The organism is Salipiger mucosus DSM 16094 (assembly GCF_000442255.1).
GTDB lineage: Bacteria > Pseudomonadota > Alphaproteobacteria > Rhodobacterales > Rhodobacteraceae > Salipiger > Salipiger mucosus.
Genome location: NZ_KE557274.1, coordinates 174,124 through 350,584, shown reverse-complemented (window position 1 = coordinate 350,584; position 176,461 = coordinate 174,124). Strand labels below are relative to the sequence as shown.

General features: G+C 61.3%; 166 protein-coding genes and 2 pseudogenes (1 of these 168 cut by a window edge). 80 read left to right on the top strand and 88 right to left on the bottom strand.

All coding sequences use genetic code 11. The features are described 5' to 3' along the window. Both SALMUC_RS30355 and SALMUC_RS31510 read left to right on the top strand, forming a co-directional pair. Positions 1 to 308, top strand: a pseudogene (locus SALMUC_RS30355) (RNA-guided endonuclease IscB); the annotation flags it as partial. Continuing rightward, positions 217 to 501 carry a dCTP deaminase/dUTPase family protein gene (locus SALMUC_RS31510; RefSeq protein WP_156883429.1) on the top strand — a complete coding sequence of 95 codons (285 nt, stop codon included), beginning with the start codon at positions 217 to 219 and terminating at the stop codon, positions 499 to 501. The pseudogene SALMUC_RS30355 and the gene SALMUC_RS31510, both read left to right, overlap by 92 nt. Here SALMUC_RS31510 and SALMUC_RS07785 read toward each other — a convergent pair. The 5 genes from SALMUC_RS07785 to SALMUC_RS07765 all read right to left on the bottom strand — a co-directional run bounded on the left by SALMUC_RS07785 (position 491) and on the right by SALMUC_RS07765 (position 6,434). Beyond that, on the bottom strand, positions 491 to 1,219 hold the full coding sequence (locus SALMUC_RS07785; protein WP_020038309.1) for a sigma-70 family RNA polymerase sigma factor: 729 nt from the start codon (positions 1,217 to 1,219) through the stop codon (positions 491 to 493). The genes SALMUC_RS31510 and SALMUC_RS07785 overlap by 11 nt on opposite strands. A 199-nt stretch (positions 1,220 to 1,418) precedes the next feature. Next, the gene (locus SALMUC_RS07780; RefSeq protein ID WP_020038308.1) at positions 1,419 to 3,596 is read right to left on the bottom strand and encodes a penicillin-binding protein 1A; all 2,178 of its coding nucleotides are present in this window, start codon (positions 3,594 to 3,596) and stop codon (positions 1,419 to 1,421) included. Between the two features lie 77 nt (positions 3,597 to 3,673). After that, positions 3,674 to 4,810 carry a DNA mismatch repair MutL family protein gene (locus SALMUC_RS07775; RefSeq protein ID WP_020038307.1) on the bottom strand — a complete coding sequence of 379 codons (1,137 nt, stop codon included), beginning with the start codon at positions 4,808 to 4,810 and terminating at the stop codon, positions 3,674 to 3,676. Between the two features lie 70 nt (positions 4,811 to 4,880). Next, positions 4,881 to 5,747, bottom strand: coding sequence for a pyridoxamine 5'-phosphate oxidase family protein (locus SALMUC_RS07770; RefSeq protein WP_021120036.1), 867 nt, complete (start codon positions 5,745 to 5,747; stop codon positions 4,881 to 4,883). A 45-nt stretch (positions 5,748 to 5,792) separates the two neighbouring features. After that, positions 5,793 to 6,434, bottom strand: coding sequence for a glutathione S-transferase (locus SALMUC_RS07765; RefSeq protein ID WP_020038305.1), 642 nt, complete (start codon positions 6,432 to 6,434; stop codon positions 5,793 to 5,795). A gap of 119 nt (positions 6,435 to 6,553) precedes the next feature. Between SALMUC_RS07765 and SALMUC_RS07760 the strand changes: the two genes are divergently transcribed. Next, the gene (locus tag SALMUC_RS07760; protein WP_020038304.1) at positions 6,554 to 7,450 is read left to right on the top strand and encodes a LysR family transcriptional regulator; all 897 of its coding nucleotides are present in this window, start codon (positions 6,554 to 6,556) and stop codon (positions 7,448 to 7,450) included. A 32-nt stretch (positions 7,451 to 7,482) separates the two neighbouring features. Here SALMUC_RS07760 and SALMUC_RS07755 read toward each other — a convergent pair whose 3' ends face one another. After that, positions 7,483 to 8,223 (bottom strand): SDR family oxidoreductase, encoded by a 741-nt coding sequence (locus SALMUC_RS07755; protein ID WP_020038303.1) that lies wholly within the window; start codon positions 8,221 to 8,223, stop codon positions 7,483 to 7,485. Between the two features lie 95 nt (positions 8,224 to 8,318). Here SALMUC_RS07755 and SALMUC_RS07750 point away from each other — a divergent pair, with 95 nt between their 5' ends. Then, positions 8,319 to 9,227, top strand: coding sequence for an AraC family transcriptional regulator (locus SALMUC_RS07750; protein ID WP_037371332.1), 909 nt, complete (start codon positions 8,319 to 8,321; stop codon positions 9,225 to 9,227). Here the strand turns inward: SALMUC_RS07750 and SALMUC_RS07745 are convergent. Next, positions 9,199 to 9,777, bottom strand: coding sequence for a TetR/AcrR family transcriptional regulator (locus SALMUC_RS07745; protein WP_020038301.1), 579 nt, complete (start codon positions 9,775 to 9,777; stop codon positions 9,199 to 9,201). The genes SALMUC_RS07750 and SALMUC_RS07745 overlap by 29 nt on opposite strands. Before the next feature lie 123 nt (positions 9,778 to 9,900). Between SALMUC_RS07745 and SALMUC_RS07740 the strand changes: the two genes are divergently transcribed. From SALMUC_RS07740 to SALMUC_RS07730, 3 genes are all read left to right on the top strand, one after another. After that, positions 9,901 to 10,905, top strand: coding sequence for an NADP-dependent oxidoreductase (locus tag SALMUC_RS07740; RefSeq protein WP_020038300.1), 1,005 nt, complete (start codon positions 9,901 to 9,903; stop codon positions 10,903 to 10,905). 139 nt (positions 10,906 to 11,044) lie between these two features. Continuing rightward, positions 11,045 to 12,076 carry an alpha/beta fold hydrolase gene (locus tag SALMUC_RS07735; protein ID WP_020038299.1) on the top strand — a complete coding sequence of 344 codons (1,032 nt, stop codon included), beginning with the start codon at positions 11,045 to 11,047 and terminating at the stop codon, positions 12,074 to 12,076. Between the two features lie 89 nt (positions 12,077 to 12,165). Beyond that, a complete protein-coding gene (locus SALMUC_RS07730) occupies positions 12,166 to 13,173 on the top strand; it encodes an SDR family oxidoreductase (RefSeq protein ID WP_020038298.1) in 1,008 nt (335 codons plus the stop codon). Positions 13,174 to 13,330: 157 nt separating this feature from the next. Here SALMUC_RS07730 and SALMUC_RS07725 read toward each other — a convergent pair whose 3' ends face one another. After that, positions 13,331 to 13,966 carry a TetR-like C-terminal domain-containing protein gene (locus SALMUC_RS07725; RefSeq protein WP_021120035.1) on the bottom strand — a complete coding sequence of 212 codons (636 nt, stop codon included), beginning with the start codon at positions 13,964 to 13,966 and terminating at the stop codon, positions 13,331 to 13,333. Positions 13,967 to 14,022: 56 nt separating this feature from the next. Between SALMUC_RS07725 and SALMUC_RS07720 the strand changes: the two genes are divergently transcribed. After that, positions 14,023 to 14,469, top strand: a complete 447-nt coding sequence (locus SALMUC_RS07720; protein WP_020038296.1) for a nuclear transport factor 2 family protein — start codon at positions 14,023 to 14,025, stop codon at positions 14,467 to 14,469. Next, on the top strand, positions 14,462 to 15,295 hold the full coding sequence (locus SALMUC_RS07715; protein WP_021120034.1) for an NAD(P)H-binding protein: 834 nt from the start codon (positions 14,462 to 14,464) through the stop codon (positions 15,293 to 15,295). The genes SALMUC_RS07720 and SALMUC_RS07715 overlap by 8 nt, the downstream gene beginning before the upstream one ends. Before the next feature lie 415 nt (positions 15,296 to 15,710). Here SALMUC_RS07715 and SALMUC_RS07710 read toward each other — a convergent pair whose 3' ends face one another. From SALMUC_RS07710 to SALMUC_RS07675, 8 genes are all read right to left on the bottom strand, one after another. Next, entirely contained in the window at positions 15,711 to 16,748 is a 1,038-nt protein-coding gene (locus tag SALMUC_RS07710) for a saccharopine dehydrogenase NADP-binding domain-containing protein (protein WP_020038294.1), read from the bottom strand. Further along, on the bottom strand, positions 16,745 to 17,338 hold the full coding sequence (locus tag SALMUC_RS07705; RefSeq protein WP_020038293.1) for an ATP-binding cassette domain-containing protein: 594 nt from the start codon (positions 17,336 to 17,338) through the stop codon (positions 16,745 to 16,747). Before SALMUC_RS07705 ends, SALMUC_RS07710 begins: the two co-directional genes overlap by 4 nt. Continuing rightward, the gene (locus SALMUC_RS07700; RefSeq protein ID WP_020038292.1) at positions 17,335 to 18,081 is read right to left on the bottom strand and encodes an ABC transporter permease; all 747 of its coding nucleotides are present in this window, start codon (positions 18,079 to 18,081) and stop codon (positions 17,335 to 17,337) included. The genes SALMUC_RS07705 and SALMUC_RS07700 overlap by 4 nt, the downstream gene beginning before the upstream one ends. Further along, positions 18,078 to 18,989: a substrate-binding domain-containing protein gene (locus SALMUC_RS07695; protein WP_020038291.1), complete on the bottom strand. Its 912-nt coding sequence runs from the start codon at positions 18,987 to 18,989 to the stop codon at positions 18,078 to 18,080. Before SALMUC_RS07695 ends, SALMUC_RS07700 begins: the two co-directional genes overlap by 4 nt. Before the next feature lie 4 nt (positions 18,990 to 18,993). After that, entirely contained in the window at positions 18,994 to 19,989 is a 996-nt protein-coding gene (locus tag SALMUC_RS07690; protein ID WP_020038290.1) for a class I SAM-dependent methyltransferase, read from the bottom strand. 2 nt (positions 19,990 to 19,991) lie between these two features. After that, positions 19,992 to 22,055 carry a TonB-dependent receptor gene (locus SALMUC_RS07685; protein ID WP_021120032.1) on the bottom strand — a complete coding sequence of 688 codons (2,064 nt, stop codon included), beginning with the start codon at positions 22,053 to 22,055 and terminating at the stop codon, positions 19,992 to 19,994. A gap of 75 nt (positions 22,056 to 22,130) precedes the next feature. Further along, on the bottom strand, positions 22,131 to 23,054 hold the full coding sequence (locus SALMUC_RS07680; RefSeq protein WP_020038288.1) for an AraC family transcriptional regulator: 924 nt from the start codon (positions 23,052 to 23,054) through the stop codon (positions 22,131 to 22,133). A 213-nt stretch (positions 23,055 to 23,267) separates the two neighbouring features. Then, entirely contained in the window at positions 23,268 to 24,320 is a 1,053-nt protein-coding gene (locus tag SALMUC_RS07675; protein WP_020038287.1) for an NAD(P)H-dependent flavin oxidoreductase, read from the bottom strand. 118 nt (positions 24,321 to 24,438) lie between these two features. Between SALMUC_RS07675 and SALMUC_RS07670 the strand changes: the two genes are divergently transcribed. Together SALMUC_RS07670 and SALMUC_RS07665 are read left to right on the top strand one after the other, a co-directional pair. Beyond that, a complete protein-coding gene (locus tag SALMUC_RS07670; protein WP_037371535.1) occupies positions 24,439 to 25,332 on the top strand; it encodes a LysR substrate-binding domain-containing protein in 894 nt (297 codons plus the stop codon). Then, a complete protein-coding gene (locus SALMUC_RS07665; RefSeq protein WP_051155888.1) occupies positions 25,322 to 26,485 on the top strand; it encodes a YbfB/YjiJ family MFS transporter in 1,164 nt (387 codons plus the stop codon). Before SALMUC_RS07670 ends, SALMUC_RS07665 begins: the two co-directional genes overlap by 11 nt. Positions 26,486 to 26,681: 196 nt before the next feature. Here SALMUC_RS07665 and SALMUC_RS07660 read toward each other — a convergent pair whose 3' ends face one another. Further along, positions 26,682 to 27,314: a tyrosine-type recombinase/integrase gene (locus SALMUC_RS07660; protein ID WP_020038284.1), complete on the bottom strand. Its 633-nt coding sequence runs from the start codon at positions 27,312 to 27,314 to the stop codon at positions 26,682 to 26,684. A gap of 217 nt (positions 27,315 to 27,531) precedes the next feature. Further along, on the bottom strand, positions 27,532 to 28,446 hold the full coding sequence (locus tag SALMUC_RS07655; RefSeq protein WP_020038283.1) for a LysR family transcriptional regulator: 915 nt from the start codon (positions 28,444 to 28,446) through the stop codon (positions 27,532 to 27,534). Positions 28,447 to 28,535: 89 nt separating this feature from the next. Here SALMUC_RS07655 and SALMUC_RS07650 point away from each other — a divergent pair, with 89 nt between their 5' ends. Further along, positions 28,536 to 29,516, top strand: coding sequence for an aldo/keto reductase (locus tag SALMUC_RS07650; protein ID WP_020038282.1), 981 nt, complete (start codon positions 28,536 to 28,538; stop codon positions 29,514 to 29,516). After that, entirely contained in the window at positions 29,513 to 29,899 is a 387-nt protein-coding gene (locus SALMUC_RS07645; protein WP_020038281.1) for a carboxymuconolactone decarboxylase family protein, read from the top strand. The genes SALMUC_RS07650 and SALMUC_RS07645 overlap by 4 nt, the downstream gene beginning before the upstream one ends. A gap of 446 nt (positions 29,900 to 30,345) precedes the next feature. Here the strand turns inward: SALMUC_RS07645 and SALMUC_RS07640 are convergent, their stop codons facing one another. Next, entirely contained in the window at positions 30,346 to 31,269 is a 924-nt protein-coding gene (locus tag SALMUC_RS07640; protein ID WP_020038280.1) for a LysR family transcriptional regulator, read from the bottom strand. A 90-nt stretch (positions 31,270 to 31,359) separates the two neighbouring features. Between SALMUC_RS07640 and SALMUC_RS07635 the strand changes: the two genes are divergently transcribed. The 3 genes from SALMUC_RS07635 (at position 31,360) to SALMUC_RS07625 (ending at position 33,189) form a co-directional block, all read left to right on the top strand. After that, positions 31,360 to 31,941, top strand: a complete 582-nt coding sequence (locus SALMUC_RS07635; RefSeq protein ID WP_020038279.1) for an NAD(P)H-dependent oxidoreductase — start codon at positions 31,360 to 31,362, stop codon at positions 31,939 to 31,941. Further along, a complete protein-coding gene (locus SALMUC_RS07630) occupies positions 31,938 to 32,357 on the top strand; it encodes a DUF6220 domain-containing protein (RefSeq protein WP_020038278.1) in 420 nt (139 codons plus the stop codon). Before SALMUC_RS07635 ends, SALMUC_RS07630 begins: the two co-directional genes overlap by 4 nt. 199 nt (positions 32,358 to 32,556) lie before the next feature. After that, on the top strand, positions 32,557 to 33,189 hold the full coding sequence (locus SALMUC_RS07625; protein ID WP_020038277.1) for a LysE family translocator: 633 nt from the start codon (positions 32,557 to 32,559) through the stop codon (positions 33,187 to 33,189). Positions 33,190 to 33,626: 437 nt separating this feature from the next. On the opposite strand, the gene SALMUC_RS07620 is transcribed toward SALMUC_RS07625, so the two are convergent. The 5 genes from SALMUC_RS07620 to SALMUC_RS07600 form a co-directional block, all read right to left on the bottom strand. Next, positions 33,627 to 34,094 carry a DUF411 domain-containing protein gene (locus tag SALMUC_RS07620; RefSeq protein WP_020038276.1) on the bottom strand — a complete coding sequence of 156 codons (468 nt, stop codon included), beginning with the start codon at positions 34,092 to 34,094 and terminating at the stop codon, positions 33,627 to 33,629. 12 nt (positions 34,095 to 34,106) lie between these two features. Continuing rightward, positions 34,107 to 36,395 carry a heavy metal translocating P-type ATPase gene (locus tag SALMUC_RS07615; RefSeq protein WP_021120028.1) on the bottom strand — a complete coding sequence of 763 codons (2,289 nt, stop codon included), beginning with the start codon at positions 36,393 to 36,395 and terminating at the stop codon, positions 34,107 to 34,109. Between the two features lie 126 nt (positions 36,396 to 36,521). Continuing rightward, complete coding sequence (locus SALMUC_RS07610) at positions 36,522 to 37,130, bottom strand: SCO family protein (protein ID WP_020038274.1); 609 nt, start codon at positions 37,128 to 37,130, stop codon at positions 36,522 to 36,524. Continuing rightward, positions 37,130 to 37,585 carry a copper chaperone PCu(A)C gene (locus tag SALMUC_RS07605; RefSeq protein WP_020038273.1) on the bottom strand — a complete coding sequence of 152 codons (456 nt, stop codon included), beginning with the start codon at positions 37,583 to 37,585 and terminating at the stop codon, positions 37,130 to 37,132. The genes SALMUC_RS07610 and SALMUC_RS07605 overlap by 1 nt, the downstream gene beginning before the upstream one ends. 62 nt (positions 37,586 to 37,647) lie before the next feature. Continuing rightward, the gene (locus SALMUC_RS07600) at positions 37,648 to 38,256 is read right to left on the bottom strand and encodes an SCO family protein (protein WP_020038272.1); all 609 of its coding nucleotides are present in this window, start codon (positions 38,254 to 38,256) and stop codon (positions 37,648 to 37,650) included. Between the two features lie 151 nt (positions 38,257 to 38,407). Between SALMUC_RS07600 and SALMUC_RS07595 the strand changes: the two genes are divergently transcribed. Continuing rightward, the gene (locus SALMUC_RS07595; protein ID WP_020038271.1) at positions 38,408 to 38,836 is read left to right on the top strand and encodes a MerR family transcriptional regulator; all 429 of its coding nucleotides are present in this window, start codon (positions 38,408 to 38,410) and stop codon (positions 38,834 to 38,836) included. Further along, entirely contained in the window at positions 38,836 to 39,159 is a 324-nt protein-coding gene (locus SALMUC_RS07590; protein ID WP_020038270.1) for a YnfA family protein, read from the top strand. The genes SALMUC_RS07595 and SALMUC_RS07590 overlap by 1 nt, the downstream gene beginning before the upstream one ends. Positions 39,160 to 39,598: 439 nt before the next feature. Here the strand turns inward: SALMUC_RS07590 and SALMUC_RS07585 are convergent, their stop codons facing one another. After that, positions 39,599 to 40,072 (bottom strand): hypothetical protein, encoded by a 474-nt coding sequence (locus tag SALMUC_RS07585; protein ID WP_021120026.1) that lies wholly within the window; start codon positions 40,070 to 40,072, stop codon positions 39,599 to 39,601. Positions 40,073 to 40,200: 128 nt separating this feature from the next. Here SALMUC_RS07585 and SALMUC_RS07580 point away from each other — a divergent pair, with 128 nt between their 5' ends. Further along, entirely contained in the window at positions 40,201 to 41,328 is a 1,128-nt protein-coding gene (locus tag SALMUC_RS07580; RefSeq protein ID WP_020038268.1) for a prolipoprotein diacylglyceryl transferase, read from the top strand. Between the two features lie 67 nt (positions 41,329 to 41,395). Here SALMUC_RS07580 and SALMUC_RS07575 read toward each other — a convergent pair whose 3' ends face one another. Further along, positions 41,396 to 41,956, bottom strand: a complete 561-nt coding sequence (locus SALMUC_RS07575; protein ID WP_020038267.1) for a metallophosphoesterase — start codon at positions 41,954 to 41,956, stop codon at positions 41,396 to 41,398. A gap of 81 nt (positions 41,957 to 42,037) precedes the next feature. Between SALMUC_RS07575 and SALMUC_RS07570 the strand changes: the two genes are divergently transcribed. From SALMUC_RS07570 to SALMUC_RS07560, 3 genes are all read left to right on the top strand, one after another. Continuing rightward, positions 42,038 to 42,808, top strand: a complete 771-nt coding sequence (locus tag SALMUC_RS07570; RefSeq protein ID WP_020038266.1) for a hypothetical protein — start codon at positions 42,038 to 42,040, stop codon at positions 42,806 to 42,808. 246 nt (positions 42,809 to 43,054) lie between these two features. Next, positions 43,055 to 43,441: a hypothetical protein gene (locus tag SALMUC_RS07565; RefSeq protein WP_156883428.1), complete on the top strand. Its 387-nt coding sequence runs from the start codon at positions 43,055 to 43,057 to the stop codon at positions 43,439 to 43,441. Between the two features lie 144 nt (positions 43,442 to 43,585). Then, the gene (locus tag SALMUC_RS07560; protein ID WP_020038264.1) at positions 43,586 to 44,617 is read left to right on the top strand and encodes a hypothetical protein; all 1,032 of its coding nucleotides are present in this window, start codon (positions 43,586 to 43,588) and stop codon (positions 44,615 to 44,617) included. Positions 44,618 to 44,620: 3 nt separating this feature from the next. On the opposite strand, the gene SALMUC_RS07555 is transcribed toward SALMUC_RS07560, so the two are convergent. After that, positions 44,621 to 45,319: a thioredoxin domain-containing protein gene (locus tag SALMUC_RS07555; protein WP_037371331.1), complete on the bottom strand. Its 699-nt coding sequence runs from the start codon at positions 45,317 to 45,319 to the stop codon at positions 44,621 to 44,623. A gap of 56 nt (positions 45,320 to 45,375) precedes the next feature. On the opposite strand from SALMUC_RS07555, the gene SALMUC_RS07550 reads away from it, so the two are divergent. The 3 genes from SALMUC_RS07550 (at position 45,376) to SALMUC_RS07540 (ending at position 47,725) form a co-directional block, all read left to right on the top strand. Further along, positions 45,376 to 46,062: a hypothetical protein gene (locus tag SALMUC_RS07550; RefSeq protein ID WP_020038262.1), complete on the top strand. Its 687-nt coding sequence runs from the start codon at positions 45,376 to 45,378 to the stop codon at positions 46,060 to 46,062. Positions 46,063 to 46,146: 84 nt separating this feature from the next. Beyond that, complete coding sequence (locus SALMUC_RS07545) at positions 46,147 to 47,367, top strand: hypothetical protein (protein ID WP_020038261.1); 1,221 nt, start codon at positions 46,147 to 46,149, stop codon at positions 47,365 to 47,367. A 73-nt stretch (positions 47,368 to 47,440) separates the two neighbouring features. Further along, positions 47,441 to 47,725, top strand: coding sequence for a hypothetical protein (locus SALMUC_RS07540; RefSeq protein WP_020038260.1), 285 nt, complete (start codon positions 47,441 to 47,443; stop codon positions 47,723 to 47,725). Between the two features lie 85 nt (positions 47,726 to 47,810). Here the strand turns inward: SALMUC_RS07540 and SALMUC_RS07535 are convergent, their stop codons facing one another. Further along, entirely contained in the window at positions 47,811 to 48,242 is a 432-nt protein-coding gene (locus tag SALMUC_RS07535) for a ribbon-helix-helix domain-containing protein (protein WP_020038259.1), read from the bottom strand. Between the two features lie 147 nt (positions 48,243 to 48,389). Between SALMUC_RS07535 and gyrB the strand changes: the two genes are divergently transcribed. The 6 genes from gyrB to SALMUC_RS07505 all read left to right on the top strand — a co-directional run bounded on the left by gyrB (position 48,390) and on the right by SALMUC_RS07505 (position 56,552). Further along, the gene (gene gyrB / locus SALMUC_RS07530) at positions 48,390 to 50,843 is read left to right on the top strand and encodes a DNA topoisomerase (ATP-hydrolyzing) subunit B (protein ID WP_020038258.1); all 2,454 of its coding nucleotides are present in this window, start codon (positions 48,390 to 48,392) and stop codon (positions 50,841 to 50,843) included. After that, positions 50,836 to 51,267 carry a hypothetical protein gene (locus SALMUC_RS07525; RefSeq protein WP_020038257.1) on the top strand — a complete coding sequence of 144 codons (432 nt, stop codon included), beginning with the start codon at positions 50,836 to 50,838 and terminating at the stop codon, positions 51,265 to 51,267. The genes gyrB and SALMUC_RS07525 overlap by 8 nt, the downstream gene beginning before the upstream one ends. A gap of 282 nt (positions 51,268 to 51,549) precedes the next feature. Further along, on the top strand, positions 51,550 to 52,068 hold the full coding sequence (locus tag SALMUC_RS28760) for a bactofilin family protein (protein WP_021120017.1): 519 nt from the start codon (positions 51,550 to 51,552) through the stop codon (positions 52,066 to 52,068). A 137-nt stretch (positions 52,069 to 52,205) separates the two neighbouring features. Next, a complete protein-coding gene (gene gyrA / locus SALMUC_RS07515) occupies positions 52,206 to 54,908 on the top strand; it encodes a DNA gyrase subunit A (protein WP_020038255.1) in 2,703 nt (900 codons plus the stop codon). A gap of 92 nt (positions 54,909 to 55,000) precedes the next feature. Continuing rightward, positions 55,001 to 56,137, top strand: coding sequence for a hypothetical protein (locus SALMUC_RS07510; RefSeq protein WP_020038254.1), 1,137 nt, complete (start codon positions 55,001 to 55,003; stop codon positions 56,135 to 56,137). A gap of 94 nt (positions 56,138 to 56,231) precedes the next feature. Next, positions 56,232 to 56,552 (top strand): H-NS histone family protein, encoded by a 321-nt coding sequence (locus SALMUC_RS07505; protein WP_020038253.1) that lies wholly within the window; start codon positions 56,232 to 56,234, stop codon positions 56,550 to 56,552. Positions 56,553 to 56,559: 7 nt separating this feature from the next. On the opposite strand, the gene SALMUC_RS07500 is transcribed toward SALMUC_RS07505, so the two are convergent. Next, the gene (locus tag SALMUC_RS07500) at positions 56,560 to 57,090 is read right to left on the bottom strand and encodes a hypothetical protein (RefSeq protein WP_020038252.1); all 531 of its coding nucleotides are present in this window, start codon (positions 57,088 to 57,090) and stop codon (positions 56,560 to 56,562) included. A 68-nt stretch (positions 57,091 to 57,158) separates the two neighbouring features. Between SALMUC_RS07500 and SALMUC_RS07495 the strand changes: the two genes are divergently transcribed. Then, entirely contained in the window at positions 57,159 to 57,779 is a 621-nt protein-coding gene (locus SALMUC_RS07495) for a hypothetical protein (protein WP_020038251.1), read from the top strand. An 87-nt stretch (positions 57,780 to 57,866) separates the two neighbouring features. Here SALMUC_RS07495 and SALMUC_RS07490 read toward each other — a convergent pair whose 3' ends face one another. Beyond that, positions 57,867 to 58,760 (bottom strand): hypothetical protein, encoded by an 894-nt coding sequence (locus SALMUC_RS07490; RefSeq protein WP_020038250.1) that lies wholly within the window; start codon positions 58,758 to 58,760, stop codon positions 57,867 to 57,869. A 63-nt stretch (positions 58,761 to 58,823) separates the two neighbouring features. Continuing rightward, entirely contained in the window at positions 58,824 to 60,017 is a 1,194-nt protein-coding gene (locus SALMUC_RS07485; protein WP_020038249.1) for a hypothetical protein, read from the bottom strand. A 171-nt stretch (positions 60,018 to 60,188) separates the two neighbouring features. Between SALMUC_RS07485 and SALMUC_RS07480 the strand changes: the two genes are divergently transcribed. Continuing rightward, positions 60,189 to 60,734 (top strand): hypothetical protein, encoded by a 546-nt coding sequence (locus SALMUC_RS07480; RefSeq protein WP_156883427.1) that lies wholly within the window; start codon positions 60,189 to 60,191, stop codon positions 60,732 to 60,734. Here the strand turns inward: SALMUC_RS07480 and SALMUC_RS07475 are convergent. Further along, complete coding sequence (locus SALMUC_RS07475; RefSeq protein WP_020038247.1) at positions 60,731 to 61,747, bottom strand: alpha/beta hydrolase; 1,017 nt, start codon at positions 61,745 to 61,747, stop codon at positions 60,731 to 60,733. The genes SALMUC_RS07480 and SALMUC_RS07475 overlap by 4 nt on opposite strands. Before the next feature lie 117 nt (positions 61,748 to 61,864). On the opposite strand from SALMUC_RS07475, the gene SALMUC_RS07470 reads away from it, so the two are divergent. Continuing rightward, the gene (locus SALMUC_RS07470; protein WP_020038246.1) at positions 61,865 to 62,221 is read left to right on the top strand and encodes a hypothetical protein; all 357 of its coding nucleotides are present in this window, start codon (positions 61,865 to 61,867) and stop codon (positions 62,219 to 62,221) included. A gap of 174 nt (positions 62,222 to 62,395) precedes the next feature. Here the strand turns inward: SALMUC_RS07470 and SALMUC_RS28110 are convergent, their stop codons facing one another. From SALMUC_RS28110 to SALMUC_RS07440, 7 genes are all read right to left on the bottom strand, one after another. Continuing rightward, positions 62,396 to 63,142 carry a protein phosphatase CheZ gene (locus tag SALMUC_RS28110; RefSeq protein WP_156883426.1) on the bottom strand — a complete coding sequence of 249 codons (747 nt, stop codon included), beginning with the start codon at positions 63,140 to 63,142 and terminating at the stop codon, positions 62,396 to 62,398. 28 nt (positions 63,143 to 63,170) lie between these two features. Further along, positions 63,171 to 63,560 (bottom strand): response regulator, encoded by a 390-nt coding sequence (locus tag SALMUC_RS07460; protein ID WP_021120012.1) that lies wholly within the window; start codon positions 63,558 to 63,560, stop codon positions 63,171 to 63,173. 85 nt (positions 63,561 to 63,645) lie between these two features. Then, positions 63,646 to 64,869, bottom strand: a complete 1,224-nt coding sequence (locus tag SALMUC_RS07455; RefSeq protein ID WP_020038243.1) for a hypothetical protein — start codon at positions 64,867 to 64,869, stop codon at positions 63,646 to 63,648. A gap of 54 nt (positions 64,870 to 64,923) precedes the next feature. Continuing rightward, positions 64,924 to 65,793: a flagellar motor stator protein MotA gene (motA, locus tag SALMUC_RS07450; RefSeq protein WP_020038242.1), complete on the bottom strand. Its 870-nt coding sequence runs from the start codon at positions 65,791 to 65,793 to the stop codon at positions 64,924 to 64,926. A gap of 96 nt (positions 65,794 to 65,889) precedes the next feature. Then, positions 65,890 to 66,750 (bottom strand): hypothetical protein, encoded by an 861-nt coding sequence (locus tag SALMUC_RS07445; RefSeq protein WP_020038241.1) that lies wholly within the window; start codon positions 66,748 to 66,750, stop codon positions 65,890 to 65,892. Between the two features lie 192 nt (positions 66,751 to 66,942). Further along, on the bottom strand, positions 66,943 to 67,119 hold the full coding sequence (locus SALMUC_RS29645; protein WP_156883425.1) for a hypothetical protein: 177 nt from the start codon (positions 67,117 to 67,119) through the stop codon (positions 66,943 to 66,945). Beyond that, positions 67,119 to 69,416, bottom strand: coding sequence for an AAA family ATPase (locus tag SALMUC_RS07440; RefSeq protein ID WP_020038240.1), 2,298 nt, complete (start codon positions 69,414 to 69,416; stop codon positions 67,119 to 67,121). The genes SALMUC_RS29645 and SALMUC_RS07440 overlap by 1 nt, the downstream gene beginning before the upstream one ends. A 174-nt stretch (positions 69,417 to 69,590) precedes the next feature. On the opposite strand from SALMUC_RS07440, the gene SALMUC_RS07435 reads away from it, so the two are divergent. Next, positions 69,591 to 70,805: a hypothetical protein gene (locus SALMUC_RS07435; RefSeq protein WP_020038239.1), complete on the top strand. Its 1,215-nt coding sequence runs from the start codon at positions 69,591 to 69,593 to the stop codon at positions 70,803 to 70,805. Beyond that, on the top strand, positions 70,802 to 72,262 hold the full coding sequence (locus tag SALMUC_RS07430) for a hypothetical protein (protein ID WP_037371326.1): 1,461 nt from the start codon (positions 70,802 to 70,804) through the stop codon (positions 72,260 to 72,262). Before SALMUC_RS07435 ends, SALMUC_RS07430 begins: the two co-directional genes overlap by 4 nt. Here SALMUC_RS07430 and SALMUC_RS07425 read toward each other — a convergent pair. Beyond that, complete coding sequence (locus SALMUC_RS07425; RefSeq protein WP_020038238.1) at positions 72,247 to 73,149, bottom strand: nucleotidyl transferase AbiEii/AbiGii toxin family protein; 903 nt, start codon at positions 73,147 to 73,149, stop codon at positions 72,247 to 72,249. The genes SALMUC_RS07430 and SALMUC_RS07425 overlap by 16 nt on opposite strands. Continuing rightward, the gene (locus tag SALMUC_RS30345; RefSeq protein ID WP_021120010.1) at positions 73,146 to 73,916 is read right to left on the bottom strand and encodes a type IV toxin-antitoxin system AbiEi family antitoxin domain-containing protein; all 771 of its coding nucleotides are present in this window, start codon (positions 73,914 to 73,916) and stop codon (positions 73,146 to 73,148) included. Before SALMUC_RS30345 ends, SALMUC_RS07425 begins: the two co-directional genes overlap by 4 nt. Positions 73,917 to 74,199: 283 nt before the next feature. Between SALMUC_RS30345 and SALMUC_RS07415 the strand changes: the two genes are divergently transcribed. Both SALMUC_RS07415 and SALMUC_RS07410 read left to right on the top strand, forming a co-directional pair. Further along, positions 74,200 to 75,453, top strand: a complete 1,254-nt coding sequence (locus SALMUC_RS07415; protein WP_020038236.1) for a glycosyltransferase family protein — start codon at positions 74,200 to 74,202, stop codon at positions 75,451 to 75,453. Positions 75,454 to 75,467: 14 nt separating this feature from the next. Then, entirely contained in the window at positions 75,468 to 77,330 is a 1,863-nt protein-coding gene (locus tag SALMUC_RS07410; protein WP_020038235.1) for a tetratricopeptide repeat protein, read from the top strand. A gap of 93 nt (positions 77,331 to 77,423) precedes the next feature. On the opposite strand, the gene SALMUC_RS07405 is transcribed toward SALMUC_RS07410, so the two are convergent. Further along, entirely contained in the window at positions 77,424 to 77,744 is a 321-nt protein-coding gene (locus SALMUC_RS07405; RefSeq protein ID WP_020038234.1) for a DMT family transporter, read from the bottom strand. 361 nt (positions 77,745 to 78,105) lie between these two features. On the opposite strand from SALMUC_RS07405, the gene SALMUC_RS07400 reads away from it, so the two are divergent. From SALMUC_RS07400 to SALMUC_RS29640, 5 genes are all read left to right on the top strand, one after another. Beyond that, the gene (locus tag SALMUC_RS07400; protein WP_020038233.1) at positions 78,106 to 80,184 is read left to right on the top strand and encodes a midas domain-containing protein; all 2,079 of its coding nucleotides are present in this window, start codon (positions 78,106 to 78,108) and stop codon (positions 80,182 to 80,184) included. Between the two features lie 18 nt (positions 80,185 to 80,202). Next, on the top strand, positions 80,203 to 85,692 hold the full coding sequence (locus SALMUC_RS07395) for a strawberry notch-like NTP hydrolase domain-containing protein (protein WP_020038232.1): 5,490 nt from the start codon (positions 80,203 to 80,205) through the stop codon (positions 85,690 to 85,692). A 6-nt stretch (positions 85,693 to 85,698) separates the two neighbouring features. Next, positions 85,699 to 87,957: a hypothetical protein gene (locus tag SALMUC_RS07390; protein WP_020038231.1), complete on the top strand. Its 2,259-nt coding sequence runs from the start codon at positions 85,699 to 85,701 to the stop codon at positions 87,955 to 87,957. A gap of 104 nt (positions 87,958 to 88,061) precedes the next feature. Then, a complete protein-coding gene (locus SALMUC_RS28750; protein ID WP_084513928.1) occupies positions 88,062 to 88,367 on the top strand; it encodes a type II toxin-antitoxin system TacA family antitoxin in 306 nt (101 codons plus the stop codon). Positions 88,368 to 88,394: 27 nt separating this feature from the next. Then, positions 88,395 to 88,532 (top strand): hypothetical protein, encoded by a 138-nt coding sequence (locus tag SALMUC_RS29640; protein WP_020038230.1) that lies wholly within the window; start codon positions 88,395 to 88,397, stop codon positions 88,530 to 88,532. Positions 88,533 to 88,586: 54 nt separating this feature from the next. Here SALMUC_RS29640 and SALMUC_RS07385 read toward each other — a convergent pair whose 3' ends face one another. Then, positions 88,587 to 89,405, bottom strand: a complete 819-nt coding sequence (locus SALMUC_RS07385) for a hypothetical protein (protein ID WP_020038229.1) — start codon at positions 89,403 to 89,405, stop codon at positions 88,587 to 88,589. Positions 89,406 to 89,627: 222 nt separating this feature from the next. On the opposite strand from SALMUC_RS07385, the pseudogene SALMUC_RS07380 reads away from it, so the two are divergent. Further along, positions 89,628 to 89,945: pseudogene (locus SALMUC_RS07380) on the top strand (transposase); the annotation flags it as partial. Between the two features lie 52 nt (positions 89,946 to 89,997). Here the strand turns inward: SALMUC_RS07380 and SALMUC_RS29635 are convergent. The 3 genes from SALMUC_RS29635 to SALMUC_RS07370 are packed head-to-tail and all read right to left on the bottom strand — an operon-like array spanning position 89,998 to position 91,262. Continuing rightward, complete coding sequence (locus SALMUC_RS29635) at positions 89,998 to 90,126, bottom strand: type II toxin-antitoxin system TacA family antitoxin (RefSeq protein WP_021120008.1); 129 nt, start codon at positions 90,124 to 90,126, stop codon at positions 89,998 to 90,000. Between the two features lie 36 nt (positions 90,127 to 90,162). Further along, positions 90,163 to 90,864 carry an RES family NAD+ phosphorylase gene (locus tag SALMUC_RS07375; protein ID WP_020038227.1) on the bottom strand — a complete coding sequence of 234 codons (702 nt, stop codon included), beginning with the start codon at positions 90,862 to 90,864 and terminating at the stop codon, positions 90,163 to 90,165. Next, positions 90,861 to 91,262 carry an MbcA/ParS/Xre antitoxin family protein gene (locus SALMUC_RS07370; RefSeq protein WP_020038226.1) on the bottom strand — a complete coding sequence of 134 codons (402 nt, stop codon included), beginning with the start codon at positions 91,260 to 91,262 and terminating at the stop codon, positions 90,861 to 90,863. The genes SALMUC_RS07375 and SALMUC_RS07370 overlap by 4 nt, the downstream gene beginning before the upstream one ends. 1,030 nt (positions 91,263 to 92,292) lie before the next feature. Here SALMUC_RS07370 and SALMUC_RS07365 point away from each other — a divergent pair. The 3 genes from SALMUC_RS07365 to SALMUC_RS07355 all read left to right on the top strand — a co-directional run bounded on the left by SALMUC_RS07365 (position 92,293) and on the right by SALMUC_RS07355 (position 94,927). Then, entirely contained in the window at positions 92,293 to 93,327 is a 1,035-nt protein-coding gene (locus SALMUC_RS07365; protein WP_198014533.1) for a replication initiator protein A, read from the top strand. A 169-nt stretch (positions 93,328 to 93,496) separates the two neighbouring features. Beyond that, positions 93,497 to 94,513: a helix-turn-helix domain-containing protein gene (locus SALMUC_RS07360; RefSeq protein ID WP_021120005.1), complete on the top strand. Its 1,017-nt coding sequence runs from the start codon at positions 93,497 to 93,499 to the stop codon at positions 94,511 to 94,513. Between the two features lie 72 nt (positions 94,514 to 94,585). After that, positions 94,586 to 94,927 (top strand): hypothetical protein, encoded by a 342-nt coding sequence (locus SALMUC_RS07355; protein WP_020038223.1) that lies wholly within the window; start codon positions 94,586 to 94,588, stop codon positions 94,925 to 94,927. A 14-nt stretch (positions 94,928 to 94,941) separates the two neighbouring features. On the opposite strand, the gene SALMUC_RS07350 is transcribed toward SALMUC_RS07355, so the two are convergent. Next, complete coding sequence (locus SALMUC_RS07350; protein WP_156883424.1) at positions 94,942 to 95,973, bottom strand: hypothetical protein; 1,032 nt, start codon at positions 95,971 to 95,973, stop codon at positions 94,942 to 94,944. A gap of 163 nt (positions 95,974 to 96,136) precedes the next feature. On the opposite strand from SALMUC_RS07350, the gene SALMUC_RS07345 reads away from it, so the two are divergent. Beyond that, on the top strand, positions 96,137 to 96,889 hold the full coding sequence (locus tag SALMUC_RS07345; protein ID WP_198014531.1) for a hypothetical protein: 753 nt from the start codon (positions 96,137 to 96,139) through the stop codon (positions 96,887 to 96,889). Here the strand turns inward: SALMUC_RS07345 and SALMUC_RS07340 are convergent, their stop codons facing one another. After that, positions 96,890 to 97,081 (bottom strand): hypothetical protein, encoded by a 192-nt coding sequence (locus tag SALMUC_RS07340; protein ID WP_020038220.1) that lies wholly within the window; start codon positions 97,079 to 97,081, stop codon positions 96,890 to 96,892. A gap of 125 nt (positions 97,082 to 97,206) precedes the next feature. Between SALMUC_RS07340 and SALMUC_RS28105 the strand changes: the two genes are divergently transcribed. Next, complete coding sequence (locus tag SALMUC_RS28105) at positions 97,207 to 100,248, top strand: TraM recognition domain-containing protein (protein WP_020038219.1); 3,042 nt, start codon at positions 97,207 to 97,209, stop codon at positions 100,246 to 100,248. Between the two features lie 62 nt (positions 100,249 to 100,310). Then, positions 100,311 to 100,895, top strand: coding sequence for a hypothetical protein (locus SALMUC_RS07330; RefSeq protein ID WP_020038218.1), 585 nt, complete (start codon positions 100,311 to 100,313; stop codon positions 100,893 to 100,895). Here the strand turns inward: SALMUC_RS07330 and SALMUC_RS07325 are convergent. Next, complete coding sequence (locus SALMUC_RS07325) at positions 100,867 to 101,358, bottom strand: hypothetical protein (protein ID WP_037371322.1); 492 nt, start codon at positions 101,356 to 101,358, stop codon at positions 100,867 to 100,869. The genes SALMUC_RS07330 and SALMUC_RS07325 overlap by 29 nt on opposite strands. A 42-nt stretch (positions 101,359 to 101,400) precedes the next feature. Between SALMUC_RS07325 and SALMUC_RS07320 the strand changes: the two genes are divergently transcribed. Continuing rightward, positions 101,401 to 101,901: a hypothetical protein gene (locus SALMUC_RS07320; RefSeq protein ID WP_020038216.1), complete on the top strand. Its 501-nt coding sequence runs from the start codon at positions 101,401 to 101,403 to the stop codon at positions 101,899 to 101,901. Positions 101,902 to 101,925: 24 nt separating this feature from the next. On the opposite strand, the gene SALMUC_RS07315 is transcribed toward SALMUC_RS07320, so the two are convergent. Then, positions 101,926 to 102,921, bottom strand: a complete 996-nt coding sequence (locus SALMUC_RS07315; RefSeq protein WP_020038215.1) for a prolipoprotein diacylglyceryl transferase — start codon at positions 102,919 to 102,921, stop codon at positions 101,926 to 101,928. Between the two features lie 144 nt (positions 102,922 to 103,065). On the opposite strand from SALMUC_RS07315, the gene SALMUC_RS07310 reads away from it, so the two are divergent. Then, entirely contained in the window at positions 103,066 to 103,881 is an 816-nt protein-coding gene (locus SALMUC_RS07310; protein WP_156883422.1) for a hypothetical protein, read from the top strand. Between the two features lie 115 nt (positions 103,882 to 103,996). Here the strand turns inward: SALMUC_RS07310 and SALMUC_RS07305 are convergent, their stop codons facing one another. From SALMUC_RS07305 to SALMUC_RS07290, 4 genes are read right to left on the bottom strand one after another with little or no spacing between them, the layout of a single operon-like run. Then, positions 103,997 to 105,082 carry an MBL fold metallo-hydrolase gene (locus tag SALMUC_RS07305; RefSeq protein WP_020038213.1) on the bottom strand — a complete coding sequence of 362 codons (1,086 nt, stop codon included), beginning with the start codon at positions 105,080 to 105,082 and terminating at the stop codon, positions 103,997 to 103,999. After that, on the bottom strand, positions 105,075 to 106,157 hold the full coding sequence (locus tag SALMUC_RS07300; protein ID WP_020038212.1) for an ABC transporter ATP-binding protein: 1,083 nt from the start codon (positions 106,155 to 106,157) through the stop codon (positions 105,075 to 105,077). The genes SALMUC_RS07305 and SALMUC_RS07300 overlap by 8 nt, the downstream gene beginning before the upstream one ends. Then, complete coding sequence (locus SALMUC_RS07295) at positions 106,145 to 107,851, bottom strand: ABC transporter permease (protein ID WP_020038211.1); 1,707 nt, start codon at positions 107,849 to 107,851, stop codon at positions 106,145 to 106,147. Before SALMUC_RS07295 ends, SALMUC_RS07300 begins: the two co-directional genes overlap by 13 nt. After that, entirely contained in the window at positions 107,848 to 108,819 is a 972-nt protein-coding gene (locus SALMUC_RS07290) for an ABC transporter substrate-binding protein (protein ID WP_020038210.1), read from the bottom strand. Before SALMUC_RS07290 ends, SALMUC_RS07295 begins: the two co-directional genes overlap by 4 nt. A 195-nt stretch (positions 108,820 to 109,014) precedes the next feature. On the opposite strand from SALMUC_RS07290, the gene SALMUC_RS07285 reads away from it, so the two are divergent. Continuing rightward, complete coding sequence (locus tag SALMUC_RS07285) at positions 109,015 to 109,806, top strand: DeoR/GlpR family DNA-binding transcription regulator (protein ID WP_245584679.1); 792 nt, start codon at positions 109,015 to 109,017, stop codon at positions 109,804 to 109,806. Positions 109,807 to 110,140: 334 nt separating this feature from the next. Here the strand turns inward: SALMUC_RS07285 and SALMUC_RS07280 are convergent, their stop codons facing one another. From SALMUC_RS07280 to SALMUC_RS31655, 4 genes are all read right to left on the bottom strand, one after another. After that, the gene (locus SALMUC_RS07280; protein WP_020038208.1) at positions 110,141 to 110,398 is read right to left on the bottom strand and encodes a hypothetical protein; all 258 of its coding nucleotides are present in this window, start codon (positions 110,396 to 110,398) and stop codon (positions 110,141 to 110,143) included. Positions 110,399 to 110,853: 455 nt separating this feature from the next. Further along, positions 110,854 to 112,032, bottom strand: coding sequence for an MFS transporter (locus tag SALMUC_RS28745; protein WP_021120000.1), 1,179 nt, complete (start codon positions 112,030 to 112,032; stop codon positions 110,854 to 110,856). After that, the gene (locus tag SALMUC_RS28740; protein ID WP_281168838.1) at positions 112,029 to 112,676 is read right to left on the bottom strand and encodes an SDR family NAD(P)-dependent oxidoreductase; all 648 of its coding nucleotides are present in this window, start codon (positions 112,674 to 112,676) and stop codon (positions 112,029 to 112,031) included. Before SALMUC_RS28740 ends, SALMUC_RS28745 begins: the two co-directional genes overlap by 4 nt. After that, positions 112,624 to 112,767: an SDR family NAD(P)-dependent oxidoreductase gene (locus SALMUC_RS31655; protein ID WP_198014527.1), complete on the bottom strand. Its 144-nt coding sequence runs from the start codon at positions 112,765 to 112,767 to the stop codon at positions 112,624 to 112,626. Before SALMUC_RS31655 ends, SALMUC_RS28740 begins: the two co-directional genes overlap by 53 nt. Before the next feature lie 151 nt (positions 112,768 to 112,918). Between SALMUC_RS31655 and SALMUC_RS07275 the strand changes: the two genes are divergently transcribed. Next, positions 112,919 to 113,509, top strand: a complete 591-nt coding sequence (locus SALMUC_RS07275) for a TetR/AcrR family transcriptional regulator (protein ID WP_198014525.1) — start codon at positions 112,919 to 112,921, stop codon at positions 113,507 to 113,509. Positions 113,510 to 113,602: 93 nt separating this feature from the next. Here SALMUC_RS07275 and SALMUC_RS07270 read toward each other — a convergent pair whose 3' ends face one another. The 4 genes from SALMUC_RS07270 to SALMUC_RS28100 form a co-directional block, all read right to left on the bottom strand. Then, entirely contained in the window at positions 113,603 to 114,118 is a 516-nt protein-coding gene (locus tag SALMUC_RS07270) for a DUF262 domain-containing protein (RefSeq protein WP_020038205.1), read from the bottom strand. A gap of 1 nt (position 114,119) precedes the next feature. Continuing rightward, positions 114,120 to 118,355 (bottom strand): bifunctional DNA primase/polymerase, encoded by a 4,236-nt coding sequence (locus tag SALMUC_RS07265; protein ID WP_020038204.1) that lies wholly within the window; start codon positions 118,353 to 118,355, stop codon positions 114,120 to 114,122. A gap of 93 nt (positions 118,356 to 118,448) precedes the next feature. Then, on the bottom strand, positions 118,449 to 119,747 hold the full coding sequence (locus SALMUC_RS07260; RefSeq protein ID WP_020665190.1) for a hypothetical protein: 1,299 nt from the start codon (positions 119,745 to 119,747) through the stop codon (positions 118,449 to 118,451). A gap of 18 nt (positions 119,748 to 119,765) precedes the next feature. Beyond that, entirely contained in the window at positions 119,766 to 120,053 is a 288-nt protein-coding gene (locus SALMUC_RS28100) for a hypothetical protein (RefSeq protein ID WP_020038203.1), read from the bottom strand. Between the two features lie 88 nt (positions 120,054 to 120,141). Between SALMUC_RS28100 and SALMUC_RS28095 the strand changes: the two genes are divergently transcribed. The 3 genes from SALMUC_RS28095 to SALMUC_RS29630 all read left to right on the top strand — a co-directional run bounded on the left by SALMUC_RS28095 (position 120,142) and on the right by SALMUC_RS29630 (position 124,400). Next, entirely contained in the window at positions 120,142 to 120,804 is a 663-nt protein-coding gene (locus tag SALMUC_RS28095) for a hypothetical protein (RefSeq protein ID WP_156883421.1), read from the top strand. A gap of 2,146 nt (positions 120,805 to 122,950) precedes the next feature. Then, positions 122,951 to 123,664: a ParA family protein gene (locus tag SALMUC_RS07250; RefSeq protein ID WP_020038201.1), complete on the top strand. Its 714-nt coding sequence runs from the start codon at positions 122,951 to 122,953 to the stop codon at positions 123,662 to 123,664. Positions 123,665 to 123,674: 10 nt separating this feature from the next. Continuing rightward, positions 123,675 to 124,400, top strand: coding sequence for a hypothetical protein (locus SALMUC_RS29630; RefSeq protein WP_156883420.1), 726 nt, complete (start codon positions 123,675 to 123,677; stop codon positions 124,398 to 124,400). Positions 124,401 to 124,620: 220 nt separating this feature from the next. Here the strand turns inward: SALMUC_RS29630 and SALMUC_RS07240 are convergent, their stop codons facing one another. The 5 genes from SALMUC_RS07240 to SALMUC_RS07220 form a co-directional block, all read right to left on the bottom strand. Beyond that, positions 124,621 to 126,261, bottom strand: a complete 1,641-nt coding sequence (locus SALMUC_RS07240; protein WP_020038198.1) for a DNA topoisomerase — start codon at positions 126,259 to 126,261, stop codon at positions 124,621 to 124,623. 1 nt (position 126,262) lies between these two features. Beyond that, positions 126,263 to 127,471, bottom strand: a complete 1,209-nt coding sequence (locus tag SALMUC_RS07235; RefSeq protein ID WP_156883419.1) for a hypothetical protein — start codon at positions 127,469 to 127,471, stop codon at positions 126,263 to 126,265. A gap of 24 nt (positions 127,472 to 127,495) precedes the next feature. Further along, positions 127,496 to 128,722, bottom strand: coding sequence for a hypothetical protein (locus tag SALMUC_RS07230; RefSeq protein ID WP_021119996.1), 1,227 nt, complete (start codon positions 128,720 to 128,722; stop codon positions 127,496 to 127,498). Positions 128,723 to 128,734: 12 nt separating this feature from the next. Next, a complete protein-coding gene (locus SALMUC_RS07225; RefSeq protein WP_156883418.1) occupies positions 128,735 to 129,508 on the bottom strand; it encodes a hypothetical protein in 774 nt (257 codons plus the stop codon). Between the two features lie 65 nt (positions 129,509 to 129,573). Further along, positions 129,574 to 130,065, bottom strand: a complete 492-nt coding sequence (locus tag SALMUC_RS07220) for a hypothetical protein (RefSeq protein ID WP_020038194.1) — start codon at positions 130,063 to 130,065, stop codon at positions 129,574 to 129,576. Between the two features lie 78 nt (positions 130,066 to 130,143). Here SALMUC_RS07220 and SALMUC_RS07215 point away from each other — a divergent pair, with 78 nt between their 5' ends. Then, positions 130,144 to 130,356 (top strand): hypothetical protein, encoded by a 213-nt coding sequence (locus tag SALMUC_RS07215; RefSeq protein ID WP_020038193.1) that lies wholly within the window; start codon positions 130,144 to 130,146, stop codon positions 130,354 to 130,356. A gap of 89 nt (positions 130,357 to 130,445) precedes the next feature. Further along, positions 130,446 to 130,958 (top strand): DUF2312 domain-containing protein, encoded by a 513-nt coding sequence (locus SALMUC_RS30975; RefSeq protein WP_020038192.1) that lies wholly within the window; start codon positions 130,446 to 130,448, stop codon positions 130,956 to 130,958. Position 130,959: 1 nt separating this feature from the next. Here the strand turns inward: SALMUC_RS30975 and SALMUC_RS07200 are convergent, their stop codons facing one another. Further along, positions 130,960 to 131,451, bottom strand: a complete 492-nt coding sequence (locus tag SALMUC_RS07200; protein ID WP_020038191.1) for a hypothetical protein — start codon at positions 131,449 to 131,451, stop codon at positions 130,960 to 130,962. 81 nt (positions 131,452 to 131,532) lie between these two features. Between SALMUC_RS07200 and SALMUC_RS07195 the strand changes: the two genes are divergently transcribed. From SALMUC_RS07195 to SALMUC_RS28090, 4 genes are all read left to right on the top strand, one after another. Next, positions 131,533 to 132,606 (top strand): hypothetical protein, encoded by a 1,074-nt coding sequence (locus SALMUC_RS07195; RefSeq protein WP_020038190.1) that lies wholly within the window; start codon positions 131,533 to 131,535, stop codon positions 132,604 to 132,606. Between the two features lie 45 nt (positions 132,607 to 132,651). Then, positions 132,652 to 133,488 (top strand): prepilin peptidase, encoded by an 837-nt coding sequence (locus tag SALMUC_RS07190; RefSeq protein ID WP_020038189.1) that lies wholly within the window; start codon positions 132,652 to 132,654, stop codon positions 133,486 to 133,488. A 120-nt stretch (positions 133,489 to 133,608) separates the two neighbouring features. Next, positions 133,609 to 136,284, top strand: coding sequence for an AAA family ATPase (locus tag SALMUC_RS07185; protein WP_020038188.1), 2,676 nt, complete (start codon positions 133,609 to 133,611; stop codon positions 136,282 to 136,284). 6 nt (positions 136,285 to 136,290) lie between these two features. After that, positions 136,291 to 136,875, top strand: a complete 585-nt coding sequence (locus tag SALMUC_RS28090) for a 3'-5' exonuclease (RefSeq protein WP_020038187.1) — start codon at positions 136,291 to 136,293, stop codon at positions 136,873 to 136,875. 28 nt (positions 136,876 to 136,903) lie between these two features. Here the strand turns inward: SALMUC_RS28090 and SALMUC_RS07175 are convergent, their stop codons facing one another. Then, positions 136,904 to 137,404 carry a hypothetical protein gene (locus SALMUC_RS07175; RefSeq protein WP_020038186.1) on the bottom strand — a complete coding sequence of 167 codons (501 nt, stop codon included), beginning with the start codon at positions 137,402 to 137,404 and terminating at the stop codon, positions 136,904 to 136,906. Positions 137,405 to 138,145: 741 nt separating this feature from the next. Here SALMUC_RS07175 and SALMUC_RS07170 point away from each other — a divergent pair. The 3 genes from SALMUC_RS07170 (at position 138,146) to recJ (ending at position 144,857) form a co-directional block, all read left to right on the top strand. Beyond that, on the top strand, positions 138,146 to 141,136 hold the full coding sequence (locus SALMUC_RS07170) for an ATP-binding protein (protein WP_020038185.1): 2,991 nt from the start codon (positions 138,146 to 138,148) through the stop codon (positions 141,134 to 141,136). Positions 141,137 to 141,138: 2 nt separating this feature from the next. Next, positions 141,139 to 143,064 carry an ATP-dependent helicase gene (locus SALMUC_RS07165; RefSeq protein WP_020038184.1) on the top strand — a complete coding sequence of 642 codons (1,926 nt, stop codon included), beginning with the start codon at positions 141,139 to 141,141 and terminating at the stop codon, positions 143,062 to 143,064. 86 nt (positions 143,065 to 143,150) lie between these two features. Beyond that, entirely contained in the window at positions 143,151 to 144,857 is a 1,707-nt protein-coding gene (recJ, locus tag SALMUC_RS07160; protein WP_021119992.1) for a single-stranded-DNA-specific exonuclease RecJ, read from the top strand. On the opposite strand, the gene SALMUC_RS07155 is transcribed toward recJ, so the two are convergent. Both SALMUC_RS07155 and SALMUC_RS07150 read right to left on the bottom strand, forming a co-directional pair. Beyond that, a complete protein-coding gene (locus SALMUC_RS07155) occupies positions 144,858 to 145,961 on the bottom strand; it encodes a flagellar motor protein MotB (protein WP_020038182.1) in 1,104 nt (367 codons plus the stop codon). A gap of 48 nt (positions 145,962 to 146,009) precedes the next feature. After that, positions 146,010 to 147,110 (bottom strand): hypothetical protein, encoded by a 1,101-nt coding sequence (locus SALMUC_RS07150; RefSeq protein ID WP_020038181.1) that lies wholly within the window; start codon positions 147,108 to 147,110, stop codon positions 146,010 to 146,012. Between the two features lie 210 nt (positions 147,111 to 147,320). Between SALMUC_RS07150 and SALMUC_RS07145 the strand changes: the two genes are divergently transcribed. After that, complete coding sequence (locus SALMUC_RS07145) at positions 147,321 to 148,790, top strand: hypothetical protein (RefSeq protein WP_020038180.1); 1,470 nt, start codon at positions 147,321 to 147,323, stop codon at positions 148,788 to 148,790. Between the two features lie 96 nt (positions 148,791 to 148,886). On the opposite strand, the gene SALMUC_RS07140 is transcribed toward SALMUC_RS07145, so the two are convergent. The 5 genes from SALMUC_RS07140 to SALMUC_RS28085 form a co-directional block, all read right to left on the bottom strand. After that, positions 148,887 to 149,327 carry an ester cyclase gene (locus SALMUC_RS07140; RefSeq protein ID WP_020038179.1) on the bottom strand — a complete coding sequence of 147 codons (441 nt, stop codon included), beginning with the start codon at positions 149,325 to 149,327 and terminating at the stop codon, positions 148,887 to 148,889. Between the two features lie 69 nt (positions 149,328 to 149,396). After that, complete coding sequence (locus tag SALMUC_RS07135; RefSeq protein ID WP_020038178.1) at positions 149,397 to 149,729, bottom strand: hypothetical protein; 333 nt, start codon at positions 149,727 to 149,729, stop codon at positions 149,397 to 149,399. Further along, the gene (locus SALMUC_RS07130; protein WP_198014522.1) at positions 149,726 to 150,577 is read right to left on the bottom strand and encodes a L,D-transpeptidase family protein; all 852 of its coding nucleotides are present in this window, start codon (positions 150,575 to 150,577) and stop codon (positions 149,726 to 149,728) included. Before SALMUC_RS07130 ends, SALMUC_RS07135 begins: the two co-directional genes overlap by 4 nt. Before the next feature lie 32 nt (positions 150,578 to 150,609). After that, entirely contained in the window at positions 150,610 to 151,650 is a 1,041-nt protein-coding gene (locus tag SALMUC_RS07125) for a tetratricopeptide repeat protein (RefSeq protein ID WP_198014519.1), read from the bottom strand. Between the two features lie 209 nt (positions 151,651 to 151,859). Beyond that, a complete protein-coding gene (locus tag SALMUC_RS28085; protein ID WP_020038175.1) occupies positions 151,860 to 152,498 on the bottom strand; it encodes a Ros/MucR family transcriptional regulator in 639 nt (212 codons plus the stop codon). 281 nt (positions 152,499 to 152,779) lie between these two features. Between SALMUC_RS28085 and SALMUC_RS07115 the strand changes: the two genes are divergently transcribed. After that, positions 152,780 to 154,639: a RecQ family ATP-dependent DNA helicase gene (locus SALMUC_RS07115; protein WP_021119985.1), complete on the top strand. Its 1,860-nt coding sequence runs from the start codon at positions 152,780 to 152,782 to the stop codon at positions 154,637 to 154,639. A gap of 3 nt (positions 154,640 to 154,642) precedes the next feature. Here the strand turns inward: SALMUC_RS07115 and SALMUC_RS28080 are convergent, their stop codons facing one another. Beyond that, complete coding sequence (locus SALMUC_RS28080) at positions 154,643 to 155,605, bottom strand: hypothetical protein (RefSeq protein ID WP_020038173.1); 963 nt, start codon at positions 155,603 to 155,605, stop codon at positions 154,643 to 154,645. Between the two features lie 277 nt (positions 155,606 to 155,882). Here SALMUC_RS28080 and SALMUC_RS07105 point away from each other — a divergent pair, with 277 nt between their 5' ends. After that, entirely contained in the window at positions 155,883 to 156,596 is a 714-nt protein-coding gene (locus SALMUC_RS07105; RefSeq protein ID WP_020038172.1) for a pentapeptide repeat-containing protein, read from the top strand. On the opposite strand, the gene SALMUC_RS07100 is transcribed toward SALMUC_RS07105, so the two are convergent. After that, the gene (locus tag SALMUC_RS07100; protein ID WP_020038171.1) at positions 156,585 to 157,244 is read right to left on the bottom strand and encodes a hypothetical protein; all 660 of its coding nucleotides are present in this window, start codon (positions 157,242 to 157,244) and stop codon (positions 156,585 to 156,587) included. The two genes, SALMUC_RS07105 and SALMUC_RS07100, sit on opposite strands and share 12 nt — an antisense overlap. Positions 157,245 to 157,405: 161 nt before the next feature. On the opposite strand from SALMUC_RS07100, the gene SALMUC_RS07095 reads away from it, so the two are divergent. Continuing rightward, positions 157,406 to 158,911, top strand: coding sequence for a hypothetical protein (locus SALMUC_RS07095; RefSeq protein WP_021119982.1), 1,506 nt, complete (start codon positions 157,406 to 157,408; stop codon positions 158,909 to 158,911). 2 nt (positions 158,912 to 158,913) lie between these two features. Here SALMUC_RS07095 and SALMUC_RS07090 read toward each other — a convergent pair whose 3' ends face one another. Next, positions 158,914 to 159,816 (bottom strand): ATPase, T2SS/T4P/T4SS family, encoded by a 903-nt coding sequence (locus SALMUC_RS07090; RefSeq protein WP_198014517.1) that lies wholly within the window; start codon positions 159,814 to 159,816, stop codon positions 158,914 to 158,916. Between the two features lie 94 nt (positions 159,817 to 159,910). Between SALMUC_RS07090 and SALMUC_RS07085 the strand changes: the two genes are divergently transcribed. The 4 genes from SALMUC_RS07085 to SALMUC_RS07070 all read left to right on the top strand — a co-directional run bounded on the left by SALMUC_RS07085 (position 159,911) and on the right by SALMUC_RS07070 (position 162,441). Further along, positions 159,911 to 160,663, top strand: a complete 753-nt coding sequence (locus SALMUC_RS07085; protein ID WP_021119981.1) for an adenylate/guanylate cyclase domain-containing protein — start codon at positions 159,911 to 159,913, stop codon at positions 160,661 to 160,663. Between the two features lie 89 nt (positions 160,664 to 160,752). Further along, a complete protein-coding gene (gene mepK / locus SALMUC_RS07080; RefSeq protein WP_037371314.1) occupies positions 160,753 to 161,295 on the top strand; it encodes a peptidoglycan L,D-endopeptidase MepK in 543 nt (180 codons plus the stop codon). A 7-nt stretch (positions 161,296 to 161,302) separates the two neighbouring features. Continuing rightward, positions 161,303 to 161,863 (top strand): peptidoglycan L,D-endopeptidase MepK, encoded by a 561-nt coding sequence (locus SALMUC_RS07075; RefSeq protein WP_084513922.1) that lies wholly within the window; start codon positions 161,303 to 161,305, stop codon positions 161,861 to 161,863. Continuing rightward, positions 161,851 to 162,441, top strand: coding sequence for a hypothetical protein (locus tag SALMUC_RS07070; RefSeq protein ID WP_020038166.1), 591 nt, complete (start codon positions 161,851 to 161,853; stop codon positions 162,439 to 162,441). Before SALMUC_RS07075 ends, SALMUC_RS07070 begins: the two co-directional genes overlap by 13 nt. Positions 162,442 to 162,448: 7 nt before the next feature. On the opposite strand, the gene SALMUC_RS07065 is transcribed toward SALMUC_RS07070, so the two are convergent. The 5 genes from SALMUC_RS07065 to SALMUC_RS07045 all read right to left on the bottom strand — a co-directional run bounded on the left by SALMUC_RS07065 (position 162,449) and on the right by SALMUC_RS07045 (position 168,093). Continuing rightward, positions 162,449 to 163,408 (bottom strand): DUF4349 domain-containing protein, encoded by a 960-nt coding sequence (locus tag SALMUC_RS07065; protein ID WP_020038165.1) that lies wholly within the window; start codon positions 163,406 to 163,408, stop codon positions 162,449 to 162,451. Between the two features lie 24 nt (positions 163,409 to 163,432). Further along, the gene (locus SALMUC_RS07060) at positions 163,433 to 164,608 is read right to left on the bottom strand and encodes a hypothetical protein (RefSeq protein ID WP_021119976.1); all 1,176 of its coding nucleotides are present in this window, start codon (positions 164,606 to 164,608) and stop codon (positions 163,433 to 163,435) included. 236 nt (positions 164,609 to 164,844) lie between these two features. After that, the gene (locus tag SALMUC_RS07055; protein ID WP_156883416.1) at positions 164,845 to 165,540 is read right to left on the bottom strand and encodes a hypothetical protein; all 696 of its coding nucleotides are present in this window, start codon (positions 165,538 to 165,540) and stop codon (positions 164,845 to 164,847) included. Positions 165,541 to 165,685: 145 nt separating this feature from the next. Then, positions 165,686 to 166,603, bottom strand: coding sequence for an endonuclease/exonuclease/phosphatase family protein (locus tag SALMUC_RS07050; protein WP_156883415.1), 918 nt, complete (start codon positions 166,601 to 166,603; stop codon positions 165,686 to 165,688). Positions 166,604 to 166,644: 41 nt separating this feature from the next. Beyond that, positions 166,645 to 168,093, bottom strand: a complete 1,449-nt coding sequence (locus tag SALMUC_RS07045) for a hypothetical protein (protein WP_021119975.1) — start codon at positions 168,091 to 168,093, stop codon at positions 166,645 to 166,647. Positions 168,094 to 168,182: 89 nt separating this feature from the next. Between SALMUC_RS07045 and SALMUC_RS07040 the strand changes: the two genes are divergently transcribed. Beyond that, entirely contained in the window at positions 168,183 to 168,620 is a 438-nt protein-coding gene (locus SALMUC_RS07040; protein WP_020038159.1) for a single-stranded DNA-binding protein, read from the top strand. A 137-nt stretch (positions 168,621 to 168,757) separates the two neighbouring features. Here the strand turns inward: SALMUC_RS07040 and SALMUC_RS28075 are convergent, their stop codons facing one another. After that, complete coding sequence (locus tag SALMUC_RS28075; protein ID WP_020038158.1) at positions 168,758 to 169,336, bottom strand: Ros/MucR family transcriptional regulator; 579 nt, start codon at positions 169,334 to 169,336, stop codon at positions 168,758 to 168,760. 118 nt (positions 169,337 to 169,454) lie between these two features. Beyond that, entirely contained in the window at positions 169,455 to 169,631 is a 177-nt protein-coding gene (locus SALMUC_RS29625) for a hypothetical protein (protein WP_021119973.1), read from the bottom strand. 166 nt (positions 169,632 to 169,797) lie between these two features. Between SALMUC_RS29625 and SALMUC_RS30330 the strand changes: the two genes are divergently transcribed. From SALMUC_RS30330 to SALMUC_RS07015, 4 genes are all read left to right on the top strand, one after another. Next, a complete protein-coding gene (locus tag SALMUC_RS30330) occupies positions 169,798 to 170,520 on the top strand; it encodes a response regulator transcription factor (RefSeq protein ID WP_020038156.1) in 723 nt (240 codons plus the stop codon). Between the two features lie 69 nt (positions 170,521 to 170,589). Then, complete coding sequence (locus tag SALMUC_RS07025) at positions 170,590 to 171,657, top strand: hypothetical protein (protein WP_156883411.1); 1,068 nt, start codon at positions 170,590 to 170,592, stop codon at positions 171,655 to 171,657. A gap of 40 nt (positions 171,658 to 171,697) precedes the next feature. Next, a complete protein-coding gene (locus tag SALMUC_RS07020; RefSeq protein ID WP_020038154.1) occupies positions 171,698 to 172,435 on the top strand; it encodes a hypothetical protein in 738 nt (245 codons plus the stop codon). A gap of 92 nt (positions 172,436 to 172,527) precedes the next feature. Next, positions 172,528 to 173,319 (top strand): 3-deoxy-manno-octulosonate cytidylyltransferase family protein, encoded by a 792-nt coding sequence (locus tag SALMUC_RS07015; RefSeq protein WP_020038153.1) that lies wholly within the window; start codon positions 172,528 to 172,530, stop codon positions 173,317 to 173,319. A 26-nt stretch (positions 173,320 to 173,345) separates the two neighbouring features. Here the strand turns inward: SALMUC_RS07015 and SALMUC_RS29610 are convergent, their stop codons facing one another. Together SALMUC_RS29610 and SALMUC_RS07010 are read right to left on the bottom strand one after the other, a co-directional pair. Beyond that, on the bottom strand, positions 173,346 to 173,588 hold the full coding sequence (locus tag SALMUC_RS29610) for a hypothetical protein (protein WP_156883410.1): 243 nt from the start codon (positions 173,586 to 173,588) through the stop codon (positions 173,346 to 173,348). Positions 173,589 to 173,719: 131 nt separating this feature from the next. Further along, positions 173,720 to 174,067 carry a hypothetical protein gene (locus tag SALMUC_RS07010; protein ID WP_020038152.1) on the bottom strand — a complete coding sequence of 116 codons (348 nt, stop codon included), beginning with the start codon at positions 174,065 to 174,067 and terminating at the stop codon, positions 173,720 to 173,722. Positions 174,068 to 174,231: 164 nt separating this feature from the next. Here SALMUC_RS07010 and SALMUC_RS07005 point away from each other — a divergent pair, with 164 nt between their 5' ends. After that, a protein-coding gene (locus tag SALMUC_RS07005) for a S8 family serine peptidase (protein ID WP_021119971.1) crosses the window boundary here: on the top strand, positions 174,232 to 176,461 show its 5' portion. 425 nt of this gene lie beyond the right edge of the window; only the first 2,230 of its 2,655 coding nucleotides appear in the window; its start codon is at positions 174,232 to 174,234; the stop codon falls past the right edge of the window.

Genomic DNA, 176,461 nt, shown 5'->3' with positions numbered 1-176,461 from the left:
CCCTGACCCTTCGCACCGACAAGCCGTTGGTTATCTATGCCAAGGGTCAGGGTGGTCGACAGAAGGGCGTGTTTGACAAACACGGCCAGCCCCGCCGCAACAAGGTGGGCGCCGCTCAGATCCGCCCGCTCAAGCCCATCCACGGCTGGCGCTCCGGCGACATCGCCAAGGCGCGCGGGCTAGAGGGTCGCATCTCTCCGCGCACCAGGGGCAGTTTTGAACTCCGCGCCGCGGGACAGAAACCCCGCTCGTTCCCACCTCGCGACTTCGTGGCGATCCATCGCAACGACGGATACGCGTATCAATGATGTTGCGTTCGTTGCGGAAAACTGGAACCGCACGCCCCAGGGCACGGAACCGCACGAGATCAGGCCCGGAGACCGGATCGGCCAGATGGTCTTCATGCCCGTCGGCTTGCCGGTCTTCAACGAGGTCGACGAGTTCGATTCCGAAACCGCTCGAGGAGAAGGCGGCTTCGGATCGACGGGTCTCACTGCCTGAGCATCGAGACGCTGAAGTTCTTTCCCTGGAGAAGTCGCTTCAGGCGAGACATTCCCCGGCTTTCGATCTGGCGCACCCGCTCACGGGTCACGCCGAGGCTCTGGCTGATTTCCTCCAGTGTCTCCGGCTTCTGTGCCAGTTTGCGGCGGATGATGATGTCGCGCTCACGCTCGGTCAGCTCGCCCATGCATTCCTTCAGAAGATCCTCCCGGTACTTGTTTTCCGACGTCTTCACCGCCGACTCCTCGGGGTTCATGCGGGGACATTCCAGCATGTCCATCGCGGTCATGCCCTCGTCATCGTTGATCGGCGCATCGAGATTGATCGCCCCGAAGACGGCCATGTGCGCCAGGTGCTTGTCCGGTCCGCTGACCCGATCCATCTTCGTGTCGATGAAAGTCCGCGAGGAAATATCGATGACCGCCTCGACCTTCGGAAGCGCGCTCGTAATAAAGGTCAGAACCCACCAGTTCGCATAGGTCGCGAACCGGTTGCCCTTCTCGAGGTCGAACTTGTCCGCAGCCTTCATCAGGCCCATCATGCCTTCTGTGGCCAGGTCCCGCTGGTGTTCCGGGTTGTTCGAGTAACGGTTCGCCGTCGAATGCGCGATCCGCGCATGGGAACGCAACAGGATCACCAGTGCATCCTCGTCCCTGGATTCCTGCCAACGGCGGATGGCGTCCTTTTCCTGCTCGACCGTGATGAGCGGCTCGTTCATTGCCGCCCTGTAAGAGAGATCTATCATATGAGCTTACCTCGAAATTCTGTTGCCGCCGGGATGGTCAGCGATGGACCATTAGACCCCACCAAGGGAAAAAATGAATTAAATCAACTGGATGAATATGTTGACGGAAAGCCAAGGGCGACGCAGGCAGCGCCGCCCGTAAACATTCTTCGCTCCAAAATTTTTCCCTGGATCACGTGAAATGTGACTGCTGTCGCAAGATTTCAGGGAAATCGCCCGCGCCGGGAACGCCGCTGTCCCGGTCGATCTTCCGGAGTTCGGCCCCGGCGGGGAAAGGATAGTCGTTCCCGCGGTAGGGTTCCGCCACGTTATCGAAAACGCCGCGAACAATAGGCGCCGCGGTCCGTCCGCCCGCCTCGTACCGGCCAAGCGGGCTGGGATCGTCGAATCCCACGTAAGCGCCGACCAGCAGATTTCGGGTAAATCCGATGAACCAGGTGTCCTTCGATCCGTTCGACGTGCCCGTCTTCCCCTGAAGCTCGTAGTCCGCGGTCTCGAACGCCCGCCATGCCGTGCCCCGCTCGACCACACCGCGAAGCATCGAGCGTACCTGCGTCAACGTAATCGGATCGAAGACGGGCACGTCGAACGGATCGCTATCCATGTTCGATGCGCTGGGCACGCCAGTGTCCGCCTCCGGTGCCTCGATCCCGCGCACCTCGTTCAGGAATGTCGGCGTCACCGGTCGTCCATCGGATGCGAGGGCCGCATAACCCGACACCACGTCCAGAAGCGCCGCCTCCTCGGCTCCGAGAGCCAACGATCCGTGCGCCGGGGGTGCATCGTACACGCCAAGGGTCTCGAGCGTTTCCGCCACCGTCTCCGCGCCCAGCGCATCGAACAGGCGAAGGGTCACCGTGTTGCGCGATTTTACGAGACCCGTTCGAAGCGTCACGTATCCACTGTCCGAGTACCCGTGATCCCGCGGCCGCCAGACCGCCTGGCCCGCGCCCGGATCCAGCGCCAGACCGCCGTCCAGAATGGGAGAATTCGGGGCCCATCCACTTTGCAGGGCCTTCGCGTAGATGAAGGGTTTCAATGCGGACCCGGGCTGCCGGCGCGCCATCGTTGCCCGGTTGAAGAAGGCATCTCCCTCCCGGAAGGCCCCGCTCAACCCCAGCACGCGTCCCGTCCTGGGATCCATTGCGACAACAGCCCCCTGGACATCCGGTTCCTGGCGCAGCTCGGCGACGCCGTCTTCAATCTCCACGACAACCGCGGACCCAGGCGAGAGCGAGGAGTCCGACCTGTCCGCCCAGTCCACCGATGCTTTCGAAAGCGGCGCGGACTCCAGACCGAACGACACACTGTACTCACCGTCTTTCCGGATCAGCAAACCGACGCGCCAGTGATCCAGGGCAGGCTCGTGATCCAGGGTCACGTGACCCCTCCACTCACCCTGCCGGCGGTCGTAGGCCATCAGGCCATCCTGCAACGCACGCTCCGCGATCTCCTGAATTTCAGGATCCTGCGCCAGGTGAATCTCGAGACCTCCCTCCGTCAGGGACATGTCGCTTCCCATCAGGGACTTGATTTCAGGAAGCGCCGCCTGGAGATAGTGCGATTGCTTGAGGAAGGTCTCCCGCTCCCCGTCCAGGACCAAAGGCGCCTCGAGCGCAGCCGCGTAGTCGTCTTCGGTCAGGTATCCTTCCGACTTCATGCGTCCGAGGACGTAGGCTTGCCGTTCCTTCGCCGCCGAAGAAGACCTGCCGAAACGACTCGGCGCCTTCGGAAGCCCCGCCAGAAAAGCAGCCTCTCCAGCCGAAAGATCCTCGAGCGCCTTGTCGAAATACGTTTCGGCCGCAACGGCGACCCCGTAGGCACCGCGCCCCAGGTAGATCTCGTTGAGATACCGCTCGAGCAGGGCCTCCTTCGGCAACAGATTTTCCAGCTCGGCCGCGGCCAGGGCCTCCACTGCCTTGCGCTCGATACTCTGCTCGTTCGTCAGCACCACGTTCTTCACCAGCTGCTGGGTGATCGTCGATGCGCCCGACTGCACTTCACCGCTGACCGCATTGCCCAGTGCGGCGCGCATGATCGCCCGGACATCGAAACCGGGATGCTCCCAGAAATTCTGGTCTTCCGCCGCGATGAAGGCATCGATCACGACCTTCGGAATATCATCGATCCCGGTGGGCTCACGCCGCTCGGTCCCGAACGCGAAGACCTCCTGCCCGGAGGCATCGTAGACCGAGGAGTGAACAGCCGGGCGGTAATCGAGAAGGGGCTCCAGGTCAGGCACCTTCTCGGCCTGCTCGCGAATGTATGCGAGCCCCGTCGCCGCAGCCAGGAAAGCCGCGACGAGAGCAGTGACAAGAACGGATGACAGGATATAGACAGCGTAGCGCATGAAAAAGCCTCGAGGTTTCCCCTCGGGGCTATCACCGTCCACTTAATCCCGCGTAAGCGCGGCGGGACACCGAACTGTCAGGCAGCGCGGTCGAAGAGCCCGATCAGCTGATTGTGCCCGATCCTGTGAATCGTCGGCCGGCCATGATTGCAGGTTGCCGAGCTGGGCATGGCTTCCATTTGCCGAAGGAACGATGACATCTGCGCCAGGGTGAGCTCGGTTCCGTTCTTAATCGCGCGCTTGCATGCCTTGTTCGCGAGATCGAAGGCCAGGCGACGGACCACGTCCCGGCTCGGAACCTCCTCACTGAGCGCCTGCACGAGCGATGCGGGATCCAGCGAGGCTCCCTGGAGAACCGGCGCCGCAACCAGGTACGTTTCGGTGCCATCATGGCGCAGCTCGATGCCGATATCACCAAGCTCGGCCTCGATCTCCTCGAGCCGCATCTGGGCTCCGATGTCATCCGCCACCAGAACAGAATTATCCAGCCGCGCCGAGGAAAAATCAGGATCCCTGTTTTCTTCCAGCATGCGCTCCATGAGCATCTTTTCGTGCGCCGCATGCTGATCCACGACAATGAGACCGCCGGCCGCTTCGGAAAGGATGAACCCTTGCTTGTACTGGCCAATCGGCCGACCGAGGGGGCCGTCGACATCCTCGAGGTCGACCGCATCGCCCGGGATGCTTCCCGTTCCGGCGACCACGTTATGCTGGAAAGCCCCCGGCGCATCCTCGCGTAGCGCGTCGTGCAGTGCGGTTTCCAACGCCGCCATGATGCCGGCGCCCTCCCGGAAGATCACGGATTTCTTCTGCGGGTGCGCGTTGTAGTTCACGTTCCGTGTTCCGTTCACGGGACACAACGAAAGAACATAGGAGAAATTCCGATTTCCGACAGAGAAAACGGTCTTCCAGACGTGCTTCACGGCGGTCTCGATTTCCGGGACATCCAAGAGAAACTGGCCGACGGAACAGACACGCGAGCGTTCCGTTGCACGGCCACCGGGCGCCAGCGGCAAAATCCAGCCGGACAGGGCCCAGTCCTCTCCATCGGCCGTGAACTGCACATCCACCGGTGTCGCGTTGTTCCGGAAATCGGATCCCAGAACGTCCCCGCAGCGACGCTGCGGATCATCCGTTGCCTGCAGCGCCTTGACCTGAGACGGATACTTCAGGGAGAACGAAATTTCAGGATGCTGCAGGGCCACGCGCTGCACGAAGGTCTTCAGGCGCGCGACATCTCCTCGCGGAGATGTCGAACGTCCCGCATCGGTGCCTCACCAAAGGCTATTTTCGGAATCCAGCTGACGAGCCTCGCCGCGCATTGCTAACCGAGCCGTCAACCATTCGTGGTCCGAACTGGAACTTCGAAGCAGCATTCACGAGCGACGCAGCGCGGACCGTCATGACGTTCGGTGCCCGATGTTCGATATTTCCACGACTGGGAATGCGTCGGTTTGGGCGGATCGTGTTGAAGAAGTTGTTTCCCGGGTAGTCCGGAAACAACAGCGCGCCGCCGTCCTCGACACGCACGAAGCCCGGCGGGCCACCCCGGTGCGAGGCGTCAAAGCCATTCGCGGCGCCATGCCGTTCCGTCCTATGGCCGGAGCCGATGAAGAAGGTATCTACCGCGGCAATCCGCTCCGCTTGAGCGTCGTCGAGCCGGCCGGAGGTCCGGGAGCGCACGGCAGCGGTCTCCGCACGGTGCCATTCCCGCTCATGGATGTACTGCGGGCAGTTGCCGAAACTCTGGCTGACGGCGACGGTGTATCCGCCGGTGGTCGCGGTCAGCCGCCCATTCAGCCGATTGCGGCGCCTTGTGGCAAGCTCGATCCCGAGCAGCCCGACGGGGCGGTCCGGGACAAGGCTGTCCGCCAAGGGGTCGTCCGCGGCCAGCGACGCGTCCAGCTTCAGTATCCCCGGACCGGGCGAGGAGGCAAACCCCTCCGGACCTTCGAGGATCGAGACCCAGGGCCGGCCCTCGGTGTCGCCGGCGGTAATCACGAGGAACGGCAGCGCGGCGAAAAACGCCCGGTGCTGGTCGGGCATGTGTCCGCGGATGAACCCGCGGCTTGACGCAGCGATGTCTTCGACGCCCGCGCGACGCTGGGCCTCGAGTTCACCGGCATGGAACGGATTGGTTTGGTTGGACATGGTCCTGTTCTCCATCGGGTCTGGATGTGTCGCGGTACGGTCCAGTCAGGCCAGCTCGGGCGAACGCGCCATCGCGACGAAGTGCGGTAGCGCCTCTATGCGTCCGAGCCATGCACGGATCGCCGGATAGGGGGACAGGCTGACCCCACCTTCCGGAGCGTGCGCGATGTAGCTGTAGCCCGCGATATCGGCGAGCGTGAGCCGATCCGCGGCGAGCCAGTCGCGGCCATCCAGATGCTGCTCCATCATCCGGAAAAGAGCGTGCGCGCCGGTCTTGGCCGCGTCGTGGTCGAGCGTGGCGCCGAACACGGTGACGAGCCGCGCCGCGCAGGGGCCCGCGGCGATTTCGCCCGCCGCGATGGACAGCCAGCGCTGGATCTCCGCCGCCTCTACGGGCGTGCGGCCTCGCCAAGTGTCGGCCTCGCCGTAGCGCAGGACGAGATAGGTCACAATGGCGTTGGAATCCGCCATGGTGACGCCGTTGTCGTCGATCGCGGGGACCTGCCCCAGGGGGCTGATCTGTAGGTAATCCGGGGCCTTGTGCGCCCCGTTCGCCATATCGAGGTCAACCGTTTCATAGGGGACGCCGAGAAGGGACATCATCAGTTCGACCCGATGGCAGTGACCGGATTTCGGGTTACGAAAAAGGCGCACGGGGGCGGCGGTCTGGACAGTCTCTGCGCACATGGACTTTCTCCTTTTCGATCCTGGCTTGTGTCTGCCAGGAGAGATGGAGATGATCGATATCCGAAGGAATGGCCGCAGTGCGAAGCTGACAATTTCACAAACTGAAGGAATAAAGCTCCGTGGATCGACTGCAATCGCTCCGAGTCTTCGTGGCCGTCGCCGAGGCCGAGAGCTTTGCCGGCGGCGCCCGCGCGGTCGGCCTGAGCGCTCCGTCTGCCACGCGTGGCGTCGGGGATCTGGAAACGGCGCTGGGCGCGCGGCTCTTCTCACGCACCACGCGCAGCGTACGGCTGACCGAGGTCGGTCGGGCCTACCTTGAAGAGGTGCGCGACATCCTCGAACGCCTTCAGGTGGCAGACGACGCGGCCTCCGGGGCGGCGGAACGGCCGGTCGGCAAGTTGCGCATCACCTGTCCGCAGGAGTTCGGGCGGCTGCATGTGGCACCGCTGGTCGCCGACTACCTTGATGCACACGAAGGGGTCAGCGCTGAAGTTCTCATGGTCGATCGCGTGGTGAACCTTATCGAGGAAGGCATTGACGTTGCGGTCCGGATCGGTCCGCTCCCGTCCTCGGACCTCACCGCACTGAAGGTCGGAACGGTGCGGCGGGTCGTATGCGGCGCGCCCGGCTATCTCGACGCGCAGGGTACGCCAGAGGTGCCACGCGATCTGGCACGGCACAAGCTGATCGCGACGCCGACCGACACCGCGTCAGGGATCTGGCGTTTCGGACCGGACGAGGCGCAGGCGGTGAAGGTCGCGCCGCGCCTTGCGATGACCAGCGTGGCGGCCGCGATCCACGTCGCAAGACAGGGCTGGGGACTGACCCGCGCCCTGTCCTACCAGGTTGCGGAGGACATCGAAGCCGGGAACCTGCGCACCGTGCTGGATGCGTACGAGCCCGCCGCTCTGCCGGTGCATCTGGTCCATGTCGAAGGTCGGCGTGCGGCGGCGAAGGTCCGCAGCTTCCTCGACTTCGCCGCCGCGCGCCTGAGGCAGGTCGGACAGCTCGGGTAGTCCAGGCTTCCAGGCACGCCTTGGCTCGTTTGTCAGCCCTGAGCGGATGGTCGGATGGTGATGTCGCCGATCTCTACCGAGTCCGGCTGCGAGACCGCGAACAGGATCGCGTTGGCAACGGCTTCGGGCGAGAGACCGATCTCCTCCATGCGTGCCTCGATTGCCGCCCGTACCTCCGGGTCCGACATGGACCCAGCGAAGTTGGTTTTGACGAACCCGGGCGAGACATTGGTGACACGAAGATTCGGCCCAGCCTCGGCCCGAAGTCCCTCGCCAACTGTCCTTACGGCGTTCTTGGTTGCGGCGTAGACCGCCATACGGGGCGAGACGCCCTGCAGTCCCGCCACGGACACCACGTTGACGAGATGTCCACCGTCCTGGCGCCTGAGCACAGGAAGGACGGCGGCCAGAACGTTGAGCGCGCCCATGAGATTTATGTCGACCATCAGATCCCAATCCTCCACCTGCAGAGCGTCGAGCGGAGAGATCGGGCCGATCCCGGCATTGTTGATAAGCGCGTCGATCCGGCCGAAGGCCGCGCAGGCGCTGTCCACGAACGCCTGAACGGAGGCACGGTCGCTGACGTCCGTCGGCAGGGTGACGACGCGGCCGCCCGCTGCCTTAATTTCCTCGGCCACGGACCGGAGGTTTTCGGCCCCACGCGCGGCCAAGGCCAGACTTGCGCCATGCCCCGCCAGCGTCATGGCCGTGGCGCGGCCGATGCCGCTGCTTGCGCCGGTGATGGCGACGACCCGGTCTGTCATGCAGTTCATCTTGCATCTCCTCATGTTGCGAAGATGCAGATATTGCGCCCTCCTTGGAGGATCGATATTCAATATACCATATTCCTGTCGAGATCGTCCAGAACATGCGTGACACCCTGACGTCGGTCTTCCAGCTTCTCGACCTGCATTCCGCGCGCTCCACGCGGCTCGAGGCGGGCGGCGCATGGTCGCTCAGGTTTCCGGACCGGCACGTGCTGAAGTTCGCGGCGGTGACACGGGGCGGCTGCTGGATGCTCCACCCCGAGCACCCCGAGGTCGAGCTTCGGGCGGGCGATGCCTTCCTGCTTTGCCATACGCCAAGCTACGTGCTGGCGAGCGACCGGTCACTGCCGCCCGAGAACGGAGCTGAGGTTATCGACTGGTCCGCATCGGATACCGGGCGTTACGGCGGTGATGAGGTCGCGCTGCTGGCCGGTGCCTTCGCTGTCAGCGCCCTGCATGAACGGGTGATCCACGACGCGCTGCCCCGCCTGATGCTGCTACGGCGCGAGACGGCCGCGGCCGCGGCGATCATGCGGACGCTCGAACTCATGGAAGTCGAGTTCCAGGCGGCGCGCATGGGTGCGTCGCTGATGCGGCACCACCTCGCCGAGATGCTGCTCGTCCAGATGCTGAGGGCCCACGCATCGGCAGAAACGGTCCGGGGCGGATGGATCAGCACCCTGACCGACCCAAAGCTCGGGGCCGCGCTTGGCGCCATTCACGGCGCCCCGGAGCGCCACTGGACGCTGCGCGAGCTTGCGGGCATCGCCGGAATGTCGCGCAGTGCCTTCGCGCAGGCCTTTCAGCGCGCGCTCGGCCGCACACCCATAGACTACGCCGCGCATTGGCGAATGCAGGTGGCCGAAGACCTGCTGGCCCGAGGCCTGAGCGTGACCGAAGTTTCCGACCGCATGGGGTACTCAACGCAGAGCGCTTTCGGGGCGGCCTACAAGCGGATACGCGGGCAATCCCCGGGAGCTGTCACCCGGAGGGCCGAAGCCAGGCCGTGATCAGCGAGGCAAGATCCGACACTGCATCCGCCTTGGAAATCCGCTCCCGGATCATCGCGTCCGAGAGCGCATCCGCCGCGCCGATGATGGCGATGCAGCGGCGCCCGATCTCTGCTTCGGACAACCCAGCCAGCGGCCCGAGCGCATCCGCATAAAGGGCGACATGCCCGTCCACCATCTCGCGTTGATAGGCCTCCATCTGGGCATCCCCTTTCAGGGCGCCGCCGATGGCATGGAATTCCGGCCCGACGGCTTCGTGACAATCCATGTAGGCCTGAGCCAGAAGATGCGCGATCCCGCCAAGCTCCGGCGGCGCTTCTGCCAGCGCGGCCTCGGTGGCGCGGACCTGCCTTTCGTTGATCTGCCGGTACAGCTCGATCATCAGGCCTGAGCGGGTCTCGAAGTGATTGTAGGTGATCGGCTTGCTGACCCCGGCGCGGTCGGCAAGCGCGCCAAGCGACAACGCATCGGTCCCGTTCTCGCGAACCATGATCCGCGCCGTCTCGAGCAGTTGGGCGCGCCGTTCGGCCTTGGGCATCTTCTTCGACAAGTTTTCCTCCCGCGGTTGACAGGGCAGTTCCGGCTCACATATTACTAATAGTAACTTACTATTCGTACGTTACCAAGTGTAATACATGAACCCACGGGGAGCCACCCCTGAAAGGAGCAACCCATGAGTGCCACGTCGCGCCAGTATCACCTCGTCAGCCGTCCGGACGGCATGCCCGAAGCGGGCAATTTCAGCCTTGAGTTCGTCCCGCTTGGCTCAATGGAAGCGGGGCAGATCGCGGTTCGCAACACATGGCTGTCAGTCGATCCCTACATGCGCGGCCGGATGAACGACCGGCCGTCCTACATTCCGCCGTTCGAGCTGAATCGGCCCATGGACGGCGCCGCCATCGGCGTGGTCGAGGAAAGCGCGGACGACCGCTTCAAGCCAGGCGACACGGTGAGCCATTTCGCCGGCTGGCGAGACCGTGCCGTCATCGACGCCGACAGCGCCAGCCCGGTCGAGCCCTCGGTCCCGCCGCAGGCTTACCTCGGTCCGCTCGGCGTGCCCGGTCTTGCCGCCTATGCCGGCCTTCTGCGGATCGGAAAGCCCAAGGAAGGCGAGACCGTCTTCGTCTCGGCCGCCGCCGGAACGGTCGGATCGCTCGTCGCGCAGATCGCAAAGCTGAAGGGATGCCGCGTGATCGGATCGGCCGGATCGGAGGACAAGATCCGCTGGCTGCGCGAGGTCACCGGTGTCGACGCCGTGATCAACTACAGGACCGCGCCCGACATGACGGCGGCGCTGGCCGAGGCCGCACCGGAGGGGATCGACATCTACTTCGACAATGTCGGCGGCGACCACCTGGAGGCGGCCATCGCCAACGCGAAGGATTTCGCGCGCTTCCCCATCTGCGGGATGATCTCGCAGTACAACAAGGCGCCCGAGGGGCCGAGCAATATCTTCGGTCTCGTGGAAAAGCGGATCCTCATGCAGGGCCTGATCGTCATGGACGAATTCGGCATGATGCCGGACCTGAAGCGCGACATGACCGACTGGATCGCCGACGGCAGGATCACTTGGCAGGAGACGGTCCGCGAGGGGCTCGAGAGCGCCCCGGGTGCCTTCCTGGACCTCTTCTCGGGCGGCAATTCCGGCAAGATGCTCGTGCGGCTGCCGGACGCCTGACCAGACGCGCGGGCCGCACAGGCGCCGCCCGCGCCAACCTCCACACTTTCGACAGGAGACTGCCATGTCATCCGATACGCTTCGCGGCGATGCCGCATCCGCGCCCTGCTGCGCCGGCCGTCATTGGTCAAGACGTCGCATGCTCCAAACCTCCGGCATGATCGGGTTCGGGCTCGGTCTTTCCCCGACCTTCGGAGCCGCGTCGGACGGCGGAACCGATCTGCCGGTCCGCAGCCGTATGGTCGACGCCATCGATGGCCGCTTCCACGTGATCGAGCAGGGTGAAGGCCCGGCCGTGCTGTTTTGCCACGGCTTCCCGGACACCGCCGAAATTTGGCGCAGCCAGATGCGGGCCGTGGCCGAGGCGGGCTACCGGGCCGTCGCGTTCGACATGCGGGGGTATGGCCGAAGCCACGCGCCGTCCGACCCGGACCTCTACACCTCGCTCCATATCGTTGGCGACCTTGTCGGCGTGTTGGACGCTCTGTCGATCGACACTGCGGTGATCGTCGGACACGATTGGGGGGCCGACCACGCACAGCGCGCAGCCCTGATGCGACCCGACCGGTTCCGGGCGATCGCCAGTCTCAGCATTCCCTTCGCCCCGCGCGGGGAGATCGACCAGTGGCAGGCTTTGCGCGATCAGGGCCTGGGCGACACCTACTACGCCTTCAACCTGATGAAGTCGGACGCAGAGGCCCGCTTCGCCAAGGCGGCGCAGTCGATCCCGAGCATTCTCTACTGGCTTTCGGCCAGCCCGGAGCCTGCGCAGCGCTGGGATCCGGCCGATCCAGAGCTCCACATGCTGCGGCCTGCACCGACAGCCGTGCCGGACTGGGCCGAACCCACCTACGTGCACCACACCATCGAAACCTTTCGGCGCACTGGCTTCCGCGGCGGGCTCAACTATTACCGCGCCTTGCCCCGGACCTTCGATCTGATGCCGGCCTACAAGGACGCCGTCATCCGCCAGCCGGCCCTCTACATCTGGGGCGCGGCCGACGGGCTGTGCCGGCTGTTTCATCCGGAAACGCCGAGCCTTGCGGAGTTGCGCGAAGCGCAGCCCAACCTCGTGCGCCAGGTGCGGCTCGAGCACGTCGGCCACTGGGTGCAGCACGAGGCCGCCGAGCGGGTGAACGCGGCCCTCACGGACTTCCTCTCGGACCTCTGAGCTTTCCACCTCGCGGGGCCACGGCCGTCCCGTCTCAGGCAGCGCCGCGGCTTCAACGATTCGACGCGCCATCATCGAAAGGACGTGCAATGACACATGACCCCATTCTCTTCGTCGGCGGCTCCGGCATCGTCGGCCGCCAGGCCGCGCGATACCTGCGTGACGCGCACCCCGAGGTGCCGCTTCTGATCGGCGGTCGCGACCTCGGGCGTGCCGAGGCTGTCGCCGCGGAAATCGGCAACGCGGAGGGCGTCGCCGTCGACCTCTCGGCACCGGATCTCGGCCTGGGCAATCGGCCGGTCGCGGCCCTCGCCCTCTTCTTCAAGGACGACGCCATCGCGTGTCTGCGGTTCGCACAGTCGCGTGGCATTCCGTATCTGAGCATATCTTCCGGCGTCCACGAAATCGGCCCCGAGGTCGCGGCCTACATGCATGCGCCAACGGCCTCTGCGGTCGTTCTCGGCGCCGAATGGCTTGTCGGAGCGACGACCGTGCCGGCAATGCTGGCCGCGCGGGAGTTTTCGACCATCGATAGCGTGCTGATCAGCGCGGTCATCGACGAGCAGGACGTGGGCGGAGCCGCCACCGACGCGGACATGGAGCGCCTGACAAAGACCATGCCCGCGGCGCTTAAGGTAAAAAACGGCGACTATCTCTGGCGGACGAGCGACGATGCGCAGACCGGCGTCGTCGCGCTCGACGGCACGCGGATGCCGGCCGAGGTTTTCTCCCCCTATGACGTGCTGGTCCTTGCGAACGAGACCCGAGCGCGCGATGTAGAATTCCGCCTCGCCGTCGGCGAAAGCTCCTCCCGCCGGCGGGGAGACCCACTTTCCACCGAAATCATCGTGGAGATATCCGGGACCGACCACGCAGGCCAGGCGCTTGAGGTGCGCCAGGCGGTCGTACATCCGGGGGGCCAGATGCCGCTGACCGGCCTCGGGGTTGCCATTGTCATGGACAGGCTGGCGGGTCTGCAAGACGAAGCGATCGGCGCCGGCCTCTACTTTCCGTTTCAGCTCATCGCCCCGGAAACCTACCAGAGCAGGCTGAAGTCGATCGGAGGATCGATACTTCCTTTGCAGACAAAAAAGTAGGGGGGTGCGTTCCCGGGCGGTCGGACCACCGAGTGATTTGTTTGCAGGCGCTTGCGGCAACCCTGTTGTCGCGGCGCCGCTGCGGTCGACTTCGCCCCCACTTTCAAGCGGTCCGCAGGAGCCATGCATAGGGCCTTCAAAAGCCGAAGGCGAGCAGTCACGTCCGGCCGACGTCTCCGATCGAGGCCTTCAGGCCGGCCGTGATGGCCTTGCTCTGAACCATCAACTCGGCCCGGGTCGGGGTTTGCCCCCGGACAACCATCCTCCAATAGAGCGGAGCAACGAGTAGATCGAGCGCGAGATCCCGGTCGATCATCTCGGGCAGGTCACCCCGGCGCACGGCACGGTCCAACAGGTTTTGCGCCTGCTCGCGTCTCGCCTCGGCCAAGCGGTCGTTGATCGCACGCATCTCCGGCGACCGGGCAGCTTCGGCGTGGAGGTCCGGCAGGATTCTGCGGGCAAGCGGATGACGCAGCACCGCACGTATCCGCAGCAAGAGATCGAACACGTCCTCCTCAAGCGTCGCACGCTCCGGCTTCGGCAAGGCAATCCCCAACCCGAGAGCGGAGAGCGCAGCGTCCGCGAATGCCAGACGTGAGGAAAAACGGCGATAGATCGCCGCCTTGCCGGCGCCGGCGCGGGCCGCGACCCGTTCGAGACTGAGCGCGGAAAAGCCGCGCTCGGCCCATTCCTCGAAAAAGGCGCGATAGAGCGCTGCCGTCAATTCCGCGCGTGGGACCGCTGCGCCGGAAGGCTTGCGCCGTGATTTTTCGTCGGAACGCTTGCGTTCCATTCAAGAATCTCCTAGTTGGTTGATACGCTACCGTTCCATCCATAGGAGCCTTTCTCATGGACGACAAGTTCGACAGTTTCTCGGGTCTCTTGCGCGGCGCCCTCGGCTCCCGCTTGGAAACGGGACCGGAAATGGTGGACATCTTCGCCGAAGACGTGGTCTTCGAGTTTCCCTATGCCCCCGATGGCCTCCCCAAGCGCCTCGAGGGTCTCCCGGCCCTCGCCGATCACCTGGCACGGCTCGGCCCGATGCTGGAGCTGGCGGAGTTCATGCTCCACGAGGTTCACCCCTCCGGCGAGACCGTGGTCTTCGAGTTTTCCTGTCGGGGCCGGGGCGTTGCCAAGGGCCTGCCCTACGATCAGGACTACATTTCCGTCGTGACTCTCCGCGAGGGGCGCATCGCCCGCTACCGCGACTATTGGAACCCGCTCGTCGCGCTCTCCGCGCTTGGCGGGGCGAACGCGGCTGCAAAAGCCTATGAAGGGGAAACGGCCGATGAATGATCGCATTTTGGTCATTGGCGGCAAGGGAACGACCGGCCGTCGGGTGGTGAAGCGTCTCGACGCCACTGGTGCCGAGGTCACCATCGGCACCCGCAGGCCCATCAACCCCCAGGACCGTTTCTTCGACTGGGCAGACCCGGCCTCCCTCGCGGCCTTCGACGGCTGCTCGGCGGTCTATGTGGTCGCGCCCACGGACCGCACCGATCACCTCGATGTCATGCGTCCTCTTCTGGAAGGTGCCATGGAGCGTCAAGTGCGCCGCTTCGTCCTGCTCAGCTCTTCCCTGCTCGAGCGCGATGGGCCGATGATGGGCGAGGTTCATGCCTGGCTGGCCGGCAACGCACCCGAATGGGCAGTTCTGCGCCCCTCGTGGTTCATGCAGAATTTCTCGGATGGCCCCCACGCCCGCACCATCCGTGACGAAGATGCGATCTACAGCGCAACAGGCAGCGCCCGCGTTGGCTTCATCGATGCCGACGACATCGCAGCGTCAGCGGTCGCCTGCCTGACGTCCCGCGAGCCCCTGAACGACGACATGATCCTGACCGGCCCCGAGGCGCTCAGCTACGAGGACACCACCGGCATTCTCTCCGAGGTGACCGGCCAGACGATCCGCCATGTTGCTCTCTCCGGCAGTGAGTTGGCCGAACGCTTCGAGGCGCAGGGCCTGCCACCCGAATACGCCCGCATTCTCGCTGGCCTGGACGAAGCGATCCGCACCGGAGTCGAGGATCGCAGCACCGATTGCGTCGCGCGACTGACGGGGAAAACGCCGGAGTCGTTTAGGGAGTTTGCCGAACGGCCCTCAGACCGCTGGCGATCTTGACCTCTACGGACCTGAGACGTTCCACGGATCGGGTCGGTATCGCCTCGCTTCGGGAGAGGGCCGTCTGGCAACCCAAGGCTGGCCTCATCCTGCGACCCGCCGATCCGGCCATGAGGAACGCTGAGCGATGGGTGAACGACCGCAATTGGGAGTTCACAGCGTTGTATTGGTTCGACAGTTGAACGGCGGCAAAGGGCCGCTCACGACATGACGTTCATTGCTGCGTCTGCGAGGTAGCCACCTCCCGCGACAGTAAATTTGGGCTCGCTCCGGTCATCCGCTGCGCCTCGCCTGATTGGCCGGAGCGCGGACCAAGCCGACCTTCGAGGAACGGCGGCTTTCGGTGTGGGACCCAAACGGTAGATTTTGCCCTTCGACAAATAGCTTTCGTGTCCTTCTCCGGAGCTGCGGTGGGTCAACCGGCCTGTTGGATTAGAATCTCCTGAACACTTGGCATGTCTGTCAACCGGAGTAGACCGGGGATGCGATCCTCGGTCGCTTCGATCAGTCCCAACGCGGCAGTGGCAAGAACCTCGGCGGTCAGGTCCGCTTGCGGACCGCCTGTCAGAGATTTTCTGCCTAACAAGTTGCCTTGCACGTCATATGCTTCAACGACCAGGTGCGTACCGGTTCCGCCCATCGTAGGCATTCTTAGGATCGACCGTGCGAGGGTCGCGGCGTGGTGCTGGATGATACTCGCGAGTGCAGGACGGCTCAGCCAGCCCAGAACGCGCGTCATCCAGCCTGGATCGACCGCGAGATATGTGCGCGCGCTGTCCAGGGCGTTATCGCGCGCGATGCCTTGCTGGTCGCAGAAGGCGAACCCGATGGCCGAGACGGTACCCGTATCGGTCTCGAAGGTCCGGCGCAGCGCGCCCGTGCGGATGTGCTGCAATTTGGCATCCACCTTGACCGGATAGGTCCGCCCCAGCGATTGCAGGGTCCATTCGGTTGCGGCGAATCCGTGATGTACGCCCATGCCCATCTCGATCAGCACGTCGATGCGGGCCGTTTCAGGATGATCGCGGCACAGACCTGCGGCCATGACGTTGGTCAGGCCCGGCGCAAGACCGGCTTCGAGAATGGCGCTGGCCTGCGGGCTTGCCACGGCCTCGATCGCGCTGCGCAGCGCGGTCACGTAATCGGGCGACGCCGAACTGTCAATGAAACCCGTGCCTTCAGCAACCAGGGCCGCGGCGAGGCCGGGCGGCGTGGCCTCGGTCAGGCTGACGCAAAGTGTCATGCCCTTCAACCGTGTGGCCGCTTCCGTCGCCTTGACGTCGAGGGCCATGCCTTCGCAGCGCTCGCCTATGGTCCGCGCGACCCGTGCAGCCTTCGTGCCATCGCGCCCGGCAAGGAGGATACGGGCATCGCTGCGCGCATGCAGCAGACGCGCAACGCGCAGGCCGACATCGCCGTAACCGCCGAGGATACAGATTGTCTCTTCGTTCATCGCGTTTCCCTGGCTTTGTCGAGCGACAGGGATTGACCTTGGAACAGCCGCCGCGCCGGATCATGCGTGACCTCGATGATGGCCAGTCCGGTCCTTTTGCGCTCCCTGCAGATCATATCGCGGGCCGCTTCCCACCGGCCCGCATCGAGCCCGCCGAGGGCCTCGTCCAGCAGCAGGATATCGGGCTCAGTGCTCAGGGCGCGCAGGAGCGCAACGCGCTGTGCCTGTCCTTTCGACAGGGTCGCGGCCGGTCTGTCGGCCATATCCTGAAGTCCAAGTTGCGACAGGGCGGGCATCATGTCCCGACCGTCCGAACGGACAAGGGACAGGTTCTGCGCCACGGTCAGGTCTGGCAACAGCCGCGGCTCTGCAAAGGCGAAACCGGGCCGCTCGAAGCGGCGCACCAACCGCGTGGCATCCGGCGTCTCAAGGCCGGCGATCACGCGCAGAAGGCTTGTCTTGCCCGCGCCACTCGGGCCGGAGAGAAACCAGCAATCGCCCTTGCGGATGCTCAGCGACAGGTCCGAGAATGCGGGCGCGCCCGCTGCGTCATATCGCAACGTCATGTTTGCGCCTTCGAAGAGAGTCATGCGCGACCTCCCGTTCCCGGCAGGCGAGCCAATGCGGCGTCGAATGCCGCTACGAGGGCGAGGATAATCAGCACCAGCGCGAAAAGGCGATCTGTCTGCAGGTAGGTCTGCGCTGTCTGCACGGCATCGCCGAGCCCGTTCGCGCCGCTGAGCAGCTCGGTCAGCAATGTCACGCGCAGCCCGTTCGCCACGCCGATCCGCAGGGCGGGACCGAGGGCAGTCCAGAACGCGGGCCAGATAACGTGGCGTACCCGCTTGGACAGGGGCACCCGGAACAGGCGGGCCATTTCGTCGATCTGCGGATCGACGGCGCGCAAACCTTCGGCAACCGCGACCTGAAAGACGGGCATGAGCAAGGCCGCGACGCTCAGGATCACCGTCCACGTGCCGCCACGCGTCCAGAGTATGAAGAGAATGACCAGGATCGGCGCGGGTATCCCCATGAGCAGAAGCCGCAAAGGGGCCAGGAACGCAGCCACGCGGCATGAGCGGTGGCCGATGATCCCGAGCGGAATGCCGGCGGCGATTGCCAATGACAGACCGCCCGCCATGCGCAAAAGGCTCGGGGCAAGCGCACCGCTCCAGAACGCGGGATCGGCCAGCAATGCCACGGTCGCGGATGCGACCGTCATCGGCGCGGGCAGGAGCGCGGGCAGGGTTTGCCATGCGACGATCTGCCAGGCGCCCACGAGCAGACCGCAGCCCAGTGCAAACGCAAGCAAGTTCCGTTTCCAGGCCGTCATTCACTGGCCGGATCGAAGAATGCGGCATCGGGCAATTCGCCGCCCAGTGCCTCGGGCGCGATGCTGAAAATCTCGGCATAGAACGCTGCAAGGACCGTGCGATTTTCAGGCAGGCTCAGGGCTCGCGGTGCCATCTCCGCGTAACCTTCGCCCGTGTCCGGCAGATCGGGAAAGACGCTGGCCAACAGGGCCGCGGCCTGTTGCGGAGCTGCCGCGAGCCGTGCGAATGCCGCTTCATAGGCGGCTTGCAGATCGGGACGGTCCGCCGGGATGTTCGATACAACCGCGCCGCCGGGAGGACAGGCCTCCAGCGTGGTCTGCCCGCGCCACAGCTCGCAGACATCCGCAAGACGGGCCATATCCGGCGCCTGCGCGACGAGAACGCTCGCCAAGGGCTCGGGCAGCAGGGCAATTTCCGCGCGACCGGCCAGAACCAGCTGCATCGTTGCCATGTAATTGCCCGTATAGGTCGGCGTGAAGGCATCTGGGGCATCTGACGCAAGCCGCTGCATCAGCAAATCGGGCAGATTGCCCTTGAACGGCAAGGCAAGGCTGCGCCCGGCAAGATCGCTCGGGTTCTCCACAGCCGGGCCGCGTCCGACGATCCAGAGTGCCCCTTCCGCGCTGGTGGCGCTCCACACCCGCAAATCGATGCCGCGCGCCTCCCAGAGCGCCGCCGTCAGGCTGGGTGCCACGGCCACGAGCGATGCCTCATCCATCAGGCGCGTGCGCAAATCCTCCGGGCTGGTCCACGGGCGAAAGGTGAACGTGACCCCGCGATCCGCCAGAGGCTGATCCTCGGCCAGTGCGATCAGGGGCGCGGTTTCCCAGGTCGGAGGGCCGGACAGGACGATTTCCTCGGCACGGGCTGGCAGGCCGATGATGAGAAGGAGGGCAAAAAGGCGCATGACATCAATCCCTTTTCCGCGCGAGGTCGAGGCGGAACCGTCCGAAAGCCGTCGTCACGGTTTGCGTTTCAAGGTCTGCCAATCCGGCATCCGACATCGCATCGGCGATCTCGCCTTCTGCGAAGGACACATCCCCTTGCCGCAGCGAGGGCATCAGCCGCCCGATGACATGCTCGGGCGGTCCCGTCCGGGCATCGTGCAGCGCTTCGTGAAAGCTGACCAGGACGCCGTTTGGGGCAAGAAGGTCCGCTAGCCGTTCGATCAGCCGTTGCAGACCGTTGTCGCGAAAATAGAGCGACATGGAGCACCAGACGATATCGAATGGCCCCTCGGGCAATGTGTCGTTGTAGCTGCCTGCCACGACTTCGACGGGCAGGTCGGCAGTGTCCACGCGGATGCGGTCGGCAACCGGCGGAAGATCCAGCAACGTGATGTGCAGCTCGGGGCGCCGCGCCAGAAGGCGGCGGGCCAGCACGGCGCTGCCGGGGCCGACCTCCAGAAGCGATGCCGCCCGCGTCCATTCGGGCAAGCCCACCAGACAGGGCTCCATCGCGTCGGCGGCGACCGCCCGGTGAAACGCCTTCAGCGACCCATGCGCACGATCCCAATGGGTCGCATCGAAAAGCGGGCGCTCGGGTGCAGGGCGGTCGGGGCGCAGGAGGTCCGCGATGTCGTCCAGACCGGCATGACGCATTCCGGCCATCGCCCGCAGGTTTTCCCGCAGGTTGCGCGAACCGTCGGCTACGACGAAGGGCAGGATGTCGGGGGCGGTGTGAAACACGCCTGCCGACTGCTCCAGAAACCGGGCTGCGACCAGTGCCCGCAGGACGAGGGCGACCTGTCCTGCATCGAGGCCCCTCGCATCTGCGACGGCCTTTGCGGTTCGTCCTTCTGCGCAGAGGTCGAACAGACCGGTTTCAAGCGCCCAGTCGAGCAGGGCGAACCGGATTGGACCTTCAATTGTGGTATAGAGCCGTGCTGCCCCTTCGGATTGCGTCATGCCTACCACTCCATGCGATAGTTGACGCCGAACCGCCGGGCCGCCCCATCCTCGACCACCGTTCCGCGCACGGTATTTGCGGCGCTTGCGTAATACTCTTCATCGAAGAGGTTGGTTGCCCAAACCGTCAGTTTGCCCTTGTCGAACTGGCGGCTGACGCTGACATCCACGGCATGATAGCCGTCCTGCTCTATCGTGTTGCCGGGGTCGAAGTAATAGTTTCCCGAGCCGTTGAGGGCGATTTCACCGGACCAGCCATTCCGCCCGTCGTAGGAAAGCGCAAGCCCGTAGGTGGTCTCGGGGGCCAGCGGAAGGGCATTGCCCGAGTAATCCACCGGACGCAGCCCGCCCGTTCCCGGATCGAACACCGTCGTCTCGAAGGATGTCGCTCGGGCCTTCTGCCAACCGGCGGTCGCGCGAACGCTCCAGCCTTGTCCAAGAGGCGCGCTGGCTTCCGCCTCGATCCCGTAGGTTTCCGCCTCGGCCGCGTTCGAGATGCGCTGCGCGGCGCCCGGAATCGTCTCGGCGATCTGCTTGTCGTCGATCCGGGTATAGAACCCCGCCAGCCGCAACGCCGCGCCGCTTGCAAAATCCTTCTTCACGCCGGTCTCGAAGCTCCAGCTGTATTCCGGGTCATAGGTCAGGCTGCCCGCATCACTGGCGAAGGCGTAGTTGTAACCGCCGGGCAGATATCCGCGCGCAAGCGTTCCGTAGAGGGTGGTGTCGGGTGTCACGTCATAGGCGGCGGTCAGCTTTGGCAGCACTGTCAGGTCGCTTTGCGAGCCCTCATAGCGGCTGCTGCCTGCCATCGTGGTCAGTTGCTGGGTCGCATCGCTCTCGGTCCAGTCGAGGCGAACCCCCGCGCCCAGCCTCAGCCGGTCGTTCACCGCATACTCGCCGAACCCGTAGAGCCCGATCCCGCTTTGCGTGATCTCGGTCTGCCGGTCGGTGGAGAGTGCGCCGAGGTTGAACGCCACGTCGGTTTTCTGTCGGTAGACATGCACCCCTGCCGACCACTTGAGCGGACCGGCCCCCTCAGGAGAGGTCAGGCGGATTTCCTGCGACAACATCCGGTCTTCAAGATCGAGCGTGGTCACGCCCAGAGGCAGGCGCGAGCTGTCGAAATCGAGGGTGAAATCGCGGTTGAAAGTCGTGAATCCGGTGATCGCGGTCAGGTCGAACCCGTCAAAGCTTTGAGAATATTCCAGTGCGGTCACGCTCATGTCGCGGGTTTCCGACGAAGGATCGCTGTAGCTCGATTGAAAGCGCCCTGTCGCCTGCGGCCCGCTGACATAGCGGAACTGTTCCTTGTTCAGATCCTCATGTTCGGCAACGCTTGTCAGCCGCAGGCTGGCACCGTTCTCAAGCGCCCATTGCACGCCGAAAACAGCCGTGAGGCGCTCGCTCTTGCCGCCATCATCCACACCCGTCGCCGGGTCGGTGATCACACCCTGATCGCCTGCCATCTCGGCCCCAAAGGTGAGCGCAACATCGTCGTTCAGCCAGCCCGAGTAGAGCAGCGACCCATTCGCCCCCAGGGGCGACGCACCGGCATCCGACCCGTTCACGCCGATTTCCGCCTGCCAGCCGTCGAGGCTGCCCGGTGCAAGCGTGTCGTAGCTCAGCAATCCCGCCTCGCTGTTGCGCCCGATGGTTGTGCCCTGCGGACCTTTCAGCAGCGTCACCTGATCTGCGGCAAAGAAATGCGGCAATTGCAGGGTGCCCAGCGGCAGCGACACGCCGTTGACGCGATACCCCACAGGATCGGCCAGCGCATTGTCGAAGGCCGAGATGCCGCGCACCACCAGACGCTCGCCGGAATTGGCGCGCTGGAATACGACGTTTGCGCTGCGGTCGGTGATGGCTTGGAGATCGCGTTTGGGAGTGCCGTCCCTGTCTTGGGGCGTCAGGACCGTGGCACTGGTCGCGGCCTGGCTGGCCAGCTCGTCCCAGTGATGAACCGACACAAAGATGGGCGGCAGTTCATAGGGCGTTTCCTGTGCGAGGGCCGGAAAGGCGCAAAACGCGGGCAGGATTGCCATTAGCAAACAGGTGGAGCGGGGCATCGCAGAATCCTTTTTTCCGCGATGTGCCACGCCTGGTCGCGCAAAACTTATATCTTACTAAAAAACTCTTGTATTTTAAGAAAGCTGGCCGCTTTGCCGGGATTTTCGCCATGCTCTGGGGCTCGCACCGTGAAGGTCGCGCCAGGCCTTGCTCAGGTGGGACGGGCTGGAAAAGCCGCATTCGAAGGCGATCTTGATGAGTGAGCGGTCGGTTTCGCCAATCAGATGCGCCGCCTTTTCGAGACGCATGGCGCGCAGGTGCTCGAATACCGAACGGCCGGTCTCAAGCCGGAACGCACGGTTCAAAGTGACATGACTGACGCCGAGACTTCGGGCCAGATCGGACAGGACGATTCGTTCGCCCAATCGTTCAGCCAATATCGAGCGCGCCCGCGCGACAAGCAGCTTCGGGTCCGCGCCGCCCCGAACTTTGGGCGCGTCCTTGTCCAGCTCTTCCAGGGCATGGCCGATCAATGCAAGGCATTGCCCTTCCTTGCGGATCAGGGCGGAGGGCGTGTCCAGCCCATCGAACAATGTGGCAAGGTCGGCCCGTCCGGGAACAGGCAGACCGAGGCGGTGAAAGACGCCGGACCGGGGAAATGCCCGTTGCAGCGCCGAGCGCAGGTGATCCGGAAGCGCCGCCAACGTAAGCGATAGAACGATATTCGCGCAGGCGGTGCCCTTGGGCACGATCCGGCGAAAGGCGGCTTCTCCGGGCCTGATGGCCCATCCCGCCCCGCGCGAGATGACATGTTCTGCGTCCGGCGTCCTGATGGTCATCTCACCCGTCAGGTTGAATGCCAGAAGAAGCTGACCGGGTGGTCGCTGGATATCGTCGTTATGATCCTGATCCGGCGAAAACCGGCTGCGCGCGATGGTCATGCCCTCGCTGATGCAAACCACATCGACCAAAGGCGAGCGTGGCTGGCCGGGCAGCGTCACGGAGGTGCCGCGCCCGGCCTCGCGTGGCCAGAAATGTGTAGGGTTGAATTGGGCCATTATGAAGCACGCATGGTCTATCTATTGAACCTCATACAATGAAATGTTCTTTAGCACCGACATTCGCTGCATCTCGACGAAGGAGCAAGAAGGGTTCCTTGCGGCCGTCCGCCGCTGCCTGCTTCACGGCCGGATCGCGGACTTTGCCGACTCTGGTCGAAGGCCACTGTGACTACTTTCTTAAGGGACGCACTTGTCAGGCCGAGTTTGCGCCTAGTGAGTCGCACTGTGCAGTTCTTGTGTTAGAGCGGCAACCAGCTCGGCGGCAGGCAGCGAGCGGGCGAGCGGGGCCCCCTGGCCGGCCCAGTGGGCCCCAAACCCATGCTCGCCCTTCTCTTTCGCGGCGCGGTGCAGGGCCTTTCCCGCGTCGTAAGCCATCGGATAGGCTGGCGGCCGGCCTGTCAGATGACGACCTTCGGCGCGCGTGAAGCGGCTGTCCAAAGCGCGAGCGGGTCGCCCCGAGATCACGGATGTCAGACGCGTACTGTCGGCCCCCGGCCCGTGCAGCGCCTCTCTGTAGGCCGTATCGGCACTGGATTCCGGACAATCTATGAACGCCGTTCCGAGCTGTGCAGCGGCTGCGCCGAGATCCAACGCGGCCCCGATGCTGGCGCCGTCCATGATGCCGCCTGCGGCGATGATCGGAAGCTCGATCTCGGTAGCCAGCAGGCGCGTCAGCGCGAGAGCGCCAAGGTGCGGATCGGAAACCGTATGGTCGAAAACGCCGCGGTGGCCGCCGGCTTCGATGCCTTGTGCGACAACGCCGTCGATTCCCGCATCAGCGATCGACCGTGCCTCCTCGAGGTTCGTCGCGGTTGCCAGAAGCGTGATCCCGGCGTCATGGAGGGACGTGATCGCCTCGTCGAAGGGCAGGCCGAAGTGGAAACTGACCACTGCCGGGCGCATCTCCAGAAGAAGTTCCAGCATGTCGGGGGCATCATTGAAGCTCTGGTAGATTGTCCGCAGTCTTGTCGGCGGTTCGGCATCGAATTCCGCGAAGAGCGGCCGCAGGGACTCCAGCCAAGCGCGTTCGCACTCAAGATCGGCCTGCGGCGTCGCATGGGTGAAAACGTTGACGTTGAACGGTCGATCGGTGCGCTGACGGGTTTCCGCGATCATCCGGGAGGCCTCTTCCACACCGGAGGCGCCGATGCCGATCGCGCCCAGGCCACCCGCATTCGAGACCGCGGCGGCGAGCTCCGGCGTCGAGACCCCTGCCATCGGCGCCTGGAGGATCGGGAGAGAGATGCCGAGTTTGTCCAGCATGGGAGGTCCTTTCCGTCGATGATCTACGCTCACTTTGTTTCCTCATCAGGAATCATGTTTGACGATCATTATCACATACAGAATGATTTGCGCCAGCCATTTCCGGAAGGAGATCGACATGGATCTTGCAACACTCGCCGTCTTTCGTGCCGTCGTCAGGGAGGAAGGCGTGACCCGCGCGGCCGAACTTCTGGGGCGCGCTCCGTCCAATGTGACCACCCGCATCCAGCAGCTGGAGGCCGAGTTGGGCACCCAACTCTTTCACCGACACCGCAAGCGCATGACCCTGACTGAAGAGGGTCAGACCTTCCTGGACTATGCCGAGCGCATCCTGAACCTGGCCGACGAGGCCCAGCAGCGCCTGGACCCGTCCAGCCCGCGCGGCACGCTTCGGATCGGGTCGATGGAGAGCACCATCGCCAGTCGGCTGGCCGGCCCACTTGCAAGGTTCAGCCGCGATTGGCCTGAGGTGACCCTCGAGCTGACTTCCGCGCCGAGCGGCCCACTTCTGAATGCGCTCCGGGCCCGTCGGATCGACTGCGCCCTGGTTGCCTTTCCCAGTGACGAAGACCCTGCCCAGGCAGACGACCTCGAGCTGCTACCGCTGTTCCGCGAAGAACTCGTGCTGTTGCTGCCCTCGGACCATCCAGAGGTTCAGACTGCGTCGGACCTGCGGCTGCGATCGCTTGCGGCCTTCGCCCCCGGCTGCACTTATCGGAAGCTGTCCGAAGACTGGCTTCTTGCGGAGGGCGGCCCCGCGCCGAAGGTGCAGGAGGTGCCCTCTTACCATGCGATGTTTGGCTGCACCGCCGCCGGTGCCTGCATCAGTATCATGCCGCGGAGCGTCGTGGCCCTCATGGGCCCGCCGGGCGCGGTGCGGGAAATGCCGCTGATGCAGGTCGTGACCTATCTGGCGTGTCGCGCCGGGTTCGACACGGCGGCGTTCAACGCCTTTCGCGAATGCGTAGCCGAGGCAACGAACCTGCATGCGGAGCGCGGTCATGCAAGGTGACCGCGACCTCGCCGCGACCATCGCGGCATCGCTTGTCCTGGTCGTTGGCATGGGGGTCGGACGATTTGCGTTCACGGGCCTCTATCCGCTGATGATCGACGAGGGCCAGCTTTCGGTTTCCGGCGGGTCCTACGCGGCCTCGGCCAACTACGCAGGGTATCTTGTCGGAGCTCTGCTGGCTTCGGTGAGATTGCCCCTGTCAAGCAGGGTCCTCTGCCAACTGGCTGGGGTCGCCACCATGCTCACCCTTGCGGCCCTGGGCTTCGATTTGCCCTCATGGGCTATCATCGCCGTGCGTGGCATCTCCGGTGCGTTCAGCGCGATCGCCATGGTCGCGGCGTCTCACTGGCTCATTCATGACCGGCACCAGCATCACGCGGCGCCCACGCTCTACGCCGGGGTCGGACTTGGCATTCTGATATCGGCAGAGGCGATTGCGCTCGGAAGCGTGGCCGAGCTGGGCAGTCGCACGATCTGGTTTGGCCTGGCAGGGATCTGCGCTGCCCTTCTGGTGTCGGCGCTCGTCATGCAGGCAGGTGACCGGAGGCGCACCCAAATGACACGGCCCGAGCAGGCCCTGTCTGGGCGGCAAGGGACGTCTCTCGGTCCTTGGCGGTTAATCCTCGTCTACGGTCTTGCGGGGCTGGGCTACATCATCACGGCGACCTACCTACCGCTTCTGGTGAAGACGGCGTTCCCGGCGATCGGGCCGGTCCAGGCCTGGGCTCTTTTCGGCCTCGCGGCGGCGCCCTCATGCTTCTTGTGGCACAGATTGCACCTGCGGCTTGGAACCTCGCGGAGTCTCGCCCTCAACTTGAGCTGCCAGGCGCTCGGCGTGGGCCTGCCGCTTTTGCACCTGCCGATCGCCTATCTCGCCAGTGCCGTTTTCGTGGGGGGCACCTTCATGGGCGTCGTGACCATTGCGATGCCGGCCGGGCGCCATCTGGCGCACAGGGTCCGGTTCAACATGCTCGCGATCATGACCGCCTCATATGGCTCCGGGCAGATCATCGGACCATTGATCGCGGACGAACTCTACTCCCTCACTGCTTCCTTCGACATCTCGCTCCTCGTGGCTGCCTTTGCCCTCTTCGCCGGCGCGGCGCTCTCCTGGGAGGTGCGGCATGACACGCCGCAACCGGCAGCTTCTTGAAGGTGCTCTTCACGCCAACCTTACAGCCGCCGGCAACACGTTACTGCATCACATGCAGCGGGCCGGGAAGATCTGGCAGTCGCTCCCATTGCGCGTAGTGCGAAGGTCGTGAAAGGGTTCTGAGCCAGCGTTGGTGGGTCCGCTGCGGCGCGTCCGGTCACGGATGGCGAACGGCATTCGCTGTTCGCCGAGATTATCAGATGTCGACCGACTCGGCGATGCTCAGGGCATCCTCAAGTTCGACGCCCAGATACCGGACTGTGCTATCCACCTTCGTGTGACCAAGCAGGAGCTGGACCGCGCGAAGATTGCCTGTTTTGCGGTAGATCTGCGCCGCCTTGGTGCGCCTCAGCGAGTGCGTGCCGTAGCCGCTCGGCTCGAGACCGATCGCCGTCACCCACTCCCGAGCGAGCCGCGCGTACTGCTGCGTCGAGATGTGCGGTCTGTCGTGAAACCGGCTCGGGAACAGGAAGGCGCAGCCGATCATCTCGGGCCGCGCCACCCAAGCCGAGATCGACGCACGAGTGTTTTCCGTGACTTCGAACTGAACGGGGCGCTGGGTCTTGCTCTGGATGACGGAGACGCGTTCGCGAACGCAGCCGCCGACGACGAGATCGGCGACCTTGAGCCTGACGAGGTCACAGCCGCGCAGCTTGCTGTCGATGGCCAGGTTGAACAGCGCCAGGTCGCGCAGGTTTCCCGCGAGTTCGAGGCGCGCGCGGATCGCCCAAACCTGCTTCGGCAACAGCGGGCGTTTCTGACCGACGAGCCTACCGCGGTTCCAGGGGCACCGCTTCGGCTGGGTGACGGGGAGCTGGATCTTGGACATGAGACTTCCTCCATCCGTCCCTCCCGGCCCAGGCGTCGACATCGCGTGACCCCGCGATAGTAAGCGAGATCGCGAACGACCGGTGACGAAGCTTATCGCCAGCGCTCCGACGCCGCGCTGCCGCAGGTCGGCTCCGAGCCCTCTTTCCCGGATGCTGCTATTGGAATGAACGGCCGCTTCCCGAATTTCGTCCGATCACGGCAGCCTGACCTCATAATTATGCGTCGGTCCGAGATGTGCGAGCCACGCCAAGAGCATCCCGTTGTTCCGACACGAGCTCGCGCAGGAAGTTCGCGACAGCCTGCACCCGGCGGGAAAACACCAGATCGGTTTGCGTCACGAGCCAGATCGGCTGGTCGATGCCGAGATCAGCGTCAAGGCAGACCAGTTGGCGCGGCTGCGCCAGCAGATGCGGCAAGACGGCGAGGCCCAATCCCGCGGCGCAGCCGGTCACTTGAGCTGCAAGCGAGGTGGTCACGACCGCCGGTGCCCGACCGCGAAGGGCGCGCTCGATCCACTGTGCGGCGGGAAGGTGGCCGTACCCCTCGGCCCAAGCGATGAACTCGTCGCGCTCAAGGTCGATTTCAGAACCTCCGACGCGGCCTTTCATGTACGACTGCGCGCCATAAAGGCCGTATCCAAGCGTTCCCACACGCTGCACCGAGACATGCCCGCGGTCGGGCTTGGTCATTCGCAGCGCGATGTCCGCGTCACGGCGGTGCAGGTTCACAGTGGCGATGTCGGTCGCAATCTCGAGCGTCAGCCGCGGATGGGCGCGGCGCAAGCGCGGCAACGCAGGCAATATCAGCGCGGTTGCGAGGTTCTCGGCCGTGGCAAGGCGAACGGTTCCCGACACCTCCGGCTCTTCCGGCAGCCCCGATCCGAAGGCCCGCGCCGCGGCTTCCATCTCCTCGGCGCGTTCGACCAGAGCCGCGCCGTCTTCGGTCAGTCGGTAGCCCGTGTGGTGCCGCAGAAAGAGCGGGCGTCCGAGACACGCTTCCAGGCGTTCGATCCGCCGCGAAACGGTCGCCAGCCCGATGGAGAGCGCCGAGGCCGCGCCGCTGAGCGAGCCCGACCGGGCGACGGCGAGGAACACGGGGACGTCGTCCCAAATAATGCCTTGTCTTTCCATTATCGGAATCCTGTTTGCCGTTCACGGCCATTCACCGGCGCGTTCGGAAATGCCACCTCCCTGTCGATCGCACAAGACAGGAGAGAAACATGGAACGACGGACACTCGGCACCGACCTCTCGGTCTCGGCGCTCGGCCTTGGCTGCATGGGGATGAGCGAGTTCTACGGGCCGCGCGACGATGACAGCTCCCTGCGCGTCCTGCACGAGGCGGCGGACCTTGGGATCGACTTTCTCGACACCGCGGACATGTACGGTCCGCACCACAACGAAGAGCTGATCGGTCGTTTCCTGCGCGAGACGTCGACCCCCATGAAGGTCGCGACGAAGTTCGGCATCGTCCGCGCGGCGGGCGAGTACCGGCGCAGTTTGGACAACGGGCCGGACTATGCGCGGCAGGCCTGCGAGGGCTCGCTACGACGTCTCGGCGTCGAGCGGATTGACCTCTACTACGTTCACCGGGTCGAGCAGGATCGACCCATCGAGGAGACGATGGAGGGCCTCTCGCACCTCGTGAACGAGGGCAAGATCGCGCGGGTCGGTCTCTGCGAGGTCAGCGCCGAAACACTTAGGCGCGCCCATGCCGTGCATCCGGTGACAGCGGTGCAGACCGAATACTCCCTTTGGTCCCGCGGACCAGAAGAAGAGGTCCTGCCCACGTGCCAAGAGCTTGGCATCGGATTCGTACCATATTCCCCGCTCGGTCGTGGCTTCCTCACAGGGCGCTTCCAGGACGGACAATTCGAGGAAGGCGACTTCCGTGCCTCGCTGCCTCGGTTCCAGGATGATGCGGCACAGGCAAACCGTCGGATCGCCGATCTCGTCGCAGGGATGGCGAAGCGGAAGGGCTGCACACCCGCGCAGTTGGCGCTCGCCTGGCTTCTCGCGCAGGGAAAGAACATCGTCCCGATCCCCGGTACGAAACAGTCGAAGTACCTGCACGACAACGTAGGAGCGGCGGAGGTTGCGCTCTCGGACACCGATCTCGCCGACATCGACGCCGGCCTCGCCGAGCGCCCGGTCTCGGGTGCCCGCTACACTGCGGAAGGCATGAAGGGAGTGGACGCATGAGCACCGCATCCAATCGCCTGACCCGTGCCCTTTCCCTTCTCGACGACCTTGAACCGGGAGCGCCGCAACGGGTGAAGGCCAACCTTGACACGTTCCATGCGGACACTGCGGAACTCGTCCTCGGATACGCGTTCGCGGATGTCGTCGGCCGTGACGGGATCGACCTCAAGACGCGCGAAATGATGACCGTCGCCATGCTCGCGGCCATGGGCACCGCGCAGGGGCAACTTGAGTTCCACATGCGCGCGGCGATGAATACCGGTGTGAACCGCGAGGAAATCGTCGAGATCGTTTTGCAAGTCTCCGTCTATGCCGGTGTACCTGCCTGCATGAACGCGATCACGGCAGCCAAGAAGGCGTTTGAAGCCGCCGAGAAAGGGTGACCGGAGATCCACATCGCTGTCATTCGTGGATTATGCAGCGAACGGCAGTTTGGTCCCGCATAGTGTGAGTTCGTCTCGGCATCGATCTCGCGGTCGCAGCGAACGGCCGGTCTGGCGAAAGCCGCGTTGCAGAAGGCGTCCCTCGCGCGAAGGCCGGTCAGGGCCGTGAGCGACGTCGCGCGAGGGGCGGCCAGACGCTCGGCCCTGCAGCGCTGCGAAGGTCGGGAACGAGCCCGTAATGATCGCGGCGCAAGGGATAGAATTGCGCGTGTAGCGATGCAGGCCTCGACATGGTCAGCCCGAACCGGACTCCGGGGAGGCACATCACGGCCGCAGCCACGCTTCCCTGAAGCGGTCTGTCTTTCTGGCAAAGTCCTTTAGTGCGGACAGGGTGCGTCACTCCCAGCACCTGAGGCAATGGCGTGAGCCGCTATGAGCCGGGCCGATCATGCGTAGGTGATGGTCTCGCTGGTTTCTTCGGCCAGGACCGCCCGGACGATCCCGGCCACATGGCCTATTCCCGGGTCATCCGTATTCCTGTCATGCCACGCGAGATGAAGCGGAAAGCTGGCGACTTCGAGCGGAGGGGGAAGCCCGACGAGGTCGCTCCCGCTGCGCGCCTCGAACGACTTGCGGGGCAGCATGGCGAACAGATCGGTCGTGGCGAGGATCTCGGGGACGAGTTGAAACGAGGGGACCACGAGGCCGACCTGACGAGAAAGGCCGATAGCCCGTAGGCTAACATCGAGCGGCGTATGGCGTTCGCCCCGGCCCGACACCACGATGTGTGGCCACGCCAACCAGCTTTTGAGATCGAAGCTTTCGGCCGCAGGGTGTTCACGGCGCATTGCGACGACGTAATCCGCCTCGAACAGCGTCTCCGTCTTGATGTGATCGCCCCGCCGGTCGAAGAGCGCGAGGCCAAGTTCGGTCTCGCCATTCGTCAGTTCGCGCGCGACGATGTCCAGACCCAACCACGGCTTGAAGACAATCGAGATGTTGGGTGCCGTTCGGCCCAGCTTCTCGATCAGAGGCCGCGCCAGGAGGGCCGTCGGCGCATCGGCCGCGCTGATCCGCACGACCTGTACCAACTCCGACAGCCTGGGCGCGGGCGGGTCGAGAAGATGTCTTACTTGGACCAGCACGTCACGGATCGGTCCGCGCAGCATCTCGGCCTTGGGCGTCAGCTTCATCTCGCCCCGCCCCCGCTCGAGGAGAGGGTCGTCGAACAATGCGCGACAGCGTTGGAGCGCACTTGAAACGGCCGGCTGGGAAAGGTTCAGCCGCTGGGCGGCACGGCTCACGTGCGCTTCGTCCAGCAGCGCATCCAGGATCACGAGAAGGTTGAGGTCGACAGTCCGCAAATTCATGATGCGAATAATAGACTATATCTTATATCTCTTGGAGTAATTTATTGCGGGACGCCATCTTGGGTTCATCGTCAACCCAAGGAGGCAGATATGTCCCGCACTCTCATCCTTCTGTTTCATCGAGACATCGCTCAGTCGTACGCAAACCTTGCCCTGCGCGACCGCGCCGCCACAGTCCCCGGAGTCAAGGTCGTCGACATGCAGAGCCTCTACCCGGGCGGCGTGATCGACATGTTCACCGATGCCGGCGCCGAGGCGCAGCGCCTTCTGTCGGCGGATCGGATCGTCCTGCAATTCCCGGTCCAGTGGTACTCGACGCCCGCGCTTCTCAAGGCGTGGCAGGACAGCGTCCTGACCCGCATGTTCTACGTGTTCGCCGAGGACGAAGGCGACCGGCTGGCGGGGACGCCGCTGATGGTCGCGGCCACCGCGGGGAACATAGCCGGCGCCTATGGGCGGGGCGGGGCGAACCGCTTCACGATCGACGAGATCTTCACCCCGCTCATGGCCACCGCCCATCGCTGCGGCCTGCCGTGGCACGCCCCCTACATCACGTTCAGCGCGGACAAGCTGAGCGAGGCCGAGCTGGCAGACGCTGCCGAGGGCTATGCAGGTGCGCTAGACGCGTTCATCGAGGCCACTCCGGCAACGCTCGGACAAGAGGTGGCATGAGCATGACCGCGAGCAACCACGACGCCTTCAGGGATCTTTCGTCCGGGACGCCTGCGCCCTTTTCCCTCGCCGCCCGCAGCTTGCCGGTCGTTCTGGGCCTGCAATTTCTGCTGGCCGGCCAGGCTCTCTACGGTGGGATCGGCTGGGGCGCGCATGCCACCGTTGGCGGGCTCGTCTCACTACCCGTTTTGGCGCTTGCCGGATACGCGGTCCTCGTGCCGTGGCTGCGGGGCTTCGCATGGTGGGCCGGTGCCCTCCTTGTGCTGTATCTTGGGCAGGTCGCTCTGGCCGCCAACGGTGGGGCGGCGCTTGCCCTTCACCCGTTCAACGCCGCGCTGCTGCTCACCGCATCGCTCGTTCTGCTGTTCAAAGTCGAGCGGCGCAACGCCCGATGTCGCGACACCAAAGCCTCTTAGCCGCGGCAGGGCTGAGACAAGCATTTCGGCGGAGGGTCGTTTTGGGCCGGGAGCATGGGGGACCGGCTGGCCGCCGTTCTCCCACCGCTGCGCAGCCGCAAGTCGGCTCCGAGCCCGTTTTGCGCAAGATCCGGCTCGAATAGACGTTCGCCGAACAAAAATCGCCTCAGGCGACCATTCAACGATCAGGAGACAGTTAATGCCAATTGATCTGGGAACCTTGGCGGCCTTCTCGTTAGGCATGCTCGCGGTGTTTCTCGCCCCGGGCGTGGATATTGCTCACATGGCCTCCAAGGGCATGAGGCACGGAGTCCGAGGCGGAGTCGTGGCAGGGCTTGGAATAGCGATCGGTGTGGCCGTCCAGGCAGTCGCGGCCGCCTTGGCGGGCACGCTTCTCTTCAAGGCCTCGCCAGTCATATTCACAGTCGTAAAGTGGGCGGGTGTCGCCTATCTAATCTGGCTGGAGATCAACGTTCTCAAACAGCACGACGAGACGACGAGCGTTTCGGGTGAAAGAGAATGGTCCGTCCTACGAACGCTGGCCAAAGGTGCCGCAATCAACCTGCTCAATCCGAAAATCGCCCTATTCTTCGTAGCGTTCCTCCAGTTCGTCTCGCCAACCCAAGGCAGTATGACATTTCAACTTGCGTTGCTTGGGGGGATATTAGCGGCGGCTTCGGTGGTATGGTGCAGTTTGGTAGGCGCCACTTTCGGCGGCCTGGGAAATCGATTTGGCCGGTCGCCGACGGTTCAGAGATGGCAACGTCGAGTGACAGGAACGGCATTCGTCGGATTTGCGACGGCGCTCGGATTTAGCGATCTCAAGCGGTAGAAAGGTCCGCTTCGTCCGGACAGCCGAGGTCTGGCCGCCCGAAATGCTGCGGTCTGTAATCAATGGCGGCTTCGGGAAAGCTGCGGTGCGGCGTCTAATCTCACGGCCATGGTCGGCTCTGGGCCGGGAGCGACGGCCGCCGCAGCCTGCCAGGCACACGACCTGCTGCGTCGCCGCATGAGCGCTCCGAGCCCCTTACTAACCACGACCGAGCAAATGACATTCGCAGTTGCAGCGAGGCGCTCCTCGCCGCGACTGGCCCAGTCCGGCCGTTCAGCGATGGCCTGACGCTGCGGCGCGGCTTCACCGGACCCGCCATTCGAACCAGTGTGCAGCGTATCTTTGGGGCCAAAGTCAGTAGCACGGACTTTCCGAGCCTTCGCTGCGACTGCGTAGTGTGGAATATGCGCAGTGGCCTGAAGGCTATCCTCGGGCCCTCAGGCAGCCTTGTAGCTTGAGAAGATCTCCGTGCTGCCGTCTTTCCGGATCAGGAACACATCGTAAGCTTCCCGCTCATCCTCTGGACCCATGCCTGGTGATCCGTAAGGCATGCCGGGCACGGCGAGACCGACGGCATCGGGGCGCTCGGAAAGCAGTCTTCGAATGTCGGGCGTCGGCACGTGTCCCTCAATCATGTAGCCCTCGATCTCGCCGGTATGACAGGAGGTCATGTTCTGGGGGATGCCGTTCTCAAGCTTGTGCCGGATCAGGAGGGTCCCGAAGCTGCGCTCGGTGGTGACGGTGAAGCCGTCCTCCTTCAGGATCTCGATCCAGGCGGTGCAGCACCCGCAGTTCGGATCTTTCAGGACGTGGATCGCGGGAGAGCTTTGGGTCAGACCTGTGGTCGGCGCTGTCGCGGTGAAGCACACGGCGGAGGCCATCATGGCGCGGCGGGTGAGGATCATCGGTGTCTCCTTTCAGGTCGTTGCGGCTGCGTGATCGGGGCGTGCCTCCTCGGCGGTCGGACCGACGCGTTCCGTGGGTTCAGCCGTTTCGGTGGGCCGGAAGAACAGCAGCCGGAGGGCGTTCATAGTGACCAGCACCGTGGCGCCGGTATCCGCGAGGATCGCGATCCACAGGCCGGTGATTCCGAGCACGGTCGTCACGAGGAAGACCGCCTTGAGTCCGAGCGCAATCGCGATGTTCTGGCGGATGTTCGACATGGTGGCCCGAGCGAGGCGGACCTTGCCTGCCACATCGGTCACGCGGTTGCGCAGGATCGCCGCGTCGGCCGTCTCGAGCGCGACATCGGTGCCCGAGCCCATGGCAACGCCGACATGCGCGGCGGCGAGCGCGGGCGCGTCGTTGATCCCGTCGCCGATCATCATCACCCGTGCGTCCGCCGTCAGGTCGCGGATCGCCGTAACCTTGTCTTCCGGCATTAGCTCCGAGCGATGCTCGATCCCGAGCCCGTCTGCGATAGCCTGCGCCGTGCGCGGGTTGTCCCCGGTCAGCATGACCGAAGAGATGCCGAGGCCCCGCAACTGCGCGACGGCTTCCGCCGCATCGGCGCGCGGCTCGTCCCGCAGCGCGATGAGGCCTTGGGGCACGTCATCGCGCAACACGATGACCACGGTCTTGCCGTCGGCTTCCAGCGCCGCCACGCGGCTCCGCAGGTCGTCCGCGAGCGCGCCGCGCTCCTCCGCCAGCCGCGGAGAGCCGACGCAGACCGTCACGTCGTCGATGGAGGCCTCAGCCCCCTTGCCGGGGAGCGCGCGGCCCCCCGTGGCTGCCGCCGCACCCACGCCCCGCCGCTCGGCCTCCGCGCAGATCGCCTGTCCGAGAGGGTGGCTCGCGCCGCTCTCAACGCCGGCCGCAAGGGCCAGAAGGTCGTCTTCGCTCCCGCTCAGCAACGCTACGTCCGTCACGCGGGGCCTGCCATGCGTGAGCGTTCCGGTCTTGTCGAACGCGACATGGGTGGTGCGCGCCGCCGGCTCGATCACTGCGCCGCCCTTCATCAGCAGGCCGTTGCGCGCGCCGGTGGACAGTGCCGAGGTGATCGACGCGGGCACCGAGATCACCAGCGCGCAGGGGCACCCGATCAGCAACAGTGCCAGCGCGCGATAGATCCATTCGCCCCAGGCCAGCCCGAAGGCCAGCGGAGGTATGACGGCGACAAGGACAGCGGCGCCGACCACGGCGGGCATGTAGACCCGGCTGAACCGGTCGATGAAGCGCTCGGTCGGGGCGCGGGCGCTCTCGGCCTCTTCCACGAGGCGGACGATGCGGGCGATGGTGTTGTCCTCGGCCGCCTTCGTGACCCGCACGCGCAGCAGCGCCTCAGCGTTGATCGAGCCAGCGAAGACCTCCTCGCCGGGCTCCTTGAGGCTCGGGACACTCTCGCCGGTCACCGGGCTCTCGTCGACGCCCGAGGTGCCCTCGATCACCTCGCCGTCGCAGGGCACGCGATCGCCGGGGCGCACCTGCACGATCTGGCCAACCTGGAGTTTCTCTGCCGCGACTTCACGCGTCTTGCTGCCCACTTCGAGCCGCGCGGTCTTCGGCACGAGCTTCGAGAGCGCCCGGATGCTGTCACGTGCCTTGCCGGCCGAGACGCCTTCCAGGAGTTCACCAACGGCGAAGAGGAAGACGACCAGCGCCGCTTCCTCCGGCTCGCCGATCACCAGCGCGCCGCCGGCAGCGATGGTCATCAGCATCTCGATGGTGAAGGGCATGCCAGCCCGCGTCATGGAGAAGGCACGCTTTGCAACGGGCACGATCCCGACGAGGGTTGCCAGGACGAAGACCCAATGGACAATCTCGGCCGGGAGGACGAGGCGGGACGCCCAGGCCGCGGCAAGCAATGCGCCGGTGCCGATCACCAGTCGGCCCTTGGAGGATTTCATCCACGAGCTTGGCGCCTCTTCGGCTGACTCGTCGCCATTCTCCGGCTCGCTGTCGGTCTCCGAGCCCTCAGCAGCATCTGGAAAGGCCCCATCCGGCAGGACGAATCCGCCCTTGGGCTTCTCCGGCCGTGCGCCCTTGGGCGCGATGCCGAAGCCGACGCCGCGCACGGCTTTCTCGATGCGCTCGGGCGGTGTCTGTGTCTCATCGAGCGTCAGTCGCAGCCGCTCGGCCATGAGCGCGACATCGACATCCTCGACGCCAGGCAGGCGCTCGACCGCGCCGCGCACCTTGGCGGCGCATGACCCGCAATCCATGCCTGTCACGCGCCATTCGCGTTCTCCTGCGCTCCCGTCCGCCATGATGGCTCTCCGTCGTGATTCTTCGATCGGAACTCGATATACGACCTACAGCAACTGTAGGTTCAAGGGCGAATGACAATTTCTCCAAGACCAGACGATATCCGAGCGTCAGCTGGAGCCACGGCACTACGCCTCCATCGCGCGCCGTATCTTGGGGAGCGCAAACTCGCGCGACTCGTGGTAGTCGATGATGGTCACATGGCGCCCATCGGCGCCGAACAGGAAAACGCCTGACGTGTGGTTCATCGTGTAACCGCCTCCCTCCAGGGGGACCTTCTCGTAACGCACCCGGAAGTCCTCGGTCGCTCGGTCGATCTCCGATGTCCTCCCTGTCCATCCCCTGATGGACGGGTGGAAATAGCCGACATATTCCGAAAGAGCCTCGACGGTGTCGCGCTCCGGGTCGACCGTGATGAGAACGACGTTCAGGTCTTTCGCATCCTCGTCGAGCCCGTCGAGCCAGGTCGAGATGTCGGCCAACGTCGTGGGGCAGACCTCCGGACAGTAGGTGAACCCGAAGAAGACGAGCGAGGCGCGCCCCAGAAGGCTCTGCGGACCAACCGATTTTCCTTCGTGATCCGTGAGCCGGAAAGACATCTCGGTCAGCGGCAGCGGACGCTTCCCGACCGGCGCGTCCGCGCCGGGACCGTCCACCTGCCACCATCCAATCCCCAGCGTGGCAGCTATCGCGCCGGTGCCGGCCGCGCCATATAGCAGGAAGCTCCGCCTGCGCATCAGTCCTGCGGACCCCGCGCCGCGATACCACGGATCGGCACCTCGAGTTCGATCTCTTCTCCATCGGAGAATTCGAGCGTCAGGGAGAAGCTTTCCCCCTCGATCATGGGGCGCTGGAGCTGCATCAGCATCGCATGCAGCCCGCCCGGCTCCAGGGCGACTGTCTCTCCCGCCGGAATGTCGATGGTCCCGGCCGGCGCCATCGATGTGACGTTCTCCTCGTTGGTCGTGCTTCGATGGATCTCAGCCATCGCAGCCAGGTCGGTCGAAAGGCCGGTCAAGCTCGCTGCATCCTCTCCGGTATTGTGAATGGTCATGTAAGCCGCCCCAGGCCGGCTGGTGCCGATGGAGGCACGCGACCATGCGTTCTCAACGGTGATGTCGTCCGAGCCGGCAAAGAGTGGCGCAGGCATCAGGAAGGCCGCCACGGCGGCGAAGGGAACGAGGTTCTTCATGGTATATCCTTTCATGTTGGGCCGCACGGACCTTGGAAACAGTGGCGAAGCAGGCCCTTGGTTCAGCTGCTATCGGCGGCGATCCGCGGCTCCATGTCTGCCGTGATCTCGGAAGGCGGGGTGCCGTAGCTGAAGAGGCGAACCAGCTCGTTCTGCGGGTTGAATAGGAAGAGCTGAGACGTGTGGCCCATGGAATAGCCATTCGGTGCCTGCGGCTCGTCCACCTTCTCGTAGTAGACCTTGAAGGTCTTGGCAGTGCTTTCGATCTGCGCAGGCGTTCCGGTCAGGCCAAGGAACGACGGGTGGAACTGAGGCACGTAGTCCGCAAGCGCCTGGACATCATCGCGTTCCGGATCGACGGTAATGAACACAGGCTGAACCTGGCTGGCCTGCGGTCCCAAATTGTCCATCACCTGGGCAACATCAGCGAGCGTCGTGGGGCAAATGTCCGGGCAATGGGTGAAGCCGAAGAAGATCAGGCTCCACGTCCCGCGAAGATCCTCTTCGGTGCGAACCATGCCGTCGTGACCGGTGAGCTCGAAATCGGCGACGATGGCCGGTTCGCTCTCAGCCGTCGGAGTGGAGGTCGTGCGTTGCCACAACACCGCGCTGCCAAGAACCAGGATGCCGATGCCGCACAACAGCCATACCAATTTCCGAACTCGAGCCATTCGCAGGACCCCTCTTTGCCTCGTCAGACGGCGGAGAGATACAAGCTACAGCAGGTAGAGGTTCAAGGCGTTTCTCCGGGGGAGGCCGTGACCTATTGTCCTGTTCTTCACCCTTCTCTACAGCAGCTATAGGTATCTGCGGAGGTCGACAATGCTCACCATCGGCACGCTGGCCAAGCGAACCGGCACCAAGGTTCAGACAATCCGCTATTACGAGCAGATCGGCCTCATGCCGGAGCCCGGCCGGAGCGAGGGCGGCCAGCGCCGCTACAGAGATGCTGATCTCGATCGCCTTGCGTTCATCCGGCACTCGCGGCAGCTCGGCTTTTCGTTGGAGGCGATCCGGGAACTTCTGGACCTTTCCGACAGCCCTGAACGATCCTGTGCTCAGGTCGACGCGGTCGCACAAAAACAGCTCCGCGAGGTCGAGGATCGTATCGCCCGGCTCGAGGCGCTTCGGGTCGAACTGCAACGAATGCTCAGCGAGTGCAGTGCCGACCGGGTCGCTGACTGCCGCATCCTCGAGGTGCTGCGCGACCACGAGGAATGCCTTGCGGACCACGGCCGGCCCGCCACCTGATGCCAGCCGCGGTCATCTATCCGCTCGCCGCTTTGGCCGAGATCGCCGGTTGCTTTGCAGTCTGGGCCTGGTGGCGCGGTGCCTCGAGCCTTTGGCTACTACCGGGAATTGCGAGCCTTGCTCTGTTCGGTTGGTTGCTCGCGCAGGTCGATACCGACTTCGCCGGCCGGGCTTTTGCTGCCTACGGCGGCGTCTACATCGCAGCCTCACTCGTCTGGATGTGGGGTGCGGAAGGGCAGCAGCCGGACCTCTGGGATCTCTCGGGGGCAGGCCTGTGCCTAATCGGGGCCGCAGTGATCCTTGCCGCGCCGCGCGCCGGATGACTGAGGCTCAGAGCGGCCAAGGGACGACATAGAAATTCTCGCGTTTCGGAGAAGAATTGTAGGTCTGCTATTTCAACTCGCGTCGCGCCGGCTCGCAGGTGCGGCGAAGGTCGGCTCTCGCCCTTCAAGTCGGACGCCTATGCAAATGCAGCGTGAAGTGAGCAACCGCAGCGAACGGCAGAAAGGTCCCGCGGTGCGGTCGCTGCTCCTGAGGATTTCGCTACGCGGCGCACGAACGACCGGATTCAGAGCTGCGGTGCGGCATGAAGATCTACCGTACGTCAACAGAGGTTCTTCTGCGAGCGTGCTCAGCGAGAATTTAACACTTCCGCAATGGGCTCGGAGCGGACATTGCGCTCCGAGCCCTTAGGCCCGTTTGCAACACGAATTGCAAAGGGCCGGCCAATCGGCGTCCTTCTCGCAAGCTTGGCGGTTTACCTCAATCGCACTCGTTGGCGAAGGCCCGTGATGCCGTCATGCCGTAGAGGCTGTATTCGTCGAAGACGTAGGTGCCGTCGGGCTTCGTCCACTTCACCTCGAGCTCGCGGCCGGCCTTCATTTGCTGGACGGCCTTCTCTTCGAGCTCCTCGGTTTTCAGGAACCCCGTGCCCTTGTAGACGAGCAGCTGGAACGGGAGCTCTTCATCGATCCTGATCGTGCCCTCGATGTTGGCTTCTTCACCGAAACCGGAGACGACGGCGATTTCGTCTTCGACGCCTTCCTCGAACCGGTTCGAGACCGTGACGTAGCGGTCGCCGCCCGGGCGTTCCGCCTCCGGGAAGGTGATGGCAAAACAGACGTCATCCGCCTTGTGCCCTTCCCAGGCTTCGTTGATTTCGGCGTCCGCGGCGATGGCCGGGGCGCCCAGGACCGCCACGAGGACAGCCACTCCGGAAAATAGGTGTTTCTTCATCAAGACCTCCAAAACTCTGCCCAGGATGACATGAAAGAGTTTATCAGGGATAAATCACCGAAAAATTTGTTACTTGCGCCTCACTGCAGAACCTGAACAATAATTCTTGAAATTGAAGAGAGACCCTTATGGCCGACAAGACTCCAGAACGCACCGACCACAGCGCTGTTCAGGTGAAATCCGTCCGGTATGGAAAGACGGCAGCCAAGGATTCCAGGCCGCCGGTGTTCTATGCCTTCCTCGAGGGCGAGGCGAACGGTGAGAAAATCGACATGATCGCTTACAACGCGACGGCGCTGTCCACCGTGGAGGTGCTGCGCGATCTTATCGGCGACACGATCCAGACGCCGCACCCGGGCTCGCTCCGTGATGGCAGCTACTTCAAGGGCGATGTCGACGGCGCCGATATCACGTTCGACTTCAAGGACTGCACCCGCAAGGAGCGCGACGGGCAGGTCATCCACAGCTTCAAGGATTTTGCCCCGGGCTACGCGAATACAGTCGGCTCCGTGAAACTCGAGCATGCCCGTCAGCAGTATCTCGAAGCCCTTCAGGCTGCGTACCAGGGCAAGACGCTTTCCCAGGAGATCGATCTGTCCGGCGACGAACACACGGACACGGCCGAGGTCGAGCCCGACGTTGCGGATATGCAGGAAAACTCATCTCCCGACCCGGAGGTGACCGGAGAAACGCCTGTGGCGGATGCCTCGGCTCCGGACGAAACAGAAGCGTCGAAGCCGTCGGCAGAAACCGATACCGATCCGTCAGCTGATGCCGCCGAGAGTGGACCCGAGCAAGATACGCCCGCGGAGACCGTGGATGATGCGGCGGACGTCGACGCTCCGGCGGCATCCGAGTCCGCCGATGACCCGTCATTTGGCGGCGAGGAGGACAGCAAGGAAGACTACCAGTCCCGCGATGCCGAGATGGAAGCCTCCGCCGAAGCCGACGCGCAGGACGCCGCGGAGGCGGAGCAGGACGCGCCGAAGAAGGGCGGCCGCCTCGGGCGTCGTCGTGCGGCACGGAAAGCACCGGAAAAGGCCCAGGAGACGACCTCCAAGCCGGTCGACGAGCCATCCGAGAACACCTCGGAAGAAACTCAGGAGACCCCTGCAGAGCCTTCGGAGGTACCGGCGACATCCGAGCCAAAGGAAGACACACCGGCGCCCGCAGCGTCCAAGCCGGCAGGTCGCCCTCGTCCGAAGCTCGGTCGCCTGGGCGCACGGCGTGCGGCGTCCTCGGCGCCAACCCCCTGAGACCTGTCTTCCAGACTATTCGCGTGCGGGAGCCGGCCTCGAGAAAGGGCCGGTTCCCTTCATTTTGTCAGCCCTGTGGTTCCGACACCTGGTTCCGGCGACGCAGGGCGTTCATCGCATCATGCAGCAGAACTGGCCGGAAATCGTTCACTTCCACGCAGGTATTGAAATAGCGGGGGTCGGGGACCGGGCCGTCTTCCGTCTCCATTGTCACGGGACGTTCGTGAGTATGGGCATGGATGTTGCCCAGACACCATGTCGGCAACGATCCCGGGTGCAACGGGCGGTGACTGATGATGAACTGGTCGACCTTCTTCTCGGGCAGGATTCTTTGAAAATATTGAAGATAGTCTTGCATTGGGTGACTGTCGTGATTCCCCATGATAAGGATCAACTTGCCATTCAATGCTTCAAGTCTTTTCAGACCCCATCGAGCCATGGCCACGTCGCCGTTCACATAGACCGTGTCCTTTGACGATATGGTTTCTTGCCAGCGTTGGCGGATGTACTCGTCGCCATCATCCGCATTGTCCGCGTAGGGCCTAATGAGGTTCCCATCGTCGTCCTTGAATGAATAGATATTGTGGTGCCCGAAGTGCGGGCATCCGATGACCCAGGTTTTTGTCATGTATTGCTCTCCTTACCTCGATCCGGTGAGGCTTTGTTCCTTTCTATTCCGGGGAAACATGTAGTTCAAGGAGGGCCACTCATGCTTAACAACGTTTCCATTCTGATCGACGGAACACACAGGATGCACATTGGCGACATGGGAATGACCGCCGACCAGGTTCTTTCGACGGTCTCATCCATTGGAGAGCCCGTGGCCGGCATCGAAGGTACGGACGAGAACGGCGAACGCATGACCTGGACGGAGGCCACTGGATGGCAGGTCGGACAGGACACCGACCGCAGTCTCGTGGCCGGTGATTTTCAGGATCGACGCGTTCTGTGCCAGGACAGTGAAATGGCCGGCTTCCTTGGGTATGGACGCGTTTTCGCAATGGTCGGGACCGGTACCAGCGACGACGACCGCATTGTCTGCGTCTTCCCGACACTTCAGGGCGCCGAGATTGAAAGCGAGCTCGCCCTCGATGCCGTCACGCTGCTGAGCGACCGGATCGAGATGACGGTGGAAACCCCTGGGCAAAATGACGTTGTCTTGGATGTCACCGATGACGTGCTCCGAATGGAAGACGAGGACATCCTGAAAATCATGGACGGTCCAGTCGACAGCTTGCCCGGCCCCCTGCGCCAGGCAGCGCTCGTGGACGAGTCCACCAATTCACAAGATCAAGCCAGGGCCCGGATCGTGGACTCTGTCTGCGACTATTTCGGTGTGACACCCGTTGCGGCCGGACCGGATGGGACCCGTCGCGTTTCCGAGAGCGCGTTCACGGATGCCCTGGAAAACACGCGGCAGTGTCGTCTTCTTCGAGACATGGAACTCGCTCACACCCGGACTGCCGACCTCATGCAATGAGCGTCAGCATGCAAATCATTGGATATGCATGCTGGACGTCGCTGCACATCATATAATGTTCATGCCTTGGCAGCTGGCCGAGAGGCCAGTCAAAAAATTCAGGCCTGCCAGATCTCCAGGTTACGGAGGCTCTCGAACGCTTGGTGAGCAAGCTCCTGCCGATAGGCGGAAGCAATGGCTCGCGAAGATCTCCACTCGGCGGTATGGTTTCCCGGATTCTGAAATGACACCGTCGGAGTGAGTATCATGGAGTTGAGGAGATCCTGTTTTTTCGTTGCGCTTTCGGTTGTGTTGCCGGCATTCGCAATCGCCGGTGACACAACGGCAACGCCAGATTGGTTTCCCGCTCCGCTCACGCTTCCCGAGGATGCCGAGGTGGTGACATCCCGGGAGATCGGGTCGACGATGCGCGTCTTCCGGTTCGCGACGGAACATGAGCCGAGCGGCATCCTGGAGGATTGGCGGGAAGATCTGGTGCAAGCCGGTTTCTCCGTGCGCGAACCAGGAACCGAGTTGGAGGTCCGCCAGATCTTCTTCTCCGGGCACGGAATCAACAATGGACAGATTTCCGTTCCGCAGCGCGCCGAGCAGAACCGCACGATCATCGAGTTCGACGCAACGCTCGGGAACTGAAACGGTTTCGCTTCTCTTCCGCAACTGCGCGGGACAAGACCAGTGCATCGTTCGACCTCGAATTCGGCGTCCATCGGACAAGCATCCTTAACTTCACACTACAATTTTCAGGATTCATGGTGACCATGAGGCTCTGGAACCAGCATGCGTGTCCTATCGGCGATCCTGATTTTTCTGATGACCGCGCAGGCGGCCTGGTCGGCCTGCGCACTTCCCGAGGCAATTGACGGGAACCTGGTTCTTGGCCAGGAACTCGACCGTGCCCCATCCTCGTCTATCGGGCGCATGCAGCTGTCTCATCCACTGGACCCGGAGATCAAGGTCCGCCTTGAAGCCCGCGCTGGGCGAGCCCTGTCATCGATGGATAGGGCACATCTCCGGAAAGTGCTTCAGCTTGAGGTACGTGAGCAGATCAAGACCGTCCGCCAACAGCCCTCGGATGTCGTCTTCCATGGTGGACCCGAATATGGCTGGACCGGCACATGGCGATACGACGGACGCCGGCAACAGGTCTCCCGGGTCTGGGTTTCCAGGAACTGTCGCCTGACGGCGGTTGTCGACACCCCTGCCCGTTACGCGGGAAGCGCCGTTGCCGAGCGGATCACGGAGGCCATCACGTCGGTCGTCGAAATTTCCATGGAAGGCAACGGATACCCCCGGCCGATGCGAGAGACCTGGCGTCCGTCCGGCATGGACTCAGTCCTGGCCATGGCTATCGGCATTGGACTCGTCTTTCTCGGGATCGGGGTCTTGCACGCGACACGGTTTCACGCGTTCACCTACCTGTCCCTCTACGAGAAGACGCTTGCCGGTCTTCTGCTCGTGGTCCCGTCCGGATGGGTGGCAATCCGCACCACCGGGCTGATCATTGATCGCGCGTCCCTCGAGCAACTGGAGATCGCACTCCTCAACATGGGCGTATTCGTCGGGGGGATTGCCTGGTTCCTGTGGTGCTATCGTCGGCAGGCCGTCTATTCACTCTCGATGCAAGGCGCCCTGATCATTGTCCACGCTGGGTACCTCTACAAGGGCTGGATCTACGACACCTTTGCCGGCAAGGTTGCCCTGACAGGACACGTTGCCGCGCTGATCGGCCTTCTGATCCTCTTTCGGCATGCCCGTACCCGACAGAAGTTCGAGAAGGGCGCCCGTGCTTTTCTTGCGAGGCTCGATTGACGCCTATTGGCCGCGAGATTTCAGGATCTCTTCTCCCTTCGCGCTGCGGATGGCGCTGACAAGGTCCTCGGCCCCGGCGAACCCCTGGTAGAGGGCATCATTGACGATGAAAACCGGCAGGTCCCGGGCTTCCAAAGATTTCAGGATCTCCGAGTTCACAACCAGGGAAGAGGTCCACTCCTCGTAGCGGTCCAAGCGTGCCTCGAGCACTTCAATGTGCCCTTCACGATCCGCGATGTCGCGCATGAAGACCCTGGAATCGAGCTCCTGTTCGGTGTCGACAGCTGCCATGGATCCGAAGTGGAAGAGTTCGAACATCTTGGGATCGATCCCGTAGAGAACGGTCTCGACCACGGCATGGAAGTAGGATTCCTCGGTCAGCCCCACTGGATGGAAGGTCACGTCGATGTCTTCACCGCGGCGCAGGAGCGTGAACAGGGCACGTGATGCATCGACACAGGGCGCACAATCGTGGCTGTAGAAGTACTCTATGGTCACATCCGCATCCGGGTTTCCCGCGCGTGGAAAGATCGGGAATCCTGGGTCATCGTTTCGGCCGGTCAGATCCTTCATGCTCTCAGAGGTACCAAAGAAGTCATCCGGCAAGGGGGCGTCCGGGGTCTGGGACGACGGTTGGGCAGTCACCTGCCCGGCTGACAAGAGCCCCATCAGCACCAGGGCGGTCTTTGACGGAAAGATCATGGTTTCGAAAACTCTTCTGCATAGTTCATCCATAATTGTACAACGCGGGTCCTTTCATGAAATTTTATCGGCTTATCTTGACCACCGCAGTCCTGACGACGCTGGGGACCTTCGCATCCGCAAGGGATGCGAGATGTGTCGATGTCTTCCAGGGACATCGGTCGTATCCTCAGGCCGATGTCCGCCTGGTCCCGGTTACCACGGACGTTGTCTATGATAGTTCATTGGAGCGGGGTCAGCTTGCGGAACTTTCGGACGGTCGCATTGCCCGTCACCCGGACACGATGGTCAATGGATTGACGGTGGCGAACCTGACATCGGAAATCCGGGGAAATTTCAGGATGGCCAGGATGGGCGACGGAACCACCTGCGTCTGGCCTTCGGATCTCGAGGTCTCGTTGGGATATGACAGCATCACGGTCTACATCGCGCGCGAGTTCCGTCCGAATACCTGTCGGTACGACGTCACGATGGAGCACGAAAATACGCATGTCGACATTAACCGGCGTGTCCTGAATTCTCATGCTGCCTCCATCCGGGAGTCGATTTTCCGCAGTGTGCGACGTCGCTTCCCCCGCAGCTACACCGGCTCAACATCCGTTGTTTCCCGGGCGATCCGGACACTGAAGGATGACATCACCCCGCGTATCCAAGCCATGGTCCGGGAGCGCGAGGCACAACATGGGGAGCTGGACTCCCCGGAATCCTACGCGTATTGGCAGTCTCTTTGCGACCGCTGGTGACCGATCTATTCTTGAGTCGGTTGCGATATTCGTTTATCTTTTCAGATAGGAATAAACGACCAACATTGACCCGAGGAGTTTTCCATGTCCGATGCCACCAACGTCTTCGAGCGCGAAGGCTTTCACACCCTTGCTCATGTCGCCGACACCGGTCGGAAAGGGCAGATCAGCTCAATCTTCGAAGCTGAACAGGAGGCCCGCATCGTCGTCGATTTCGAAGAGGACCACGACGCGTGGGATGACGACTACGATGAGATCCCCGTTCGCGAGACCGTACAGGTCGGCCCGGGGGACATCATGTTCGACCTGGATGACGGCCGCCAGGCTGTCCTGACGCGCGACCAGCTCGCGGAGAGCACCTTCCGGTTTTCCGGCGACATCGAGCCGGGCACCCGGGCCGTTGAGCTGTCCAACCACCGCGTGATCGCCGTGGGCGACATGGGCGACATCGTCGAGTACAACGCCGAGACCGGCCGCCTCGACGCTCGCCCCGTTGAATCGCCGGAATACGCCAGTCTGTCGTTCGTCGACGGCAATGGTGACTACGTGGCGCCGACCTTTTCCGCGCGCATCGCGTCGCATTTCCAGAGCGTCATCCAGAAGGCCGATGACGTCGATTTCGACATGTTCGCATTCTTCGACGCGCTGAGCGAAGGCATGCACCAGCGCATCGAGGAGCGCGATGACGTGCCGCAAGGCGTCAAGCATGACGTCTACCTACTCAACAACGCCATCGAGGTCGCCAAGGCCGAACGGGACGTCGGCGAGACCGTGAGTGCCGAGCCGGGTCAAAAGGCCCTCTCGGCCGACAGCTGGGAAAACGCGCTCGCCAGCCTCGGCCCGACCTTCCAGCTGCCCGGGTACAACCACACGTCGGCACTGTGTCCGCTGAGCACCATGATCCCGATGATGGCGGCGCAGGACCCTGCCATCGTGAAGACCGCGCGCCAGATCTACGCCCCCCTGACCGAGACCCCGATGGAAGATGTCCGCGTCTTTCAATCGACGCGCGGCAGCGAGCAGATGATGGCAGCAGAAGCCCCGCAGGCAACCGTGCGCGCTCACGTGCAGAGCTACCTTGAGAACGGCCAGCGTCTCGAGATCCCGGAAGCGACACACCGGGCCGTCAGCCGGGTCTACGCGCCGCAGGAAATGGATCTGATCGAGGTCGAGGACATGAAAGTACTCTTCGTCAGCGACGAGATGGGGGACGCGCTCTACTTCTTCCCGTCGAACCCGGAGTTGGTCGACAAGGCGGACTACGCGGAAGAGCGCGAGCGCGAGCCGGCCATTCGGTTCGGGTGACCCCGGGCCCTACGCATTCTAACGAAAACAGGGCTGTCCTTCGGGGCAGCTCTTTTTTTTCACGGAGATTCAGATGACCAACACACGCGAAGAGAATGTGGCGGACTTGACGAGAGAGGAAGCAGATCAGTGCATACTGGCCGCTGCGGTCGAAAAGGCCCTGGACGACAATCCCGACTACGAGGATGTCGCCCGCGAGCAGTATGCGGCGGACGAGATCGATTTCGACGAATGGTGCGCGGAACTGGGCGTGGATCCCAGCTTTGTCGGGACTGGCGCGGACAGACCAGGCTACGGAGACATTTTCGACGCCGCCGTTGAGCGTGTCCAGCACGCGCCCAACCTGTCGTCTCCTTGACGTCGATAGCACTTCAAGCCAGTCAAGCCCTGACGGATCGGCTGCGGCATGGCGCACCACCGTGCCCTGCCGCAGCCGCCGTTGGTCAGTCCGCGATTTCGGATTGCTTTTCGTACAGAGATTGCATGCCGGTGATGTCCTTTAGGCCCATCTCCACGATGGCCTGAATGGACAGGTCGATCTCCTGCGAAAACTCGGCCAGCTGCTGAACTTTCCCGTAGTCGTACCACCCGCCCACGCCGCGGCGGCCACGCCGGCAGTGCGGGGTCTGATCGTTGCTGCGCGCCTTTGATTTTCCGTTCCTCCGGCGCACGATGCGATGATGTCCCATCTCCAGGAGCGGTTTCTTCCCATGGGCGGTCATGACCGCGTTGATCGCACGGGCAACGACTTCCTGCTTGGACACACCGTCCTGTTCTTCTTTCCGTTCCACCGCTTCGGCCAGCGCTGGTTCGACGTATGCGATGACTTGCTTCTTTCCTTGCCTGCTCGGCGGTATGGCTGATTTCAACTTCATGCTCGACTCCATTCGCCGCACAGTTGACATGCTAATTTAAGTTTTGTCAACAACAATTTATGCGCCGCCGCTCATTAATATAGAATAGTTGACACTGGAGGGCAAGAACTATACTACTATCATGATTTACAAGGATACACAGTTCCCATGAGCAACGAAGACGTCCAGGCACCTGAATTGTACGACGGCGGAAGCATCAAGGTCCTCAAGGGGCTCGAGGCTGTCCGCAAGCGTCCCGGCATGTACATCGGCGACACGGACGATGGCTCCGGTCTTCACCACATGATCCAGGAGGTCGTCGACAACTCCATCGACGAAGCGCTGGCCGGCCATTGCGACGTGGTGCACGTGATCCTGAATCGGGACGGCTCGGTTACCGTCAGTGACAACGGGCGCGGGATCCCGGTCGACATGCACAAGACCGAAGGCCGCCCCACCGTCGAGGTCATCATGACCGAACTGCATGCCGGCGGCAAATTCGACCAGAACTCCTACAAGGTTTCCGGTGGCCTCCACGGCGTCGGCGTCTCGGTGGTCAATGCCCTCTCCGAACGGGTCGAGGTGACCGTGTATCGCGACGGCAAGCAGCACTTCCTGACCTTCAAGGACGGTGTTCTCGATCAGCCGCTGGACGTCGTTGGAGATGCGCCTCGCAAGACCGGCACAGTCGTGACCTTCTGGCCTTCGCCCGAGGTCTTCTCGAGCATCGAGTTCGACGGCAAGATCGTCGAAAAGCGTCTTCGTGAACTCGCCTTCCTGAATTCCGGGGTGCGCATCAACTTCCACGACAAGTCTCGCAATGGCGTCGGCCAGCACGACCTCTACTACGAGGGCGGGGTTTCGGAGTTCGTCAAATACGTCGACCGGGCCCGGACACCGATCATGAAGAAGCCAGTGGTCGCTCGCGGCGAGCGCACGGTTACCGCCGGAGACGGCGAAGTGACCATCGGCATCGAGGCCGCAATCCAGTGGAATGACGGGTATTCCGAGAACGTCCTGGCCTATACCAACAACATCCCGCAGGGGGATGGCGGCACCCATATCTCGGGGATGCGGGCAGCGCTCACTCGCTGCATCAGCAAGTATGTCGAAGAGAACATCAACAAGGGCCGGAAAAAGGTCGAGCTATCGGCCGACGACATCCGCGAGGGCATGACCTGCGTTCTGTCGGTGAAGGTGCCCGATCCGAAGTTCTCGTCCCAGACCAAGGACAAGCTCGTCTCCTCCGAGGTCACGGGACCGGTGAAACAGGTCCTGAACGATGTCTTGAATTCCTGGCTGGAAGAACACCCCGACGAGGCCAAGGCGGTCATTGGAAAGGCGGTGGAGGCCGCGGCCGCCCGTGCCGCGGCCCGCAAGGCCCGGGAAATGTCCCGCAAGAAGGCTTCCAACGACATCGCGAACCTTCTTGGCAAGTTGAAAGACTGCCAGACCAAGAATCCCAAGGAGTCCGAGCTGTTCATCGTCGAGGGCGACTCGGCCGGCGGCTCCGCCCAGCAAGGGCGCTCGCGGAAAAACCAGGCAATCCTTCCGCTGCGGGGCAAGGTCCTGAATACCGAGCGGGCGCGGCTCGACAGGATCCTGAAATCTGAACAGATCGGCACCCTGATCAATGCGCTGGGCTGCGGCATCGGAAAGGACGGCTTCGACATCGAGAAGCTGCGCTACCACAAGATCATCATCATGACCGACGCGGACGTGGATGGTGCGCACATCCGGACGCTGCTGCTGACCTTCCTGTATCGCAACCTGCCGGAACTCATCGAGAACGGGCACGTCTACATCGCCCAGCCCCCGCTCTACAGTGTCTCCAAGGGCCCCAACAAGCCGAAGACCTACCTTCTGGACGATGCGGCCCTGGACGGCCACCTGCTCGACCGCGGTGTCGAGGGGGTCACGATGAAGCTCGCGGACGGGACTCTGCTGCAGGAAGAGAGCCTGATGGAACACTTCATGTCGCTTCGGCAGACGGTGAAGATGATCGAGACCGTGGACAACGAGATCGGCTTCTTTCCGTTGACGTCGGCCATGGCTGTATCCGGAGCTTTCCATCCCGCGGCGTTTGCGGACGAGGCTTCGAAAAGGAAGACGGCCAATTTCCTCGCCCGGACCATGGAACCCCGCGTTTCTGCCACCCGGTGGTCGGGAGACGTGGACGGCGGAGAGATGGTGATTTCCTACCGTCAGCGCGGCGTCGACAACGCGATCCGGATCCCGGATACCGTCAGTGGCAACCCCTCGGCCCGCATGCTGCTCCAGGAGTATGGCAACCTGTCGCGCATCTACCTGGAGGGCGCCACCATTGAAACGCCGGGTGGCGAGACCCGGACCTGCTTCGATCCCAAGGAGGCACTGGACTTCGTGCTTGCGCGCGGCGAGAAGGGCCTGACGCGCCAGCGCTACAAGGGCCTGGGCGAGATGAACGCGGATCAGCTGTGGGACACGACCCTGAACCCCGAGAACCGCAAGATGCTCCGGGTCCGTATCCAGGATGCCGAGCAGGCGGACATGGTGTTCAGCACCCTGATGGGGTCGGTTGTCCCGCCGCGCCGCGAATTCATCGAACAAAACGCAGACGCAGTGGAGAACCTCGATGCCTGAATTTCGCGACAACACCTCCCCTATCTGGAAAAAGGTGCACGACATCGCACCCTATCTCCTTCAAAACGATCTCGGCGGGGAGTCCCTGGTCGAATTCGAACACGAGGAGGGCTGGGATCTGATCGTCGTGAACCTGGCGCGCGCCATCGACCGTCATGTCCGACACCAGGCAAAGATCGATCCGGAATCTTACGATCTGGACCTCATCTACTTTTCCCAGGTCAAGGAAAAGAAAGGTTCGCTCCGGGCCTACGTGACGATGCCGGATGCCATCATCAACGCCTACGTCGATTTCGCCGAGCTCATGAGCGAAACGACCTGCGAAGTGACTGGCCGACCAGGGCTCCTTCACACAAAGATGGGCTTCGTGAAAACGCTGCACCCCGATGTCGCAGCAGAACGCGGCTTCAAACCTGTCGACTGATCTCCGGATCGACCGCAAGAACCACGTCGAGACCCCGCGCAGCTCCCGGCTTCGCGGGGTCTTTCTTGGATGAGACCCGGGGAGGCATGCCGGAAACCTTGCCGCGGACCTGCCCTATTCTTTTCGACCCATCTTTTCTCGAAGTTTTTCATCAAATCTGTTGACTTCTATCCTTTTCAGGGGTATTCAATGCTTACTTTGCTTGACGGCAAGGCTTTCACTGAGCACTTCGGGCCAGACGGGTGGCCAGGGGAGCATGATAGATTAGGAGATCAGATCAGAATGGATTCCAGGAACGAAACTGCAAACACCGGCGACACGTCCAGTGACGTGACCGTCTTCGCATCCGGCGGCGTTTTCCGGGGCGACTTCGAGACAGAGGGCGATGTTCGCATCGTCGGTGATTTCGAGGGAAACATCAGCTGCAACAAGCTGATGATCGAGCTGGACGGCAACGTCGACGGCAACGTGGATGCCGATACCGTGTCCAGCTCCGGCCGTCTCGTTGGCGATGTCACCGCCAACAACATCTTCGTGACCGCGTCGGCGACGCTCGAAGGCAACTTCATGGCCATCAAGTACGGCCTGGAGCCGGGCGCCAAGATCCGCCAGGCCAACCTCGACAGCCCCGAGGAAGACGCCGTCCAGAATGCCGGTCCGTCGGTCCGCCGCCACCCGCGCATCATGAAAACCCATTCTGCCGAGCAGAAACCTACCCCCGCTGAGCAGCGAGAGGCAGCCGGGTACACTCCCCGTCCGAGTGCCCCGGGACGCGACCTCTCCCACGCGACGTCGGACTGATCAGTCCAGCGCAGCGTGCGCATCAGCACAAGGGCGGGCCAAGGTGCCCGCCCTTCCTGTTTTCAGCTATTCTTTGCGTTTGTTGACACGGAAACCTTTTAAGGATAGATTGCCGCAAGACATTAAAAGGCATTCCAATGACGCAAGAAGCAATCGAGAACCCGTCTTCCTCCGACGACGTGGACATCAGCCAGGTCATGCAAACGTCCTACCTGGACTACGCGATGTCGGTGATCGTGTCTCGAGCCCTTCCCGACATTCGCGACGGCCTCAAGCCCGTGCATCGCCGGATCCTCTTCGCGATGATCAAGGGCGGCTATTCCAAGGACAAGGCCTACAGCAAGTCGGCAAGGATCGTCGGGGACGTGATGGGTTCCCTTCACCCGCACGGTGACTCCGCGATCTACGACACCATGGTGCGCATGGAGCAGGACTTCGCGATGCGCCTGCCGCTCGTCGACGGGCAAGGCAACTTCGGCTCCCTCGACGGAGACAGTCCGGCGGCCATGCGCTACACCGAGGCCCGCATGACACGGGCCGCGCACGAGATGACCCGGGACTACGAGCGCTCCACCGTCGACTGGACGCCCACCTACGACAACAAGGACGTGGAGCCTGTCGTGCTCCCGACTGTGATCCCAAACCTGATCATCAATGGCGGCGCGGGCATTGCCGTGGGCATGGCCACCAAGATGCCGCCCCACAACCCTGCCGAAGCCATCGACGCTTGCCTGCTCAAGCTGAAATCGCCCGAAGCCGATCTATCGGAAATCATGAAGGTCATGCCCGGCCCCGACTTCCCGACCGGCGGGGTGATCCGGGGCAAGTCCGGGATCCGCGAAGCCTACGAGGACGGCCGCGGCGTGATCGCGATCAGCGGGGTGTCGGACATCGAGGAGATGAAGAACGGCAAGAGCCGCATCGTCATCAGTGAGCTGCCCTACAACGTGAACAAGGCGACGTTCCAGGAAAAGATCGCCCACCTCCTGAACGAACGTGTTCTCGAGGGGATCACGGACGTCCGGGACGAGTCCGACCGGGAGAACAACGTGCGCGTGGTGATCGAACTGCGCCGGGACGCCGATCCCAACCTGATCTTGAACAAGCTTCGGAAGAACACCGACCTGGTGTCGTCCTTCGCCGTGAATGCGACCTGTCTGGATATTTACGGGCGCCCGAAGGTGATGAGCCTGATGGAGCAGATCGAGGCGTTCGTTGACTTCCGCAAGGACGTGGTGCGCCGGCGGACCATCCATGACCTGACCAAGGCCCGCGATGCGTTGGTGAAGCAGGTGGGGCTGTATGCCGCCGTATCCTTGGTCGACAAGGTGGTCGATCTCATCAAGTCATCGTCCGATGGCGATCATGCGCGTACCCGTCTCATGCAGCTTGCCTTCCCGGTCGAGGGCGATTTCCAGAAGCTCCTGGAGGATGCGGACCCGGACAATGAATTCCACTCGGCCGAGAAGGAATTCTACCTCAACGAGGGGCAGGCTTCCGCCATTCTTTCCCTGAACCTGCGCAGCCTGACCGGCATGGAACGTGACAAGATCGCCGAGCGCTCGCGCGAGATTTCCGCGGAGATCCGTGGCTACGTCCGGATCCTGAACAACCGTGATGTCCTGATCGGTGTCGTCGAGCAGGAACTCATCGAGGCCCGGGAGAAGTTCTCCGATGAACGCCGGACCCGGATCGAGGCAAACGAACTGGACATTCTGTCGGACGAGGATCTCATCGACCGTCGAGATGTGGTTCTCAGCTTCACCAATGGCGGATACGTCAAGCGGACCGACCTCGAAAGCTACCGTGAGCAGAAGCGTGGCGGAAAAGGTCGCAGTGGCATGGACATGAAGGACGGGGACTTCATCACATCCGTGATGACCTGCTCTTCGCACAGTCCCCTGCTCTTCTTCACTTCGCGCGGGATCGCCCACAAGCTGAAGGCCTGGCAACTTCCCGAAGGCGCCATCAACGCCCGAGGCCGGCCGATGATCAACTACATGCAGCTGCGCTCGACCGAAGGCGAACGTCTGTCTTCGGTGATCCCGATGCCGGAAACCGAGGAAGAGGCAGAGGGACTCAGCATGGTCTTCGTCACCGATTTTGGAAACATCCGTCGCAGCCGCGCATCGGACTTCTCCAACGTCAACAAGCGCGGGAAGATCGCCATGCCGCTCGATGATGAGAACGGGAATCCCAAGGGCAAGCTGGTGAACGTCCTTCTCTGCAGTGACGAGGACACCATCCTCATGGCGACGCAGAAGGGCCAGTGCCTGCGTGTGCGTGTCGGGGACCTGAGGGTTATTGCATCGCGCACCTCCACCGGTGTCCGGGGAATGTCGCTTGCCAAGGGTGACCGCATCATCAGCGCATGCCTCCTGTCCGGGAACGACGCAAGCGAAGAAGAACGGCAAGCCTACAATGCCGGCGGGAAAACCATCCTGGGCGGCGAGAATTCCGAACGCGAGGTCGAACTGACCTCCGAGCGGATGCAGCAATTGGCCGACCAGGAAGACATCCTCATCACCGTTTCCGAAAACGGTTTCGCCAAGAGGTCCAGTGCCTACGAGTACCGGACCACCAACCGGGGCGGAAAAGGGTTCTCGGCCGCCCAGATCAACAAGAAGACGGGCCCGTTGCTGACCTGCTTTCCTGTGACCGAAGGTGATGGCCTGGTCATGATGACGAAGGATGGACAGACGATCCGCATCCCGGTCGAAGGTATCCGGAAAGCAGGTCGAACCACGCAGGGGGTCAAGCTCTTCAACATTGATGAAGGCAAGACCATCACCACGGTGGCCAGGATCCCGGCGACCGAGAACGACGCCACGGAAGAATAATGCGAGGCCGGGAAATTCCCGGCCCCTATTCTTATTGTATTGACAGCCCACTCTATGTTGTCATAGAATAGACGGGACCAAAGGAGCAAGACATGAAGGATCTTCTGACCATTATCGGCGACGGCGAAAAGATTGCCGTTCGCGTAACCCAGACCGAGTCCGAGGTCGCCAATCTGAACAGCGAGATTTCCGAGATGGAAGCGGCCCTCGAGGCGCTGCGCAAGAAGGGCGCAGACGCGCAGGGGCGTCTCGACCAGGGACACCAGGATTTCGAGGAATTCCTCGGAGACCTTCCCGAGGATCTCGATGCCGACAAGACCCGGAACATGATCGACAGCCGTGTGTCGCAGCTCGCCGAGATGGGCATGATCGATAAGGTCGAGGTCAAACAGAAACGGCGCGGCGGCAACCGCAAGAAAGCCAGCAAGTCGGCCAAGTCCGAGGAAACGACCGAGATCGCAGCCACCGCCGAGGCATCGGCTGTGCCGGCGACGCCTGTGCAGGACACCGAAGTGGAGGCACCGCAGGCCGAGAATGTCGACGATGCTGCGGCGGCCGATGCCCCCGTTGCCGACGATACCATGGTGACCGTGGAGACGTCCCAGGTGCAGGGATCCGAAACCGCAATGCCCGAAGCCGCGTCGGCCCAGGACATCGAGACCGCGAATTCGGATGCCGAAACCTCGGAGGCAGGATCCGAGAGCGACGAAGATGCTCAGGGTCCGTCGGTTGATGACGCGGATGGCGCCAAAAGCGAGGCAGACGACGCCGATGTGACCGATGTCACCATGTCGGAGGAATCCGAAGGGGATGCTGACGATAAGAGCACTGCAGACGAGGTCACCTCGGAAGTTTCCGAAGCGTCGGACGACACCGACGAAACGGACTTTCTGCAGGAAGCGCAGGACGAAGCGGATCTGGCCTCCGAGGATGAGCCGGAAGATCTCGAAAATGAGGCCGACGACGAACCATCGCCCGAAGACGATCCCCATGCCGACTTGGTCTCGGATCTCGCTTCCGAAATCGCCGGCGAGACTGAAGACGGGGCCGAGCAGAACGTCGACGATATCGCGATGCTGGCCGCGGAGGATGGCGCCCAGGAAGCAGAGAGCTCGGACGCCACTGCGGAAAGTGAGGGCTCTGAAGCTAACCGTGAACCGGAAGCCAGATCCAAAAAGGAAGATGACCTGAACGTCGCCTTCCCCACGTTTCTTCAGGAAACCGGGTAAGGTTCGGCATTGAGTTTGTTGTCTCGGTTTGCAACTTGGTGCTGAACGCTTTAGTGGCGCTTGTGCACCTGTCAAAGCAAACCGAGACAATACAATGAATTCAGACAAACTCCTCGAAATGAACCGCGAACAGCTCCTGCAGTTGCGCGCGGATATTGACGCTCAACTCGAGAAGCGTGAGGTCGAGCGCAAGAACGAAGCGCGCGCCGCTCTGAAAAAGATCGAAGAGCAATACGGCTTCTCGCTCGATCAGCTGACAACGAACGGCAATACCGCCAAGAAGACGAAGGGTATTCCCAAGTACGCGAACCCCGACGACCCGTCGAAGACCTGGACCGGTCGCGGACGGAAGCCCCAGTGGGTCATCGACGCTCTCGATCAGGGAAAATCTCTGGACGATCTCCTGATCCAGTGAGCGGCCTTCAATCGCTGGAACACAGAACGGCGCGAGCTTCCTGAAATTGTTCGCGTCGTTCTGGGGTCCCGATCATTGAGTCCCCATCGCCACACACGACCCTGAGGACCATGGCCCGGTCGATGTCGGTCGCGTCCTTTTCAAGGATGTCCCCCGGTAGAGCCGACAAGGCTTTCTGGATCGCAGCGCGTTCCGACACCGACGGCCTTTCTTCCGAAGTATCCTGAGGGTCGGGAAGATCGCCGGGATCCGGCACATCCACTGAGCGTGGCTGGGCCGCACGCGCACCCTCCGCCCCGTCTGTGGCCTCCCTATCAGGGCGCCCGCCCTCTGCCATTTCCTCCAGTTGGCTCCGCATGCGGTCGAGGATTGCGCTCTCTTCCGGCGATCTTTTGTGTCCTGGGATCTCCTGGATAAGGTTTCTGCTCGGAGCCTCGGTATCCGCCGATGGATCCGTGGATCCTGCCGCAACTCCCAGGTTCGGAGACAGCACGGCAATCAGCGATACAGCTGCAAGCAGGTTCCGGTTGGTCTCCATCGACATAAATCCTCTCAATACTCTTCCCATATAGATTTGCGGTGAACTTTAAACGAGAGATTGAGACGATGGATATTTTCAGGTTTTCGGTACCGGCGCTGATCGCAGGTCTCACTTTTACAGCCGCAGCATCGGCCCAGCAAGATGATGGGGGAAGCGTCACGCTCGGTTTGCCCATGGGGACTCCCGCCGCTGATCTCGTGGTCGACTTCGAAAGGAGCCGTGATCTCGGGATTGGCACGACGAAGAACCCTGAAGTCTCGTTGGTGAGGGTTCCCAGGGCGAGCGATCTTTGGGCGCGCTTCGAGGCCGTCGCGACCCCCGAAACCGGCGTTTGTGCGCTCGGTGGGCATTCTCCCAGGCGGGACACTCAAGGCGCCGCTGTCGAGCTTCTGGTTTCCGAGACCATCGAGGATCGGCTCCTGCCGTTCATGGACGATGTCGGCTCCTTCGCCGTGGAGATCGACGGCGACTACAGGAGCGAAATCCAGATCCAGGCGCTGGCCGATAGGCTCCGGACGCAAGGGCATGTTGTGTTCCACTCCGCGGCGCAGAACGTCCCCGAGGGCCTGTACAGCCAGTTCGTGATGTTCCTGGAAGATGGAGAGGTCTTCGAGGAATACACCATCCTCTATGAAAACTACCCGGATTGCATGGCACAGATCTCAGACGGGAAAAAAGATCCATAGGCCGCCGCATCGGCGTGAACCGAAAGGGCGACGACACTATGTGCATCGCCGCCCTGATTCAGTTGTCCAAGAAGGTGACAGTGCCCGTTATCGACCGCCTGGCTCCATGATCTTCCGAAGTGCCCTGACCTCGCGGAGGATCGTTCTTTGTGCGAGCGTGAAGTACTGGGTGATGTCGTGCTCGGATGCGTTCTCGGCGCTGTCCATTTCGAAAAACAGCGAGTCGTTGTCGGCCTCAGTGATCCGGAAGGGGTTGCGCATCAAGGCATAGCCCTCTCCCCGATAGGCCTCCAGGAAGCTCTTGATGTCGGAGTTGACTGCCGACAAGGTGTCGCGCTTCTTCTCCGAGAAGATGCTTCGATCCAGGAAATGCAGGTTCACGGAATCGATGTCCATCTTGGCGATGGCCAGCTTGATGATGTGGCCCTGCAGCTTTCCCTTGGCTGCGAGAACGCTCTCGCAGTCAAGGGCCGAGCGCTCGGACTTGTCGACGAGGAAGGTCTCCATCCACTGGTGCAGGATATCGAGCGAATTCAGGAACGCGGAAAAGATGTTGCGCACCTGGTGAGTTTTCTGTCGGTCGGTCGGCAAGGCATCGTCAGGGACGAAAAAGCCGAACTCCTTCAGGGTCGCCGTCAGTTCGCGCACGTCGAAGCCGAAGGGCATGATTTCCTCGAAAAGCTCGTGCTTCGAGGCCATCTCGTCGAAGAACTCCTGCATCTGCGTCGCCCCTTCGTCCGGAGACCGATGACTAAGTGACAGCATGATCGTGTTGACCCCGCTTCCCGACTGAACGTGGGAAATCAGAGTCTCCAGCCGGGCGCGGACGTCGGCCGGCATGCGGGACTGGTTCGTTTTCCAGCGGTAGACCTGATCCTTGCTATGCATCAGGATACGCGCCAATTCGCGCTGGCTGCAGTTGAACACGGACTTGGCCTGGTCGATGACCTCCGCATTGCTCAGGGCAACTGAACTTGTCATGAATGGATACCTCAAGAATTGATAGTGTCCGAATACATCCACCCTGGCGTCCTGTCAATGAATTCATCTCCGCCTAACCTTTGCAATCCTTTTGCGAACATCCTTCCCGCGCCAATGCGGTTTACGGTACACCACCTTGCCGTTCCGCGCCCGGAAGAGATGTCCGGAGACAGGGTGGGCCACCGGGCTGCGGCGCGCTGCGCCACCCGCGTCGAAAGATACCTGACCTTCGGTCTTTGAACTTCGGAAATGACTTGAGACGATGTCTTTGTCGATGTCGAGGGACACGACCCCCAACCTTTCCGGTCCTTGCTTCCCTCGGGTGCGTTTGCGAGCACGGGAATTCTTTCCTCCCGTTGCGGATGTCTTTCCCGCAGGGCGAACGTCGACATCGTCGAGTTCAAGCAAGGCGGCCATGGCAATTCCGAATATGATTTCTCCGTCCAGGTCACTGCGGAAGGTGTCGAGCATCGCCTCCATTTCGTTCCGGGCGAGGGCGGCCATCTCATGCAGGTAGTCACCGGCCGCCGGGTCGACACGATAGCGGCAGATGCAATTGAGTCTGTACAGGGCGAAAGCCCGGTCAATGATGGCCTTCTCTCCAAGCGTTCCGGAAATGGCCTTCTGCGCTTCCAGAAACGGTAGGAAGTCGGCATTCCCCGCTCTGCATTCTTCGATGAATTCCTTCTTCGTCAGATGGGACCGACGATTGACGTCGATCTCGATCCTGAAAATTGACCAGTTCAACGTCAGGAGCCTTTTCAGAGTCTTCCGGGACTTTTTTGGACACTCGATCTCCGCCAGGAACCCGTCGTCTGCAAGGTCACGCATGGTGTTGAGAGGATGAATCCAGGCGGTCTGCAGCGTCGCGCGCCCGCCGCCATGCACATCCAGGCAGATGCCGACACGGACAGGCTGGCCATAGTCGACCGGGACATCGACGCTGGGCATCGTCGGCACACGGGAGAAAGCGCGCTGACGGTCCGCCCAGTTGGTTTCCATGAACAATCTGCGCGGGGTTTCCAGAACCTTCTCGGCGATGGCCTCCAGGCCTTCCTGTCGCTCCGTCTTCAGATCCGATGCGGCCACCAGCGCACTGCGGTCGAACGCATAGAGATCGTAGTCGCGCATGAGCACCCGGGAGTGATCGAGGACGAAGTTTATGCCGGCTACATGCGGGATTCGGGCCGTCGCCTTGGCAAAATCAGGATGTTCGAGTTCTGCCAGTATCTGGTTCACGACTTCAGCGAGATACATTTGGCACCGCCACCTGCTTGTTCTTGGATCAGCCAACTTTCTGCTTCATCCCGCCAGCTAAAGATTGACTGCAGGAAGATTAACATCTATTCAATAAGCATGTCCAGGAAAATTGTCGAAATAGGTCGTCGCCGCTCTCAGATGTTCCCCGAAGAACGTGGTGACACGAACTTGAAGGAATTCCTCATCGATACCTTGGCCGGAAGGCCAGAACTGGCGTGGAAGGACGGTGAGGCCACGTTCCGGGTTCTCCCTCAGGAAGAGCGGGATTCCGGCGCGATCATTCTCAAGGAAGGCGAAAGCTTCATAAAGCTGCCGGACGGGCGGATCGAGGACGTCAACCTCCTCTATCCATGCGAGGATCGACAAACTCTTTTGGACGACCTCCTGGATGTTGCGCCAGACTTCCTTCAAAAGAAGCACTACTGCCGCAGCTTCAACCTGATGCCCGGGTCGCTCATTTTCAAGGTCCCGAATACCTTGCCGGCCGGCGACTACGCCTTCTATGCCATGGTCATGGCTTACGCCATGGTCGACGGGCCGCCGTTCATCTGTCGCGTGCCGGCTGACTTGCACGGAAGCATGCGCGTCGAGCCATTCGTCGACCCCATCGAGGTCATAGATGCCATGTTGAGCCTGACGATCATGCGGGTCCTGGAAGACGATCTATCCGATGACGAGTTGAACGAACAACTGTTCTGGTACGCGAACATCTAGCGGCTCCTGATCGCGATCAGGCGGTATGACCGATCCTCAATGGATCCGTCATAGAGGCCTTGGAACGCTTCCGTATCCCTGGTCCCATAGGCCGCCACGAAGGCGCCCACCGCGCCTCTGAGGTCGAAAAAGAGGAAGTACTCCTTTGTCTTGGGGCGAGCCCGTTGGCCACTGTATATCGACGGTCCGCCGCCTTCCAGGTACCCGAGGTGCCGATAGCCTTCGGGAGACTGGAAGTAGGAATCCAACTTGGCGGTCGGCGGCTGATGGATGATGCCCTGGTCCTGGGCATTGGTGATGGTCAGCGTTGGCGATGACAGGCTGGCCCAGGACTTCTGCGTGAGGCCAAAGACGCCATTCCCCGGCGGACTGAGCAGAATGCGACCGGCCCAATCGGTATCCTGGCCGGCGGCAAGGCCGCCAAGCGTTCCAACCCGTGCTCCCGACAGCAAGAGGCCGGTCATGGCGCCGAAGGAGTGCCCCATGAAAATCGGGTAGGAGGCATCGATCTCGATATTTATGGTTTTCCCGATCCGGTCATGTGAATCCCGCGCATCGAGGCAGTCTTGCATGCGCCGCTCCCAGATCCGCATATCCTCCATCAACTCTGGAAAACGCCATCCTTCATCGGTCTCGCGCGTACGGAGATCCTGGACCTGTCCATCAACATGGAGCGGCGCAACAACGCAGAACCCGTGGGTCGTGAGGAACTCGAGGAGTGGCGCATAGACCCGGGGTTTCGCGACGACCCCATGGCTGAAGACAACAAGCTTGGCCGACGTCACGTCTGGCGAGACGTATACGAGCGTCGAACGGCCGGTTTTCTCCTCGGTGACCCGAACCGGGACACGGGCCGGTGTGAAGGGACCATTCCTCGCCAGGCGCGCATAAAGGTCACTGCGCAGCGCCAGCTCGGTGTTGGGCTGGATGACCACGCGTTCTTGGGCCCGCCCGGCGGTAGCGCCCAAAATACTGAAACAGGCGGCTGACTTTATGAAATTGCGTCGTTCCATCGAGATCCTCAGGCTGCAGTTCACAAAGTGCCTGCCCCATATTCAGTGCCGGTAAACATTTGACTTACTATATTTTGTGTATTAAGTTATCTTCGACGCAATATATTGAGGTGAGAAATGGAAATCGGCAAGATGCGGATCGAGGCGTTTCGTGCGGCCATGGGACTGGGAGAGGAATTTCCTGAAAATTCGGACCCCGACCTGAGGTGGGATATCCCTTTCGAAGGCGGTGGCGAACACCGGCGCCTGCAGGTCGAAGCCGTCGAAGAAGACGAACAGTTCCTGATTCAGGTCACGCTCGACGAATGGGTCGAAGGAGTGCGCACCGGGCGGACACTGGATTTCGAGGCCTACTACATGCCGGGCGTGGAGCAGATGCCTGTCTTCTGCGACAGCGAGGACAATAGTCCGGAGGACATCCTGGAGGTCATCTCTGCGGCCATGGACGTCAGGAAGGTGCCGGCCGGCGTCTGATCGGCCCTCAGGACCGCGATTTCGCACGATTGATTTCGCTCCTTCGAAGGTTGACCTTCGCAGGCAGACAACCCTGCGTCCAGACGGAAGCTTCAAGGTCCAGAACACGGGTGACCTTTCGCTTCCAGGCTGCGTCGATACGCGGAAAAGAGTCCTCGGGACGCCTTCACCTCTTCAGGACTCTTCTTCCGCAGACGGGTTGAAGGGAGCTTCTTCTGCTGTCCTGAAGAGCTCGTCGATTTCATCCTGTCCGACGGGCTCTTCGGGCAGTGCGGGACCATTCAGAAGGCCCTTCTCACGTTGTGTTTTCCGGTAGGCTTTTTGCGCTTTTGGTGAATATCCGCCCTCGCCACCAAGCTGGGTTTCGATCTTGGAGAGCTGACCGTCGATGCTTTCGATGACCTCGACGACCTTCTGAACCCGTTGTCCCGTGATGTCCTGGAAGCTGCAGGCCAACGTGATATCGCTGCAACTTTTCAGGATCCGGTCGAGATCATCCTGATGGATGCCGTTCGTCCGGATGGCACGGACGACATCCTCGATGTCATCGACACGGTTCATGATGTTCGTCGTCGCCTGCTCGGTATCGTGAGTGATCGCCTCGAGCTCGTCTCCGACGCCGTTGAATGACGTGGAATCCCGCTCACGTGCCATGTTCGTGAGCGCTTCGAGTTCTCTCCGGGTATCGTTGATCTTCTCGAAGATGTGTCTGACGACCGCGGCCAGATCGAGCTCCGATCCTTCGGGAGGATCAGATACTTCAGACGAAGGCGGCATTTCGCGCTCCTTGGCGAGATAGTTCTCGACCCCGCGCAGCATTTCGGTTCGGATCCGTGCCTCGAACGCGGCAAGGAAGGCTTCTCCCTCACGCGTTTCACGGATCCGTTTTTCCGTTGTCTTGAAGTCTGTTTCTTCCGCCAAGAAGGCCCCCTTTCGCGCTGGCTGGTCTTCAGTCCAGGGGGCCGAGGACGCTTTCGATCTTCTCCCTGATCGTCGCCGGAGTGAAGGGTTTCACCAGGTAATTGGATACGCCGGCATTCTTCGCTGCGAGAACGTTCGCCGGCTTGGATTCAGCGGTAACCATGATGAAGGGGAGCGATTTCGTCTTCGGATCTTCGCGAACAGCCTCGAGAAGCTCCAGACCGGTCATCTTGTCCATGTTCCAATCGCTGATGACGAGATCATAGTCTTCGGATCCGATCATTTGGAGTGCCTCTTCTCCGTCCGAGGCGACATCGATATCGTCGAAACCGATCTCGACGAGCAGTTTTTTTATGATCCGGATCATCGTATGGTAGTCATCGACGACCAGAACCTTTTTCTTAGCTGCCTCACTCATGGAATGCCTGCCCTCTCGTTTATTCTTGGAGAGAGTTAGCCACGCCGAATTAAGGAAACGTCATCGGCGCGGCGTTCAGTAGGCGTCACCGCGCGGTTCCCGCCATGCGGTTCGCTCTGTCCCAAGCATACCGTAGGGCAGCCGCGCCGTCTCCGTCGAACACTTCGAACGCCGTGTAGTCCAGCATGTCCTCGTAAAACGGGTAGAGACCCCTGTGACCCGGCGCGTCGTCCAGGGACAGTCGACGGTCTCCTGGCAGGACCCCGTCTGCCAGGGGATCTCCCTGCAGGCCCATCACGTAGATTTTCGGGAAGGACGGGATGATGTACTCTAGGAGCTCCTGGGTGACCGCAATGCTCTGGATCTGCGCGGTCCCCGTGGCACTCGAGCTCTCCATGCATTCATGGATCCCGAAAAGGGCATCCATCGTGGCATCGCTCAAAGGTGGAACCTGCCCGACATTTCCCGGAACGTCCGAAAGGGCATCCCCCAGGGCCGGCGGAAGTGCCGATGATCCGCCTCCATGCGCATCCAGTCGAGCGGCCATGGTCCCTGCCGGCTTTGGGGCGGTGAAAAGCGGGCCGCTTTCTTCCACCACCGTGACCGGCGGTCCCATCCCGCCAATGACGCTCTGTCCGCATTCAGCCTCCAGAGCGGCCGCGACTTCGTACTTCCAGTGCTCCGTCAGTACACGCTGGGCGTGCCCGACCGCATCCATCCCGACATTGGAGTGCATTCCGTCGACAATATACCGCACGGCGGTGTCGCCGGCCTCCGCCAGAAAGCTCGGGTCTCCGCCGCCAAGACCGAGCATCATGGCAGAGAAAGCGATATCGCGATCCAGGTTCGCGGAGTTCGAATCCGAGATCCAGGCGGTTCCAGCACAGTTCGAAATCTGCATCAGGAGGTTGAAGGCCCGAACGTCTTCACTGGAGGGATCGTAGACGGCGCGCTGGTTCTCGAAGGTGAAATCCAGGTTCGGCAAACGGGAGGCGACGTAGGAGAGGGTCGCATGGGTTTCATTGGAGCCCACGGGCATGTTCAGGAAACATATGCTTCCGGTCCTGCCGTCGGGCATCGTGAAATCCATGACCCGGCTGTAGCCGTCCGGGTGCGTGACATAGCTGAAGTAGGCAATCGGGATGTCGCAGGTCTGCATGCCCAGCGCATCGCATGCCTGCTCCCGCTTCCACTCCTTGGCTTCGAGGCCGGTGTACCCGGTGTCGTTCACGATAATGTCCGTGTCGAGTGTCTGCTCGAAGGTCGGTATGAGCGCCATGATGGCCGCCACAAGTGTCTGCCCTGCCATTTTCAGTCCTCCTGGGTCTTCCCCGTCAAATAGGTTGGCGCGATGAAATCCTCGTCAGGCGAGTTTCGGCGCCTCTTGCTGCGACTGCTCGACTTCGGAGAAGGTCGGTTGCATCTTGCTGGGAACCGCGCCGCGGCCGAGTTCGATGGCGATCACCGGCGGGTGGCCATGCGCGGTGGCGACGATGACGTCCCGGATCACCTTGAGGAATGCGCTGTCTTCTTCCTCGATCTGCGTCAGGCGGCCGGCAAGCGGCGCGACGAAGCCGTAGGCGAGATAGACGCCGAGAAACGTCCCGACGAGGGCGCCGCCGATCATGCCCCCAAGGACCTCCGGCGGCTTGTCGATGGAGGACATTGTCTTGATCACGCCCAGAACGGCGGCAACGATGCCGATGGCCGGCAGGCCGTCCGCCATCTGCTGGATGGATCCGGCTGGTGCCAGGGCTTCGTGGTGGTGCTTCTTCAGCTGCTTCTCGATGTGGTCTTCGACCTGCATGGGCTCAACGAGACCCAGCGTGATCGAGCGGAAGGTATCCGTGATCAGGTCCATCGCATGGTGGTCTTTCTGGATCTTCGGGTAGCGACCGAAGATCTCGCTTTCCTCGGGCTTCTCGATGTGTGGATCGATCCCCTGGGGGCCCCGCTGCTTGTAGAGGCGTGTGAGCTCGAACATCATCAGCAGAAGATCGGAGTAATCCTGTGACTTCCACTTCGCGCCCTTGGCAACCTTAAGAACGCCTGCCGCGCTTTGCTTGATGAGCGGGATGCTGTTCGCGATCACGAAGGAGCCGATGGCGGCGCCACCGATCATCATGCCCTCGAAGGGAAGTGCGTGCAGGATGATGTCGAACTTGCCCCCGGATAGCACGAAGCCACCGAAAACGAGCCCAATTACGAGAATGATGCCGATGATGAGTGTCATGAAGCCGTCCGTCGGAAATGTCAGGATCCAGGTGCGGCTTCAGACTTCAGGGCGCGTTAATTCCTGGTGTGGCAGGAACCTCAACCGTCAGCTGGTTCAGAATGACATCTCCATGTCCCGCCTAGCATCTGGGCAGTAGTGTAGTATCCCTTCAAACTCGCGCTCGAACATTGTTTCGGGGAAGGCCCTTTGAAGGATCGTTTCCGGCTCAAGATTCCAAATTCTCTCACGGAGTTCTTCAATGCTGGGTTCGGTTTCAACGAAGTGCGGAAGGTTGTCGAAGGACCAGTCCTGACTGTTCCCAACCGGGATACTCGCGTCTTCGACACCTTCGAGGAACTCGACGCGTTTCATGAGCTCGTTCAAGGGATAGACGCCGGCCAGAACGCGAAGGTGAAGTTGGTCCAGGTAACCGTGTAGTCCGTGCTCCGTGAGGCAGTATCGATTTTCTTCGGTCTCTCTCAGATGGCCGACTGTGACCATCTCATGAACAATATCATTGGATATCCGCGGATCGACGCCCAGATCACCATCGGCGTTCCGGGAAAGGCTCAAGACAAAGTCATCCAACATTTCCGAGTATTCCCGGATCCCGTTCCCCTCCCAGCAACTTGCTTCGGAGGCCAACTTGAGCCCTGTCACAACCGAAGCGATATTCCAAAGTTGAACAGTCTCGGATCCGGGCGTGTCGTCTGACATGATCTGCCTAGGATCGGGCTGCTCCACTCTGTCGATCACCGCCACGAAATCCAGGTTCGACCCCTCGACCCCGGAGTCCGCTGTTCCACGAACCTTGAGTAGCAGCTCGAGATCTTCTGGATCCGAGACTGAGTTGGCCGCGTCACGAATAACGCGGCCGGCATGATAGCTCGAGCCCGGTCCAACTCGATCCCCGATTTCGGCCAGGCCTGCGAGAAAGTGTGCGAAATTGCGCTTGAGGTTCTGGTTCTTGGTCATGGAAATTCCCCGGTTTCTGAAAAATCAGATTGGGGAACCGACGAAAGAAAGGAGGCCGATGGGACCAGACTCTTGGGCTCTAGCCGTTCGAGGTGCCGGATTGGTCGCAGGCTTCTCGTTCACCCTTGCGATGCTCCTTGACCCTATGTCTCGGATCCGCTCTCAGCCTTCGATGGCAGTAGCTACCGACAATCACTGGCCACGCACCATATCAGCCAGCCGGCGTCTCTGTTTCTCGTGAATGCGGGCCGCATGCGCATAGAAACGTTTTCGCCACCTTGGGCCGGCGATCAGCAGACCAAGGTCGACGACCTTGGCCCCGATCCAGCCTCTCGCCTTGAACCCGATCCGGCGAAGTTCCCGTCGCATCAGTCCGCCACCGCCGCGATCTTGAGTTCATCGCTGTCCGTGTCCACGGATACGGATGCCATGCCACCGCCCGCCAGAGCGCCGAAGAGGACCTCTTCGGACAGCGGGGTGCTGATCTGCTGGTAAATCAGCCGGCCCATCGGACGGGCGCCCATGGTGGAGCTGTGCCCCTTCTTGGCCAGCCAGTCTCGTGCTTCGGGCGTGATGTCCAGGGTCACCTGCTTATCCGCCAGGCGCTCCTCCAGATCGGCGATCATGGCGTCGACGATCTGGCTGACGGCTTCCCGCGGCAGCTGATGGAAAGAGACGATGGCATCCAGACGGTTTCGGAACTCGGGACGGAAGACATTCTCGATTTCGGGATTGTCTTCGGGTGCGCTGGGCGTGCTGCTCCCGAAGCCGATCCCGGGCTTGGCCATTGCGGAGGCGCCTGCGTTCGACGTCAGGATGATGATCGTGTTCCTGAAATCGATCTTGCGTCCCTGTGCATCGGTGAGCGTGCCGTGATCCATCACCTGCAGGAGCGTGTCCGCGATGTCGGGGTGAGCTTTCTCGATCTCGTCCAGAAGCACGACGCTATAGGGGTTCTTCTGGACAGCTTCGGTCAGTTGCCCGCCGGTGGTGTGACCCACGTACCCCGGAGGGGCCCCGATCAGGCGAGCCACGGAGTGCTTCTCCATGTACTCCGACATGTCGAACCGGATCAGCTCGAGCCCCATGGCTTCGGACAGGCTGCGCGTCAGCTCGGTCTTGCCGACACCGGTGGGGCCGACGAACAGGAAGCTGCCGATGGGGCGCTCGCTTTCGCGCAGACCTGCGCGCGCCACCTTGATGGCACGGCTCACGGTTGACACCGCATCACGCTGACCGAAGATCCTCGAGGCCAGGGTGGCATCGAGATCCCGCAGGATGTCGATCTCTGTGGCACCACCGGTGACCACCGGAACACCTGTCATGAGTTCGGCTGATTTTTCCAGCGCTTCGCGCGAGACGACATCCGGGGACACGCGTTTGCCCTCGGCGGAACTGTAGCCGGCTGCGGTCTCGTCGAGCAGGTCGAGCGCCTTGTCCGGAAGCTTGCGATCCCGGATGTAGCGGATCGACAGGTCGACCGCGTGTTCGATGATGTCTTCTGAAAACGAGACGCCGTGGTGGTCTGACAGGCCATCGGCTGCCTTCTCGACGATTTCGATGGCGGTGTCCCGGTCGGGCTCCTCGACCATCACCTTCTGGAAACGACGCGACAGTGCCGGGTCCTTTTCGAAGACCGAGCGGTACTCCTTGAATGTCGTTGCGCCGATGACGGAGATGTTTCCGCGCGAGAGGGCGGGCTTCATGATGTCGCCGGCGCCCATGGTATCACCACCGCTGTCCCCGATCTCGAGGATGCTGTGGATCTCGTCGATGAACAGGATGATGGTCGGATCGGATTCCGCGATCCCGATGAGCTTCTTCACGCGCTCCTCGAAATCACCGCGGAACTTGCAGCCTGACATCAACGCCGCCATATCCACTTCGATCAGCTGCCGGTTCTTGAGTACGTCCGGTGCACGACCTTCGGCGATCTGCAGGGCGAGCCCCTCGGCGAGCTTGGTCTTGCCGACACCGGGATCCCCGACGAAGACCGGGTTCGATTTTTCCTTGCGACTGAGGATCCGCACAGTCCGTTCGATCTCCGACGCGCGTCCGATGACGGGCGCAATCTGCCCCTCGAGCGCCAGTTCGGTCAGGTTTCGTGTGTAGCTCAGCAGGAAGTCTTCGAGCGCTCGCCCTGCCTTTTTCCGGGATCCATTCCTATGGCCGACCGTACTTGCCTCTCGGCCAGGCCCGCCGTCGGCCTTGGCCGAAATGGCTTCGCTCTTGGTCACGCCATGTTTCGCCCAGTTGACCACATCAAACCGGGTCACGCCGTGCTGAGCGAGAAGGGCCGACGACCACTGGCCATTCTCGGCGATTAGGGCCGTCAGGACCCGAAGATTGTTGAGTTGCGCGCTGCCACTATCCGTCTGGGCCAGGATCCGTGCCCGGCGCATGATCTTGTTCACGCTATCGTCCGCCTCAGGCGTCTGGGCCGGATCCGACTTCAGTTTGTCCATACCGCTCACGACGAAGCTTTGCACCAGTTCGCGGATCCGATCAACGGGTGCATCGCAGGCCGCGATGGCATCCTTGACGCTGTCATCTTCCATGATGGACAGGAGAAGGTGCTCTGCGGTGGTGCTGGAGTGGCTGTTGTCCCGCGCAATACGCTCGGCGTCCGACAGGATGTTCGACAGTTCTCGGGTGTTCTCGCTCATTCAATCCTCAGAGGCCGGCCATGGCCTTTTGTTCTGCTATATTTGTAAGATAAACGCGCCAGGAAGTCAATCACAACGGCCGATGTATCCTTATCTTAACTTGTTGACATGCATCCAGGTAATGTGTAGGCCGTACCCCAGATAGACAAGAATAGCTGCTCAATGACTGTCGCAATGGAAGAATACATCCGCCGTGCGGGACCCTTTGCTCTTTGGGAGGCCCTTTTCGGCTGCCATCCCGAAGACACCGATGTTCTTCAGGGTGAGGAATCCCATGGCGCAGCCATGATCGAGGAAGTTCTGCAAGGCGTCGAGGCTTCCGGACTGAGCCCCGTGTCCATCGGTTTCTCCGACAACAGGACTCAAGATATCACACCGGGAACACTGGCGCTCCTGCGCACCAAGATCATGTCAGGTGTCGTGCTCTCGGCAACATCGGCCAGGAGTGCGCGAAACGCGGCCGAGGTTGGTGATCATGCCGACTGGGAAAGCATGGCGGCCGGCATCTTCTGTGTGATCGGCCAACTGGACGAGATGGACAGTGTTCTGCCGCAGATCTATGCCGATGTGCCGGCCAAAGTCACGCGGAGACTGAAATCCCTCCCTTCCCCGCCGGCCATTCGCACGTCCGGCGGCAAGCCCTGCATCGAGATCCGCCTGCGTGCGCCGGAGCAACTCTGCGCCTTCCTCAACGACATGGTGGAAGCCGCCGTGAAGGGTGTCCTTGAGCGGGCCTACGAGAGCACGCCCCTGTATCGACTGCCCGAGACCGATGTCTCCTACTTTCCGGAAGAACTCGTTCGCCTCGAAGAGGATGATGTCGAGCGCATCAACGCCATCGCTGAGCACTGTGGCGACCGCATCGACGCCGAGGGCTGCAGCCTGAAACGGGCGTTTTCATCCTCGCCCTTCCGCCGGACGCTGGTGCAGAACCTGATCGACCGGATCACGTCCATCTTTTCCGACGAAATGGCGCGCTACGGGGCCGTTCGGAACGGGAATATCCTTTCGCTCGATGTCCCCACGGGGAATGATCTGGGCCCGGTGCTATACCGTCTGTTCGGGGATCCGTCTTTCGAGCTCGAAGGCCTTCTGTGTCAGGAAATCGCACACGGCGTGTCGATCACGTTGCCCGAAATCCCCGAAGCCGCGCCGGAAACATTCCTGCTGCCGCCGAAGCAATCTCTTCTGTCGGAATTCTTCATGTCGCATGGCGGCGCCGATGCCTGCCTGTGCATGTGGGAGACGGAGAACGAAATCCCGGATCGCTATTACGATGAATGTGGTCCGATCCACTCGGTTGTCCCGGTAAACGCCGCATCGGTCCAGGGCGCCGTCGAAGAGATTTCAGGAATTTTCCAGCGCGACGCGTTTGGAGCCATCGAATGAGCAATTTCATGAACGAAGCATACGACTACTTTCTTTTCATCCAGGACACCGAAGAGCTGCGCGCCATCTCCGAGGACTGGCCGGACAACATGGTCACTGTCATCGCAGTCGACACCCGGGAGACTGGACGGAACGCTGAACTCACCATTCATCCACTCCGAAAGGAAGAGATCCCGGACCGGCTGGCGGACATCGGGGAAGCCGACGGCATCGCCCGGGAGGAGCTCCTGGTCGTTCCCGCCATCCAGGGATACGGATCCCGGCGGCTGAGGTTCAGCCAGGAACAGGCCATCGTGAAGAAGGTCGAGGAAGAGATCCATCACGGTGATCTTTGCCACGATGCCGAAAGCTACACCATGAATTACCAGTACGCGCTGGACGAGGGCCTCGACCCCGGGGCGGCAATGCACGGGGATGTCATCCCGGCAGACCGACCGGAAGACGATCCCGAAGACGCGGACACCGATTTCGACGATGTCATGTCGCCCGAATATCCCTCGGGGACTGAGCACCCTGTCGATGAGAGCTCATTCGAAGACACCTTCGAGGGGCCGGAAGGCATCGCGCGGGAACCTGATCCAGTTCCGACAACGTCCGTGATCGAGGAGGTTCCTCAGAAGGTTCATCATCAAGAGGTTCATCAAGAGGTCCATCAAGAGGTAATCCCGGAAGCTCCGGCGGCACGGGATACCTTCGTCCCGGACCCTGTTCCGGAGGCGGTCCCTGCCGAGCGGTTCGATGAGAGCAACGGTATCCGGCACTTGCGTCGGGAACCGGTCCCGGATCCGGCTCCGGCGCCCGAACCCGCACCGGAGCCGGAAACGGAAGCCGATCCCATCATTGAACAGGTCCCGGAAAAGACCCCCGAACCGCGGCAAGCCGCAGAGCCGCCGGCGCGTACGTTGCTGTCTCCGATCCGTCGGACCGGTCAGGAGATGATCGTGGATGTCGATGGCGATACCGGGGAAAGATACCGGGCCGAGGCGGTGTCGGTCACCGAGGGCGGCGGGATCGAAATCCGTGACGTTCCCTCCTATGCAGGTGAGCTCACCATCCCCGAGTACCTGGTCGCAAGCCCCCTCCACGACCATTTCCAGGGTGCCGAATACGCAACGGTCCACCTCCGGGACGGGCGTGTCCGGGTGACCCCGATCCAGTCGGCGCCCCGGCCGGAAACACCAGCACCCATGCCCCAGCCGGCCGAGGAGCCCGCCCCGGAGGTTATCCGGCACGTTCACAAGACGCCCAGGTCCATGTCGCTTGCCATGATGATCCTGGCCCTTTGGGCCGTCCTGTCATCGTTCGGCGGGTACTTCCTGTGGATCCAGTATGATCGGATCCAGGAAAGCATCGAGGTTGCGGGAACGTCCCGTTCGCCCGGCGAACTGGAGCCCGCCTATCTCGACAACCTGCGCGACAGCATCATGGAAGACATCCAGGGTCAGGCCGGCGAATAACCGGCCGAGCCCTCTCGCGCGAGATCGAGCGGCGTGGTCAATCGGTCCCTGATGGTCGTCACGACATCGTGGAAATCAGGAACCGCGTCCCTGAGGTTGGTGCTCTCGTTGAACTTGGCCCATTTGCCGCGGTTCTCCTCGGCGTATTCCTCGGACAGCGCCGGTAGGTCATCCGGCAGGTCGCGCTCCTGCTTGGCAAAGGTCTTCTGGAAAGCTTCCGCGAGCATGTCATCAGAAAAGTCGAACTTCTCGAACAGGATGTGCAGGTCGTAGTAGTCCCTGATGCGCGTGTTGAAGGATCCGAAACTGGCCAGGGCATGTAGCTTTTCCGACACCGCGGTCTCCGGCGGATACATGTGGATCTTCGGCATCGGCAGCGGCGTCTTCTTGTCGGCTCGGAACAGGCACGGATAGTCGCCATGATCGACGGACGGGGTCACCGGATTCCCGAAGCTTACATCGATCCGCACCGGGATCGGTGACGTGTGAAGCTTGGCCTTCATTTCGATCTTCCCGCCGTCTGCGCCCCCTTCTCTCTGGTAGGTGTCGGCCACCGTTTCCGTCAGGAAGTCGATCCCGTCGTCGTATCCGAGGTCATCCGGCGTCATCTGGCTCAGGGCCAGGACCATTTCCTTGAAACCGGCAAGATCACCATCGTTCAGGCCATTGATGTCGATGTCGGCTGTGGGTCGGAACATGTCACCGTCATTCCAGGCCGGCAGAAGCATGCCGCCCTTCAGGCAGTAGTCATCGGCCCAGCGCGATGCGGCCAAGCGACCGAGAAGGCGCTCGTTGGCGTACCGGATCATCATGAAATCCATGGTGACCCGTTGTTGGCGGGCCTGCTGTTTGAGCTTGTCCTTGATCGAGGCGCCGATGTTTTTCATGCGATTCCGGGTCCGTTGCTTTGGTACCCGGCAGGAAATGAAGAAGCGTGATGGCTCTGAGGCGCTCCCCCCATGAGGTCGAGCATCTCCACATCCTGCCAGATGCGATCCTTGACCGAGAAGGTACGGGCGTAGTCCGCAAGTTTCTCCCGGTCGAACTCCGGTTTTTCCATCGCGGTTTTCAGGACTTTCCGGGGGAGCGTGGGATCGTGGAGGTTTGATGAGTACCGAAAGATGTCGGTGACCGTGCGCTCGAGATTGGTGATGCGGATATCCGTCCCCTGGAATGACTTGGTCTCCACGCCCAGGCTCAATGCCTCCGCCTTTCGCCATTTGACCGCTTTCACAGGTGGGTAGTCGAGCCGCGGCGGGCGGCGGCCGTGCTGAATCCCGATCCAGACCTGGTGGGGAACATCCAGCGACAGGCCGTGGTAGGCCACTGCGCTCATCATGCAGATCACGGCATTCGGAGCCTTCGGAATGACTTCCTGGAATTGCTCGAGGTACATGTTGTCGTCTTCAACGTCAGGTGTCTCCTCGGGATCGGGCCGCAGATCCGGAGTGAGTTGATAAGTTCCCCACTCCATCCGGTCCAGGTCACCACGACGGATCATTGCCGAAAGGGAATTGGCGCTGACGCCGAGATCGAGAAGTTCTCTCCATCGCACGATCTTTCCGTCGGCCAGGTGATCCCTGACGACAGTTGAATCCTGGTCGACGCGTGTCGAACTCCGGTGGAACAGGGTGTCGAGATCGACCTTCAGCATTTCACGGCTCACCATTTGACTGCTTCGCAAGTTGTACACATCCATGCAGAGGTCAATATTTTGCCCGACCGCAAGCTCTTCTCCAGCGCGCCAAAAGAATAGTTTAACATCTAAACAGTTATATTTTTTGCACCCACTTTCGATTTTGGGTGCAAAAAATACTGGACGTGTATGCCTCAGGCATATTCTTTATGGAAGTGAGTGCTCATGAGCGTTCGTCGCCCGATAATCCGCGCTTAACACCGTCATGGTAGGGTTCCTCAAAGAACAGAGGAACCCCTGAATGAAGTGTGCGGTCATCACGCCCATCGGCCCCGGTCATGCGGAGCTGTACCAGACGCAATGCCTGGCCTCAATCCGGGCCGCAGCAGCCTACTCCACGGGGCCCTTCGATGAGATCATCCCGTTCGGAATGGATGACACCGCCGGGACCTACGGGCGTTCAGCCCGCCGCAACTCGGCCATCCAGGAGGCCTCCCGGGCCGGTGTCGAATGGGTGTTCTTCCTCGATGCCGACGATGTCCTGGCGCCCAATGCCTTTGAAGCCTTTGGCGACATCATGAAATCGGAGCCGGATCTGGACGCGGTCTGGGGTCTCATCTGCAACTACGATCAGCAGGGTGAGCCGGTCCTCCGAGAAGGCCAGGTGGTGTCGCTGAACTCGCGCGAGGAGTTCCTGGGGGTGAAGCCCTACTTCTCCATCCAGATCGGCGCCTTCATGAAAACCGAGTGCGTGGCGCGGTTCGGTTTCGACGTCGACCTGAATGCCGGCGAGGACTTCAAGCTCTACTATCAGATGTGGGAGACCTTCCGCTGTGCAAAGCGCCCGGCGATCTTCTTCATCAATCGGATCGGTCAGCACAGCTCCGGACCCCGTTCTGCCACCGGCCGTGACTGGGTCGAGACAGTGCACCGTCAGTGGTACGAGCAGATCCGCAATGCCGCCGCTGTTGCATCCCTGCCCCATGGCTCGGACGAAGGCGAACCGCTGCATGCGCCGATTTCCAACCCGGATGATCCGATCCAGGCCGTGCACACGGAGTGCGAGTTCTTCGCGCGCCCAGCGCTGGATGCCCTGAAAGACCGCTTCGGGAAGGATCGTCCTCTCCGTGTGCTCCAGGTCGGTGCGGACCGGGGGAACAACCTTCTCTACTTCGACTACCACATGACCCTGGACCGGCTCATGCTGGTCGAGCCAGATGCCGAAGCCGCGGGAATCGTCACGGATACAGCCCGGATAAACAGGTCTGACGGTCGGCTCGACACGGGCGGGATTGGTGCCTGCTGGGAGGACCTACCCGGTCTTCTCTACACCCAGTCCGTCGATCTCATCACGATCAATCAGCCCGGCCACGAGGTGGAGATCCTTGAATCGCTGGCCGCCGAGATTTCTGCCCAGCGCCCCCTGGTCTGGGTGGAGATGGCCCGCGGCAACGTGATGCCCGTCATCCAGCATCTGTCCCGGGCGCATCGCTACCGCCCCTGCGGCAACTTCGGCAACGCGTCGACCACCAGCTATTTTTTCTCAAGCCAATAAGGACGAACATTTTCATGAGCTATTCGCGGAAGGAACGCCGCTCGCTGATTGCGCGGGCATCCAAGAAGTACGGCATCAAGGGGGAGAACGCGCTCAAGATCCACGAGGCCTATCGGGCCATCGAGGCCCCCTCCCCCGCCAAGGATGCAGCAACCGCCAGCCGGAACGCCTCGGAGGTGGTCCAGGCCGGCGTGAAAAGTCACCACCCGTGGCTGATCCTCGGTGTGGTGGCCCTGTCCCAACGGGAGGGAGAGACCGCGCTGAAGTTCTTCCAGGAGGGGGCCAAGCTCAAGCCCGGCAGTCACGAGATCCGCGCCGGCATCGGCAAGGCCAGGACCCTGATGGCCGACCCGTTCACCGCGGTGCAGGAGTTCCAGGAAGCCATCCGTCTCGGGAGTACCGACGAGGCCATGGCCACCCTGTTCGCAGAGCTCATGCGCCGCATGGGCCGCCACAAGGTCTGCGCCGACGCGGTGCTGCATATGGCGGAGCGGGCCCGGTCGGAACCTCTCTACCGGATCGCAGGCGAGACATATCTTGAAGCCGAGTTCTTCAACGAAGCCGTGAGCTGTTTTATTCGGGCTCACCAGATCGCGCCATCCTCCCGTGGGGCCCGCCTCGGCCGGGTGAAGGCCGACATGCTCATGCATGACTACCATAGCGTTCTCGACCGCGCCCGGACGCTGCTCGAGGAGGAGGCCAGCGACGAGCTGGTCGTCATGCGCATGAACGCGCTTCGCGTCCTCGGCAAATTCGATGAGGCGCTGGCGGAGTTCGAGGATCATGAATTCCAGCGCCCCGAGGATTACCAGCGCGGGCTGATGGTACGCTCCAACATCGAACAGGACCTCGGCCGGGATGACGATGCGCTCGCCACCTACGAGGAGGCCTCCTTTGTCTCCGATCACGCGGCCAACGCGCTCGGCAAGGTTATGGGCTCCTTCCTTCTGCGTCGTGGCGACTATGACCGGGCCTGGGAGCCCTACGCCGCACGCCACCCGAAATCGAACCGCGGTGCGGTGCCGCTCGAGAACGCGTCCCCCGAAAACCTGGCCGGCCGCGAACGGGTCTTTCTCATGGAGGAGCAGGGTGTCGGTGACCAGTTCGCGCTGCTTCCGATGGCCGCGGCAGCGCTTTCGACGCTCGGAGTGAAGGAGGTCTTCTTCGTCACCGAGAGCCGGATCGCCAGGGCACTGGGCGCCAACAGCCTGGCGGTCACCTGTATCGACAAGGAGGAATTCGACGATGGACGTCATCGCGTGCAGGATGGTGAATGTGTTTTCCTGGGGGATCTATGCCGGTTCCTCTCTGACCTTCGCGGCAGTGATCCTGAAAATGCTGCGTTCGGCGGCTATGTGACCCTGGACGAGGAGACTGTCCGGGCGAAACGGCAGCGGTACGGGGGACAAGCCGCCGGCCGCCCGATCTTCGGCATTTCCTGGAAGAGCGCCGGCAGCCTGTCGGGCTACGTACGGTCCATCGATCTCGAGAGGATCCTGAAAATGCTTCCCGAGAACGCCTTCGTGGTGAGCTTGCAGTACGGCGACAACCGCGTTGAACTCGAACGCGCCCGGAAAGCCTTCCCCGATATGAAGATCGTTCAGGATCACGAGGTCGATCCCGTGGCGGATCCGCACGGCTCACTTGTTCAGCTCGCGGCGCTCGACCGGGTTATCACCATCGACAACACCACAGCGCATGCGGCCGGCGCCGTCGGTCATGAAAACGCGACCCTGCTTCTGCCCTGTGGCTCTGAGCGCATGTGGTACTGGGGCGTCGAGGGCAACTCCGACCCGTGGTATGGGACACTCAACGTGATCGCCCAGACCACTCCGCGAGACTGGGACAGTGTTCTGGCCCAGTTGACGGCCGCCTGACCCGTCAGCGCGTGAAGCTGCTACCTCCGGAGGTCCCTACCCGGAGGTAGCTGCCGTGCGGTTCTTCTGTCGGAAGCCAATTCACCGTGAAGTTCACGTGGGACTGCCCAGCTTCATCGTCAGGATCCCGCCTGTGATCAGAAGTGCTGCGACGATCCGCGCAAGCGTGACAGACTCGCCGAGTACAAAAATACCGACAACAAACGCACCAATCGCACCGATCCCCGTCCAGACCATGTATGCCGTTCCGAGGGGCAGCGTTTTCATCGCAACCCCCAGAAGGCTGAAACTCGCGATCATGGTTCCAACCGTGATGGCAGTCGGCGTGATCAGAGAGAAGCCGGCGGACCTCTTCATAAAAAAAGCCCAAACAATTTCCAGCACTCCGGCGGCAAAAAGACAGGCCCAAGCCATTGTCGAACTCCTTGTGCCGGGTCGTCCCGCATGGTGATTTTCCGAGAGGTCGTCCTAGGTGCGGATATATGCCTCCCCCGGATGGTCGGCAACCTGGATTCGACCAACGAACTGTCATGAGACGCTCTGAAGCGACAGCGCGGCAACGTACCTGAGGCTTCTCGCAGTCGCCCGAAGAGAGGCTCCCTGAACGGCCGTCGGGAAGAAGTTCTCGACTAGGAGAAACGATCAGGATTTCTTCACAAGTTAACCTCTACCTAACCTACGGGGGCGGCTTCACTGCTATCGTCTTCATGTTTGTGGATTTCACTATCCACGGACACTTGACGCCTTGAACAACAATCCTTTGCAGAGATCCGACATGCCAGCAGCATCGCTCCTGAAGACCATCGCCACCCAGAACAAGACTTATGCGCAGAAGAGCGCCTCCCCGCACGAGCGGATCATCGACCGCATCAAGTCGGTGCGTGTCGACCGCTTCGAAAAGGTCGGTGAGCAGATGAGTGTTGTCGGCACCGACCTCGCCACGTCGGAGAAGGTCCGCATGTTCCGGGATTGGTCGCGGAGCCCGCGGGTGAAGGAGGTCAATCCGCTCGAGAAGGCTCCGGACACGGTCGAGCCGGGCGGCGTCATCATGTTCACCGATGTGCGCCGGATCACCGGGATCGATGGTGAGGATACCTTCTCATCGGATGGTTTCGTGACCGTGTCTCGGAATGCAACCCGGGAAGAAGCCGAAGTCATTCATGATGTCGAGGCCTTCGTGGATGCTCCGGAGAGCCTGGAGAACGGCGACCTCATCCAGATGTTCAACATCGTCCGGACGGAGGAGGCCAGCAAGACGACCACGCCCGAAGAGTTCTTCCAGGCCTTCAAGACGTTCCTCGAAGAGCGCGGGAGCGCTGAAGACAGCGTCGTGATCCGGGGGTTCTCCGAAGCCGACGGCATGTCCTCGTCGATCCGGGTGTTCGTGGGCCCGAACGAGACATTCCGTGATCGTATGACCCGGTTTCTCGACGAGGATCACTACATCGAGATGGCCGGCGAGATCGAGGGAACCTATGAGGTCAACGGTCGCGACCTGGTCGCCTCCCTGAAAGATCCTGAAAATGACACCCTCTGGGAGGTCATTCCCGTGAGCGTTCTGCGCAAGCGTCTTACGGTCCGCAACGATCCTGAATTTTCCCGGCATCTCGAGGAAAAGGCGGCCCTTCTGTTTCAGAACTTCGTTCACATGGGCGACGGTGCCCTCACCGGGTGTCGGAAAGTTTCCCTCGGCCTGCGCCACAGCACCTACGGCAGCGGGGCGCGCTTCTCGGACGTCGTCTCGGCCTTCCATGCGCCCGGCAAGGCGCGCCCCCTGGCCATGATCGACACCCCGCACGTGAATGGTCTCGACAAGGTGTTCCCCGGCTACGGGAATGACCGGATCTACACGGTTGGCGATGATGAGCCGGACATGGACTTCAGCGCCTATATCGACGACCTGGCCGGCGAGTTGCAGGCCGAGAACATGGATTTCCTGGATCAGCCCGGGCTTCCCGATGTCACACCGAACGCGGCGCCGGATACGGCAGCGGATACGCCGGCCGAGGAAAGCATGGTTGCTCCGCAAGCCGAAGAGCAGGCCGTCACCCCCGCTTCCGATGACCTCGACATCGATCTCTCCCTTTTCGAGCCAGACGCGCCAGAAGAAGAGAGCGAGCCCACCGAGGCAGCCCAAGCTGCGGAGGATCCGGAGGCGGCTGAGGAGCAGAACCCCGATCCTGAAAAGGAACAAGATGGCGGGACGGCTCCCGCACCGGAGGAAGACGGCGATCTCGAGGTGAACCTGTCGGAGCTGCCTGACGAAAACGCGGATCCTGAAAGCGATCCGGACGTCCCCGATCAGCCCGAAGCCGGAGTGGAGGCCGATGATGATGATCTGAATATCGACCTCTCCGCCCTGGACGACATGTCGGCGAGCGAGGAAGACACCCCCTCCGCCGAAGAGGCAACATCCGACCCTGCGCCCGTGGCCTCGGAAAACACCGCCCAGGGCGGAGACGAGCCGAGTGACGACCTGACCGTCGATCTGTCCAGCCTCGAGCCGGAAGCAGACACGCCGGAACCGGCCGCGACCGCGGAGACTGTCACGGAACCTGCCTCCGCGCCAAAATCAGAACCCGAGCCAGAGGACCAGTCCGTTGGCTTCGTCGATCTCGGTGACGCCGACGCGGATGCATTCGAGGTCGACGACTTCCTCGCGGAACCCGAGCCGGACACGGCCCAGAATGGCCAGGATGAAGAACCCCCTGCTGATCTCGAGGTTTCGGACCAGTCTCTTGCTTCTGACGGCACAGATCCTGAGCAGCCCAAGGATAGTGATGAAAAAAAATCAGAGTCCGAGGAATTGATCGAAGGAAACTTTGACGCTATTGCGGGCGCACTGAAATTCTAAGAACAGGCTTATGAATAGATGAGTACCCCGAAGAACATCAAATGGCTCGACCTCTCCGCGTACAACGTCAAGCTCAGCGTCCTGACTGTTCCCAAGGGCGATGACAAGCAGCGCCTGCTCGTCCTGGCGAAGGCCGCCGAGCAGGCGCCAGAGTACGATGCCATGGGTGAGGCAATGGGGCTCAGGAAGGTCGAGCGCGGCGCCGACTCCTTCTACGTCTACCCCGACGGGGAACGCTTCAACCTGGGAGACCTCCGCTCCAAGCTCGTTGATGGGGGCTATGACCAGGTTTCCGTCACGGAGGTGGCTGTTTCCTCGGTATTCCTGAACGTTGAGGCCCCGCAGCCCAAGGCCGAGCCGGCCGCGGAGCAGGCGGAAGAGCCCGCGCCGAATGACCCCGCGAAAAGCGCGCCCGAGCAGGTTTCAGGCCCCGAGAAGGATCGCCTGGCAGAAATCATGCGGACGACCTACGACGTGGGGGTGAACAAGGATGGTCACCACGTTCGGTCTTTTGACGGGGACGGGGAAAATCCCGGCGCCCGCATCGTCCTGACCGAGGACGGGACTGTCACCAACGAAGCCGACTCCGACCAGAAAGGTCTCTTCCTTCGCAGCGTCGATGACCGGTCCTTCAAGGATTGCATCGCGGCGTTCGGCGAACGGATCATCGCTGGCGAAGTGAAACGGCGATCCGACGTCGAGGACTTCCTGAAAACGATCCATGGCACGGAATCACCGACCTCGGAGCAGGAAGACTCCTTCATCCTGGCCCTCGACAACTACTTCTCCGGATGGCTGCGCCGGCATTCCGACCGTTCTCTGAACGAGCTGTTCCAGAAGGCCACGCAGATCACAGAGAACAGTGCCTATCGCACGCGAACCGAGCAGGCGGAATCCGCTGTCAGCGACATCAACATGCCGATCTCCATCGTCCTGCACCGGATTGCCGGATCGCTGTCCGAAGACGATACCAACGCGGTTTTCGTGAACCCCGGCAAGGGCGCGCCGTTCGCCAAGTGGAGGCGCGGCCAGGACGGCAGCATGCGCATCTTCGAGAGCCGAGAGGACGAGGCGGCGACGATCCGCACCTTTTCCCGTGAGCTCGGCCTGCGCGGCGAAGATCCCATCGATGGCAGCGAGCCGTCCTACGATGGATCCGACGTCATCGTGGCCAATGTCGCAACCGGATGGACGGACACCCCGACCCTGCGTAGCGGAGAGACCTTCAGCCGCCGGGAATTTCTGGAGATTTTCGACGCGCTGGACAAGCGGTCCGAGGATGGCAACGCGATCTTCACCTTCCCCCTTGCAGCGGACGGCAGCTCGGACGAGGAATTCGACCGGTTCGTGAAGGTGCTCGGACAGCACTACGCGGTGGAAGGCAACGCCCGTATCGACAGCACCGTCCACGCGGCAAAAGCCGGTGGCGACAAGATGGTCATGCTCTCGGTCGGCACCCGGCGCCCGGAGCCTCTTGATGAGCCGCACGAAGCCTCGCAGCGCCGCCGGGACATTTTCGATTTCGGCGCCCTCTACACCTGGTCTTCCGAGGTCATCAAATCGCGGGCGAAGATCGCCAATTACCTGGCGGCGCTCGATGAGGATCGCGAAGCGGAAGCGACCGCGTCCAAGGCCGAGCGCAACGAATACCAGTCGCCCTACGTATCGGCCTCCCGTGTCGGCGAGCCGGAGACCATGTCGCCGAAGCACCTTGAGGCGCCGATGCGCCAGGCAATGGCCAATGTGCTTCGCAACCACCCGGATATCGACGAGTACGTCGCGAACGGCCTGGGGATCACGAAAGATGAGCTCGGCCAACGCTTCTCTCCGGAGCAGGTCGACGCGATGGCGCTCGAAGCCTTCGGTGAAGAACAAGGCAAGCAGGGGTTCCATATCGGTGACCAGACAGGTGTCGGCAAAGGTCGCACCGCCGCGGGCATTGCCGGCCGTCATATCCTGAACGGCAAGACGGTCGTCATGATGACCGCCAAGACCGCCAATATTTCCGACATCCTTCGCGACCTCGGCGATGCCGGCGTGCTGGAGCACGTGAACCCACTGATCTTCAACAGCGGCACCTTCGAGTATGCCGACGAGAGCACAGGAGAAACGCGCAGGTTCGATGGTCTCACCAAGGACCACGCTCTCGACATCCTGACGGACGTGCACGTCGAGCAGAAGTGGAACGAGGAAACCGAGCAATACGATGACGTCGAAACCCGGGAGGTCGCCTTCCCCGAAGGCTACAACCTGGTGATCGCGACCTACAGCCAGGTGTCGCGCGACCTTGAAAAAATGGAGCACGAGCAACCCGACTCGATGATGACCGCCAAGATCCGGTACTTCGAAAACCTGATCGACGAGAACACCGTGTTCATTCCCGACGAGGCGCAGAAGGCCACCGGCAACTCGAACACCGGGCGCAACATCCGTTCCGCCATCGAGTCCGCGGATCGCACGGTCTTCATGTCCGCGACCCACGCCAAGGGCATCAAGGAAATGGGGCTCTACAATATCCTCTTCCCGGAATACCTGGACGAGGAGACGCTCTACGAGATCATGAACAAGGGCGGCGAGAACGCCCAGGAAGTGATCTCGTCCATGTTGGCACAGAACGGTGTCTTCATCCGCCGTGAGCACGACAACTCGAAGCTCACCTTCGAAACGGTGGACGACGAGGACAACTTCGACCGGAACCGCCAGCTGGTGGATGCGATCTCGCCGATCCTGTCGGAGGTCGCCTTCCTGTCCGGTGACGTGAACCGCCGTGTTCAGCAACGGGTGGAAATGGCCGAGACCGAGCTGGGCAACCTTCGGGCGGAGCGAGAAGCCGTTGCCCTCGATCCGCAGGCCGAACGCAATGATCGCCGGCAGGCGAACAACAACGTCCAGCGCCAACAGGCCCGCGTGAAGAGCATCCAGAACACAAAGCTGGGCTTCGGGTCTCCCCTGTTCCGCATCATGAAAACCATGATTTCGGCTGTGAAAGCCGACAGCATCGCCAATATGGCCATCGAGGATGTTCGCAATGGCCGGAAGCCGGTCATCATGGCTGACGGGACCCAGGGCGCCCTCTTCCAGGAGCTCTACGAGACGCAGCAGGAAGAGGAGCTGGAAACCGCCCCGGAACCGAACATGCGTGACATGCTTCGTCGCGAGATCCGCAACATGTTCTCGGGCGGGATGCAGTCCGGTGCCCAGCGCACCGCAGAAGAGTACATGGGGGAGAATGCACCAGAGCTCTACGAGCGGTTCTTGGCCCGGCAACGAGACGGTGACGAGCGCTCCGCCGAAGAGTTTCTCAGGGACGCCGATCCTGACACGGCGAATGCCTACGCGGACCATGTTCGCCGGTACGCGAGCCGGACTGTCGAGGAATTCCTGGCCGACGAGGATCCGGCACTGGCCGAACGATACGAGACCATCAAATCGCTGATCGACCAGATCCCGGCACAACCGATCTCCCTGATCGACACCGTCCGGAACCGTGCTGCGGATGCCGGCCTCAATTTCGGGGAAATCACCGGTCGGGGCCACGAGTACAGCGGAGGACGCATTCGCCGTCGAAACCGTCCACGCACCATCGATGTCGTGAACGAGTTCAACAACGGTGACATGGATGGTGTCATCCTCAACAAGTCCGGTCTCGAGGGGCTGAGCTTCCAGGATGCTGCATGGTTCAAGAACCACGGGCAACGTGTGCTCTACGAGGGCGATGCACCGCAGGATATCAATGACCAGATCCAGGGATACGGCCGCATCAACCGCCGTGGCTCCCTTACGAACCCGAAGATCATTGCCACCAATTCCGGCATCCCGGCGGAAATGCGGATGCACGCATCGCGGAACCAGAAACTCCGGAAGCTGAACGCGAACGTGTCGTCCAACCGGGACAGCAACACGCTGATGGAGAACATCCCCGATATGCTGAACGGCGTCGGGGACACCGTGTGCTCCAACTACTTTGATCTCAACCCGGAATATCTGCGCATGCTCGGGTTCGACGAGGAGTTCGCGGAAACGAACGAAGCCAACCTTGCCGTGGCGAACGAGGGGGACCAAGCGGAGAGCAAGCGTTCTGCGAACCAGATCCTAGGTCGCATGCTGCTGCTGCCATGTGCCCTGCAGGAACAGGTCCTGGAAGATCTGCAGAATGACTTCGAGGCCTACATCGCCGAGCTTGACGCAGAGAACAAGAACCCGCTCAAGCCCAAGGCCCTGCCAGGTGTGGTCCACCAGCAGTACAGGGATCTGTTCGAGGGGCCGACCGAGGAAAACACGGTCGATGCCTTCGAGTCCCCGGTGTTCCTGGAAGACTGCGTCATGGAGACAACCGCAAGCCCGCTGACCGGCGACGACGTGGACCTCATGGTCAACAACGCACTGGAGAAGGGCGAGGGTCGCGACACCGCGGCCCAGATCGAGCGCATCGAGAGCGAGCGCGCCGACCGCCTGAACCGTCTGATGCGCACGACTCAAGGGTTCGAGACCGTTGAACAGGCCATCGAGGCCGGCAACAACAAGATTGCCGATGCCAACACGCGGATGAGCCAGCTCCAGACTCTTGTGGAGAACGTGAAGCCCGGCTCCGAGATCCGTATCGATGGATACGATGGGGACATGGGCGAAACCGGCATCGTGACCTCGGTGCAGTATCCAGATCCGCGCAAGAGCGCTTTCGCGGCGGCGAAATACAAGATCCAGGTGGTCGTTCCGGGGGATGCCACGCCACGCCCGGTGAGTTTCGACACATTGCTGGCCGACCGTTTCTTCCGGCGTGATGAGCTGAACAACGGATTCCATATCTGGGACGGGCTCAACGATGCCGACGATGACCGCGTCGACGCGATTTTCGCCAGCTTCGACCGGTCACGGGATTTCAAGAAGCGCCGCAAGGTCCAGTTGCTGACCGGGAACCTGTTCCGGGCTCTGCAGATCGCCCAGGAGAACAACAACATGGGCACCATGTGCGTCTACGAGGATGGCAAGTCGGGCATCATGAAGCGCGGCATCGTTCTCCACAAGGACGCCCTGGAAGGCCGGCGAATCCCGGTTGCCCTGCGCACGCCGGAAATGGTGTTTGATGCCCTGCGCGAGAACCAGGCGATCTCCATCTTCCCGGACCGGGATCTGTCCAAGCGTGCGCTTGTCCTGAGGTCGGGCACGAACGGATACCACGTGACGTTCCCGTCTCCCAACAACAAGGACTTCGGCGGCATCTACGACTCCGAGGTCGTTGCGGCCCACTACGACAGGGCCCGGGAGAACGACGACGGTGGAAACGGTCGACGCATGATGGCGGCGGCCCAGATCACCGACGAGGACGAGATGCTCGAGCTCATCCGCGGGATCATGGACGACAAGAGCGTCCGTTTCTGGGCCGGCTCCTCCTACCGTGACTGGGCCAACGACTGGTCCAACCGGATGAACCTTGCACAGATGGAGGCAGATCCCACTCGACAGAACAACGATGTCGAGCTGCCCGAATACTTCGCGCAGGCGGGATAAGTATACATGAGCAAGACCACCAAAGACCTCGTCGCCGACGTCTACGCGCGTCACAAGGAAAACCTCATCGCCGAGACAATGGACACGAACGGGGGCATCGCCCTCGTCGTGTCGGACCTGGAGCGCAAACCCGCGCATGTCCGGGTGCTCGCATTCGACGAAGAGAAAAAGCGGCTCGACAGCTTCGGATTCCTGGAAAACAACCGAATGCAGCGACAGGATCTGCGGCTGCAGAAAGTGAAGGAGCAGGCCCGGAAACTCGCAGACGCCGGCGAAGCACGATCATCAATGGCCGACTTTCAGCCTTACCCGGCTTCGGACTCGATCCGTGATTTCGGCCTCTTCGGGAAAGATCCTGAAATCGGAGAGGTCGCATTCTCGGCATTCGAGACACGTGTGCGGTCCGAACTCGACAGGCCGGATGCCGACGCCGTGCTCGAGAATTTCCAGAAGGACAAGTTCGTGGCCGCCGAGACCAGGCGCCTGCGCAAGCCTCTTGCGGATTTCGGCGTCGATCCGATCCACAAGGACGCGGTCCGGGTCCTGGACGCGCTCGACACGTACGACTGGAAGACCCTGCGCTTCTACGGGGGCGATGACGAGCGTGGCCTGTATCGCCGCCAGGCCGCGGAAATCTACCCGCTGCTCGCGGATTTCTTCGCGCACAACTCCAGCTTCTCGCGCCAGGTGATCCAGAAGCAGAAGCCTCTGAATGCCGAGCTCGCAAAGGTCTTCGGCGTGAAGGAGAAGTCCCTGAAGCGCCTCCGTGGCGTGGCCTGGAACACGAACGGGCTGAGCGTGAGCGAGATCGTCGATCATGCCAGCGCGATCCCGCCGGACTGGTTCCCCAAGGACGAGGACGAGTGGAACGCCTTCACGACCGTATCCAAGACCATCGGCCGCCGGCTCAAGAATGCGCTGGGCGAGCTCACGGATCGCCCGCTCGATGTGCTCTACAAGGGCAGCAAGGGACAGTGGCAGGAATTCCACCGCCGTTGTGCCCAGGCATTCATGGACACCCGCCCTCCCCAGGGGATCGATCCTGATTTCGAGAAGCAGATGAAGGAGACCATCGACTGGAAGAAGGTCGAGAAGGCGGCGAAGCGCGGCGACGAGGACTACCGGTCGGCCGTGGGCCGCCAGCTCTCCAAGCTCGAGTTCTCGGACCAGGAACTACGCGATGATGTCCGGGACTGGATGCTGGGCCTCTATCGCCCAGACATGTCGGAACACAATCTCCAGACGGCCGTCGACCAGACCATGGAAATGGTCGAGTTCGTGCGGAACCACGTCGTGATGCCCGCTGCCGCCACCGCGGTCACCCGGGTCGGAAACATCGACGACATCTGCATTGCGGGAAACCAGTTCCATGCGGCCCGAAACACGGCGATGCAACTCCTGTTCATGCCCGATCTGGAGAACCCGTCTTCCGGAAAGACAGCGCCCAACATTTTCGAGAACACGCGCTACTACCTGAACGACCTGGCGCGCATTACGGCCAACACCATCGGCGATGGTCTCGACGTCAATTCCCTGCAGAGCCTTCCCGAGGGGCATTGGCCGCGCCTGTTCGGCGGAAATCCCCAGGCGCCCAATGGGATCTACTTCGAAAGCCTGACCTGCACGGATGAGCTGGTGGCGGAGGGAAACAATGGTCGCAATGCAGACGGGACGGAAGGCCTGAGGCATTGCGTCGGCGGCTACACGCACCAATGCCAGAGCGGTTTTCAACATATCGTCAGCCTGCGGCGGGCCTGCGAAATAGAGGACCCCAGAACCGGACAGAGACGTCAGTCCTTCCAGAGACTGGCGACGGTCCAGTTCGACAAGATCGAGAACTTTTCGCGCCCTCTGAAACGCAGACAGTTCTACGCCGTCCGGGACACCCGGCCGACCGATGACATGCGCGCGGCCCTCGAGTGGTTCGAACAGTCCGTCCGGGCCGAAGATCTCGCGCTGAACCAGGATCAGATCCAGGAATACATGGCTGCCAACGGCGAAATCGTGATGCTCGACGAGGTCGAGGGGATCTGTGGCTACAAGTGGAAGGAACCCGAGAACATCAACAACGCCATGATGGCCGTCGGCCGCCTCGTTCACCGCGCGGTCACCAAGGATGTCCGCAGCATCGATGACCTGGTCCAGCATCCGGTTCTCAAGCCCACTGTCGGCTCAATCGATCCGATCTATGGTGCCACGATGCATGACATCCCGGACAGGCCTGAGCCTGAACCCGAGGCGGCAGCCGACGCCCCGGTGATGTGAGCGTTCCCGGAAGAGTGTTCGGAATCTGACAATTGATTCCCGATGACTTCAATTGTGCGCCAGTTTGACGTATATGTGGGTTCAACGCGTCACAGGAGGCGGTTATGTTGCCATTTGTTGATCAGATTCTGGAAGCAGAAGGCCGTGCAGATGCACGGATGAGTTTCCGAACCAAGGCTCGCGTCAAAGCGACAATCCAGAAGGCAGCCGCGCTTTCCGGAGTGGATGAATCCACGTTCACAATGTCTGCGGCATACGGCCATGCGCTCAAAGTAATCGATACACATGAGAACACCTTTTTGAAGGATGTCGATCATGAAATGTTTTTTTCCGCACTGGACAACCCGCCAGAACCGACCGATGCTCTGAAAGCAGCGTTTGCGCGGTATGCAAATGAGCTAAAGCGCTAGGCGCTGGAAATTATTCTCTGTAAGTGCATGATCTCCACACTCAGCGACCTCGAGTCCCTGACCCTGGGCCCGCTCGTAGAGGAAACATCTGGAAACGACACGCTCTTCGATGAACCGCGCGCGCAGCATTTCGACGGCGACGGCGCGGCAGACTTCGAGATCTAGTTGACCGGCGTGATGCACCTGACGGCTGACGATTTCCTGAACTGATATGGGGACCTAGCTTTCCGGCACTGGCCTCCATTCAAGCTTGGTGCCGCCTCGCACTCTGCGGCGTGAGAACCCTTTCGGCCGCGGGATGGGGTTCAGCCTTTTCCCGGCCGGTATCATTTTCAGGATCTCTCGGTCCCCCTGCCCTTCGGATGCTGCGCGCCCCGTTTGAGACATCAACAGGACACCGATCATGAAAAGGGCCTCGGCCGACGCCTCCCGGCGAGCCGAGCCGGCCATTGTATCGATGTCGGGGCCCCTGTCCCTCAGATCCTCGAGCACCTCCATCTCCTGCACGTAGCCCTCCGGCACGTGCGTGTAGATCATCGACATCATGCGGGCCCAGCTTTCGGCCGCCACGTGACTGTAGGAATGCCGGGCGCGTCGCGCGAGGTCACCCAGGTGCTCTTCATCCCAGGAGAAGAACGCGGGCGCATGATCGACACGCCCGTCCGGGAAGCGCCAGGCAACCGTCCCCAACACCAGCCTTGTGTCGTCATTCGCGTAGGCAATCATCACTCCGACCCGCTCGGGATGCTCGACATCGTGCATGAGCACGTCGACGTCGGTCCGTCGCGCCCGTTCCGACCATTCGAACCAGCAAACCCCGTCCGGCAAAATCAGGAAGTCGAGGTTGTGTTCGAGTGTGTGGGGGCGCTCATTGAGCGTGTCGGTCACGGACGTCGCCATCTCGTCCGAGATATCGAACCTCCGGGCGGAGGGCAGCAGTGCCAGCAAACGTTCCCGTTCGGGGGCCCCGGGAACCGAGGCCAGCATGGCCTGCAAGTCTTCAAGCAATGACTTCTGTGCGTCCTGGTCCTGATACATGAGGCTCCTTGCGTGTCGTTCGGTGATGAGCGACCTACGCGAGGCTGGTTAAGAGGTAGTGTCCCAACGCTTGGTGTAGGAGGCCGCGCGCGGAGCCCCCGGCGTAGCGCAGCGCGCGGCCGGGTGTAACGCTGGCGGCCACCGCCGATCTTCGAGAAGGTTCGGGTTGCGAGACCTTGAACCAAGAACGGAGATGACGATGACAGAATGACGCTGATTGAGCTGGTTGAGAAGCAGGCGAGGCTCGGCGCCCTCATGGACGCTTCGCGCGACGACGTCCTCGCCTACATGGATTTTCCGCGTGAGCATTGGGCCCAGATCGCGTCGACGAACCCACTGGAGCGGGTGAACCGGGAGATCAAGCGCAGGTCCGACGTCATCGGCATCTTCCCAAACGACGAGGCAATCGTCCGTCTCGTCGGCGCGCTGATGCTCGAGACCAATGACGAATGGACGGTTGCGCGGAGATACATGTCTCTTGAAAGCCTGGCGCGTGTCACCGACACTACAACCGTCAGGCTGTCCGCCGTGGCGACCTGATCAGCCTTGGACCTCTCCGAAGGTCGGCGCTCTTACACCACGACCTGGGACGTCACCGGTGAAAGGCAGAGCGCAGGGCTTCGGTCGGCAAAGGCGGCGAATCTATCGCTTCAAAGAAGTGCTCATGGTCGATCTGCTTGAGATCGGTGCGGTCTGGGCTTTCGATATCAGGCGTTGCCATCTTTTTAGGCCTCCAGGCCAAGTATGGTTTTGCGGATCAGCCGACGGCCGCAACCGAGTAGTGCGGTGTCCCATCCCACACAAGATCCCAAGACGCGCCGGGCCGGACGTTCTGAATTGCATGGGGCTCGAAGCAGACCAGGCAATTCCCGCCCGGTGCAGGAGCCCGGACCGAAGGGTAAATCAGGCCCTTGGATCCGCCCCGACGCAGATGCTCGGCCAGGCTTTGGCCCTCGGGATACCCGACAGCCGTATCCGGATGCAGCGCCGGATGACCTGCCTCATCGGTCATATCGTCGAAGACGCCGATGAAGTCGGCAAGCAGTTCCACATAGCGGGCGCTGTCGTGGAAGCTGCCGGTAAAGCCGAGTTCGCGCGTGCGGTGCCAGGCCACTTCACTGACGGAGACCATCACATCCCATGCGCAGTACCAGGCGCCTCGCTCCTCTCTGTTGAAGCGGTTTCCGCCGGCGCGGGTGTAGGTGAAGGCGGCGTTGACATGACTGTCGCCATAGATTCGCAGATCGCGGCTCCGGCGTTGCCAAGCAAGTTCGCGCGGGTCCAGATGTGGGTTGCGCCCGCGTTCGGCCTGTAGACGTCCACTGGTCAGGCCCTCGATCTCTGCCAAGATCTCCATCTCGTCATCGGTATCGACGAGGCCGCGCAGCGATGGTGGCTTGTGGTAGGTGGCGGGCAGGAGACGAACGAGACCGCGATCAGAAATCTCGGTCGGCTTCATGCCCCACCACGCAACGCATCAAGATAGGTCCGAACCGCGAGGATCTGCGGCAAACCCCCGTCGATGGCGGTGTCGACTGGTCGGCTTCCACCAAAGAGCGGCCCCTTGTTCGGTCGGGTGAACCAGCTTTTTGCCAGAGGCTCCGAGAAGTAGAGTTCGAGCGACTTGAAGATGCCAATTACAGCGCTGAGCCGCAGCAGTTGGTCCTTGGTGAGCTCTCCCGCGAAATCCGGCTTCTTGGCGCGCTTCCACGTGCTCTCTGACATGTCGGCAAGGCCAGCCGCTTCCTTGAGACTGAGACCCCAAGCATCGGCCACGCGTGCATAAGCTTTCAACGCGACCGCGTTGATCTGTGCGGGTTCCCGGATTTTCTCTGCAACGTGCATGGCGTCCTCCATTGGCTTCAATATGGTCCATGTGGACTTACTGTAAAGATCAAATGAACTTTACGCTAAGATCTCTCGGGCTTATGTAGTTATTGCACACGGGGGCTTGCACTGTCGCAGTTCATGCCAATTTGGCATGGCATGCCAAATTCTAAGTTTTCCTTCTCAGAGATCGTGAGGCAGACCGGAACAGAAGAGCAGGCCATCGCGTTCGCGGAGCGGCTCCGCTGGGGAGACCGGGCGCACCCTCACCCTGTTGGAGGACGCTGGCGTAGTTGCTGGTCCATTGTCGGTCGCCTCCGCGTCCCGAATGGTCCATTGTGAGTGTTCAGAGCCAAGTGATACTCGGTTTTCCACGTCCCGGATGGTCCGTTCACCCGGGAAGGGACGGGTTTCAGGCCAATATTACGCGTCGTTGGTGGTCCATTCGTGTTTGGAACACGTCGCCGATGGTCCATTCTCGCCCCGACCACGTGCCGGCTGGTCCATTGGTATCTCGATTGGAAACCGCGTAGTTTCTGGTCCATTCTCGTTAAGCCCTTGTCGCAGCGTAATTTTAGGCGCCACCTCTCCTGCGATGGACCGCCCAGCACGTGGCTCGTCAGACACAGAGCAAAGGGAAACCTGATCGACGTAGTTGCCGGTCCAACAGGTCAGATCCGACGGCCCTGCCGGCCCCTCTGAATCAGTGGTCTCGCGGCCCTGAATCTCGATTCGAGAGACGCATCCCGGGCGGCATTATTTATCCCGCAAATTCAATTAGTTAAACAAACGGACCAGCAACTACGCGATTCCGGTGGGACTCGCTCCGGGGTCGCGACAAAGGTCACAAGCTAAGCTGGACGGACCGGCAACTACGTGCCATGCCTCGCGCGGTTCGAAAACGGACCGGAAACTACGTCAAGTTTCCGATGGATGGACCCGGAACTACGTTGAAATCCGTTTGCCACCTCAAGGCCTCGTGTAGACAATGGCCCCCAACGAGCAGAAAACACAAAATGGGGCCGGTCCAATGGCTTCTACGGGACATGAGACAGTCGATGTGGCAGCACTTGATGGTGTCGAGCACTACGAGGTAGGTCAACTGGACCTCGACCTCGGAGATAGTGGACGTGTGGCCGGCATCGGCAACAAGCCGCTGCTCATGGTCTTCAAGTTCTTTGCTCTCGCCACCACCGAACAATCTCTGGTTACGCGTGCCCCCTGGGACGGGGTCTCTGTCGAGCTCCGTTGTGAACCCAACCCGAAGTATGGGCTCGCGACGCAGTTCGACAAGCACTTCTTCATGTTTGTCATCTCGAAGATGGCCCACATCAAACGCACGTGCGGATCAACACCGAGGAAGGTCGACGTCACTATTGGTGAGTACCTGCGCGCGACCAACACCACCTCGACCGGCTACGCCTATGACCAGGTACGTCTGAGCATCCAACGCCTTCAGAGCATGCGCATCTACACCAACATCGAGATGAACGGCCGCGGCGTGGACGAGTGGTTCAGCTGGTTTCAACGCGCCAGCATGCATTACGAGACGCGGAATGTCGGCGGCAAGGAACGTCGGTGCATGACGTCGTTCACGATTGAGCCCTGCGACTGGATCGTCGCGGCTCTCGAGGAAGACGCCGAGCTGCTGACCTATGCGCCCGAGTACTTCCAACTCAAGAGTGCCTTCGTTCAGCGGGTATACGAGGTCGCCCGGGTCGAAAGTGAGCAGGAGATCTTCAAGATCAGCCTGGAGCGACTGATGCTTCAGACCGGCTTCGGGCACGATGCCAAGGCCTTCCGGAAGAATTTCAGGAGGCAGGTCGTCAACTCGTCTGGCACCGGCCAGACGAACGTGCCTGAACACGCTGTCTACGCCTTCACCGCGGCCGCCCCCGAAACGTCGGTGGACTGGAGCCAGCGCGTGAAGGCGGAGGATCAATGGTATGTCTTCGTCCGGAACGCGCCCCAGCAGGCCGTTCTGGAAAAACATCTCGATGACATCCCCGAGTGGGAACCGTCGCTGAGCGACTACGAAATGCGTACGATCACGCCCAGCGCGGAAAAACTGAAGGAGGCCGTGATGACGTCCTGACAAAAAAAGAGGTGACCAGAGCGGCAACTCCGATCACCTCCTGAAGACACAAGCCCCGAGGGGCCGCGCTCTCTTTCGCACCTTGAGCATAGGCATCCTCGGACAGAGCAGCAAGACCAAAGAGACCGGAACGCAAAATTCCGGCCGGGGCAGACCTATGAGCAATGATATGTCGACGACCTTTCACAGGTCGCCGGGGTGGTGGTATGCGCACCCCGAAACGAACGGCGACCACATAATCGTCCTGAACGCGCTGATGTTGCATGCCGACGCCAAGACCTTCACCTGTTTTCCTTCTCAGGGACGCATCGGCGAGATGCTGAAACGTTCGCGGGCCTGGGTGAACAAGATCATCCGCGAGCTCGTGGAATTCGGTTTCATTCAGAAAACCCACCGCACGCGCAAGGACCGCGGGATGTCGAGCTGCGAGTACCGCATCGTCTATCATGACCCCCGTGTTCCGGACGACGACATGGGGTCCAAGTCCAGCGGAAATCATGATTTTTCTGATGCGCCCACGGTGACAGGGGATGTCAACCAGGACGACACGAACAAGACTCAAACTAAAAATCATACTCTCTCTGAAATCTCGATTGAGGATTGGGTTCCTGCTCCTTCGACCCTGGAGACGATGACGGCAGCATCCGGCAAGTCCATCGCAGAGCGCTTCGTTGCCAAGTTTCGTCGGAAGGTTGCAGAGAAAGGTTACCAGTATGCGGATTTCGACGTTGCCGTGCTCGAATGGTTCGAGGCGGATCAGCAGCGAGGGTTGGTAACCCAGAACAAGACACGGCCTTCCAGGACGGATCGCAACAAGCGCTCCACGTCCCCCGCCCCGTCTCCGCAGATCGATTTCACGGAGTTCCTGAATACCTCCGAGGTGATTTCGACCCCTGTGAGAACGGCCGTCGTCCGGATCGGGGAAGGTAAACCGGTGAGCCCTGACCTCGATGAGGCGAGCCGTTTCCGTGCCGCCTGCCTGCTACTCGCCCGAACGAAGGGCGTGGGCTTCTACAAGGCGTGGCTCGCTGAGCTGGAATGCGTGGACAACCTCGGAGGTGTCATGCGGGTCTCCGGAGGGACCCGTTTCCAGAGGGCCCATGTCGAGACCAACTGCGACAGCGATCTGCTGGCCTGCTGCAGGATGCTGGGGATCAATCTGCACCGCCTCCGGTACGTGCCATAGATCGACGCCGTCTTTGTACCTTGCGGTGATCTGGACAATCTGGGGAGAACACACACAACGAGGACCAGATCCGTGGAGAACAACCGCACCAGCACCATGGAACAGCGCGCGAAGAAGGCCGTCATGGCATTCGGATACGTGAACAAGCTCACTATCGGCCCGGAGGGTGTCGTCGGACACACCATTCCCGGGCTCGATCTTCCCGAGGACGACGGCACGCTGTACCGCCTGAAGGGAACTGCCGGTCTCAGCCAGGATGGAGAGACGCCGGTGACGAATTTCGTCCTGGAGGTCTCCGAGAATGGCGCTGACTTCGAGCCGAAATCCGAGGGGATCGACATCGATGTCTGTCTGAAACGCTACAAGCGTGATCACGACCTCACCGAGGAGGTTCAGGCGGCCCCGTCGCGCTGACGGGACCCGCTTTCTCAATAGAGGTCTGACGAGAACCCGGCGTTCGCCAGCGCTTGCTCTAGCCCCGGAAGAGTGCCACCCCTCCAGCTAAACTGGACGAGGAAGCTTGACCCGTGATCTTCGACACTGGCAAGCGTCAGGCCCTGCACGGCCTGGATCTTGCTCTGCAGATCCCGCGTGGTGATCGCCCCGTCGTCGATCACCTGCAGGAAGCCGTCAATGGTTCCGCCGTCGGCGGCTGGTTGCCCGACCAGACGATAGCGTGTTGCCCGGCCATTCGACGTGTCTGCCTGCCCGGTTCGGTCCGAGTGTTCCGAGCCGGTTGCCGATGGCTGTCTGACGGCATCCCCATAGGTTGACCAGAAGCCGTCGAGCACGGCCGCCCGCAGGTTCGTGTAGTTGGAGATGTCGATCCCGTCGCCGGCACTGATGGTCCCCATCCAGGCGTTCGCGTCCGACCAATGTGACAGGAGGATCTCGCCGTTGTCGGAGCGGGCCACGTAGAGGATGTGGTCGGCGTTGTACCTGTCGCTGAGGTGGTCGGTCAGCACGTCGAAATCACGTGACCGGTCACTGACGGCACGGTCGTCGGCATCGAAGCTTGCCGGCAGGAACTGGGTCGCACCATCCCGGAAGGGGATGTTCCACTTCGAGGCCCAGGTCGAGTTGCGCCGGGCGATGTCCCATGCGCCGTCGGAGGAGACGGATGCCGGAACAACCATGACCCACTCGGGACGCAGCGCGTCGGGGACGGATCCGCTGTCGAAATCGGTGTCGCGCCGCTGGCTTGCGGCGAATTCGGGATCGTCCCGGCTGCTCAGGACACGAAGCATGGCCTGGTATGTCCCGTCCGTGATCTCCTCGTCCACGATCAGGACCTTTTCCAGGTAATCGCGCTGGGCGGCATCAGGTGCGACCTCGAGAATGGACCCGACATGGTCCGCGGCGGCATCCAGGCTCGAGATCCGCGCGTTCGACATCCCGGTATCGGGAACAGCCGTCCGCAGGATCCATTCACGCGGGCCGATCTGTTCGACCGATGTCATGATGTCAGCACCGGTGGGCACAGGCCTGTTCTTCGGAGGGACGTCGTTCACCTGTGAGAGTGCGGGGCCGGTCAGGGCAACAGCGAGGGCACTGCCGAGGAGTAGTGAAGAATAATGTGTCATGCGCCCGAATTACGCCTGTTCGATTTCGAAAGAATAAATATTGAACACCGCACGTTCCTGTGCAATGTTTTGTGTCCACGCGGAGACTTTCATGGCATCGAGCAAAGCACAGTACGTTCACTATTCCATTCCGGGCGGGGAAAAGACCTTTGCCGAGTGGGAGAAGGGAGACGTGTCCGAGCATGCCAATTCCGCGTTCATCTTTGGTGACTCGAAGCCCGGGAAATCATCGGACGACCTGGCTGACCTCGAGCGCAGCAGGATCGTGCTCGACACGAAGTCCGGGAACCTTCGGGTCCGGTCAAGCCAGGGGGACAGGTGGTTTCGTCCCGGGCACCGGTGTCCCGATTGCGCCGGCCGCCTCGAGCTGAAGAAGAAGTTCTTCGCGTGCGGAAACCCGAAATCACCCTGGTTCTATCTGTGCTCGAACCACGAAGCCGAGACTGCCTGCAAGACGGTTCTGCCGGCCAATACCGGCGGGAGCCTCGCCTCCGATATCGCGGATGCGGAAACCAGGCGCGCGCGCAAGCTGACCCGTGAACAGTTCGACCGGCTCTGGAAAGAGGCCCCCGACATCCTCGATTGGGCGGGGGATCCGGATGACCTTCAGAAGGTCATCAACAAGGCCAAGGCCCGCGCCTACAGGTACCTTGCGCACAAGGCGGAAGAGGAAGGGCTGTCAGAGAAGAATATCGCCGCGATGGACATCCCGTCGCTTCGGATCGCCTTCCGTCTCTGCCGTGATGCCGACCTCGACGACGTGATGACTTTCGGGGATCCCGTCACCGCCTGATCAGGATTCATCCTCGGATTCTTCTTCCGGTGGCGCGTTCGGGTCGACCGGTTCGAGCACCTCGACCTCGTTGGTCTTCATCCACTCGTTGATGGCGGCCTGTTCCTCGTCGGTGATGAACTTCGACGTCGGGCTTTCCCTGCGGCGCTGCCCTCGCCTGATCGGCGCTTTCTTTCCCGGTTTCTTCGCCATGCCGCCTTCCCTGTCTTTCCTGTATTCCAGGGATATGGTCGGCCGCCCTGAACGAAGCGTTAATCCCTTTGAACCTTTGGCGACTACTTGCCCGGCAAGCGGTTACCGAGGCGAAGAGTCAGCGCATGGTGGAAAGAAAAACGCGGGGTCTGACGAACGAGCAGGAGCTCAACGAAGAGTTCCTGGTTCGCGACACGAGGGGCAAACTCAAGAAGTTTGCCGACTGGATCAGGATCCCGAACAACATGCTCACGCTGTTGTTCATCCTGGGCGCAAGTGCCTGGGCGCTGCCTGGCATATCAGAGTTCATCTTTATCTGCGCGGTCCTGTTCTACCGGTGGGGCATGAAGCGCGAAGAAACGGCGCCCTTGAAGATGCCGATCCAGAGCGGATTTTCCGATCCCCACCAGCCGCACCCGGCACATGGCAAGCCCACGTCGGCCAAGGGGATCTTCTTCCTTGGAAACGAGATGAAGACCGGCAAGGAGGTCTGGCTGACCAACGACGATGCCAGGCAGCACTTCCTCGTTGTCGGGACCACCGGCGCCGGTAAGGCGCAGCCGCTGGAGGCCGGTGTCCTGACACCCAACGGGTTCGTTCGCATGGGAGATCTGCGGGTCGGTCATGAAGTATCGACGCCGGATGGCGGACGCGCCGCGGTGAAAGCGATCTACCCCCAGGGAGAGGTCGCGATTTTCAGGATCACACTGGAAAACGGGGCCACCACCGAAGCCTGCGGTGACCACCTGTGGCAGGTTTTCGGGAGCTCCGGGGAGCCGGAAATCATCGATACCCTCGAGATCATTGCCCGGGCGAGCCAGGGGGAGACCCAGGAAATCAGGATCGCGCGTCCTGGCGCCACCCCGGAAATGTCCAGGGTTGCCTCCATCGACCCGGTCGGACGGAAGCCGGCGCAATGTATCTACATCGATCACCCGGATCATCTCTACGTCACGGACGACTTCATCGTGACGCACAACACGGAATCCCTTCTCGGGTTCGCGGCGAACGCTCTCATGTGGGGATCAGGGTTCCTGTTCTGCGACGGCAAGGGCGATGTGGCGCTCTTTGCGAAGGTCTATGCCCTCGCCCGCCGGTTCGGTCGCGAGGACGACCTGCTGGTTCTGAATTTCATGACCGGCAACCAGGACCTCGGCGCCATGGGCGGCAAGCTCATGTCCAACACGCTGAACCCCTTCTCGACCGGCTCTTCGGACTCTCTGACACAGATGGTCGTGTCCCTCATGGATGATGCCGGCGGCGACGGCGCCATGTGGAAGGGCCGTGCAACGGCAATGCTGACCGGTGTGATGCGGGCGCTGACCTGGCTGCGTGACGAGGGCCACGTCGATCTCAACGTGGGCGAGATCCGCGAATTCATGTCTTTGCGGAAGATCATCGATCTCGGCGACGAGAAGAAGTTTCCCGATCTTCCGCAGCCGATCAGGAAGCAGATCAAGTCTTACCTGACCTCCCTGCCCGGCTTTCAGCCCGAGAAAGGGTACAAGCAGGCCCAGACCACCCTCGACCAGCACGGTTATCTCGAGATGCAGTTCACGAAGATCCTCGGGAGCCTCGCGGACGTCTACGGGCACATCTTCCACACGCCCAACGGCGAGGTGGACATGTTCGACGTGGTTCTCAACCGTCGCATTCTGGTGATCATGTTGCCGGCGCTCGAAAAGTCCGGCGACGAGATCGCCAACCTCGGCAAGATCGTGGTGGCCACCCTGAAAGGCATGATGGGCTCCACCCTGGGCTCGTCACTCGAGGGGAGCTGGGCGCAGGTGGTGGAGAACCGCCCCACCAACTCGCCTTCGCCGTTCATCTGCGTGCTCGACGAGGTCGGCTACTACACGGTGGAAGGCATGGCCCTGATGGCGGCCCAAGCCCGCTCGCTGGGCTTCACCATGGTCTACGCCTCCCAGGATATTCCCGCGATGAAACGCCTCAACGAGAAAGAGGCCGCATCGATCATCGCGAACACGAACACCAAGATCTTCATGCGGACGGAAGAAGCCGAGACCACCGGTAAGCTTGCCGTCGAAGCCGGCGGCAAGGGTCTCAAGGCCCAGACCGGCGGCTACCAGGGCAAGGCAGGCGAACTGGGTGTCGGTTACTCTGACCAGATGGACGCCCGGATCGAGGCCACGGACCGAGTGAACTTCACCGACCTCAAGGCCCAGACCGAGGGCATGATGCACATCACCTTCCAGGAGAAGGTGGTGCGCGCGAAGTCGTTCTACGCCAACCCTGAAGGTGCGGTCGACAACAGCAAGCTCAAGCTGCGCGCCAACCACTTCATCAAGGTTCCCAAGCCCGACTACGACGATCTCGAGCGGGCGCGGAAACTTCCTGAAATCACCGATAGGATGCTGTCGGAGGACTTCATCTCCGGAAACAAGACGGCCGCGGAGGAGGCGGTGAAGGAAGCCCGCGGCAGCCGGGATCGTATTGCCAACGCGGTGAAGGTCTTCGACTACATGATCAAGTCGCGCAACAAGCCGGCCGATGCCGGCGCCTGTGCGGTGGCCGCCGTCATTCACGAGCAGTCCGAGGCGCTCGAGGAATTCAATAACAGGATCCTGGGAGCCAATGACGGTGCAGGTGACGCTGACGAGAATGGCAATGACGGTTCTGAAGCCGGGGCCCAAGGCGCAGAGGGCAACGATACGACGGATCAAGCGACCGAGCGCCGGAAGGGGCACATGATCAAACGTGGGATCTCCCACCAGGTCCTGGTCGAAGGAGACGACGATCATGACGAGCGCGAGATCGATATGTCCGGTGACCTGGCGGCCAATGACGATGTCATGAACGCGCTGGCGGCCGTGGATTATGATTCCGACACTTCGCGGGACCAGGTCGAAAAACAGATCATCGACGCCATCGATCCCGCGTCGCTGATGGATGACGAGGACATGCCGCGGCCGGAGGACATCATGACCTCAGATGTCGATGACAACGTCACCCGGGCGGCCGGATCCCTGTTCGACGAGTTGGACGACATGGTGGACGAGGCGGAAAAACTGGATGCGTCGGATGAGGGCGAAGGCTCCGACGCTGGCAGTGGCGGGCAGGAAGGCGGTGATGAGGTGCCGGACTCCGACGATATCACAACCCAGTTGCTGTCCCAGTTCATCGTCGATGACGACGAAGACGACTGATCGAAATTTTTGCTTAACCCAGCCCATGTACTGGGCTGGGTATGGCGAAACGAGAACCGAGAATGCAGCAGCTTGTGATGTTCAACGGCCCACCGCGGGCGGGCAAAGACACGGCGGGCGAGATCTGTCGATCCCTGATCGGCGACATGGCGCACGCGGACTTCGTGAAGTTCACGACCTCGATCAAGAACGCGGCCCACCAGGAGCTCGGGCTGGCGGGCGATGCACATGCGTTCGAGGATCTGAAGGATACACCCTTGTCCGAGTTCCGAGGCATGTCACCGCGCGAATTCTATATCGACAAGAGCGAACGGCTCCGCGCCGAGCATGGATACGACATCGTTGCCCGGCTTCTCGTGCGTAGCCTGGAGACGGTCGATGCGGACATCGTGGTGAACACCGATCTTGGCATGGACTACGAGGCAGACCATCTAATCCGGCACTTCGGGGCCGAAAACACGACGCTCGTTCGGATCCACCGGGATGGACACACCTTCGACGATGATTGTCGTGAGTTCGTCTACCGCGATGACGTCGATAGCTTCGATGTTTCCAACACGTCATTCGAGGATTTCGAGAGGTGCGTTGACCCGATCCTGGATACGGTCCTCCAGCGCGTCAGGGCACATCAGGTACAGCCAGCCTGATACCTAGATCAGGATAACAACACCCCCACGCAACACACCCGACGAGCACGGACAGGGCGGCCGCAACGATGCCCAGCGCCCTGGTCCATCCGCGGAGGTCCGCGTTCTCCGCGGATGTGGTTGCCAGCCTGTCGATGATGTCTTCGCGGAACTTCTCGAGATCGGGATGCTGGGCCACGCATGAACTCATGAGCGCGGAGTGGCCCAGGGGGTGGTTCTCCCGGTGAACATGGAGGGCCGCTCCGGCAATGAGGGTCGCCGAAAGTTGGCGAAGCTGGTTCTCTGACATCGAACCGGACAATGAGGATCTGAGATGGGCAGACAGCTCCGTGTGGGCGATGTCGATCCGATTGATGGCAGTATCGCGCAGCAGGTTGTGTTGGGGGTCCTCGCCCTGGCGGCCGAGGATGGAATCCATCCACCAGGTCGGTTCGGTGTCGTCGCGGCTTTCATCGGTCTTCATATCTTTCTCCATATGGCATCAGGCGATCCAGAAAGGGTAAAAATGCTGCCTCAGCACGTATCCAACCTCGTCGAATGTGTCCGGTCCATCCGTATGGAGGTGGTCGAGCGAAACGGGTCCGAAGCCCTGAAGGTCAAGGGTGGTGCCGAACAGCTTCCCCAGCGCCTGATCGAGCTCCAGAGGGCCCTCGAGGCCTTCGATGCAGCCGAGGGCGATCTCGCCGAAAGCGACATCACGACCGTTTACAGGGCCACGCATCTCATCCTGAAACAGATCAGGGGACGACACGAGATCAAGGGGGATCCTGCAAAGGTGCTGGCCAAGGCGTTCGAGCTTTACGGTGGGCATGACTGGATCGGACGGGCGCATCAGGAAGAAGACCAAGGCCCGGCTCGGTTCGGTCTGCGGAATGCGCTCTCCTCGTCTGACCGTTTCCGGACCCGGGCCATGGCGAAGGCGAGAGCGGACATCGAGCGCCGAGAAGAGCAGCAGGCACTGGAAGACGATGCCCGTGATCCGTTTGCGCCCGGGGCCGGAAGATAGGCGCTCCCGGCCAGCGCCTTCCCTTCAGCGACGGAAGATGGCCGTGGCGCCGGCCGCGATCAGGTAGAACACGCCCAGCCCGACGATGACGGCATGCGGAACCAGGTGGTCGGCCGACAGAAGGTTTTCCGACGGGATCTCCGGAATGCCCATGGCATGAATTCCGAGGACACATTGGACAGCGCCGGCCAGGAGCATGGAGATGGCGGCGGGCTGCCTTGAGATCCTGCCGATGATCTGCGCAATCACCATCGTGGCGAGAACGCTCACCAGGACCGCCGGGAACAGATCCATGCGCGACGTGATCTCCTGCATTGCGAGCCAGCCGCCGGCGACACCCCAGAACAGCGGCATCAGACGGAACTGCAGCGTTCCGAACCCTTCCAGGGCCGCCTTCCAGATCGGACGTTTCCGGGTTTCCTCTGTTTCGACCACGTCTTCCGGCTGTGCTTCGTAGGAGGCCGACATCATCGATTGGATGAGGTCTCGCTTTTGGCTCTCCATGTCTTCGTCGGAAAGCTCCGGGAAGCCGTGGCGTGCGGCGGGATCATCCTCGGCCTGTGCTGTGCCGTCTTGCTCCGGAGTTTCGGCGACGCGCTGTTCGGCTGTGAGCATGACGGGAGTGGGTTCGGTTTCCTCGGGCGCTTCGGAAGACCAGTCGTCCGAGACGTCCTCTACGATCTCCGGCTGCGCGGCGTCTTCGGTCGGCCGTTGGGTATCATCCTCGATGGTTTCTGCAGGCGTATCTTGATGTTCGATCACCTGCTCGCGATGCGAGTCATCATCCGAACGGGGAGAAGCGGGGTCTTCCGTGTTCTCGGCCTGTTCGGTGCTCTTCTCGATGACTTTCTGATCTTCGATGAAGCCGTCGCAGGATTGCAGGTTCTGCTCGACCTTCTCGATCATGGCCTCCGATAGGCGCTGAATGTCGTCCAGGGACAGGTTGTCAGCCGAGTCCTCGATTGCTTCCGGCTGCTTTTCCGGGGGCAGCTGCAAAATGTCTTCCGCGGTCATGCTCATGGCACTGTCCTGTTCTTGAAATAATGCCATTTATTCTATGAACAGGGTTGCCGTCAACCTCATCCTTAGGTGGTAGATGGATTAATTAAGGGGAGGGCAAGGTTCCCGAGTATCTATCGATTGGATTAGAGAGGATTGATGGTCATGGCGCTGGTGGACTTCGGAACTGTGCAGGTGTACGAGATGGAGGACATGGTCGAGGTGGTGTTCCCCTACGACCGGGAATTCGTGGCCTTCATGAAGAAGATGAAGGGGCGCTGGGCGCCTCAGAGGAAGGCATGGCAGATCAAGCCGGCCTTCGTGCGGACTTCCTCGTCGGAGATCGTTCAGAAGATCTCGGAGCAACTGGAAGCCCAGGCGCCGAAGCACTGGTCGCACAATCTCGAGGTCCTTCGGAAGCGTGGATGCATCATGCGCAAGTTCGAAGTCTTCGGAGGGCTTGCGGGACTACGCGTGAAGATGCCTCTTGGGCACCCATGTCACCATTACCTGAAGGAAGTGGATCGGCTAAGCAATGTGCGTGACACTTGGTACATTCCCGCGGTCAAGTTCGGGGACACCGCGGTCCAGCAGGCCGTGGCACGGATTTTCCAGGATGACTTCCATGCCTACGAGGCTGCGTTCGAGGCTGCGGAGGAACGGTGCCTTGTCGGGAAAATCAGGATGGGCGCGGAAGAGGAAGAGGCTCACGGCATGAAGAAAGAGGGCTTCGTGACCGCGGTGCCGGGCTTCCTGAAAACGGCTGATCCGGTGATGGCGGATGTTCCCGCCCGGGAGATTGCCTTCGAAGTGCTCAGCATGCGGCGGATCGACGATGAGACACTGAAGGTGAAGTTCGAGTACGTTGCGCCAGAGGAGGGCCACGCTCATCTGACCGTGCGCCCGTTCGCGTCGAACACACTTCAGGCCATCGGACCCCACCACATGATCGATGACGACTGGGTGCAGAAAAGATCCTGATTTTCTCGACGAGGCCGGAACACAGGTTTCGTAGGCCGCGGGCGGCTGACCTCTTCTGTGACCGACGCCAGTATTCCATCCAGAGCGCGCAGCGCTTGGGTGAAGGTGAAGTCGGTCACAGAAGCATCCTTTCGTTCAGCAGCAGGGTCGCGCGGAAACGCGTTTCCAGCAGATAGTCTTCGGGGCAGTCGCAGAACAGCGGCGCAAAGTGCGTGGCCCCGAGGCTATGAATCATTTCAATCTGATCGCGCAGCGGCGGGTGTACGTTCCAGCGTAGGAACTGCCCGCCATGAGCCATGATCGCTCGGGCGTGGGCCGTCATATGGCCGGTGAAGATCACCGTAGCGTCCCTACCCAGCCGTCCGGTGTCACGCCAGTCCCGCACGATGGCCCAGGCGGCACCTGCATCGGCATTGGGCGTGTCGCAAATCAGATAGCGCGCGTCAGGGTCGAAGGGAGCCTCGATCAGCGGCCATAGGGCCTCGGCCCCGGATGCCACGCCGCCATCCTGCAGCATCTGTCGCAAAGCCGCCCTGCAGGTGTCGTCGAGAGAGACGCCATCGCGCGGCAGCAGATGCAGCGCCAGTTCGCCTGCCCGGCCCGAGGGAGGCACGGGGAGCAAATGCTGGCGATGCGGGCTCGCATCTAGCGCGGCATCCAGACTCGCCCGCCGCGCCTCCTGGGGGATATCATTCAGATGATAGGAACAATCGATCAGCGCCACCGCCGCCTTGGGCGGCGGAGCATATGCGAACCAGTCAGACTCCTCCGACCAGTCGCCGGAAAAGAACAACCCCTCGCCAAGCGCGATGTGGAACCACACACCGCCGCAGGCATGACCGTTGGGTCCTGTGGTCAGCACGGTGCCCGCGATCTCCGTCCGGCCATGCTGCGGCAATAGATGCACATCGGCGCCCGGCGGCAGCGAGCGCGCGGTCTCGACCGTGCAATGGATCGGCAATCCTGCCGTCACCGCGAAACCGGCGCCTCCGATATGATCAATGTGGTCATGGGTGATCAGAACCCGGTCCACACTGTCCAGCCAAGCCGGACAGAACGGAGAGGAGGCTTCGGGCCCTGCGCCGACGTCGAGCAGCCAGACCTCGCGGCCGGTCCAGACCCGGATGCAGGCCGGACCCTTTTCGCCCAGACCCGACAGGACCTCGACCCAGGGAATTGGGCTGCGGGTGGCATCAAGCATCGACCATCACCCGCGCGGGAAATGCGCTTACACCGGGTTCGCGAAAAGCCCAGGGCCGATTGATCCGAAGACCGACCTGCGCGCCCACCACGAGCCGTTTGCGCGAGAAGGCAACGAGGTCCTCGCCCGCCGCGTCCACCACCACCCGGAACCGTCCGCCCTGATAGGTACACCCACGCACCCGTGCGCGCAGGCCGCCCTCGTCCGTCAGGCTTACATCCTCAGGGCGGATACACAAATGGGTCGGCAAGGCCTCACGGCTGCGCACCTTGACCCGCATACCCAGCGCCTCCACTTCAAGACCGCTGCGGTCGAACGGGCCCGCCGCGCGGGCAGAGACCACCGCCCCGTCGCCCACGAAGCCCGCGACAAAGCAATCCACGGGCTCCGAATAGAGAACCTCGGGCGCGGCGAACTGGCGGATCCGCCCGCCCTCCATCACCGCGACACGGGAGGCCAGCGCCAGCGCTTCGCCCTGATCGTGGGTCACGTAGAGCATTGTCGCACCGGTGCGCCGGTGGAAGGCCGTGAAGTTCTCTTGCATCGAGGCGCGCAGCGCCAAGTCAAGATTTGCGAGCGGTTCATCCAGCAGCACTGCCCGTGGTTCGGCCACAAGGCAGCGCGCCAGTGCCACCCGCTGGCGCTGGCCGCCCGACAGCTGCGCCGGGGCGCGGTCCGCGAACTCGGACAATCCGGTTAGCGCGAGCGCCTCCTCCACCCGCCGGGTGCGCTCAGCTCGCGCCAGCCCACGCACCTTCAGCGGGTAGGACACGTTACCCGCCACGGTCATGTGTGGCCAGAGCGCATAGCTCTGGAACACGATGCCCACGCCGCGGTCCTCGGGGGGCACGAAATGCCCCGGCCCGGCCACCTGCCTGTCGCCCATGCGGATCTCGCCGCGCGTGGGTTCCTCGAACCCGGCAGTCAGGCGCAGCAACGTGGTCTTACCGCAGCCCGATGGCCCCAGAAGGGCCACGAACTCTCCGCTTTCGATACACGCGTCGATCCCGTCCAGTGCCGGCCGCGCGGATCCGTCGAACTGTTTCGCCAGGCCGGAATAGATCAGCTCTGCCATGGCACGACTCCTTTCGGCAGACGGCGGGCCAACAGTTGTACTCCCGCCATCAAGAATACGATCAGCAGGACAATCGACATCGCCAGGGCCGATGCCATGACGGTCTCTCCGCTGTCTTCGAGATTGAAGATAACAACGCCCAGGGTCTCGGTTCCCGAAGACCAAAGGAGCGCCGAGACGGTCAGCTCATTGACTGCCGTCAGGAAGACGAGGATAGCTCCCGCCGCAGCGGCCGGTGCCGCAAGGGGTAGCACGATGGTACGCAAGCGCCGGCCAAGCCGTGCCCCCGCCGCGCTGGCAGCCTCTTCCATGGCCGGGTCCAGCTGCCCGACAGAGGCCTGCACCGGGCGCAGCATCACCACGAGGAAGCGGGCCAGATACGCCAGAAGGATGATCCAGATCGTGCCGTAAAGGGTCATGTCAGTGAACGGCAGATCAAGAAACGCCAGGATACAAGCGATGGACAGCACCACCCCCGGTAGCGCATAGGGCAGGTCTGCCAGCACATCTATCGTACGCGCCGCGCGACTGGGCCGACGCGTCATCAGCCAGGCCAGCGGCAGACAGACCGCCATCAGGATCGCGGAGGCGCCGAACGCCAAGCTGATTGAGTTAACGTAGGCGCGGCGGGTCATCGGCTGCCGCAACAGCGCCTCAACCCAGGCGTCAAAGGTCATGTTCGTCCACGTTAGCGACACGCCGTACGCCGGGATCAGCGAGGTAAAGAGCAAGGCCATCAACGGCAACGCGAGGATGGCCGCAATAAACGTCCAGAGTGCAATCTCCACCGGCAACCGTGCGCGGCCCAAGGAAATGGATAACGGCTGTCCCGAGAGGCCCACCAGCCCGTGGGATCTGCGCGCAAGGAGCCAACGCGCCAGCAGCACGCCCGAGATGGCAACGAGGCCGATCAGCAGGGCCAGCACCGCGACCTCGGAAAGCACCGAGGGGCCGAAGCCCACCAGGCGCTGGTAGATCAGTGTCGGCAGTGTGGAATAGCGGGCGGGAATGCCCAGCATCGCAGTAATGCCGAAATTGCCTAAGGCGGTGACGAAGGCCATCGCTGCCCCGGCACCGAGGGCGGGAAGCGTGAGCGGCATCACGATCTGCGCCCAGACCCGCAGGCCGTGCGCGCCGGACATGCGCGCCGCCTCGACGAGATCCGCCGGAATCTGGCGCAGCCCCGCGCGGAGTGTCAGGAATACGATGGAGGCGTGCTGGATCCCCAGCAGCAGAATGATGCCGCCGGGGCTATGCAGCGGCTGCGAGCTGCCAAGCGGTGGCGCAAGCCCCACCATCTTCAGCATCACCGACGACGGCCCCGTGACCTGCATCCACGCAAGCGCGGTGATCTGCGGCGGAATCATCATCGGCACCATCAGGCAGAACACCAAGGCGCCGCGCGCCCGCACGTTCGTCAGTGCCACGAGAAATGCGAACGTGCCACCAATCAGCACGGATAGGATCGTGCCGCCGGCGGCGGTGACCAGGGAATGCACCAACGCTCTGTGCGTGCTGCCCTGGCTGATCACTTCGACCAGATGAGCGCCGGTCAGCCCGCTACCGAACCCAACACCCTCCAGCAGCAGGCGCACAATCGGACCGAGCGCTATAAGCGCCACCGGCAGCAGAAGCCAAGACAGTAGCCGGCCTTCCGACCGGCTACTGCTGCGTTTCGCAAACGAAAGGGTCATTCGACGCCGAAGACCTCGGCAAAGCGTTCCTTGTTGGCGTCTGTGTCCGCCAGGGCCTTTGCAGGTTCAAAATCCATCAACCTAATCTCGTCGCGGGACGGGAAGCCTTCGGGGCTGTTGATGCCGTTGCGGGCCGGGATGTAGCCCTGCTCGACCACCAGCTGTTGACCTTCTTCAGACAGCAGAAAGTCTACGAACTTCTGCGCAGCGGCGTTGCTTTCGGCCTTTTTCATGATGGCGACAGGTTCGGTCACGTAGGACACGCCTTCCTCGGGGAAGACGAAGTCGACCGGAGAGCCGTCGGCCTTGGCGCGCAGCGCCAGAAAATCGACCACTACGCCATAGGGCTTTTCGCCTGAGGCCACGGCCTTGAAGGTACCGCCGTTGCCACCTTCTGCACGGGCCTCATTGTCGGCTAGTGCCTCGTAATAGTCCCAGCCAAGGCTGTCTTCGCCGGTCAGCGTAGCGAGATGGATCAGCGCGGCGCCGGAGTAGAGTGGCGACGGCATTGCGATCATGCCCTCCATTTCGGGCTTGGCCAGATCCGACCAGGACGCCGGCACCTCAGTCGCGCCGGTGTGGTAGACGATGCCGGTGGTGATCAGCTTCGTCGAGTAATAGTAGCCTTCCGCACTGTAGAGCGCCGGGTCGTAGGCCTCGGTCTCGGGCGACTTGTAGGCGGCAAGCTGACCATCCTGCGCCAGACCTTCCAGCGTCACCGTGTCTGCGATCAGCAGAACATCGGGCTGAGGGTCGCCGGCGGCGATCTCGGTCTGCAGGCGGGTCATCAGGTTGGTGGTGCCGTCGCGCACCCATTCCACTTCTACGCCGGGATTGGCGGCCATGAAGGCATCCACGGTGGACTGGGCATCCGCATTGGGCTGCGAGGTGTAGAGGGTAAGGGTCTCAGCAGCCGCAGCTACCGGCAGCGCCAGCGCAACGGACAGAGAAAGAAGAGGGCGAAGCATAGGGTACTCCTGCAGGATTGTCTTTTCGTTCGAAAGCAAATTGACGGAAGTCATTCGCTGTCGCCCTGTTAGTGTGATCGCATGACAGCGGTGTGACGCTTTTCCCTGATTCCAAATTCTAGCTAAATAAGACTAATCATGCGGGTCGGCGCTGGACTCGGCTGGAGCCGCGCGGCAAACCTAGGTGTGGGAAACATGACAGCAGGTTTTCGAACGAAAATGTCTATTGACGAGGCCGCCCGCCGTCGGGATCAGATCATCAACCTGCTATCGGCATATGGCGAACTCTCCGCCAAGGCCATGGCCGCAATGCTGGATGTGACGGTTCAGACGATCCGGTCTGACCTGCGATTACTGGATGATGCGGCACTCGTCCGGCGGCGCCATGGCCGCGCGCGCCTCGCAATCCCGCAAGAGAATATCGGCTTCCAGCCCCGACTGGAGGTGTCGCGCTCAGAGAAGGATAGGATCGGAGCGGCAGTCGCCTCCCTGCTGCCCAATGGCGCATCGGTCGCTCTAGGGACGGGCACCACGGTGGAAGCCATCGCCCGTGCCCTTTCCGGTCACGAGAAACTGTCGGTGGCTACAAACAATCTGCACGCAGTGCTGGCCTTGCGCGCAGCCCCGGACATTTCGGTCTCTGTGGCGGGCGGTCGGGTGCGCATGCGAGATCTTGACCTGATCGGGGCCGAGGCCGGCGAGTTTTACGAGAATCTTCGTATGCAATTTGCGGTCTTCAGTGTCGGCGGGGTGTCGCTCGGAGGAGACCTTCTGGACTTCACCATGGACGAAGTCCGTGCACGCCGAGCAATCGCATGCTGTGCATCGCATCGCATCCTTGTCATCGATCACGCCAAAATCGGCCGTGCCGCGGGCTTTGCCATGGGGCATGTGTCGGATCTCGATACCGTCGTGTGCGGCGGTACACTCCCCGAGACGTTGACATTTGCGTGCAAACAGGCCGGGACTCGCGTCGTACTAGCATGAAATTTGGATCCTGCTGGCGCGCGAGTTATTCACCCGGATGGCTCTGATGATGTGAGCACCGTTCGCCGCGCGTGCTCAGTTAGGGCCGCGGCCGCGAACACCGGATCTTCGGCGCAAACGCGCGCTGGTCGAGCTTGGCCGACGAGAACAGACATCGGATGGTTTCAGATCCCGATGGAGTCAAACACGCTTCAGGCCATCGGACCCCACCAAGTGATCGATGACGACTGGGTGTAGAAGAGATCCTGATTTTTCCGGATCGGGTTACGCCGTTATCGTGGTCGCCTGGCTGCCTAGGACAGGCCTTGTCGTTGCGGCGCGCATGAACGCTCACTCAGGACTTGTTGCCCTCCGCCTCCCCTGACTTGGTGTCGGGGTCATTGTAGTCACTGGGGTCGTAGTCGTCGGGGTTGTAGGCTTCCTTGCCATCAGGGATCCCGGTGACGTGGGTAGTACCGGTCTCTTCGTCGAAGGCCAGACCGTAGGTTGCGCGGCCTTCGGTCTTGTACCGTCGGAATTCGTGGAATCCTGCGTAGACGAAGGCCAAGGTGAAAGGCACTAGGATCACGAGAGCGATGATTTGAGCTTCCATGGTTGGGCTCCTATCCGGTTTGGTCGTCAGGGCCTTTTGCGCGAATGGGATCGTCTCCCCTGCATTTAGCGTATCGTGCACGTCAGGACCCGCGATCCTAACGCACTGTACTCTTGAGGCCAACCAAGCGGTGGCCCTGCCCTCCTTCACCTCTCTCGATGTTGGCGATTGGGGCGCGAATTGCCAGATGTCATGAACGGTGGCAGCGGCGTGTAGGGATCCGGCCCTTCGAACCGGGACCGGCTCGTGACACGACCTGTCGGTCGTCTCGCCTCCGTGCAATGGCGCCGCGTCCCTCAGCTCAGGGTGTTGCGTCTGGTCGGTCAACCAGAGTGATCGGGCCGCAATTATCTTGGAACCGTCAGTGGCAAGCTGCACGATGATCTTCCTAAGCAGAGCGGAAGCAATGCCCTGAGCTGAGGGACGCGTTTCTGTACGACCGACAGGGGGAGACCTCAGATATCGCACCTCTGTTCGGTTTTGCGCTTGGCTTCTGCCATCGCTGCTTTTCTGACTGCCAAAAGGCCTGCCAAGACAACGGACAAAACGGCCAACATGGAACTAACGGCCCCCGTCGACATGCCAGTGCCAGCAGGAGAGACAGAAAAGCCGCCAAGAACAGCACCAAGCGCGATCCCGATATTTCCGGCAGAAATATTGAGAGAACCCGAAAAGGCGGGGAAGTGTGGTGCGGCGTTCATCAAACGTGCCTGGCTCAAAACAAAGCTAGCCGCATGCGCGCCGCCCCATGTCGCTGCAATGGTCACCGCCATAGCTGTTTCGGGTTTATACCCAGTCTGAAAGGCCAGACTGCACAGCGCAACCAATGCCGTTGCACAGCAGCTGGCGCCTAACGGCCACGAAACTACCTTGGCTGCAAGACAGTTTCCGGCGAAGCCGGCCACTCCAAATATGAGAAGCAGAACATCGACAACGTCTCTTTGCACGCCCGCATTTCTCAGGATCTGGGTAATGTGTGCATAGCTTGCGAAAAGTGCTGCGAACGTGAACACTGTCAGCGTCAGATGCCCAAGCAGGTATCCATCAAGGGTTTGGTCGCGCTGCAGCCGACTGGATCCAGGCGCTCCCTCATCAAGGTACTTGAATACTGCTGTCAGGACCAACAGACAAAAGAGCCCCAAGCCAAACATGACACTCTGCCACCCGACAAGCGCGGCAAGGCTAGCGCCGATGGGAGGTGCCAATGCACCACCAGCAACAACCCCTATGTAAAGAAGCGAGGTCCCGTGTCCAGTGCCATATCGTTGTGCCATCCAGACGTTGGCGAAACTCATAAACACTGGCAGAGTGGCGCCTTGAATGGCCCGCAGTGCCAGTGTCGTGGAAAAATCCGGGTAAAAAACAAACGCAATATTTCCAACATACGGCGCCAGCGACCAAGCCAAAACGCGCTTCGCTGGAAATCGTGATAGGTAATAGACCAGACCGGGACCGCCAATGGCGGCCCCGAGAGCGAAAACCGAAACAACAAGACTATATTGTGCAGTGTTGATCGCCAGTGAAGAAGACAGGTCCGCTGCCAATCCCACGACAACGAATTCCACTGCAACAACAAGAAACGCGCCGGTGATGAGCGTTGCCGTTGTGAAGACGCTCTCTGATCGCGAAGTCATGCGTTTGCGCCATTGTCGAGAAGCCAGTCAACGCCCGTGACCGACCTACCAGTCGGCCCGGCGAGAAAGGCAACAAGATCTGCAACTTCGTCTGGCGTGCCATATCGACCCGTCGCTGTCGCCGCGCGCTGACCATCTGCCGCCGGACCGTTTGCCGGGTTCATATCGGTATCTGTGGACCCGGGATGGATGGCCACTGCCGTAATCCCACGTGGTCCTAAATCCCGTGCGAGTGCATGCGTGAATCCGGAGATTGCAGCCTTGCTGGCACTATAGGCGGTTAGGCCCGGAAAACTTGCCCGGAAAGCAAGGTTGCTGCCGATGGAAATGATGCGACCGCCTTCCGGCATGTGATTGATGACGGATTTCGTGGCCACAAATGCGGCAGTCAGGTGCACCATGACAGTTTCGTTGAACAAATCCAGGCTCATCTCATCAATCGGCATAACTTTGAAAATGCCGGCATTGTTGACCAGAATGTCTATGCCGCCCAATGCATCGGCGGCTTCACTGATCGCAGATTCGATCTCGCTCGGTACTATGCTGTTCGCGCGGACTGCCAGCGCGCGCCGCCCCGAGGCCTCCATTGAGTCACGCGAGGGCCTCGGCGGGCCCGGCAGAAGAATTGTACGTAAAGGCAACATCTGCCCCATCTTCTGCGAGGCGACGCACGATTGCTGCGCCCATTCCCCGACTACCGCCAGTAACGAAGGCCTTTTTTCCAGCCAGTTGCATGTCGAACTCCTTTTATGTAGCGACCACTACACAAATCCCCTCTTGCCATGTGGTGTCAACCAATTTATGTAGTCATCGATACAAAAAGGAACGCATCATGACGCGAGGACGGCCCAGACAGTTCGACAGAGACGCAGCGCTGGCGCGCGCCATGGAGATGTTCTGGGCAGACGGATATGCAAACACATCGGTCTCGGACCTGACGCGTGCGATGAACATCTCACCGCCGAGTTTTTATTCTGCATTCAGCAGCAAGGATGCGTTGTATGAAGAAAGCCTGAAATTTTTCGTCGAGCACCACGGCGGGCAGATGTGGGATCGGCTCGATTCGACACCCGCTCTTGGCGATGCTGTTGAAGCCTTCCTCACGGCCTCGGCGTCGGCATTTTCAGGCAGGGGGCATCCGCCCGGATGTATGGTTATTGCCGGATTGCAGGAAATGCTTCCCGGCAGCGCCACCGACGACGCTACCGTCAGCGCCGCCTGGCTAAAGGCGCAAAGAGAAGCCAATGATCGCAAAATGCAGAATAGGTTCAAACGCGCCATCGCGGAGGGCGATGCCCCAGCCGATTTTGATTGCCGGGCGGCGGCGGATTTTGTTCTGACACTTCAAGCCGGGCTGTCGAACACAGCGCGTTTGTCGTTGTCACACTCGCGACTCGTCTCAATCGCCCGTCTTGGGCGACAATCAATTGAGGTAATGTTAGGCTCGGAAACCATTGGTCAGCACGATGTCACGTGATTCAGCCTATGCGAGAAGCAGGATGAATATGAGCGCTGGGCATAGTGACGGTTTCGGCGAGGCGAGCAGGCAGCATTGTCTCGAGAGGTGACGCTAGATGTTAATTAGCAGTCCCTGGAAGCGGACCCGTTGCTCCGGTGATGCCAGTTCGTCCAGAACATGAACCGTAAGCTTGGGCCGCCGGAACTGAACACGCATCGCCGGCGGCAAGACATTGGCATCTGGATTGTCCGAGTTCCAGACAAGGCCCTCGAGCGCCGGGAGGTGGCGGGTGCCGACGAGCCCCAGTGGCGGCGCGGTCCCGCCCTGCCCGTCCGGCAGAACGCCGGCGAATTCCAGGATCGTTGCCACGCGCGCCACGCCGTCCACGATCTCGATCTGATCGGTGTCGTTCGCGGCGAGATAGACATCTGAAATCGTAATCCCGAGGAAAAGGGACTCGATCAGTGCTGATTTCCGGATCAGGGACCATCGGTACCGGTTCTGCCAGCCCGCGGGAAGCGCCAGGTCGCCATCCCGGAAAAGAGAGATCAGCTCGCCCACGGACATGGTCTCGGTGGAGATCCTGCCGGCTAGCGACATCTGCTCGAGTTCGGTGTCCAGGCTCATGTCAATCTCCGTTCCCGTCAGCGACATGCGCGCCGAGGCTTTCGTAGGTTTCTTCGTTATTCTCCCAGAGGAGCTTGTCACGTTCGGCTTGTCGTTCGTAGGTCATTTTCTCCCAGATCCGCGCCAGCGTCAGCTCTGCCTCGATCTCGGCAAAGCACACCTGTTTCTTTTTCAGGATCCCCGAGTTCCCGGCCGTGAAGGTCAACGGATGTGAGGGCAGCTTAGATGACCGACCTTGCTGAAGATCCACGCGCTCCGAACCACGGCGCATGATTTCAACGCCGGCCTGATGTCCGGTATTCCGTTCCCGAACCTGGCGATCCTCGAACTTGCCGAGCTCGATCTCGATGTTGTCCGGTGCTCGGGCCCTGGCCAGCGACTTGATTGCCGCGTCAGGATTTACCGGGTCGATCCGGTCATATGTGAGACCAAGGCGGTCGAGCACCGCGCCGAGACGTTTTTGATGGTCGTCGATACCGGTGCGCACGAAACCATAGGCGTCCGCGCGTTCGGACAGGATGCGGTACGCCGTGAACCCGTGGGTCTTGGCGCCGGTCTGTGTGCCGTCCCGGAAACTGAAGCCGGAGGCCGCCATCTCCTGGATCGCATGGTTACGGTCCGCGAATAGTTCCGGGCACTCCTCGACCAGGAGATCGGGCTGCATGATACCCCCGCATCTCCGGATGGCATCCCAGAAGAAGGACCGTTTGGTCACCAGGTCATCCAGGTGCACCAGATCGTCGATGACGACGTTTTCCGGGATCACCGAGCTCATCGCGAACCAGATCGGGGCCTCGCCCTGGCGATAGACCGGGCGCAGGCGACCACAGAACTGCAGTAGTTCCTCTTCGCGGTACTGCTTCTGGATCATGCGTCCCCACTTGCCGGGATGCATCGGGGTCGGGATCTCCACCACTTCTCCGGATCTCAGCTTGAGCCTCTGGTTCTGGCTCGGCATGAGAAGCGGCTGGTCGCTCTGGTCGTCGTCGCCGTTCCCGCGCAGGCCGGTGCCGTGCTTGTCGAAAGGAAGCTCGGGGTCTTCATCGTCGAAGGTCAGCGCGGCGACGAGACCGTCGATGGTCCGGATGGGCAGCTCCATGCGCCCGATACTGACGGCCGCCGAATGGTGCTTGGCGAAGTCGAGCCCACGCATTGCGCCGAAATGGCACCAATCGACGTTGTCCGGCCCCGTCCAGTCCGTGTTCAGTGTCCGGCGAACAAGGATCGACGAACCGGCCACGACACGGCTGTCGCCGAACCAGGCGCTCACGGACGAAATCATGTGACGCAGGCTGGTCAGGCCGGAGGCAGCCCGGAGCTTCTCGATTTCGGATCCCTCGGGGTCACCGATGATCGACGCGTTCGAGAACGTGCGGTTGACCACTCCGACGACCTTCATGTGGAGCGGCCCGCTGATGTCGTGGGTGGTGACGTCGGCGCCGCCCCAGATCTTCGTGATGATTTCAGGCGCGGCCGAGGCATCCAGCAGCAGCAACGGGATGTTCTCCCAGTTCGGTGTTGTCCTCCAGGAGATGCGGATCGTCTCGCGCGGCGGGCCGTCCGTGTTCAGATCCCGGATCTTCTGGATCCTGAGCTCCCGTTCACCATGCGGCATCTTCTGGCTTGCCCGGTGGGCATCGAGGAGGCGCTGGAGCTTGAGGCGGTGTTCGATAAAGTCGGAGCCGCTGATATCCCGGATCTTCGCTTCGAGGTTGTCGGCCAGGCCGCCCATCGTGAGGCGCTCGATACGGTCGGCAATGATTTCCCAGAACCGTTTCTCTTCGCGAACGTGGTGACCGGAGGGCTTCTCACACATCTCGACGACTTCATCGAGGGTCATCTCCGGCGTCAGGTTGGCGTCCTTGCGCAGGGCGTTCGAACAGATACGGATGCAATCCTGAACGAGTTGTGCGCCGCGGGAGGCGTGCCTGTGTTCCCCGGGCATGTCTGACTGCGCGGGCGGCTGATAGGCCAGAGCCTCGGGGTTCTGTTCGTAATCGAAAAGGCGCTGGGCAGGGCAGGCATCTTCGGACAGGGCCTGCCGGACAATCTCGACGGCTTCCTCGCGCGACTGCGCCAGATCGTGCGCCGTGACGCCCTGCTCTCTTTCGCGGCGCGTGAGGCGCACGGATTTCCGGGGCAGAGACAGGTCCACGACGGGGAATTCCGTCGTATGCAGGAACAGGTGGTGGATGCGTTCATCGGCGATGACCGCGCGCGCGTGCTGCAGCTCCTCGGGGATCGTGAGCTGCATGAAGGGGTGCGGCGTGAAGACCAGGTCGCTCTCCTGGATGCGCGCCTTCTGGGTGATGGCCGGGCATCCTGCATAGTGCGGGCAGTAGACGGTCTCCCGTTCTCCATCCTCTCTGGTGACGTCGGCCTTGCAGAAGCCGGCGGTCCCTACCCCGGCCTCCATGGCGGCCTGGACCTTGTCTGCCATCTGGCATCCCGCCGCGATCTTTCCCTTGTAAACCAGTACGTCGAGGCCGGCATCCATGGCATCCCGCTTCATGTCCTCGAGACGGGATTCCAGTTCCTCCTCCGGAACGAGCCCCTTCTGTGCGGCCGCATCCTTCAACTGGTCATCGTCGAGCGCAGGGTCGAGATTGAGGACTTCGGCCCGGACCCTGACCTCCTCGATGTTGGCGTAGGTCGGCAGGAGGAAGACGATGGGCATACTGCCTTCGACCTCGTTTCCCGACAAGGTTTCGTAGCTGGTCGTCAGGCCCTGTGCGGGCGCGACGATGTTGCCGTCTTCGTCGCGGCGACCGTCGAGACGCGGCCTGTGGGCCCGCGCTTCGTGATCGGCCTTCTTCTCGCCGATGTAGCGGATGGTCCGCGATGTCTTGCCGGCGCCGGTGGGAGCCTTGACGATGTGGACCCTGTTTTCCCCGGGGGTACGGCCGCAGTCGGCCATGAAAACATCTTCGAAGAACATGTCGAGCGCGGCCTCGAGACCGGTGCCGATTTCATCGATCTGCTGTGCACGTTCCTCGTCGGTGAGCGTGACCGGGTCCTGCTTCCCGACGTATTGACCGGGCAGGGATTTCCGGCGGAACTTGTCCGGCAGGAAGCCGAGACCGCGTTCGGCAAGCTGTTCCTTCGAAAAGGGCAGCGAGAAGGTGCCCGGCTTGTTTTCCGAGGCCTTCAGTTCTTCCTTCCGCCGCGGCTTGAGCTCGATTTCACCGGCGTCCTGCTTGCGGATCAAACGGCCCAGCTTGCCATCGATCTCCCTCAGGACCCGGTTCTGGGTCCAGCGGCCGGACATTTCGGCATTCTGGGCGAACTGGTCGTAGATGGAGCTGCGCAGTTGTTCCCGGGCGCCTGGGTTGTTCCGGGCGAATTCGAAGACGAGGTTCGTCAGGTAGGCTTCCCGCCCGTCGACGATCTTGCCCTGTTCGTTTTCCACCCATCCAGTGGCGTTGGACCCGGAGCGGAGTTTCGGAACGTGGATCTTCTGGTTCGGATCCCATTCGATTTCCTGCGGGGCCAGAAGCGCTGAAGGGTTACGGTGGAGACGACGGATGTTTTCGTCGACCGCCTCGAAGAACATCGTGACTTGGTGGGACGTGACCAAGGGCGCGGCCTCGGGGCCGAGCTCTGTTGGGTTGCTCCGAAGCCACTGGAAATAGCGGCCGGTCTTATGGTGCTTGCCCATGAAGGTGATGGGTTTGCCCTCGGCCACGGTTTCGATGGCGTGCGGAGAGGCAATGACCCGGCCGTTATCTGTGGTCTCTGACAGGTGCCGGGACATGCTGGGCACCTTGTCGTCGGCAGGATGCCGGTAGAGAAGCACGACCTTGGGAGCCATGCCGACCCGGTGGAACGGGGTTTCTCCAAGCATTTCCTCGGCCAGCATGACGATGCGGGAGCACAGCTCCTCGTCGGTCACGTCGATATCGAGGGCGAATGTGTGCCCACTGCCCTGCCCCATGGCAGCGCCGACATTCAGCGTCGCGCACTGCGTGATCCATTTTTTCAGAGCTCCCGGCGTCGGCAGCTGCCAGGGAAGCTTGTGATCCGCGGACCAGTTGATCGTGTCGCCGTTGTTCAGCTTGGCCGGCATGCGGTTGATGGTCTGCGGGAAAACCGACCATCCATGCCGAACCAGATCCTCGGCCACGGCGCCGAAGACGGGTTCGGAGGGGTGAAACATGAGGTCGACGTCGTCGGTCTTGGACCACGTGGACGTCGAGAAGGTTTCCCCCTCGAATAGATCGAGGTAGCTGTTGGACAAAATGGCCTCTTGTTCCCGGCTCTGTGTAGCGCCGGAAAGGATAGGTGTCAACTTTTCATGGCGGCCGCAATGCGCCAGTCCGGCAAACTTCCGCTACGGGAGCGGTGGCCGGACTTCTGTTCTTGCCTGATCGCCCGGATCTCGGGGCACTTGTGTCCGCGCGGCTGGCCGAAAGCTTTTAATCGGCGCCGCCGCCGGGGCTGGCGCCAGCGCGGCTTCCAGTGTCTTCGTTTCAACAGAGGGACAGGCGACCTGGCGTTCCGCGTCGGTCAGGGACGCATCGGCAAGGTCCTGGAGCTGCGTGGATATGTTCTCGACAGGCACGGAATTCCCATCGGCCATTTCCGCACCCATCTTCGCCGAGGCCACGAATCCGCCGGTGAGAACGACCGCCGTGATCGCGGCCACACCCATTCGGCGGGCGATGGCCACCATCGGCATGGCAGCGCGTTTCGGGGTCATGGTCGCGTAGCCACGGCTCTTCCCTGAAAAGAAGCGATCCAGTTTCTGTTCGCGGGGCGCACCGCGCGTCCGGGACTTGGCACCAGTATTGAACCGGGCGGCATAGGAACGCGCTCTTTGCGTGCTCACATTGGATGCTGAATCCTCTGCAGGTGCCGCGTCCGGGTGCGTCTGCCGAGGCGGCTTCGAGGTGCGGAGGTCCCAGAACTTGTCGCCATCGGGACCGAGCGAGATTCTGTCCTCTGACGAGGCGGCCGGGCTTGTCGCGGCTTCGGTGTCCTTGTCGGGTCCCCGCGGCTGATCCATAGTGTCAGGCTCGTCGGATGTGTCGACAGCCGAACCGGACTCGAGACCATCCGGCGACGCGCCGATATCCGAGAGCAATGCCTCGGCATCCGCGATTGGGTCTTTCAAGGTGGCGCCCAACTGCGAAGCGATGTCGGCAATCTCGTCCTTTTCGAAGGACCTGGGTTCGTCGACCTCGCTTTGATGTGTCTGTTTGGCGTTGTTTGCTGGCGTTCCGAATGACAGTCCCTCGGAAACCTCGCTGATCGGGATACGCACAGATGACGTGGAGTCTGCACTTCTCCGGTTACGACCGTATCTGCCGAGCCGGCCTCGAGGTGCGGACGCTCCGAAGCCTCCGGTCTCGAAGGAAGCATCTTCCAGGTCATCCGCTGCGCCATCCAGGTCGGACTCATCGGCGGAGACAGTCACGTTATCTTTCGAAATTGTGTCGGCCTTGAGATCGGACGTGCTTGCGTTTTCGGCTTTCGACGGAGCGCTTTCAGAGGGTGCACCCGCCTCGGCGCTCGCCGTCGCCCTGCGGCGGCGTCCCAGACGCCCTGCCCGCTTCGAGCTCGACGTGCCGAAGTCCTCCTGGTCGTCGTCGACGTCCATCTGGTTGTCGTCGAAATCGTTCTCGTCCATTTCCGCGGCCTCTTGTTGTCACTCTATGGAGATGTTTTCGAAGATTTGAATTTTTCCACTCTCCCGGACCTGCGCGATCATGACTTCGTTGTCCCTGTGGATACGGTCGTAGACGGACTGGACGCGGAGCTCGAAGTCTACGCGCGGAAGGTCATCCTGCAGGATCCGGATGCGACCGTTCTCCTTTCGGAGCACGACGGGAAGCTTCGATGTCAGGCCTGCGAAGTCGATACATATGAGCACGGCCCCGTCTTCAGCGATCCTGATGTCTGCGTAATCGAGAGGGCTTGGGGTCGAATTTTCCATTGCCATTCTATCCGTGTGTGAGTAAAGACCGTTTCTTGAGATGTGCGAGGAAATAAGAATAGAGTTACAGGCAGAGAGGCCGGCCTTCGTGTCGGATGCGGTCTGGCATGCCATACCGACTGATGTGCGCGCGCCGGTACTGCAGGATGCATCGACTGGCGTACGCACCGGTGAACCACAGAGGCGCGCGTTCTGGAGTGCAGTGCGGCGACTCCTCGAGCAAGACCTCTTCGACGACTTCCAAGTCGAGCGGACATACGGTGAGTTCGCCTGGCCATTGATCGTCGCGAATTCCGAGGATGATCTGAACCGTGTTACCGAAGCGCTGTTGAAAGCAAAGGCAACTGAACACTGGGACACCCCGGTCTCGAGCATGACGCCCGATGAGTTTTGGATGTCTCTTGAGGTTCCCGTGCCACAGCTGACGTGCGTATATTGCGGAAGCCCCCTTTGGTACGGCGATGTCGAAGAAGGCGAGATCGCATTGCATTCGTCATGTGCTGACGGGATGTCTCACCTGAAGCGCACTGTTTTTGAGATGGTGGTCGGCGAAACGGAACCCGAGACATTTTCGGACGGTGATCAGACTGCGCCCTGCGGTGCAGATGCCGGTTCGCCGAACAGTGTAACATCAATGGCAGAGCCCCCTGCCCCGCCGGCGGTCGATGGCGAGCTTGATGTGGAAGCGCTGCTGGACCTGTTTCCTGGAGGCCCGGTGGCCAGACCTTCAGGTTCGGAACCAGACCTCTGACGGCATTTGGGCTCATTGCCCCCGGGATGTACTCGGCTAAGCCATGTGATGGTCACTGTGTGGATATTGTGTGGTCTTGGTGTGGATCCGGGTGTTCCACCTGATGGACGTCACGAGCAGGTTGGATGGAGTCTGAATGTATGGAGTTGGTTGGCGTGAGTGTTGAACGTCTCTGATTTTGGCGCGGCTTACTTCGTCGAACTCAGCAGGTCATTCTTTCCTGCTTCGTGTGTCGGGTCCGATGTTCATGAATGTCGCGGTTTCGTTGCCGGACGCGGCCGTTTGCCGCTCGGGAGAGCCCTAAAAATGGATGAGAATTACAAGCGAAATGGATCAATACTGGATGTGATTTTCACTCGGTGCGGTCCCAAAATGTATGAGATACGCGCACCGGCGCCCGACGTGGGTTCGTTCCAGATGCGGAGTTCGCACAACGTACGTCCGTGCGATATTCAGGAGGTATCCACCATGGTGCCACTTAGTGTGCGCTGTGTCTGCGATCTTAGTTCCCTAGGTCAGGGATTTTTGGGTATGTTTGAGCGTTTCGTGATCTGGTCGCCGGAGCGGATGCCGAAGGACTGGATTCTATCTGTACTCGGACTGGAGGGTAAATGGCCCCGGGGTGCTTGCTTAGTGAACCTAAACTGTGCCTGACCACTCTTGAAGCCAAGTCCTGGAAAGCTCGATCTTGGTCTGCGAGATCCCGAAGAAGGCGTGCATTGATCCAGACGGAGTAGCCTGGCCTTCAAGGGTGGCTGTGCGTCACACGTCAATTGGATATCCATTTGGTGTGCGAGATGAGTGAAGGGCTAGTCCATGTTGGGTCAAAAGTTGATCGTGTATCCGGGCGGGGCTGTTCCGTTGGGTACCCACCCTGCATATCGTTTGTCGGTCACCTGGATATCCAGTTCGGGGGCAAAACCTATCCGGGATGCATGCTAACGGTTTTCTGTGTGCGTGCATGGCTGTGCTTCCGGTTTCCTGTCTCGACAGAGCACGGCCCTGGATCGGATATGGGGTGGATATCCAGTTCATGCACAGACCGCGGGCAGCATAGGTACAGTGATCGTCCAGGGGTTCGACGATGCACGGTCTCGGAAAACATGCAGTATGAGTGAGGTCGGTTTGAACGGCACAGTCCTCGGTCATGCAGGTATCCAGTTCCTAGCCATAGAGGAGCCACAAGCGGGCCGAATGGTGTTCATGCGGTATGCAGGGACTGGAGGTACCGACCTGCAGGTGGCGAAACAGGGAAACACTGCATACGCGCTGAAGGTGCTCTGCATATCCAAACCATTGCCAACCGAGGGCCAATTCCTTGACTGAATGCATCCACTCATAGCGCTTCGGAGGTCGCGATCCGGGGCCTGTCAGTGGGCAATATGTATCCACTACGCATCCGAAGCGGATTCTTGATATATTCAGTATTCATCCAGTGGGATGTCCACCCAGGGGCCGGGGTTAGGTTGATAGCTAGTCCAACGCACGAAGATGCCATGGGCATCGAGAAGGGGGCTATGAAGGAAGGCCACACGCACACCAGGGAGCCATCCCGTGTCCTCATCAGTGCTGGATCGTGAGGCTACCTCATCCAGTTCGTGTCCAAACTTGATCCGACTACCCGACTTTGGAGAAAGTTTGGATCCAGATTGCAAACGAAATGGCCTTGGACAGGATCTAAACTGAATATCTGGCGAGCTTGGCCGGCAGCGTGGATGGCAGGTGTCCCCGTGGACAGTTCGGACCGGGTTCTCTTTGGGGGGTTCTAACGCAGCGCCCAAAAACAGGGGAAGACGAAGAGCGATGGCTGGTGCGGGTAGGGTTTCCTCGGGCGCGTCGTCCTTCAGGTGCCCCATCTTGGAAGGCCAGGAGCCCCTGCCTGCGAACTCCATCCATGAGGCTGGACCAGTGGTGAACGCTCATTCCCCGCAAGGTGGTAGATGGCCATGCAGGATTCGGTTCTTGGTCGAAGCGGGGCATGTTCAAGTGCGGTCTATGTCCACTTAGCGTGGCATCTATGTCTATGTCGGTAGCAATCTGTACCCACTGGAGCGCCAGAAGACAGCCAATGTCTTGCCTGATGTCCGGAGTTGGCGCATGCTGAGGAAAAACAACGGCAGAAGCACAGGCAGAACGGAGAGCAGCAATGCCCGTAATTTCATGTTCGTCGCCCAAGGGGGGCGTGGGGAAATCCACCTTGTCGGTCGTTCTCGCAACGGAGTTCGCGGCTAGGGGGATCGATGTCGTGATCGTCGACACAGATCCCAACGAGGCGTGTCAAAACTGGAAGGCCGCCGATCCGGACGCGACTGATATCCTCGTCGTCTCGGAGCGTGATGAGAAAAACATCCTCTCGACGATCAGGCAGCATGACAGGGATGGCTGTGTTGTCATCGTCGACCTGGAGGGCGTTGCTTCGATGTTGAACTCCCGCGCGATGATGCGGTCGGACCTGGTCCTGATCGTCTCGCGTGCCGCGAAAGTCGACCTGGACTGTGCGCACAAGGCAGCGGAAGCGATCCATGTCGAAGAGGACACGCTTGGTCGTGACATCGCGCACGCGGTCGTCTTTACGCAAACCCCGTACATTCTTACCCAAGAGGCCAGGAGCGTCATCGAGGTCGTGCGCGGGTCCGGGATTGATCTGGTGACGCCGTTCCTGTCTCACCGAACGCACTATTCGCTACTTCACTCTTACGGTGGTGGTCTACGACAGCTTCCCGAGCACAAGTCTCTGCCGAACGCGATTTCTGAGGCTGAACGGCTGACCGATAGCGTCTATGGGCTCCTCGTGGATGCCATCCGGCAGACGTCGGGAGACAAGAAAGCCGAAGCTGCTTTGAACGTCGCGGCCGAGTGAGGGAAGACAGATGAGCAATTCAGAACGCAAGAAAGACCTCACCAGCATCATGGCGGGATCGTTCGCGGGACGGCGCTCCGCGCGATCCCCGGCGAGTGCGCTGAAATCAGTCCCGAAGCCGGACGATGATGAAGAAAAGCTCGAAAGGGTCAGCAAGTCCGGCGGCTTGGCCGGGTACGGAGTCAGTCGGTCGGCCCAGCCGGACGAGGTCCTCGATCCGGAAAGTCAGCCGGAGGTCGAGGTCAAAGATCAGACTTCGGGTAGTCCTCAAGCCGCTCCTGAGAGTCCGACAGCATCAGAAGCTTCCCCCAAACCTTCGTTCAGTCTCGGTTTTTCGGTCGGGAATGAGCCGAAATCGCGGATCCGGGTCAACGTTTCCCAGCAGATGATCGAGGAAGTCAACTCGCTTCGCACTCACCAGCCCGCTCTGAACCTGACCGCCATCAGCGGAACGATGTGGTCCATGTACAAAGCCGACATGGGCGTTGCTTTCGATGACACCGGAGCGTTGGTCGCGTTCGATGTGCTGAAACAGCAAAAGCTGCTGGCCGGGAACCGGGTAGGGCAGGGGGCTGATGTCCTGATTTTTCCGGTTACCGAGACAAACAAGCGGGAGATCACGACGCTGAAAAAGTCCGTTGGGGGACTGGTTTACAGGGCGATCCTCGAACGGAGCTGGGAACTGTACAAGAAGGAAATGGAATTCGTCTTCGTCGACGGTGAGCTCCAGACCTGAGAGTTCGGGCTGTGTGAACTTGAGTGCCGGCCCGTGTACATGGTGCCGGCACTTTTTGTTTTGACCCTGTGCAGGCCGGCGTAGGTCCATGGACGGATGGTAGCTGAATTGAGTCCGAACCGTGTCCAATCGATATCCAATGGTCGCAGGATGTCAGGTATGGAGCCAATCAATGTGCAGTTCGGCTGCAGAGTGTTGCATTCCCGAAATCATATCGTGTTCAGTGCTTGAGCTCGGCCTCGCGTGTTTGGTCTGCCTGCACGTCGGAGCCACCGTCAATACGCTGAATATCCATTTCGTATGCATTCTCAGTACGCGGGGCATCCGGTTCAAGGTCGCCGAGCATCTGATTGGAAAGGTTGTCAGGAAGCGAGCCGGCGATCTTCTCGGCCAGGATACTCCATGGTTCCCGATCCGGATCATCCATCATCTCCGGCAGGATCCGGTCGCAGGCCTTCTCGATCAGGTTCGACAGTTGCGGGTTCAACAATTCGTCCGGGGATGCGGCAGCCCATGCCTGGCCCTTGTCCGTGAGCTGGAGGTTGTCGTCGCAAAGGCCGCGGCTCATGAAACTGTCGATGTGGTTCGCCCATGTGCTGGGGCGACCGAGGCCCAACGCGACCGCTTTTTCCAGTAGAACGGTTTCCGGCATGCGCTGCGTGGTCGAGCTTTCCTGGAATGTCTTCTCACCGGGAAAACGCGGCCCGATCTCGCGTGTCCAGTTCCGGCTGGCGACGAATTTCGAAACCTTGTCGTCGAAGCCCTGCGTTTTCAGGAAGTCCTCGATCTCGGCGGAGTGGGCGGCCTGGCGTTCGCGAGACAAGGAGGACCGCACCATGTTCCTGGCAACCATGGTGCGGACACCGTGGTCGTCGCCGAGTTTCCTGGGATCCTTCGAGACGTCGACATCGCCGATAGGGTAGGGGGCGTCGTGCACGTCTTCGTCGCCTTTCGCGGAGATACGGTCAGCTTTCCCGCGAAATCCTGATTTCCTGATCATTCGCTCGAGTCGGCGCTGGGCCCCTTTACTAACGCCTTTCGAGTTCGAGCGCGGGTAGGACATCTGCCCGGTCTCGTACATGCTCTGGAGACTCTTGGCGCTCTCCTTCGGCGTCATTCCGAGCTCGTCACCCGCGCGGACCATGATCTCACCCATGTGCATGGCATCACCGGGCGCCGGCTTCCGGGCACGCATGTCGATGGCCGGGAAACTCAGGGCAGTGAGCTTGTCGGCGATCTCCGGCGTGATCGTCTTGTTGGTGTCGAACTCGGTGGCCCAGGGGGCATCGCCATCCTTGGCCGGCGCGACCAGCCGTACCTTGACGGTCCCCAGCTTGTCGCCGTGCTTGGACAGCATGCCAAGCAGCCCTGTCGAGACACGGCCGACGCCGATGCCATCCCGGCTGAAGCTGTGCCCGATCATGCGGTCGATGATGGCCCGGGTTCTTCCGGGAACGGCGTCGGATTTCCGGACGGGGTAGACATCCGCCAGGCTCGCTTCGATGGAGGCCGTGTCCATGCCCTTGAGCTTCATCCGGTAAATTTCAGGATTTATGTCCTTCACAAGTTCATGGACATCCCATGCGATGACGTCGCCCTCGGCATCGGCGTCCGTGGCAACGTAGATGGTCTCCGCTTCTCGGGCCGCCTTGCGCAGGTACCAGATGGCCTTGTCGTTGCGGGCCGTGCGCTTGTGATCCCGGAATGTCTTGTCGATCCCGAGATCGCCGAGGTCTTCCGGCATTTCGTAGAGATGCCCGCTGGTGGCCTGCACCGCGGCATCATGTCCGAGCGTTTTCAGGATGTGTTCGAGCGCCCGGATCTTGCCGGGCGCTTCGATGACGAACAGGGACGCGACCATGTCAGTTGCTGTTGATCGCGTCGACGATGGTGTCGTTGTCCTCGAGCTGGTCTCGCTGGAGCGATACGCCCTCGTTGATGGCGGCCAGGGTCGCAGCCTGAAGGACGCCCATCTGGTCGACTTTCTTGTATAGCTCGTTGTTCTGGTGCGCCATCCATCCGAGAGTCATGGCGACGTCCTTGAGGATCCCGACCTCCGTGTAGTCCTGGTCTGCGGCATCGTAGTCTTTCGACAGCCATTCCTGCGAGCGGATCTGCATGCCCATGGCGTAGCTCATGCCGTTCGGGAAATCCGACTCCTCGTAGCCTGCCATTTTCGTGGCCGTCTCGATGACCCGTTCTTGCGAGGCGTCCATCTTGTTCGAGTTCGGATTCCGGTTGTGGCAGTAGTCGAGCATCACCTTCTGGGCAATCGACATCCGGCTTTGCGACGTGAAGATCGCACGCTGCTGAACGGCGGAGTCCACGGTCGCTTTCGAAGAGGTATTGACAATCCCTTCGCCGCCCAGGCCGGCGGTGTTCTTCATCAGGGCACGGCAGCCCTCGAACACCTGGTCGGAAGAGTAGTTGATCCCGGAAAACATCGATTTGCCGGCATCGTAGTTCATGCCCTGGAGATTGGGTGCCACGGGTGCGGCGCAGTACCCTTGGGACGCGAGAGCCGGATCGCAGAATTTGTTGGCCTGGTCCTTGAGCTCCATTTCGGCCTTCTGCTCCATGGAGTCGTAACGACGCGGCGCACCGGAGCCGCCCACGGGTGTCCCGAGATTCCAGGATGCAAGTTGTTCCAGAGTGTTCAGGGTCTGCTGGCTGAGACGTTCCTCCGGACGATTGAAGACATCGCTTTCGGCCACGCGGGTGCGGATCACGCATTCCTGGTGGGACACGGCCGAGTTTTTCAGGGCCTCGAACTTCTGCCGTTCGATCTCGCGCTGGCGCGCCCGCTCGTCCATCAGCTGCCGCATGTTGGCCTCGGAGCTGATCTGCTCCTTCAGGTTCCCCGACAGCTGGCCGGTCTGCTCGAATTGGGTTTCCCTGATCGCCCGAAGGAGGGCACTTAGGCTATCCCCGACGCTTTCCAGCGTTCCGTCTGTGGCGATGTCTGAAGGCATGCCACCTCCCAAGAATGCCAAGGCTGGCATCGGGCTGGCGATGATGGTGGCCGAGAGGACAGCCGCGACCGCCTTGTTTGCGAATGTCTTGGTCATCATGAAATCTCTCATACTGAATTTCGATTATTGCTGAACGAAGAGGCTGTCGAAACCACCCGCGGCCGGGTCTGAGTTCACGCCTCCGGTGTCGCCGAACCCGCCGGTGTCACCTCCGCCGGTTCCCCCGCCGAGGCCGAAGTTCACGCCGGATGTGTTCGAATTGTAGGACGTGGTGATGGCGCCGAAATTGCCGAGCGGGCCGACGTTCATCCCTTCGGTGGAGAGCTCGCCGGCCAGTTGCTGGAGTTGCCCGGTCAGGCCACCCGTCTGCTCCGCGACCATCTGGTTGACCTGGCTGCAGGCCATGTCCATCGCCTGGCTTCCGATATCCGATAGGGACGGCGCCGAGAACAGGATGTCCAACCCGCCGGTGAAGGCGAAGTCGATGCATGACATCTGGCCGAAGGGTTGTTGCAGCTGGCTGAACCCCATGGTGTCGTCCTGGGCTGCTGCGGCGATCCCTTCGACATAGGCATTCGAGGTTTCCTGCATGCCCTGGCTGACTGCCGGCGCGCATTCAACAAGAACTTCCAGGGTGCCTTCACCGGGTGTGTAGGTACCATCCGTGATTTCCGAAATGTCGACGCCTTCGAACTCCTCCATGCGGTTCATCAGGTAGTTCTGGAGCTCCTGCACATTCGAGAAGCCGTTGGCGGCCAAAACCTCATCGATATCATCGATATTCGCTAGGGCGCTCGCCGAGAAACCTCCGTTGGCCCAGGTGTTCATCGCGCCGGGCCCGAGAAACCAGGAGCCCCCTAGCATGCCGGCTTCGTTGATGGTCACGCCGTTTACTGTCTGGCCAATGGCGCCCGTTGCATTGGAATTGAGCGAATTCCACATGGATGTCGCGAGTTCACCTGCCATCGCGTCCTGAACCGTTCTTCCCGCATCGGACATGAGGAGGTCTTCATAGGATGACACACCCATGTTCCTGGCCTTGTCGGTGAAAACGGCATCGCCCCAGTTCCCGGCGCCGGCCTCGATGTATCCGTGGTCTTCCCAGTTGGCGAGAAGGATCTGGTATTTCCCGACCGCGGTGGTCCCTTGTCCGATGCCGGTTCCGATTGAATCTCCGGGCCCAGCGCCGTTGTCGGCCGCGTATCCGTCATTCGGATAACCCGAACTCTCCTGGCTCGCGGTCTGATCCGCCCATTCAAGGAAGCCGGCCATGGCCGGGATCGGCGCAGACGCGACAGCGAGAATGCAGACACCAGATGCGAGAAGGGCCCTTTTTCTTTGAAATGCCATGCTTGAAACCTCTTATTTCCCGGGCGCGGCCAGGGACATGAACGTGTCTTTTCTGGAATAATCTTGCCCGTCGAAAGCATAGGACGAGAAGCCGAAGCGCCCGAAAGTATAGATTTCACCGTCACCGATCCCGAGGCGAGCTGCATTGGAAATCAGGTCCGCGACCTTGTTTCCGTCCGCATCGAAGACCAAAACCGGGCAGGCGTTCGTGCCCGTGCAGTCCGGGATGATCTTCGACTTCACGACGCTTTCCAGGCTCCCGTCGCCATTGAGATCAACGCGTTCACGCGTCACCTTGGACAGCTCGCGAACATCCGGATCTGCGGCCTCGGCCCGCGAGAGGGATCCGGAGGGCTCGCTGATCTCTTCGATCTCGGTGAATTCGGCCGGCCTGGGCTCGTAGACACCGTTCATCCAGGACCACTGCACGTTGCGGTCGCCGAAAATGTGGCGAACGCCTTGTTGCTTGGTCCGGCCGACCGCGAGTGAGGATGTCGTGGTGTCCAGGATCTCCTGCCACTGATTTCCAGAGAAGTAGAGGATAGCGTGGTCGCAGCGGCCCCCGCTGCAGGTGTCATCGAAACGAACGCCGATCTCGGCATTGCCGTCGTCGTCGAGATCCATGATCGCGGTCGACATCGCCTGGGACCGCCCGTATTTCGACTGTGCCGCTCCGAGGGCGCCGCCGTTGTCCCCTTCGACGAAGGAAATGGTGTTTGCAGACTGGGCCATTGCCATTCCCGCGGAGACCGCAAGGACAAGAGCGGGTAGAAATGCTTGCTTCATGATTCAATCCTTTGTTGCGATATATGCGCAGGGCAGGTTTCCTGCAAAAAATGCCCACGAATTCGTTATTGCGGGGGCGCAGCGGGAGCGTCCGGCTCAGGGTCCGGCTCAATGTCCGGTGCTTGGTCGATGGCCGCATCGTTGAGCGCGGAGAGAGCGACCGAGTCCAGGTTGGAGGTATAGACGCGCGCGGCCACGGCCTCGTTGAAGGCCTTGATGTCCTCGATAAAGAGCACCTGGGTTTCCGAGTGCCCGCCGCCTTCGCTGTCCTCGGCCTCGGTGATCTCTTTGAAGACTTTCACCTGGTAGGGGTACGTCTTCGCCGTGATGGCAGCCAGGAGCCGGATCCGCCCGATGCGACCGAGCGCCCGAAGCTCCTCGGTGGATCCCTCGAGAAGAGTCTTGAGATCGGCAAGCTCTGTTTCGGCGAGCTTGGTAGACAGGGCCTTCAGATCCTCACGGTCCGGATCCGGCAGGTCACTCTTGATCGCCTTCTGAAAGTCGTTCGGCAGCTTCGCGTACCATTGCGCGAGAGAACTGATGTCGAGAGAGATCATGTTTTATTCACCTGCCGTCTCATTTGAGGAAGACGTTGTCCGACAGCGTAAACAGGAATTGAAAAGCAGGAGGCAGACATGACGACACGCGGATTCCCGGGACGGGTTACCGGTGCACACGATCACGAGGATTTCGTCCAGGAGGCGGATATCCGGGCCATCGAGGGGACGTTCCTCGCCCAGACGCTCGCACCGGCTGCGCCGGCCGCGACCCAGGAAGAGACTTTCGACCACACGATGGACCAGACGCCCGATCCCGAACCGGGACAGGCGCCCACACCTTTCTCCTGAGGAAAGGAAACTGCCACCAAGAATAGATGTTGATTGTGTCTATTCTTGGTGCTAGACACTCGCTCACTGCCATTTGGAAGGAAAGACCTTTGAGCGAAGAAGAGCCCAGTGTCGAAGGCGCGGAGCGCCTCGGGAGCTTCATCGAGCGCATCGAGACCCTCGAGGAAGAAAAGTCCGAGTTCACCGAGCAGATCAAGGAAGTGAAGGAAGAGGCCAAGGCCCAAGGCTTCGAGCCGAAGGTGATCACGGCCGTCCTGAAAATCCGGAAGCAGCCGCCGGGAGAACAGGAAGAGTTCAACACGCTGCTCGACACCTACCTGACCGCGCTGGGCATGGAGACGCCCGAACGGATGGGGGATGTGGGTGAACTCGAGGGCGGCGAGAGCGAGCTGTCCGGCTTCATCCAGCGCCTCGAGAACCTCGAGGAGGAAAAGAAGGAGGTCGCTGAGCAGGTCAAGGAAGTGAAGGCCGAGGCCAAGGGCGAAGGCTTCGATCCGAAGATCCTCAACGCGCTCCTGAAAATCCGCAAGCAGGGCCCGGCCGAGGCCACGGAATTCGAGATGAAGGTGGAAACCTATCTCGCGGCCGTGGGCACTTCGTAGGCTAGCTCGGAAGGTCGCTCCAGTGGTTCTTGAGCTGGAGTGAAACAGACAGGAAAGGGGTCTTCTCGAACACCGGGACGACCCCTTTTCCGTTTTTCACCCGCTTGAGTTCGAGCTTGTCGGTCGTCTTGTGTGCCCACGCATTGAACAGACCGGTGGTGAACGGGATCCACAGGCGCATGGGAACCGGGTCCGGCTCCACGCTGTCCACCTGCCGGATGTCCCTGGCCGCGAGGGCGAGCCAGTCCCGGTTCTTGTGACCCAGGATAAATCCGGCGCTCGACCAATCGATGGACTTGATTGCCTTGCTGTCATGGACGCCGACGCCCAGCGCCGGTGTTTTCCGATCCGAGTCCTCGTCGACCCCCATGGCAAAGCGCGCGGCGCCGATGTCGTTCAGGAAGATGTCTCGCTTTCGGATCACGGCCATGGCCCGCTTGTTGAGGTAGGCGTACCAGATCAGGAAGGGGTGTTCGTCTCTCGAAGTCTGCAAGGCGCTGTCCGTCAGTCAATTTTAAGGACCAGTTATCCTTACCGAATATATCCCGGGTAAACGCCTTTCCCGGAGACAGACATGGCGCGGATCGTTCCAGCCAAACCGAAGACGAAGACGGACCACGGAGACTCGTTGCTGACCCGCTTGCAATCGGAGATCGGCGACGAGACGATCATTTTTCAGAATGTTCCGTCCACAGGTGGACTTCTTTGCATGGCCCCGGGGAAGCTTCCGGTTGTGGTCCGATGCGTCGAGACCGTCGGAGCGGTCGATCTTGATGCCCAGGAGATCACGACCGGACACCAGGCAGTGGATATCCCGGATCTCATGGCGGAGGCGACGGAGGCTTCCCAGGGCCACGGCCTCGGTCCGGTTGGCGTGATCGTACTGTCTGCGACGGAGTGCGCCAGGTCCTCTCTTCCGCGGGTGGACGGAATTGCGGAAGCAGCGGTGACGCCTGACCTCGCCGAGGTTGCCGGCGCGATGCGTGTCCAGACCAGCAAGCTTTCGGTCGCCGACATCGAGGCGATCCTGCAGTCACTTGCGCCGGGGGCATCGGCCTACGAGCCGGGCACGGTCACCAAGGCCCAGGCCAATTGGCGAGAGACCCTCCCGGGGGAGCAACCTCTCCCTGAAACCGCGGTCACGTCCCCGGCGCAGGTCTCGACTGAGAAATTCAGACTCAACGACGGATCCCCGAAGCGCGTCCAGCATCTGGAGAAAATGGTCACCTCACTGGTCGACAACCTCGCGAAGGACCGGGACATCTTCGCGGCCGGGCTCGCGGTCGACGCCTCCTTCGTTGGTGCGAGTGACGCTTTTCTGCCGGTCCTCCTGGTGGCAGCCTCCGAGAAATGGTCTCCGGTGGTGGCCAAGGTGGGTCGCGGCGGTTTCGATGTACGTCTCAAACGGGACACCGAGGCCCTGGTCGGGTTCCGGGTGGCCGATGTTCTCGCCTCCTCGCCTTACCTGCTGTTCATGCCCATCGCCCGGGTCGTCCGCGCGGGTGAGACCGGAGAGGGCATTGAGCTCGACAACCTCTTCGCGGTCTTCTCACGCTGGCTGCAAAAATATGATCTCGGGGATGCTCGCATCGAGGACGTGACCGTGTCCATTGCCTTGCAGGATCTTGGCGGCGAAAATCAGGATTAAGCAGACGCGGCTACATCGGTGTCCGGATTATCACGGATGTCGCCCATGTATTTTTTCGACCAGCTGGCCGGTTACCTCACCAATGCGAGTGACCATGCCCCGTGGCTTCTGCTCGGTTATCTTGCCCTGATTGGCGGCCTCCTGGCGTCCTTTGGTGGCCTGGTGATTGATCGGCTCCCGCACCAGCTCGAGTGGGTGGACGAGCCCGATCCGAAACTGACGCTCTGGAGCCCCCGATCCCGCTGCGACCAATGTGGCCGGAGATTGCGGATCCTGGAAATGGTCCCGGTGCTTGGGTGGTTCGTGGCCCGGGGTCGGTGTGGCAACTGCCTCCAGAGCGTATCCAGGGTATATCCACTGTCTGAGCTGGGAATGGCAGTCGCCTTTCCGACGATCTTCGTTTTCGTGCCCGGCACCGTAGAAGCGCTGATCCTGATGCTGTTCGCCTGGGTGGGGTTCGTGATTTCAATGATCGATCTCCGGCATCACTGGATCCCGGCGGTCATTACGACGCCGATGCTTTGGCTCGGCCTGCTTGCCAGTCCGTTTGAGGCCGACGTTTTCCAGCGGGTGGTCGGAGCGGCCGCCGCGGGCGGGGTCATCTGGGTGAGCTTCTTTCTGGTGTCCATTCTCACTCGCCGGCCGCTTCTCGACATGTGGTCGGGAGGGGACGTCGCATTTCTCATGATGGCGGGCGCCTGGTTCGGCGTGGAGGCGGTGATCTGCCTCATTTTCCTGGGATCGGTCTTCTTCATCTGTCACGAGCGAACGGTCTACTACCGGACCGGCGAAAGGTGGGTTCCCTTCGGGCCCTCTCTGTCCGCGGCATTCCTGATCGTGGCGGCTCTCGAGGCCCTTGGTGTCGGCCTGCATTTCGCCTGACAGCGTGGGCGAAGGATACTTTGTGGGCAGGGTCCGGGTTTCTTGCAGTCTGTCAAATAAGTGGCTTCTTGAAGGCAGGCGCGTGCGCATGAATTTACGCGTGCCCAAAGGGATAGATGAATGGCCGCCATTCGGGGTATCGTGAAGAGGGTTCTCAAGGACGGCGACGGTCCACAGGATCGGAGCTTTGCCGTCGTGTCCTACGAAAAGGATGACGGGACCCTGTCCGAGGTTCGTCTCGGCGGCCGGATGGGCGGACTGGGCGAAGGGGACTGCTTTTCGGCCGAGGGCCAGTGGCGAACCAGCGAATACCGCGGCAAGACGCAGCACATCTTCAACGCTCGCAGCATACGGCCGGATTTCCCGAAAACGAGAAACGGCGTCGTTTCCTGGCTGAAGGCAATCCTGCCGGCTGAAAAGACCGGCCTGGGTCCCGCCGACATCGAGGCGGCCATCGACAGTCATGACGACGCGGAGCAGGTCGTCAGGACCCCCGACAATCTGATTGCGAAGTCCTCCGACCCCGAGGAGCACGGGGACGTCATCCGGCGTATCGTCGAATTCCGGTCGTCTGCCAAGCGGGCGACCGACATGATGCAGTCCGCCAAGCTCGACACGCCGTCGATCAATCGGATCCTGTCGGCATTCAAGAACGAGACCTACCAGACCCTGCAGCGGAATCCCTACGACATCATGGTCGTGCCGTCGGTCGATTTCGACAAGGCGGATCGCCTCGGAAACCACATGGGTGTGAGTGGCAAGGACCATCGCCGTGTTGTCGCCGCGGGATGGGACTACATCCACAAGGCCGCGAGCCTCGGCGCCTCCTGTGCCCCGGTGGAAGACATCATCACGAATGTCTCCGAACGGTTCTCCCTGGAACGCGACTACGTGAACCAAATCATCCTGGAAAAGATCAGCAGCCGGGATGCGGACAAGTTCCACGCTCTGCAGATCCCCGGCACATCCACCGTCTACGTGATGTCGGAATCGAGCTATCGGAACGAGATCTCTGCGGCTTCCTCATTGCTCAACGTGCTCGAGCGCAACCGCCGCAATGATCCGGACCTGGTTGCCGCCGCCGCGCAGAAGATCCTGGCCGACACCAGGCTGGACGAGCACCAGAAGAAGGCGGTTGAGGTCGGCGTCACGCATCCGATCAGCGTCATTACCGGCGGCCCCGGGACGGGCAAGTCCACGATCCTGGAAAAGCTCATCGAGGTCTCGAAGCAGGTGGAGGACTGCGAGGTTATCGTGACCGCTCCGACGGGCAAGGCGGCGAAGCGGGCGGAAGAGGTCACCGGTGAACAGGGCCAGACCCTGCAGATGCTTCTTGGGCAACATTACGACGAGAAGCGAGGTCGCAACGCCTTCAGGGTAAACCGGGACAATCCGATTCCCGAAAATACGGTCGTGGTCGTCGACGAGGTGTCGATGATGGACAACGAACTGCTGGCAGCACTGTTCTCGGCCATGCCCCAGAGTGGGCGGATCGTCTTGCAGGGTGACAAGAACCAGCTGCCGTCCGTCGGCATCGGACGGGTGCTCGCCGACCTGATGGAAGTAAACATCGACGGCCAGAACGTCGTCCCGACTGCCGAGCTGGTCAACGTCTACCGCCAGGACGAGGACTCCCTGATTTCGAAGGTCGCGGACTCCATCAAGGACGGGGTCGTGCCGGAGCTCAGCGAAAGCCTCCGCGGCGGCGTGATGTTCAAGGAGTGCTCGAGCCGGGAGATCACGTCTCAGATTCTGAACATGGTGCGCCACCAGTTCGTGGCGAAAGGGATCGACCCGGCGCAGGACGTTGCCATCATTGCGCCGCAGGCACCCGGGTTCGGGGGAACGTGGGAAATCAACGCGGCCCTGTCCAAGGAGCTCAATCCGGACGGCGAAGCCATCCCGGGGGTGGTTCGCGGAAAGTACGACGACGAACGCATGCCCCTGCCGAGGGTCGGTGATCGGATCATGCTGACCGACAACGATCACGAGAACAACGTCATGAACGGCGACGTGGGGTTCATCCGAGGGTTCAAGCCGAACGAGAAAAACCCGAACGCGTCGATCATGACGATTGAGTACGACGACGGTCGCGAGGTGGACATGCCGTCTCAAAAGTGGCGGGACCTGATGCTCTCCTATGCCATCACCTGTCACAAGTCCCAGGGTAGCCAGTATCCCATCGTCGTCATGCCGTTCTCGGAAATGCACGAGCGCATGGCTGACCGGTCGCTGGTCTACACGGGATGGACGCGTGCGAAGAAGATGGTCGTCGGCATCGGCAGCAAGGACACCTTCGAAAAGTTCGTGAAGACGGACAAAGCCAGCAAGCGGTTCACGATCCTGCGGCCCATGTTCGAGCACCTGGCCGGGCGTCGGAAAGTGCGTTGTCTCGGAGCGGTGGCCGAGCCGGTGCCTCTCCAGAAACCGCCGAAGATCCCGAGCGGTCGGGCGACGCCGAAAATGCCGGTGAAACCGGCCCAGACATCGCGGCCGGTAAGCAGACCGAAGGTGAACCTGGGCAAGAAGGTCAAGTCCTCTCAGCCGGCGCCGGATGTCGAAGCCGCGCCCACGACCCGGAAGCGGGTCAGCCTCGCCAAAGGGCTGGCCAAGCGCAAGGTCGACACAACACGAGAGGTCAACCCGGCGCCGAAGGATGAGGGCAGGGGGGACACACCGGTGGCGCCCAAGCCCGCCGGTCGGAAGGTGCGCCCCCTGGCAGGACGCATCCGGAAGAAACCCCGGGTAAACGAGGAGGAGGCAGTTGAGGAGCCGCAACCTTCGATGAAGCTCTGATCTGTTTTGAACCTGCTCTCGTTCGACACCGAAACAACCGGGTTGCCCAGTCCCGGTCTTCCGCTGGACCATCCGGTGCAACCGCGCATGGTGCAGCTCGGTGCCGTCCTGTGTGACACCAAAGGCCGTGAGATTCAGGCGCTGAACACACTCATTACGCCGGATGGCTGGCAGGTCGATTACGACAGTGAACAGGTGCACGGCTGGACGACGGAAGACTGTGCCTTCCTCGGGATCCCCGCCGCAGAGGCCATGGCGGCCTTCGCCGATATGTGTGCCCGGGCCGACGTCGTCGGTGCCCATCACCTCGCGTTCGACCGGAGGATCCTGGAAATCGAGGCGGCCTTCCATCCCGAGGCGAAGATGCCCGAATTCCGGAAGGGGATCTGCACCATGATCCGGTCGGCCTCCCTGGTCGGGATCCCCTATGGCGACGGCTACAAGCGCCCCTCACTCGTGGAGGCCGTGAACGCGCTCACCGATGATGAGATCGATGACGACGACCTCCACGACGGGTTTCAGGATGCGCGCTACTGCATGAAGGTCATGCTCGAGCTCGACAATCTCGGTGTGCTCGAAGACGCCCCATGAAGAATCGCGTTTGGCCCTATCTCGGCGCCTATCTCCGGGCATTCTCCAGCCTGTTCCGGAGCTCTGTTGCGGAGACGGGAGCCACGAGCTTCGTCAGCGCGTTCAGACTGATGCTCTTCTGCCCCTCGGGGAGTCGCGAAGTCTCGACCACATAGAAATTCCATTCGGATACGATCCTCTGGTCCGCCCTATCGTGCCAAGCGAAGATGTAAATGTGGGCCATACGTGAGCCTGTATCGTTTGCAACGTAAGTCTCGCCATCGGGATAGTATCCTTTGGGTGTGGCGATAGAAAAGCGCGGCGGGCTTATGGACGGACCCCAGGACTGGTACATTGCCGACTGCTTGATCTCGACCCGAAGCCCGTCCTCCCGCTCTAGGTCCCAAGCAGACCAGTCATTCCCGGTATAGATCCACCCGTCTCCGAGAAGCTCGCACACCATCGCCTCAACCCAGAGTCCTCGCAGGTTATTCTGCATCTCGGGGGCGTCGAACATACTCATTATTCTGGCAAAGATCTTCTCGCGCATACGTTCCGGATGTTCCTTGGCCTCGATGCACAGCCACCGTAGGGCATTCCTTCAGAAAGTTTGGGAAATCGACAATCGTGGACTTTTGGGAAAGTGCGGACGGAGTACAAGACCCGAGCGACGATTCTTGGTCGTCTTTCTCCATGCAGGCCTCAAGCTAGAAACAGAAATTCCATCCTCTCTTGATCGACCATGGGTATCCCCTCTGATCAGTGCCGCTGCACCCAATGGCACCGAAAGAGCAATAGCTCGGAAGCTCAATTACAGATGCTTGGTCATCTGCCCAGAAAATCACGGCGTATTTCGAGAAACTTGTGTAGTCGTAGCTTTTGGTCAGTTTATTGAGCTCTGAGCCCCTCATGACGTCGGCCCGAACCTTATAGCTGGTAGATGTATTGGTGTACGTGGCGCAGACTTTCAGAGTTTCGTAAGCTTGTGCCGCGAACGGCAGTACTGTCAAAATCACGCCGAAAACTGCCGATCTGCACATTGATCACTCTCCCCAAAGCTTACTGAAACTAGTCGCAAAGCTGCTGATGGATCAATGTTTCATCTCATTTTTGAGATTGGGGGCTTGTTCCGTCTGAAACACGAAAATTTCGGAACGTGATGAGGCTGGTGTCAGACCTTCCATGGTTTTCGCCAACACCACGGCATGGGAAGAGCCGCTGATCCCGAACAAACCCTGTTTTCATGTTCCCTGCACAAATGTCTCCGCAGGAAACACGGAGACTCCCGTTCATGGGTATCGCATCGATCAAGTCCGGTCTGGCCTCCGCCCTGGGCGGCATTCTGAAAAAGGACATGGATTCCTTCTTCTTCCTTGAAACCGGCATCTCGGGCACGAACAACGTGGTGGCTGCGGACGGGTCCATCATGTCGGTGATCCGCATCGACGGCCTGAAGAAGATGGCCGGCGCAGAGGAGATGGCCGGCGTCATCGACGAGATGAACCTGAAGTTGTCGAGCTACTTCGACGCCTCGGGGCACGCCCTTCAGGTCTGGTTCGCGCGGGACCCGGATGCCTCCAAGGAACTCGTCTCACGGCTGAATCGCCCGGCCCGGATCGTGTCCGATAAGCTGAAACTCAACCTCGAGGACGTGTTCGACGAACGTGAGAACCACCTGTCTGATTTCATCACCTGGGAGGGATGTTACCTGGCTCTCTGGACCCGGCCGTCGGTTCTCACAAAGACCGAGCTGGAGAGCATCAAGCGCGAGCGGAAGAAACCCGATGCCTGGCCGCAGGCCGCAAGCACGCAGGATGTGTTCCGGGCGTCCCGGCAGCTCATCACGCGCCACGACAGCTTCGTGGCGGCCTTCCTTGCCGACCTCAAGACGCTCAACCTGCGCGCCGACGTCCTCGAAGCTCATGACGCCATCGGCGCGGTCCGCGGCTCCCTCTACCCCGATCTCCAGGGCGCGGACTGGAAGCCGGCCCTTCCGGGGGACAAGGTTTTCCAGAGAAACCCGTCCTGGGCAAAGGGCGACGTGAGCCATCTCTTCGTGCCGCCTCTCAGGGACCAGGTGTTTTCCCGCGGCGGGGAAGTGCTCAGTCCCCGCATCGTGCGGGTCGGCCGGTACAACTTCGCGACGCTGGACATGACGGTCGGCCCGCAGGAGGTTCGGCCGTTCTCCGAGCTTCTGAACCGCATGCTGATGGGCAAGGAGTTCCCATGGCGGGCGAGTTTCCTGCTGGAAGGAAACGGTCTGTCCGGGGAGATGCAGCTGAAATCGACCCTGGCGGCGGTGGTCGGCTTCACGAATTCCGAAAACGTCCAGATCCGCGAAGCCATCAACGCGATGCAGGACCTCAAGCGGAACGGTGAGGAGGTCATCGTCCGGTACCGGGTGTCCTTCGCAACCTGGGCCCCGGTCGATAATGTCCGTCTTCTTGAGGAGCGTGTATCTCAGCTGCAGCGGTCGGTGGAAAGCTGGGGGTATTGCGGGGTCACCTCGAGTTCCGGGGATCCGCTGGCGTCCTTCATGTCCTCGGCGCTGGGCGTGGATGTCGCCTCCACCGGTGCGGCCGGCGCGCCGCCCATGCGCGATGCGCTCTACATGATGCCCTGGAACAGGGATGCCTCTCCCTGGGAGAAGGGATCGGTGTTGTTCCGGACGCCGGATGGGCGCCCCTGGCCCTACGAGCCCGGCTCGTCCAAGCAGTCCACTTTCATCGACCTGATTTTCGCGCCTCCGGGCTATGCGAAGTCGGTGTTCCTGAATACCACGAACCTCGCGCTCTGCCTTTCGCCCAGCGCGACGTCTTCCTCGTCCGGGGTGCAGCTTCCGCGCGTGGCGATCATCGACATCGGTCCCTCGTCGTCCGGTCTCATTTCGCTGATCAAGGAAGCCTTGCCCGCCGACAAGCGCCACCAGGCGCAGTACAGGCGTCTGCGGATGATCAAGGATCACGCGATCAACCCGTTCGATACCCAGCTGGGGTGCCGGTACCCCCTGCCGCTGGAGCGTGCATTCCTGGTGAACTTCCTGTCCATTCTGGGTACACCGGTGGGCGACAAGGCGCCTCCGTCCGGACTTTCGGACCTGGCCGGCATGGTGGTCGACGAGGTCTACAAGGAGCTCGATGACCAGTCGCGTCGCGGCAACCCGCGCCTCTACAGCCCGCAGGAAGACGAGGCCGTCGATGCGGCCCTGAAGCGCTACGACATCAAGCTGGACGAGGAGGCAACCTGGTGGGACGTGGTCGACAAGCTTTTCGAGGTCGGTGACCTGCATGCAGCAACGCTCGCCCAGCGCTTCGCCGTTCCCTTGATCCAGGATCTCAACGTGGTGGTTCGCAAGACCCAGGTCCAGGACGTGCACGGATCGGCGAAGACGACCACCGGTGAACCTCTGATCGATGTCTTCCAGAGGATGATTTCCTCCGCGCTGCGGGAGTACGAGATCCTGACTGTCCCGACCCGCTTCGACATCGGCGACAGCCGGGTGGTGTCCCTGGATATCGACGAGGCGGCGCCCCGCGGCGGGGATCCGGCCGACAAGCAGACCTCGCTGGTCTACATGCTGGCCAGGTTCGTTCTGGCCCGCGACTTCTATCTCAACGAAGAGGTCGTTCATCTCATCCCGGAGAGCTACCAGCGCCACCATGAGAAGCGGATCAACGCGCTTCGTGAAATCCCCAAGAAGATCGTGATGGACGAGTTCCACCGGACGAAGTCGACACCCCAGGTGCGCGACCAGGTCATGGTCGACCTGCGCGAGGGCCGGAAATGGGGCGTCCACATCGCCCTGGCCTCCCAGCTTCTGGAAGACTTCGACGACAGCATGGTCGACGTGGCGACCGGTGTCTGGATCATGGGGGTGGGTACCGAGCGCGCAGCCAAGAAAGCCAACGAGATTTTCGGGCTGTCGCCTGCCGCTAACCGGGTCCTGAGGACCAAGCTGAACGGTCCCGGACCCCGTGGCGCTCCGTTCCTGGCGATCCTGAATTTGAAGGACGGGGCCCACGAGCACCTGCTCTACAATACGTTGGGGCCGATGGAGCTGTGGGCGTTTTCCACCACGCCTGAGGATGCGAAGATTCGGAACAGCCTCTATAACAGGATCGGCCCCCAGGAAGCGCGGCGCCGCCTCGCCAAGCGATGGGCGAACGGCAGCGCGAAAGCCGACGTCGAACTCCGGACGGCGCGCCTCGCCGAGCAGGGTCTTCAACTGGACGATGACCAGGGTGTCATCGAGGGGCTGGTCGACGAACTGGCGGAGGACTGATCATGCCGGCGACCCGCGCACAGTTGGCCGCGGCCCGCTCGAAGGGGCACACGCTCGTCCTGGCCGGCCCCGGAACCGGCAAGACGACGACGCTTATCGAGCGGTGTCGGACCCTGGTGCGGGCGGGCGTTCCGCTCGACGCGATGTTCGTGAGCACCTTCACGGCCAAGGCGGCGACGGAGATCCGAGAGAGGTTGAAAGCCTCTCTCGCCACGACGACTGACGGTGTGGTGGACAAGGACGAGATCCTGAAAAATGCCCACATCGGGACCTTTCACTCGCTGTGTGCCCGTCTTCTCAAGCGGTTCCCGACGGATGTTGGTCTGCCCTATGATTTCGAGATCATCGGGGACGAGGATCAGCGCCAGCTCCTGTACGATCTCGAGATCCAGTGGGACGAGGAAGACGGAAACTACGTCGACATGATTTCGCGCTGGAAGGATCGGGCACGGACTCCGGAGCAGGCCATGGAGGAGGCCCGTGAGCTCGGGGACAAGTTCACGGTCGGAGCCGCCAAGGCCTATGCACGATATGAAGAGGCCCGGAGGGAAACAGCGGCCGTCGATTTTTCCGATTTGATCACCCTGTCCACGCAGATCCTGAAATCGGGCGGGAAAGGGCAGAAATGGTTTCATGGGAACTTCAGTCATTTCGTGATCGACGAGTTCCAGGACACGAACCGGACCCAGATAGATTTCCTGCGCGCCGCGCTGGGCCCGTACGGGCAGATCTGGGCAGTGGGGGACGAAAACCAGTCGCTCTACGAGTGGCGGGGGAGCAGCCCGAGTTACTGCCTGAACTTCGGAAAGATCTTCCCCGGAGCGACGATCCACGAGCTGAACGAAGGGTTCCGCTGCAGCCCGCAGATTGTGAAAATGTCCTCGCGCGTCATTTCCAGGAACCGGTCACGGTATGACAAGGCGATGAAACCGGCGCGCAAGTCCCGGAAGGGGGAGTTCGTCCTGTTCAAGGGCTTCCTCACGCATGATGCGGAGGCCGACTGGATCGCCAAGCAGCTCGCGAAGTTCCAGGCGAACGGCGGAAAGCTTGAGAATGCGGCGGTTCTCTTCCGGACGGCAACCGTCGCCAATACCCTGCAGCGACGCCTGGAGCGGGAAAGGGTCCCGTTCCGGCTGACCGGCACGGGGTCGTTCTGGTCACTGCCGGAGGTGTCCCTGTACGTGACCGCGGTGGCCTCGGTTGCCGGAGACAAGCGGTTCGATACCCGCAAAGGGTTCGGGCGCACGAAGGCCGGGTTCAAGTGCCGGTCTCTTGCCGAAGAGCTTCACGGGGAGACGGCCCGGGTGATCTCCGAGCCGCTTGCTCGCGTTCTCTACGAGCATCGCCCCCGTAGCCTGGACCAGGAACGCCGGTCGAGCTGGATGGCCTCTGTTGAGGCCGTGTCGAACCTCCTTCTCGATTTCGATGATCTCGGAGGCTTCCTCGATTATGTCACGCAGCGCACCGAGGAAGAGGGCAAGCGGGACGGGGACTGCGTGACGCTCAGCACGCTGCACTCCGCCAAGGGGCTCGAGTGGGACATGGTCTTCGTGGCTGGCTGTGAGAGCGAACTGCTGCCGCACTTCAAGAGCACCAACGTGGAGGAGGAGCGGCGGCTGTTCTATGTCGGCATGACGCGGGCCCGGCACCAGCTGCTGATGACCTATGCGCGCCTGAGAAACGACAAGGACAAGAAGCCGTCCCCCTTCCTGCAAGAGGCCAAACTTCCTGAAGGGGAGAACCCCGGCGTCTTCAAGTGGAGCGATCCTGAAAATGGGAAGGGCCGGGACCATGAAGAGGCTCCGGACAAGAAATCAGGATCTTCTTCACGGAAAGACGAGAGCACCTCGGCTACGCGGAGGCGCAAGAGCTACCGCAACAGGGGTGGTCGCTCCCTGATCCCGCCCGAGGAGTACGGGAAGGGGTGAGAGGCCTCTCTTTATCCTGATGTATATTTGTTCTTTCATGGGGCCTGTTCTTGCTCTATGTTTGAAGGGCATTTGAAAGGATAACTATGTCGGGGCTGTCTGTAAGAGGTCTGGAGTGGAGTGCGCCTGAAGAAAAAGAGGGGTCCTTCCCGGGCATTCCGAGCGAAGTCGTGTCCATCGCGTTGAACAGGGGTATCGAAGACCTCGGGGAGTTCTTCAAGCCGACACTCAAGGGCTCCATGCCGGATCCGCTTGTCCTGAAGGACATGGACAAGGCCATCGAGCGGGGAAAGCAGGCCGTCCTGAAAAACGAGCGTGTCTGCATCTTCGGCGACTACGACGTCGACGGCGCGACCTCCACGTCGATCCTCAAGAGGTTCCTGGAAACCATGGGCTGCGAGGTCAGCTTCTACATCCCGCAGCGGCTCACCGAGGGGTATGGCCCCAACGTACCGGCCATCGAGAAGATCGCCGAAGACGAGATCGACCTGATCATCTTCGCCGACTGTGGGACCGTCGCGTTCGAGCCCCTGGCACGGGCAGCCGCGCTGGGCATGGACGTTGTCACCCTGGATCACCACCTGTCCGACGACAAACACCCGGAGGGAATCCTGGTCAACCCGAACCGGAATGACGAAACCGGCGACTACGGGTATCTGTGCACGGCCGGGATCGCCTTTCTCTACGTCGTGGGTCTGCAGCGCGCGTTGCGGGAGGACGGGTTCTTCGAGGACCGAACCGAATACGACATGCATCACCTTCTGGGGCTCGCCTGCTTCGGAACCGTTGCCGACGTTGTGCCGTTGGTCGGGTTCAACCGGGCGATGGTGAAGATCGGACTGCGGCACATGGCGCGGAACCCCGGGCTGATGGCCCTCGCCGAGTGCAACGAGGTCGAGCCGGAAAGCTTCAACGAGCGCACCTGTGGCTTCGTCTTCGGTCCCTGCATCAACGCGGGCGGCCGGATCGATGATACCTGGCTGGGAACACTGCTTCTGACCTGTGACGACCTCACGGAATGCGCCGAACGCGCCAACGCGCTCTACGAGATCAACAAGGAGCGCAAGGCCAAGCAGCAACTCATGGAAGCCGGTGCCTTCGAGCAGGCGGAGGCCCACAGCGACGACAATGTCATCGTTTGCTACAACGAGGACTGGCACCCGGGCGTCGTGGGGATCGTCGCCTCGCGCATCACTGAGGCTTACGACCGCCCGTCCATCGTGATCGGTGAAGGCGGGAAGGGGTCCGCACGCTCAATCGAAGGCTTCGATGTCGGACGGCCGATCAAGAAGGCGGCCGCGGACGGGATCCTGATCAAGGGCGGTGGCCACGAAATGGCGGCTGGCGTTACCATCGATCCTGAAAAACTCGAGGCTTTCCGGGACGCGATGAATGCTGCCGCCGGGCACGTTGACCGGCCGCCGCTGGTCGCGGACATTGATGTCCCGTGTGGCGGCATCAGTCGGCGCCTGGTTGAAAGCCTGAATCTTCTGGCGCCGTTCGGCGCGAACAACAGCGAGCCGCGGGCGATGATATCCGGCGGCATGCTCATCTCCACGAAGGTTCTCAAGGAGAAGCACGTGAAGGGCCGGATTTCCGGAGAAGCCGGCGACATCGACATCATCATGTTCAACGCCAAGGGAACCCCGATGGGGGACGCGATCCTGGCGGCCAAGGGCAGCATCGTCGATGTCTACGGGCGGGTGGAAATCAACGAGTACATGGGAAATGTCTCTATCCAGGTGAAACCCGAGGACGTCCGGCCACAGAAGCAGCCGGAACTCGCGTTCTGATCACTCCGCCATCTCCCGCAGGCCGTCGATGCCGATGGTCTGCGGGGTTGATGTGTTCTCCGCCTCGCCGGCGCCGGCATCTTGAGAGCTCTCGGACATGGAGGCGTCATCCGCCGGCGCGGATTCCTCTTCATTCCCGGAAAGAGCTTCCGAGATGTCATTTGGAGAGGGCGCCTTGCTGTAGCCGAGCACGACACTGATCCGCCGGTTCGTCGGGGCCCGCGGGTTTTCTGTATCGAAGGGCTCCGTGTCAGCCAGCCCGGAGACGCGAACGACGCGTTCGCTTTCGATCCCGGCATTCACGAAGACGCGGCGGGTGGCATTGGCGCGGTCGGCCGAGAGCTCCCAGTTCCCGTACCCGGTTTCGTCGTCCTCGTTGCCGAAGGGGACGGCATCCGTGTGCCCGGAAATCAGGACATTGTTCGGCAGCTTGGCGACGGCCTGGCCGATCAGCCGGAGGAGCTCCGCAGTGCGTGGACCTACGTCAGCGCTGCCACTGTCGAACATGGATTGCCCATCCTGGTCGATGATCTGGATCCGGAGACCTTCTTCGGTCTCGTCGAAGATCACGTTGGGGATGAGCGGTTTCAGGTCCGGAACCTGGTTCATCGCCTGGACGATCTCGTCCTCGAGTTCATCGAAACTCTGCTCATCCTTTTCGCGCAGCGCCTGTTGGATTTCCTGCTGGATCGTCTGGGCTTCCTGTGACGGCTCGCGGTCCTCGTACTCCACCACGGCTTCGTGTTCATCCCGGCCGGCCGAGGAGGCATCCATCGGATCCTGTTGTCCGAACTGCGGCATCGCGACCGTACTCATCGGGGAATTCGAGGACGTCAGGGTGCCCGGTGGGCCAATGGTATCGCCATCGAGGGGTCCATCACCGCCGGGACCATCCGCGGTACTCATGGTCGGGGTGAAGTAGTTCGCAAGCCCCTTGAGCTGCTCTTCCTCGGAGGAGGCAAGGATCCAGAGCAACAGGAAGAAGGCCATCATGGCGGTCACGAAATCCGCGTAGGCCACCTTCCAGGCGCCGCCGTGGTGTTCGTGGCCACCTTCTTCGATGACCTTTTTCACGATGATTGGTCTGTTGTTGTTGTCTGCCATGCGTCCCACCTTTGCGGTGGGAGATGGTTTCGACGTCTTTCCCGTCCGTTAACCGAACAGGTGGGACGCCTTGATGACAGTCGCGTCTTCCGTCGATTTGATCTTCTTCGGGCGGGCCCGTGTCGGCAGTCCGGTTTCAATCCGGATCGGTTTGCTGCGGCAGATACTGAAATACTTGCAGGTCGGGCGCTCTGCGTTCCGCGCGTAGTCGAGGACGACGTTGGCATGGGCGAATTCCATCTCGGCGTGGCTGCCGTCCTGCTGGGTCATGAAACGGTGACGCTTGAGAACGGATTCCAGTCGATGAGCGCCGCTTGTTGCCATGTTCACGATATGCAGGGGGATCACTTCCCATGGATTGTCTTCCGACATGTAGGGCGCGAACACCTGGCTCTTCCTTTTCAGGAAGTTCAGGATGACGGCTTCGTCGGAAAGGCCGGCTTCGTCATCCTGCAGGGAGCGGTAGCAGGCTGCGCCGTGCAGGGATTTCTTTCCGGGTCCCCGCTTGCCGCGAACAACGAAGCCGTTGAGGGGGCCGTACTTGTACCCGAGGAACTTCTTGAGGCGCGACAGGTCCCCGAGAACATCGGTGACCGTCTCTGCTTCGGCCGGCGATGCGATGGCTATTCGGAAATCCTTTTTCGCCTCGTCTTTCCGGTTCGGGGCGTACAGGATCGAGCAGAGAACTTCCGGCATGCAGAGGAACGACGATGTCTCTCTGGCGCTGGCGATATGTCGGTAGGACCAGGGGTAAATCGTTGTCGGGTCCGAAGCGTCCACAAGGACGGCCTGCAATTCGACCAGGTCGCCGATGGACATCTTGTCGGCCAGTCTCGGGACGTCGCCGTGGCAGGCGGGTTTGACGGCGAATTTCGAGTAGACGTCCTCGGCGGGCGCGTCTTTCCTGGCAGCCTCTTCGCTGCGGAATTGCACCGTGACCTCATCGCTGCGGGCCCCGAATGCGTCGGACCTGACGCGGACAACCGGTTTCGGGTCGGTCGAGATCACGGTTGCAAGCATGGTGGCCTGGCTGGCTTCCGTGGTATCGAACACGCTCGTTTGATCGAACGTCTGATATCCTTCCTGGATGCTCTTGCCGCGCTTTCTTTGAACTGTGAATTGTCCGGGGGACCGAAACTGAGTTCTCATTCGCTGCCTTCGGTTTGTGTTTTAACTATTGGAAAACCCAACATAGGGTATAGGTTAGCAGAGACTTAACTCAACTGGGACAAAATGGCATCCATAACCCTCCGAAAAGAAGCGTCACCTGCGCCTTCGTCGACATCCAGTCTGCCTGAATACGACTATATAGGCTACGACTTCGAAGCTCTAGGACTTTTTTGCGAGACCGACCAGCCGGTGCAGGCTGCCTTCGTGCGGCTGGACGAGTGTCTCGACGTGGTCAAGTCGATCAATCTCAAGATCGAACGAAATCCCTATGCTGTGCCTGGCCCCAAGGCGCTCGAGGTGACGGGGCTGCGGCCGTCGGATCTTCATGGTGATGACCGGGTGTCGGAGTTCGAAGCCGCGCGGAAAGTTGCCGATTTGGTCGGACGGAGGTCGACAGCCGAACGCCAGAAGAAAATGCTGATCTTCGGGTACAACATCCTGTCCTACGATGAGCAGTTGCTCCGCTATTTCCTCTTCCGGAATCTGCAGGACACCTACCTGACGACCGGGAAGAACGCGCGGCGCCTCGATCTCTACCCGGCGTTCCAGTACCTGCACTTCATTTCGCCAGGCATCATCCTTCCTGGTCAGAAGGATGACGGAACGCTCAGCTGGCGCCTTTCGGACGTGATGGAGGCCAACGGAAAGGTCAGCGAGAACGCGCACGACGCCGAGGCCGACACCCTGATGACCAAGGATCTGCTCGTGGATTTCATTCACGGCGCGCCGAACACCTTTAACAAGATCGTCGAGCTTTCCGACAAGCGTACGGTGTCCGGCCTCCTTGGCGCAAACATGCATGGCGAAAACTTCGTGTTCGAGTTCTCGCACTTTGGAATGCCCGAAATCACGCCCCTGGCGCCGATGGCGAAGGTGGGGCATTCGGGATACAAGACGCTGGGCGTCGATCTCGCCGTCCATCCGCGGGAGTGGATGTCCATGTCCGCCCGTGAGATCGCCGACAATCTCTACCGCGGTGACAGCCCCTTCCGGATCGTGAAGCACAACAGCTGCCCTCTGATTTTCGACCGGAATGATGCCGATTTGCGCGGCCGGCTGGACGAGATCCAGTACCGTTCGAAGGTCGAGACCTATGAGCGCCGGGCCGAGTACATCCGCCGTCCGGATATCGTCCGCAAGTTCCAGGAAGTGACCGCGCTCATGGAGCAGGGAGCCCGGGACAAGTTCAGCGGCCGCAAGGTGACGCGCGAGGCGGAACTCTACAACGGGTTCACCGCGAACGAGGACAGGAACCTGTGCCGCATCATCAGCGAGGAGGACGACTGGGAACGCCGCATGCCCCAGGTTGCCAAGATCAAGGATCCGCGGATCAAGGAATTCGCCGGCCGTCTGATCGCAATGTCCGCTCCCGAGGATCTGGTGCGGGAGGAAGATCTTCTGGCCCTTCGAGAGCAATACGCCCTACGTCTGAACGATGAGGACGATAGCGGGGTCGTTCAGACCATCGCCATCGCCGAGCAGGAGCTCGAGAACGTCGAGGACCCGGACCTGCGCGCGGAATGTGCCGAGATGCTGAAAACGCTCCGCCTGGAGTTCGCCGCGCAGATCCGAAAGATCGATGAGCGGATCGATGACCTCAAGGCTTTCGAGATCGCGCAGCAGGAAAAGAACGAGATCGATCTCGAGCTCTTCGTGTAAGCGCTGCTGGCGAGGTGCGATGCGGGTGGGCGACCCGGAGACGCCGTGTCGATGCCCGCACCAGTACGGCGCGGGCACTCGTTCAGCAAACCTGCGTCAGGTGGGCGTGGGCTCGGTTGCGGGCTCGGCCCAACCCAGCTGCCGGAGCGCCACTTGGTCGTTCCAGATTTTCGTCATGTGACGAATCTTCTCGTCTTCGAAATCCATCACATAGACATAGTCTGTCGCCACGGGGCGGCCCGTTGGCGCGACCGGCCCACCCTCTCCTGTCTGCGTGCCATGGAAGGTTGCGACTGCGACCACGCGAGGCCGCCCAGCGTCGGTCGCGAAGGCCATCAGCTCGGGGTGACCGTCCGGGATCGGTCCCAGAATGCCTTTGGTCCACTCGGTATAGTCTTCGAGCGTCTGGATATCATCCAGCGTGGGAGCTTGGCAGGAGAAGGTCGCGTCGTCATGGCAGAAGGCGCGGCACGTCTTCCAGCCTTTGCCGCCTTCGCAGGCTTCAAAAAAATTGCGTGCAGTTTGTTCCATACTCATGGTCCGTCCTCCGCTATAATCGGCCCAGAATACCACGATTCCGTTGTGCCGCGGACTTGAACCAGCGTATCAGCCGCAGCGGGCCCGGAATCGGGAGAAGGCATCCTGGGCGGCCGTGAGCGTGACGACGGAAAAGAACCCGCACAGCCCCGCGGTCCCCCAGGTTTTCAGCAGTAGCAGGCCTTGGCCGGTCATGATGGTGCTTTGGAACCAGGGCAGGACAACATCGTACCGTGCCCAGTGATCTAGCGGGAAGGACAGAGCGGCCCAGCCCTGTGACGTGAGGTGAGCGCAATAGATCGCCACGTTGGCCGACAGGAATGCGGTGGCCGCGGCGAAGGTGATCTCGAAACCGTCGGCGACCAGACCGACGGCGCGAAGGCATTTGCGAAGCAACTTCATGATTTCTCCTCCGGTCTTCTGCAGGCCGGCTTTTCCTTGTCGTAGATGTCGTCGTAGATCATCAGCTCGCCGGCGCTGTTGGGCCATGCGGTGAAGTAATCCATGATGATGGGCACGTCGGTTCCGAGCGAAATGTCCCGGGTCCAGCCATCGCGCGTCATCGCCGTGATCTCGCTTTCGCTGCGCTCCAGGAGCCAGGCCGCGAAAGAGAGCGGTTTCTCGATGCGGACACAGCCATGGGACAGGGTGATGGGGCTGCCGTCGTAGAAGTTTTCCCGGTTGCGGGTGTCGTGCAGGTAGATCGCCTGGGAACTGCCGATGTTGAATCGGAACTTGCCCAGCGCATTGTACCGCCCCGGTGCCTGGATGAACTTGCGGACACGGTGCGGATCGGCCGCAGCTTCGTCCAGTGACATCAGGTCACCATCTCCGTCGCGGATCTCGAAGCGGTTCCGCCGGAAAAAATCAGGATCCGTCTCGAGGCGTTCGAGCCAGTCCTCTTCCCGCACAATCGACCAGGGAACGGTCCAGGTTGGATTCAGGCGGACGGAGGTGATCTCGGTGTCGAACTCGGGCGTCTCGTGCTCCGGTTTTCCGACGATAGCGTCCATCTCCATGACCGGAATGCCATTCTCGTACGCGACCAGGGATCCTGCGGCGATGTTGACGAGGACGAACTTTCCGGTGTCCCGAAAAGCGAGATCCCCCAGCTGGTCCACGCTGAGGTCGATGGCGCTGGCGGCCCGGCTGCAGGCGTCCACCATGGGGCGTGCTTTCGAGATGAATTCGGAAATCACATCCTCCCCGCCGGCGACGAGCGCTGACGGGGAGCCGAGGCAGGTGGCCACGATAAGAGATTTCAAGATCCGTGATCGCATCTTCAGTCGGCCGCGTTCTCGGCGACCCACTCGGTGGACCATCTCTGGCCTGCGGCGACATGCTCGGGAGGAAGGTAGGCGGTCACCCAGTCCCGCATGGCCCGGGCCCAGTCCGCTTCACGGTACCCTTCCTCGTCGGCGGCCGCGATGTTGAACCAGGCGTAGGCCATGCCCGGGTTGCGTTCGATGCCGCGCCCCTCGAGGTAGAGTTTCCCGAGAACGTATTGCGAGGGCACATAGCCGTTCTCTGCAGAGCGGATGATCAGCCTGGCGCCTTCCTCAAGATTCTTCGGGGCGCCCTCACCCTTGAGATAGGCGAGACCAAGATTGAACATCGCGGAGTTGTCCTGCTCGGCGGCCCTCTCTCGCCAGGTCTCGATCTCGTTGAGCTTGCGCGCGACCGTGTTGACGTCGCTTGAGGTGCACTCTCGGCACCCGCTTTCGACTGCCAGGATATCCGACAGCATGACCGACTTGTCCGCGAGCGGCGTCTCGAAGAAACGGTGCCAGAGGTCCGAGTATCCCGATCCCATGGAGGCGATTTCCCAGTAGGTCACGTCACCTTCGTTGGCCCAGCCATGAAGGAGATCATCGACGGCCGCATGGGTCTCGGCCTCGGTCGCCGCGGCGGTGGCGACGTAATTGGTCATGAAGCTCTGGGCCTTCGCGTTGCCCTGGTTGGCGGCGGTGGCGATCAGGTCGAGACCCCGGGGCGGGGTCCGGTCCATTCCGGCGAAACCGTAGTAGTGGGCCAGACCGAGGTTGAACCTGGCCGAGGAATTGTCCAGGGCGGCGGCGCGCCGGAGAAGATCGAAGGCCTCCTTGGAGCGTGCCTTGCGGGTGTCCTCGTTCAGCAGAAGGACGGCGAGCTCGTTCATGGCCCGGGTGTCGTCGGAGGCCTCGATGGCTTCGCGGTAGTAGCTCTCGGCGATTTCATGGTTCACCGGGCTGCCAAGGCCATGATGGTAGGAGACCCCGCGGTCGAAGTCATCCACGCCGGTTGTTGGACCCTGGTCCTCCGCCTCGGCAGAGAAAGGGCTCACCGAGTTGGAAATCTGTATCTCGCGAGGCTCGTTCGCGCTACAGGCCGCGACGCCGCAGAGAAGAAGTGTGAAGAGAGGACGTTTCATGCGCATGGGATACTCCGATTTCCTTTCGGAGAACCAAGCACACGGGGGTTAATCTGAAGACAATAAGAAGCCGCCGAGCGCTGGGCCCGGCGGCGACTTGGGTCCGAATGGGACGTCTTGGCTCACTCGGCTTTGGTGCGGCGTCCACGTCTCTTCGGGGAGGCCTTGGCGCCGGTGACCCCGAACTGCATGTCCTTGGCATAGGCCGACTTCGACTCCGAGTAGTTCGGGGCAGTCACGGGGTAGTCTTCCGGGAGGCCCCATTTGTGACGGTACGCTTCCGGGGTCAGGCCGTGGGCTGCCTTGAGGTGGCGCTTGAGCATCTTCATGGAACGCCCGCACTCGAGGCAGAAAACCAATTCGTCGGTGAGAGACTCCTCGATGGGAACAGCAGGCTCTTGGTTGGTCGGTTCGGGGAGTTTCGGCTCTTCTTTCGGAGTCTCGGTCAACGCGCTTGCTGGCGGCGTGGTCTCGACGGCGGCGCTCGTGGGAGCGGGGGCCGGCTTTTCGGCGGCTTTGGCCGGGGCAGGAGCCGGGGTGGTATCCGTTGCCGCGGCGTGGATCGTTTCAGCTCGGGGGGATGTCTGGGCGACCGGCTTTGAGGTCGGTGCCGGCTCGCTGGTCGGTGCCGGCGCTCCGAGGGTATTCTGGAGGCCCGCCACGAGCTTGATGACGTCCTCCGCCGACGATGAATCCTTTGAAGCGAACGCTTCGGCTATCCGGATCCATTCTGCGCCGGGGGATTGGTCATGTTTAGTCATTGAAGTTTACTCCGTCATGTTGGGAGTTCCGTTTTGAGTGCAGGGTCATAATTCTATTTTCAGGAAGTTTCGTCAAGGACATTCTGAAAAAATCAGAATGTATCGGAATCTGTTGAGGCTACAGTCCTTCAATGGGTCGTGTTCTTACTATGTTCTGCTTATATTCATCTAATGTTCGTGCTATACTGTTCTTCAAGCTCAATCCGGGGCCAAGATGCTTACCTTGAGGTGTACAGCGTCAGGAGGCCGCGAGCGTTGGATACTGAAGAATCGAGGTCGTTTTGAGAAAAAATCAGAATGTTTCCGCTTCCGAGGGGGAAGCCCCGCGCGATGTATTGAACCGTGTGTTCGGGTACGAAGACTTCCGCCTTGACCAGGCCGAGGTCATTGATGCCGTCGTGCGCGGGGAGGACACATTTGTCCTGATGCCGACCGGTGGCGGGAAGTCCCTGTGCTACCAGATCCCTGGCCTCGTCAGGAAAGGCGTGGCCATTGTCGTCTCGCCGTTGATCGCTCTCATGAAAAATCAGGTGGACGCCCTGCAGGCCAAGGGGGTGCGAGCCGAGTACATCTCCAGTCAGCTGCCACCACAGAAGCATCGCGAAATCGTGCGTGACATTGAGGAAGGGCGCCTCGATTTCCTCTATGTATCGCCGGAACGGCTGAAGTTGCCGAGGTTCCGGAGCTTTCTGAAATCCGTGGACGTGGCTCTCTTTGCCATCGACGAGGCCCACTGCGTTTCGCAATGGGGGCATGATTTCCGGAGCTCCTTCCGGGACATCGGAACTGTCCTGTCGGACTTTTCAGGCGTTCCGCGGGTTGCCCTGACAGCTACGGCCGATCCGGTGACCCAGGCCGACATCCTTCTTTCTTTAGGAATGCAGGAAGCGCGACAGGTCCAATCGAGTTTTTCCCGGCCGAACCTCTCGGTTGGGGTGACACGGGTGGAGGCGGACGTCTTCCCTCCGCTTGCGGACTTCCTGAAATCCTACGCCGGATGCTGCGGCATCATCTATCGCGCGAGCAGGAAGGATGTGGACGCGACGGTCCTCGAATTGATCGGACGAGGAATGAATGCCGTTGGATATCATGCCGGGATGCCGGCTGAAGACAGGGCCCGGGCCCAGGAGCGGTTCCTCGAAGAAGACGACATCATCGTCGTGGCGACGATTGCGTTCGGCATGGGGATCGACCGCGGTGACGTGCGCTTCGTCGTTCATCTCGACCCGCCGGCCACGCTCGAGGGATATTACCAGGAAATCGGTCGGGCAGGGCGAGACGGAGAGCCGTCCACCGCCATGATGATCCTGCACGACAAGGCGCTGGGGAAACAGCGACAGAAGATCGAGGCCAACCAGGATCTGCCGGACGAGCGCCGGGCAGTGTTGAGGTCCAAGCTCGAGAACATGACGGCGTTCATCGAAACGCCGGGATGCCGGATGCAGACGCTCCTGGCCTACTTCGGCGAAACCGACACGCCGGCATGCGGGAACTGCGATCACTGCAAGCGGCCGCCGCTTACACGGGACGGTGGGGCCCAGGCGCGGACGGTGATCTCGGCAGTGCTGGAGGTCGGGGAGCGTTTCGGGACGGCAACGCTCGCCCGGATCCTGTCGCCCGGCCCCGGTGGGGATGCAGAAGATCACGTTGCCGAGCTTGATTGCTTTGGCGCCGGCAGGGATCTGTCCCAGGATGTCTGGAAGCTGATCATGCGGCAGATGATCGGAAGCGGATTACTGGCGATCCAGCCCGAGCGCTTCGGTGCTTTGCGAGCCACCAGGGAAGGGCGACGTGTCCTGCTCGACAACAAGATGCCCGTCAGGCTCTCCGGGACCTGGTACGCCATTGCGCCGCAGATCGAGATCGAGGAATACGCGGCGCCCTCCGAGGGGCAACGGGATCGTCTCCCCGAGGGTCTGAAGGAGACGTTCACCGAACTGCGCGACCGGTTGGCGCCCGAGATCGAAAGTGGAGAGATCCACGAACGCGACATCGTGCGCATTCTCGAGGCAAGGCCCGAGACCACAGCCGATGTCGCGCAGGTATCCGATCATCCGGCGATCCTGAAAATCGCCGGCGAGATCACCTCGAAGTTTGCCCCTGATCGGAGCGAGGAGCTGTCGTTCGGGATCGAGATCTGACGCCTACGCCGACTGCTTCGCGATGACGAACACCCGGGCCTTGGCCGCCGGAAGGGACGTGTGATCGGTGCTACCGAATTTCTCCTGATCGGCCGGAGCGACATGGTATCTTCCGGTCTGCGCATCTTGCCAGACGGTGCCGAGTGAGGCGCCGCCGTCCCCCGTGATGTCGTAGGTCAATGTCTTCGCGTCGGCCTTCGGGACAAGGCTGAAGCCCAAGCCCTTGATGACGTCCGCTGCGGGCGCCGTCTGGGTTTTCTTCGTGGAAGCCTTGCGTGGTTTGGCGGGAGCTTTCGCTTTGCCGCGCCCCTTGGTGGTCGAGGTCGTTGCGGACTTTTCCTCGGCCGGTGCGGCGGCCGTCTTTTCCTCAGAGGCAGCTTTGGTGGCGGTGGACTTCGCGGTGGAGGTCCTTTTCGTCTTGGACGCAGGTTTCGCCGTGACCTCTTCTGATTCCGTTTCCTTCGGCGCGGCGGACTTCGCCGAAGACTTCTTGGTCTCGGCCTTGGATTTCGTACCAGAGGTCTTTGTCGTCTTGGCCGCGGGTTTGGCCGTCTCTTTCTCTGCAGGAGCGGGTGCGTCGGGGGCGCTTGCCTTGGAGGCCGCCCTTTTGCGAGGGGCCCGCTTTTTGGGTTCCGGGGCTGGGGATGTCGCGGCCGGGGCTGCCTCAGCACTCGCGGCCGCGAATTCCGGAAGGAACTGTTGGGCCGCGGTGGCCTCCTGGACGGCGGGCTCGCTTACGGTCTCGGTCACCGCTTCCTCGGACGTTGCTTCAGTAGCCGTTCCGGACGCTGCCGATGCCTTCCCCTCACCTGCGAAGAGCTGACTCAGCGTCTGGGCAACGGCGCCGAAGTAGGTCAGGCCGATGGTTGCGGCTCGGCCTGTCTGCGTATCGGTTATCGTGACGAGGCCGTCGGTCGGAGCACTTTCCGTGGTAAACCGATCCGGCAGGTCGACTGCATTATCCATGAGAGTACTCCAGGTTTGAAAGAGGCGGCTTGATCCGTCGCCACGATTGGACGCCAGGTGACGGAAGATCTCGGACCGCCTGTCAAAATGGGATTTGGCATCCTCGTCGGGTCCAGCCAAGCAGAATTTCACCATCGGGACCGAAATTTAGCAAAATTCAGCCGCTTGGCCAACCCCGATGCGAAATGGATGGCGAACGCCCTGTTAAGATTGGGAGGCCATCTTCCTCCGGATCCGAGTGCTTCAGATGTCGGAACGGGCAGGGAGGATGCGAGGGATGGACACGGAGGCCATCGAAATCAGGGACAGGGAGGGCAACGTGAAGCTTTCGGTCCGACCGAATGCATACACCGGTGAGTTACCGAGCTGGAACGAGATCTTTCTGGAACTCTCGATCAGGACCGGGTCCCACCTCAGGGACTATGATTTTTCGAGCGCGATCCGGGAAAGGGTGGCGCTCAGCAACATCGTTTTCGAAGACTGCATTCTGGACTTCGAGGATCTGAAGCGTTCGACGTTGACCGGATGCGTTTTCAGGAACGTGACAATCCGGCAGACAAGTTTCCACCATTTGGCGGATCGCTCGGACAGGACAAACAGCCAGGGGACCCTGTTCCAGGACTGTGTCTTCGAGGACGTGGTCTTCTTCAGGTGCGACTTCGTGATGAGCAAGTTCTTCGGTTGCCAATTCAGCCGGTGCCAGGTCACCGAGTGCGACATGCGAAATGTCTTCTGGTTCGACCGGTTTGCCACGCGGGCCAGAACCTGGGAGGCCCTGCCGCGGTTCCCCGACCCGTTCAAGACATGCGAGCTGAGGAAGACGCGGTTCGGGCACCCGGTGGGAAACATGTTCGGGGTTCCGGTGCAGATGATGATCCCGGAAAGCTACACGAGCATCTGGGATCATCTTGGCCTCGTTCAGAGGCGGATGTTGAAGCTCGCCTACACGTTGCGGGAAGAGTCCCACGACGCCTTCAGGTCATCGATCTGACGTGTGGTGGGCGATCATCTCTCCTTGCGACACCGGCTCCTGCTCGGGCTCGGGGCTCTGTGAAAACTGATCGCCGCGCGCCCGGAAGGCATCGTCATAGATGTCGCGGAGTTGCGATTTCCCGGTCTGATCGTCGTATTGCAGCAGGGCGGAGTGTGCGTTCTCCCGGCGCATGGCGCTGATCTGGGCTTCCAGGCCCGCGGTGTGCTGCGACGAGCGGATCAGTTCGTTCCAGAGATCGATCTGGACCTCCTGAGCCGGAACCTCGGTGCTGCTGCGGAGTGTTTCGATGGCCTGTTCGAGGGTTTCGATTTCGCTTCTGGCGTCCGACAGTTCTTCCATGACAGCCATGACGCGACTTTCGGAAACCTCCGTGAGACGTTGGTTCTCGCGCCGCAGGGACTCGATGGTCCGGTTGGCGTCTTCAAGGGCCCTGGTCTTGCGCTGGATGTCTTGCGCCAGGCGCACGTACTGCTCGGACCCGCCGGCTTCCTCGGGGGCGCCGGTCGCCTGGGCGGAGACCTGTTCAAGGGTTCTGCTGCGGTCTTCGAGGAGCCTGCCGGCACGCGTCAGGCGTTTGCGCATCTCACGGTTCAGCGCGATGAGAGACCTGCGAGCCTTTTGTGCTTCGAATTGTTCTGTCGACATGGGTACTTCCGAAATCCGTTTGTGGCATCGGTTCTACAGGCAACTTGTTCCGCTCCGGTTAACGCGGTGCCGGGCGCCCGTTTTCTTGGATTTCATATCGCGGGCACACCTCGCCTCGAGAAGGTGTCTGCGCAGGCGGAATGATGGACAGGAACGCGACCTTGAAGAAACTGCGCGAGGTGGATCGTCTCGCGATTGAGATCCTTCGGCGGGAGGTGGCCAAGGAACAGATTGCCGTGAAGAAGGCGCGGACGTCGTTTTCCGAATTGCAGACCGCGATCACTGAGCTGCGCAGCCGCATCGAGATCCATCGGAAGAGCGGCCCCGGGGTGATCCGTCATGTTCCCTTGTTAGGAGGGGCCCGGGAACGGAAGCACCAGGCAGAGCTCGAGGAGCTGAGCCGGCGGCGCCGGGTGAAAATCAAGGCCCTGAAGGACCTGCGCAGGAAGGATGCCACGCGACGCAGCCGGATGCAGACCTACAAGGACACCGCGGCATGGATGCATGATCGTGTGAAATTCATCGGGAAACATTCGATCCTGATTGATGACGATCTGTCGGAGATCGCTGAACGCCTGTTTTCGGAGATGGTCGGGATCCAGGAGTCTGCCGGATTCAAGAAGGGCCCGGAAGTTGTCGGGGTCCTCGAGGACAATCGACTAAAGATCGAGGCCTGGCACGATGGTGCCCTGACCCGGCTGGACGCCGTGCCGGCCCCGGCCGTTCGCCGAGCTCCGGATGTTTCGGCGTCGGAGTCGGCAGCGCAGGCGGCGCACCTGGGTCGAGGTAAGAAACACAGGATCTACCTCCCGGTGCATCCGTCGCATGCCAACGAGCTGGCCAGTCATGGATTCCGTATCGATGACACCGTGGGGAAAGGGAGCCAGATCTACTTCGATCCCCACAAGGACATGGAGATCGCCAGGAAATGGCAGGGATCGCTTCCGACGGCGGCCAGGATGCACAAGCGGCGGTTCAGCTTCCTGGACATTGCCGATGCTGCCTGGGGGCAGAACGTCCGGAACGTGTTCAAGGAAGAATACTGGAGCACGATGCGCCAGGACCTCAACCTGATGAACGGGCATCGTTGCATGGTCTGCGGCAACCGCGGCGGGAAGCTCATCTCGGAGTACTTCAAGGGCGAGGAGAAGAAGTCGGACAGCGTTGAATGTCACGAGGTCTGGGAGTGGCGCATTCTCGATGAAGATCGCCGTGTCGGCGTCCAGAAGCTCAAGGAGATCCTGGTGCTCTGCAATGACTGCCACATGATGTTCCACGAGGACCTCGCGGTCGATTTGGCGAACAGGAACGGCAAGGATGGTGACGAGGTCCGGGACTTCCTGCGAGCGCGGATGGCACAGGTAACCGGCATGGAGCGCCCGGAGCTGGAAGAGCAACTCCGGGCCGAGCGGGCTGAGCGGGAGTCGCTGAACGAGATTGACCACTGGATCATGGATCTTCAGTACCTCAGCGACCATGCTTACCTGTCGAAGACGGTTCCGGAGTACGAGGACAGCGCTCGCAATACGGTTCCGATGACGAAAATCGCCGGCACCGAATTCTACGACCCGCAGGGCGCGCTGTACGAGGCGCAGGATGTCGATGCCTTGTATGACTCTCTCATGCGGGACCTCGACGAGACGCTGTCGGTGGGCATGACGTCCTGAGGTCAGTGAAGCCGGTTCTGTCGGTCGATCCAGGTTTCCATCTGCTCGATCTTGCCCCGGCGCAGGTTCGCTCGCACGGGATCACCCAGTCCCTTCCCCTCGGCATAGAGCATCTGCATCTTTGGGCCGAAGGGTGTCAGCTCCTGGTTCACGGCCGCCAGGAAACTGTCGGCGATCAGGTGGTCCGCCCGGTCTCCGGCAATCGGCGCCGCAAGCTGGCGCATGGCGTGGAGGGCATCCTGAAGAGTGCCGGCGTGCAGCGTGGTGATCACCAGGTGCCCGGACGTGGCGGCCCGAAGCGCCTGTGCCGTGGCCTCGGGGGTCCGGAGCTCGCCGAGATAGATGTACCTGGGGTGCCAGCGCAGCGCCATTTTCAGATACTCGGCCCACTCATGCTGTTGGTAGACCTCGAATTGGTAGCAACGGCCGTGCTTGCCCCAATTCTGGGACTGGAGATCATATTCCACCGGGTCCTCGATTGAGACGCAGACATCCCCGTTTGATTGAAGGTAGTGGCCGAGCAAGGCCGTGGCTGTCGTACTCTTGCCCGAGCCGGTCGGCCCCGTGAGCACGATCAGTCCGGAGTTCTTCGCATAGAACTTCAGTTTCTTCTGGACGTGGTGCGGAATCCGCAGGTCGGACATGCGTGGCACCGCCCCCGGGATCTTGCGGAGGCTGGCCCAGCGTTCGCCCAGCGCCGTGGTCTCGCAGGACACCCGGTAGCGGATCCCGTCGAAAATCATCGAGAAGTCGTTCTGGGTCTGGGCGGCAATCTTCCTGCGCAAGCTGGAGACCCATTCCTCGAACTTGTCGGGCACAGGCACGATGGGGGGAAGCTTCTTGTCCTGGGCAAACGGACGCATCAGGGTCGGTGCGGCCTCGTCCACCCGAAGATACAGATCCATGAAGTTGACTTGTGACAGGTTGGCCATCGCCGTTTGGTATCTTCTTAAGCCAGTTTCGACAGCTATGTATCGAACGGCAATGAAGAGAACTTGAATGAAACGGCCAAAGGCGGTCCGGAAGGAGTCCCGGAAGCTCTCCATCATCTTTGCGGCAGATGTGGCCGGATACAGCCGTCTCATGGCCAACGACGAGGACCGCACCCTGGCCCTCCTCGAAAGGTCGCGGCGCTACATCGACAAGACGATTGCCGAGCACCGGGGCCGGATCGCCAACACGGCCGGCGACAGCGTCATCGCGGTGTTCGAGAGCGCTACCGAAGCCCTGACCTGTTCCCTGAAAATCCAGCAGAAGCTGACGAAGGAGAACGAGAAACTCTCTCCGGACAAGCGGCTCATGTTCAGGGTCGGCCTGCACATGGGCGAGATCTATACGCGTGGATCCGATGTCCTGGGATCGGGTGTGAACCTTGCCGCGCGCCTGGAAGGATACACCGATCCCGGTGCGATCTGCATGTCGGAGATCTTTCTGTCCATCGTCGACAAGTCGGTCTCCGGGCTTCCCATCGCGGATCTCGGACACGTGCAGCTGAAAAACATCGACACCCCGGTTCGGGCCTTCGAGATGTTGTCCGAACGTGCCGAACGTGGCGGGATCGAATTCAGGAACCAGACGAGGATGACCGCGCAAAAACGCAAGGTCTTCGTTCTGGCGGCCTCGCTCGGTGTCGTCGTGGTCTCGGCACTCGTTGCCGTCTCGCTCGCGATCAGCCTCGCAACGGTGAACGAGATGGCAGAAAAGAACAAGCCGCCGCGCTACCGGATCGAGGACAACCTGACCCGCGAATAGTGACGGAACAGATCCGCCGGCACTTAAACGTCAGGGAAACCATGATCTCCGATAAGTCCCCCTGTTGAAAATCAGAGGGATTGAATCCAATGGATAGAAGAGCCTTTCTCGGAAGTCTCGCCGTCGGCTCCTTGGCGGCAGCTCTCCCGAACGCGTCGATGGCATTCGGCGTCAATTCAGTTCGCGTCATCGAGATGTGGAACACCCACCCAATCGACGGGCAGCACGAGCGCGTGCGGGTCCCCTACTGGCGCAATGGCGGATACGACCCCGACGGCATTGCGCTGCTGGACCATTTCATGCGTGACTGGCGTGACCAACAGAAGAAGCGGATTGATCCCGAGGTCTACGACATCCTCTATGCCCTGCAGGCCGAGCTCGGCGGATCGGAGGGGATTTCCCTGATTTCGGGCTACCGCTCTCCGGATACCAACGAGATGCTTCGGCGCCGGTCCAGTGGTGTTGCCAAGTATTCCAAGCACGTCCAGGGCCGCGCCGCCGACATCCGCATCCCTGGCGTGGCGCTGTCCACGCTCCGCAGCAAGGCGCTCGCGCTGCGCGAAGGCGGCGTGGGGTACTACCCGGGCAGCAACTTCGTACACGTGGACAACGGCCGCGTTCGCCAGTGGTGAACGCGCGATGCTGAGCAGACGAAAGCTGATGATCAATGCCGCGGGGCTGATGGCGGCCAATACTCTGCTCGGCATCCAGCCGCTCCATGGCGGCATCAACGACCCGGCAACCAATCGGACCCTACGCCTGCGCCGGGTCGCCACGGGTGAGCGGATCGAGCTCACCTACTGGCGCGGGAATTGGTATGTTCCCGACGCGCTCGACAAGGTGTCCATGTTTCTTCGCGACCCGGAACAGCAGAGCGTGACGGCGGTGGATCCCGCGCTCCTCGACTTTCTCCATGCGATCCTGAAACATCTCGCCTACGACGGCACAGTCACGGTGTTCGACGCGACCGTTTCGAAAGAGACGATGCGCAAACGCGCTCAGGCGCCCGGAACCGGATATTCGGTTGCACGGGAACGGCTACATGGGTTCGGACGGGCCCTGGATTTCACGATCCCGGCGCTGGGCATGAGCCGCGTTTTCGAGGCGGCATCGGACCTTGGCCGCGGCGGGGTGGGGTTCCTGGAAGGTGACAACATGGTCCACATTGACACGGGGGAGATCGTATCATGGAGAGCTTGACCAACTACTATGCGGGGATCGGGTCCAGGGAGACGCCATTGGATGTCTGCGAGACGATGATCGAGATCGGTCGCCTGATGGCCGAGGCGGACTGGGTCCTGCAATCCGGCGGCGCCGAGAGAGCAGACGAGGCCTTCGAGAAGGGGTGTGATCTCGCCGGCGGACAGAAGCGGATCTTTCTTCACAAGGAAGGCGCGCGCGGGAACAGGTCTCCGCATTTCAACATCCCGGCGGAGTACTTTTCCATCGCGTCTCGCTATCGGCGAAACTGGGACAAGTTTTCCGAGAACTCGCAGCGGCTCCTGGCACGCAACGTGCTACAGGTCCTCGGCTACCCCGGAGATGACGTCGGTCACCCTCCGGACGATCCAGTCAAGGCGATCATCTGCTACACCGAGGGCGGGAAGCTCAAGGGCGGGACCAGCCTAGCGCTGCAGTTGGCCAAGGACACGCTCGGAGATGCGGTCGACATCGTCAACCTGGGCCACCCCGACTACCGAAACGCCACCGCGCAGGAGGTTGTCGACCAGGTCCTTGGCCGTGGCCACATACCTCCCGCGCAGATGACGCTGTTCTGAAACCGGCTTACGCGTTTTTTGCCGATCTCCGGCGACGCCGGCGGTGAATCCACAGTCCAATCGCGCCAAATAGAGACAGCGGCAGAAGATAGGGAACGAGGGATGCCGTCACCTTGACCAGGTGAGCCGTGTTCCGGCTCATGATCGAACTGACTTCCTTCAAGGCATTCTGGATGTAGGGCGGGTGGGACACCGGCCGTTCGAGCGCATCGCTTCGGAAGGAGACGTGCACCGTCGTGCGGTCCGTGACCGTGTTGATCGTGCGCAGTCGGGCGTCCATGCTCTCGATCCGGCCCTGAACCCTGGCCAGCTCGCGTTCGATTTCCAGAAGGTCCGAAATGTCGTTCGGAAGGGGGCGCTTGGTGAGAGCAAGGAGGCGGTCCCTCAGTGCTTTCTGGCTTTCCCGACGTGCCGACAGGTCCTGGAATTCCGCGGTCATGTCCTGCGCGGAGCGATTGTGCTCCAGAAGCTCGAGGGATCCGTTTCCGTCTCGCACGGCAGCCATGAACCGGTCCAACATGTTCGGCTCAATGCGAACGGCGATGTTCGCATGGTGGCTTGCGCCCTGTGTCGAGATCGATCCGTTCAGCATCGTGCACCAGGTCACGGCGCATGCTTCCGTCGTGCGTTGGTAATGGGCGGCGATCTCGTTGCGCTGGGCCTTGAAGGAGAACCGATGGGTCTCGCGTAGTTTCCGGTCCATTGCGGCCGTTTCTTGCCGGGACGGAGCGGAAGACGGAGACTGCTTCATGCGGGCAGCCGCCGGTGCGAAGGAGTTCCCCGGGGCAGCGGCCCGGTCGGCAGAAGCCGGAACGGCCGCCAATTCCTGCATGGTGGTCCTGCCGGGCACCATAGAGGACTGGCGTTGGGAGCTGGGTTCCGGCACGAAGATCGGGGCGGTCATCAGCATCACCCCGGCAACGGCAATGATGCCTACCGGGATGTAAAAGATTCGGGGGGTTGGCATGTGGTCTATCCTTGGTTTCCCAAGTCAGGTGTTCGCCAGCCGCTCGGAAAGCAAGGCCGCGATAGGCCGATAGGAGGCAGTATCTCCGGTTTCGACAGGCGCGGCGATGCTTCCGACCTTCACCATTTCGACACCCATCTTCTGGACACTGCCGATTTCCTGCCCGTCCGTGAGGATTTTCTTGGAGACGAACCGTGCGCTGTCGTCATCGCGGAACTCCAGCGTGTCCACGACATCCTGCAGCTTCAGGATCCGGGACGCGAATGCGCGCAGGTTGCTGCGGCGAGCCCGCTTCTGGTATTCGCGACCTTCCGGACCGGTCGGTTGGACAGCCTGGTCGACGGCATACGCCATCTCAGCCATGGTCGCGTGGATCGGCATGAAGTCGTCTTCGTAGGACTCCCCGCCGATGTGATAGAAATCGACGCCCTTGCGGCCGCTGTGGACCGATGTTGCGCAGCTTCCGTCAAACCCTTCTTCGATCAGGTATTCGACAATCTCCGTGAGATGCTCTTCCCAGAGGGCCAGATCGTCATGTTGCGTGAGCCGGGTCGGGCGGCGGAAGTACTCCTGGATGACGATTTCCGCGAGGGTCATCTTGACCCAGGATCCTTCCCCGGGCAGCACGGCCTGAGCCCGTCCAAAACGCGACAGCCACGTGTGCTCGTTGAGATTGAGAACGAGATCCAGCGGCGAGATGCTGTTTTCGGAATCCGACAGCCTGATCTGAACGGTCATTTCGGTCGGCGCGGAAGTGCTGATGGCATCGGAGCTCATCTTGTCCGTGGCCTCGAGCGCCATGGACATCGCATCATCAAGCGGCGCAGGGGCGCTCGAAATGGCGAGATAGCGCTCTTCATCATCGTTGTCGTCATCGAGTGCGCCGTCGTAGCCCAGTACGGATTCCGTGACCAGGAAGTCTGCTTTGGTGTCTTCTTGCGCGAGTTCGATCAGAGCCTCGTCGCCGGTGATCATGCTGTCCTGTTCAACAGCACGGTCGTCGAGAAAGCCGGCGAATGAACGGCGAACTTCTTCGTGCACATCGGTGGCAGCCAGTGCAGAGTCGGTCGCATCCACGTGGAATTCTGCGGAGAACGCCACGTTCAGTGTGTCAGTTGCATTCGTGAAGCTCGGAAGGTTGCTTCCGGTCGGCATGCCCACTGCTGTGGATTGTTCCATATCGAAGTGCTGGTCTTTCATAGTATCCCTTGATTTCCCCTCAGGTTGTAAGCCCCCTTTAAAGGAATAGAGATGCACGTCAAGCACCTATGAAAAGGAAAACAAAGAAAAACGCATGAGATGAGCAAATGGTTTCGCCGACGAGAGCAAAGAATTAGTCAATTTGACTTTGTCTCAACAGATGGCGGTCCTGATGCCGCAAGTCAACCGCAGGTTGTTTCGATGCCCGACACACCGGAGCGCCGGGCATCGATGGATCAGAAGTGGTAGGCGACACCGAATTCGATCACCGGATAGACGCTGACGGCATCCAGGTGATTTTCGATTTCATCTTCGATATCGTCGATCTCGCGTTCGATGTCGGGGTTGCCTGCACCGGTCCCACCCGTGGAGCGGAGGCTGACGTCCGGCTTTCCTCCGAACACGGCGCCGAGCGACAGGTCATAGGTGACGCGTTCCGTGAGATTGGCGTGCCACCCCACCGACAGGATGGGCGCCACACCCTTGTATTCGATCTCGCCGTCCACATCAGCGCTGCGCTCGACGGACATCCCGCTGACCTGGACGGTTTCCTCGACCGTGGTGTCGAGGCCCACGGAGTTGCTCATGTCCAGAAGGCCGCCGGAGATCCGGAAGTTCTGTCCCGTCGGATAGTAGTCAAGGACCGCGCCATAGCTTCCGAGGTCGATGTCGCCGTCGATGTCCTCGCCTTCGGCTTCAAAGTCGAAGCCATGGTTGAATTCGCGCCACATGCCGCGAACTCCGATCTGTTCGGACGCGCGGTAGCCGACATCGGCGCCATAGCCGAGCGTGCCGACCTTGGGCATGAGATAGAAGGGGTGATCGGCCTGAGATGTAAGTTCCGTGCCTTGAGCCGGGCCGGCAACGGCAGGCGTGATCCCGGCGAGTGCGAATGCGGCCAGGGAGGAGAGGGCAATTTTTCTTGGGTTCATCGAGAATGTCCGTCAACTTGTTGAAATTCGGGGAAGACCCCGCGTCTCGAATAATGAGCGAGCTGGTTAAGTGGATGTTAAGCTTCTTAAAATAAAAGAGGCGCCACGCAGCGCCTCGATCAGGATCCTCGTTCTGAAAGCAGGATCATTGTACCGGAGCGGCATCCGGGCTGGCGGTGGCCGGCGCATAGAGACCGGACTCCTCGTTCATGTCCGACAGGATCATGTAGACCGGGGCGTGGTCCGAGATCTCGCCGCGGGCGTATTCGTTTGTGTACTCCATCTCCTGGGGGAAGCGGAAAATGCCTGAGCTGACCTCGGCCGAGAGACGGCGCGGGATCCAGATGTTGTCGTAGAGATTGGCGTACTGGCCCTCGTTTGTGGACAGGGTGGTCGCACCGTTCGTGATAACCGGACGCGCGTACCGGGTGAGCGGGAGGAAGGAGTCGTCATCCGGCTCCATGTTGAAATCACCCATGAGAAAGAACTGCTCGTTCGGGAAGGTGTCGCCCAGCCATTCCCAGTAGTCGCTCAGGGCGCGGATCTCGGGGGTGCGGTCCGATTTGCTGTCGCCGTAGAGCACGTGGATGTTGGCCAACATGAACGTGGTGCCGGTCTCGAGTTCGCGGAACCGTGCGCTCAGGGGCTCCCGGGCAAAGACGTCCTGCGCATCGAGGTAGACGAGCGCACTGTCCACAAACTCGACCCGGTTCTTTCTCCAGACGTAGACGTAGTGTTCCTTGTAGCTCCCGCGACCAATGGCATGGGAGGCCATGACGCCCCAGTCCGTCCCGGTGTAGTCTTCGAGTTCATCGACGAGGCGGGTAACCCCGTCTTCTTCCATCGCCTCCTGGATCCCGACCACGTCGAAGTAGCTGAGCACCTCGACGACGGCCGCGAAATCCTTGTTGTCGTCGCGAAGACGCTTGATGTTCCAGGAGGCGATCCGCGTCTCGGCACTGAGTGCGGAGGCGAACGCGATGAGGATCATGAAGGTGACGAGCGGGATGAAAGCGCGGGTGATCTTGTCGATCCCGGCGGGAAGAAGGCTAGGCTTTGTCATGAACAAGTATTAGCTGGCATTGGCTCGCAATGCAAGGATAGTCAGATCATGTATCCTGAAATCCCAACGGATAGCCTGTGCTCTTCCGGGAAGTTTTCGCAAATCTGCCGGAACCGTTCCCCGGGGAGTGCGTGTGCTCCGGTCAGGTGCAGGACAATGGCAACAACCGCGCTGGGCGACCTGGCTCGGCTGGCCGCCTCGCAAAGCCCCCGGACGGGTTCACGATGCAAGCGAATGATGCGGCCAGAGACACGAAATGCTCTCAGGCGTCCGCTCATGAAGAAGTCATGAGCCGGTTGGCCGGTGGTCAGACCTGCAAGAGCGGATTCCATGCCTGGAGCGCAGAATTCACCTCGGTCGCGCATGAGGGCATTAAGCGCCGAATGGTCGGACACCTGGCCATCGGCCCGGCAGTAGATGCCCTTGGCAACAGATCGAATGACGCCTTCCCTGCGAAGGGCCTCGAGGGCGGTCATGATACGCTTGCGGTCGCTGGCTCTGGCAAAATCCGCGAAATCCCCCGCGGTGAAGGCCCAGTCTTCCTGCTTGGACAGCATTCTGTCCCGGATACTGCTCTTCATGTGCCCTCGGGCGACGATACGCTTCCCCTCGGTTCCGCGGGGCGCGATTGAGGAATGACGGGCCTTCGAGCCACTGACGCGCACAAGCTTTCTGCCAGGCTTGGCCCTCCGGCGAAGGCTTCTGGGTTGCGGTAACTCGAATTTCGCAGCCGTGCGCCACCATGCATCGTTGTAGAGGCGAGCTCGTCGCACCAGGGAGAGTGCTCTGGCGGCTTCATGGTAATCCAGTTCGGCGGCCCGTTGCAGCCTCAGGCAGGCTTTCCGGAGTTCCTCGGGCGTCGTTCCACGGAGATCTGCCTGGAGAGCCTCCGCGACCGATATCCATGGCATGTCCTGAAGGGCCGAGAGTCCCTTTTCTATTTCGGTGCGCTCTATGGTCTCGGTGTCGTGGATCTCGATTTCGTTCCCAATGGTGAGATCCATGCTGGTTGCGACATGAGTGGCAGCCTCGGAAGTCATTGCGGATGCGAGCATATCGGGAACCATGAAGGCGGCGCGGGCCAGAGGCGCGAGGGTGGCCTCGCCATCAGCAGCGACACCGGGAATGCTTACCACGTTCCAAGCGCCGCCGAATTCGGATCGAGACAGGTCCTTCAGTGCGCGGCTGTCGCGCTTGTTGTCGGCAGATGGGTCCCAGCGGATGTTCAGGCCACCACGACTGTCGAGGTTTGCCGTTATGATGACGCGGATTTCGGGGCGTTCTCCCCTGTGGGGACGCGAGAGCCACAATGCTTTCAGGTCACGAAGACGGGTGACGTGGCCTGCAAGGGTGGTTTCAAAACCGTCCAGGGCGTCGGTTCCAATGGACTTCGAGGAAGCTCCCCGCATGCTTGCATGAACGGAACGCAGCTGGGTGTTGAACCGGTCCCGAAGGTCAAGACAGAGGTTTGTTTGTTGTCCGGTGATCATTGCGACAGGATATCTGGAAGAACTGGATCTGTTGTTGACTTCTATTCATGTAAGCCCCAAAGTATTTCTTGAAATTTACGGAGGTAAGATTGTCCTACATTAACGACGTCCGCTTGGTCGGGCAACTCGTCGAGGCACCGCAGATCAAGACATCGCGCGCCGGTGCAAAGTACGCCGTCATGCGCATGCAGACTGGTCGGCCTGTCAAACGTGACGGCAAGAAGGTCTGGGTTTTCGTCGAACACCGAGTGATCTGCTTCAAGCAGAATGCGCTGCCGATGATCGAAAGGAAAGGCGAAAAGAACGTTTGGATGAAGGTGCATGGGGAGCTTGGGTACCTCTCCGGCGGTCAATCTGCGCAGATCGTCGTGAACGAAGATCAAGGCAGCGTTGGTCTCATGTTCGCGGACGTCTGGCCCGATCACGAAATCACGGATGAGGAATACGAGCTTGTCGGAGCGGTCGACGGCGCTGGTGGGGATAGCGGTGGAACCAAAACCACCACCGACGATGAAATTCCGTTCTGACGGTGGGGACCAGTTTCAAGAGGGTAAGAGGTCGGCGGTGCCGGCCTCTTTCTTTGGCCGAATGCGCCCAGTATCTGAAACGAAAAGGCCCCGGTCTCCCGGGGCCTTTAAGATAGTTGGCTGCTGCTGACTCGTGTTCAGGCCGTGACGAGTTGCTGCTGGGCCGCCTGCTTCCGCTTGTGCCGACCGAGACCGGTCTTTTTCGCGGCCTTCGATTTCCGCGCAGCGTAGTTCGGCGCGGTCATCGGATAGTCGGACGGCAGGCCCCACTTCATGCGGTATTCGTCGGGCGTCATGCCATGCACCTCGTTAAGATGGCGGCGCATCATGGAAAACTTGCGGCCATTCTCGAGGCAGATGATGCCATCCGGCTGCACGCTTTTCTCGATGGGGACGGCCGGGTTGCCGGGGGCCCTCTCGCCTTTCCACGCGGTTGCCTCGGCGGCCGGCATTTCGTCGATGACCTGTTCGGCGGGATCCGTCTGATCTTCTTGCTCTGCCGGTTCCGGATCGGACTCCGGCAATTCGGTCATGCCCATGACGGCATGAAAATCCAGCGCCATCTTGGCAATGGCGCGAGCCGACATGGGCGAGCCGGCACGTTCATGCGCAGCGGCTTTCGCGGCCACGAGGCCGCAGATCTGTTCGTTCAGTGCATCGTTGATGGTCGTGGCTGCGACCTCGGCATGCATATCGTTCGCCTGGAAATCCTTCATGGAAACCTCTTTTTGCCCCTTGTGCAGGGAGGTTTATAAAGAATTAATTACGATAGGTCAAGCTGATTTTTGCACCGTGTGAATCTCACTGAATAGTGGCAAGGATCTTCATCCTTGCCTAGAGCATCTCTCCGGTCACTGTCTTTCTGCCCACGTCGACTGAGCCGAAGGTCTTCTTGACCCCGTCGACGTCTTCGTTCCAGCTTTCTTTCAATTCACCCTGGGCCAGTTGCTTCCCATCGGTTCCAGGTACGGCAACCGTCGATATCTGGTTCGCAGGTATTTTCGTGGTCATGGTGACACCCCTTTTGTGCAGGTGCAACCTATGGCGAAAAGATGTATCTGGGGTTTTCGTAAGCGTTGACCCGTTCGGTCCTGTATGACAGGCGGACGTTCCGGGGAGGAAACATGTCCCAGGGTGCTGCATTGAGTCGGCGAGGTGAGCGGTCAGGAGGTACGGAATGGAACAGGGGAAGCCTGGCGACGAACAAACGCCGGCATTTATCCTCGTTCTCGAGGATCATCCGGGACTTTCGGCGTCGATTGTCGCGTCCTTGCGCTCGTTCGGGGGGTGGACCGCAAACGCATGTCCGACCATTGCAGCATTGCAAGAGAAGGTGTCTTCTGACGGGATCCCTCCCTTAATCATAAGCGCCCAGGTCCTTCCGGATGGGACCGTCGAAGATGTTCTCGACGACATCGGCGTGGCGGCAGGCGGGACTCAGCTTCTGGCGCTTCTCAACGCTGATAGCGAATTCGACGAGGAGAGGCTGCGTCGGTCAGGGGTCGCGAACTACTTCGTGAAGCCGTTCAATCCGCGCCAGATGATCGAAAAGGTGGCCGAGCTCCTCGGTGAGTTGAGTCCGTTTTCCTCGTTTCGGTCATCGGACGTGCTTTTCATGGATGGAGACAGGAACCTTTCCGTCAGGGGGGCAGGCGGGCGTGTGCGCTTGACCCCGAAAGAAGCCGGACTTCTGGAGGCCCTCCTCGAAAATGCTGGGAAGATCGTGTCGAGGGAATTTCTTTATGAAAGTTTGTATGGTCGGAAGCCCGAGTACGAGGACCGGTCGGCAGACCAGGTCGTTGCCTCCCTGCGATCCAAACTTCGACGAAATCCATTCTCCCGCTCCGTCAACATCGAGACGGTCAGGGGAAGAGGATACCGAATGTTGCTGATCGGGTGATCGGCCCGATTTCCTTGGTATTAACAAGCAATTCCCACCTTGCGGGCAGTCACGCATCAGGTGGGAATTGTGTCAGGTCTCGGAGAGGACATCGAGAAGGTTTTCGGAAGTCGCCCAGCGAGTGGGGCTCAGCGTGAGGCTCTGAAGAGAAGCTTCCACTCGGTACATGATGTCCCTGTCTTGGAGGCGGTGGACGTCCTTGTGTCCGTCGGGTTCCCATCTCTCGCTTCAAGGGAGAAGGCACTCATTGAGTGCCTGACCCAGCGGGTATCCGAAACGATGACAGGCAACGAGTTCCATTCGCCGGCCCATGCCTTTCACGTGGCGATGATCGCAGCGTTGTTCAGCCGACGCATGAGCCGCTTCAGGGACCCTGACCGCGCCAGCATCCTGCTTACCATTGCCGGGTTGGGGCACGATCTGGACCATCCCGGGGCAGGTGCCGCCGATTTCGGGGAGTTCGACATAGAGAAGCGCTCGGCCGACATGACAGCCGAGATGATGCTGGCGCATGGCATGTGCATCGAGGAATGCCATTTTGTTCGGAGGGTCATCGTCTCCAGCCTTGCGCGCTTACGCCAACCGATCATGCGGCTCATGGATGTCATCGAACTCGAAGCCTCCGTTGCCGAAAACGATGTTCGGTTGCCCTCGGTCCTTCCACCGTGTTTTGCCCGTGATCCGGAAGGAATTGCGGGCGCGGCGGTCCTCTCCGACGCCGACCTGTTCTTCTCGATGGGCGTCGACTTCGAGACGACGAGGGAGCTCTCGAGGAGGCTTCTGAGGGAGCAGTGCCCACAGGCCGCCGGAGCGACCGAGGCACAAACGGCGTCTTCCTTTATCGCGGGAGTGTCCTGCGGAAATTTTGCCACCGCCCCGGGGGCGGAATACCTTGATACCTTGCGTGGGATCGCGATCCGCGCAGACAGCGGAACCGACGTCGGAAAGGCCGAGCTTCCTCCTAGGGACATCGCGCTTTCCGTTGCCGGTCGAGAGTGCCCGAACTGGAGAGAGGAGGCCCGGCATTCCGGCAGAAGCCACTTCGTTGATCACCGGGGGCTGGAGATAGTGCGCGGAAGATCTGGCGCGTGGTTCGCCCGTGGGCCAGGGGATCCCTGCTTGCGGATGGTGCGATGATGCGTACCTGGCGATGGAATGATCGAAGGAATGGGGGGCGATGAAGATTTTTCCGGTCGTGGTCGTGCTTTGCATGTTGGCAGGGCCCAATTCTCTAGGCGCTCAGCTCTTGCAATACGAGCCCGGGGGAGGAGCTTCGCGCACATCGGACCCACGGCGCGATGGAGGGTACAAGCGTGAGCTGTACCTGGATGGTGACCGTGCCGACCTTCCATCGGACCTCTCGCATGCCAAGTGGGCCCGCACCAAGCTCCCGTTCTTCAAGTCAATGGATGCGGATGGCGACACGGTCCTCAGCGAGTACGATCTGCGAAGGGTCCCACTGCAGGAGGCGAGGTCCTGGAGCGCGGTCACCGTAGAGGAGATCTTCACCTTCTGGCGCCCGAATGTAGACGATCATTTTCAGGATCTGGGCGACCGAATCCTGGAGCGCTCGGAGGGGCACTTCTATCTGGAAGAAGCCGCGGGTGATGCTCTCGACGATATTGACGGCGCGATCCGAAAGCTTGGTCTGGACGATCATGATCTCGGGTCCGTCTTTGTCTCCGCTCATGCCGGCGAAGTTATCGAGAAGGTTCGCGAAGGACTTGTCGGACCGAAGGCTCGCAAATGGTTCGAGTTCAGGGTCCCGTTCACTCTTCAGGTCGCGCGAGGGGATGATGTCAGCGAATTCCCCATGGTCGCCCACGTCATGGGGATGCTCGCCTTTCCAAGGTACGAAGAAGACAGTCGAATGGTGCTGTGGCGGATCGCCGTGAGCCGGCCGGACGCGCAGTGACCCAGCTCGTTGCCAAGGACCGCGTTGCCGGCAATTAACCGTGTCTGAAATTCTGTCCGGTATCGAGTTCGAACTTAGAATGGAGAGTTCGAATGAAGACGATGATCGTGATCCCTGCGCGCTATGCATCGAGCCGCTTCCCGGGAAAACCCCTATCTCCGATCCGGGGCGCGACGGGCGTCGCGAAGAGCCTGATCGAACGGACGTGGCGTGCGGCGATGGCTGTTCAGGGCGTGGACCGGGTCGTCGTTGCCACGGATGACGACAGGATCCTGGAGGAGTGCCGGCGCATTGGTGCGAATGCGATGATGACGCCGACGGACTGTGAAAATGGCACCGAGCGCTGTGCCTACGTCGCGAAACATTTCCCTGAATACGATCTGTTCGTGAACTTCCAGGGAGATGCTCCGCTGACGCCGCCGGCATTCTGCCACGCGCTCATTGATGCATTCTCGGACGAGTACGTCGATGTCGCCACACCGGCTCTCCGTTGCAGCCTCGAGGCGCTCGGGAAGCTGAAAGCCGACCGCGCCGAAGGACGTGTCGGCGGCACGACCGTGGTATTCGACCATGACGGGGACGCCCTGTACTTTTCCAAGGAAGTCATCCCGTACACGGCCGGCGAACCTGACCCTTCAGCGGAGGTGCCGGTGTTTCACCATGTCGGCCTTTACGGGTATCGGCGTGCGGCTCTGACTCGCTACGCGTCAACGATCCAAGGCACCCTGGAAGCCCATGAAGGGCTCGAGCAACTGCGTTTCCTGGAGGGCGGACAATCGATCCGGTGCGTCCAGATCGAGTCGGAAGAAGCGTTCTGGGAGCTGAACAATCCGACCGACACCGGGATCATAGAAACGGTCCTTGCGGATCGCGGCGTCGAGTGAATTCCCGACGTCATCCATCCGGAGGATCAGCGTGGTGCCATTGGTGACGCAGGCGTTGGTTCCTTCGGATCCTCTGCAGGTTCAAGCAGGTCTCCGGGCTCAACGATGGTGTCCATCCAGGCCCATGAGCCGTTCCAGAACTCTGCGACGTACCATTGGGTCCCGTCACCAGGAACAGGTCGGTCGAGCATCACGAGACTGCCATCCCGGTGACGAAAAACCATGTCTGGTTCCAGTTCGTCGCGATGTTCAAACCAATCCTGCCGCATTCCAGTCTCCGTGTGGCACGCGGGACAGATAGTCTTGTCCGTGCATTTCACCTGCCTTGCAGGACCAATCGGCACCTGCAAGGCAGGTAGGTAGCAGGGGCTGCCGCGTGCGGCGCTTCGCTTCGTCCTCGTCAGGTAACGGTGGCGCCAGGCGCTGGCGGAATATCCAGGGCCGCAGCCGCCTTACGGAGTTGCTGTACTTGCTTGGCATAGACGGCCTGGCGGCGGCGTTGGACCTTTTGCTCGTACGTTTCTTCGGGGACCTCGGGCTCGGGGTCGTGCTCGGGCGTCCACATGGCGCAGAGTGAATTCGGTGTCATCTCGAAGGTGATCTCGCCCTCGATGTCACGTTTCTTCCGGATATCCGCCTCGATGCTGTGAAGCTTGGCGGCTATGTCGTTCGCGGTCCCGCCGTCGATCACCTCATCCAGGTCAAGGTACTGACGGTCGGTCGGGTTGAAGTCTTCGATGCCTGGCAAAGCGGCGTCCTTCTTTTCGTGTGTAGGTGGCTGATATTCCTTCTATTCTTGCGTGTCAATGAATTAGTTGAAACCTATTCTTAACATGTGCGTTTGTGGCGGCTTCTTTCTTTCGGAAATCTTTACCTCCACGTGCACTTGGTTAAGAATAGGAGGATCCTGCCATGAACACCACGTTCGACACACATGGAAACGACACCGCCCGGCCGGATGCGCCGGCGTTCGCGGAAGACGAGCCGAACCACGGCGCGTCCTGGCACCTTTATGACGCTCCGGGGGTCAACATCGAAGGGGCCTGGGAGCACTACTCCGGGGAAGGTGTCCTGATCAGCTTCATGGACAACGGTTTCAAGTATGACGCACCCGAGCTGAGCGGAAACTACCGGGCTGACCTGTCCTTCGATCATGCGGAGGATGATGGTGACATCTACCCGGGAAGCGGGGAGTTCTGGCATGGCACCATGGTGAGCCAGGTGGCAGTCGGCGGCGACAACGAAATCGGTGGCATCGGGATCTCCTACAATGCCGAGTGGTCCGGTCAGCGGGTGGACTTCGCCGCCAACGAAGGTCTGGAAGAGGCCTTCGCGGAAGGCGCCATGAACGCCGATGTCTTCAACAACTCCTGGAGCTTCCTGGATGCCTATGGTGGCAGCTACCAATCACCTTACTACGAAACCCGGTACGGTGACGTTGTCGATGACGCGACGCAGCAGGGCCGAGACGGGCTCGGGACAGTGATCGTGATCTCCGCCGGGAATGACGGTTCGCCGGACGGAGCAAATGCGCCAACCCACAGCCTGAAAGTCGACCCCGGGACGATTGTCGTCGGGAACTACGATGCCACCGACGAGATCAACGCCTCCAGCGGGCGCGGTGCGAACCTGCTTGTCAGTGCTCCTGGGACCGGTCTGCCGGTGCAGGACGGCGACCAGACAAAGTACGGCACGGGGACCTCCATTTCTGCGCCGGTCGTCTCCGGGGTTTCCGCCCTTATGCTGGAGGCCAACGAGGATCTCGGTTGGCGGGATGTGCAGGACATCATCGCGTTGTCGGCCCGCTACATAGACAGCGATCACGACAGCTGGGAGACCAATGGTGCCGGAAACTGGAACGGCGGGGGGATGACCTTCAGCAACGACTACGGGTTCGGTGCCATCGATGCCACGGCTGCGACAAGCCTGGCACGCAACTGGCTCGACGTCGGGACGACGGCATCGCAGCGGTCCGCCAGTGGCTCCTTCGCTCCCGGGGGCGCCCAGACCGGATCACAGTTCACGGTCGATGTGTCGGACGACATCGATATCCAGCACACGCTCATCGAGATGAGCTGGGAAAGCACCTCCTGGGAGGACGTCGTTCTGAAACTGACGTCACCGAACGGGACAGAGTCGGTCATTGTCGAGGGCCGCAGCTATGGCTCGGATTCCATGGTCTTCGAGTTCGGCAGCAATGCCTTCTGGTCGGAAGGCTCCGCAGGAACTTGGACCGTGGACGTCGTGCACCAGGACACCGGGGACCCCTTGGATGTCGAGGTCAGCAACATCGAGATGACCTTCCTCGGAGACGAGACATCGCAGAATGACCAGTACTTCTTCACCGAGGATTTCGCCGCAATGGTCGCCGAGGATGCCTCGAGAGGAACTCTGAATGATGCCTCCGGCCTGAAGGACATCGTGAACACCTCCGCCTCGTCGGACAACAACCAGATCGACATCCGGAACGGGGCCGCCAGCACGATCTCCGGTGGCGAGCTCACCGTTGAAGGCGGCATCGAGCATATCATCGCGGGGGCCGGCAATGACGGTCTCGACGGAAACGGGCAGGCGAACACCATCTTTGCGGATTTCGGCGACGACACGATCAACGGGAACGGTGGAGGAGACTACATCGTCGCTGCTCGCGGCGATGACAACATCTACGGCGGCTCCGGGAATGACCGGATCGTCGCCGGATACGGAAATGACTATGTTCATGGAGATTCCGGCAATGACACCATTCTTGGCGGTGATGGTTTCGACCAACTCAATGGTGGTAGCGGTGACGACCTGATTTTCGGATGGCAGGGCATCGACTCGATCAATGGTGGGAACGGGGGCGACCGGATTTTCGGCGGCCGCGGCAATGACGGGATTTCCGGGTGGGACGGACATGACCGCATCTGGGGAGATTCCGGAGCGGACCATCTCCAAGGCGCGCTGGGCAACGACTCCCTCGATGGCGGAACGGGAAATGACACTCTGCTCGGGCAGGAGGGGAATGACAGGCTGGACGGCGGGACCGGCCAGGACTCGATGTCGGGTGGCACCGGGAATGACGTCTACGTGGTCGACGATGAGGGGGACCAGGTCATCGAACAAGCCGGAGAGGGCAACGATGCGATGTATATCCTGGGGT

Coding starts and splice junctions, on each gene's coding strand:
- SALMUC_RS07170 (WP_020038185.1), top strand. CDS start 138,146: ATGGGTATCGCATCGATCAAGTCCGGTCTGGCCTCCGCCCTGGGCGGC.
- SALMUC_RS07175 (WP_020038186.1), bottom strand. CDS start 137,404: ATGCGCGAGAAGATCTTTGCCAGAATAATGAGTATGTTCGACGCCCCC.
- SALMUC_RS07435 (WP_020038239.1), top strand. CDS start 69,591: ATGGAAGAATACATCCGCCGTGCGGGACCCTTTGCTCTTTGGGAGGCC.
- SALMUC_RS07610 (WP_020038274.1), bottom strand. CDS start 37,130: ATGCGCAGGCGGAGCTTCCTGCTATATGGCGCGGCCGGCACCGGCGCG.
- SALMUC_RS07085 (WP_021119981.1), top strand. CDS start 159,911: ATGAAACGGCCAAAGGCGGTCCGGAAGGAGTCCCGGAAGCTCTCCATC.
- SALMUC_RS07630 (WP_020038278.1), top strand. CDS start 31,938: ATGAGCATGACCGCGAGCAACCACGACGCCTTCAGGGATCTTTCGTCC.
- SALMUC_RS07305 (WP_020038213.1), bottom strand. CDS start 105,082: ATGCTTGATGCCACCCGCAGCCCAATTCCCTGGGTCGAGGTCCTGTCG.
- SALMUC_RS07185 (WP_020038188.1), top strand. CDS start 133,609: ATGGCCGCCATTCGGGGTATCGTGAAGAGGGTTCTCAAGGACGGCGAC.
- SALMUC_RS07735 (WP_020038299.1), top strand. CDS start 11,045: ATGCTCCAAACCTCCGGCATGATCGGGTTCGGGCTCGGTCTTTCCCCG.
- SALMUC_RS07135 (WP_020038178.1), bottom strand. CDS start 149,729: ATGAAGTTGCTTCGCAAATGCCTTCGCGCCGTCGGTCTGGTCGCCGAC.
- SALMUC_RS07550 (WP_020038262.1), top strand. CDS start 45,376: ATGAAATTTTATCGGCTTATCTTGACCACCGCAGTCCTGACGACGCTG.
- SALMUC_RS07485 (WP_020038249.1), bottom strand. CDS start 60,017: ATGTATCTCGCTGAAGTCGTGAACCAGATACTGGCAGAACTCGAACAT.
- SALMUC_RS07220 (WP_020038194.1), bottom strand. CDS start 130,065: ATGATCTCTCTCGACATCAGTTCTCTCGCGCAATGGTACGCGAAGCTG.
- SALMUC_RS07715 (WP_021120034.1), top strand. CDS start 14,462: ATGAATGATCGCATTTTGGTCATTGGCGGCAAGGGAACGACCGGCCGT.
- SALMUC_RS07640 (WP_020038280.1), bottom strand. CDS start 31,269: ATGAATTTGCGGACTGTCGACCTCAACCTTCTCGTGATCCTGGATGCG.
- SALMUC_RS07725 (WP_021120035.1), bottom strand. CDS start 13,966: ATGGAACGCAAGCGTTCCGACGAAAAATCACGGCGCAAGCCTTCCGGC.
- SALMUC_RS07560 (WP_020038264.1), top strand. CDS start 43,586: ATGCGTGTCCTATCGGCGATCCTGATTTTTCTGATGACCGCGCAGGCG.
- SALMUC_RS07290 (WP_020038210.1), bottom strand. CDS start 108,819: ATGCTTCGCCCTCTTCTTTCTCTGTCCGTTGCGCTGGCGCTGCCGGTA.
- SALMUC_RS07670 (WP_037371535.1), top strand. CDS start 24,439: ATGGATCTTGCAACACTCGCCGTCTTTCGTGCCGTCGTCAGGGAGGAA.
- SALMUC_RS07605 (WP_020038273.1), bottom strand. CDS start 37,585: ATGAAGAACCTCGTTCCCTTCGCCGCCGTGGCGGCCTTCCTGATGCCT.
- SALMUC_RS07150 (WP_020038181.1), bottom strand. CDS start 147,110: ATGAGAACTCAGTTTCGGTCCCCCGGACAATTCACAGTTCAAAGAAAG.
- SALMUC_RS07740 (WP_020038300.1), top strand. CDS start 9,901: ATGAGTGCCACGTCGCGCCAGTATCACCTCGTCAGCCGTCCGGACGGC.
- SALMUC_RS07300 (WP_020038212.1), bottom strand. CDS start 106,157: ATGGCAGAGCTGATCTATTCCGGCCTGGCGAAACAGTTCGACGGATCC.
- SALMUC_RS07230 (WP_021119996.1), bottom strand. CDS start 128,722: ATGGCATTTCAAAGAAAAAGGGCCCTTCTCGCATCTGGTGTCTGCATT.
- SALMUC_RS07100 (WP_020038171.1), bottom strand. CDS start 157,244: ATGTCGACAGAACAATTCGAAGCACAAAAGGCTCGCAGGTCTCTCATC.
- SALMUC_RS07415 (WP_020038236.1), top strand. CDS start 74,200: ATGAAGTGTGCGGTCATCACGCCCATCGGCCCCGGTCATGCGGAGCTG.
- SALMUC_RS07280 (WP_020038208.1), bottom strand. CDS start 110,398: ATGGAAGCTCAAATCATCGCTCTCGTGATCCTAGTGCCTTTCACCTTG.
- SALMUC_RS07165 (WP_020038184.1), top strand. CDS start 141,139: ATGCCGGCGACCCGCGCACAGTTGGCCGCGGCCCGCTCGAAGGGGCAC.
- SALMUC_RS07250 (WP_020038201.1), top strand. CDS start 122,951: ATGCCCGTAATTTCATGTTCGTCGCCCAAGGGGGGCGTGGGGAAATCC.
- SALMUC_RS07650 (WP_020038282.1), top strand. CDS start 28,536: ATGGAACGACGGACACTCGGCACCGACCTCTCGGTCTCGGCGCTCGGC.
- SALMUC_RS07555 (WP_037371331.1), bottom strand. CDS start 45,319: ATGATCTTTCCGTCAAAGACCGCCCTGGTGCTGATGGGGCTCTTGTCA.
- SALMUC_RS07455 (WP_020038243.1), bottom strand. CDS start 64,869: ATGGCAGGGCAGACACTTGTGGCGGCCATCATGGCGCTCATACCGACC.
- SALMUC_RS07780 (WP_020038308.1), bottom strand. CDS start 3,596: ATGCGCTACGCTGTCTATATCCTGTCATCCGTTCTTGTCACTGCTCTC.
- SALMUC_RS07385 (WP_020038229.1), bottom strand. CDS start 89,405: ATGTATCAGGACCAGGACGCACAGAAGTCATTGCTTGAAGACTTGCAG.
- SALMUC_RS07785 (WP_020038309.1), bottom strand. CDS start 1,219: ATGAACGAGCCGCTCATCACGGTCGAGCAGGAAAAGGACGCCATCCGC.
- SALMUC_RS07765 (WP_020038305.1), bottom strand. CDS start 6,434: ATGTGCGCAGAGACTGTCCAGACCGCCGCCCCCGTGCGCCTTTTTCGT.
- SALMUC_RS07015 (WP_020038153.1), top strand. CDS start 172,528: ATGAAGACGATGATCGTGATCCCTGCGCGCTATGCATCGAGCCGCTTC.
- SALMUC_RS07565 (WP_156883428.1), top strand. CDS start 43,055: ATGGAGTTGAGGAGATCCTGTTTTTTCGTTGCGCTTTCGGTTGTGTTG.
- SALMUC_RS28085 (WP_020038175.1), bottom strand. CDS start 152,498: ATGACTAAACATGACCAATCCCCCGGCGCAGAATGGATCCGGATAGCC.
- SALMUC_RS07470 (WP_020038246.1), top strand. CDS start 61,865: ATGGAAATCGGCAAGATGCGGATCGAGGCGTTTCGTGCGGCCATGGGA.
- SALMUC_RS07690 (WP_020038290.1), bottom strand. CDS start 19,989: ATGACGCAATCCGAAGGGGCAGCACGGCTCTATACCACAATTGAAGGT.
- SALMUC_RS28100 (WP_020038203.1), bottom strand. CDS start 120,053: ATGGAAAATTCGACCCCAAGCCCTCTCGATTACGCAGACATCAGGATC.
- mepK (WP_037371314.1), top strand. CDS start 160,753: ATGGATAGAAGAGCCTTTCTCGGAAGTCTCGCCGTCGGCTCCTTGGCG.
- SALMUC_RS28745 (WP_021120000.1), bottom strand. CDS start 112,032: ATGACTTCGCGATCAGAGAGCGTCTTCACAACGGCAACGCTCATCACC.
- SALMUC_RS07105 (WP_020038172.1), top strand. CDS start 155,883: ATGGACACGGAGGCCATCGAAATCAGGGACAGGGAGGGCAACGTGAAG.
- SALMUC_RS07090 (WP_198014517.1), bottom strand. CDS start 159,816: ATGGATCTGTATCTTCGGGTGGACGAGGCCGCACCGACCCTGATGCGT.
- SALMUC_RS07500 (WP_020038252.1), bottom strand. CDS start 57,090: ATGGAGACCAACCGGAACCTGCTTGCAGCTGTATCGCTGATTGCCGTG.
- SALMUC_RS07600 (WP_020038272.1), bottom strand. CDS start 38,256: ATGGCTCGAGTTCGGAAATTGGTATGGCTGTTGTGCGGCATCGGCATC.
- SALMUC_RS30330 (WP_020038156.1), top strand. CDS start 169,798: ATGGAACAGGGGAAGCCTGGCGACGAACAAACGCCGGCATTTATCCTC.
- gyrB (WP_020038258.1), top strand. CDS start 48,390: ATGAGCAACGAAGACGTCCAGGCACCTGAATTGTACGACGGCGGAAGC.
- SALMUC_RS07710 (WP_020038294.1), bottom strand. CDS start 16,748: ATGAACGAAGAGACAATCTGTATCCTCGGCGGTTACGGCGATGTCGGC.
- SALMUC_RS29640 (WP_020038230.1), top strand. CDS start 88,395: ATGATCTCCACACTCAGCGACCTCGAGTCCCTGACCCTGGGCCCGCTC.
- SALMUC_RS07225 (WP_156883418.1), bottom strand. CDS start 129,508: ATGAAGCAAGCATTTCTACCCGCTCTTGTCCTTGCGGTCTCCGCGGGA.
- SALMUC_RS28760 (WP_021120017.1), top strand. CDS start 51,550: ATGGATTCCAGGAACGAAACTGCAAACACCGGCGACACGTCCAGTGAC.
- SALMUC_RS07330 (WP_020038218.1), top strand. CDS start 100,311: ATGCAGCAGCTTGTGATGTTCAACGGCCCACCGCGGGCGGGCAAAGAC.
- SALMUC_RS07695 (WP_020038291.1), bottom strand. CDS start 18,989: ATGCGCCTTTTTGCCCTCCTTCTCATCATCGGCCTGCCAGCCCGTGCC.
- SALMUC_RS07625 (WP_020038277.1), top strand. CDS start 32,557: ATGCCAATTGATCTGGGAACCTTGGCGGCCTTCTCGTTAGGCATGCTC.
- SALMUC_RS07475 (WP_020038247.1), bottom strand. CDS start 61,747: ATGGAACGACGCAATTTCATAAAGTCAGCCGCCTGTTTCAGTATTTTG.
- SALMUC_RS07235 (WP_156883419.1), bottom strand. CDS start 127,471: ATGATGACCAAGACATTCGCAAACAAGGCGGTCGCGGCTGTCCTCTCG.
- SALMUC_RS28080 (WP_020038173.1), bottom strand. CDS start 155,605: ATGGATAATGCAGTCGACCTGCCGGATCGGTTTACCACGGAAAGTGCT.
- SALMUC_RS07655 (WP_020038283.1), bottom strand. CDS start 28,446: ATGGAAAGACAAGGCATTATTTGGGACGACGTCCCCGTGTTCCTCGCC.
- SALMUC_RS07275 (WP_198014525.1), top strand. CDS start 112,919: ATGGAGATGTTCTGGGCAGACGGATATGCAAACACATCGGTCTCGGAC.
- SALMUC_RS07310 (WP_156883422.1), top strand. CDS start 103,066: ATGGCGCTGGTGGACTTCGGAACTGTGCAGGTGTACGAGATGGAGGAC.
- SALMUC_RS31655 (WP_198014527.1), bottom strand. CDS start 112,767: ATGCAACTGGCTGGAAAAAAGGCCTTCGTTACTGGCGGTAGTCGGGGA.
- SALMUC_RS29625 (WP_021119973.1), bottom strand. CDS start 169,631: ATGACCACGAAAATACCTGCGAACCAGATATCGACGGTTGCCGTACCT.
- SALMUC_RS07215 (WP_020038193.1), top strand. CDS start 130,144: ATGACGACACGCGGATTCCCGGGACGGGTTACCGGTGCACACGATCAC.
- SALMUC_RS07060 (WP_021119976.1), bottom strand. CDS start 164,608: ATGAAAGACCAGCACTTCGATATGGAACAATCCACAGCAGTGGGCATG.
- SALMUC_RS07395 (WP_020038232.1), top strand. CDS start 80,203: ATGAGTACCCCGAAGAACATCAAATGGCTCGACCTCTCCGCGTACAAC.
- SALMUC_RS07375 (WP_020038227.1), bottom strand. CDS start 90,864: ATGAAGCCGACCGAGATTTCTGATCGCGGTCTCGTTCGTCTCCTGCCC.
- SALMUC_RS07445 (WP_020038241.1), bottom strand. CDS start 66,750: ATGACCAAGAACCAGAACCTCAAGCGCAATTTCGCACACTTTCTCGCA.
- SALMUC_RS07295 (WP_020038211.1), bottom strand. CDS start 107,851: ATGACCCTTTCGTTTGCGAAACGCAGCAGTAGCCGGTCGGAAGGCCGG.
- SALMUC_RS29630 (WP_156883420.1), top strand. CDS start 123,675: ATGAGCAATTCAGAACGCAAGAAAGACCTCACCAGCATCATGGCGGGA.
- SALMUC_RS07545 (WP_020038261.1), top strand. CDS start 46,147: ATGTCCGATGCCACCAACGTCTTCGAGCGCGAAGGCTTTCACACCCTT.
- SALMUC_RS30345 (WP_021120010.1), bottom strand. CDS start 73,916: ATGCTGAAGGTCGATCTCGACACCCTGTTCCACCGGAGTTCGACACGC.
- SALMUC_RS07645 (WP_020038281.1), top strand. CDS start 29,513: ATGAGCACCGCATCCAATCGCCTGACCCGTGCCCTTTCCCTTCTCGAC.
- SALMUC_RS07675 (WP_020038287.1), bottom strand. CDS start 24,320: ATGCTGGACAAACTCGGCATCTCTCTCCCGATCCTCCAGGCGCCGATG.
- SALMUC_RS07240 (WP_020038198.1), bottom strand. CDS start 126,261: ATGGTCGCGTCCCTGTTCGTCATCGAAGCGCCCGGCAAGATCCGGGCG.
- SALMUC_RS07190 (WP_020038189.1), top strand. CDS start 132,652: ATGTATTTTTTCGACCAGCTGGCCGGTTACCTCACCAATGCGAGTGAC.
- SALMUC_RS07050 (WP_156883415.1), bottom strand. CDS start 166,603: ATGACAAAGCCTAGCCTTCTTCCCGCCGGGATCGACAAGATCACCCGC.
- SALMUC_RS07320 (WP_020038216.1), top strand. CDS start 101,401: ATGCTGCCTCAGCACGTATCCAACCTCGTCGAATGTGTCCGGTCCATC.
- recJ (WP_021119992.1), top strand. CDS start 143,151: ATGTCGGGGCTGTCTGTAAGAGGTCTGGAGTGGAGTGCGCCTGAAGAA.
- gyrA (WP_020038255.1), top strand. CDS start 52,206: ATGACGCAAGAAGCAATCGAGAACCCGTCTTCCTCCGACGACGTGGAC.
- SALMUC_RS07535 (WP_020038259.1), bottom strand. CDS start 48,242: ATGAAGTTGAAATCAGCCATACCGCCGAGCAGGCAAGGAAAGAAGCAA.
- SALMUC_RS07140 (WP_020038179.1), bottom strand. CDS start 149,327: ATGAGTATGGAACAAACTGCACGCAATTTTTTTGAAGCCTGCGAAGGC.
- SALMUC_RS07755 (WP_020038303.1), bottom strand. CDS start 8,223: ATGAACTGCATGACAGACCGGGTCGTCGCCATCACCGGCGCAAGCAGC.
- SALMUC_RS07570 (WP_020038266.1), top strand. CDS start 42,038: ATGCTTAACAACGTTTCCATTCTGATCGACGGAACACACAGGATGCAC.
- SALMUC_RS07370 (WP_020038226.1), bottom strand. CDS start 91,262: ATGGAGGACGCCATGCACGTTGCAGAGAAAATCCGGGAACCCGCACAG.
- SALMUC_RS28740 (WP_281168838.1), bottom strand. CDS start 112,676: ATGTTGCCTTTACGTACAATTCTTCTGCCGGGCCCGCCGAGGCCCTCG.
- SALMUC_RS07770 (WP_021120036.1), bottom strand. CDS start 5,747: ATGTCCAACCAAACCAATCCGTTCCATGCCGGTGAACTCGAGGCCCAG.
- motA (WP_020038242.1), bottom strand. CDS start 65,793: ATGACACTCATCATCGGCATCATTCTCGTAATTGGGCTCGTTTTCGGT.
- SALMUC_RS07720 (WP_020038296.1), top strand. CDS start 14,023: ATGGACGACAAGTTCGACAGTTTCTCGGGTCTCTTGCGCGGCGCCCTC.
- SALMUC_RS29635 (WP_021120008.1), bottom strand. CDS start 90,126: ATGGCAACGCCTGATATCGAAAGCCCAGACCGCACCGATCTCAAGCAG.
- SALMUC_RS07590 (WP_020038270.1), top strand. CDS start 38,836: ATGCCAGCCGCGGTCATCTATCCGCTCGCCGCTTTGGCCGAGATCGCC.
- SALMUC_RS07340 (WP_020038220.1), bottom strand. CDS start 97,081: ATGGCGAAGAAACCGGGAAAGAAAGCGCCGATCAGGCGAGGGCAGCGC.
- SALMUC_RS07750 (WP_037371332.1), top strand. CDS start 8,319: ATGCGTGACACCCTGACGTCGGTCTTCCAGCTTCTCGACCTGCATTCC.
- SALMUC_RS07595 (WP_020038271.1), top strand. CDS start 38,408: ATGCTCACCATCGGCACGCTGGCCAAGCGAACCGGCACCAAGGTTCAG.
- SALMUC_RS07020 (WP_020038154.1), top strand. CDS start 171,698: ATGAAGATTTTTCCGGTCGTGGTCGTGCTTTGCATGTTGGCAGGGCCC.
- SALMUC_RS07680 (WP_020038288.1), bottom strand. CDS start 23,054: ATGGCCCAATTCAACCCTACACATTTCTGGCCACGCGAGGCCGGGCGC.
- SALMUC_RS07460 (WP_021120012.1), bottom strand. CDS start 63,560: ATGAGTGAGGCAGCTAAGAAAAAGGTTCTGGTCGTCGATGACTACCAT.
- SALMUC_RS07635 (WP_020038279.1), top strand. CDS start 31,360: ATGTCCCGCACTCTCATCCTTCTGTTTCATCGAGACATCGCTCAGTCG.
- SALMUC_RS07430 (WP_037371326.1), top strand. CDS start 70,802: ATGAGCAATTTCATGAACGAAGCATACGACTACTTTCTTTTCATCCAG.
- SALMUC_RS07410 (WP_020038235.1), top strand. CDS start 75,468: ATGAGCTATTCGCGGAAGGAACGCCGCTCGCTGATTGCGCGGGCATCC.
- SALMUC_RS07495 (WP_020038251.1), top strand. CDS start 57,159: ATGGATATTTTCAGGTTTTCGGTACCGGCGCTGATCGCAGGTCTCACT.
- SALMUC_RS07270 (WP_020038205.1), bottom strand. CDS start 114,118: ATGAGCCTGGACACCGAACTCGAGCAGATGTCGCTAGCCGGCAGGATC.
- SALMUC_RS07525 (WP_020038257.1), top strand. CDS start 50,836: ATGCCTGAATTTCGCGACAACACCTCCCCTATCTGGAAAAAGGTGCAC.
- SALMUC_RS07360 (WP_021120005.1), top strand. CDS start 93,497: ATGTCGACGACCTTTCACAGGTCGCCGGGGTGGTGGTATGCGCACCCC.
- SALMUC_RS07585 (WP_021120026.1), bottom strand. CDS start 40,072: ATGAAGAAACACCTATTTTCCGGAGTGGCTGTCCTCGTGGCGGTCCTG.
- SALMUC_RS07505 (WP_020038253.1), top strand. CDS start 56,232: ATGAATTCAGACAAACTCCTCGAAATGAACCGCGAACAGCTCCTGCAG.
- SALMUC_RS07405 (WP_020038234.1), bottom strand. CDS start 77,744: ATGGCTTGGGCCTGTCTTTTTGCCGCCGGAGTGCTGGAAATTGTTTGG.
- SALMUC_RS07705 (WP_020038293.1), bottom strand. CDS start 17,338: ATGACTCTCTTCGAAGGCGCAAACATGACGTTGCGATATGACGCAGCG.
- SALMUC_RS07195 (WP_020038190.1), top strand. CDS start 131,533: ATGGCGCGGATCGTTCCAGCCAAACCGAAGACGAAGACGGACCACGGA.
- SALMUC_RS07660 (WP_020038284.1), bottom strand. CDS start 27,314: ATGTCCAAGATCCAGCTCCCCGTCACCCAGCCGAAGCGGTGCCCCTGG.
- SALMUC_RS07540 (WP_020038260.1), top strand. CDS start 47,441: ATGACCAACACACGCGAAGAGAATGTGGCGGACTTGACGAGAGAGGAA.
- SALMUC_RS07390 (WP_020038231.1), top strand. CDS start 85,699: ATGAGCAAGACCACCAAAGACCTCGTCGCCGACGTCTACGCGCGTCAC.
- SALMUC_RS07700 (WP_020038292.1), bottom strand. CDS start 18,081: ATGACGGCCTGGAAACGGAACTTGCTTGCGTTTGCACTGGGCTGCGGT.
- SALMUC_RS07315 (WP_020038215.1), bottom strand. CDS start 102,921: ATGAGCATGACCGCGGAAGACATTTTGCAGCTGCCCCCGGAAAAGCAG.
- SALMUC_RS07685 (WP_021120032.1), bottom strand. CDS start 22,055: ATGCCCCGCTCCACCTGTTTGCTAATGGCAATCCTGCCCGCGTTTTGC.
- SALMUC_RS07665 (WP_051155888.1), top strand. CDS start 25,322: ATGCAAGGTGACCGCGACCTCGCCGCGACCATCGCGGCATCGCTTGTC.
- SALMUC_RS07350 (WP_156883424.1), bottom strand. CDS start 95,973: ATGACATCGGTCGAACAGATCGGCCCGCGTGAATGGATCCTGCGGACG.
- SALMUC_RS29610 (WP_156883410.1), bottom strand. CDS start 173,588: ATGCGGCAGGATTGGTTTGAACATCGCGACGAACTGGAACCAGACATG.
- SALMUC_RS07045 (WP_021119975.1), bottom strand. CDS start 168,093: ATGATCACCGGACAACAAACAAACCTCTGTCTTGACCTTCGGGACCGG.
- SALMUC_RS07425 (WP_020038238.1), bottom strand. CDS start 73,149: ATGAAAAACATCGGCGCCTCGATCAAGGACAAGCTCAAACAGCAGGCC.
- SALMUC_RS07055 (WP_156883416.1), bottom strand. CDS start 165,540: ATGAACCCAAGAAAAATTGCCCTCTCCTCCCTGGCCGCATTCGCACTC.
- SALMUC_RS07510 (WP_020038254.1), top strand. CDS start 55,001: ATGAAGGATCTTCTGACCATTATCGGCGACGGCGAAAAGATTGCCGTT.
- SALMUC_RS07580 (WP_020038268.1), top strand. CDS start 40,201: ATGGCCGACAAGACTCCAGAACGCACCGACCACAGCGCTGTTCAGGTG.
- SALMUC_RS07285 (WP_245584679.1), top strand. CDS start 109,015: ATGACAGCAGGTTTTCGAACGAAAATGTCTATTGACGAGGCCGCCCGC.
- SALMUC_RS07065 (WP_020038165.1), bottom strand. CDS start 163,408: ATGCCAACCCCCCGAATCTTTTACATCCCGGTAGGCATCATTGCCGTT.
- SALMUC_RS28750 (WP_084513928.1), top strand. CDS start 88,062: ATGTTGCCATTTGTTGATCAGATTCTGGAAGCAGAAGGCCGTGCAGAT.
- SALMUC_RS07620 (WP_020038276.1), bottom strand. CDS start 34,094: ATGATCCTCACCCGCCGCGCCATGATGGCCTCCGCCGTGTGCTTCACC.
- SALMUC_RS07070 (WP_020038166.1), top strand. CDS start 161,851: ATGGAGAGCTTGACCAACTACTATGCGGGGATCGGGTCCAGGGAGACG.
- SALMUC_RS07575 (WP_020038267.1), bottom strand. CDS start 41,956: ATGACAAAAACCTGGGTCATCGGATGCCCGCACTTCGGGCACCACAAT.
- SALMUC_RS07260 (WP_020665190.1), bottom strand. CDS start 119,747: ATGGACGAGAACGATTTCGACGACAACCAGATGGACGTCGACGACGAC.
- SALMUC_RS29645 (WP_156883425.1), bottom strand. CDS start 67,119: ATGCGACGGGAACTTCGCCGGATCGGGTTCAAGGCGAGAGGCTGGATC.
- SALMUC_RS07730 (WP_020038298.1), top strand. CDS start 12,166: ATGACACATGACCCCATTCTCTTCGTCGGCGGCTCCGGCATCGTCGGC.
- SALMUC_RS07615 (WP_021120028.1), bottom strand. CDS start 36,395: ATGGCGGACGGGAGCGCAGGAGAACGCGAATGGCGCGTGACAGGCATG.
- SALMUC_RS28075 (WP_020038158.1), bottom strand. CDS start 169,336: ATGAAGGATTTCCAGGCGAACGATATGCATGCCGAGGTCGCAGCCACG.
- SALMUC_RS07325 (WP_037371322.1), bottom strand. CDS start 101,358: ATGAAGACCGATGAAAGCCGCGACGACACCGAACCGACCTGGTGGATG.
- SALMUC_RS07155 (WP_020038182.1), bottom strand. CDS start 145,961: ATGGCAGACAACAACAACAGACCAATCATCGTGAAAAAGGTCATCGAA.
- SALMUC_RS07400 (WP_020038233.1), top strand. CDS start 78,106: ATGCCAGCAGCATCGCTCCTGAAGACCATCGCCACCCAGAACAAGACT.
- SALMUC_RS07440 (WP_020038240.1), bottom strand. CDS start 69,416: ATGAGCGAGAACACCCGAGAACTGTCGAACATCCTGTCGGACGCCGAG.
- SALMUC_RS07075 (WP_084513922.1), top strand. CDS start 161,303: ATGCTGAGCAGACGAAAGCTGATGATCAATGCCGCGGGGCTGATGGCG.
- SALMUC_RS28105 (WP_020038219.1), top strand. CDS start 97,207: ATGGTGGAAAGAAAAACGCGGGGTCTGACGAACGAGCAGGAGCTCAAC.
- SALMUC_RS07490 (WP_020038250.1), bottom strand. CDS start 58,760: ATGACAAGTTCAGTTGCCCTGAGCAATGCGGAGGTCATCGACCAGGCC.